General features: G+C 65.3%; 214 protein-coding genes and 1 tRNA gene (2 of these 215 running past the window's edge). 109 read left to right on the top strand and 106 right to left on the bottom strand.

The genetic code is table 11. The features are described 5' to 3' along the window. The 5 genes from D3877_RS18620 to D3877_RS18640 all read right to left on the bottom strand — a co-directional run. Positions 1-173 carry the start of a DoxX family protein gene (locus D3877_RS18620; protein WP_119832547.1) on the bottom strand. 256 nt of this gene lie to the left of the window's left edge, so only the first 173 of its 429 coding nucleotides appear in the window; the start codon lies at positions 171-173; the stop codon falls past the left edge of the window. A gap of 158 nt (positions 174-331) precedes the next feature. Next, positions 332-835, bottom strand: a complete 504-nt coding sequence (locus tag D3877_RS18625; protein ID WP_119832162.1) for an SRPBCC family protein — start codon at positions 833-835, stop codon at positions 332-334. Further along, a complete protein-coding gene (locus tag D3877_RS18630; protein ID WP_119832163.1) occupies positions 816-1,172 on the bottom strand; it encodes an ArsR/SmtB family transcription factor in 357 nt (118 codons plus the stop codon). Before D3877_RS18630 ends, D3877_RS18625 begins: the two co-directional genes overlap by 20 nt. 90 nt (positions 1,173-1,262) lie before the next feature. Continuing rightward, positions 1,263-2,774 carry a UbiD family decarboxylase gene (locus D3877_RS18635; RefSeq protein WP_119832164.1) on the bottom strand — a complete coding sequence of 504 codons (1,512 nt, stop codon included), beginning with the start codon at positions 2,772-2,774 and terminating at the stop codon, positions 1,263-1,265. A gap of 354 nt (positions 2,775-3,128) precedes the next feature. Then, positions 3,129-3,785: a class I SAM-dependent methyltransferase gene (locus D3877_RS18640; protein ID WP_119832165.1), complete on the bottom strand. Its 657-nt coding sequence runs from the start codon at positions 3,783-3,785 to the stop codon at positions 3,129-3,131. Between the two features lie 203 nt (positions 3,786-3,988). Between D3877_RS18640 and D3877_RS18645 the strand changes: the two genes are divergently transcribed. Further along, positions 3,989-4,798, top strand: coding sequence for a CHAP domain-containing protein (locus tag D3877_RS18645; RefSeq protein WP_238474957.1), 810 nt, complete (start codon positions 3,989-3,991; stop codon positions 4,796-4,798). A 76-nt stretch (positions 4,799-4,874) separates the two neighbouring features. Here the strand turns inward: D3877_RS18645 and ubiA are convergent, their stop codons facing one another. Beyond that, positions 4,875-5,798, bottom strand: coding sequence for a 4-hydroxybenzoate octaprenyltransferase (gene ubiA / locus D3877_RS18650; protein WP_119832167.1), 924 nt, complete (start codon positions 5,796-5,798; stop codon positions 4,875-4,877). A gap of 29 nt (positions 5,799-5,827) precedes the next feature. Here ubiA and D3877_RS18655 point away from each other — a divergent pair, with 29 nt between their 5' ends. Genes D3877_RS18655 through D3877_RS18665 form a run of 3 tightly spaced genes read left to right on the top strand, consistent with a single transcriptional unit; the run spans position 5,828 to position 8,613 of the window. Beyond that, positions 5,828-6,364, top strand: coding sequence for a response regulator (locus D3877_RS18655; protein WP_238474958.1), 537 nt, complete (start codon positions 5,828-5,830; stop codon positions 6,362-6,364). A 53-nt stretch (positions 6,365-6,417) separates the two neighbouring features. Continuing rightward, on the top strand, positions 6,418-7,218 hold the full coding sequence (locus D3877_RS18660) for a 16S rRNA (uracil(1498)-N(3))-methyltransferase (protein ID WP_119832169.1): 801 nt from the start codon (positions 6,418-6,420) through the stop codon (positions 7,216-7,218). A 30-nt stretch (positions 7,219-7,248) separates the two neighbouring features. Beyond that, on the top strand, positions 7,249-8,613 hold the full coding sequence (locus D3877_RS18665; RefSeq protein WP_119832170.1) for a glutamate--cysteine ligase: 1,365 nt from the start codon (positions 7,249-7,251) through the stop codon (positions 8,611-8,613). 84 nt (positions 8,614-8,697) lie between these two features. Here the strand turns inward: D3877_RS18665 and D3877_RS18670 are convergent, their stop codons facing one another. Then, entirely contained in the window at positions 8,698-9,261 is a 564-nt protein-coding gene (locus tag D3877_RS18670) for a DinB family protein (protein WP_119832171.1), read from the bottom strand. Between the two features lie 69 nt (positions 9,262-9,330). Continuing rightward, positions 9,331-10,176, bottom strand: coding sequence for a BglII/BstYI family type II restriction endonuclease (locus D3877_RS18675; RefSeq protein ID WP_119832172.1), 846 nt, complete (start codon positions 10,174-10,176; stop codon positions 9,331-9,333). A gap of 196 nt (positions 10,177-10,372) precedes the next feature. Between D3877_RS18675 and D3877_RS18680 the strand changes: the two genes are divergently transcribed. After that, positions 10,373-13,411: a hybrid sensor histidine kinase/response regulator gene (locus D3877_RS18680; protein WP_119832173.1), complete on the top strand. Its 3,039-nt coding sequence runs from the start codon at positions 10,373-10,375 to the stop codon at positions 13,409-13,411. Here the strand turns inward: D3877_RS18680 and D3877_RS18685 are convergent. Then, positions 13,374-15,086 (bottom strand): tetratricopeptide repeat protein, encoded by a 1,713-nt coding sequence (locus D3877_RS18685; protein WP_119832174.1) that lies wholly within the window; start codon positions 15,084-15,086, stop codon positions 13,374-13,376. The two genes, D3877_RS18680 and D3877_RS18685, sit on opposite strands and share 38 nt — an antisense overlap. Before the next feature lie 510 nt (positions 15,087-15,596). Between D3877_RS18685 and D3877_RS18690 the strand changes: the two genes are divergently transcribed. The 6 genes from D3877_RS18690 to D3877_RS18715 all read left to right on the top strand — a co-directional run bounded on the left by D3877_RS18690 (position 15,597) and on the right by D3877_RS18715 (position 20,312). After that, the gene (locus D3877_RS18690; protein WP_119832175.1) at positions 15,597-16,448 is read left to right on the top strand and encodes an electron transfer flavoprotein subunit beta/FixA family protein; all 852 of its coding nucleotides are present in this window, start codon (positions 15,597-15,599) and stop codon (positions 16,446-16,448) included. Positions 16,449-16,473: 25 nt separating this feature from the next. Continuing rightward, on the top strand, positions 16,474-17,553 hold the full coding sequence (locus D3877_RS18695; RefSeq protein WP_119832176.1) for an electron transfer flavoprotein subunit alpha/FixB family protein: 1,080 nt from the start codon (positions 16,474-16,476) through the stop codon (positions 17,551-17,553). A 28-nt stretch (positions 17,554-17,581) separates the two neighbouring features. Next, positions 17,582-18,883: an FAD-dependent monooxygenase gene (locus tag D3877_RS18700; RefSeq protein ID WP_119832177.1), complete on the top strand. Its 1,302-nt coding sequence runs from the start codon at positions 17,582-17,584 to the stop codon at positions 18,881-18,883. Continuing rightward, entirely contained in the window at positions 18,880-19,182 is a 303-nt protein-coding gene (locus tag D3877_RS18705) for a ferredoxin family protein (RefSeq protein ID WP_420796906.1), read from the top strand. The genes D3877_RS18700 and D3877_RS18705 overlap by 4 nt, the downstream gene beginning before the upstream one ends. Positions 19,183-19,366: 184 nt before the next feature. Next, positions 19,367-19,873: a DUF4405 domain-containing protein gene (locus tag D3877_RS18710; RefSeq protein WP_119832178.1), complete on the top strand. Its 507-nt coding sequence runs from the start codon at positions 19,367-19,369 to the stop codon at positions 19,871-19,873. Positions 19,874-20,012: 139 nt separating this feature from the next. Next, a complete protein-coding gene (locus D3877_RS18715) occupies positions 20,013-20,312 on the top strand; it encodes a hypothetical protein (RefSeq protein ID WP_119832179.1) in 300 nt (99 codons plus the stop codon). Between the two features lie 219 nt (positions 20,313-20,531). Here the strand turns inward: D3877_RS18715 and D3877_RS29510 are convergent, their stop codons facing one another. The 13 genes from D3877_RS29510 to D3877_RS18775 form a co-directional block, all read right to left on the bottom strand. Next, complete coding sequence (locus D3877_RS29510; protein WP_147395228.1) at positions 20,532-21,650, bottom strand: hypothetical protein; 1,119 nt, start codon at positions 21,648-21,650, stop codon at positions 20,532-20,534. Positions 21,651-22,011: 361 nt separating this feature from the next. Continuing rightward, the gene (gene rarD, locus D3877_RS18725; protein ID WP_119832181.1) at positions 22,012-22,929 is read right to left on the bottom strand and encodes an EamA family transporter RarD; all 918 of its coding nucleotides are present in this window, start codon (positions 22,927-22,929) and stop codon (positions 22,012-22,014) included. A gap of 154 nt (positions 22,930-23,083) precedes the next feature. Further along, the gene (grxD, locus tag D3877_RS18730) at positions 23,084-23,425 is read right to left on the bottom strand and encodes a Grx4 family monothiol glutaredoxin (protein ID WP_119832182.1); all 342 of its coding nucleotides are present in this window, start codon (positions 23,423-23,425) and stop codon (positions 23,084-23,086) included. 80 nt (positions 23,426-23,505) lie between these two features. Beyond that, on the bottom strand, positions 23,506-23,745 hold the full coding sequence (locus D3877_RS18735; protein WP_119832183.1) for a BolA family protein: 240 nt from the start codon (positions 23,743-23,745) through the stop codon (positions 23,506-23,508). 335 nt (positions 23,746-24,080) lie between these two features. After that, positions 24,081-24,755, bottom strand: a complete 675-nt coding sequence (locus tag D3877_RS29515) for a nucleoside/nucleotide kinase family protein (RefSeq protein WP_147395229.1) — start codon at positions 24,753-24,755, stop codon at positions 24,081-24,083. Positions 24,756-24,874: 119 nt separating this feature from the next. Next, entirely contained in the window at positions 24,875-27,100 is a 2,226-nt protein-coding gene (gene purL, locus D3877_RS18740) for a phosphoribosylformylglycinamidine synthase subunit PurL (RefSeq protein WP_119832184.1), read from the bottom strand. Then, positions 27,097-27,786 (bottom strand): phosphoribosylformylglycinamidine synthase subunit PurQ, encoded by a 690-nt coding sequence (gene purQ / locus D3877_RS18745; RefSeq protein WP_119832549.1) that lies wholly within the window; start codon positions 27,784-27,786, stop codon positions 27,097-27,099. The genes purL and purQ overlap by 4 nt, the downstream gene beginning before the upstream one ends. A gap of 103 nt (positions 27,787-27,889) precedes the next feature. Beyond that, a complete protein-coding gene (locus D3877_RS18750; protein ID WP_119832185.1) occupies positions 27,890-29,116 on the bottom strand; it encodes an ammonium transporter in 1,227 nt (408 codons plus the stop codon). A gap of 374 nt (positions 29,117-29,490) precedes the next feature. Beyond that, positions 29,491-30,180: an MOSC domain-containing protein gene (locus D3877_RS18755; protein ID WP_199720837.1), complete on the bottom strand. Its 690-nt coding sequence runs from the start codon at positions 30,178-30,180 to the stop codon at positions 29,491-29,493. Next, positions 30,177-30,788 (bottom strand): DNA-3-methyladenine glycosylase family protein, encoded by a 612-nt coding sequence (locus D3877_RS18760; RefSeq protein ID WP_119832186.1) that lies wholly within the window; start codon positions 30,786-30,788, stop codon positions 30,177-30,179. The genes D3877_RS18755 and D3877_RS18760 overlap by 4 nt, the downstream gene beginning before the upstream one ends. A gap of 39 nt (positions 30,789-30,827) precedes the next feature. Next, complete coding sequence (purS, locus tag D3877_RS18765; protein ID WP_119832187.1) at positions 30,828-31,070, bottom strand: phosphoribosylformylglycinamidine synthase subunit PurS; 243 nt, start codon at positions 31,068-31,070, stop codon at positions 30,828-30,830. 53 nt (positions 31,071-31,123) lie between these two features. After that, positions 31,124-31,888 carry a phosphoribosylaminoimidazolesuccinocarboxamide synthase gene (gene purC / locus D3877_RS18770; RefSeq protein WP_119832188.1) on the bottom strand — a complete coding sequence of 255 codons (765 nt, stop codon included), beginning with the start codon at positions 31,886-31,888 and terminating at the stop codon, positions 31,124-31,126. Positions 31,889-32,021: 133 nt separating this feature from the next. Next, a complete protein-coding gene (locus D3877_RS18775; protein ID WP_119832189.1) occupies positions 32,022-32,783 on the bottom strand; it encodes an NRDE family protein in 762 nt (253 codons plus the stop codon). 151 nt (positions 32,784-32,934) lie between these two features. Here D3877_RS18775 and D3877_RS18780 point away from each other — a divergent pair, with 151 nt between their 5' ends. After that, a complete protein-coding gene (locus D3877_RS18780; protein WP_119832190.1) occupies positions 32,935-33,255 on the top strand; it encodes a DUF1476 domain-containing protein in 321 nt (106 codons plus the stop codon). Positions 33,256-33,386: 131 nt separating this feature from the next. Here D3877_RS18780 and fdxB read toward each other — a convergent pair whose 3' ends face one another. The 8 genes from fdxB to hrpB all read right to left on the bottom strand — a co-directional run bounded on the left by fdxB (position 33,387) and on the right by hrpB (position 41,520). Further along, positions 33,387-33,680 (bottom strand): ferredoxin III, nif-specific, encoded by a 294-nt coding sequence (gene fdxB, locus D3877_RS18785; protein ID WP_119832191.1) that lies wholly within the window; start codon positions 33,678-33,680, stop codon positions 33,387-33,389. 196 nt (positions 33,681-33,876) lie between these two features. Beyond that, positions 33,877-34,077, bottom strand: coding sequence for a CCE_0567 family metalloprotein (locus tag D3877_RS18790; RefSeq protein WP_119832192.1), 201 nt, complete (start codon positions 34,075-34,077; stop codon positions 33,877-33,879). An 18-nt stretch (positions 34,078-34,095) separates the two neighbouring features. Continuing rightward, the gene (locus D3877_RS18795) at positions 34,096-34,572 is read right to left on the bottom strand and encodes a NifX-associated nitrogen fixation protein (protein WP_119832193.1); all 477 of its coding nucleotides are present in this window, start codon (positions 34,570-34,572) and stop codon (positions 34,096-34,098) included. A gap of 3 nt (positions 34,573-34,575) precedes the next feature. After that, entirely contained in the window at positions 34,576-34,977 is a 402-nt protein-coding gene (nifX, locus tag D3877_RS18800) for a nitrogen fixation protein NifX (protein WP_119832194.1), read from the bottom strand. Between the two features lie 38 nt (positions 34,978-35,015). Beyond that, positions 35,016-36,422: a nitrogenase iron-molybdenum cofactor biosynthesis protein NifN gene (nifN, locus tag D3877_RS18805; RefSeq protein ID WP_119832551.1), complete on the bottom strand. Its 1,407-nt coding sequence runs from the start codon at positions 36,420-36,422 to the stop codon at positions 35,016-35,018. Positions 36,423-36,427: 5 nt separating this feature from the next. Next, on the bottom strand, positions 36,428-37,834 hold the full coding sequence (gene nifE / locus D3877_RS18810; RefSeq protein ID WP_119832195.1) for a nitrogenase iron-molybdenum cofactor biosynthesis protein NifE: 1,407 nt from the start codon (positions 37,832-37,834) through the stop codon (positions 36,428-36,430). Between the two features lie 196 nt (positions 37,835-38,030). After that, positions 38,031-38,852 (bottom strand): hypothetical protein, encoded by an 822-nt coding sequence (locus D3877_RS18815; RefSeq protein ID WP_147395230.1) that lies wholly within the window; start codon positions 38,850-38,852, stop codon positions 38,031-38,033. A 97-nt stretch (positions 38,853-38,949) separates the two neighbouring features. After that, positions 38,950-41,520, bottom strand: a complete 2,571-nt coding sequence (gene hrpB / locus D3877_RS18820) for an ATP-dependent helicase HrpB (protein WP_119832197.1) — start codon at positions 41,518-41,520, stop codon at positions 38,950-38,952. 185 nt (positions 41,521-41,705) lie between these two features. Here hrpB and D3877_RS18825 point away from each other — a divergent pair, with 185 nt between their 5' ends. Then, entirely contained in the window at positions 41,706-42,176 is a 471-nt protein-coding gene (locus D3877_RS18825) for a ferritin-like domain-containing protein (protein ID WP_119832198.1), read from the top strand. Positions 42,177-42,292: 116 nt separating this feature from the next. Here the strand turns inward: D3877_RS18825 and D3877_RS18830 are convergent, their stop codons facing one another. From D3877_RS18830 to D3877_RS18840, 3 genes are all read right to left on the bottom strand, one after another. Then, positions 42,293-42,505, bottom strand: a complete 213-nt coding sequence (locus D3877_RS18830; RefSeq protein ID WP_119832199.1) for a hypothetical protein — start codon at positions 42,503-42,505, stop codon at positions 42,293-42,295. A gap of 97 nt (positions 42,506-42,602) precedes the next feature. After that, positions 42,603-43,814, bottom strand: coding sequence for a PP2C family protein-serine/threonine phosphatase (locus D3877_RS18835; RefSeq protein ID WP_119832200.1), 1,212 nt, complete (start codon positions 43,812-43,814; stop codon positions 42,603-42,605). A 30-nt stretch (positions 43,815-43,844) separates the two neighbouring features. Next, positions 43,845-44,150 carry an STAS domain-containing protein gene (locus tag D3877_RS18840; protein ID WP_119832201.1) on the bottom strand — a complete coding sequence of 102 codons (306 nt, stop codon included), beginning with the start codon at positions 44,148-44,150 and terminating at the stop codon, positions 43,845-43,847. 370 nt (positions 44,151-44,520) lie between these two features. Between D3877_RS18840 and D3877_RS18845 the strand changes: the two genes are divergently transcribed. From D3877_RS18845 to D3877_RS18855, 3 genes are all read left to right on the top strand, one after another. Continuing rightward, positions 44,521-44,937: an HRDC domain-containing protein gene (locus tag D3877_RS18845; protein ID WP_119832202.1), complete on the top strand. Its 417-nt coding sequence runs from the start codon at positions 44,521-44,523 to the stop codon at positions 44,935-44,937. Between the two features lie 616 nt (positions 44,938-45,553). Continuing rightward, entirely contained in the window at positions 45,554-49,297 is a 3,744-nt protein-coding gene (locus D3877_RS18850; protein ID WP_119832203.1) for a vitamin B12-dependent ribonucleotide reductase, read from the top strand. A 196-nt stretch (positions 49,298-49,493) separates the two neighbouring features. After that, the gene (locus tag D3877_RS18855; protein WP_119832204.1) at positions 49,494-51,770 is read left to right on the top strand and encodes a putative bifunctional diguanylate cyclase/phosphodiesterase; all 2,277 of its coding nucleotides are present in this window, start codon (positions 49,494-49,496) and stop codon (positions 51,768-51,770) included. A gap of 30 nt (positions 51,771-51,800) precedes the next feature. Here D3877_RS18855 and D3877_RS18860 read toward each other — a convergent pair whose 3' ends face one another. The 3 genes from D3877_RS18860 to D3877_RS18870 form a co-directional block, all read right to left on the bottom strand. Next, positions 51,801-51,980, bottom strand: coding sequence for a hypothetical protein (locus tag D3877_RS18860; RefSeq protein WP_119832205.1), 180 nt, complete (start codon positions 51,978-51,980; stop codon positions 51,801-51,803). Between the two features lie 12 nt (positions 51,981-51,992). Next, entirely contained in the window at positions 51,993-52,931 is a 939-nt protein-coding gene (locus tag D3877_RS18865) for a bifunctional riboflavin kinase/FAD synthetase (RefSeq protein WP_119832206.1), read from the bottom strand. Between the two features lie 216 nt (positions 52,932-53,147). After that, positions 53,148-53,597: a MaoC family dehydratase gene (locus D3877_RS18870; RefSeq protein WP_119832207.1), complete on the bottom strand. Its 450-nt coding sequence runs from the start codon at positions 53,595-53,597 to the stop codon at positions 53,148-53,150. Between the two features lie 638 nt (positions 53,598-54,235). Here D3877_RS18870 and D3877_RS18875 point away from each other — a divergent pair. Continuing rightward, positions 54,236-55,189 (top strand): alpha/beta fold hydrolase, encoded by a 954-nt coding sequence (locus tag D3877_RS18875; RefSeq protein ID WP_119832208.1) that lies wholly within the window; start codon positions 54,236-54,238, stop codon positions 55,187-55,189. Positions 55,190-55,232: 43 nt separating this feature from the next. Continuing rightward, entirely contained in the window at positions 55,233-56,246 is a 1,014-nt protein-coding gene (locus D3877_RS18880) for a DUF6352 family protein (RefSeq protein ID WP_119832209.1), read from the top strand. Between the two features lie 108 nt (positions 56,247-56,354). Here the strand turns inward: D3877_RS18880 and D3877_RS18885 are convergent, their stop codons facing one another. Next, positions 56,355-57,224, bottom strand: coding sequence for a class I SAM-dependent methyltransferase (locus tag D3877_RS18885; RefSeq protein ID WP_119832210.1), 870 nt, complete (start codon positions 57,222-57,224; stop codon positions 56,355-56,357). 538 nt (positions 57,225-57,762) lie between these two features. Between D3877_RS18885 and D3877_RS18890 the strand changes: the two genes are divergently transcribed. Further along, positions 57,763-58,266: a CreA family protein gene (locus D3877_RS18890; protein ID WP_119832211.1), complete on the top strand. Its 504-nt coding sequence runs from the start codon at positions 57,763-57,765 to the stop codon at positions 58,264-58,266. Positions 58,267-58,406: 140 nt separating this feature from the next. On the opposite strand, the gene D3877_RS18895 is transcribed toward D3877_RS18890, so the two are convergent. Beyond that, complete coding sequence (locus D3877_RS18895) at positions 58,407-59,360, bottom strand: M14 family metallopeptidase (RefSeq protein WP_238474959.1); 954 nt, start codon at positions 59,358-59,360, stop codon at positions 58,407-58,409. 236 nt (positions 59,361-59,596) lie between these two features. On the opposite strand from D3877_RS18895, the gene D3877_RS18900 reads away from it, so the two are divergent. Then, complete coding sequence (locus D3877_RS18900; RefSeq protein WP_119832213.1) at positions 59,597-60,472, top strand: N-formylglutamate amidohydrolase; 876 nt, start codon at positions 59,597-59,599, stop codon at positions 60,470-60,472. 15 nt (positions 60,473-60,487) lie between these two features. Here D3877_RS18900 and D3877_RS18905 read toward each other — a convergent pair whose 3' ends face one another. The 7 genes from D3877_RS18905 to phaR form a co-directional block, all read right to left on the bottom strand. Continuing rightward, the gene (locus D3877_RS18905) at positions 60,488-62,167 is read right to left on the bottom strand and encodes a methyl-accepting chemotaxis protein (protein WP_119832214.1); all 1,680 of its coding nucleotides are present in this window, start codon (positions 62,165-62,167) and stop codon (positions 60,488-60,490) included. Positions 62,168-62,351: 184 nt separating this feature from the next. Continuing rightward, positions 62,352-62,528 carry a hypothetical protein gene (locus D3877_RS29920; RefSeq protein ID WP_158599946.1) on the bottom strand — a complete coding sequence of 59 codons (177 nt, stop codon included), beginning with the start codon at positions 62,526-62,528 and terminating at the stop codon, positions 62,352-62,354. 73 nt (positions 62,529-62,601) lie between these two features. Continuing rightward, on the bottom strand, positions 62,602-63,426 hold the full coding sequence (locus D3877_RS18910) for an NAD kinase (protein ID WP_199720838.1): 825 nt from the start codon (positions 63,424-63,426) through the stop codon (positions 62,602-62,604). A 145-nt stretch (positions 63,427-63,571) separates the two neighbouring features. Next, positions 63,572-65,890, bottom strand: coding sequence for an ATP-dependent Clp protease ATP-binding subunit ClpA (gene clpA, locus D3877_RS18915; protein ID WP_119832216.1), 2,319 nt, complete (start codon positions 65,888-65,890; stop codon positions 63,572-63,574). Between the two features lie 8 nt (positions 65,891-65,898). Further along, positions 65,899-66,225 carry an ATP-dependent Clp protease adapter ClpS gene (clpS, locus tag D3877_RS18920; protein ID WP_119832217.1) on the bottom strand — a complete coding sequence of 109 codons (327 nt, stop codon included), beginning with the start codon at positions 66,223-66,225 and terminating at the stop codon, positions 65,899-65,901. Positions 66,226-66,525: 300 nt separating this feature from the next. Continuing rightward, entirely contained in the window at positions 66,526-66,738 is a 213-nt protein-coding gene (locus D3877_RS18925; protein ID WP_147395231.1) for a hypothetical protein, read from the bottom strand. A gap of 199 nt (positions 66,739-66,937) precedes the next feature. Next, positions 66,938-67,555 carry a polyhydroxyalkanoate synthesis repressor PhaR gene (gene phaR, locus D3877_RS18930; protein WP_119832219.1) on the bottom strand — a complete coding sequence of 206 codons (618 nt, stop codon included), beginning with the start codon at positions 67,553-67,555 and terminating at the stop codon, positions 66,938-66,940. A 539-nt stretch (positions 67,556-68,094) separates the two neighbouring features. Here phaR and D3877_RS18940 point away from each other — a divergent pair. From D3877_RS18940 to phbB, 3 genes are all read left to right on the top strand, one after another. Next, on the top strand, positions 68,095-69,339 hold the full coding sequence (locus D3877_RS18940) for an alpha/beta fold hydrolase (RefSeq protein ID WP_119832221.1): 1,245 nt from the start codon (positions 68,095-68,097) through the stop codon (positions 69,337-69,339). 112 nt (positions 69,340-69,451) lie between these two features. Then, positions 69,452-70,627: an acetyl-CoA C-acetyltransferase gene (locus tag D3877_RS18945; protein ID WP_119832222.1), complete on the top strand. Its 1,176-nt coding sequence runs from the start codon at positions 69,452-69,454 to the stop codon at positions 70,625-70,627. A 146-nt stretch (positions 70,628-70,773) separates the two neighbouring features. Continuing rightward, the gene (phbB, locus tag D3877_RS18950; RefSeq protein ID WP_119832223.1) at positions 70,774-71,496 is read left to right on the top strand and encodes an acetoacetyl-CoA reductase; all 723 of its coding nucleotides are present in this window, start codon (positions 70,774-70,776) and stop codon (positions 71,494-71,496) included. A 197-nt stretch (positions 71,497-71,693) separates the two neighbouring features. On the opposite strand, the gene D3877_RS29520 is transcribed toward phbB, so the two are convergent. Beyond that, positions 71,694-72,053, bottom strand: a complete 360-nt coding sequence (locus tag D3877_RS29520) for a hypothetical protein (RefSeq protein ID WP_147395232.1) — start codon at positions 72,051-72,053, stop codon at positions 71,694-71,696. 25 nt (positions 72,054-72,078) lie between these two features. Between D3877_RS29520 and D3877_RS18955 the strand changes: the two genes are divergently transcribed. Then, positions 72,079-73,036, top strand: a protein-coding gene (locus D3877_RS18955) for an IS630 family transposase (RefSeq protein ID WP_119832224.1) whose coding sequence is annotated in 2 segments (ribosomal slippage) — positions 72,079-72,420 and positions 72,422-73,036 — 957 coding nt in all. Because the reading frame shifts where the segments join, the coding sequence is not laid out codon by codon here. Here the strand turns inward: D3877_RS18955 and D3877_RS29525 are convergent. Next, positions 73,008-73,637, bottom strand: a complete 630-nt coding sequence (locus D3877_RS29525; RefSeq protein ID WP_147395233.1) for a DUF5677 domain-containing protein — start codon at positions 73,635-73,637, stop codon at positions 73,008-73,010. The two genes, D3877_RS18955 and D3877_RS29525, sit on opposite strands and share 29 nt — an antisense overlap. A 642-nt stretch (positions 73,638-74,279) precedes the next feature. Between D3877_RS29525 and D3877_RS18965 the strand changes: the two genes are divergently transcribed. After that, positions 74,280-75,416: a hypothetical protein gene (locus D3877_RS18965; RefSeq protein WP_119832226.1), complete on the top strand. Its 1,137-nt coding sequence runs from the start codon at positions 74,280-74,282 to the stop codon at positions 75,414-75,416. 21 nt (positions 75,417-75,437) lie between these two features. On the opposite strand, the gene D3877_RS18970 is transcribed toward D3877_RS18965, so the two are convergent. The 3 genes from D3877_RS18970 to D3877_RS18980 form a co-directional block, all read right to left on the bottom strand. Then, positions 75,438-75,845: a hypothetical protein gene (locus D3877_RS18970; RefSeq protein ID WP_119832227.1), complete on the bottom strand. Its 408-nt coding sequence runs from the start codon at positions 75,843-75,845 to the stop codon at positions 75,438-75,440. A 9-nt stretch (positions 75,846-75,854) separates the two neighbouring features. Then, the gene (locus tag D3877_RS18975; protein ID WP_119832228.1) at positions 75,855-77,111 is read right to left on the bottom strand and encodes an MFS transporter; all 1,257 of its coding nucleotides are present in this window, start codon (positions 77,109-77,111) and stop codon (positions 75,855-75,857) included. Between the two features lie 105 nt (positions 77,112-77,216). Further along, positions 77,217-78,164 carry a LysR family transcriptional regulator gene (locus D3877_RS18980; RefSeq protein WP_238474960.1) on the bottom strand — a complete coding sequence of 316 codons (948 nt, stop codon included), beginning with the start codon at positions 78,162-78,164 and terminating at the stop codon, positions 77,217-77,219. 173 nt (positions 78,165-78,337) lie between these two features. Between D3877_RS18980 and D3877_RS18985 the strand changes: the two genes are divergently transcribed. From D3877_RS18985 to ychF, 3 genes are all read left to right on the top strand, one after another. Continuing rightward, positions 78,338-78,934, top strand: a complete 597-nt coding sequence (locus tag D3877_RS18985; protein ID WP_119832229.1) for a 50S ribosomal protein L25/general stress protein Ctc — start codon at positions 78,338-78,340, stop codon at positions 78,932-78,934. 91 nt (positions 78,935-79,025) lie between these two features. Continuing rightward, positions 79,026-79,598 (top strand): aminoacyl-tRNA hydrolase, encoded by a 573-nt coding sequence (gene pth, locus D3877_RS18990; protein WP_119832230.1) that lies wholly within the window; start codon positions 79,026-79,028, stop codon positions 79,596-79,598. Positions 79,599-79,702: 104 nt separating this feature from the next. Next, positions 79,703-80,803 carry a redox-regulated ATPase YchF gene (gene ychF, locus D3877_RS18995; RefSeq protein WP_119832231.1) on the top strand — a complete coding sequence of 367 codons (1,101 nt, stop codon included), beginning with the start codon at positions 79,703-79,705 and terminating at the stop codon, positions 80,801-80,803. A 91-nt stretch (positions 80,804-80,894) separates the two neighbouring features. Here ychF and D3877_RS19000 read toward each other — a convergent pair whose 3' ends face one another. The 6 genes from D3877_RS19000 to D3877_RS19025 form a co-directional block, all read right to left on the bottom strand. Then, the gene (locus D3877_RS19000) at positions 80,895-81,347 is read right to left on the bottom strand and encodes an NUDIX hydrolase (RefSeq protein WP_119832232.1); all 453 of its coding nucleotides are present in this window, start codon (positions 81,345-81,347) and stop codon (positions 80,895-80,897) included. Between the two features lie 44 nt (positions 81,348-81,391). Then, complete coding sequence (locus D3877_RS19005) at positions 81,392-82,120, bottom strand: N-acetylmuramoyl-L-alanine amidase (protein ID WP_119832233.1); 729 nt, start codon at positions 82,118-82,120, stop codon at positions 81,392-81,394. Next, positions 82,117-82,995 carry a DMT family transporter gene (locus D3877_RS19010; RefSeq protein ID WP_119832234.1) on the bottom strand — a complete coding sequence of 293 codons (879 nt, stop codon included), beginning with the start codon at positions 82,993-82,995 and terminating at the stop codon, positions 82,117-82,119. Before D3877_RS19010 ends, D3877_RS19005 begins: the two co-directional genes overlap by 4 nt. After that, positions 82,992-84,818, bottom strand: a complete 1,827-nt coding sequence (locus tag D3877_RS19015; RefSeq protein WP_119832235.1) for an ATP-binding cassette domain-containing protein — start codon at positions 84,816-84,818, stop codon at positions 82,992-82,994. The genes D3877_RS19010 and D3877_RS19015 overlap by 4 nt, the downstream gene beginning before the upstream one ends. Positions 84,819-84,917: 99 nt before the next feature. After that, positions 84,918-85,757, bottom strand: a complete 840-nt coding sequence (locus tag D3877_RS19020; protein WP_119832236.1) for a hypothetical protein — start codon at positions 85,755-85,757, stop codon at positions 84,918-84,920. A 132-nt stretch (positions 85,758-85,889) separates the two neighbouring features. Further along, positions 85,890-86,660, bottom strand: coding sequence for a TerB family tellurite resistance protein (locus D3877_RS19025; RefSeq protein ID WP_119832553.1), 771 nt, complete (start codon positions 86,658-86,660; stop codon positions 85,890-85,892). 289 nt (positions 86,661-86,949) lie between these two features. Between D3877_RS19025 and D3877_RS19030 the strand changes: the two genes are divergently transcribed. The 4 genes from D3877_RS19030 (at position 86,950) to D3877_RS19045 (ending at position 93,303) form a co-directional block, all read left to right on the top strand. Then, positions 86,950-87,513 (top strand): GNAT family N-acetyltransferase, encoded by a 564-nt coding sequence (locus D3877_RS19030; RefSeq protein ID WP_119832237.1) that lies wholly within the window; start codon positions 86,950-86,952, stop codon positions 87,511-87,513. A 117-nt stretch (positions 87,514-87,630) separates the two neighbouring features. Beyond that, positions 87,631-91,299: a hydantoinase B/oxoprolinase family protein gene (locus tag D3877_RS19035; protein ID WP_119832238.1), complete on the top strand. Its 3,669-nt coding sequence runs from the start codon at positions 87,631-87,633 to the stop codon at positions 91,297-91,299. A 145-nt stretch (positions 91,300-91,444) separates the two neighbouring features. Beyond that, positions 91,445-92,848 (top strand): FAD-binding oxidoreductase, encoded by a 1,404-nt coding sequence (locus D3877_RS19040; protein ID WP_119832239.1) that lies wholly within the window; start codon positions 91,445-91,447, stop codon positions 92,846-92,848. 194 nt (positions 92,849-93,042) lie between these two features. Further along, a complete protein-coding gene (locus D3877_RS19045; RefSeq protein ID WP_119832240.1) occupies positions 93,043-93,303 on the top strand; it encodes a hypothetical protein in 261 nt (86 codons plus the stop codon). Positions 93,304-93,365: 62 nt separating this feature from the next. On the opposite strand, the gene D3877_RS19050 is transcribed toward D3877_RS19045, so the two are convergent. The 4 genes from D3877_RS19050 to D3877_RS19065 all read right to left on the bottom strand — a co-directional run bounded on the left by D3877_RS19050 (position 93,366) and on the right by D3877_RS19065 (position 96,468). Further along, positions 93,366-93,836, bottom strand: coding sequence for a DUF2269 family protein (locus D3877_RS19050; protein WP_119832241.1), 471 nt, complete (start codon positions 93,834-93,836; stop codon positions 93,366-93,368). After that, positions 93,815-95,131 (bottom strand): SDR family oxidoreductase, encoded by a 1,317-nt coding sequence (locus tag D3877_RS19055; RefSeq protein WP_119832242.1) that lies wholly within the window; start codon positions 95,129-95,131, stop codon positions 93,815-93,817. Before D3877_RS19055 ends, D3877_RS19050 begins: the two co-directional genes overlap by 22 nt. A gap of 239 nt (positions 95,132-95,370) precedes the next feature. Continuing rightward, positions 95,371-95,895, bottom strand: coding sequence for a GbsR/MarR family transcriptional regulator (locus D3877_RS19060; protein WP_119832243.1), 525 nt, complete (start codon positions 95,893-95,895; stop codon positions 95,371-95,373). Between the two features lie 105 nt (positions 95,896-96,000). After that, complete coding sequence (locus tag D3877_RS19065; RefSeq protein ID WP_119832244.1) at positions 96,001-96,468, bottom strand: YaiI/YqxD family protein; 468 nt, start codon at positions 96,466-96,468, stop codon at positions 96,001-96,003. Between the two features lie 138 nt (positions 96,469-96,606). On the opposite strand from D3877_RS19065, the gene ettA reads away from it, so the two are divergent. The 3 genes from ettA (at position 96,607) to D3877_RS19080 (ending at position 100,052) form a co-directional block, all read left to right on the top strand. Continuing rightward, entirely contained in the window at positions 96,607-98,283 is a 1,677-nt protein-coding gene (gene ettA / locus D3877_RS19070) for an energy-dependent translational throttle protein EttA (protein ID WP_119832245.1), read from the top strand. 81 nt (positions 98,284-98,364) lie between these two features. Continuing rightward, positions 98,365-99,195 carry an AraC family transcriptional regulator gene (locus tag D3877_RS19075; RefSeq protein WP_119832246.1) on the top strand — a complete coding sequence of 277 codons (831 nt, stop codon included), beginning with the start codon at positions 98,365-98,367 and terminating at the stop codon, positions 99,193-99,195. A 101-nt stretch (positions 99,196-99,296) separates the two neighbouring features. Then, positions 99,297-100,052, top strand: coding sequence for an SDR family NAD(P)-dependent oxidoreductase (locus D3877_RS19080; protein WP_119832247.1), 756 nt, complete (start codon positions 99,297-99,299; stop codon positions 100,050-100,052). Positions 100,053-100,058: 6 nt separating this feature from the next. On the opposite strand, the gene D3877_RS19085 is transcribed toward D3877_RS19080, so the two are convergent. The 3 genes from D3877_RS19085 to D3877_RS19095 form a co-directional block, all read right to left on the bottom strand. After that, positions 100,059-101,540, bottom strand: a complete 1,482-nt coding sequence (locus D3877_RS19085; RefSeq protein ID WP_119832248.1) for a pentapeptide repeat-containing protein — start codon at positions 101,538-101,540, stop codon at positions 100,059-100,061. A gap of 171 nt (positions 101,541-101,711) precedes the next feature. Next, the gene (locus D3877_RS19090; protein WP_238474961.1) at positions 101,712-102,221 is read right to left on the bottom strand and encodes an MlaC/ttg2D family ABC transporter substrate-binding protein; all 510 of its coding nucleotides are present in this window, start codon (positions 102,219-102,221) and stop codon (positions 101,712-101,714) included. A gap of 253 nt (positions 102,222-102,474) precedes the next feature. After that, the gene (locus D3877_RS19095) at positions 102,475-103,257 is read right to left on the bottom strand and encodes an MlaA family lipoprotein (protein WP_119832249.1); all 783 of its coding nucleotides are present in this window, start codon (positions 103,255-103,257) and stop codon (positions 102,475-102,477) included. Positions 103,258-103,626: 369 nt separating this feature from the next. On the opposite strand from D3877_RS19095, the gene D3877_RS19100 reads away from it, so the two are divergent. The 9 genes from D3877_RS19100 to D3877_RS19140 all read left to right on the top strand — a co-directional run bounded on the left by D3877_RS19100 (position 103,627) and on the right by D3877_RS19140 (position 112,509). Next, complete coding sequence (locus D3877_RS19100; protein WP_119832250.1) at positions 103,627-104,613, top strand: ArsR/SmtB family transcription factor; 987 nt, start codon at positions 103,627-103,629, stop codon at positions 104,611-104,613. Next, complete coding sequence (gene metF / locus D3877_RS19105) at positions 104,610-105,509, top strand: methylenetetrahydrofolate reductase [NAD(P)H] (protein WP_119832251.1); 900 nt, start codon at positions 104,610-104,612, stop codon at positions 105,507-105,509. Before D3877_RS19100 ends, metF begins: the two co-directional genes overlap by 4 nt. A 59-nt stretch (positions 105,510-105,568) precedes the next feature. Continuing rightward, positions 105,569-106,042, top strand: a complete 474-nt coding sequence (locus tag D3877_RS19110) for a DUF29 domain-containing protein (protein ID WP_119832252.1) — start codon at positions 105,569-105,571, stop codon at positions 106,040-106,042. A 38-nt stretch (positions 106,043-106,080) separates the two neighbouring features. Then, positions 106,081-109,572: a methionine synthase gene (metH, locus tag D3877_RS19115; RefSeq protein WP_119832253.1), complete on the top strand. Its 3,492-nt coding sequence runs from the start codon at positions 106,081-106,083 to the stop codon at positions 109,570-109,572. 74 nt (positions 109,573-109,646) lie between these two features. After that, the gene (locus D3877_RS19120) at positions 109,647-109,979 is read left to right on the top strand and encodes a nucleotidyltransferase domain-containing protein (protein ID WP_119832254.1); all 333 of its coding nucleotides are present in this window, start codon (positions 109,647-109,649) and stop codon (positions 109,977-109,979) included. Continuing rightward, on the top strand, positions 109,954-110,376 hold the full coding sequence (locus D3877_RS19125; protein ID WP_238474962.1) for a HEPN domain-containing protein: 423 nt from the start codon (positions 109,954-109,956) through the stop codon (positions 110,374-110,376). Before D3877_RS19120 ends, D3877_RS19125 begins: the two co-directional genes overlap by 26 nt. Beyond that, positions 110,373-110,873, top strand: a complete 501-nt coding sequence (locus D3877_RS19130) for a thioesterase family protein (protein ID WP_119832256.1) — start codon at positions 110,373-110,375, stop codon at positions 110,871-110,873. Before D3877_RS19125 ends, D3877_RS19130 begins: the two co-directional genes overlap by 4 nt. Before the next feature lie 6 nt (positions 110,874-110,879). After that, entirely contained in the window at positions 110,880-111,386 is a 507-nt protein-coding gene (locus D3877_RS19135) for a pentapeptide repeat-containing protein (RefSeq protein WP_119832257.1), read from the top strand. A gap of 97 nt (positions 111,387-111,483) precedes the next feature. After that, a complete protein-coding gene (locus D3877_RS19140) occupies positions 111,484-112,509 on the top strand; it encodes a GGDEF domain-containing protein (protein ID WP_119832258.1) in 1,026 nt (341 codons plus the stop codon). Between the two features lie 9 nt (positions 112,510-112,518). On the opposite strand, the gene D3877_RS19145 is transcribed toward D3877_RS19140, so the two are convergent. The 3 genes from D3877_RS19145 to D3877_RS30875 form a co-directional block, all read right to left on the bottom strand. Then, positions 112,519-113,619, bottom strand: coding sequence for an NAD(P)H-dependent flavin oxidoreductase (locus D3877_RS19145; RefSeq protein WP_119832259.1), 1,101 nt, complete (start codon positions 113,617-113,619; stop codon positions 112,519-112,521). 104 nt (positions 113,620-113,723) lie between these two features. Then, positions 113,724-115,775, bottom strand: coding sequence for a molybdopterin oxidoreductase family protein (locus D3877_RS19150; protein ID WP_119832260.1), 2,052 nt, complete (start codon positions 115,773-115,775; stop codon positions 113,724-113,726). Positions 115,776-115,841: 66 nt separating this feature from the next. Further along, positions 115,842-115,967, bottom strand: coding sequence for a hypothetical protein (locus D3877_RS30875; RefSeq protein WP_274379636.1), 126 nt, complete (start codon positions 115,965-115,967; stop codon positions 115,842-115,844). Positions 115,968-116,256: 289 nt separating this feature from the next. On the opposite strand from D3877_RS30875, the gene D3877_RS19155 reads away from it, so the two are divergent. From D3877_RS19155 to D3877_RS19165, 3 genes are read left to right on the top strand one after another with little or no spacing between them, the layout of a single operon-like run. Continuing rightward, the gene (locus D3877_RS19155) at positions 116,257-117,306 is read left to right on the top strand and encodes a hypothetical protein (RefSeq protein ID WP_147395234.1); all 1,050 of its coding nucleotides are present in this window, start codon (positions 116,257-116,259) and stop codon (positions 117,304-117,306) included. A gap of 40 nt (positions 117,307-117,346) precedes the next feature. Then, positions 117,347-117,754, top strand: coding sequence for a hypothetical protein (locus D3877_RS19160; protein WP_147395235.1), 408 nt, complete (start codon positions 117,347-117,349; stop codon positions 117,752-117,754). Next, positions 117,751-118,839 (top strand): hypothetical protein, encoded by a 1,089-nt coding sequence (locus tag D3877_RS19165; protein WP_147395236.1) that lies wholly within the window; start codon positions 117,751-117,753, stop codon positions 118,837-118,839. The genes D3877_RS19160 and D3877_RS19165 overlap by 4 nt, the downstream gene beginning before the upstream one ends. 54 nt (positions 118,840-118,893) lie before the next feature. Here D3877_RS19165 and D3877_RS19170 read toward each other — a convergent pair whose 3' ends face one another. The 3 genes from D3877_RS19170 to D3877_RS19180 all read right to left on the bottom strand — a co-directional run bounded on the left by D3877_RS19170 (position 118,894) and on the right by D3877_RS19180 (position 121,980). Further along, positions 118,894-120,192 carry a TRAP transporter large permease gene (locus tag D3877_RS19170; RefSeq protein WP_119832264.1) on the bottom strand — a complete coding sequence of 433 codons (1,299 nt, stop codon included), beginning with the start codon at positions 120,190-120,192 and terminating at the stop codon, positions 118,894-118,896. After that, positions 120,189-120,758, bottom strand: coding sequence for a TRAP transporter small permease (locus D3877_RS19175; RefSeq protein ID WP_119832265.1), 570 nt, complete (start codon positions 120,756-120,758; stop codon positions 120,189-120,191). Before D3877_RS19175 ends, D3877_RS19170 begins: the two co-directional genes overlap by 4 nt. Positions 120,759-120,969: 211 nt before the next feature. Then, positions 120,970-121,980, bottom strand: coding sequence for a TRAP transporter substrate-binding protein (locus D3877_RS19180; protein ID WP_119832266.1), 1,011 nt, complete (start codon positions 121,978-121,980; stop codon positions 120,970-120,972). 256 nt (positions 121,981-122,236) lie between these two features. On the opposite strand from D3877_RS19180, the gene D3877_RS19185 reads away from it, so the two are divergent. The 3 genes from D3877_RS19185 to D3877_RS19195 all read left to right on the top strand — a co-directional run bounded on the left by D3877_RS19185 (position 122,237) and on the right by D3877_RS19195 (position 126,583). After that, positions 122,237-124,222 (top strand): sensor histidine kinase, encoded by a 1,986-nt coding sequence (locus D3877_RS19185; protein WP_119832267.1) that lies wholly within the window; start codon positions 122,237-122,239, stop codon positions 124,220-124,222. Then, the gene (locus D3877_RS19190) at positions 124,222-124,818 is read left to right on the top strand and encodes a response regulator transcription factor (RefSeq protein ID WP_119832268.1); all 597 of its coding nucleotides are present in this window, start codon (positions 124,222-124,224) and stop codon (positions 124,816-124,818) included. Before D3877_RS19185 ends, D3877_RS19190 begins: the two co-directional genes overlap by 1 nt. A 70-nt stretch (positions 124,819-124,888) precedes the next feature. Then, entirely contained in the window at positions 124,889-126,583 is a 1,695-nt protein-coding gene (locus D3877_RS19195) for a sensor histidine kinase (protein ID WP_238474963.1), read from the top strand. A gap of 21 nt (positions 126,584-126,604) precedes the next feature. Here the strand turns inward: D3877_RS19195 and D3877_RS19200 are convergent, their stop codons facing one another. Beyond that, entirely contained in the window at positions 126,605-127,915 is a 1,311-nt protein-coding gene (locus D3877_RS19200; RefSeq protein WP_119832269.1) for a pentapeptide repeat-containing protein, read from the bottom strand. A gap of 454 nt (positions 127,916-128,369) precedes the next feature. Here D3877_RS19200 and mepK point away from each other — a divergent pair, with 454 nt between their 5' ends. From mepK to D3877_RS19220, 4 genes are all read left to right on the top strand, one after another. Then, positions 128,370-128,978, top strand: coding sequence for a peptidoglycan L,D-endopeptidase MepK (gene mepK / locus D3877_RS19205; protein ID WP_238474964.1), 609 nt, complete (start codon positions 128,370-128,372; stop codon positions 128,976-128,978). A 348-nt stretch (positions 128,979-129,326) separates the two neighbouring features. After that, positions 129,327-133,820 (top strand): LamG-like jellyroll fold domain-containing protein, encoded by a 4,494-nt coding sequence (locus tag D3877_RS19210; RefSeq protein WP_199720839.1) that lies wholly within the window; start codon positions 129,327-129,329, stop codon positions 133,818-133,820. A 342-nt stretch (positions 133,821-134,162) separates the two neighbouring features. Further along, a complete protein-coding gene (locus D3877_RS29530; protein WP_199720840.1) occupies positions 134,163-135,353 on the top strand; it encodes a collagen-like domain-containing protein in 1,191 nt (396 codons plus the stop codon). Then, complete coding sequence (locus D3877_RS19220) at positions 135,350-136,864, top strand: DUF7483 domain-containing protein (RefSeq protein ID WP_119832271.1); 1,515 nt, start codon at positions 135,350-135,352, stop codon at positions 136,862-136,864. Before D3877_RS29530 ends, D3877_RS19220 begins: the two co-directional genes overlap by 4 nt. Before the next feature lie 108 nt (positions 136,865-136,972). On the opposite strand, the gene D3877_RS19225 is transcribed toward D3877_RS19220, so the two are convergent. Continuing rightward, positions 136,973-137,431 carry a MaoC family dehydratase gene (locus tag D3877_RS19225; protein ID WP_119832272.1) on the bottom strand — a complete coding sequence of 153 codons (459 nt, stop codon included), beginning with the start codon at positions 137,429-137,431 and terminating at the stop codon, positions 136,973-136,975. A 128-nt stretch (positions 137,432-137,559) separates the two neighbouring features. Between D3877_RS19225 and D3877_RS19230 the strand changes: the two genes are divergently transcribed. Next, complete coding sequence (locus D3877_RS19230; protein WP_238474965.1) at positions 137,560-138,162, top strand: TetR/AcrR family transcriptional regulator; 603 nt, start codon at positions 137,560-137,562, stop codon at positions 138,160-138,162. A gap of 19 nt (positions 138,163-138,181) precedes the next feature. On the opposite strand, the gene D3877_RS19235 is transcribed toward D3877_RS19230, so the two are convergent. The 8 genes from D3877_RS19235 to D3877_RS19270 all read right to left on the bottom strand — a co-directional run bounded on the left by D3877_RS19235 (position 138,182) and on the right by D3877_RS19270 (position 147,345). Beyond that, a complete protein-coding gene (locus D3877_RS19235; RefSeq protein WP_476561133.1) occupies positions 138,182-138,394 on the bottom strand; it encodes a DUF1153 domain-containing protein in 213 nt (70 codons plus the stop codon). Positions 138,395-138,734: 340 nt separating this feature from the next. After that, positions 138,735-140,045 carry an ABC transporter ATP-binding protein gene (locus D3877_RS19240; protein ID WP_119832274.1) on the bottom strand — a complete coding sequence of 437 codons (1,311 nt, stop codon included), beginning with the start codon at positions 140,043-140,045 and terminating at the stop codon, positions 138,735-138,737. A 16-nt stretch (positions 140,046-140,061) separates the two neighbouring features. Then, positions 140,062-141,819, bottom strand: a complete 1,758-nt coding sequence (locus D3877_RS19245) for an ABC transporter permease (protein ID WP_119832557.1) — start codon at positions 141,817-141,819, stop codon at positions 140,062-140,064. Positions 141,820-142,408: 589 nt separating this feature from the next. After that, on the bottom strand, positions 142,409-143,140 hold the full coding sequence (locus tag D3877_RS19250) for a flagellar hook assembly protein FlgD (protein WP_119832275.1): 732 nt from the start codon (positions 143,138-143,140) through the stop codon (positions 142,409-142,411). Positions 143,141-143,203: 63 nt separating this feature from the next. Continuing rightward, positions 143,204-145,018 carry a flagellar hook-length control protein FliK gene (locus tag D3877_RS19255; protein ID WP_119832276.1) on the bottom strand — a complete coding sequence of 605 codons (1,815 nt, stop codon included), beginning with the start codon at positions 145,016-145,018 and terminating at the stop codon, positions 143,204-143,206. 302 nt (positions 145,019-145,320) lie between these two features. Then, positions 145,321-145,833 carry a flagellar basal-body protein gene (locus tag D3877_RS19260; RefSeq protein WP_119832277.1) on the bottom strand — a complete coding sequence of 171 codons (513 nt, stop codon included), beginning with the start codon at positions 145,831-145,833 and terminating at the stop codon, positions 145,321-145,323. Further along, positions 145,826-146,206 (bottom strand): rod-binding protein, encoded by a 381-nt coding sequence (locus D3877_RS19265; RefSeq protein ID WP_238474966.1) that lies wholly within the window; start codon positions 146,204-146,206, stop codon positions 145,826-145,828. The genes D3877_RS19260 and D3877_RS19265 overlap by 8 nt, the downstream gene beginning before the upstream one ends. After that, positions 146,203-147,345: a flagellar basal body P-ring protein FlgI gene (locus D3877_RS19270; protein ID WP_119832279.1), complete on the bottom strand. Its 1,143-nt coding sequence runs from the start codon at positions 147,343-147,345 to the stop codon at positions 146,203-146,205. Before D3877_RS19270 ends, D3877_RS19265 begins: the two co-directional genes overlap by 4 nt. 231 nt (positions 147,346-147,576) lie before the next feature. On the opposite strand from D3877_RS19270, the gene D3877_RS19275 reads away from it, so the two are divergent. Both D3877_RS19275 and dksA read left to right on the top strand, forming a co-directional pair. Next, positions 147,577-148,002: a flagellar assembly protein FliX gene (locus D3877_RS19275; protein WP_119832280.1), complete on the top strand. Its 426-nt coding sequence runs from the start codon at positions 147,577-147,579 to the stop codon at positions 148,000-148,002. A gap of 259 nt (positions 148,003-148,261) precedes the next feature. Beyond that, entirely contained in the window at positions 148,262-148,681 is a 420-nt protein-coding gene (gene dksA, locus D3877_RS19280; protein ID WP_119832281.1) for an RNA polymerase-binding protein DksA, read from the top strand. A gap of 88 nt (positions 148,682-148,769) precedes the next feature. On the opposite strand, the gene D3877_RS19285 is transcribed toward dksA, so the two are convergent. From D3877_RS19285 to flgF, 5 genes are all read right to left on the bottom strand, one after another. Further along, positions 148,770-149,567 carry a C1 family peptidase gene (locus tag D3877_RS19285; protein WP_119832282.1) on the bottom strand — a complete coding sequence of 266 codons (798 nt, stop codon included), beginning with the start codon at positions 149,565-149,567 and terminating at the stop codon, positions 148,770-148,772. Positions 149,568-149,824: 257 nt separating this feature from the next. Then, positions 149,825-150,598 carry a flagellar basal body L-ring protein FlgH gene (gene flgH / locus D3877_RS19290; RefSeq protein WP_119832283.1) on the bottom strand — a complete coding sequence of 258 codons (774 nt, stop codon included), beginning with the start codon at positions 150,596-150,598 and terminating at the stop codon, positions 149,825-149,827. A 13-nt stretch (positions 150,599-150,611) separates the two neighbouring features. Continuing rightward, positions 150,612-151,352, bottom strand: a complete 741-nt coding sequence (gene flgA, locus D3877_RS19295; RefSeq protein WP_119832284.1) for a flagellar basal body P-ring formation chaperone FlgA — start codon at positions 151,350-151,352, stop codon at positions 150,612-150,614. A 39-nt stretch (positions 151,353-151,391) separates the two neighbouring features. After that, entirely contained in the window at positions 151,392-152,177 is a 786-nt protein-coding gene (gene flgG / locus D3877_RS19300; RefSeq protein ID WP_119832285.1) for a flagellar basal-body rod protein FlgG, read from the bottom strand. Positions 152,178-152,207: 30 nt separating this feature from the next. Next, the gene (gene flgF / locus D3877_RS19305; protein ID WP_119832286.1) at positions 152,208-152,930 is read right to left on the bottom strand and encodes a flagellar basal-body rod protein FlgF; all 723 of its coding nucleotides are present in this window, start codon (positions 152,928-152,930) and stop codon (positions 152,208-152,210) included. 509 nt (positions 152,931-153,439) lie between these two features. Here flgF and D3877_RS19310 point away from each other — a divergent pair. Genes D3877_RS19310 through D3877_RS19325 form a run of 4 tightly spaced genes read left to right on the top strand, consistent with a single transcriptional unit; the run spans position 153,440 to position 156,780 of the window. Further along, positions 153,440-153,967, top strand: coding sequence for a flagellar basal body-associated FliL family protein (locus D3877_RS19310; protein ID WP_119832287.1), 528 nt, complete (start codon positions 153,440-153,442; stop codon positions 153,965-153,967). 31 nt (positions 153,968-153,998) lie between these two features. Beyond that, positions 153,999-155,075: a flagellar motor switch protein FliM gene (gene fliM / locus D3877_RS19315; RefSeq protein WP_119832288.1), complete on the top strand. Its 1,077-nt coding sequence runs from the start codon at positions 153,999-154,001 to the stop codon at positions 155,073-155,075. After that, entirely contained in the window at positions 155,072-155,692 is a 621-nt protein-coding gene (locus D3877_RS19320; protein ID WP_119832289.1) for a DUF6468 domain-containing protein, read from the top strand. The genes fliM and D3877_RS19320 overlap by 4 nt, the downstream gene beginning before the upstream one ends. Further along, a complete protein-coding gene (locus D3877_RS19325) occupies positions 155,689-156,780 on the top strand; it encodes a MotE family protein (protein ID WP_238474967.1) in 1,092 nt (363 codons plus the stop codon). The genes D3877_RS19320 and D3877_RS19325 overlap by 4 nt, the downstream gene beginning before the upstream one ends. Before the next feature lie 55 nt (positions 156,781-156,835). Here the strand turns inward: D3877_RS19325 and D3877_RS19330 are convergent, their stop codons facing one another. Beyond that, positions 156,836-157,141 carry a hypothetical protein gene (locus tag D3877_RS19330; RefSeq protein ID WP_119832290.1) on the bottom strand — a complete coding sequence of 102 codons (306 nt, stop codon included), beginning with the start codon at positions 157,139-157,141 and terminating at the stop codon, positions 156,836-156,838. Between the two features lie 459 nt (positions 157,142-157,600). After that, complete coding sequence (locus D3877_RS19335) at positions 157,601-157,834, bottom strand: (2Fe-2S)-binding protein (RefSeq protein ID WP_119832291.1); 234 nt, start codon at positions 157,832-157,834, stop codon at positions 157,601-157,603. A 218-nt stretch (positions 157,835-158,052) separates the two neighbouring features. On the opposite strand from D3877_RS19335, the gene D3877_RS19340 reads away from it, so the two are divergent. Beyond that, the gene (locus tag D3877_RS19340; protein ID WP_119832292.1) at positions 158,053-159,018 is read left to right on the top strand and encodes an SAM-dependent methyltransferase; all 966 of its coding nucleotides are present in this window, start codon (positions 158,053-158,055) and stop codon (positions 159,016-159,018) included. Positions 159,019-159,035: 17 nt separating this feature from the next. Here D3877_RS19340 and D3877_RS19345 read toward each other — a convergent pair whose 3' ends face one another. Next, positions 159,036-159,989: a patatin-like phospholipase family protein gene (locus tag D3877_RS19345; RefSeq protein WP_119832293.1), complete on the bottom strand. Its 954-nt coding sequence runs from the start codon at positions 159,987-159,989 to the stop codon at positions 159,036-159,038. A gap of 209 nt (positions 159,990-160,198) precedes the next feature. On the opposite strand from D3877_RS19345, the gene D3877_RS29925 reads away from it, so the two are divergent. The 6 genes from D3877_RS29925 (at position 160,199) to D3877_RS19365 (ending at position 166,225) form a co-directional block, all read left to right on the top strand. Continuing rightward, entirely contained in the window at positions 160,199-160,342 is a 144-nt protein-coding gene (locus D3877_RS29925) for a hypothetical protein (protein ID WP_158599947.1), read from the top strand. A gap of 78 nt (positions 160,343-160,420) precedes the next feature. Then, positions 160,421-160,552, top strand: coding sequence for a hypothetical protein (locus tag D3877_RS30880; protein ID WP_274379637.1), 132 nt, complete (start codon positions 160,421-160,423; stop codon positions 160,550-160,552). Continuing rightward, a complete protein-coding gene (locus tag D3877_RS19350) occupies positions 160,549-161,262 on the top strand; it encodes a protein phosphatase CheZ (protein WP_119832294.1) in 714 nt (237 codons plus the stop codon). Before D3877_RS30880 ends, D3877_RS19350 begins: the two co-directional genes overlap by 4 nt. Before the next feature lie 79 nt (positions 161,263-161,341). Further along, on the top strand, positions 161,342-162,001 hold the full coding sequence (locus D3877_RS19355; RefSeq protein ID WP_238474968.1) for a hypothetical protein: 660 nt from the start codon (positions 161,342-161,344) through the stop codon (positions 161,999-162,001). Next, positions 161,998-162,759, top strand: a complete 762-nt coding sequence (locus D3877_RS19360; RefSeq protein ID WP_119832296.1) for an OmpA/MotB family protein — start codon at positions 161,998-162,000, stop codon at positions 162,757-162,759. Before D3877_RS19355 ends, D3877_RS19360 begins: the two co-directional genes overlap by 4 nt. Before the next feature lies 1 nt (position 162,760). After that, on the top strand, positions 162,761-166,225 hold the full coding sequence (locus D3877_RS19365) for a tetratricopeptide repeat protein (RefSeq protein WP_238474969.1): 3,465 nt from the start codon (positions 162,761-162,763) through the stop codon (positions 166,223-166,225). Between the two features lie 69 nt (positions 166,226-166,294). Here the strand turns inward: D3877_RS19365 and D3877_RS19370 are convergent, their stop codons facing one another. The 5 genes from D3877_RS19370 to D3877_RS19390 form a co-directional block, all read right to left on the bottom strand. Further along, a complete protein-coding gene (locus D3877_RS19370) occupies positions 166,295-168,193 on the bottom strand; it encodes a potassium transporter Kup (RefSeq protein ID WP_119832297.1) in 1,899 nt (632 codons plus the stop codon). 185 nt (positions 168,194-168,378) lie between these two features. Further along, positions 168,379-169,170 carry a flagellar type III secretion system pore protein FliP gene (gene fliP, locus D3877_RS19375; RefSeq protein WP_119832298.1) on the bottom strand — a complete coding sequence of 264 codons (792 nt, stop codon included), beginning with the start codon at positions 169,168-169,170 and terminating at the stop codon, positions 168,379-168,381. Then, the gene (locus D3877_RS19380) at positions 169,167-169,577 is read right to left on the bottom strand and encodes a FliO/MopB family protein (RefSeq protein WP_119832299.1); all 411 of its coding nucleotides are present in this window, start codon (positions 169,575-169,577) and stop codon (positions 169,167-169,169) included. The genes fliP and D3877_RS19380 overlap by 4 nt, the downstream gene beginning before the upstream one ends. Before the next feature lie 3 nt (positions 169,578-169,580). Continuing rightward, complete coding sequence (locus tag D3877_RS19385) at positions 169,581-170,012, bottom strand: hypothetical protein (RefSeq protein ID WP_211100293.1); 432 nt, start codon at positions 170,010-170,012, stop codon at positions 169,581-169,583. Then, positions 170,012-170,407, bottom strand: coding sequence for an EscU/YscU/HrcU family type III secretion system export apparatus switch protein (locus tag D3877_RS19390; protein ID WP_338014623.1), 396 nt, complete (start codon positions 170,405-170,407; stop codon positions 170,012-170,014). The genes D3877_RS19385 and D3877_RS19390 overlap by 1 nt, the downstream gene beginning before the upstream one ends. A 272-nt stretch (positions 170,408-170,679) precedes the next feature. Here D3877_RS19390 and flgB point away from each other — a divergent pair, with 272 nt between their 5' ends. From flgB to recA, 8 genes are all read left to right on the top strand, one after another. Then, on the top strand, positions 170,680-171,084 hold the full coding sequence (gene flgB, locus D3877_RS19395) for a flagellar basal body rod protein FlgB (protein ID WP_119832302.1): 405 nt from the start codon (positions 170,680-170,682) through the stop codon (positions 171,082-171,084). Positions 171,085-171,134: 50 nt separating this feature from the next. After that, entirely contained in the window at positions 171,135-171,545 is a 411-nt protein-coding gene (gene flgC, locus D3877_RS19400) for a flagellar basal body rod protein FlgC (RefSeq protein ID WP_119832303.1), read from the top strand. 58 nt (positions 171,546-171,603) lie between these two features. Next, on the top strand, positions 171,604-171,903 hold the full coding sequence (fliE, locus tag D3877_RS19405) for a flagellar hook-basal body complex protein FliE (protein WP_119832304.1): 300 nt from the start codon (positions 171,604-171,606) through the stop codon (positions 171,901-171,903). 45 nt (positions 171,904-171,948) lie between these two features. Continuing rightward, a complete protein-coding gene (locus D3877_RS19410; RefSeq protein WP_119832305.1) occupies positions 171,949-172,296 on the top strand; it encodes a flagellar biosynthetic protein FliQ in 348 nt (115 codons plus the stop codon). Then, positions 172,293-173,063, top strand: coding sequence for a flagellar biosynthetic protein FliR (gene fliR, locus D3877_RS19415; RefSeq protein WP_119832306.1), 771 nt, complete (start codon positions 172,293-172,295; stop codon positions 173,061-173,063). Before D3877_RS19410 ends, fliR begins: the two co-directional genes overlap by 4 nt. A gap of 29 nt (positions 173,064-173,092) precedes the next feature. Then, positions 173,093-174,172: a flagellar biosynthesis protein FlhB gene (flhB, locus tag D3877_RS19420; RefSeq protein WP_119832307.1), complete on the top strand. Its 1,080-nt coding sequence runs from the start codon at positions 173,093-173,095 to the stop codon at positions 174,170-174,172. A gap of 27 nt (positions 174,173-174,199) precedes the next feature. Beyond that, positions 174,200-176,692 carry a hybrid sensor histidine kinase/response regulator gene (locus D3877_RS19425; RefSeq protein WP_338014624.1) on the top strand — a complete coding sequence of 831 codons (2,493 nt, stop codon included), beginning with the start codon at positions 174,200-174,202 and terminating at the stop codon, positions 176,690-176,692. Positions 176,693-176,832: 140 nt separating this feature from the next. Beyond that, positions 176,833-177,912, top strand: a complete 1,080-nt coding sequence (recA, locus tag D3877_RS19430; protein ID WP_119832309.1) for a recombinase RecA — start codon at positions 176,833-176,835, stop codon at positions 177,910-177,912. Positions 177,913-178,127: 215 nt separating this feature from the next. On the opposite strand, the gene rpmG is transcribed toward recA, so the two are convergent. From rpmG to dprA, 5 genes are all read right to left on the bottom strand, one after another. Continuing rightward, positions 178,128-178,295: a 50S ribosomal protein L33 gene (gene rpmG, locus D3877_RS19435; protein ID WP_085556071.1), complete on the bottom strand. Its 168-nt coding sequence runs from the start codon at positions 178,293-178,295 to the stop codon at positions 178,128-178,130. Positions 178,296-178,442: 147 nt separating this feature from the next. Then, positions 178,443-180,050, bottom strand: coding sequence for a S41 family peptidase (locus D3877_RS19440; RefSeq protein ID WP_119832310.1), 1,608 nt, complete (start codon positions 180,048-180,050; stop codon positions 178,443-178,445). A 238-nt stretch (positions 180,051-180,288) separates the two neighbouring features. Beyond that, positions 180,289-182,439 carry a ribonuclease R gene (gene rnr / locus D3877_RS19445; protein WP_119832311.1) on the bottom strand — a complete coding sequence of 717 codons (2,151 nt, stop codon included), beginning with the start codon at positions 182,437-182,439 and terminating at the stop codon, positions 180,289-180,291. A 156-nt stretch (positions 182,440-182,595) separates the two neighbouring features. Further along, positions 182,596-185,424, bottom strand: coding sequence for a type I DNA topoisomerase (gene topA, locus D3877_RS19450; protein ID WP_119832312.1), 2,829 nt, complete (start codon positions 185,422-185,424; stop codon positions 182,596-182,598). Positions 185,425-185,469: 45 nt separating this feature from the next. After that, positions 185,470-186,591, bottom strand: coding sequence for a DNA-processing protein DprA (dprA, locus tag D3877_RS19455; RefSeq protein WP_119832313.1), 1,122 nt, complete (start codon positions 186,589-186,591; stop codon positions 185,470-185,472). A gap of 158 nt (positions 186,592-186,749) precedes the next feature. Here dprA and D3877_RS19460 point away from each other — a divergent pair, with 158 nt between their 5' ends. Further along, positions 186,750-187,640, top strand: a complete 891-nt coding sequence (locus D3877_RS19460; protein ID WP_238474970.1) for a dienelactone hydrolase family protein — start codon at positions 186,750-186,752, stop codon at positions 187,638-187,640. 296 nt (positions 187,641-187,936) lie between these two features. Beyond that, the gene (locus tag D3877_RS19465; RefSeq protein WP_119832314.1) at positions 187,937-189,415 is read left to right on the top strand and encodes a methyl-accepting chemotaxis protein; all 1,479 of its coding nucleotides are present in this window, start codon (positions 187,937-187,939) and stop codon (positions 189,413-189,415) included. A gap of 78 nt (positions 189,416-189,493) precedes the next feature. Here the strand turns inward: D3877_RS19465 and D3877_RS19470 are convergent, their stop codons facing one another. Then, entirely contained in the window at positions 189,494-190,291 is a 798-nt protein-coding gene (locus D3877_RS19470) for an oxepin-CoA hydrolase, alternative type (protein ID WP_119832561.1), read from the bottom strand. A gap of 186 nt (positions 190,292-190,477) precedes the next feature. Between D3877_RS19470 and D3877_RS19475 the strand changes: the two genes are divergently transcribed. Beyond that, the gene (locus D3877_RS19475; protein ID WP_119832315.1) at positions 190,478-191,110 is read left to right on the top strand and encodes a rhomboid family intramembrane serine protease; all 633 of its coding nucleotides are present in this window, start codon (positions 190,478-190,480) and stop codon (positions 191,108-191,110) included. A gap of 68 nt (positions 191,111-191,178) precedes the next feature. Continuing rightward, complete coding sequence (locus D3877_RS19480; RefSeq protein ID WP_119832316.1) at positions 191,179-192,069, top strand: S-methyl-5'-thioadenosine phosphorylase; 891 nt, start codon at positions 191,179-191,181, stop codon at positions 192,067-192,069. 8 nt (positions 192,070-192,077) lie between these two features. On the opposite strand, the gene D3877_RS19485 is transcribed toward D3877_RS19480, so the two are convergent. Genes D3877_RS19485 through D3877_RS19495 form a run of 3 tightly spaced genes read right to left on the bottom strand, consistent with a single transcriptional unit; the run spans position 192,078 to position 193,419 of the window. Then, positions 192,078-192,542, bottom strand: a complete 465-nt coding sequence (locus tag D3877_RS19485; protein ID WP_238474971.1) for a GNAT family N-acetyltransferase — start codon at positions 192,540-192,542, stop codon at positions 192,078-192,080. Between the two features lie 18 nt (positions 192,543-192,560). Then, positions 192,561-192,971, bottom strand: coding sequence for a hypothetical protein (locus D3877_RS19490; RefSeq protein ID WP_119832317.1), 411 nt, complete (start codon positions 192,969-192,971; stop codon positions 192,561-192,563). A gap of 37 nt (positions 192,972-193,008) precedes the next feature. Next, positions 193,009-193,419 (bottom strand): hypothetical protein, encoded by a 411-nt coding sequence (locus tag D3877_RS19495; protein ID WP_119832318.1) that lies wholly within the window; start codon positions 193,417-193,419, stop codon positions 193,009-193,011. Positions 193,420-193,576: 157 nt separating this feature from the next. On the opposite strand from D3877_RS19495, the gene D3877_RS19500 reads away from it, so the two are divergent. Further along, a complete protein-coding gene (locus D3877_RS19500) occupies positions 193,577-193,780 on the top strand; it encodes a DUF6898 family protein (protein WP_238474972.1) in 204 nt (67 codons plus the stop codon). Between the two features lie 84 nt (positions 193,781-193,864). After that, positions 193,865-194,263 carry a hypothetical protein gene (locus tag D3877_RS19505; RefSeq protein ID WP_119832320.1) on the top strand — a complete coding sequence of 133 codons (399 nt, stop codon included), beginning with the start codon at positions 193,865-193,867 and terminating at the stop codon, positions 194,261-194,263. 122 nt (positions 194,264-194,385) lie between these two features. Here D3877_RS19505 and D3877_RS19510 read toward each other — a convergent pair whose 3' ends face one another. Beyond that, a complete protein-coding gene (locus D3877_RS19510; RefSeq protein ID WP_119832321.1) occupies positions 194,386-194,829 on the bottom strand; it encodes a Ros/MucR family transcriptional regulator in 444 nt (147 codons plus the stop codon). Positions 194,830-195,387: 558 nt separating this feature from the next. Between D3877_RS19510 and rpiB the strand changes: the two genes are divergently transcribed. The 11 genes from rpiB (at position 195,388) to D3877_RS19565 (ending at position 205,846) form a co-directional block, all read left to right on the top strand. Then, positions 195,388-195,825 (top strand): ribose 5-phosphate isomerase B, encoded by a 438-nt coding sequence (rpiB, locus tag D3877_RS19515; RefSeq protein WP_119832322.1) that lies wholly within the window; start codon positions 195,388-195,390, stop codon positions 195,823-195,825. 108 nt (positions 195,826-195,933) lie between these two features. Continuing rightward, complete coding sequence (gene glyA, locus D3877_RS19520; protein ID WP_119832323.1) at positions 195,934-197,235, top strand: serine hydroxymethyltransferase; 1,302 nt, start codon at positions 195,934-195,936, stop codon at positions 197,233-197,235. Positions 197,236-197,265: 30 nt separating this feature from the next. After that, positions 197,266-197,721 carry a transcriptional regulator NrdR gene (gene nrdR / locus D3877_RS19525; protein ID WP_119832324.1) on the top strand — a complete coding sequence of 152 codons (456 nt, stop codon included), beginning with the start codon at positions 197,266-197,268 and terminating at the stop codon, positions 197,719-197,721. 162 nt (positions 197,722-197,883) lie between these two features. Then, on the top strand, positions 197,884-198,993 hold the full coding sequence (gene ribD, locus D3877_RS19530) for a bifunctional diaminohydroxyphosphoribosylaminopyrimidine deaminase/5-amino-6-(5-phosphoribosylamino)uracil reductase RibD (protein ID WP_238474973.1): 1,110 nt from the start codon (positions 197,884-197,886) through the stop codon (positions 198,991-198,993). Between the two features lie 78 nt (positions 198,994-199,071). After that, positions 199,072-199,659, top strand: a complete 588-nt coding sequence (locus tag D3877_RS19535; RefSeq protein WP_119832325.1) for a riboflavin synthase — start codon at positions 199,072-199,074, stop codon at positions 199,657-199,659. After that, positions 199,656-200,795, top strand: a complete 1,140-nt coding sequence (ribB, locus tag D3877_RS19540; protein ID WP_119832326.1) for a 3,4-dihydroxy-2-butanone-4-phosphate synthase — start codon at positions 199,656-199,658, stop codon at positions 200,793-200,795. Before D3877_RS19535 ends, ribB begins: the two co-directional genes overlap by 4 nt. 36 nt (positions 200,796-200,831) lie before the next feature. Continuing rightward, on the top strand, positions 200,832-201,296 hold the full coding sequence (locus D3877_RS19545; protein ID WP_119832327.1) for a 6,7-dimethyl-8-ribityllumazine synthase: 465 nt from the start codon (positions 200,832-200,834) through the stop codon (positions 201,294-201,296). A gap of 29 nt (positions 201,297-201,325) precedes the next feature. Further along, positions 201,326-201,898 (top strand): transcription antitermination factor NusB, encoded by a 573-nt coding sequence (gene nusB, locus D3877_RS19550; RefSeq protein WP_119832328.1) that lies wholly within the window; start codon positions 201,326-201,328, stop codon positions 201,896-201,898. 55 nt (positions 201,899-201,953) lie between these two features. Next, entirely contained in the window at positions 201,954-202,952 is a 999-nt protein-coding gene (gene thiL / locus D3877_RS19555; RefSeq protein WP_119832329.1) for a thiamine-phosphate kinase, read from the top strand. Between the two features lie 124 nt (positions 202,953-203,076). Further along, complete coding sequence (locus D3877_RS19560; RefSeq protein WP_119832330.1) at positions 203,077-203,535, top strand: hypothetical protein; 459 nt, start codon at positions 203,077-203,079, stop codon at positions 203,533-203,535. 208 nt (positions 203,536-203,743) lie between these two features. Continuing rightward, a complete protein-coding gene (locus D3877_RS19565; protein ID WP_119832331.1) occupies positions 203,744-205,846 on the top strand; it encodes a sodium-translocating pyrophosphatase in 2,103 nt (700 codons plus the stop codon). An 82-nt stretch (positions 205,847-205,928) separates the two neighbouring features. Here the strand turns inward: D3877_RS19565 and D3877_RS19570 are convergent, their stop codons facing one another. Next, complete coding sequence (locus D3877_RS19570; protein WP_119832332.1) at positions 205,929-206,414, bottom strand: outer membrane protein assembly factor BamE; 486 nt, start codon at positions 206,412-206,414, stop codon at positions 205,929-205,931. 141 nt (positions 206,415-206,555) lie between these two features. Here D3877_RS19570 and D3877_RS19575 point away from each other — a divergent pair, with 141 nt between their 5' ends. The 10 genes from D3877_RS19575 (at position 206,556) to D3877_RS29535 (ending at position 215,809) form a co-directional block, all read left to right on the top strand. Further along, a complete protein-coding gene (locus tag D3877_RS19575; protein WP_238474974.1) occupies positions 206,556-207,125 on the top strand; it encodes a ubiquinol-cytochrome C chaperone family protein in 570 nt (189 codons plus the stop codon). A 332-nt stretch (positions 207,126-207,457) separates the two neighbouring features. Continuing rightward, on the top strand, positions 207,458-208,039 hold the full coding sequence (locus tag D3877_RS19580; RefSeq protein WP_119832333.1) for a YceD family protein: 582 nt from the start codon (positions 207,458-207,460) through the stop codon (positions 208,037-208,039). Between the two features lie 142 nt (positions 208,040-208,181). Next, entirely contained in the window at positions 208,182-208,370 is a 189-nt protein-coding gene (rpmF, locus tag D3877_RS19585; protein WP_119832334.1) for a 50S ribosomal protein L32, read from the top strand. Between the two features lie 70 nt (positions 208,371-208,440). After that, the gene (gene plsX / locus D3877_RS19590; protein ID WP_119832335.1) at positions 208,441-209,493 is read left to right on the top strand and encodes a phosphate acyltransferase PlsX; all 1,053 of its coding nucleotides are present in this window, start codon (positions 208,441-208,443) and stop codon (positions 209,491-209,493) included. 3 nt (positions 209,494-209,496) lie between these two features. Beyond that, positions 209,497-210,468, top strand: coding sequence for a beta-ketoacyl-ACP synthase III (locus D3877_RS19595; protein ID WP_119832336.1), 972 nt, complete (start codon positions 209,497-209,499; stop codon positions 210,466-210,468). A gap of 156 nt (positions 210,469-210,624) precedes the next feature. After that, positions 210,625-210,957, top strand: coding sequence for an integration host factor subunit alpha (locus tag D3877_RS19600; RefSeq protein WP_119832337.1), 333 nt, complete (start codon positions 210,625-210,627; stop codon positions 210,955-210,957). A 24-nt stretch (positions 210,958-210,981) separates the two neighbouring features. After that, the gene (locus tag D3877_RS19605; RefSeq protein ID WP_119832338.1) at positions 210,982-211,452 is read left to right on the top strand and encodes a MerR family transcriptional regulator; all 471 of its coding nucleotides are present in this window, start codon (positions 210,982-210,984) and stop codon (positions 211,450-211,452) included. A 93-nt stretch (positions 211,453-211,545) separates the two neighbouring features. Further along, a tRNA-Pro gene (locus tag D3877_RS19610) sits at positions 211,546-211,622 on the top strand. Between the two features lie 202 nt (positions 211,623-211,824). Further along, entirely contained in the window at positions 211,825-214,866 is a 3,042-nt protein-coding gene (locus D3877_RS19615) for a tetratricopeptide repeat protein (protein WP_119832339.1), read from the top strand. Positions 214,867-215,041: 175 nt separating this feature from the next. Beyond that, positions 215,042-215,809, top strand: coding sequence for a hypothetical protein (locus D3877_RS29535; RefSeq protein ID WP_147395239.1), 768 nt, complete (start codon positions 215,042-215,044; stop codon positions 215,807-215,809). Positions 215,810-215,911: 102 nt separating this feature from the next. Here the strand turns inward: D3877_RS29535 and D3877_RS29540 are convergent, their stop codons facing one another. The 3 genes from D3877_RS29540 to D3877_RS29930 all read right to left on the bottom strand — a co-directional run bounded on the left by D3877_RS29540 (position 215,912) and on the right by D3877_RS29930 (position 217,947). Continuing rightward, positions 215,912-216,097, bottom strand: coding sequence for a hypothetical protein (locus tag D3877_RS29540; protein WP_147395240.1), 186 nt, complete (start codon positions 216,095-216,097; stop codon positions 215,912-215,914). A gap of 264 nt (positions 216,098-216,361) precedes the next feature. Next, complete coding sequence (locus D3877_RS19625; protein ID WP_119832341.1) at positions 216,362-217,510, bottom strand: hypothetical protein; 1,149 nt, start codon at positions 217,508-217,510, stop codon at positions 216,362-216,364. Then, complete coding sequence (locus tag D3877_RS29930; RefSeq protein WP_158599948.1) at positions 217,507-217,947, bottom strand: ATP-binding protein; 441 nt, start codon at positions 217,945-217,947, stop codon at positions 217,507-217,509. The genes D3877_RS19625 and D3877_RS29930 overlap by 4 nt, the downstream gene beginning before the upstream one ends. Before the next feature lie 371 nt (positions 217,948-218,318). On the opposite strand from D3877_RS29930, the gene D3877_RS19635 reads away from it, so the two are divergent. The 6 genes from D3877_RS19635 to D3877_RS19660 all read left to right on the top strand — a co-directional run. Next, a complete protein-coding gene (locus tag D3877_RS19635; RefSeq protein ID WP_119832343.1) occupies positions 218,319-219,152 on the top strand; it encodes a tetratricopeptide repeat protein in 834 nt (277 codons plus the stop codon). 220 nt (positions 219,153-219,372) lie between these two features. Then, the gene (locus D3877_RS19640; RefSeq protein WP_119832344.1) at positions 219,373-220,122 is read left to right on the top strand and encodes a hypothetical protein; all 750 of its coding nucleotides are present in this window, start codon (positions 219,373-219,375) and stop codon (positions 220,120-220,122) included. After that, positions 220,119-222,311, top strand: a complete 2,193-nt coding sequence (locus D3877_RS19645) for an MFS transporter (protein ID WP_119832345.1) — start codon at positions 220,119-220,121, stop codon at positions 222,309-222,311. The genes D3877_RS19640 and D3877_RS19645 overlap by 4 nt, the downstream gene beginning before the upstream one ends. 3 nt (positions 222,312-222,314) lie before the next feature. Continuing rightward, positions 222,315-223,430 carry an ABC transporter substrate-binding protein gene (locus D3877_RS19650; RefSeq protein ID WP_238474975.1) on the top strand — a complete coding sequence of 372 codons (1,116 nt, stop codon included), beginning with the start codon at positions 222,315-222,317 and terminating at the stop codon, positions 223,428-223,430. Next, entirely contained in the window at positions 223,427-224,215 is a 789-nt protein-coding gene (locus tag D3877_RS19655) for a GNAT family N-acetyltransferase (protein ID WP_119832346.1), read from the top strand. Before D3877_RS19650 ends, D3877_RS19655 begins: the two co-directional genes overlap by 4 nt. Before the next feature lie 70 nt (positions 224,216-224,285). Next, positions 224,286-224,525: the beginning of a hypothetical protein gene (locus D3877_RS19660; RefSeq protein WP_119832347.1), read on the top strand. The gene runs 537 nt beyond the window's last position; 240 of the gene's 777 nt are visible here — the first part of the coding sequence; its start codon is at positions 224,286-224,288; its stop codon lies beyond the right edge, outside the window.

Raw genomic sequence — 224,525 nt, forward strand, 5'->3', positions numbered from 1 at the left:
AAAATGACCAGATAGGCGAAGAAACCGGGATAGCCGATGCTCTCGAAATAGCCGACGGTTCCGGTGACGCCGAAGGTCAGCACCTTCAGCAAAAAGCCGTGAGCCAGAAACAGCGCGCCAAGGGCGACGCGCAGAAGCAGGGCGGCGTAGGGGGCGGTGCGGGAGTCGATCATGATGGTCATCCTTTGGTCTGGGGCGCTCCGGTCAGGAGCGGTTTGTCTTGAAACAGACCATACAGGATGCTGGCGGCGCGATAATCACCGGATTTTGCGACGAGACGTTCTTGTGGAAGCAACAATACGCCGCCGCCGCTCAGCGGCGAATCGCGCTGCTATTCCGCCAGATGCGCCTTTGCGTAAGCGACAAGCTGGTCGAGCGCCGTTCCCCAACCGTCATGAAAGCCCATGTCGGCATGCTTGCGGGCGTCTGCTTCGTCGCCATGCAGGGCGCGGACGGTGTAGCGGCAGGAACCGCCATTCACCGCCTCAAAGGTGATGATCGCGGTGAACAGAAAGGGAAAGCCGGAGGAACCGTTGACGGGCCGGTATCCCGCCGTCAAGGCCGAGGTGAAGGACAGCCGCTCCTTGTCCACGACCTCCAGATAACAGCCCGGAATGTCCTCCATCACGTCGCCCTTGGGATCCAGGATCAGGCAGTGGAACGCCCCGCCAGGACGCACGTCCATTTCGACCACCCGCGCGCCATAGGGGCGGGGGCAGTACCATTGCTCCAGATGTTTCGGCACGGTCCAAGCGGTCCAGACCAAAGCGGGCGGCACATCGACGACGCGGGTCAGGATCAGGTCCGCCGCGTTGTTATGGTTGGTCGCGCTCATCAGGGTCTCCGTTCTGCAAGGTCAACAGATAGCCGTCCAACTGGTCGAGCCGCGTTTCCCACAGGCGGCGCTGTTCCGCCAGCCAATGTTCCGCCGCCCGGACGGGAGCAGGATCAAAGCGGCACAGGCGCACCCGGCCCCGCTTTTCCGAAACCATCAGCCCGCTGTCTTCCAACAGTTTCAGATGGGCCATGAAGGAGGGCAGGGCCATGCCGAACGGCTCCGCCAATTCCTTGACCGAGGCCGCGCCGCGCGCCAGCCGGGCGAGCACGGCGCGGCGCGTGGGGTCGGCCAGAGCGCGGAAGGTGCGGTCGATGTCGGGTTGATGGTGAGTCATTTTCCTAACTATAACGACGCCCAGCGCTTGGGGTCAACAAACGATTAGGAATTTTCCTAACTGTTCGCGGCGCTCAGGCCGGGCGGCGGCTCACTTCCAGATCGGCGCGCCGCTGCCGGGCAGGCCGTAGAGATCCCATTTGCGGCTGACTTGGTCGATGGTCTGTTGATCCATGCGGATCTTCTGGCCCCACTCGCGCTTGGTTTCGGGTGGCCATTTGTTGGTGGCGTCCAGCCCGACCTTGCCGCCCAGGCCCGATTCGGGGCTGGCGAAGTCGAGATAGTCGATGGGGGTTCCCTCGATCACCGTGATGTCGCGGGCCGGATCCATGCGGGTGGACATCGCCCACATCACGTCTTTCCAACTCCGCGCGTCGATGTCGTCGTCCACCACGATGACCCATTTGGTGTACATGAACTGACGCAGGAAGGACCAGACGCCCATCATCACCCGCTTGGCGTGGCCTGGATAAGCCTTCTTCATGCTGACCACGGCGATGCGGTAGGAGCAGCCTTCCGGCGGCAGCCAGAAATCGACGATTTCCGGGAATTGCTGGATCAGCAGCGGGATGAACACCTCGTTCAGCGCCTCCCCCAGGACGGAGGGTTCATCGGGCGGGCGGCCGGTGAAGGTCGAGAGATAGATCGGGTTGCGGCGCATCGTCATCGCGGTGACGGTGAAGACCGGGAAGGGTTCGACCGAGTTGTAATAGCCGGTGTGGTCGCCATACGGCCCCTCGTCGGCGTGCTCGTCCAGGCTGACATGACCCTCCAGCACGATTTCGGCCTGGGCGGGAACCTTCAGCGGGATGGTCTTGCAATCGACCAGCTCCACCTTTTTGCCGCGCAGCAGCCCGGCGAATTGGTATTCCGACAGGGTGTCGGGCACGGGGGTGACGGCGGCGAGGATGGTTCCCGGATCGGCCCCCAGCACGACGGCGCAGGGCAGGGGATCGCGCTTGCCGCTGGCTTGCCAGCGGTGGTGATGCTGGGCGCCGCCGCGATGCTTCAGCCAGCGCATGATCGTCTTGTTCTTCCCCAACACCTGCATGCGGTAGATGCCGAGGTTGAAGTCATCCTCGCGCTTGCCGGTCGGTCCCTTCGTCACCACCAGAGGCCAGGTGATGAGCGGGGCCGGTTCGCCCGGCCAGCAGCTTTGCACCGGCAGGCGGCCCAGATCGACCTGATCGCCGGTCAACACCACCTCTTGGCAGGGGGCGGAGCCGACGGTCTTCGGCTTCATCGACATCACGGTCTTGGCCAGCGGAATCAGCTCCAGCGCCTCGCGGAAGCCGCCGGGCGGTTCGGGCTGTTTCAGGAAGGCCAGAGTCTCGCCCACGGCGCGAAGCTGGTGCGGCTCCCGGTCCATGCCCCAGGCGACTCGCTCCACCGTGCCGAACAGATTGACCAGCACCGGCATTTCCGACCGCGTGCCATCGGCCTTGACGACATTCTCGAACAGCACCGCCGGGCCGCCTTCGGCCAGCAGGCGGGTTTGGATCTCGGTCATTTCCAGGACGGTGGACACCGGCTCTTTCACCACCACCAGCCGCCCGGCCTTTTCCAGCCGGTCGATGAAGTCGCGCAACGAGGTGTAGGGCATGGGATGGCTCTTCCGATGGTCTGGCGGTGGTCTTGCGGTGACGGTCGTAAGGTTCAGCGCGGGGGCGGGGTCGTCAAGAGGGGGATGGAGCGTTGAGGGGAGGGATTTTTTTGACACAAATGGACACAGATAAACACAGATGGACAATGATAGGTGGTTGGTGGATTTTCCCCGTTTTGTGCGTCCGTCAGTGTATTTTAATTTCACTCTTGATATGATTGCAGAATATATTTTGATTTTTTGATTCAGTAACAATCAAAAATCTCATGAACATCTAAATTAAATCTTATTTTATCTTCATCTGTGTTTATCGGTGTCCATCTGTGTCAAAAATCTCCCCCACGCAACCGCAGTTCACTCCGCCAACAACCGCCAAATCACCGTTTCACGGGTTTCGCGGTCTTCCAGTTCCAGGGAGGTCGGCACCGTGTAGGTGGCGACCTTTTCCAGCCCGCTGGTCGGGACATAGGCGCGGCCCGGATCGCCCAGCAGGACCAGGGTTCCGGTCGCGGCGATTCGGCGCAGCCACGCCGTCACCTTCTCGGCCATTGGTTTTTCGTAACAAACGTCGCCCGCCAGCACGATGTCGATGCCGGGCAGATCGCGCCCGATCAGATCGACGCTGACCGGCTTGACCTCCACCCCGTTGGCTTCGGCGTTCAGGCGGATGGCGGCCAGGGCGAATCGGTCGATCTCGCAGGCCTGGACCCGCGCGGCCCCCGCCTTCATCGCGGCGATGCCGACGATTCCGGTGCCTGCGGCGAAATCGAGCACCGATTTTCCCGCCACAAGATCGGGTCGGTCCAACAACAACCGGGCCACCGCCTGCCCCCCCGGCCAAGCGAAGGCCCAGTAAGGCGGCGGCAGGTTCTTTTCCGCCAAGGTCTCTTCGGTGGCCATCCACAGGGGAGTGACCTCGGTCGCAAGATGAAGCGTGATTTCCGGCAGCAACGGAGCGGTCGTCAGCGTCGTGTTGTCGCGGACGAAATCGGGCGGCGAGAGGTTGTTCATTCAAGGAGTCTCAATGGCTTCCGCTGGTGTCGGGAAAACCGCCGGTCATGCGCCGTCTATACAGCGGATCAAACGGTGTAGACAGGGCCGGGAACCCTGTGTTACCCGTTTGTAAGGGGAAAAACAAAGGGATTGGGGACGTCATGCGGCCGAGGGGAACTGCCATAAGCCTGTCGTTCGCGGCTTTGATCGCGCTCAGCCCTATGGCCGTGACGCCAGCCGCCGCGCAGGATTGCGTGCGCACCGTGCGCGCCATCTCCGACTTCACCATTCGCGGCGACGCCTGGACGTGGTGGAACCACGCCGCTGGCGTCTATGACCGCGAAAGCCATCCCGCCATCGGCTCCGTCCTGGTGTTCAAACGCACCGGCCACATGCGCCGGGGCCACGTCTCGCTGGTCAGCGCGGTGATCGACCGCCGCACCATCGAGGTGGATCACAGCTGGATCGGCGGCGACGGCCTGCGGCGCGGCATGCGCGTCGTCGACGTCTCCCGCAACAACGACTGGTCCGCCGTTCGCGTCTGGCACGAGCCGACCGAACAGATGGGCATGCGCGTTTACGCCTCCTACGGCTTCATCATGCCGGAAGGGGAGGAGGAACCCGCGAGGAACCGGACGCTCGACGCGGGCGACCGTGGCATGGACACCGATTTCTCCGTTTCGCCCTCGGGCCGCGCCAAGGCGCGTTCGTCGGGTCCCCGCATTGTCGAGGCCTCGCTCAAGGCTCCCAAGCAGGCTGGCCCGTCGCTGAAGGTCCGCACGGTGGTGGCCCATGTGGTGACGATGCCGGGCCGCAAGCCGCAGGCTCTGGTCGCCAGCGTGGCCGCTCCGGTCAAGCGCGAGCGTCTGGACGTCGCCACCGCCGTGACGCCCAACCGCAAGCCCACCCTGCCGAGCACCGTCAAGAACATGGTCGCCTCGGTGGACGGTCTGCGCACCCTGGTTCCCAACCGCAAGCCGGGTTCCACCACCAACGCGGTGGCCGAGTTGATGGACGACGATCAACACTGATCGCGAATAACGGCAGCGAAGAAACAAGCGGGGCTTTTGCCCCGCTTTTCTTTTGGCGAATCGCGGGTGGGCCGGTCTACAGCTTCCCAGCCAGAATGGCGGCCAGCACGATCCAGCCGAACCAGCGGTTTGATTTAAATGTGTCCAGACAGTCGTTTTGATCGTCGGGCCGCCACGTCGCCACCTGCCACGCCAGATGCAGGCCAGCCAGCGACAGCACCGGCAGATACAGCCCGCCCAGACCATCCAACATCCCGGCCAGCCCCAGCCCGGCGTAGGTCAGGCTGTAAAAGCCGTAAATCCAGATTTTGCTGTGGTCGCCCAACCGCAGGGCGGTGGATTTCACGCCGATGCGGGCGTCGTCCTCCTTGTCCTGGTGGGCGTAGATGGTGTCGTAGCCCAGGGTCCAGGCGACGCCGGTCACATACAGCACGATGGCGGGCCAGCCGAGATCGCCGCGCACGGCGGCCCAGCCCATCAGCGCCCCCCAATTGAAGGTCAGCCCCAGAAAGGCCTGCGGCCACCAGGTGATGCGTTTCATCAACGGGTAGGTGAAGACCAGCGCCAGCGACAGCACGCCCAAGCCGATGGCGGCGGGCTGGAATTGCAGCAGGATCGCCAAGCCGACCAGCAGTTGGGCGATGAGAAAGGCCAGGGCTTGGCGCACCGACACTTGGCCCGAGGGAATCGGGCGGGCGCGGGTGCGCTCCACCATTGCGTCGAACTTGCGGTCCAGGATGTCGTTGACCGTGCAGCCCGCCCCGCGCATGACGACGGCGCCGACCGCGAACAGCGCCATCATCCACAGATCGGGCCAGCGCGGCGCGGCCAGCGCCAGACTCCACCAGCAGGGGAACAGCAGCAGCCACGTTCCAATCGGGCGGTCAAGCCGGGCCAGCGTCGCGTAAGGCCGCCACGCGGCGGGCAGCCAGCGACCGATCCAGCCGTCCCGGCGAATGTCGGTGTAACCGGCGGAATCGGGCGAAGGGGCGCTGGTCATGGCGGCGGCACGGAGCAAGTTGGAAGCGGGTGGCCGCACCCTATCGGGCGTGCGCCGCCGCGTCCAGCCGGACGGAAAAGGGCGGGGGCCGCACGCAAGAAAGGCTTGCCAGCGGCGGCGTCGCCTGGATACTGACGACACCCGTTCCTGGCTTTGGGTTGCTCTTCGGCATGACCAACGACGCTTCACCTGACCGGCTTGCGGTCGTGATCGACGACGAGGCCATCATTCTCACCGGCATGGAAATCATGCTGGACAGTTGGGGCTACCGCGTCATCGCCGCCGAAACGGCGGAATCGGCGTTGGCCGCCTTGCGGGCGCAGTCCCCGATTCCGATTCCCAGCGTCATCATCTCCGACTACCGGCTGCACGGCGTGTCGGGGGTGGAGGCGGTGCGGGCGCTGCGGGCGCTGTGCGGCGCGCCGGTTCCCGCCATCATTCTGACCGGCGACACCGGGGCCGAACTGCTTGCCGCCGCCCAAGTCCATGGCTTGACCGTGGTGCACAAGCCGGTGGCCCCGGCGGAGTTGCGCGTCCACATCGACCGTCTGGCGGCGAAAGGCTGACGCATCCGCCTTCGGGCGGGTATAGTCGCCTCCGTTTCGCGGAGAGGGACGCCATGACCGACCAGCCCCAGGGCGCAGTGAAAACCCGTCTGTATGTTGAAAGCCCGTTGGCCGAGGGCCAATCGGTCGGACTGGACCATGAGCGCGCGCATTTTCTGCGCCATGTTCTGCGGCTGGACCGGGGCGACGCGGTGGCGGTGTTCAACGGGCGCGACGGCGAATGGCGCGCGGTGATCGACGGCTTTGGCAAGGGCTGGTGCTCGCTGACCGTCGCCCAGCAACGACGGGTCCAGAGCGCCGCGCCCGATCTGTGGCTGCTGTTCGCCCCCTTGAAAAAGGGCCGCATCGACTTTGTGGCGGAAAAGGCGACCGAGATGGGCGTCTCGCGTCTGTGGCCGGTTTTCACCCGCCGCACCGACCCCAACCGGGTCAACAGCGACCGTCTGCGCGCCAACGCCATCGAGGCCGCCGAACAATGCGAACGGCTGAGCGTGCCGGAACTGGTCGAGCCGTTGCCGCTGGCCCGCGCGCTGGCCGATTGGCCCGCCGACCGCCGCCTGTTCCTGTGCGCCGAGGCGGGAAACGCCCGGCCCATCGCCGAAGCCATGCGCGAAACGGGACCGTGCCCGGCGGCGCTGCTGATCGGGCCGGAAGGGGGGTTCGACCAGTCCGAACTTGACGAACTGGGGAAACTCCCCTTTGTTGTTCCGGTTGGTTTGGGGCCGCGCATCCTGCGGGCCGACACGGCGGTTGTGGCGGCGCTGGCCTGTTGGCAATCCCTGTCCGGGGATTGGACAGCCGACGGCGGCGACACGCGGCCGCCCTTCCGCTCGCCGACCGAACCGACGGTCTGACCTCACAGCCACTTATCTGCGGGAGCTTCCATGTCCGCACCCCCGACAACGCGCGGTGAACCGATCACCGACCGCCGCCAACTGGTCGCCTACCTGGAATCGGGCTGCAAGCCGGCCGAAGCGTGGCGCATCGGGACCGAGCACGAGAAATTCGCCTACCGCGTCGCAGACCGCCGCCCGCTGCCCTATGACGGGCCGGACGGCATTCGCGAATTGCTGACGCGGCTGACCCGCTTTGGCTGGCAGCCGGTGGAGGAAAAGGGCAACATCATCGCGCTCGTCGACGGCATGGCGAACATCACGCTGGAGCCGGGCGGGCAGGTCGAACTGTCGGGCGCGCCGCTGCTTGACCTGCATGAGAACGCCGCCGAACTGGCCCAGCATCTGGCCCAGGTTGGCGAGGTCGGGGCCGAGTTGGGCATCGCCATGATGGGGTTGGGCTTCCAGCCGAAATGGACGCGCGACGACATCCCCTGGATGCCGAAGGGCCGTTACAAGGTCATGCGGAACTACATGCCCAAGGTCGGCTCGCTCGGCCTCGACATGATGACGCGGACCTGCACGGTTCAGGTCAATCTGGACTTCGCGTCCGAAGCCGACATGGTGAAGAAGTTCCGCGTGTCGCTGGCGCTTCAGCCCATCGCCACCGCGCTGTTCGCCAACTCGCCCTTCACCGAAGGCCAGCCGAACGGTTTCCAGAGCTACCGCAGCCACATCTGGACCGACACCGACCCCGACCGCACCGGCGACATCCCCTTCGTTTTCGAGGATGGCTTCGGGTTCGAGCGTTACGTCGATTACCTGCTGAAGACGCCGATGTATTTCGTCTACCGCGACGGGACCTACATCGACGCGGCGGGCCAATCCTTCGTTGATTTCCTGGACGGCAAGCTGCCCGCCCTGCCGGGCGAAAGGCCGCTGCTGACCGATTGGGCCGACCACACGACCACGGCCTTCCCGGAAGTGCGGCTGAAGAAATATCTGGAAATGCGCGGGGCCGACGCCGGAAGCCTGCCCAACCTGTGCGCGCTGTCCGCCCTGTGGGTCGGGCTGCTGTACGACGATCAGGCGCTCGACGCGGCGTGGGATCTCGTGAAGGACTGGACGACGCCGGAACGCGCCGCCCTGCGCGCCGAGGTTCCACGCAGCGGTTTGCGCACCCCCTTCCGCGACCGCACGGTGCGCGAGGTGGCGCTGGCGACCTTGGCCATCGCCCGCGACGGTTTGGTCCGCCGCGCCCGCAACAACGACGCGGGCCAGGACGAAAGCCTCTATCTCGACACGCTGGACGCCATCGCCCAGAACAACCACAGCCCGGCGGACGAACTGCTCGCCCGCTTCAACAGCGCCTGGGGCGGCAGCGTCGATCCGGTGTTCAAAGACTGCGCCTATTGAGCGTGGCGGAGCGAGTGTCATGGATGAACAGAATCGCGCTCCTCTGTTCATCCATGACGAAGGGCATGACGCGCGGTTGTCGCGTCACCGATCTTTGCGGTAAACGTCCCGCAGGAAGACCGGCAGGTCGTTCGACGGCGGCATGACAGGAACTTGGTACATCATGTCGCCGACGAAGCCGCGATGATAGGTGGCGTGGTTGACGACGTGGAGGATGATTTCTTCGCGGGTCATGGCCCCGTCGCCGCCCCCGACAAAGGTGAAGCGGACCAAGCCCGTCACATCGGCGTCGGCCCAGGAATCAACAAGGTCGATGTACCAGCGGTCCATCGCCTGCACATCCCGCCACAGCGCCTCAAGGGGCGGGGTCTGATCGGTGTTGCGGGCGGTGTAGCCGTGCTTGCGCCCTTCGAGGTGGTGTTTGAAAATATCATCGACGACGTAAACATGGTTGAGCGTGTGAACCATGTTGCCGAAGCGGGTTGGGCGTTGGCGGAGAGCCTCGCCTTCGGGCAGCGCCATCACACTGGTGAAGGTCAAGTCGTTCGCCCATGCCTTGTAGCGCAGCATCATGCGGAGCGTTTCGCGGGCTGACGCTTGGGGCGGCGTTTGGGTGTTCGCCTCAAAATCGGCGTTGGTGGGACGCATGAGAGAGTCTTCCTCGCATTGTCATGTTCGACCGCGTTGTCTGGATGTCGCGGCTTGTTGGTTTGTTCGTCACCCCAGATCATCATCCTCGTCGCCATGGCCGTCCAGGTCCAGCGCGACGGCGTGGCGGATCACCGGGTGGCGGGCTTTCCAGTCGTCAAAATCGGAGACCAGGGCCGGGCGGATGCCCAGCGCCAGAATGGGGCAGCCGCCGCCGCGCCCAGCGTCCAGGCGGTAGAGCAGCTTTTTCATCCAGGTGGTGCTGGCGCCGTATTTGTTTTGGAAATTCTTCATCTCGACCCGCCGCGCCACCTCGGTGAACAGCGGGGCCAGTTCGGCGCTGCGGGTCAGCAGGACGCCCGCGCTGACGATGCCGCATTCGTAGAAGGTGCGCGCCGCGTAGAGGTCGCGGTCAAAGGTCTGGTCCTTGCTGTTCCATTCCAGATCGAAGGCGACGCGGCCCTTCACGAAGTCGATCTTATGGCCGTCGATGAAGCCCTTCACCTTGTAAATCTCGTCGTGCTGGCGCTGTTCCGTCACCGTCTGGCCCCGGTTCTTTCCGGCGATCCGACGCTTTTCCTCATGGGTGACGATCATCTTGGTGATGAAGAGATCGCCGCGAATCCGCGTTTCGTTCCAGCCCAGCGGGTTCAGCATCAGGTCCATGGATTTGGCGATCTGGGACTTGTTGCCGCCCGCCGCCACAATGTCCTCGGTGCGGATGCGGAACGCCATCAGTTGGGCGGTGATTTCCTGAAACTCCGCCGTGCAGGCGTGGGCGAGGATGCGCGCGGCGTTGCGGTAGCTGTGCACCTCGTACAGATCCAGGAAGCCGGGCGGAAACAGGTCGCCCAGGTCGGAATCCTTGGCCTCGATGATCGGGGCGGTGTCGTGGATGCAGCTCAGCAGATTCATGGCGGCGCGTCGGGTGGCGGGAGGAACGGGCGGGCGTCACCATGGCGGTTGCGGAACCGCAAATCCACCCTTTCCGTGGGTTGCCCGTCGCCGTGGCGAAGCGTGGCTGGGCGTGGGAACGACTGGCGGGGGCCGACTGGCACGGGGTTGTTTGCTTGTGCTATCGTCGCCGCGCGCGATGGTGGCGGGGGCATGGATGAGCGACGAATTTCTGTTCGCCGACGAGGAACCGGCGGTCGAGGCCGGAACCGCCGTTCTTGAGCCGCCCGAGCCGGTTGAGCCATGGGTCATCCTGATCGTCGATGACGATCCGGCGATCCACGCCACAACCAAGATGGTGCTGCGCGGCTTCACCTTTGAAGGGCGTCCGGCGCTGTTCCTGTCGGCGGGTACGGCGGGGGAGGCGCGCACCGTGCTGCGCGAGAATCCGGCCATCGCCGTGGTTCTGCTCGACGTCGTCATGGAATCCGACGACGCCGGTTTGCGGCTGGTCCGCTTCATCCGCAGCGAGATGAACAACCGCCGCGTCCGCATCATCCTGCGCACCGGCCAGCCGGGGCAAGCGCCCGAACGTGACGTCATCCTCAGCTACGACATCAACGACTACAAATCCAAGACGGAGTTGACGGCGCAAAAGCTGTTCACCTCCGTGGTCGCCGCCCTGCGCGGCTATCAGGACATCACCGCCATCGAGGACCACCGCGAGGGGCTGGAGCGGATTCTCGACGCCTCTTCCTCCCTGCTCGACAAGCGGACGATGGCGGCCTTCGTGGACGACGCGGTGGCGCAGATCGTCAGCGTCTGCCCACCCGGCGACGGGGTGGCGCTGGTCAGCCGTCTGACCGACGGGGAGGGCGGCGGCGAGCCGCTGTTGCTGGGCGGGGCCGGGCTGTACGCCGGGGCGGTGGGGCGGGTCTTGAGCGCCGGGCTGCCCGCCGACGCGGCGGCGCTGGTGGTCGAGGCTCTGGCCGACGGGCGCAATCGCTACGACCGCGCGCGCAGCGTGCTGGTCTTCCGTTCCGGTTCGCGCCGTCACGAGACGGCCTTTTACCTCAGCCATCGGCGGGCGATGTCGGCGGACGAGCGGCGCTTGTTGGAGGTCTTCTGCTCCAAGGTCGCCGTTGGCTTCGACAACGTCCATCTGTACGAGGAATTGACCGAGCTGAACCGCAGCCTAGAGCAGCAGGTGGACGACCGCACCCGCGCCCTGGTCGCGGCGACGCAGGCGGCGGAGACGGCGCGGGCGGAGGCTGAGGCGGCCAATCAGGCCAAATCCCTGTTCCTCGCCACGATGAGCCACGAGATCCGCACGCCGATGAACGGCGTCCAGGGCATGCTGGAGTTGCTGGAGCACACCAGCCTGACCACGGACCAGCGCGAGCTGGTGGACGTCGTGCGGGATTCGGCGGGCGCGTTGCTGACCATCATCAACGACATCCTGGATTTCTCCAAGATCGAGGCCGGGCGGCTGGATCTGGAACGGGTGCCGGTGTCGCTGGCGGCGGTGGTCGAGGGGGTGGCCGACACGCTGGCGCCGGGCGCGCGGGACAAGGGCCTGTCGCTGATGACCTTCGTCGATCCCGATCTGCCGCCGCTGGTGCTGGGCGATCCGGTGCGCATCCGGCAGGTGCTGTTCAACATCACCGGCAACGCGGTGAAATTCACCCACAGCGGTTCGGTCACGGTGAAGGCGGAACTGGCCCATTTCGACGGCGACCGCGTGACCATCCGGGTCGCCGTGACCGACACCGGCATCGGCATTTCCCCGGACAACCAAACCCGTCTGTTCCATCCCTTCGTCCAGGCGGAAGCGTCGATGACCCGGCGGTTCGGCGGCACCGGCCTTGGTCTGTCGATCTGTCGGCGGTTGGCCGAACTGATGGGCGGAGAAATCGGCGTCACCAGCGCGCCCAACGCCGGTTCGACCTTCTGGTTCACCTTTTCCGCCGATCTGCCGGTTGACGAGGCGTTGGCCGAACCTGTGGCCCCGTTGGTCGGCGTGACTGTGCTGCTGCTGGTTCCAAACGACGCGGAGCGCGGCTTCCTCGCCCGTTACCTGAACAGCGACGGGGCGCTGGTGGTGGACGCGCCCGACGCGGAGACCGCCTTGCGGATCCTGCTGCCGACCGCCGCCTGTGATGCGCTGGTGGTCGAGGCCGGGGTGGACACCCGCCCCTTGAACGACGATCCGCGCGGTCGGGTGCGCGGGCGGGTGACGCTGTGCGGGCCGGGGGATCTGGCGCCGTCGGGAAGCGCGCCGCTCAACCGCCCGGTGCGGCGGTCCCATCTGGTCCGCGCCGTGCTGGCGGCGGCGGGTCGCGCCGCGCCGGTGGAAACGCCGGCGTCTTCGACCGCGCCGACCGCCATCGCCGCCGTCCGCCCGCCGACCATCCAAGAGGCGCGGGCGCAAGGACGCCTGATTCTGGTGGCGGAGGATCACCCGACCAACCGCCGGGTCATCCAACGTCAATTGGCGCTGCTCGGCCACGCCATGGAGCTGGCGGAGGATGGGGCGCAGGCGTTGGCGATGTGGCGCGCCGGGCGTTACGGCCTGCTGCTGACCGATTGCCAAATGCCGGAGATGGACGGTTTCGAGCTGACCCGCGCCATCCGCGCCGAAGAGGCGGCGGCGGGGGATGGCCGCCGTCTGCCGATCGCCGCCGTCACCGCCAACGCGCTGGAAGACGAGGTGCAGAAATGCATGGCCGTCGGCATGGACGACAGCCTGTCGAAGCCGGTCGATCTCAACCAATTGCGCCGTGTGCTGAACCGCTTCCTGCCGCCCTTGCCGGAGACTGCGGCGGGCGGCGAGGACGCCGGGCGGGAGGAGGAGGCCGCGCCGCCGACTTCGGAGGACGCTCCGCTTGACGTTCCGCCGGACGTTCCTCCGTTGGACATCGACGCGCTCACCGTGATGTTCGACGGCGACCATGAGTTCGTCTTCCAACTGCTGGGCGAGTTCGTGGCGTCGAACGCGGCGTCGTATCTTTGGTTGCGGGAGTCGTTGGGGTCGCAGATTTGGGGCGACGTTCGGCAGGCGGCGCACAAGCTGGCCGGATCGTCGCGCACCGTCGGCGCGCGCGATCTCGCCAGCGTGGCCGACGCGGTGGAGATCGCGGCGCTGGAACTGCGGTTGGACGGCATCGACGCGATGGTGGAGCGCACGGGCCAAGAGCTTGATCGGGTGATCGCCTGGATCAAGGCGGCGGAGCCAGCCTCCGCGCCGCCGCCGTAACCGCGCGCAGCACCGGCGTCCAATCGCCCAGCGCCGGTTGGCGGAACAGCCGGGCGGTTGGATACCAAGGGCTGTCCTCCCGGTCGAGCAGCCAGCGCCAGCAGCCGTCGAAGCGCGACAGCACCCAAACCGGCACCCCCAGCGCGCCCGCAAGATGGGCGACCGCCGTGTCGACGCTGATGACCAGATCCAACCGCTGGACCAGCGCGGCGGTGTCGGCGAAATCACGGGCGGCGGCGATGTCGTCGGCCCAGACGCGCCCGGCGAAGGGCGCTTCGGCGGCCTGCGCGGCGGCGCCCCCCTTTTGCAGGCTGACCAGCCGCAGGGCCGGACAGTCCAGAAGCGGGGCGAATCCGGCGAGCGGAACGCTGCGGCGGGTGTCGGCGTGGCTCCATCGGGCGTCGCTGTTGTGCGGATCCCCGGCCCAAACCAGCCCGATGGTCAGGACGCTGCGGTCCTCGGGCAAGGCGGGTTGGCGGGCGTCGGCGGGAACCCGCAGATAGGGCGCGCGGTTCGGGCACTGGTCGGGCGTTGTCGCGAACAGGCCGGGCGCGTCCATCATCGGACACAGGACGTCGGCGGGCGGATCGTCGCCCAGCGGAACGGCGGCGGCGACGCCAGGGGCGTCGGCGAACAGACGGACCAGCCCCGGCAGGCATTCCACCACCACCCGGCCCCCGGCCTGGGCGATCAACGGGGCGTAGCGCATCATCTGGATGGCGTCGCCATGCCCTTGCTCCCCATAAAACAGCAGGGTCTTGCCGTTCAGCGGCTCGCCCCGCCAGCGCGGCAGTTGGCGCGTGGGCAGGGCGACGCCGCGCGCGAAGCGGACGGCGAAGGACTCCCAACCCGCCCGCCAATCCCCGGTGACAAGCTGGGCGTGGGCGAGGTTGTAGCGCGGATCGACCGCCGTCGGATCAAGCCGAACCGCCCGGCCATAGGGGGCGAGGCTGTCGGCGTGCCGCCCCTGGTCGCCCAAAACCACCCCCAGATGAAACCACGCCGTCGCCTGCGCCGGATCCAGCGTCAGGGCCGCGCGGTAGAGCGGGGCGGCCTCGGCGTAGCGTCCGGCGATCTTGGTGGCGTCGGCCAGCCCCCGCCTCAGGTCGGCGTCGGTCGGCGCGTCGGCGATGGCCCGGCGGATGGCGTCGGCGGCGGCGGGATGGCGGGCGTCGAGCAGGATGGCGGCGGCCAGCCGGGCGACGGCGGCGTCGGCGGGATCAAGCGCGGCGGCGCGGCGCGCTGGCTCGGCGGCGTCGGCCCGCGCGCCGCCGTTGCGGCAGGCCAGCGCCCGGTTGCCCCAGGCCAGCGGGTCGTCGGGCTGGATCATCGCGGCGGCGCGGTAGGCGCGGGCGGCGGGGGCCGGTTGTCCGTGATCGAACAGGGCGTCCCCGGCGTCGCGCAGCCCGGCGGCGGCGGCGGGCCAGTCGCCGCGCACCGCCTTGGTCAGGTTGCTGCGATAGCTGGGCGCGTCGGGGTTCAGGGCGGCGGCCTGCGCGATCAAGCCCACCGACTCCCGCACCGGGCCGCCCTGCTGCGCCTTCAAAATCCCCAGAAGATGCAACGCGTCGGCGTGCAGGGGCGCGTCGCGCAGGATCGCGGCGTAGAGGTCGGCGGCTTCGGCAAGCCGACCGCCCTGGTGCAGTTGGAGGGCGTCGAGAAGGGGATCGGTCATGGCGGGCGAAAGCTTACACGCCGCCCCGCCCAGCGACCAGCCTTCGGGGTGGGGATCCAGGGCAACGAAGTCAGGTTAACAATGATTAAGAAAACGAGATTTGACACGGATAAACACGGATGCCGACTGCGTCGGCCCACGGATGAACACGGATGAAGTGACATTTTTTATCCGTGTTCATCCGTGGATATCCGTGTTCATCCGTGTCTCAAATCCGTCTTCCAGGTTGGTGACGTCACGTTAACCTGACTTCGTTGCCCTGGGTGGCGATCACGCCGAACCGTTCGTCCGCCGACGGCTGTAACGAAGCCGACATCCCGGCGCTTTGTCGCGTTTGCGACAGGAACCCGACACAGCGTTTCTCGTGAAAAAACACAACGATATCAACACTAAATCCACAGATTTACCGCTGGCACGCCGCTTGCTTTCCATCCTGTCAACGCGGGGTTCCGCCGGTGTCGATCCGGGTCCCCGCCCGCGTCAAAGCCCAGCGGTTTTAAGGAGACCGGGATGCACATCGTCGTCTGTATCAAACAGGTGCCCGACAGCGCCCAGATCCGCATCCATCCCGTGACCAACACGATCATGCGGCAGGGCGTCCCCGCCATCATCAACCCGTTCGATCTGTTCTCGCTGGAAGAGGCGCTGCGGTTGAAGGACAAGGTGGGCGCCCGCGTCACCGTGTTGACCATGGGTCCGCCGATGGCCGAAGCCTCGCTGCGCAAGGCCCTGTCGCTGGGCGCCGACGACGCGGTTCTGCTGACCGACCGCAAATTCGCCGGGTCCGACACGCTGGCGACCAGCTACGCGCTGACCTCGGCGATTCAGAAGCTGGCCGAAGAGCAGCCGGTGGACATCGTGTTCTGCGGCAAGCAGACGGTGGACGGCGACACCGCCCAGGTCGGCCCCGGCATCGCCACCCGTCTGGGCTTCGAGCAACTTACCTACATCACCAAGATCGAGGATCTGAACCTCGCCTCGAAGGAGATCGTGGTGCAGCGCCGCTCCGAAGGCGGCGTTCAGGTGCTGAAAACCAAGCTGCCCTGCATGATCACCATGCTGGAAGGCACGAACACCATCCGCTTCGGCAAGATGGACGACATGTTCCGCGCCGCCCGCTACGAGCTGAAGACCTGGAGCCGCGACTTCACCGGCGCCGAAGAGGCGAAGGTCGGTTTGAAAGGCTCGCCGACCGTCGTGTCGAAGGTCTTCGTGCCCAAGCCGCGCGCGGAAAAGGCCGTGATGATCCAGGCCGACGGAACCAGCCCGGACGCGCTGGCCGCCGCCGCCCTCGACGCCATTTTTGCCGCCCAGCCCAAATTGGCTGACGATTTGCTCGCCCGCGCTGCGGCCGGGCTTTGACGATCCACGCGCCGGAGACCCGACGATGAGCGAACCGAGCAAGCCCCAAGGCCGCAAATTCCAACTGCCCGAGCATCTCAAGGTCTACCAGAATGTCTGGGTGATCGTGGAGCAGGAGCGGGGAATCGTCCATTCCGTGTCGCTGGAGCTGCTGGGCGAAGCCCGCAAGCTGGCCGACAAGCTGGGCGTGGAGGTCGGCGCCGTGGTGCTGGGGGCCGAAGGGCCGGACCTGAACCGCATCTGCGGCGACGCCATCAGCTATGGCGCCGACATTGTCTATAAGGTGACGGACCCGGTTCTGGCCGATTACCGCACCGATCCCTATTGCCGGGTGATGACCGACGTGGTCAACACCTTCAAGCCGGAAATCGTCCTGCTGGGCGCGACCACGCTGGGCCGCGATCTGGCCGGGGCCATCGCCACCACGCTGGTGACGGGGCTGACCGCCGATTGCACCGAACTCGACATCTATCTGGACAACCGCTCGCTGGCGGCGACGCGCCCGACCTTTGGCGGGACGCTGCTCTGCACCATCCAAACGCTGGCCTACCGCCCGCAGATGGCGACCGTCCGCCCCCGCGTGATGGCGATGCCGGAACGCGACGACAGCCGCACCGGGCGCGTTCAGGAGGTTTACCCGAACCTTCAGGAGGAGAGCGTCGTCACCAAGGTGCTGAACTTCATCGCCGACCGCGAACAGAACGAGGCGCAACTGGCCTTCGCCGACATCATCGTGTCGGGCGGCAAGGGGCTGGGCAAGGTCGAGAATCTGAAGCTGGTCTTCGATCTGGCCAAGGTTCTGGGCGGCGAGGTCGGCGTGACCCGTCCGCTGGTTCAGGCCGGATGGGCGGGCAACGACCGGCAGGTCGGGCAGACCGGCAAGACGGTGCGCCCGAAACTCTACATCGCCGCCGGAATCTCCGGGGCCATCCAGCATCGCGTCGGCATGGAAAAATCCGACCTGATCCTGGCGATCAACACCGATCCCAACGCGACGATCTTCGACTTCGCCCATCTGGGGCTGGTCGGCGACGCGCTGACGATCCTCCCGGCGCTGACCGACGCGTTCGGTCGCCGCCTGTCGGTCAACCGGATGGCCGGCTGACCCCCGGACGCGAAAGGAGCCTCAGGACATGGTCGAAAAGTTCGACGCCATCGTCATCGGAGCCGGTCCGTCCGGCAACGCCGCCACCTACACGCTGGCCAAGCAGGGCCTCAAGGTTCTTCAGCTTGAGCGCGGCGAGTATCCCGGCGCGAAGAACGTCCAGGGCGGCATCATGTACGCCCACGAGTTGGAAAAGATCATCCCGGATTTCCGCGACGATTGCCCAACCGAGCGCCACATCATCGAACAGCGCATCTGGCTGCTGGGCGACGACAATTACATCGGCACCAATTACCGCTCCGAGTCGTACAACAGCGACACGCCGAACCGCTACACCATCATCCGCGCCAACATCGACAAATGGTGGGGCGAGCGGATCCGCAAGGTCGGCGGCCTGCAAATCTGCGAAACCACGGTGACGGAGCTGATCCGCGACGCCTCGGGCAAGGTGATCGGCGTGCGCACCGACCGCGAGGGCGGGGAGATCCACGCCGACGTCGTCATCATGGCCGACGGCGTCAACGCCCTGCTGGCCAAGCGCAGCGGTTTCCAGGGCGAGGCCGCGCCGGAAAACGTCGCGCTGGCGGTCAAGGAAATCCTGTTCATCGACCCCGAACTGATCCAGCAGCGCTTCGGAATCAAAGAGGATGAAGGCGTCGTCATCGAGATCATGGGCAAGGTGACGAAGGGGATGGTCGGCACCGCCTTCCTCTACACCAACAAGGAATCGCTGACGATCGGCATCGGTTGCCTGATCTCCGACTTCAAGGAGGGCGATTGCACGCCCTACAAGATGCTGGAGGATCTGAAGAACCACCCCGTCATCAAGCCGCTGATCGAAGGGGCGGAGATGAAGGAATACGCCGCCCACATGATCCCGGAGGGCGGGTTCAAGGCGATCCCACAGCTTTACGGCGACGGCTGGATGGTGGTGGGCGACGCGGCGCATTTCAACAACGCGGCGCACCGCGAAGGCTCCAACCTCGCCATGGCCTCGGGCCGGATGGCGGCGGAAACGGTGATCGCGCTGAAAGAGGCGGGCAAGCCCTTCGTCGCCGGAAACCTCGCCGCCTACAAGAAGGCGCTGGATGACAGCTTCATCATCAAGGATCTGAAGAAGTACCGCGAGTTGCCCGGCATCATGCACGCCAACAAGCAGTTCTTCGGCGCCTACCCGGACGAAATCACCCAGGCGGCGCACAACTGGTTCACGGTGGACAGCGTCGACAAGCGCACGAAGGAGGTCAGCATCATGAAATCCTTCGTCAAGCGCCGTTCGGTGTTCGGTCTGGTCGGTGACGCAATCAAGCTGGTGAGGGCGATGCGATGAACATGATGGTCCCGATGGTGAAGGTCGAAGAGAAGCTTTACCAGAACCGCTACATCGTCGACGAAAGCCGACCTCACATCCAGATCAAGGACGCGGACGTCTGCAAGAGCTGCGAGAAGCAGGCCTGCACCTTCTGCTGCCCGGCGGCCTGCTACAGCAAGAACGAGCTTGGCTCGGTCACGCTGGCGACCGACGGTTGCCTGGAATGTGGCACCTGCCGGGTGGTCTGCCAGGACAAGGGCAACATCGCCTGGGATTACCCGCGCGGCGGCTACGGCATCAGCTACAAGTTCGGTTGAGGGTGGAAAAATCCGACGCGCGGCCCCCTCGCTTCGGCGCGGGGGCCGCGCGCGTTTGACAAATCGTTGGCCCATCAATCCGTTACACGCTGTTGCACAAGCGGGCGATGGTGGACATAACCCTGTTACAAACAGGGGCAATCCTGGGGGCGTCGCGTTTGATTCCCGTTCAGGACACACCATCATGGCCATCGCGCTGAAAACCATCACCCGCAACGTCGTGACCCCGGTCACGATCGTCACCTTCGTCGTCTCCACCGTCACCGGAATCATGCTGCTGGGGCATTGGAACGCCGGGCTGGTCCGCTTTTCCCACGAATGGCTCAGCGTCGTCTTTTCGGCGGTCGGTCTGTGGCATCTGGCGAAGAACTGGAACGCCTTTGTCGGCTATCTGAAGCGCAACGCCGCCATCGCCGCCTTCGCCGTCAGCCTGTTGGCGTCGCTGGTCGTCACCGGCATGACCGGCAGCACGAGTCCGGTCAACCCCGGCGCGGTGTTCGGCGCGCTGTCCCGCGCCAGTTTGGAGGCGGCGGCCCCCGCCTTCGGCCTGACCCCCGTTGAGGCGGTCGGCAGGCTGAACGCCGCCAACATCGACGCGGTCGGCGGCGAGACTCTGGCGGCCATCGGCGCGCGCTCCGGCGTCGGCGCGGCGGGCGTCGCGTCGATCCTCGCCACGCGCAAGACCCCGTAAGGCGCATGTCTTTGGTGACAGACGGCCCCCACCCCCCTTGTCGGGCGGGGGAGGGCCACACCATATCTCACAAGACACGCTGTGTGGACCAAGCGGGCGCGGCTTGGACGCGCCCCGGCCAACCAAGGGGAGACCGGCGATGGATCTGCGCGTTTGCTTTGAAAACATGGCCAACGTCAACGTCAACGACGCGGCGATGATGAAGCACTACACCCAAAGCTATCTGGCGGATTTCACCCCGGAATGGGGCGGCTTCATCATGCTGCCGCACGACGAGACCCGCCGGGCGACGATGGAACCGGCGTGGCAGGTGCTGATCCGCAACGCCTCGGCCAAGACCGAACAGGCGCTGCTCAGCTATCTGGACGACAACCCGATGGCCGCCTATCACGTCCACGTCTACCGCAACGACCACGGCGCGGCGCAGAAGATTCATTGAGGCGTGAGCGAACTGGGCGCTCACAGAGATCTCTAAGGCGCCCTTCTCACGCCTTGTCCGTTTGGCGATGCTCTTGGTCTTTGGCCTATCGAGAGGATTCACGCTTCAAATCGATTCCGATTTTGCGCGATCCACTCTGAGCCGGTTTCTCCAGATCGGGCCACACATGGCCCGGCCTGGAGAAACCGGCTTAGGCGTGAGAAGAGAGGCCGGGAAAATCTAACCGAAGAAGATGTCGCTGGCCGACAGGCTGCCGTCGTCGAAGACAGCCAGCAGATGGATGTTGGAGGCGGTGGGGATGCCGGTGAGTCCGGTGCCGTGAACCACGTACAGGCCGCTTTTTGATTCGTCCTGAGCAAGAAGGAGGGCGTCGCCTGTTCCTGAGACGCTGCCGATGGCTTGCTGGATTTTTTCCATGCTTTCGCTGATGAGGCCGTCGACGCGTCCGCTGAACACGATGAGTTCGTCGGTGCTGAGGTTTACGGTTCCGGTCGTGCGGGTAACGGACGAAAGTTGCGAGTCGTTGTTGTGATCCAGGGCGGTGCGCATTGAGCCGGTGAGAATGAGCCTGTCAATTCCGGTTTGGAAGTTTTTGATTTCGTCATACCCTGTCTTCGCGCCACCAGCCGCGCCGTCGTTGAGGCTGGAGTAAACGACTTGGTCGGCGTTTGCCCTCTCAACCAATTTGAGATTGTCTCCACCGCCTTTCCCTTCAAAGCGTGTGGCTGATGTTGCGACATAGCGGTCGGCCATGTCGGTTCCGGTCACGGACGCCAGCCCCCCGGTCGTCGTTCCAGTCGTTGTTATAGTGCTTGTTCCAGATGTCGAATCGGTTTCGTGCCTCTCTACACTTCTGTGCTCCAAATGCCCGTATTCAATATAGTGTTCCGTTGCTTTTTCGATGTCGTCACCGAAAGCTTCGAGCAAATCAGAGTTTGCTGATAGGTATTGTGAGGCGTCAAAACTCACTGTTCTCCCTTCTTTGTATCCATTTTCAATATAGTGTTCCGTTGCTTTCTCAGTGTCTTTGCCAAAGGCGACAATTAAGTCAGGGTTGCTGGCAATATATTTTTTTGGATCAAAATCACTGTGTCTCCCTTCCTTGTATCCATCCTCTATGTAGTGCTCTGTTGCTTTTTTCGTGTTGCTGCCAAATGCGGTCAGAAGATCTGGGTTGCTGGCTAAATATTTTGCGGAATCAAAAGCGGTTTGCCGACCTTCATATTGCCCAAGTGATTCATAGTGTTTTTTTGCGGCATCCACATTGAAGCCAAAATTATTGATAAGGTCAGGATTCGCCGCCAGATATTGCTCTGGATCGAAAGAATTGTTGGACATGCTTTCCTCCCAAGGCCGAAGTCGTCACTCAAACGCGGATGGTTGCGTTGACTTGGATTGTAAGGAGGGGAAGCTGAATGGTTCCTGAACAGAATGATGACTTTAGGGGGTTAGGCAGGTAGTGTTAAATCAGAATCGACTTTATCCGTAAATTTTATCGATAAATCAAAACTTGGAGCGCCGGGATGCTTCGTATTTTAGGCGTGGCGCTCTAAAATCGGAGATTTTTATAAAATTAAATCAAATTCTGATTTACCTCTGGCTTCCGAGTTTTTGGGCGGACATGAAAATAAGGAAATACCCTTTGCGCCGTGCAAGAGACAAGCATTGCGCAGGCTTTTCTTGCGGTGGAACCCGTCTCTCACTCCGCCGCCGCCCGCGCCGCGCGATGGGTGGTGAAGGCGTCGGCGGAAAACACCATCAGCGCCACCCAGATGCAGGCAAACGCGATGGCGTGCGCGCTGGTGAAGTCCTCGCCATAGACCAGCACGCCCAACAGCAATTGCCCGGTCGGGCCGACATATTGCAGCAGGCCGACGGTGGACAGCTTCAGCCGCGCCGCGCCGATCATGAACAGCACCAACGGCACGGCGGTCATCGGTCCGGCCATAAGCAGCAGCAGGCTTGTGCCGACCTCATGGCCAAAGGAACCGCTCCCCCCCATCCACAGCAGATACACCAGCGCGACCGGGGCCAGCAGCAGGGTTTCCACCAGCAGCCCGATCACCGGATCAATCGCCGCCTTCTTGCGGATCAGCGCGTAAAAGCCAAACGAGATCGCCAGCGACAGCGCCACCCATGGAACCACGCCATAGGACAAAACCAAGACGCCAACCCCCAACGTGGCGATGGCGACGGCGACGAGCTGGTTGCGGTTCAACCGCTCGCCCAGAAACAAGACGCCAAGCAGCACGTTGATGAGCGGGTTGATGTAATAGCCCAGACTCGATTGAACGAGTTGGTTGTGGCCAATCGCCCAGATGAAAACGGTCCAGTTGACCGTGACCAGCAAGGTGGTGACGACGAAAATTCCCAAGCGCCGCCAACTGCCGACGCCGCGCACCACCGCCATCGGTCCCCGGATCGCCAGCACGAACACGCCGACCAGCGCGACGGTCCACACCACGCGGTGCGCGACGATCTCCACCGGCCCGATGCCGCCCAGAAGTTTGAAATAGACCGGATTGACCAGTCCCCAAATCAGAAAGGATCCCAGAGCCGCCGCAAACGCCGTGGCCGTGGAGGTCTCGCCCGCCGGGGCGGAGGATGGATGCGCCATACGGTTTGTTTAGCACACAGTTTGGGCCGCCGAGCAGCGGGGCGGCGCACATGACGCGCCTGCGTCGCGGGCATGACGCGTGGAACGGAGAGGCGACCAGCAACAAAAAGCCCCGCCGAAGCGGGGCTTTTCAAAACGGATGTGGAACGACCAATCAGGCGTTGACGCCCGTGGCGACGCCCTTTTCCGTCAGCAGGCTCTGCAACTCGCCGCTTTCGTACATTTCGCGGACGATGTCGCAGCCGCCGACCAACTCGCCCTTCACATAGAGCTGGGGGAAGGTCGGCCAGTTGGAGAATTCCTTCAGACCCTGGCGCAGGCCCGGCTCTTCCAGGATGTTGACGCCCTTGAAGGGAACGCCCACATGGCTCAGCACCTGGACGACGGCGGCGGAGAAGCCGCATTGCGGGAACACCGGGGTGCCCTTCATGTAGAGAACCACGTCGCTGCTGCCGAGGTCCTGCTTGATGCGTTCGACGACGTTCTGATCGACCATGTCTGAAAACCCTTTCCCGATGATGCCCGGCCCCGGTCTTTGAGTGTGCCGAAGGCGCGGGCGTCTGTCTCGTGGTTGTTTTACGCGTTGTCCGGCACGGCGGTGGTCAGAGCCAGCGCGTGCAACTCGCCGCCCATCCGGCCTTGCAGCGCGGCGTAGACCATCTGGTGCTGCTGCACCCGGCTTTTGCCCTTGAAGGCCGCCGAGGTGACAAGGGCGGCATAATGGTCGCCATCGCCGCGCAGATCGGCGATTTCAACCGCCGCGTCGGGGATGCCGTCCTTGATGAGCTTTTCGATCGTGGCGGCTTCCATCGCCATGGGAAATCCTCGCTCTGTTCAGGGTTCGCCCCGCCCGGGCTTACGCATGGACAGTAATCTAGGGCGACGCAGGCGGTTTGTCATCGGTTACACGTTGCCTTAGCTCATTGCTGTCGTCCGAGTTACAAAATTGCCGGACTGTTGCGAGTTTGCCGTCTGATATTGGCGTACCGTTTGGTTTCTGATCTATAGGCTTTCCATCAGAAAGGCGGCAGCTATAAGCTGTTTTTTAAATTTATTACAATCTTGAGATGTTTTGAGAAACCATCAAGGTTTAGACTCAAGTCCTGAAGTCCCAGGGTTGCTTTGTAGTTTTCTTTCTGAGAGGTGAGTGTCTAGTTGAAAACTGTTGAATGAGTGTCGATGAACTCCATGCAGCGTTCAATGTTTTTTGCGTAACCATGGCTCGTTACGTCTTGGGTGTTATTTAGAATTATGGCGCGGCCATGCTGGCTGACGCGACCATAAAGTTCACGGCAGGCTCGCATGTGAGAATGAATGCGGTCGCATTCCTGATTGAATGTGCTCTTTGGATTGGCTTTGTCTATTTTATTGCGTGAAATCAACCGATTGATGATTTCATTTTCTGGTAAATCTAGGAAAATTGTAGGAATTTTAGGGTTTGTATCGAGCAATGCTCTTGCTGTCTCGTGCAGCCCGGTGATTGCAATATGTTTTATGTATTCATTTTCTCTGCTAAAGCTTTCTCCTGTCAGACCATATTTCACATTATCAACGTATCTTGTTATAAAAAATCTTCTAGAACTCTCAAAATCTTCGAATTCATTTTCTGTAACAGAGATAATCTCAGAGAGGTTATTTGAAGACCTTTGCGGTCTTGTCGTAATTTTTTGTGTTGGGAGTAAATTTCTATTTTTTCTTGATAGATGACTCACCAAAGTGCTCTTCCCTATCGCGCGCGGGCCAACGATGAGGAATATTTTACCTCGTTGAAGGGCGCTTGACAGCTTTTGAGGGTCAACTTGAGTCTCATTTAAATCACTAGACATGATCGCCTCCCAATTCAACCATGGCCGTGAGCAAAGCTCGTCCGATGGTATGCTGACAGAACTCCAACGCCAAGGCACCGGAGTTCTGCTCAAGCCTGTGAATTGGTTCCGCGTACTCTTTACAGTTCCGCCGACATGTAGGTCGGCAACCAGCCTTCGTTGACGTCCTTCAGGCGCTTGATCGTCACGATCTCGCCGCTGCCGGTGGACAGGGCCGCGCCGCGCGTCTCGCCCAGCACCGTGACCGGGACGCCCGCCGCCTTGGCCTTCTCCTGCACCGCCGCCACCGCGTCGGGGCGGACGGCCAGCACGTAGCGGGCTTGGTCCTCGCCGAACAGGGCGCGGGGGTGGGCGTTGTCCAGGGCGGGCAGATGGGCGCCGATGCCGCTCGCCAGCGCCATTTCGGCGATGGTGACGATCAGGCCGCCGTCGGCCACGTCGTGGCTCGACGCCACCAGACCGGCGTGGATCAGGCCGCGCACGAACTCACCGTTGCGACGCTCCACCGCCAGATCGACCGGCGGGGGCGGGCCTTCCTCGCGGCCCAGGATCTCGCGCAGGAACAGCGACTGGCCGATGTGGCTGCCGCTGTCGCCGATGGCGAGGATCACGTCGCCTTCCTGTTGGAAGGCGATGCCGACCGCGATCATGGCGTCGGGCAGGGTGCCGACGGCGCCGATGGCCGGAGTGGGCAGGATGGCTTCGCCGTTCGTCTCGTTGTAGAGCGAGACGTTGCCCGACACGACCGGGAAGTCCAGCGCGACGCAGGCCTGGGCGATGCCCTGAACCGCGCCGACGAACTGGCCCATGATGCGGGGCTTTTCGGGGTTGCCGAAATTCATGTTGTCGGTGATGGCGAGCGGCAAGGCGCCCACCGCCGACAGGTTGCGCCACGCCTCGGCCACCGCCTGCGCGCCGCCGCGCACCGGATCGGCGAGGCAATAGCGCGGGGTGCAGTCGGTGGTGATCGCCACCGCCTTGGTCTGGCCCGGTACGCGGACGACCGCCGCGTCGGCCTGACCCGACATGAAGCGGGTGTCGCCGCCGACGAGGCTGTCATACTGCTCCCAAATCCAGCGCTTTGAGGCCAGATCGGGGCAGGCGAACAGCTTTTCCAGGGCATCGCCGAGCGGCAGGCTGTAGCCGTCGAACACACTGTCCGGCACCTCATTCGCCACCGGGGTCGGTTCCCACGGGCGATCATACTCCGGCGCGGCGTTCGACACCGGGGCGATGGGCATGTCGCACCAGGTCTCGCCATACATCTTGATGACGAGGTTGCCGCTGTCGGTCAGCGTGCCGATGACGGCGAAATCCAGTTCCCACTTGTCGAAGATCGCGCGCGCCACCTCTTCCCGACCGGGCTTGAGGATGAACAGCATGCGCTCCTGGCTTTCGGAGAGCATGATTTCATAGGGCGTCATCGCCTCTTCGCGCATCGGCAGGGTGTCGAGCGTCAACTCGATCCCCAGACCGCCCTTGCCAGCCATCTCGACCGCCGAGGAGGTCAGACCGGCGGCGCCCATGTCCTGGATGGCGACGACCGCGTCGGTCGCCATCAGCTCCAGGCAGGCCTCGATCAGCAGCTTTTCGGTGAAGGGGTCGCCAACCTGCACGGTCGGGCGCTTCTCCTCCGAATCCTCGGTGAACTCGGCGGACGCCATGGTGGCGCCGTGGATCCCGTCGCGGCCCGTCTTGGAGCCGACATAGACCACCGAATTGCCGACGCCCGCCGCCGCCGAATAGAAAATCCGGTCGGCCTTGGCGACGCCCACGGTCATCGCGTTGACCAGGATGTTGCCGTTGTAGGCGGCGTGGAAATTGGTCTCGCCGCCCACGGTGGGGACGCCGACGCAATTGCCGTAACCGCCGATGCCCGACACCACGCCCGCCACCAGATGGCGGGTCTTGGGGTGATCGGGCGAGCCGAAGCGCAGCGCGTTCATGTTGGCGATGGGCCGGGCGCCCATGGTGAACACGTCGCGCAGAATGCCGCCGACGCCGGTCGCGGCGCCCTGGTACGGCTCGATGTAGGACGGGTGGTTGTGGCTTTCCATCTTGAAGATGACGGTGTCGCCATCGCCGATGTCCACGACGCCCGCGTTCTCGCCGGGGCCGCAGATGACCTGCGGGCCGGTGGTCGGCAGCGTCTTCAACCAACGCTTGGAGGATTTGTAGGAGCAATGCTCCGACCACATGACGGAGATGATGCCCATCTCGGTGAAGGTCGGGACGCGTCCCAGAATCTCCAGCGCGTTCTTGTATTCCGCCTCGGACAGGCCGAACTCGCGGGCCAGCTCCAGGGTGACGGGGCGCTCTTGCGCGCGGGTCGCTTCGGCGGTCACGACAGGGCCTCCACCAGACCATCAAACATCGGCTTGCCGTCGGTGTTGCCGTGCAGGCCCTCCACCGCGTCTTCGGGGTGCGGCATCAGGCCCAGCACGGTGCGCTTGGCGTTGAAGATGCCGGCGATGTCGGAGGCCGAGCCGTTCGGGTTGCCGCGCGGGTCGGCGCGGGTCTCGTCGGCGACATAGCGGAAGGCGACCTGCCCCTCGCCGTCCAGCCGCTTGACCGTTTCGGCGTCGGTCCAGTAATTGCCGTCGCCGTGGGCGACCGGGTAGCGCACGATCTGCCCCTTGGCGTATTTCGCCGTAAAGGGGCTGTCGGTGTTCTCCACCCGCAGATGCTGGACGCGGCAGACGAACTTCAAGGCGCCGTTGCGCATCAGCGCGCCGGGCAGCAGCCCGGCTTCGGTGATGATCTGGAAGCCGTTGCAGACGCCAAGCACCCGCACGCCTTGATCAGCCCGCGCCTTCACCTCGCGCATGATCGGCGAGTGCGCCGCCATGGCGCCGGAGCGCAGGTAATCGCCATAGGAAAAACCACCCGGCACGACGATCAAATCGACCTTGGGCAGTTCGGTGTCGCGGTGCCAGACCAGATACGGTTTGGTTCCGCTGGCGGCCTCCAGCGCGGCGACGGCGTCGCGTTCGCGGTTGGAGCCGGGGAAAACGACGATGGCGGCCTTCATGGGGCGGTCAAAATCCGGCGTCAAGGGGGGAGTTGTTCGGGCCGGACACTAAAGCCGCCGCCCCGCCAAAGCAAGGGCGGCGGTCCCCCGCCTTGCGCGATCCTCACATGCCGGGCGCGTCTTCCTCGGGGTAGGCGGTGATGTGGTGCAGCGACAGGTCGGCGCCCTTGTATTCCTGCTCCTGGTCCAGACGGATGCCGATGGTGGTTTTCAGCAGCCCATAGACGGCCAGCCCCGAGGCGAAGCCGAAGCCAGCCCCGCCCAGCGTTCCGACGATCTGCGCGGTCATCGACACGCCGCCCAGCCCGCCCAACGCCTCTTGCCCGAAGACGCCCGCCAGCAGGCCGCCGGTCAGGCCGCACAAGCCGTGCAGCGGCCAGACGCCCAGCACGTCGTCGATCTTCCAGTCGATCTGGCACTTGTTGAAGGCCCAGACGAACAGCAGCCCGGCGATTCCGCCGGTGACGAGCGCGCCCAGCGGGTGCATGACGTCCGACCCGGCGCAGACGGCGACCAGACCGGCCAGCGCGCCGTTGTGGACGAAACCCGGATCGGCGCGGCTGACGACCAGCGAGGTCAAAATGCCGCCAACCATCGCCATCAGCGAATTCAGCGCCACCAGCCCGGACACGCCGTCGAGCGTTTGCGCGCTCATCACGTTGAAGCCGAACCAGCCGACGCACAGCACCCAGGCGCCCAGCGCCAGGAACGGGATGTTGGACGGCGGAATGGCGATCAGCGAACCGTTGGCCCGGTAGCGCCCGCGCCGGTTGCCCAGATGCAGCACCGCGCCCAACGCCACCCAGCCGCCAAAGGCGTGGACCACCACCGACCCGGCGAAATCATGGAAGGGCTGGCCGAACGCCCCGGTCATCCAGGCTTGCAGACCGAAACGGGTTCCCCAGACGCTGCCCTCCAGCAGCGGATAGAACAGGCCGATCAACGCGGCGGTGGCGGCCATCTGCGGCCAGAATTTGGCGCGCTCGGCGACGCCGCCCGACACGATGGCGGGGACGGCGGCGGCGAAGGTCGCCAGGAAGAAGAATTTGACCAGATCATAGCCGTAGGCGGCGAAGCCGGGGCCGCCCTTGCCGACCAGCGTCTTGGCGTCCACCAGGAAATCGACGCCATAGGCCACGGTGTAGCCGATGACGAAATAGGCCAGGGTCGAGACGGCGAAGTCCGACAGAATTTTCACCAGCGCGTTGACCTGATTTTTGCGCCGGACGGTTCCGACCTCCAGCAGGGCGAAGCCGCAGTGCATCGCCAGCACCATGACCGCGCCCATCAGGACGAACAGAACGTCGCCACCCGTTTTTGCCGCATCCATGTGCACAAACCTTCAGCGTTATGCCTAAATAATAGGCAATCTGCTAACAGATCAGGCAATTCTGCGCAAGCGCGGAAGTGCTGCGGGCGTGGGCAATCATCACAAAAACAGCGCAAAAGGCGGGCGAACCCAGTGTGGGCTGCCCGTTCTATGCGCAAGAAGGATGCCAAGTGATGAGAATGTGGGCGGGGCGGCTTGGGTGGTGGCGTCCGTTGCCCCCTCCCTAACCCTCCCCCGCTTGCGCGGGAGAGGGAACTCCGCCGCGCGCCGACAAGGATCCGGCCCCCTCTCCCGCTGATAAGCGGGGGAGGGATGGGGAGGGGGCAACGGACGAGGGGGCAACGGACGAGGGGAAAAGAGGGGCGACGGGCCACTCACCCGCCGTGCAATCGTCCGGTCCAATCCTCGACCGCGCCGCGCGCCAACCGCCGTTCGGCCAGGGTTTTCCAGCTTTGCGCCAGCGCGGGCAGGGCGGCCATCTCGGCCAGCGCGGCGCGGTCGAGGGTGTCCACATACAGCACGCGCAGCAGCCGGGCGAGCGGCCAGCCGGGGCAGGGGCGGTCCAGCAGGGTCAGCCGGTCGTCGGGGCCGATCATCCCGCTTTCGACGACGCGATAATACCAGCCGGTGCGCGCGCTGCTCTGCACGCGCTTGGCCATGTCCGGCACGGCGAAACGGTGGTTCAGCTTCCAGCAGGGTTGCCGGGCTTGCGCCACCTCCAGAACCGTCGTGCCGACGCGGAAATGGTCGCCCAGACAGACGTCGGACTCGGTCACGCCCAGGGTGGATAGGTTTTCGCCAAAGGCGCCGGGCGTCCCCAGCCACGGCGCAGCCTCCCCCAACTCGGCCCGCCACGCGGCGTGGTGGTCGAGCGGGTAATGGTGGATCGCCTTGTCGGGACCGCCATGCACCCGGCGGTCGGCCTGCTCGTCGTCGAGAAAGCCCTCCGGCCCGACGGCGCGCGGGCCATCGACCGGAGTCTTGTGGATGGCGCTGCTTCGCCCTTCCGGGCCGAAGGGAGCGACCTTGCCGGTCAGAACGGCGAGCAGGGGCGTGTCGATCATCGGGCGCGCTTGGCCTGTTCCTGAAGGCTGACGTAATGGTGCCACACCAGCTTGGCGGCGAGGCTGCGGTGGGGGCGCCAGGGTTCGGCGACGGCCAGCAGTTGCGTCGGGGACGGCTTGTCCGCCCAGCCTTTCAGCCGCTGCACGCCCAATTGAATGGCGAGATCGCCGACGGGCCAGATGTCGGGCCGGTCCTGCGCCATCATCAGATAGACCTCGGCGCTCCAGCGCCCGATGCCCTTCAGGGTGACGAGCGCGGCGATGGCCTCCTCATCGGGCAGGGCGTGGATGGCGCCGAAATCCAGGCGGCCATCGACGACCGCTTCGGCCAAGCCACGGGCGTAGCCGACCTTCTGGCGGGAAAAACCGCAGGCGCGCAGGGTGTCGTCGTCGGAATTCAGAATCGTGGCGGGCGTGACGTCGCCCAGCCGGGTCAGCAGCTTGTCCCACAAGGCCAAGGCGACCTTGGTGGAGAGCTGCTGTTCCATCACCATGCGCAGCAGGCCGACAAAGCCGCTGGGGCGTGAAAAGTCGCGTTGCATGGGGCCGCCGACGCGGATGCATTCGGCGAAGATCGGGTCGAGGGCGGTGAGATGATCGATGCTCATGATCCGCCGCCCTCGCTCCGCAAATCGGTCAAACGACGATCAGGCCACCAGCTCGATGGCGTAATCCTCGATCACGGTGTTGGCGAGCAGCTTCGTGCACATCGCCTCAACCTCGGCGCGGGCGGCGGTCTCGTCGGCGCTGGTCAATTGCAGCTCGATCACCTTGCCGACGCGAATGTCTTCGACGCCCGCGAAGCCCAGCGTTTGCAGCGCGTGGGCGATGGCCTTGCCCTGGGGATCAAGAACGCCGCGCTTGAGGGTGACGTGAACCTTGGCCTTCATCGGATGTCGCTCGCTAAAGGAAGTAGGGGAAAGATGGGGTGAAACAGAGGGGGTCACTGAAGGGTTTTGGGGCCTTTGACGTCGCTGGGGCCGCCTTCGGGCAGGATGCCCAGACGGCGCGCGACCTCCTGATAGGCCTCTTCGACCTTGCCGAGATCCTGGCGGAAACGGTCCTTGTCCAACTTCTCGTTGGTCTTGACGTCCCACAGGCGGCAATTGTCGGGGCTGATTTCGTCGGCCAGCACGATCCGCATCTCGTCATTTTCCCACAGCCGACCGAATTCCAGCTTGAAATCGATCAGCTTCAGCCCGATGCCGAGGAACAGGCCCGACAGGTAATCATTCACCCGCAAGGACAGGGCCACCATGTCGTCGAGATCCGGCGGCGCCGCCCAGCCAAAGGCGGTGATGTGCTCTTCCGAGACCATCGGGTCGTTCAGCTCGTCCGACTTGAAGTAATATTCGATGATCGAGCGCGGCAGCGGCGTGCCTTCGGGAATGCCGAAACGCTTGGACAGCGACCCGGCGGCGACGTTGCGCACCACCAGCTCGATCGGAATGATCTCGACCTCGCGGACCAGCTGCTCGCGCATGTTCAGGCGGCGGACGAAATGGGTGGGAACGCCGATTTCCGACAGACGGCTCATCAGATACTCGGAGATGCGGTTGTTCAGCACCCCCTTGCCGGTGATGACGCCCTTCTTCTGGTTGTTGAAGGCGCTCGCGTCGTCCTTGAAGTACTGCACCAGAGTGCCGGGTTCCGGTCCTTCAAAAAGAACCTTCGCCTTGCCTTCATAGATGCGCCGGCGTCGTGTCATCGCGTGTTCGTCCAAATGCGTAAGGACCGGACAAGAGAGCTTGCCGGTCCAGGAAGGTGCGCTCAGTGATATAGCAAGCCGGGGGGGCGAACACAACGGCGGGGGTTCGGGCTGGGGTTCGAGGCTGGCCCGCTCACGTCAGCGCCACCGGGTCGAAGGGCGTCTCGAACGGGCGGCCAGGGGCGAAGCGCCAGACGGGTTTCAGGTCGGGGCGCTCGACGCTGGGCAGGGCGATGAGTGCGCTGGACATGGTGCCGAAGCCCATGGGCAGGCGGAAATCCATCGCCCCGCGCTCCCCCTTCTCCCCTTCCCAAATCCGGCTGCCCAGCAGTTCCGGCCAATTGCCCCACGCCGGTTCGTCGGAGTCGGGCGGCGCGCCATGGGCGAAGAGCGGTTGGTAGAGGGCGATTCGAGGATCGCGCGCGTCGTCCAAATCATGGGCGGTTATCATGTGGACGCCGGGGGGAATCGTCGTCACCTCTGGCCGGTGGCGCGGGTTGTCGCCGCGATGGCTGATGAGGTAGGCGTCGGCGTTGTCGGCGACCAGCAGGTTGAAGGGCCGGTAGGCCCGCGTGTCGAGAGCGGCCAGCGACCGCGCCGCCTCGCCCGCGTCGGCATGGTCGAGCGCGTCGAGCGCCAACTCCCCGCGCGACCGCTTGCCGGTTTCCGGCCCCAGCGTGCCTTCGCGGTTGAGGATGGCGGCGACCAGCCCCTCGTCGTTCAGGCCAAGCCAGGAGCCGCCCGCCAATTCATCCAGCCCGGCGACCACGTTGGGCCGGTCGGGCCAATGGCGGGCGGGCGGTTTCCAGGGACGCCCGGCCATCTCGTCGCGGTTGGCGGCGAGCAGCAAAGGCCACGTTGCGTCCGGTCGCCGCAGGAGGATCACGCTGCACATGGGGAACCTTGTTTTTTCCGTTTCGCAAAGCTATGTCGGGCCACGATGAAATCTCCGCAAGGGGGCTGCGGCTTCACCGTGACGGCGACCCCAATCCGGCTGTATAATCCAGCATCCGGGAGCGAAAACCAAATTCAAGGAGCCGGGGTCCATGACGACCTTCGATGACCGCGAAAAGGCCTTCGAGAACAAGTTCCAGCACGACGAAGACCTGCTGTTTCGCATCCGCACGCGGCGGGACACGCTGGCGGGCCTGTGGGCCGCTGGCCTGATGGGGTTGGACGCTGACGCCGCCAAGGCCTACGCCCGCCAGATCGTTGAGGTGGACATCGGCACGCCGGGTCCGCACGACATCCGCGACCGCATCGCCGCCGACCTGCACGCCAAGGGCGTGGACATTTCCGACCACCGCGTGGAAAAGGAAATGGCCCAACTCTTGGATCTGGCGCGCCAGCAAGTCACCACCGAATGAGCGCCACCGAGTGAACGCCGAGCGCGCGCTGTCGGCCTGTCCGATTCGCGCCGCTTCGGTCATCACGCCATGACAAAAGGCCCGGCGCAGCGCGTCGGGCCTTTTTGTGTGGGCGGCTTGCACGCTGAAAATCAGGCGGCGACCGCCGCGTGGGTGATGCAGCTTTTCGAGCAGACCTTGGCGCAGCTTTCGCAGCCGATGCAGTTGGCCGCTTCCTCGACCGTCATCACCTTCTTCTCGGCCTCGTCGTCGAAGGCGTCCACGATGTCGCCGTCTTCGGTGATGCCGATCATGTTCAGCACGCCGCGCCCGCACACCTTGAAGCAGCGGCCGCAGCCGATGCACTGCTTCTGGTCGATGGATTGGACGAATTTCGGCGTCCAGCTTTCGCCGCCACGGGTGGTGCCGGTGATGAAGTCAGCCATGGGATGCTCCTCTCGAATGGCGCGGGAAGGGGGGAGGGGCGCCTGTGGGGTGGTGGTTGGAGTGGGGTGTTTGCCCCCTCCCTAACCCTCCCCCGCGTTGCGGGAGAGGGGACGGATGCTGAACGCCGACAAAAATCCTCGCTCCCTCTCCCGCAAAGCGGGGGAGGGCTGGGGAGAGGGTACGGGAAACCTGCCGCTACGCGCTTTCCAACGCCTTCAACGCCGCGCGCTTTTCGGTCAGCGCGCGGTAGGCGTCGAAGGCGTCCTGGGCGACGGTCAGAATGTTTTGCCAGCCCTGCGGCAAGTCTTCCGACAGGTCGTGCAAATCCATCTTTTTTTGCGTCGCGCGGGCGTTCAGCTTTTTGATCTCGTCCTTCAGCGTGTCGATGTCGCTCATGCCGGGATCCTCAAGAGGTCAGAGATTGGCGACTTCGGGGTATTTTTTGATGAGGTCCACCGCGTCGGCGACCAGCTTGGCCCCGTCGGAGGCCAGCTTTTCGGCGGTCGGGAAGCCGAAGCGGTGGACGTCGCGCAGATTCTTGGAAATCACCACCAGACGCCCGGCGGTCAGGATCATCCGCCCGAAGCCTTCATGGCTGATCTTCATCATCGGCGAGGCCATCAGGCCGGTTTGCTTTTCGATGGTGATGCCGACCGCCTTGTAGAACAGCTCCAGCCGCCACAGCGTGTCGGGATCGGGATCGCCCATCATCGGGATGGCGGCGCGGGCCTCCTTGTCCAGAATGAAGGGGGCGAGCAGAACCTCGTCGGCCTTGCCCTCCCACGCGCCATAGCTGTCCTCGGCGCGGAACAGCAGGACCAGGGTCTTCAGAAACTGGTCGGCGACCTCGGCCTGGGAGGCCGCGCCTTCGGCGATTGCGGTGTCGGACATGGGTTATTCCTCGTCTTCGTCGTCGAAATTGAGTTCTTGGGTTTCGCCCAGCGCCTTGCGCAGCCAGGGCGGCGGATTGCCGTTCAGCGTTTCGACCAGCCGGTCGAGCAGGGCCGGGATGGCCTCGGTCGCTTCGACCTTCACCGGGTGGATCTTTTTGGCGACGACGCGGGCGGCGGCGGACGCGCCGATGGCCGACAGATAGACGATGGCGACGTCGGCCAGCGCGTCCAGCTTCGGCACCAGCTTGTCCTCGTTGCCGTCCTCGAACATCGAGCCGCCGAACTGGAAGGTCTCCAGAAAGGAATGACCGGCCTTGTCCACCTGATAGACGGCGATGTTCTTGGCCCAGCCGAAATGCGCGTCGACGTGCTGCATGTCCTGGGTGCAGAAAGCGACCTTCATGGAACCTCCTGTGCTGGGGCGAGCGGCGCTCACCACGCTCAACCGGCGCTGCATCCGCATGATCCGCCTCCGCAAGCGTGGCCTTCGGTCTTATGGCCGTCGGTTTTGTGGTCGCCGTGATGGGCCGCCGGGTGGTGGTCGTGGTCCATCTCGGCGGACAGGAACAGGTTGCCGACGGCGAACAGCAGGTTGCGGGTGCCGCGATAGCCGACATGGACCGTCAACCCGGCCCCCAGCCGGTCGAACATCGGCAGCCCCATGCGGTGCAGCGGCACGCCCAGCCGCGCCGCGCCCTGTCGCCCGTGCGAGTTGGAAATGATGAGGTCGGCGTCGCGCGCCAGCGTTTCCACGTCGGAATGGTCGCCGACCATCACGGTGGCCGCCTTCAGCTTTTCCAGGACCAGGGTCTGGGTCGGCGACACGGCGGCGACCACCTCGGCCCCCATGTCGGCCAGAAAGCTGGTGACGGCGTAGAGCAGGTCGGGTTCCAGGGCGACGGCGATCCGCTTGCGGCTGAAGAAGAAATGCCCGTCGAGCATGGCGTCCACCAGACTGTCGCGCTGGCGGCGGATCTTGGCCGGAACCGGCTGGCCCGACAGTTCGGCCAACAGGCGGATCAGCTTGTCCGACGCCTCCAGCCCGGTCAGGCGGCTGAAGAAATGGCCGGGAACGTCGGTTTTCAGCTCCAGCGCGTTGCCGGCGATCCGCATGTGCTCGCCGATCACCAGCGTGGCGACGGACGCGCCCATCGAGCGGATTTGATCGACCGTCACCCCGCCCAACGAGGTGGCGGTGAAGTCGCTGGGCTGGCGCCCGCACATCGACAATGACAGGTCGGGCAGGAAGATCGGCGACAGGCCGAAGGATTCGATCAGGTCGCGCAGCTCCTCGACGTCGCCGGGCGACAGATGGCAGCCCGCCAGAACGTTGATCTGCGTCTTGACCATCGTCGGCGACGGTTCGACCAGCCGGTCGACGATGGCGGTGACGGCGGCGCCGAAGCCATCCTCGAACCCGCCGGTGAAATCCGGGGTGTTGGCGAAGACCAGCGCGGTGTCGGCCATGTCGGGGTTGCGCTGGCGGAACAGGGTGAACTGCCCGCCCATATCCTCGCCCTTGGTTTCGGTGACGCCGGTGGTGGCGACGCCGATCATGGCCGGGCTGTTGCGCTCCACGATGGTGCGCAGCGCCTGTTCGAGATTCTCATAACCGCCGAGGATGGTGGAGACTTGATCCATCGCCGTGGTTTGCAGCGGAATCGCCTCGCGGAAATGGCGGACCAGCAGAACCAGCCCGAAGGCGGTGCAGCCCTGCGAGCCGTGAAACAGCGGCAGACAACGGTCAATGCCGAGATAGGCGAGCGCCGCGCCCAGCGGTTGGCTCATCTTCAGCGGGTTGGTCGAGGCGGCCTTGGCGGCGGAGGGGAAGCGTTGGATGTGCGACATGGCCATCACTCCGCAGCCAGAAGAGGCGCGGCGGCGGGAGTGTCCCACGGGGCGGGCAGGCGGACCTGACGCCAAATCGGGTTCGACAGGGTTTTGTCGATTTCCTCACACAGATTGACGATGCCGTCATAGCCCGCGTAGGCGTGGTGACGCTCCTGGTTGATGTCGAGCCAGGGAACCTTGGCCTTCAAGGAAATGAATTGCGACCGCCCGCCCGACATCATGATGTCGGCCTCCGACGTCGCCAGCATCTTGTAGATGTCGCGCGGCTTCAGATCGTCCCACTGGTGGAACTCGTCGCCCTTCATCTTCTTGATGCGCTCCTTGTCCTCCTTGGTCGATTTCTTGGTCGAGGTGCCGAGGATGGTCAGCCCGGCGCCTTCCAGCGCGCTGACCATCGACCAGCTCTTGACGCCGCCGGTGAAGAGCAGGACGCGCTTGCCGTCGAAGCGCGGCTTGTAGGGTTCCAGGCGGCGCCAGACGCGGCTTTCCTCACGCGCGATCACGCCCTCCGCCCGGTCGATCAGGCTTTTGTCGGCCCCGCGCTCCACCAGCATCCGGGTCATGGTGCGCAGCGTGTCCGACATGTCCGACACGCCGTAGAAGGAGCCTTCAAAATAGGGGATGCCGTAGCGCTCCTCCATCTTGCGGCCGACATTCACCAGCGCTTGGCTGCACACCATCATGGTGACGCGCGCCCGGTGGGCCTGGGCGACCTGGTTGTAACGACCGTCGCCGGAGATGCAGGACAACAGGCGGATGCCGATCTCGTCGAGCAGCGGCTTGACCAGCCACAATTCACCGGCAAGGTTGTATTCGCCGATGATGCAGACGTCGGTCGGGGTGGTGTATTCCGGTTCGACCGTGCCGATGACGTGGTCGAGCAGCGCCTCGCCCGCCAGCTTGTTGCCAAGATTCTTCGAGCCGACGAAGCCCGGCGCGTCCACCGGAATCACCGGCTTGCCGAGCTTTTGCGTGGCGAATTTGCAGACCGCCGCGATGTCGTCGCCGGTCATGGCGGGCACGCAGGTCTGATAGACGAAGACGGCGGGCGGGTCGTATTGCTGGATGATTTCCTTGATGGCGCGGAACAGCTTTTTCTCGCCGCCGTTGATGACGTCCAGCTCCGACAGGTCGGTGGTGAAGCCGGTGCGGTAGAGCTGCGAACCGGATGATTTGGTTCCCCGGTTGTCCCAGGCGTTGCCCAGGCAGGCGATCGGGCCATGGACCAGATGGGCGGCGTCGGCGATCGGTTGCAGCACGATCATCGCGCCGTCATAGGCGCAACCGCCAGCAGCGGCCCCCGGCTTCAGGGATTTGGTGCAGCCCTTCTTCTTGTCCTTGGCCGATTTGCTTTGGTTGGTCGCGCATCCCGGTTCGTTGAAGACGTCCTGGATCTTGTCCTGGAGCATGCCCGTTCTCCCGCCTTGGCGCCGAATGCGGCTGTCGGGATCGGGTAATGCAAGGCGTGCGCCATATGGTAAGCTGTTGAACGCGCTGGATTGTGCGTTTTTCGCGGGCTGTGCGATAGCTGACAATCGCCGGGGATTGTCGGGTCTTGGACAGAGGGGGGACCGGGAAGAAGGACAGCGGGCGCGTCGCCGTCCTTTACCGTTCTGGTTCCGGCTTGATGCCCGCGTCCTTCATGGCGTGCATCAACTCCAGGATCACCGTGCTGATGTCGGGGAAGGTCAAAGCCACCATGCGGCGGTCGGGATCCAGCCGCACGACATGGGCGATTTGCCGCCCGCCGATGCCCGGCAATTCGGCGCAGCGCAGTTCCAGCCGCAGCTTGCCGCCGATGGCGTGGTGGAACTCCTCCGGCGGCAGATCGACCAGCAGGCCGCGCGTGCTCCAATTCACCGTCGTGCAGCGCCGCCCTTCGGCTTCCACCGTCAGCACCGGATCCATATAGCGGATGGCGCGGCGGTGTTCGACGCCGTTGGGCGGCTTGGCCCCGACGTCGTGCTGGTCCAGCTTGCGCTTGGCGGCGTCCTTGGTGCGGTCGTCCACCCCGTCCTTGCTGGTCATCAAGGTGGCCTGGACCCGACGTTCGACTCCGTGGCGGAACTCGTCGTCGGCGCCAAAGCGCAGGGCCTTGGAAAAATGGTCCTTGGCGCTGGTCAGCAGGGCGTTGCGGCCCTTGTCGTCGCCGCGATGGCCGCAGCGTTCGGCCTGGATCAGCAGCGTGTCGACGCTGCGCTGGTAGGCCCCGCGCTGGATGATTTTGGTCATTTCGCGGAACTCGGCGGCGCGGACGCTGGGAAACTCCTTGGCCTTCAGCATCTCGGTCATCGCCGTGGCCAGAGCGTCGATCTGGTCGGGCGGGGCGGTTTCCGCCTCCCGCCGCATCCGGCGCGCCAGATCCTCGGCCTTGCGGATCAAGGCCTCCTCAATTTTCTGGCGCTGTCCGGCGTCGAGAACGGGCATGGCGAACATCCCCCGCGTGATGACGCGCAAAGGATACACCACGCCGATGATTTGCAACAGGGATGGTTCGCCGCAACCAAGGTTAACGCGCCCCTGTTCAACGCGCCCGGGGTTTTGCCCTTGCGGTCGGTTCCGCCTCCAGCGGGTTGTCGGGCCAGTAATGCTTGGGATACTGGCCCTTCAAGTCGGCCTTCACCGCCTTGTAGGCGTTGGCCCAAAAGCTGGCGAGGTCGCGCGTCACCTGCACCGGGCGGCGGGCGGGCGACAGAAGATGCAGCAGCAAGGGAACCCGCCCCCCGGCGATGCGCGGCGTTTCGGCCAGCCCGAACATCTCCTGCAAGCGCACCGCCAACACCGGCTCGTCGCCGTCATAGTCGATGGGGATGCGGGAGCCGCTGGGCACCTCGACATGGGTCGGCGCTTCGGCGTCCAGCCGCGTCTTCATCTCCCACGGCAACAGGTTGCGCAGGGCGCTGGACAGATCGACGCGGTCGAGATGGGCGCGGCGCGACACGCCGTCCAGGAACGGGGCCAACCAATCCTCCAGCGTGGCGAGCAGGGCCGAATCGGACAGGTCGGGCCACTCCACCCCCTCGCGCTGGCGCAGGAAGGCGACTCGGGTGCGCCACGCCCGCAATTCGTTGCTCCAGGGCAGACACTCCAACCCCATGGCGCGGACGCCCTCCAGCATCGCGGCGGTCATCGCCTCGGCGGGCGGGCTGGCCAGACGCTCGTCCTTCAGGATCAGGGCGAACAGCATCCGGCGGCGGCGGGCCAGCACCGTCTGTTCGCGGGCGTCCCAAGCGACGATGGTCTCGACGCGGATGTGGTCGGCGAAGGCGTCCTCCAGATCGGCCAGCGTGACCGGCGCGGCCAGGAAGATTCGGGATTCGCGAACCGCGCCGTCCAGATCGGCCACCGCCAGCCAGTCCTCCGCCGACAAGGGTTCGGCGTCCTGGAAATAGGCGCCGCGCCCGCCCGACAGCCGGAATTGCGCCGCGACTCCGCCCGGCCCGCCGCCGGGGCGGCGCTGGCCGATGCGGTCGGGGTAGGCCAGGGCGACCAACAGGCCGACGGCGTTGCTGTCGCCCTCATCCCCCTCCCGCACGCCCAAGTGCCGCCGCCAGCTTCGCGCCTGCTTCATCGCCTGTTGGGCGGCGCCGCGATCCACGCTCAAACCGCGCGCGGCGCCGCGCCCGCCCTGTTCCTGCCCGCGCAGCAGATCGACGCGCAAGCGCAGATCGGCGTCGCGGAAGCCGGGGGCGGCGCGGACGATGTCGCGCTCCCCCAACAGGGCGGCGACCAGACAGGCCAGCGCGCCATGCCCCAGGGCTTGCCCGGCGAGCATCATGTGGGCCAGCCGGGGGTGCACGCCAAAGCCCGCCATGCGGCGGCCATGCGGGGTGATCGCCCCGCCGTCGGTCAGCGCGCCCAAGCCGGACAGCAGGTCGCGCGCCTGCGCCAGCGCCGGGGCGGGCGGCGGGTTGAGCCAGGACAGGGCGGCGGGATCGCTCACCCCCCACATCGCCAATTCCAGGGCCAGTGGGGCGAGGTCGGCGTCGAGGATCTCCGGCGCGCTGAAGGGGGCCAGCGCCTTGTGCGTCGCCTCCGGCCACAGACGGAAACAGACGCCCGGCTCCAACCGTCCGGCGCGGCCCCGGCGCTGTTCGGCGGAGGCTTGGCTGACCTTGACCGTCACCAGGCGGGTCATGCCGCCGCGCGGGTCGAAACGCGGAACCCGCATCAGCCCGCTGTCGATGACGATGCGGATGCCTTCGATGGTCAGGCTGGTTTCGGCGATGGCGGTGGCCAGCACCACCTTGCGCACGCCGGGCGGCGATGGGGCGATGGCGCGGTCCTGCGCCTCGGTCGTCAGATCGCCGTAGAGCGGGGCGAGGATGACGTCTCCGCCCAAATCCGATTGCTCCAACTGGCTGAGAACCCGGCGGATTTCGCCCGCGCCGGGCAGGAAGACCAGGGCGTTGCCGCTCTCCTCCCGCAGGGCGCGGCGCACGGTGGCGGCCACCGCGTCCTCAATCCGGCTGCCCGGCGGCGGCGCGTCGAGATGGCGGGTTTCCACCGGAAAGGCGCGGCCCTCGCTCGTCACCATCGGGGCGTCGCCGGAAACGCCGTCGCCCAGCAGGGCGGCGACCGGCCCGCCGTCCAGCGTCGCCGACATCACCACCAGCCGCAGATCGTCGCGCAGCGCCCCGCGCGCCTCCTGCACCAGGGCGAGCGCCAGATCGCTGTCGATGCCGCGTTCGTGGAATTCGTCGAACAGGACGGCGCCGACGCTGGACAGCTCCGGGTCGTCCTGAAGCTGGCGCAGGAACAGGCCGTCCGTCACCACCTCGATCCGGGTGCGCGGGCCAACCTTGGTGTCCAGCCGCACCCGATAGCCGACGGTCTCGCCGACTGACTCGCCCAGCATCGCCGCCATCCGCCGGGCGGCGGCGCGGGCGGCCAATCGCCGGGGTTCCAACACCAGGATCTTGCGCCCGCGCAGCCAGGGTTGATCGAGCAGGGCCAGCGGCACGCGGGTGGTTTTGCCGGCGCCGGGCGGGGCTTGCAGCACGGCGGTTCCGCGCGTTTCAAGCGCCGCCAGCAGGGCGGGCAGAACCGGGTCGATGGGCAGGGGGGCGAAGGCGGGGCGGTTGGGCGTGGTCATGGCGACTCCGCTGCCGGAAAACCGCCGGAAAGGCAACCGCTTTCCAAGGCGGGCGGGGGAGGGCGATGGGCAGGGCAGGGACAAAAGGTCGCACCCAGCCGTCTCTGGGATCGGGCCGCGCGCCATGACCGTAAAAATGCTATGGTTTTACCGTCGTCGGGCCTTTCTTCTACACGCAGGGATTCATGACCAGCATCCACGACGCCGCCCTGTTCCTCGCCCACGCCTGCGCGCTGGAAGAGGACGCCGCCAACCGCTTCTCCGACCTGTCGGAGTCGATGAAAACCTATGGCAACACCGAGATTGCCGCCTTCTTCGGGCAAATGGCGACCTTCTCGCGCATGCATCTGGCCGAGGCGCGCAAGCGGTCCGGTTTCCGCGACATTCCCGATCTGGCCCCGGAAGACTTCCAGTGGCCCGATGACGAAAGCCCGGAAGCGGCCTCGATGGAAGGCTCGCATTATCTGATGACGGTGGAATACGCGCTGGAGCTGGCGTTGGACAGCGAGCGGCGGGGCCAAGCCTTTTACGCCGACGTGGCGCGCACCACCACCGATTCGGAAGTCCGCATGATGGCCGAAGAGTTCGCCGCCGAAGAGGCCGAACATGTCGCCCAGTTGGAAATCTGGACGAAGCGCTATCCCAAAGTGGCCTGAGCCGCAGCGGCCACCGTCACGGGGCGACTGTTGCCGCGACGCCGGGGCTGTCGCCCCCTCTCCCCGTCCAAGCGCGGGCTGGGGAGAGGGGCGCGGCGCCGGTCACGCCGACACGATCACGCCGACAGGGCCGACCAGTCGATTTCATAGACCGTGTCAGCGGGCTTGTAGCCCTTGAACGCCGCGATCACGGCGTCGACGCTGACCTCGCCCGGCACATTCTGGATCTCATAGACGACCGAGCTGCCGCTGGTCGGGCCGACGTCGGCGTTGCGATGGGCCTGCGAGATCAACCCCTCGCCCGCCTTCTTAATCATGATGGAAGCCATGCATCCGTCTCCTGTTGCGTAACGCCCGACCAGGAAACCATAAACAAAAAATGGTTAAATCGGAAGGCGTAAAGACGCGAGGATCAGGGCGCCACGATCAGGACGTCGCGTCGCGGGCGATCCACAGGGCGGTCAGATCGTCGTACAATCCGGCGCCGAATCGTTCGGCGAAGCGGGCCATCAGCCAGGGAAAAGGGTGTTCGGGCGCGGTCAGCACCGCCTGCTCGATCAAATCGGCCAAGCCCTCTTCCCCCAACATGGCGTCGTCGCGGTCGCGCGCCTCGGTCAGGCCGTCGGAATAGAGGAACAGCGTGTCGCCGGGGTGGAACGGGGTGCTGCGGTTTTCATACTCGGCGTCGGCGAAGGCCCCCAGCAGCATGCCCGACGCGTCCAGCACGCGGAAGCCGCCCCGGCTGCCCAACAGCGGGTTGGGGGCGCCGGCGGCGGCGTAGCGCAGGCTGTCGGTGTGGCGGTCGATCACCCCGTAAAAGGCGGTGGCGAACTGGCCGACGGTCAGGATGTCGGCCAGACGCTGATTCAATTGCGTCAACAAACGGGCCGGGTCGCGCAGATCGTCGGGCGGCGTGCGGGTCAGCAGCGTGTGCAGGCGAAAGGCGTTGATCGCCGAGGCGATGCCGTGCCCGGACAGATCGGCGACAAAAACCCCGACATGGCCGCCGTCGATCTCGAACGTTGTCCAAAAATCACCGCCAACCTCGTCAGAGGTTTGAAAGACCGGCTCGATCCGCAGCGCGTTGCGGCTGGCCATCGCCTCCAGCCATTCGGCGTCGGGGACCAGCGCCAATTGCATGCTGCGCGCTTGGCGCAGATCGCGCTCCACCCGTTCGCGGAAGGCGCGCAACTCCTGCACCATCGACCGGCGTTCCAGATGGTAGCGGACGCGGGCGACGCATTCGCCGGGGTTGATCGGCTTGGCCAACAGATCGGTGGCCCCGGCCTGGAAACACAGCGAACGGATTTGGTCGGTCTGCCGGGTGCTCTGCATCAGGATGGGCAGATCGCGCCAACGCGGGTTGCCGCGCAGAACCCGGCACAGCGCCATGCCGTCGATGGGCGGCAGATTGGCGTCGATCAACAGCAAGTCAGGGTCAAAGCTCTCGACCTGATCGAGCAGCTCCTGCCCATTGGTGGCGAAGGCGACCTGGACAATGCCGATCCACTGAAGAAAGCGGGCCAGCGTGCGGCGGTTGAACCGGCTGTCGTCGGCAATCAGAACCCGGCGGTCGCCAAGCGGGATCCCCAATTCCAGCCCATAGAGCGAGGCGGGGGTTTCGGTCGGAAACTCCATGGCGCCCCGCCCCCCGCGCGGGTGTGGGTCTCAGGCGTCGATGGTGAAGACTTTGTGCAGCTTGGCCAGCGTGATGAGGCGTTGCACCTCGTCGCGCGCGCCGCGCATGGCGAAGTCCAGTTTCTTCTTTTGCGCCGTGTCGCGGGCGATGATGAACATGCCCAGGCCCGAGGAATCGACGAAATCCAGGCCGGACAGGTCAAAGACCATCCGATGACCGGCGGGCCGCTCGAACGCGGCGATGACCGAGCGGAAGGTGTCGTGGTCGGAAAAGGTCATCCGGCCATGCAAACGGATTTCGGTGCTGTCGTGGGCATCGGTGACGGTGAAGTCCATGGAGGCGCTCCGTGGTTGTTCCCGAGTCCGGCGCGCGGCGGGACGCGAGTGGCCCGGTGAAGTCATCAGCATGTTGTGTCCGTTCATCTTACGCTGGAAAAGATTTCACTTTGATGACAGGGGGAGTTGTTCATGCCGTCACTTGCGGCTTATCCCACGCTGTTGGATGGGAATGCAAGTATCCTTCGCTGCGTCGCGATAATAGATAGCATTTTAAGAAATATTGGTGACGAACTCTGCCCATCTCTGGACATATGCGGCAAATTGGCGGTGATTGGCGCTCCAGACGCGCGTGGTCGCGGTTTGCCCGCCGCCCCGCTTGTCGTGTAGGCTGCGGCGCACTGGGGAATCCTCCACCAAAGGACGGGCGATGAGCACCGAAATCCGCACCTTTATCATTCCCGACGCCAACGCCGAGGAGGCGCAGGCGAATCTGTCCGATTTTCTGCGGACGATTGAAATCCAGCGCATCGACACCGCTTACGCCGTCGATGGCTGGCGCGTGCTGGTGTTGTATGGCGATCTGAAGCGCAAGGAAGAATCCCAACAGATCGAGGCGGCCATCGCCGCCGCGCTGAACGGGTGGCGCGACCGGGTGGCGGCGCAGGAAGGCGTGGCGCGCGACATCATCCTGCCCGACGATCTGGTGCAGGAAATCGCCCGCTTCGCCCCGACGACCGAGCATGAATTGACGATCATCGTCGGCGGGCGCGATCTGCCGGTGCCGTTGCAGGGTGGGGAGATCGTGCAGGTGGTGCGCTCCACCCTGGATGTCCTGATCGACTGAGATTTTGTGAAGACGCCGCGTCGCGGTTGGCGCGACGCGGCGGTGTTGCGCGTTTGGCGTGCTGGGCGATGGCTCCGGTTGGGGTTTTGCCGCTTGCCCATCTATATGTTGTGGGGCGCGCGGCGGCTCCATCGGCTCGTTGCTGGGTCGGATTGTCGGCCCGACGGTTGGGTTTTGGGCGACCGACCGAGCGTCTCGATTCGCTGGCGCTTGGCTGATGGGTCGACTCGCGCTGACGCTCTCGAGTCGCTCAAGCGGGGTTCGCTGGCGGCGCGTTGTGGAAAAGCCCACAAAATCTTGGGTTCCCAACCCTTGCCGCTGTTGAAAAGGGGGTGGATAAAAACCCCGAAAATATCCATTGAACAATCATGGTTTTAACAAAAATCCAGTCATGGAGCGGGCGTGCCGCTGGAAATGGCGGAATTGCTGGGCTGCTGGATTTTGTGCGCAGTTTTGCGTGTCAACCACAATATGTGGTGTCTTGAGGCGCTCAGCCTCTTGCCTGCCGGGGCGGCGATGTCTAGGATGAGATCAACTTACAGCAACCGATGACCAGCGCAAGCGTGCGCCGCGCCATCGCTTTGCCATTCAAGATTCATCAGGGGACATTGGCATCATGCGGATCGAGCGTCGTTTCACGGGTGAAGGTCAGGATGCTTACGCCAGCCTCGGCTTCCGCCGCGCCACCAGCGAGATCCGCAACCCCGACGGTTCGATCGTCTTCCAGCAGACTGACATCGAGGTGCCGGAGAGCTTCAGCCAAGTCGCCAGCGACATTCTGGCCCAGAAATATTTCCGCAAGGCGGGCGTTCCCGCCGCGCTGAAGGCCGTTGAAGAGAACACGGTCCCGTCCTGGCTGTGGCGGAAAGAGGCGGATTCGGAAAAGCTGGCCGCGCTGCCCAAGGAAAAGCGTTTCGTCGGCGAAAGCTCCGCCCGTCAGGTCTTCGACCGTCTGGCCGGCACCTGGACCTATTGGGGTTGGAAGGGCGGCTATTTCGATCAAGAGGCCGACGCGCGCGCCTTCTACGACGAAATGCGCTTCATGCTGGCCGCCCAGATGGCGGCGCCCAACAGCCCGCAATGGTTCAACACCGGCCTGCATTGGGCCTATGGCATCGACGGCCCCAGCCAGGGCCATTTCTACGTCGATTTCAAGACTGGCCTGCTGACCTCCTCGGCCTCGGCCTATGAGCACCCGCAGCCCCACGCCTGCTTCATCCAGTCGGTCGCCGACGACCTCGTGAACGAGGGCGGCATCATGGATCTGTGGGTGCGCGAGGCGCGCCTGTTCAAATACGGCTCGGGCACCGGCTCGAACTTCTCCAAGCTGCGCGGCGAGGGCGAGAAGCTGGCGGGCGGCGGCAAGTCGTCGGGCCTGATGAGCTTCCTGAAGATCGGCGACCGCGCGGCGGGCGCCATCAAGTCGGGCGGCACCACCCGGCGGGCGGCCAAGATGGTCTCGGTGGACATGGACCACCCGGACATCGAGGGCTACATCGACTGGAAGGTGAACGAGGAGCAGAAGGTCGCCGCCCTCGTCACCGGCTCCAAGATTTGCCAGAAGCATCTGGCGGTGGTGATGGCCGCCGCGCAGAACGGCCTGGATCCCAAGGAAAACAAAGAGCTTAAGAAGGCCATCCTCGCCGCCCGCAAGGATCAGGTGTCGGAAAACTACATCCAGCGCGTGATCCAGTTCGCCGGTCAGGGCTTCAAGACCATCGAGTTCAAGACCTACAACACCGATTGGGATTCGGAAGCCTATCTGACGGTGGCGGGCCAGAACTCCAACAACTCGGTGCGCATCTCCAACGAGTTCGTCCAGGCGGTTCTGGATGACGGCGATTGGAACCTGATTGGCCGCACCAACGGCAAGGTCATGAAGACGCTGCGCGCCCGTGATCTGTGGGACAAGGTCGGCTACGCCGCCTGGGCCTGCGCCGATCCCGGCGTGCAGTTCGACAGCACCATCAACGAATGGCACACCTGCCCGGCCTCGGGGCGCATCAACGCCTCGAACCCCTGCTCGGAATACATGTTCCTCGACGACACCGCCTGCAATCTGGCGTCGTTGAACCTGATGACCTTCCGGTTGAAGGACGGCTCCTTCGACACCGAAGCCTTCGAGCACGCCTGCCGTCTGTGGACCATCGTGCTGGAAATTTCGGTGCTGATGGCGCAGTTCCCCTCCAAGGAAATCGCCCAGCTCTCCTACGAGTTCCGCACGCTGGGTCTGGGCTTCGCCAACCTCGGCGGCCTGCTGATGGCGTCCGGCCTGTCCTACGACTCGGACGAGGGCCGCGCTTATTGCGCCGGCATCTCCGCCGTGATGACCGGCGTCGCCTACGCCACCTCGGCGGAAATGGCGCAGGAACTGGGGGCTTTCCCCGGTTATGAGGCCAACCGCGACCACATGCTGCGGGTCATCCGCAACCACCGCCGCGCCGCGAATGGCGCGATGAATGGCTATGAAGGGCTGGCGGTCGCGCCGGTTCCCTTCGTCGCCGACCTCTGCCCGGATCAAGAGCTGGCCGCCGCCGCCTTGCGGGTGTGGGACGAGGCGCTGGAACTGGGCGAGGCCCATGGCTTCCGCAACGCGCAATCCACCGTGGTCGCCCCGACTGGCACCATCGGTCTGGTGATGGATTGCGACACCACCGGCATCGAACCCGACTTCGCGCTCGTGAAGTTCAAGAAGCTGGCGGGCGGCGGCTACTTCAAGATCGTCAACCGTCTGGTGCCGGAAGCCTTGAAGACGCTGGGCTACTCGCCCGAGCAGATCGGCGAGATGGAGCGTTACGCCGTCGGCCACGGCACGCTGAAGACCGCGCCCGGCATCGACCACGCCGCGTTGAAGGCCAAGGGCTTCACCGACGCGATGCTGGAGAAGCTGGAAGGCAACCTCGGCACCGCCTTCGACATCAAGTTCGTGTTCAACCGCTGGACCATCGGCGCCGAGTTCTGCGTCGAGACTCTGGGCGTGCCGTTCGAGGTTCTGGACGCGCAAGGCTTTGACCTGCTGACCCATCTGGGCTTCAGCAAGACCGAGATCGAGACGGCCAACACCTATTGCTGCGGCGCCATGACCCTGGAAGGCGCGCCCTTCCTGAAGGACGAGCATCTGTCGGTGTTCGATTGCGCCAACCCGTGTGGCCGCATCGGCAAGCGTTTCCTGGGCTGGCAGTCGCACATCACGATGATGGCGGCCTCGCAGCCCTTCATCTCCGGCGCCATCTCCAAGACCATCAACATGCCGAACGCGGCGACGGTGGAGGAGTGCAAGGACGCCTATCTGCTGTCCTGGCGTCTGGGTCTGAAGGCCAACGCGCTGTACCGCGACGGCTCCAAGCTGAGCCAGCCGCTCCAGGCCGCCGTGCTGGACGACGAGGAGGATGGCGAGACCGTCGACGCGGTGGTGGAGGGCGCCAACGCCACCCGCACCCAGATCGTCTCCGAACGCATCGTCGAAAAGGTGATCGAGAAGATCGTCGAGCGGAAAATCTCCGCCCGCGAACGCCTGCCGCACCGCCGCAAGGGCTACACCCAGAAGGCCAACGTCGGCGGCCACAAGATCTATCTGCGCACCGGCGAGTATGAAGACGGTCGCATCGGCGAGATCTTCATCGACATGCACAAGGAGGGCGCCGCCTTCCGCTCCTTGATGAACAATTTCGCCATCGCGATCTCGATCGGCCTGCAATATGGCGTGCCGCTTGAGGAGTTCGTCGAGGCCTTCACCTTCACCCGCTTCGAGCCGTCGGGCATGGTGACGGGCAACGACACCATCAAGATGGCGACCTCCGTCATCGACTACATCTTCCGCGAGGTGGCGATTTCCTATCTCGGCCGCACCGATCTGGCCCACGCCACGCCGGAAGATTTGCTGCCCTTCACCGTCGGCAGCGGCGACAAGCAGGGCGACCTGCCGGAAAACCCGCAGCCGTCGGACTTTGTCCGCCGCGTCGCTTCGACCGGCTATGTCCGCAACAACCTGCGCGTTTTGCATGGCGGGCAGGGCGCCGGGCAGGGCGCTGGTCAAGCCCAGCGGACCAGCGCGGCGGCGGCCCTGGCGGCGGCGGGCGTGGACACCGTGCAGGCGACCGCCGCAGCGGCGCAAAGCGCGGTGGCGGGCAGCCCGGCGGTTGGTTCGGTGGTGGCGGCGCAAGGTCATGTGGCGGCTGGCACGGCGACGGGAACCTCCTATGGCGGCAGCGTCAGCGAGCAGCGTTTCGACCGCATCCGCGAGGCGCGCGCCCGTGGCTATGAGGGCGATCCCTGCGGCGAATGCGGCAACATGACCTTGGTCCGCAACGGCACCTGCTTGAAATGCGACAGCTGTGGTTCGACGACGGGTTGCAGCTGAACCTCAGAGTTTTTGCAACACAGCATAAGTAAGACGAAACAAAAGGGGGGAGCGGGCAACCGCTCTCCCCTTTCCATGTGTCTGGAGATCGCTTTTCCACAGTCTCCGTGGGGCTTGACCAGCCCGCCTATATCCATGGTAGCATTTTCGTTAAGAGTGAGGCCGGGCCACGCAGGCATCCTGGGAGAGGCGCGCCATGGAGTTAGCCGACGGAACGCTCGACGCCGCCGTGATGTCCGATCCACTGATCCGGGCGACTGTCGAGCAGTGCGGCACGGGGCTGGTGTGGGTTGGGGCGGATGGCGTGATCGTCAGCGCCAACCCGTGCTTTGTCCGCTGGGCCGGTCGTCCGGCGCGCGGGTCGGCGGGGCATGGGATCGGCCCTGGAACCGGGCTGGTCGGTCGTCCGCTGCTGTCGGTGTTGGATTTGGGCGGTTGGGAATGGCCGTCGGTGTGGGCCAGCCTGTATGATGAGGGCGCTTTGCCCGGCGCCGGAACCATCCGCGCGCCGCGCGCCGAGCCGGTGCCGGTGGATCTGCACTGGCAGTTGCTGACCGGATTTTCCGAACCCATCGCCTTTTGCCAAATGCAGGGGTTTGAAGAGCGTGAGCGGGCGAACGCCATCGCCCGGCTGCAACAGGATGTGCTGGAACTGGTCGCCGCTGGGCGGTCGTTGAAGCTGGTGCTGGATTTCCTGTGCCGTCAGGTGGAGACCTGCGCGCCGGAGGTGACTTGTTCCGTTCTGCTGCTGGAAAACGGTCGCAGCCTGCGCCACGCGGCGGCGCCTTCCCTGCCAACCGCTTACAGCGCGGCCATCGATGGGACGCAGATCGGCCCGTCGGTCGGCTCTTGCGGAACGGCGGCGTGGCGCGGCGCGCCGGTTGAGGTGTCGGACATCGCCACCGACCCGCTCTGGGCCAATTATCGCGATCTGGCGCTGTCCCACGGGCTGGCCGCTTGCTGGTCCCACCCGATCAAGGGGCGCGACGCCCGCGTTCTGGGCACCTTCGCGCTCTATTACCGGGAATCGCACGGCGCGACGGCCTTCCACCGGCGGATGCTGGAGGCTTGCGTGCATCTCTGCGCGCTGGCCATTGAGCATGATCGGGCGCGGGCGGAGATCAACCGGCTGGCCTTCTATGACACGCTGACCGGCCTGCCGAACCGCCAGTTGCTGAAGGACCGCGCCACCGCCGCGCTGGCGCTGGCCGGGCGGACCCGGCAGCCGGTGACGTTGATGTTCCTGGATCTCGACCGCTTCAAGATCATCAATGATTCCCTCGGCCATGCGGCGGGCGACCGGCTGCTGGTGGAGGTGGCGACGCGGTTGACCCGCCTGTTCCCCGACGGCGACACGTTGGCGCGGCTGGGGGGGGACGAGTTTGTCGCCCTGCTTCCCGGCTGCGACGCCGCGCACGCCTCGCTGGTGGCCGAGCGGATTTTGGCGGCCCTGTCGCAGCCGATCACCATCGCCGATCTCACCTTGACCCCGACCGCCAGCGTTGGCATCGCCGTGCATCCCGATGACGGTCATGATTTCGACACGCTGTTGCGCCAAGCCGACGCGGCGATGTACCGGGCCAAGCAGGCCGGGCGCAACCGCTGCCATTTCTACCGCCGCGACATGAACGAGCAGGCGGTGCGGCGGCTGGAGATGGAAGCGGCCCTGCGCGAGGCGCTGGATCGTGGCGAGTTCACCTTGAATTTCCAACCGCAAATCCGTCTGGAATCGCGGCGGCTGTACCGGGTGGAGGCGTTGATTCGCTGGACCCACCCGCGTTGGGGCGCGGTGTCGCCGGTGGAGTTCATTCCGTTGGCCGAGGAATGCGGGTTGATCGACCGCATCGACAGTTGGGTTTTGGAAAGCAGCGTCGCGCAACTGGCGCGTTGGCGGGCCGCCGGGGTGACGGTTCCGGGCATGGCCGTCAACATGTCGCCGGTCCGTTTCGCCCATGGCGATCTGGTCGAGCAGGTGCGTCAGGTTCTGGCGGCGGCGCAGGTGCCGCCCGGCGATCTGACGTTGGAAATCACCGAACGGTTGATGATGACCGAAGAGGTCGGCGTCCACGACGCGCTCGACGCGCTGAACGATCTGGGCGTGATGCTGTCCATCGATGATTTCGGCACCGGCTATTCCAGTCTGAGCTACCTCAAGCGTTTTCCGGTTGGCGAGTTGAAGATCGACCGCAGTTTCGTCAAGGAGTTGGACATCGACGCGGCCAACCGCCCGCTGGTGCGGGCGATGATCCAGATCGGCCAAAGCCTGGGCCTGACCGTGGTGGCCGAGGGGGTGGAGCGTGAAACGCAGAGCCGGATGCTCAAGGCCGACGGCTGCTGCATGGGGCAGGGCTATCACTACGCCCGCCCGATGGACGCGGACGCCTTCGTGGACTGGCTGCGCGCCTGGGACGCGCAGGTGGCGGAGCAGGACAAGCAGAATTGCGCCTTGCCGGATTGCGGCTTCGGCCTCTGAACCGCTGGCCTCCGATCCGCCGGGCGCCGCTTACTTGGTGGGCGGCAGGGTCATCCGCACGCAGCGGGACAGCACGGTGTTGCCGGTCATCTCACGGTAATGCTGGATGATGATCGGTTCGGCGGCCTTGCATTGCTCCATCGTCGCAAAATCCAGGGTCGTCGGGCCGCCCTGGTTGAGCATGAACAGCAGCATCAGCACACGTTCCATAAAGGGTGCTCCTCAATCGGCCAGCGCGGCGCGGGCGGCGGCGGCGTCGCGCAGGATTTGCTCCTTCAGCGCGTCGAAGCTGGCGAATTTCTGCTCCGGACGCAGGAACTCGATCAACTGCACCCGCAGATGCTGGCCGTAAAGATCGGCGTTCATGTCGAACAGATGGGCTTCCAGCCGTTCGACCGTGCCGCCGACGGTTGGGCGGGCGCCCAGATTGGCCACGCCCTTGTGCCACACCGTGTTCAGGCCGTGATCGACGCCCGCGCGGATGGCGTAGACGCCGAAGGCCGGGCGCAGATACTCGTCCAGTTCAATGTTGGCGGTGGGAAAGCCGATGGTTCGGCCCCGTTTGTCGCCGTGGGCCACCCGTCCCTCAATCTCCCACGGGCTGCCCAGCACATGGGCGGCCTCTTGCGGGCGACCGGCGATCAGCGCGTCGCGCACGCGGGTGGAGGAATAGACGCCGCCCTCGGGATCGGCGACCGGGCCGATCTCGGTCACGCCAAAGCCATGGGCCTGTCCGGCCCGTTGCAGAAAGGCCGGATCGCCGCCCCGCTTGTGGCCGAACAGAAAATCATAGCCGCACACGACGTGCCGCACGCCAAGATCGCCAATCAGAATGTCGTCAACGAAGGCTTGGGCGGTTTTGGTCAACAGACGCTCGTCGAAATGGCCGACGATCAGTTGATCGACGCCCAACGCTTCGATGTGGCGGGATTTGACGCGGAAGGGTGTCAGGCGAAAGGGGGGATCGTCCGGGCGGAAGACCGAGCGCGGGTGCGGCTCGAAGGTCAGAACGGCGGACGGCGCGTCAAGCTCGCGGGCCAGCCGCTGAGCGGTTCCGATCACGGTCTGGTGGCCGTGATGCACGCCGTCGAAATTGCCAAGCGCCACCACGGCGCCGCGTTCCCTGGCGGGCAGGTCGGCGGTGTGTCTGTACAGTCGCATGCGCGCCCCGATCTGGAGAAACCTGCTAAGCAGGTTTTCCAAACTCCGCCCACATAGGAGCGGGCTTGGAAAACCTGCAAAACATAGAGTCCGCCGGTTTTTCCAGGCCGGGCCATGTGTGGCCCGATCTGGAAAAACCTGCTAGGGCGTCTGTATAGAACGCCGTCGGCGCGCGGTAAACGCGCCGACGGCGGGAAGCAGATCCTTTTGCGGCGATCAGCCGCGCGAGGGGACCATCAGCATCGCCTCGCCTTCGACCACCACCGTCTCGCCGACGGTGCAGACGGTGCGCATGACGACGCGGCGCTTTTCCGGGATCATCTCGGTCACGGTGGCGCGGGCGGTGACGGTGTCGCCGGCGCGGACCGGGGCCTTGAACTTCAGGTTCTGCGACATGTAGATCGCCCCCGGGCCGGGCAGCTTGGTGCCCAGAACGGCGGAGATGAAGCCGACGGTCAGCATGCCATGGGCGATGCGGCCCTGGAACATGGTGCCAGCGGCGTATTCCTGGTTCAGGTGGACGGGGTTGGTGTCACCCGAAATGCCGGCAAACAGGACGATGTCCGCTTCCGTCACGGTCTTGGCGAATGACGCCGTCATGCCGACGGCGAGGTCTTCAATGCAGTAGCCCTCGATGTCCTTACGGACCTGACGCACATCGTCCATCACGCACTTCCCTTTTTTCGGCGCCGTCTTCCGGCGCGATGCACACTATATCGCAACGCATCATGTGCAGTGCAATGACGCGAATGGCATCATGTGTCCGGCAAAAAAGCAAAAAAATCTCTAACGGTTTTACCAAGGTTCCACCCGATTGACGGCCTCTGCGTCTCCGCCGCCACAAAGTTATGGGGGCAACGAAAACGTCATCGCGGCGACGTGATTACTTCATAAGGCCGAGGCGGTCATAGAACATCATATTGTCCAATCACTTAGCGTGAAACGTCGTGGCTGTGCCGTCAGGCGCGCCGCGCAAGGGGCGGATGGTCCGTTTTACGCAACATCCTGTCCACCAATGACCGCGCTGTTGCAACAAAAAGGCTGATTCGGGACTGTTTGTTCGTTGGTGCAACAAAATATGCATTGCGCTGCCGCAAAGTCGCGCGACTCGGACGATGACCTTTGTCGGAGCCGACCGTTACTTGAAAAGGCGCGTCGCTGCGACACCATGCCGCTGCCGGGACTTGGCGGCACGCGGGAAACAGCGGCGCCGTTTGGCGGTGGACGGACGGGCGGCGGGCTGTTTCAATCCCGCTCCGCAGCGACCGCGCCAGCGTGGCGGGTCCGGGCATGGGGGATTGAGGATGGGGGCGCCGGTCTTTGACGCGCTGCGGCTGCGCGACGGAACGCGGCTGCGCTGGGCGCGCTGGCGGACGGCGGACGCGCCGCGCGCCACCATTCTGGTGCTGACCGGGCGGGCCGAGTTCATCGAGAAATACGCGGAAACCGCCGAGGGGCTGGTGGCGCGCGGCTTTCAGGTCGTCACCTTCGATTGGCGCAACCAGGGCCTATCGGATCGTCCGCTGGCCAACCGGCAAATCCACCATCTGACCGACTTCGCCCGTCTGGTCGATGATCTGGACGAGATGGTGGAGCGGGTGGCGCGCCTCTGCGCCGGGGACGGGCCGCTGCTGCTGCTGGCCCATTCGATGGGCGGGCTGGTCGCCACGTTGGCGTTGGCTCGGCACGCCGAGGACGCGGAGGCCTATTGCGCCGCCGCCATTCTGTCGGCCCCGATGCACGCCATTCATTTCGGCCCGTTGCCGCGCGTTCTGGCGGGTTGGCTGGCGGCGTTGGGCGTCGCCTGCGGTTGGGGCGAGCGCTATGCCCTGGGTCAGCGGGATTACCACCCGGCGGATGGCCGGTTCCGGCCCGACAATTCGATCACCTCCGATCCCCGGCGCTACGCCGCCTTTCACGGCCCCTTTGCCGCCCAGCCCGCCTTGCGGGTTGGCGGCGTCAGCTATGGTTGGATCGCGGCGGCCTTGGCGGCGGAAGACGAGGTGAAAACGACTCTGCCGTTGGAGCGGGTGCGCGTTCCGGTGCTGCTGCTGAGCGCCCTTCAGGATCGCGTGGTGCGCGCCGACGCCCATCGGTTGGTCGCCGCCCGGCTCGCCAACGCCACGCGGATCGACTATGCCGACGCCAAGCATGAATTGCTGATGGAGCGCGACGCGATCCGGGATCGGGTGTGGGCCGACATCGACGCCTTTCTCGACAAGACGCTTGCGTCCGCCGCCGCTCCTGTCGTCCGATAGCGCCGGATCGGGCGGCGAACGCGCGTGGGCGAGGGTGGGACGGATGAGCGATTTCTGGAAAGCGTCGGGCCATCATTTGCTGCGCCGCGACGCGGCGGGGCATTGGGCGGTGACGCCGGATTTCCTGCGCGCCTATCTGCTGCGGCCCGAAATGCGCCCGCCCGAGGACGCCTGCGACGCCGAACACACGCTGCACGCCGGGTTGCTCGACGACCCGGCGCGCCCGGTCCCAGCCCCTTTGCTCGACGCGCTGGCGGATGACGACGCGCGCGACAATTGGCGGGTCTGGCTGGGTTTCCGCGACCGGCTGCTGGCGGCGGGAACGCTGGAGGGCTGTTACCTCGGCCTGTTCCGCGAGGGCGCGCGCGGCGTGCCGGGGCTGTTCATCGACCAACTCGTTCACGCCATCCTGCGCGGGGCGCTCGACGAGACCAGCTCCGGCCTGCGGGCGCGGGCGGGGGAGCTGTTTTTTCGGGAGCAAACTGTGTCGGTCGCCGATGGCCGGGTCCGTCTGGCCGACGCCGAAACGGTGGAAAGCCTGTCGGCCTCCGGCGGCTTCGGCAGTCTGGGGCGGCTGGCGGTGGAGGCGGGGACCGCCCTGCGTTCGGTCGATCTCGACATTCTCGATGAAACCAACCATTCCGCCTATTGGGGCCGTGACGAGCGGCACGACACGGTGATCGACGTCACCTTCGCGGCGGCGGGGCTGGACGCGCTGGCCCGTGTGCTGGAAATTTGGGTCGCGCGTTTCCTGGGCGTGACGGTGTCGGTGCAGCCGGTGCAATCCATCCAGGATGACCGCTGGGTCTGGCATGTCGGCCTGGACGGCGCGGCGACGGGGATTCTGAACGATCTCTACAACGGCGTTCCGGTGGCGCAGGATCGGCTCGCCCGCATCCTGGCCCTGTTCCGTTTGGAGTTCGCCGATCCGGCGGCGATGCGGCCCGATCTGGCCGGGCGCCCGGTCTATCTCGGCATGGCGATGAACGAACAGAACCGCCTGCGCCTGAAGCCGCAAAATCTGCTGGTCAATCTGCCGCTGGCGGTGGCGGGGTAAGCGTGGAGCGCTTTGATGAGGGCTGATCTCGCCCCCATCCTTCACGTCATCGAGCTGTGTCCTGGACAAGCAGGAAATGTTGGGCGAGGTCCCAAGCCGAAAACAGAGTCAGCGAATTTTGTTCAGCGCGCGATCCAGAAAGCTGGGGCTTTTAACCCACCGATACGGCACAAAGAAGCGCTTTCTGCTGTCTGCGAAGATATTAAAAGCCATCGTAATTTTTGACGCGAGATTGTTTTCAGGTCTTGCTGTTGTATGCTCAATCAGTGTTTTGTCAATCGGCATTTCCATCATGTATTTGTTGTCTCCGGGGTTGTTCCCTTTTTCAATAAAAGAGATAAATCGATAAAAAGAAATGCCTGTCACGCATTTCATGATTTCTGGATATTCTGGCGGAAGTGATTTAAAGTTGTGCCAATGACCTGTGCTGACGGTCGGCGGCAGCACATTTATGGCGTCGACAAGCTCTTTGAAGGCATTGGTGGCAAGGTATCGATGGGGACCATCTCCAGATATCATGTCTTCAACGACATAGAGGCCGCCATTCTTTAGGAGTGGGAAGAAGTTCAGGAATGTGTTGATCTGATCCTTGTACCAGTGGCTCCCATCATCAATGATAAGATCAAAATCTCCGCCATGTTGTTCTACGAATCGGCGTGCGGCGCTCGGGTCTGCGGAGTTGAAAATCTCGACAACCACCCGTTCACTCATCAAGTCCAGGCAATCAGGATTGATATCACAGCCATAAATGGTTGCGTTCGGGAAATAATCGCGCCACATGTGAATTGATGCGCCAGTCTTTTCTTGATGAGGAGCGCGTAGGCCAATTTCAAGAACTCTTTGGATAGAGTTGCGCTTGCTTCCTAAGTGCGCTTCATAACGGCGAAGATAATCATGAGAGGATTTTGACGCCTTGTGTTTATTTGCTAATTTTTCAAGGGAGTTTAAGGTTCTATCGGTTTGATCAATTTTCTGCATATTATAATACTCCTCGTATCTATGATGGTTTCATTGCCAGAAAAACAATATCTCTCATTTGGAGCATTTTTTATTATTTTGCAACGGAAAAAATTGAGTGTGAGTTTCCCTCATTGGGATCAAAAGATCCAGCTATATGGGCTTCGGGGAAGCTATGGCTGATGTTCAGCGTCGGCCACAGATCCGTTGGGTGAGGTGATCGGGGGACAAGAAATCTTTATCGGTCAGGCAACTTGGGCGTCGCTGCCGGGGACGAGGAGCGCCCTTGTCATTTTGGGTGTGCGGTGAAACGATTCGGCCCAGAGCCATCTTTCTAGTGTGATCAGCGACGCAGGCTGAGGCGCAGGCGCACTCTGTATTCTTCATGCGCCAACTGTTGATGTGTGACGTTGAGAGGTTTGTTGGCTGGAGTTTTTTGCGATTCCTCAGGTCACTTGCCTGTTCATCATGTGCAGCGTATCGTCCCAATTCGTATAACGATTGAGCCTAAGAGGCGACACCAGCGCTTTTCCTGGAGTCGCAGGGAGTTTTCCCCGTCATGCGCAGCCTGTCGTCCTTTGCCTTGCTGGCCGCGCTGGCGGTGGCGAGCCTCGCCCGTCCCGCCGCCGCCGATTCCGTGGTCGGGCGCTTTTCCAACGACTGGACCGGCAACGGGTTGGAAATCCAGGCCGTCGAGGATCCGAAGGTGAAGGGCGTCACCTGCCATCTGGTCGATTTCGACCGCAGCCTGATCGACCGGCTGTCCAAGGGCAATTGGTTCGAGGATCCGTCCAACGCCTCCATCGCTTGCCGCCAGACCGGGGCGGTGACGGTCGGCGACATCGAATTGTCGCCCAAGGGCGAAGAGGTGTTTTCCGAACGCAAAAGCCTGATCTTCAAATCGGTGGCGATCCGGCGCATCTATGACCGCGTCAACGACACGCTGGTTTACGTCGTTTACAGCCGTCAGGTGACGAACGCCTCGGCCAAAATGTCGATCTCCACCGTGCCGTTGTTCAGCGCCAACGCCCAATGGACCAAGGGAAAACCGGCGGCGAAGTGAACGGCGCCCCCCTCAGCGTTTCGCCCCCTCCCTAACCCTCCTCCGCTGCGCGGGAGAGGGAACTCCGCCGCTGCTCGACAAGGCTCAAGCCTCCCTCTCCCGCAACGCGGGGGAGGGCCGGGGAGGGGGCTTGCGGATTTTCAGAGCGTCACGATTCGCCCCAGCCGCACGGCGGTCTGTCCGGCCTTGACCCGGCGCGCGGGCATGATGAGGACGCAATCGTCGTAGGGGGTGCGGATCGCCCGGTCGCCGTCCCAGCCGATGGTGGTTCCGGCCCGTCCGATCACTTCCAACCCGGCGAAGGGGGCGGTGAAGCGGAACAGGTCGCTGTCCGCCGTGATGACGTCGGTGATGTCGACCAGCCGTTGCGGATCGGCGCGCGGCAGCAAGCGCGGCCCCACCGACTCGTCGATCATCTCCAACCCGCGCAGCAGGCGCAGGCAGCTTTCCAGCGCGACGACGGCGGTGTCGGCCCGCCAATGCTGGCCGCATTCCACCAGGATCGCCGTGCGCGCGCCCTCTGGTTCGGCGAAGGCGCCGAAATCGATCAACCGCCGCCCCCCGGCGTGGCCGTCGTCGGCGACCACCCAGGCCGGATGAGCCAACCCCAACGCCAGATCGCGCCCGCGCGTGGTCCGTCCGCACAGGGTCAGCGGCGCGGTGTCGGCGGTCATCGAATGCAGGTCGAGCAGCAGGTCGGCGGATTGATAGACCGGGCGCAATTGCCGGGCGCGGCGCAGTTCGGCGCTGTCGCGCCGCCCGTCGAGATGCTCGGGCGACCAGATCCGGTTGAAATCCTCGTCGATGAAGCGCGAGGCGTAGGGGTTTTGCCGGTCGAACAACCGATAGGCATCGGTGTTGGCGAACACGAAGGTCAGCCGCCCGCGCCGGGGTTTCAGCCGCAGGCGCAACAGGGAATCGAGCGCGATGGCCCCGGAAATCTCGTTGCCATGCACCAGCGCGTTGAGCACGACATGCGGCCCCGGCTCCTCCGAGGTCAGGCTGGTGACGTGCTCGATCCCCGTGTTGCCGCGCCGGTGGGGCGCGATGTCGGGCGGCGTCAGCTCGATGGGGGCGAACAGAGGGTCGGTCACGAGGTCGGCTCGGCATGGTTGCCTGGAGTCGCCAGTATGGCGAAGCGAACGCCGCCGCGCCAGTGGGGCGAGCCGGGCCGTCTTGGCTCCGCGATGGTTTCGACTCTGTTGCGGTTTGGCGGCGTCCGTGTGACGATTTCGCATCGACGACGGGTTGACGCTTGGGTTATAGGGGCGGTCGACGTGTTGCGGCGCAGCGTCGCGGGTCGGTCGGGAATGCGGACGGGAAGGCTGGCATGAGTTTGGTGATCGAGGACGTTCTGGTCCGCAACGATCCGCCGGGGCGGCGTTTGCCCATCCTGTTCGATTCGCCGCACAGCGGACGGGTTTACCCGCCCGACATCCGTTTCGCCTGTCCGCTGGGGTTGCTGCGCCACGCCGAGGACAGCCATGTCGAGGAGCTGTTCGCCAGCGCCCCCGATCATGGCGCGACGCTGCTGTGCGCGCTGTTTCCCCGTGTGTGCATCGACGTCAACCGCGCGGTGGACGACATCGACCCGGCGTTGCTCGACGAGGCTTGGCCCGCTCCGCTGAATCCGACCGGGCGCAGCGCGGTCGGGGCCGGGCTGATTCGCAGCCTGCTGCGACCCGGCTTGCCGCTGTATGACGGCAAGCTGTCGGTCGCCGATGTGGAGGAGCGGATCGGGCGCTATTACCGGCCCTACCACAGCCAGATGAGCCAGATTCTCGACGGGCTGGCCGGACGCTTTGGCGCGGTCTGGCACGTCAACTGCCACTCCATGCCGTCTGTTCTGGGGCTGTCCGGCTCAAGCGCCGCCGAGCCGGTGCTGGCCGACTTCGTCATCGGCGACCGCGACGGCGCGACCAGCGAGGCGGGCTTCGTCCAACTGGTGGCGGACACGCTGCGCGGCTATGGCTATCGGGTGGCGCTGAACAACCCTTACAAGGGGGTGGAACTGGTGGCGCGCTACGGTGATCCGGCGCGGGGCCGTCATTCGATCCAGTTGGAGATCAACCGCCGCCTCTACATGAACGAAGAGACGCTGGAGCGGCACGAGGGTTTCGCCGCGCTCAAGGCGGCGATCGACGGCCTGATCGGGCGCATCGCCGTCTACGCCGCCGACCGATTGCTGAGTCAGGCGGCGGAGTAGGGCGGGCGCGTCGGGTCAGCCTTGGCGGACGGTGGCGAGGAAGCGGGCGACCTCCTCGTGCAGATATTCGGCCTGCTTGGACAGGTCAGACGACGAGCCGCTGATCTGGGTGGCGGCGGCGCCGGTGTCGCGGGCGGCGTGTTCGACGGCGGCGATGTTCGCCGACACGTCGTTGGTGCCGACGGCGGCCTGTTCGACGTTGCGGGCGATTTCCGCCGTGGCGCTCATCTGCTGCTGCACCGCGCCCGCGACCGACGCGCTGATGTCGCCCATCTCGCCGATCACCTTGCTGATGCTGTCGATGGCGTGAACCGCGTGGTTGGTGCCGTCCTGCACGGCGGAAATCTGGCTGCTGATTTCCTCCGTCGCCTTGGCGGTCTGGCTGGCCAACCCCTTGACCTCGCTCGCCACGACGGCGAAGCCCTTGCCAGCCTCTCCAGCGCGGGCGGCTTCGATGGTGGCGTTCAGCGCCAACAGGTTGGTTTGGCTGGCGATGGCGTTGATGAGGTTGACGATCTCACCGATCTTGCTGACGTTGTCGGACAAAGCGCGGATGTGGCGGGTCGTCGATGCCGCCTCGTCGCGGGCGCGGGTGGCGACGCTTTGCGAGCGTTGGACCTGCCCGGTGATCTCGCTGATCGAGGCCGACAGCTCTTCGGTGGCCGACGCCACCGTCTGCACGTTGCTCGACGCCTCTTGCGCGGACGCGGCGACGATGGTGGCCTGATGGCTGGTGTGGTCGGCGGTCGAGGCCATCTGGCTGGCGGCGGCTTGAAGCTCGGTGGAGGCGGAGGTGACGGTCTGCACCACCTTGCCGACGCTGCTTTCAAAACTGTCGGCCAGTTGGCGCATGGAGGCCAGATGGTCGGCGCGGGCCTGGCGCTGGCGTTCCTCCTGTTCGGCTTCCAGCGTGTGGACGCGGATCAACTGGTCTTTGAAATGGGCGACCGACTTCGCCATCAGCCCGACCTCGTCGCCCCGCTCGGCGTAGGGGATGGCGACAGTCAACTCGTTGCGGCTCAACGCGCCCATCACGCCGGTCATGGCGTTGACCGGGTGGGAGATGCTCCGCGTGATGACGACGGCGATGGCGGCGCTGAGCAGTACCAGAGCGAACAGCGAGCCGTAGATGGTCGCCTCCACCTGATCGCTGACCGCCTGGGCGTTCTGCATGAAGGACGTCGCCTTGTTGTGCGAGAAGTCGCTCAGCTTTTGCAGGCGGCTGTCGGCTTCGGCCACTTGGCGCGCGCCCTTGTCCTTGGTGATCGCGGCGGCCTCGTCCGGCTTTCCAGCGCTCATCAGGCGAATCACCTCGTCGCGGATCGGCTTCCAGTCGGCGAAGGCTTTCCGCGCCGCCTCGACGTCGGATTTGTCGCCGAGGAAGCGTTCGCTTACCATGTCGAAATGCTGGTAAGCGGCCTTTTCCCGCGCGTTCACGTCGGCGGCGGCCTTGTCGATGTCGGCCTGCGACTTGGCCAGCGCGACGTCCTTCATCGAGCGGTGCATCGCGATGATTTCGGTCTTGGCGTTGGCCAAAGCGTTGGTGACGGCGAAGGGGTGCCGGTACAGCTTGGCCGTGAGGTCGCTCAACCGCTCCGCGCTGGTTTCCGCCACCAGCCCAAGCGCGATGGCCAGAGCGACGATCAACCCGAAGCCAATCGCCAGACGCGCGCCGATGCGGAGGTTTGAGAACATTGTTTCCTCACTGTTTTCGTAATATTATCAAACTATGCCGGGTTCTCCCAGCATAAGAAGTATGCATATCATTTCTTCATCAAAAATGAAAATCTGGGGATCAACCGGATCGACTGTTGTTGGGGCGACAAATTGGCGCGTTTTGATTGACGACATGGAGTTCTGTTTTGAACAGTGATGGGGCCTATTTTGCCCAATAAAGAATGTGATCGAGTCCAAGAACGCTCAGCGAAAAGGCGCCAAACAAGAAATGGGCCAGGGCGACGCCGCTGACGCTGCGGTGACGGCGGTGCAGCAGGCCGAAAATCACCCCTTGGGCGAAGGCCGCCAGACCGATCAAGGCCGACAAATGGACATGCACCGTCGCAATGATTGAGACGCCCTCGGCGGCGCGGGCCAGGGTGTTCAGAACGGATTGGGTGGCCGCCGCTCCATCAGGGGGCGAACTGTTCCTTGAGGATGCGTTCCTCGAAATTCAGCTCCTGGTCGAACAGCAGGGTCAGGGCGACGTCGCGGCATTCCTGCACCTCGACCCGCAGAACCTCGCGCACCTCGGTGAAGTCGGCCACCGCGCTGACCGGGCGTTTGCCCTCGTCCAGAATGTCGAAAATGATCTTGGCGGTGTGGGGCAACAGGGCGCCGCGCCAGCGCCGGGGGCGGAAGGCGCTGATCGGCGTCAGGGCGAGAACCCCGGCGCCCAGCGGCACGATGGGGCCGTGGGCCGACAAATTGTAGGCGGTGCTGCCAGCGGGGGTGGCGACCAGGGCGCCGTCGCAGATCAACTCCGGCAACCGCACCACCTTGTCCACGGTGATGCGCAGCTTGGCGGCCTGCCGGGTTTCGCGCAGCAACGACACCTCGTTGATGCCCAGCGCCTCGACCCGCTCGCCATTCACCCGCGTGGCGACCATCCGCAGCGGGTTGAGCTGGACATGCTGGGAGGCGGAAACCCGTTCGGCGATCTCATCCTCGCGGTAGGCGTTCAGCAGGAAGCCGACCGAACCGCGATTCATGCCATAGACCGGCAAGGGCCGTTCCCGGTTCAGCCCCAGCGCCCGGTGCAGGGTTTCCAGCAAAAAGCCGTCGCCGCCCAGCGCGATGATGACGTCGGCGTCGGTCAGCGGCGCGTTGCCATAGCGGTGGACCAGCCGCGTCCGCGCCGCGCGCGCCTCTTCGGTGTCCGCGCAGACGAAGGCCATGCGCAGCGCGTCGGGAGCGGGCAGGGCGGGAAAGGCGATGTGCGGGACGGGTTCGATCATGGCCCCGACCATAGCGCAGGTGGCAAGGGCGGGGAAACGCCGCTCATCGGGTGTGCGCCGCAAAAGACGCGCTAAAACGCCGCCGGACAATAAAAAAGGGGGCCGCAAGGCCCCCTTTCGTCGTATCGGCGCGATGGTTGTCCGATCACTCGGCCATTTCGCTGACCAGGCCCTCTTCATCATCGTCGCTGGAACTGCGCTTGGCGCGGTTGCCCTCGGCGTATTCAAAGAAGGGTTTGCCGTCCTTCACCGTGACCTTGACCAACCCGCCCTTGGTCAGCTTGCCGAACAGAAGCTCTTCGGCCAGCGGCTTCTTGATGTATTCCTGAATCACCCGGCCCAGCGGACGGGCGCCATACAGCGGGTCGTAGCCCTTCTTGCCCAACCAGTCGCGGGCTTCGTCGTTCAACTCGATGGACACGCCCCGGTCTTCCAACTGGGCTTCCATCTGCATGATGAACTTGTCCACCACGCGGCTGATGACCTCCTGGCTCAGCGGAGCGAAGGGGATGATCGAGTCCAGCCGGTTGCGGAATTCCGGCGTGAACAGCTTCTCCACCGCTTCCATGTCCTCGCCGACCCGACGATCCCGCTCGAAGCCGATCACCGGCTTGGCCATGTCGGCGGCCCCGGCGTTCGACGTCATGACGAGGATGACGTTGCGGAAATCGACGATCTTGCCGTTGTGGTCGGTCAGCTTGCCGTGATCCATGATCTGCAACAGGATGTTGAACAGATCCGGGTGGGCCTTCTCGATCTCGTCGAGCAGCAGGACGCAATGCGGGTGCTGGTCGATGGCGTCGGTCAGCATGCCGCCCTGGTCGAAGCCGACATAACCCGGCGGGGCGCCGATCAGGCGCGACACGGTGTGTCGCTCCATATATTCGGACATGTCGAAGCGGGTCAGCTCGATGCCCAAGGTCAGGGCGAGTTGGCGCGCCACCTCGGTCTTGCCGACGCCGGTCGGACCGATGAACAGGTAATTGCCGATGGGCTTTTCCGGTTCGCGCAAACCGGCCCGCGCCAGCTTGATCGCCGACACCAGGGCGTCGATGGCCTTGGTCTGGCCGAACACCATGGTTTTCAGGTCGCGTTCCAGATTGAGGAGCGTTTCCTTGTCGTCGCGGCTGACCGATTTCGGCGGGATGCGGGCGATCTTGGCGACCACCGCCTCCACGTCCTTCACGCCGATCTTCTTCTTGCGCTTGTTCTCAGGCAGCAGCATCTGCGCCGCCCCGACCTCGTCGATGATGTCGATGGCTTTGTCGGGCAGCTTGCGGTCGCCGATGTATTTCGCCGACAGCTCCACGGCGGAGCGGATGGCGTCGGCGGTGTAGCTGACCTTGTGATGCTTCTCGTAATAGGGCTTCAGGCCCTGGAGAATCTTGATCGCGTCCTCGATCGATGGCTCGTTGACGTCGATCTTCTGGAAGCGGCGGACCAGCGCCCGGTCCTTCTCAAAATAGGTGCGGTATTCCTTGTAGGTGGTCGAGCCGATGCAGCGCAGCGCGCCCGACGCCAAGGCCGGTTTCAGCAGATTCGAGGCGTCCATCGCCCCGCCGGAGGTCGCCCCGGCGCCGATCACCGTGTGGATCTCGTCGATGAACAGAACCGCGCCTTCGGTCGCCTCCAACTCCGAGACGACGGCCTTCAGCCGCTCCTCGAAATCGCCGCGATAGCGCGTGCCGGCCAGCAGCGCGCCCATGTCGAGCGCGAAGATGGTGGCGTTGCGCAGAACCTCCGGCACCTCGTTCTGGACGATGCGGCGGGCCAGCCCCTCGGCGATGGCGGTCTTGCCGACGCCAGGATCGCCGACATAGAGCGGGTTGTTTTTCGAGCGCCGACACAGGATCTGGATGGTCCGTTCGACCTCCTGCTCCCGTCCGATCAGCGGGTCGATCTTCCCACCGGCGGCCTTCTTGTTCAGATTGACGCAATACGCGTCGAGCGCTTCGCTGCCTTTTTTCACGACCTTCTCCGCCGCCGCCTCGTCGTCGGCGCCCGAGACCCGCTTGGTTTCCGTGCGGCCTGGAGCCTTCGCGATTCCGTGAGAGATATAGTTCACCGCGTCGAACCGGGTCATTTCCTGCTCTTGCAGGAAGTAAACCGCGTGGCTCTCGCGTTCCGAGAACAGGGCGACGAGCACGTTGGCGCCCGTCACCTCCTCACGCCCCGAAGACTGGACGTGGATGGCCGCACGTTGCAGCACCCGCTGGAAGCCAGCCGTCGGCTTGGCGTCGTCGGGCCTGCTCGTGATAAGGTTCGCAAGCTCGTTGTCGATGTATTCGGTCAGTTCGGCGCGCAGGCGGTCCAAATCGATTCCGCAAGCGCGCAAGACGGCGGTGGCATCGGAGTCTTCTGTCAACGCGAGAAGCAGATGTTCGAGCGTCGCGTATTCGTGCCTGCGCTCGTTCGCGTGGGCCAGTGCCCGATGCAGCGTCTGTTCCAGGTTACGCGACAGCATGGATGGGTCTAGTCCTTCTCTAACGTGCATTGCAGCGGATGCTGGTTCTGGCGCGCAAAGTCCATCACCTGCGTGACTTTCGTCTCCGCCACCTCATAGGTGAACACGCCGCACAACCCCACGCCTCGACGGTGCACATGCAGCATGATCCGTGTCGCTTCCTCGCGAGACTTCGCGAAGAAACGTTCGAGAACGAGAACGACGAACTCCATCGGAGTGTAATCGTCGTTCAGCATCAACACCTTGTACATCGACGGCTTTTTCGTTTTCGGCTTGGTCTTGATGACCACGCCGCTGTTGGGGCCGTCGTTGTCGTGCTTGTCCGAATCGCCCATGGTCTCAATCAAATGTCGTCTCGGCGCAGCCTGATAAATCTCTGCGCTCTCATATAGGGATGATATGGGCAATCCGGGCGCTGAGGGAAGGGGCCGCGTGGCGGAAGAGGAGATTTGCCTGTTCTCTTTGGTCGATCCCCCCGATCTGCGTTCCGTCAAGACACAGGAGGCGCCGATTTCCAACTCCGCACAATTGATGGAATCCCTGTGCGGAGTTCCCCTGATTGAGCGGATCGTCAGCGGAGTATTCTCGACCGCGCCCCCTTCACACGCGACCGGATCGTCCCTGACGGCTTTGGGTCACGGGGCGAAGGGGTTGCACAGCCCGGTGCTGAGCGTGGTCTTTTGCGACGGGCGCCAGGCATGGTCGTCCGGAAGGCCCGGTTCGCCCAGCGTCATCCGGGTTACGGTCGGCTGGCGCAGCAACCAATCCCGAAGCGTCGCCTCGAACTGGGCGACGTCGGCGTGATCGCTGGCGTTGAGCGTGATGGTGACGGTCAGTTCGGTGGTCATCGTCGATTCCTTCATGGTCGGCGCCGCTCCGGCGCTGTGGAAGAAAACGCTGCCCCTCAATGTCCCTTGGTCCCCCGGAACGGTGCGCTTGCCCGGTCAGGCGCGCAACAAAAAAGGGCGGGGTGCTTGGCCCCGCCCTTGTTCCTGCTCTTGCGCGCGTCTGGACCGTTCCGCCGTCCGCCGCCGTCGCTTGCCGCCGTCACTTGCTCTCGGGCTTGCCCGGAATGGCGATGCTGGCGATCTGCTTTTGCAAGGCGTCGATCTGCTTCTGCAACTCGTCGAAGGTCGGTCCCGGCTGCGTCGGCCCGGCGGGGCGGGCGTTGGGGGCCGGAGGCTCCTCGCCCGCGCCGGTCGGTCCGAAGGGCGTGAACATGCGCATGGCGCGCTCGAACATCGCCAAATTCTGCTTGCTCACCTCGTCCAGGCGACCGAAGGGGAAGATGCCGCCGATGGTGTTCTGGAAATAATCGCGCACCTGATCCTGATTGCGCGAGAAGGACTGCATCGAATATTCCAGATAGCGCGGCACCACCCACTGCATGTTGTCGCCGTAGAAGCCGATCAACTGGCGCAGGAAGCTGATGGGCAGCAAATTCTGCCCCTTGCTTTCCTCTTCCACGATGATCTGCGTCAGGACGGAACGGGTGATGTCCTCGCCGGTCTTGGCGTCATAGACCACGAAATCCAACCCGTCCTTAACCATCTGACAGAGGTGATCGAGCGTCACATAGCTGCTGGTGGCCGTGTTGTAGAGCCGCCGGTTGGCGTACTTCTTGATCGTGATCGGAGCGGACTTCTGGTCTTCCTTGTCGGCCATCGCGTAATCTTTCAAGAAGGGACGTGCGGCGGAAATCGATCCGTCCCTAGGACTACTCGAAGGGATAGCAATTTGTCCAGCGTTGCGCCGCGTCATGCGGTCGCGGGGGCGGGCTGGACGTCGGCGCGCGGCGGCGTTTCGCCCTTTGCGTGTTGATGACGTTTTCAGGACCGCAGCATCCGGCGCTGGTCAAGCGGTCGCCGGATTGCCTATAGTGCGGGTCATGGCCGACCCGTCCGACTCCGACATTCCGTCTTTGGAAACGCTGGCGCGCCGCTATCTGGACCTGTGGCAGGATCAATGGGCGGCGACCGCCGCCGATCCTGAAGCGGCCGATATGATGGCCCGGCTTTTCCAGATGATGGGGCAGGGAGCGGCGGCGATGGCGCCCTTCGCCTTCGGACCGGCGGGTTTCGCTTTTTCCGGGTCGCCCGGAACCGGCTGGGATCCGCGCCCGCCCGTCACCCCGCAGCCCATGAACCCGGCGCCCTATTCCGCATGGCCGCAGCCCGCCCCCCGCTCCGCAAGGGAGTCCACCGATGACGGCGCGCCGGGCGGATGGCGCGCCGCTGCGCCGGGGGCCGCGCCCGCTCAGCCTGCATCTGAACACGGTGCTGGCGATGTTGCTCAGCTCCTCGGGCGGATTGCCGCTCTTGAAGAGCGGCTTGCTGCCATGGAAGCCGCCGCTGCGCCAGCGGGCGGAGGAGCTGCGCCAACAGTTCGCCCACGCCGAAAGCCAGCCCCAGGGCGCTGAGGATCTGCGCCACGCGGTGGACCGCGAGATGCGGCGGCGGATCGATTCGGTGCTGACCGGGATCGAGCGTTACCGCCAACATCCCTACCACCGCGATTTGCCCGACCCGCCGGTGGTTTGGCGCGAAGGGGCGACGCGCCTGCTGGATTACGGCCCGCCGGGCGGGCGCCCGGCCTTGTTCGTGCCGTCGCTGGTCAACCGTCATTACATCTTGGATCTGTCGCCGGGCAAAAGCCTGATGCGCTGGCTGGCCGGGCATGGCGTCCGTCCGCTGCTGATTGATTGGGGAACGCCGGGGCCGCTGGAGCGCCGCTTCACCCTGACCGACTACATCGCCGGGCGTCTGGAGCGCGCGCTCGACGCCATCGTCGAGGAGACCGGGCGCCCGGTTCCCATCGTCGGCTATTGCATGGGCGGGTTGTTGACCACGGCGCTGGCGTTGCGCCGTCCAAAGGCGGTGGCGGGGTTGGGCCTGCTGGCGACGCCCTGGGATTTCCACGCGGAGGACGCGACCACGGCCAAGCGCGCCGCCGCCCTGTTCCAACCCTTCGGCCCGGCGCTGGACCATTGGGGGGAGTTGCCGACCGACGCCCTTCAGGCGCTGTTCACCCAATTGGATCCGATGCTGGCGCTGAAGAAGTTCGGCCAGTTCGCGCGCATGGATCCGGCCAGCCGCGCCGCCGTCGCCTTCGTCGCGTTGGAGGATTGGTTGAACGACGGCGTGCCGTTGGTCGCGGCGGTGGCGCGCGACGCGCTGGCCGGTTGGTATGGGCGCAACGACACGGTCACGGGCAACTGGCTGGTCGGCGGCCTGCCGGTCGATCCGTCGCGCATCCGCGTGCCGACGCTGGCCCTAATCCCCGAGCGTGACCGCATCGTGCCGCCCGCCTCGGCGATGGCTCTGCCAAAAGTGATACCCGGCGCCGAAATGATCGTGCCGCCATTGGGTCATATTGGCATGGTGGTGAGCGCCGGAGCGGAGACCGGGGTGTGGCGGCCATTGGCCGATTGGCTCGCTGCGACAGGATAGCCGGGGTCGTTGTGACATCTTGCATTGGGCCGCTTTCACACTTTAAGGTGTCTTCACTGCAAGCGTTCCACCAGCGCCATAATAAAACCGTCCCATATCGAGGAGCGTTACCATGACCGTGGTTGTCATCGCCGGTGCCGCGCGCACGCCCATCGGCAGCTTCAACGGCGCCCTCAGCGCCGTTCCCGCCCATGTTCTGGGCGAGACCGCGATCCGTGAGGCGCTGGCCCGCGCCAAAACCGACGCGGCGGAAGTCAACGAGGTCATTTTGGGTCAGATTCTGACCGCCGGTCAGGGGCAGAACCCGGCCCGTCAGGCCGCTGTGAATTCGGGCATTCCGGTCGAAGCGACCGCGTTCGGCATCAACCAGCTCTGCGGTTCGGGCCTGCGCGCCGTCGCGCTCGGCTTCCAGGCGATCAAGAACGGCGACGCCGACATCATCGTCGCCGGTGGCCAGGAGAGCATGAGCCAGGCGCAGCACACGATGCACATGCGCAACGGCACCAAGATGGGCACGGCGTCGCTGGTCGACACCATGCTGGTCGATGGCCTGACCGACGCCTTCAAGGGCTACCACATGGGCACCACGGCGGAAAACATCGCCACCCAGTGGCAGTTGACCCGTGAGGAGCAGGACGCCTTCTCCGCCGCCTCGCAGCAGAAGGCTGAAGCCGCCCAGAAGGCCGGTCGTTTCAAGGACGAAATCGTTCCGGTGACGATCAAGGGCCGCAAGGGCGACGTCGTCGTGTCGGACGATGAGTATCCCAAGCATGGCACCACGGCGGAATCGCTGGCCAAGCTGCGCCCGGCCTTCTCCAAGGACGGCACCGTCACCGCTGGCAACGCCTCGGGCATCAACGACGGCGCCGCCGCCCTGGTGCTGATGAGCGCCGAGAACGCCGCCAAGCGCGGCGTCACCCCGCTGGCCCGCATCGTGTCGTGGGCGACCGCTGGCGTCGATCCGTCGGTCATGGGCACGGGTCCGATCCCGGCGTCGCGTCTGGCGCTGAAGAAGGCCGGTTGGACCGTGGACGACCTCGACCTGATCGAAGCGAACGAGGCGTTCGCCGCTCAGGCGCTGTCGGTCAACAAGGACCTGGGCTGGGACCTCAGCAAGGTCAACGTCAACGGCGGCGCCATCGCGCTCGGCCACCCGGTCGGCGCCTCGGGCGCGCGCGTTCTGACGACGCTGCTGTTCGAAATGCAGAAGCGCGACGCCAAGAAGGGCCTCGCCACGCTGTGCATCGGCGGCGGCATGGGCATCGCGCTCTGCGTTGAGCGCGACTAAGCAAGACACCGGGCCGTCGCCTCAATCGGGGCGACGGTTCGACCCGCATCCGTCTCGCGCGTGGTTCTGACGACGCTGGGTGTGGGGGTTCCAAGAACAAAAACAAGCCAACCAAACAAACCAAACAGAAACTGGGGAGAAATACCATGGCTCGTGTTGCAGTCGTTACGGGTGGCACTCGCGGCATTGGCGAGGCGGTCGCCGTCGGCCTGAAAGACGCCGGTTACAGCGTCGCCGCCACCTACGCCGGAAACGACGAAGCGGCGAAGGAATTCACCGCCCGCACCGGCATCCCGGCCTACAAGTTCGACGTGTCGAGCTTTGAGGCCTGCAAGGACGGCCTCGCCAAGATCGTGGCCGATCTCGGCCCGGTCGACGTCCTCGTCAACAACGCGGGCATCACCCGCGACGGCGTCATGCACCGCATGACCTATGAGCAGTGGGAAGCGGTGATCCACACCAACCTGTCCTCCTGCTTCAACATGTGCCGCAACGTCATCGACGGCATGCGCGAGCGGAATTTTGGCCGCATCGTCAACATCGGCTCGGTGAACGGTCAGGCCGGTCAGTACGGTCAGGTCAACTACGCCGCCGCCAAGTCGGGCATCCATGGCTTCACCAAGGCCCTGGCGCAGGAAAGCGCCGCCAAGGGCATCACCGTGAACGCCATCGCGCCGGGCTACATCGACACCGACATGGTGCGCGCGGTCCCCGCCAACGTGCTGGAAAAGATCGTCGCCCGCATCCCGGTCGGCCGTCTGGGCCGCGCGTCGGAAATCGCCAAGGCGGTGCTGTATCTCGTCGCCGACGACAACGGTTTCATGACCGGCTCGACCCTGTCGGTCAACGGCGGCCAGCACATGTATTGATCGCGGTCGGCTTTTTGGCCGATTGGGATTGAGAAAAGCGAATCCCCTTCCCCGTGGTCACGCGGGGGAGGGGTTTTGTTTTTTGACACCGATGAACACAGATAGACACAGATGGATGGGGATGGGTGTTGGCGGTTTGGGTTGGTGAAGGTCTGCTTTGCGCAAAGAGCGGACATTGGCTGTGCGCCAAATGAAATCTATTTAATAGGGTGTTGTTTTGCATTGTCTTGACGAGAAGCGTAGAAATCTCGTTGATTTTCAGAAAAATTCGTGTGGAACGGTTCACTTAGCTGCGAAAATTTTTTGAATGCTTCGCGCATCTTGATGCTATCTGAAAAATCTCCTCGAAAATGTTGGCGAAGTGCATCGGCACAAAACCATGCAATACTAACTTGATCGCTCATAATCCGGGCAACGTGAGCAGCTTCAAGAATTTTCCGTTCGCCCAGATCTCGGGTTGCTCGATCATGCATCAAATCCATTGCAGCCTGATCGGCATGAATTAGAGTATCGCGCGTGAAATCTGAATCGAAGGCTTGCGTTTGTTTTTTCGCCATGATTCACGGTAGTTGGAGGTGAAACATGGGTCAGAGCTATTCGTCGGATCTTCGTGTTCGGATTTACGGTGAGATCGAGCAAGGCGGGTCACGCCGGGCAGCGGCGCGTCGGTTTGACGTGAGCGCCAGCATGAGCATCCGCCTTGCCCAGCGGATGGCGACGACGGGATCGCTGGAACCAGCGCGGCAAGGACGTCCGCCGGGAGGCGGCAAACTGGCTCCCCACGCCGCGCTTCTGATCGGTTGGGTGGAGGCGCAGGGCGACATCACCATGCCGGAACTGGCGGCCAAGCTGAAAGCCGAGCGCGGGGTCACGGCTCACCCCGCCTCGCTGTCGCGCTTCCTGATCGCCAGCGGCTTCACCGTCAAAAAAAACAGTGCTGGCGACCGAAGCCGGTCGCGCTGATGTCGCTGATGACCGTCGGACGTGGCGAAACCACCGCCAGCCCCGGATGCGCGAGGAACCGGATCGGTTGGTGTTCCTCGACGAAACCGCCACCACCACCAAGATGACCCGGCTGCGCGGGCGAGCCAAGCGCGGCCAGCGGTTCAAGGCAAAAGCGCCATTCGGCCATTGGGGAACCCAGACTTTCATCGCCGCCTTGCGTTGCGATGGCCTTACCGCCCCCTGGATCATCAAGGGCGCGATGAACAAGGTTCTCTTCGAAACCTATGTCGAGACTCAGCTTGCCCCCACCCTGCGACCGGGCGACGTCGTCATCCTCGACAACCTGTCCAGCCACAAAAGCGAAAAGGCCAAAGCCATCCTCAAAGAAAAAGGAGCCTGGTTCCTTTTTCTGCCCCCCTACAGCCCCGACCTCAACCCCATCGAGATGGCCTTCGCCAAGCTCAAGGCCCATCTCCGACGCATCGGCGCACGCACCATTGAGGAACTCTGGAATGCCGTCGGCTCCATCTGTGACCTCTATACGCATGAGGAATGCTGGAACTACCTCAAGCACGCTGGATATGCGCCAGATTAAGCGCTCGATGCTCTAAATGGCTAGCCACTCCATATATGTGAAGCAACGACTTGATTCCTTTTAATGGTTTCCCATTAATATTTTGTCGATCCAATTGCTCAATAATTTCTGAAAATGACCATTTTTGTTCGAGCCGCTTCCGTTGTAGCTTTGATCCATCGGCTTGTAAATTGAAAGTACCATCGTCCTGCAGCGCAGAGAATATTGAAGCAGACATGCTGTCTGTCTCGAAAATTTGCTCAGCATAAGCAGCTTTACGCGCCCTCTTCCGGTCGTTTATTGAACCCAAACCGTTCCAAAACTCGTTGATAAGTATGTCTTTGTCATCATCCTCCGCAAAGCAAATTAGCAATATCTTTGCGGCTGTCTCATAAAATGATCTAAGTATAATTTCAGCATCCCATGAATATCCGTGGCTTATGAGAAATGAAACAGCTTGATTTCTTGACGAAAGATATGAGAAAAGATTCTTTAGTGTCTCGGTTGATTCCAGCGAATCAGAGCCGTATCGAGAAAAAAGGCTTTTAATCTCATCGCGTATCTGGGTGAGGCTTTGCAGATTAGCTTCCTGCAGAACGCGGATCGGTGAGTCATTGGTCATTGATGAACTGTATTCGATACGGTGCTCTAAATCCAGAGCCATAAATGTTAGATAAGGTCAGGCATAGAGCCTCTGACCCAATCGCATTTGTCCAAAGACATCAGACCATTCGACTCTAGGGAAAAGATTAAGTTGTTAACGACCGCATTGGGTCAGAACCTGCTCCGACAATCGACAAAGCAGCGCTCTCACCCACCCTAACCGCAGCCATCTCCCCCCTGCATCCCCCAAAATCTGTGTCTATCTGTGTTCATCTGTGTCCCAAAAATCTTCCCCTCACTGCAACTTCGTCGCCCCGATTTTCGCCACATCCACCGGCATCGCGGCGCAGCCGCCCAGGGTCGGGCCGACCGGGAGTTTGCCGAAGGCGGCGAGCGCGCCTTGGGCCTTCAGCCGCCCGACGAAGCCCGGTTCGCCGGATCGGTTGGAAGATCGATCTGGGCGTTTCTGAAACCATACAGTTAAAATTATGGTTCTGAAAGGACGCAAGGGGGCAACAAAAACAGCGCTGAACACTTCGGATTGTAAGGGATTTTCTATGACAAAATGGGTAATTGCCTTCCTTAACCCCTGGTCCTAACGATAAATCCACGGTTGTGCGCGCTTGTGCGTTCCAACCCATGGATTTCGGGAGGGGCTGCAATGAACGTTTCGGTGTTCGGCGTTGGCAAGACAACGTCGGTCGGTGGGTCTTGGAAGCCGGTTGCGGTCCCGTCCCACGGTGATTCGTCTGAGGTGGTCCGGGCCAAGGCGGCGGGCGGGGACAGCGTGTCCGTCAGTCCGTTGGGGCAATCGCTGAAGGGCGTGGCAGCCGACATGTTTTCCCTTTTGGACCAAAAGGGAAAGGGAATGCTGGAAAAGCTGGTGTCCAGCGGCAGCATGAGCGCGGAGGAGGTTGCGCTTGGCCTGCGCGCCGCCGCGACCGACGGCGCCTTTGGCCGATACGCCGAAACCCGGCCAAGGGATGTGGAAGACCAAGCCATTCTGGCCACCTACACCAAGGCCGAAACGGCGATGCGGGATCACTCGCAAAAGCTGGGCGCGGCGCGGGCGGATTTCAACACGAGCCTGACCGCCGCGATGTCGGCTATTGGCCGGAACGAGGTCGACACGGCTGGCTTTCAGGCCATGATGGCGGAACCGCAGGCGGGCTTCGACGTGGCCCTCAAACAGGCGAATGACGGTGCGGCGGGCGCTCCGCTCATGCAGGATGCGTTGGCGGCGGGCTGGAAAAAGGCCGTCGAGGGTTTCAACACAGCTCTGAAGGACCAGATCGGCGGTGACGGGATGTTGGAGTTCGCCAGCGACGTCAGCGCGGGCAAGGGGGCCGACGCCAAAAACAAGCTGATCGAAGCCTTCAAGGCCATGGAAGGGGGCGGCAACGGTCAGGAGACGGCCTTGGGCAAGGCGATTCAACGCTTTGCCGCGTCGGTGGACATTCCCGGCGTTGGCCGCGCCGGGCCAAGCCTTGCCGCGTTGACGGCGGAGGCTGGCGCGCCTTCCGCCGAACCGGCGAACGCTCCGGTGGCGACGGCTGCGGTGGCGACAGCCACGCCGCCAGCCATCGCGGCGAAGCCCTCGGTCACGACGACGGCGGCTGACCGAAGCAAATCCGCCTTGTCCATGCTGCAAACGGCGCTGGACGCCAACACCAAGGCGCGCGCGTCCGTTGCTTCCGCCACGACGGCGGACAAGGCCGAGGCCGACCTGTCATCCCTGATGGACGCCTTGAAATCCGGGACCGCCGCGTCCTCGCCCAACGTCAAGATCGACACCTGACCCGGCGTCAGGCGCTTTTCCTCACTGCAACTTCGTCGCCGCGATTTTCGCCACATCCACCGGCATCGCGGCGCAGCCGCCCAGCGTCGGGCCGACCGGGAGTTCGCCGAAGGCGGCGAGCGCGCCTTGGGCCTTCAACCGTCCGACGAAGCCCGGTTCGCGCCCGCGCGCCACATAGGCGAAGCCGAGCCAGGTGGAGCGCACCGGCTCGCCGCCCGCCGCGACCATGGCGCGGAAGGCGTCGTCTTCGCTGGCGCCGGGGTGGAAGACCGCCAGCATCAGGCCGTCGGTGTCGTCCGGCAGGGCGGCTTGCCGCAGCGACGCGGCCATCACCGCCGCCCACACCGCCAGCACGACGGCAAAAAAGGCGATGGCGAGGCCATGGCCGGAGCCGAGCGAGGATGGGGCGTCGTGGGCGGGGTGGGTCATCGTGACAACTTACGCCTTCGCTTCCGACGCCGCCAGCGACGGGGCGGGGCGTTCGACGATGGGCAGGTTGATGAGGGTGGCGAACATCGCCAGCGCCACGCTCAGCCACCAGACGATGTCATAGGATCCCGTCCGCTCATACAGCACGCCGCCCAGCCAGACGCCGAGGAAGCCGCCGACCTGATGGCTGAAAAAGGCGAAGCCGTAGAGCGTCCCCATATAGCGGGTGCCGAACATCACGGCGACCAGACCGGAGGTCGGCGGCACGGTGGACAGCCACAACAGCCCCATTACGGCGGAATAGGCGATGACCGTCACCGGCGAAATCGGCAGCAGCACGAAGGCCGCCGTCGCCACGCCGCGCGAACAATAATTGGCGCACAGCAGATAACGCTTGCTGACCTTGCCCGCCAAAACGCCGGAGCTGTAGGAGCCGATGACGTTGAACAACCCGATCAGGGCCAGCGCCCAGGCGGCCAGCGACGGGCTGATTCCGGCGGCGGTCAGATAGGGCGGCAGATGGGTGGTGATGAAGGCCAACTGAAAACCGCAGACGAAGAACCCGGCGACCAGCAGCACATAGCTGCGGTGCTGGAAGGCTTGGCGCACCGCCGCGACATAGCCGATGTTGGCCCCGGTGACGGCGGGCGCCCCGGACGAGGCCATGCCGCGCGGGCCGGGAAACACCCCGGCCAACAGCGGCACCAACAGCATGGAGCCAGCCAGCAGCAACAGCGCCGTCTGCCAGCCGAACCCGGCGATGAAGGCTTGCCCCATCGGCGCGAACAGGAATTGCCCCATCGACCCGGCGGCGGTGGCGATGCCAATCGACCAGGTGCGCTTTTCAGCGGGCAACAGCCGGGTGAATCCGGCGATGACGATGCCGAAGGACGCGCCCGACAGGCCCAGCCCGATCAACACCCCGGCGGTCAGATACAATTCCGTGCTGGTCTGCGCGTAGGGCATCAGCGCCAACCCGGCGGCGTACAGCAAACCGCCGCCCGCCAGCACCGGGGCCGGGCCGTAACGGTCGGTCAAGGCGCCCGCGAAGGGGCCGCCGACTCCCCACAGAATGTTTTGAAAGGCCATGGCCAGCGCGAAGACGTCGCGGCCCCAGCCATGGGCCTCCGACACCGGGCCGATGAACAGCCCCATGCTCGACCGTGGGCCAAAGGCCAGCATCGAAATCAAACAGCCGCAAACGACGACAAGGGCGGGCGTCCGCCAGGACGGCGCCGGTTCCCGCGCGGGGGTGGTGGTGGTCAACGGGGTCTCTCCCTTGGGCGCGGGCGCGTCAGGACGCCGCGTTTGGTGATGGGCTGACGATAGGCCCGCCCCGCAATTCCGACAAATTCATAATGGGTGGGTGAATCATTCCGCTGCGGAATAGAGCGCGGCGTCCAGGGGCGGGGCGTCTTGCGTCAATTGCCGATTCAGGCTGTCCTCCAGCCGGTCGAACACCGCGCCCAGCCGCCCGATCACCCGCGACTTGACCAGCCAGACGGTGACGGTCGGCCTCAGGTCCGGCGCCTCCACCGGGCGCACGCGGTCGGCGACGCTGTTGGAACCCAGCAGGCGCAGGGGGGCCAGCCCGAACCCGACTCCGCGCGCCACCAGCGACAGCAGCAGCGATTGGTCGAACGCCTCCACCGTCACGTTGGGCCGCTGCCCCAGCGGGGCCAAGGCCACGCCCAGCGCGTTTCGGTAGCGGCAGCCGTCCGGTTGCAGCACCCAGCCCACCCGGTTCATCGCGTCGAGGCTCCAGGGACCGGCGGCGGCGCGCTCGACCGAGGCGATGACGCTGACCGGCTCGCGGCCCAGACGCAGACAGGGTAAATCCTCCGGCGGGGACTGCCCCTCGCACAGCAGAACCACCGCGCCGTCCAGCGCGCCGCTGCGCACCTGCTCCATCAACGGGTTGCTCCAATCGGAATGCAGGCGGACGGTCAGGCCGGGGAACCCGGCGCGCAGCTCGTCCAACGGCGGCCCGGCGGCCAGCGAGGCCAACACATGGGCCACCCCCAGCCGCAACAACCCCTTCGGCTCGACCGATCCGGCGAAGGCGTCGGAAAAATCGGTGGCGGCGTTCAGGATGCGGCGGGCGTGCGACAAAGCGACCTCGCCGTCGCGGGTCAGGGACAGCGGTTTGGTCTGGCGGTCGAACAGGGTGACGCCCAATTCCGCCTCCAACCGCTGAATCAGCCGCGACACCGCCGATTGGGTCAACCCCAGCCGCCGCCCAGCGTCCTGCACCGATTGCGCCTCCGCCACCACGACAAAGGTGTGGATCTCGTTGAGCTTCATCGCCGACCGTTGCATGGGGGGAGCCTCGCCGTTGGTCCGTGTATGGTGAACCGCTGACGGGACGGGTCAAGAGGGTTGGGGCGCGGATCAGACGCCCTCTTGACGGTGGGGCCGCGATGGCTTAAGCACCGCGCCCATGCGTCGGCACCCCTGGAGGCCGGCGCCATTTTCGTTTTTGGAGCATCGTCATGACCAAGATCATTCCGCTCGGCGCCGAAGGGCGCGAACGGGCCGGCAAGGGGACCGCCCGCCAAACCCGTCGTGATGGCCGCATTCCGGCCGTCATCTACGGTGGCAAGCAGGCTCCCGTCACCATCTCGCTCGAGAAGTTCGAGTTCACCCGCGTGCTGCATCAGCCGGGCTTCTTCACGCACCTGTTCGACGTCACCGTTGACGGCGTCGCGCACCGCGTGCTGCCGCGCGACGTGCAGTTCCACCCGGTGACGGATTTCCCGCTGCATGTGGATTTCCTGCGCGTCACCAGCGACACCCGCATCGTCGTGCATGTCCCGGTTGAGTTCGTCAACCAGGACAAGTCGCCCGGCCTGAAGCGCGGCGCGGTGCTGAACGTCGTTCACCATTCGCTCGACCTGGAATGCCCGGCGGACAACATCCCCGAGCACATCACGGTCTCGTGCGAGGGCTTCGATGTCGGCGCGTCGATCCACATCTCGTCGATCACGCTGCCGGAAGGCATCGTTTCGGTCTCGCACGAGCAGGATCTGACCATCGCGACGATCATCGCCCCGTCGGGCCTGAAGTCGGACGGTGGCGACGCCGCCTGATTGGCGACGCGTCCGCAGTGATGACAAGGTGGGGGGCTTCGGCCCCCGCTTTTGTTTCTGGGCTGGTTTTCCTCAAGGGACGGCAAGGGCCATGCTTCTACTGGTCGGATTGGGCAACCCCGGCGGGGAATACGCGCGCAACCGCCACAACATCGGCTATATGGCCGCCGAAACCATCGCCCGGCGCTACCATTTCGGCCCGTGGAAGAAGCGCTTCCAGGGCGTGACCGCCGAGGGCAATGTCGGCGGCGACAAGGTGCTGGCGCTGGAGCCGGGGACCTACATGAATCTGTCCGGCCAATCGGTGGTCGCGGCGCTGCAATTCTTCAAGCTGAAGCCGGAAAACGTCGTGGTGATCCATGACGAGCTTGATTTGCCCCCCGGCAAGATCCGGGTGAAGAAGGGCGGCGGCCATGGCGGCCACAACGGCTTGCGCTCCATCGACAGCCACATCGGCAAGGAGTATTGGCGCGTCCGGCTGGGCATCGGCCATCCCGGCGACAAGGATCTGGTCAGCGGCTATGTCCTGCACGATTTCGCCAAGGCCGATCAAAGCTGGATCGACCCGCTGCTCGACGCGGTGGCCGACGCCCTGCCGCTGATGGTCGAGGGCCAGCCCGAAAATTTCATGAACAAGGTGACGCTGGCCACGGCGGGGCGCTGACCGCTCCCCGCATGACCTTTTCCCACTTGGGGTTTGCGCTTTCCCCCCCAAAGTAGGATAAAGCCCGTCAATCCACGAGATTTTTGACGGCGAGCACCTCCCCCATGGGCTTCAATTGCGGCATCGTCGGCCTGCCCAACGTTGGCAAGTCGACTCTGTTCAACGCGCTGACCGCCACCCAGGCGGCCGAAGCGGCGAATTTTCCCTTCTGCACCAAGGAACCGAACGTCGGGCGCGTCAGCGTTCCCGATCCCCGGCTGGACAAGCTGGTGGTGATCGCCAAGTCGCAGAAGACCGTGCCCACCCAGTTGGAGTTTGTGGACATCGCCGGTTTGATCCGGGGCGCGTCGAAGGGCGAAGGGCTGGGCAACCAGTTCCTGGCCAACATCCGCGAGGTGGACGCCATCGTCCATGTGCTGCGCTGCTTCATCGACGACGACATCACCCATGTCGAGGGCGGCGTTGACCCGCTGCGCGACGCCGAGGTGGTCGAGACCGAGCTGATGCTGGCCGACATGGAAAGCCTGGAACGCCAGATCAACAACCTTCAAAAGAAGGCCAAGGGCGGCGACAAGGACAGCAAGGTCAAGGCCGACCTGATGGAGCGCGCGCTCAAGGTGCTGCAAGAGGGCAAGCCCGCCCGCGTCGTCGAACTGGACGCCGACGAAAAGCCGGTGTTCCGGCAATTCATGCTGCTGACCGACAAGCCGGTCCTGTATGTCTGCAACGTCGAGGAAGCGGCGGCCGCCACCGGCAACGACTTCACCGCCAAGGTGGCAGAGAAGGCCAAGGCCGAGGGCGCCGAGATGGTGGTGATCTCCGCCGCCATCGAATCCGAGGTGGCGCAGCTCACCGATTTGGCGGAAAAGGCCGAGTTCCTGGAATCGATGGGGCTGGAGGAAACCGGCCTGAACAAGCTGATCCGCGCCGGGTTCAAGCTGCTCGACCTCATCACCTTCTTCACCGTCGGCCCGAAGGAGGCGCGCGCCTGGACCGTGCGCCGCCACGCCAAGGCCCCGGAAGCCGCTGGCGTCATCCACACCGATTTTGAACGCGGCTTCATCCGCGCCGAAACGATTGATTACGACAGCTTCACCACGCTGGGCGGCGAGCAGGGCGCGAAGGACGCGGGCAAGATGCGTCAGGAAGGCAAAGAATACGTCGTCCAAGACGGCGACATCTTCCACTTCCGCTTCAACGTCTGACCTTTCTCCTCCTCCTCCCCTGCGTCAGCGGGGGAGGGCCGGGGTGGGGGCCAGTCGGCCCCGCGTCATACTCCCGGCGAAAAGCGCCCGCTCAGCCTTGTTCCCGTTGCGCCGCCGACAGGGCGATCACCCGGCGGGTTTCGTCCCACGGGACCAGACGTCCGGCCTCCTCGACGTCCACCCAGCGGGCTTCCAGCGCGTCGTCGGCGCAAACCGGATCGCCGTCCGGGCATTCGGCGGACACCTCGACCAGCGTGTAGTGATAGTGAACGCGCCCGGCCTCGTCGGGGGTGATGGCGTCCACCACGGTGATGATTCCGGTTGGCGTCACCGTCAGGCCGGTTTCCTCCCGCATCTCCCGCACCGCCGTTTCAAAAACGGTTTCCCCGACCGATTGCGCGCCGCCGGGCAGGCTCCATTGGCCAAGCCGGGGGGCCTTGCCGCGTCGGATCAACAGCAGTTGATCGCCGCGCCACGTCACGACGCCAACGCCGACCCATGGGCGGTCGGGGTATTCACGGCTGGAGCGGTCAACGTTGGTCATGGCGGCGCCTGTGCGGGAGGGTGGGCGTGTTAGCGGTTGGTTTGTCAGCGTCCGGTCTGCCGCAGCAGGGCGCGCAGGCGGCGGATGGTTTCGGCGTCCGGTCGTCCGGTTCCCGCGTGGTCGATCAGGGCGGCGGGATGGAAATGGCGCTGGAAACTCAACAGCGCCCGTGGTTCCGCCGCGTTGTAGCCATAGCGGGCGAGCAGCGTGGCGAGGGCGTCGGTCGATAGGGCGTCGTCGCCGGGTTGGACGTCGGCGTCGCTCGGCTCCGGCCACAGGCCGATCCCTTGGGCGGCGAGGCCGGGCCAGTCGAACAGTTCGCCCGGATCCTCCTTGCGCGCCGGGGCGACGTCGCTGTGGCCCAGCACGTCGTCGGCGGCGATGGCGTGGCGGTCGATGATCTCCCGGCACAGCGCCGCCACCGCCGCCATCTGCGGGGCGGGAAAGGGGCGATAGCCGAACTCGTGGCCGGGGTTGACGATCTCGACGCCGATGGAGCGGCTGTTGACGTCGCCCAGGCCCCGCCAGTGCGACAGACCGGCGTGCCAAGCCCGGCGGTCTTCCGGGACATGGGCGTAGACCGTTCCATCCTCGTCCACCGTGTAATGGGCGCTGACCTGCGCCGCCGGGTCGCACAGGCGGTCCAGCGCGTGCGCGGCGGTCGGCATGCCGGTGTAATGCAGGATCAACAACTCAGGCAGCGCGCCCGGCGCCCGTGGGCCGTGGTTGGGGGAGGGGCGCGCGATCCGCGCGTTGATCCGCGCGCCGGTCATGTCGGGTTCGTCACCGTTTCGCTGACCGTGCGGGGGCGGCGTTTGACGATCACGGCGACGCCGCCGATGGTCAGCAAACCGCCGACGGCGAGGTTGATCGTCACCGGATCGCCCATCAACAGCACCCCCGCCGCCACGCCGAACACCGGCACGGTCAGCAGATAGGGCATGGTCTGGTTGACGTCGTAGCGGGCCAGCAGCGGATACCACAAGCCATAGGCGACGATGGTGACGGCCACCGCCATGTAAAGCAGCGAGGCCCAGCCGATCCAACTGGCGTTCATCACCGCGTCGATCTGGTTGTTCTCGAACAGCAGCGATAGGATCAAGAGCTGAGGCATCGCCATCAGCGCCATCCAGCCATTGACGGCAAAGCCATTGACCGCGCCGATCAGCTTCATCTGGATGTTGGCGACGGCGAAAGCGAGGCTGGCTCCAAGCAGCATGGCCAGCGAGGGCAGGGCGTTGCCCAAACGCGGCTCGCCGGCGATCACCAGCACCCCGGCGAAGGCGGCCATCATGCCGACGCCGCGCCGCCAACCCAACGTGTCCTTGAAGATCAAGGCGGCCAACAGCGAGGAAAAAGGCACTTGCGCTTGCACTGCGAGAGAGGCCGTGGCGGCGTCGATGCCATTCAACCCGGTGAACATCAGCGGAAAATGGATGCCGCCGAGAGTCACCGACAGAGCTGCGACTTTGAGCAGCTTGCCGCGCGGGATGCGGAAGAACGGGACGATCAACGCGGCGACCAGGGCGAAGCGCAGAAACATCACGAACAGCGGCGGAAATTCGTGCAGCGCCCATTTGGACACGACGAAGTTCAACCCCCACAAGGCCATGACCAGCAGCGCTTGCAGGGCGTGGATGAGGGTCATGACTTGCCGCCCTCCAACTCCTCGCGCAGCGCCTCCAACTCCAGCCAGCGCTCTTCGGCGGCGACCAGATCGGATTGCTTGGCGTGGAGCTGCTCGCTGGTCTTCTGGAATTTGGCCGGGTTGCGGGTGAACAGGTCGGGGTCGGCCAACGCGCTTTCCAGCTTGGCGATCTCGGCGGACAGCGCGTCCATACGGGTCGGCAGCTCGTCCAGCTCGCGCTGGTCCTTGTAGCTCAGCTTGCCGCGCGGCTTGGCCGGGGCGGCGCTGGGCGTGGCGGCCTTCGGCTTGGCGGCGGGGGCGGTCGGGGTTTTGGCCGGGCGTTGGTTCAGATAGTCGGAATAGCCGCCCGCATATTCGGTGGCGGTGCCGTCGCCCTCCAGCGCGATGGTGCTCGTCACCAGCCGGTCGAGGAAATCACGGTCGTGGCTGACCAGCAAAAGCGTGCCCTGGTAGTCGCCCAGCACGTCTTCCAGCAGGTCGAGCGTGTCCATGTCGAGGTCGTTGGTCGGCTCGTCGAGGATCATCATGTTGCTGGGCTTGGCGAACAGCCGGGCCAGCAGCAGCCGGTTGCGCTCCCCGCCCGACAGTGACTTGACCGGGCTGTCCAACTGGCGGGTGTCGAACAGGAAATCCTTGATGTAGCCGACGACGTGGCGCGACTGGCCGTTGACCATCACCGCGTCGCCGCCGAAGGGGCAGAGCACCTTGCGGATGGTGTCCTCGGGATCAAGCCCTTCGCGCCGCTGGTCGAAATAGGCGGTGTCCAGGTTGGTGCCCAGCTTGATGACGCCCTCGTCCGGCTCCAACTGGCCGGTCAGCATCTTCAGCAGGGTGGATTTCCCCGCCCCGTTCGGCCCAATCAGGCCAAGCCGGTCGCCGCGCAGGATGCGGGTGGAAAAGCCCTGGACGATGGTCTTCGGCCCGGTGTCGGACTGGAAGCTCTTGGAGATGTTGGTCGCTTCGATGACCAGCCGACCGCCGCGTTCGGCCTCGGCCACCGCCAGCTTGGCCTGTTGGCCGCCCCGGATGCGGTCGGCCCGGTCGCCGCGCAGGGCTTGCAGGTTGCGGACGCGGCCCATGTTGCGGGTGCGCCGGGCGGAAATGCCCTCGCGCATCCATTTGGTTTCGGCTTCGATCTTGCGGTCGAGCTTGTGGGCGGCGGCTTCTTCGGACTCGAAGATCTCCGCCTGCCACGTCTCGAATTCAGAAAAGCCGCGTTCGGTCGCCCGCACCGTGCCGCGATCCAGCCACAGCGTGCGCTTGGCCAGCCGGTTGAGGAAGCTGCGATCGTGCGAAATCAGCAGCAGGCCGCCGCGATAGGTCAGCAACTCCTCTTCCAACCATTCGATGGTCGGCAAATCCAGATGGTTGGTCGGCTCGTCCAGCAGCATGACGTCGGGGTTGCCGACCAGGGTGCGGGCCAGCGCGGTGCGCCGCGATTCGCCGCCCGACAGCGTGCGCGGGTCGCGGTCGCCCGCCACCTGCAAACGGTCGAGCACGGCGTCCACCCGGTGCGCCTCGTCCTGCTCGTCGGCGGGCAGGCCCTGCACGACGTAATCCTGGACGGTGGCGCAGCCGGTGAAGTCGGGTTCCTGCGGCAGATAGGCGACGCGCGCGCCGGGCTGCACGAACAGGGCGCCGGCGTCGGGCAGGATCTGTCCGGCCAACACCTTCAGCAGCGTCGATTTGCCCGAGCCGTTGCGCCCGACCAGACAGACGCGGTCGCCGCGCCCGATGGACACGTCGATGCTCTCGAACAGCGGACGACCGCCAAAGGTGACGGAAACGCCCTGAAGGGCCGTGATGGGAGCGGGAGGAGCCATGGACCGTTCGTGCGCCGGACTGCGGAAGGGAAGACCGGGGTTATAGCGCGGTCTTCCCCAATCCGGCGACGGTCAATTGCGCCGGGGCCGGGTTGCGCGTCAGGTCGCGGCGGGGGTGGTCGGGTTGGTGGCGGGATCGGCGGCGGGCGTCACCTGCTTTTCCTGCATCTTGAAACCGAAATAGGTGCCGTTGCTGATGCCGGTCAGGGCCAGCAGGTTGGTGGACAGCTCCGGCATCGCGTGATCGTGGACGACCTCGTACAGGAAGGACACGCCCAGCACGAGGGTCCACATCAGCAACTGGAAACGGGCGATGTTGTAACCATGAACGTCGGTCAGCAGATCGTGCAGCACGCCCTTCGAGGTCGGGTAAAGCTCGGCGAGGCTGAGCGCCATCGCCGCCGTGTCGGGCGGCGTCGCGGCGGCGGCGGCCAGATAATTGGCGCGGTGCTTGTCCCGGTCGGCGGCGTCGTCCTTCGGCCCAGTGCTTGGGCGGTTGTCCTGGGTGGCCGACAGGACCGAGGTGCCGCCGACGATCCCCATCAGGGCCATCGCCCCGGTCGAGATGGTGTCCATCGAGCCGGTAATCGGCAGCAGCCATGTGTAAGAGGCGGTGACGACCCCGCTCCACCACAAAAGCTGAAAGCGCGACAGGCTGTAGGGGGCGACGTACCCCTTGGGCTGCGGCACGTCGGGATAGACCGTCACCGAATCGCGCCCGAAACGCCGGAAAAACGCCAGAATGAACAGCCCGCCGACCAGCGCGGCCAGGATGACCGGCAGCTTGAGGTCGGCGTTCACAACCGCTGTGACGGCCGAGGGCGCCGTGACGGTCGAGGATGGCGCGGCGGCGGCGCCCTGCGCCCACGCCCCGGACGGACGTCCAACCAGCAGCCCCAGCAGCAGGGCAAGCCCAACATCGGCAACGCGGCGCGCCATCCCGTTCTCTCCCATAAAGGCGGCGGGCGCGACGGGCGGCCCGCTGGTTGGGGGAATCCTACGTCAGATAACGGGAAGCTCGGCAATGAGAATCAAAAAAGGGACGGCGCCCACTCATTGATGCGCGCGGTGTTAAGCCAGGGTGGGCGCGTTTTCCCGCAGCTTCTTCACACGGTCATAGGCGGCGTTGATGATGGCGAGCTTGTGGGTGGCCTGATCGACGAACTCCTGCGGCATGCCCTGGGCCACCAGAAGATCGGGGTGATGCTCGCGCACCAGCCGACGATGCGCCGCCTTGATCGCCGCGTCGTCGGCGTCGCGGGCGACGCCCAGAACTTGATAGGGGTCGGGGTCGGCGGGTTGGCCCGCCCGGTGATGACCGGCGACGATCCGCTCAAAATCACGGTCGGAAAAGCCGAAGATCCCGGCGACGCGGTAAAGATAGGCGACCTCCGTCTCGTGCAACTCGTCATCGGCCTCGGCGATCATCAGCAGGCTGTCGAGCAGCTCTTCCAGCACCGCGTGGCGGTCCTCGAACAGGACGGCGATTTGCTGGGCGTACTCTTCAAAGCCGTGGGTGTCGCGGCGGGCGAGATCGAAGATGCGCCCGACATTCTCCAACTCCTCCGGCGGCACCCGGAAGAGCCGCTTGAAGGTGTCGATCTCCACCCGCTTCACCACCCCGTCGGCCCGCGCCATTTTGGCCGACAGGGCGATGACGCCGATGGTGAAGGCGATGGATTGGGTGGGGGCCGTCCCGTCGTCAGCGGGCGCTGGCGCGTCGCCGCCGCCGTCGTTGAGCCGGTCCACCGCGTGACCGGCCAGCGTGCCGAGCAGCGCGCCCAGCGGCCCGCCGATGGCGAAGCCCGCCGCCCCGCCCAGAATTTTGCCCCAGATGCTCATCGCCATGGTCCGCGCCGTGAAGGTGGCGACCATCATAAAGGCTTGACGACGCTGGGCCAACTGTGGCGAGGCCGCAACAGCGCGCCGATGTTCGCTTTGGAATTCTCTAATGAACGCTTGCGAAATTCCAGGAAATCGCCATGTTGCAGTGCACAAGAGCGGCGCGCGATCAATGCGCCGCCATCGGTTCCCGCATCAGGCCAAAACACAATGGCTGTGGAACCAACGATCCAGGGACGAACGTTCTGCGCAATGCGTTTTCGTAATTCGAGAACCGTGAGCGAGAGCCATGCCTGTCATCCGCAAGATCCTGCCGACCGAACTGCCCCTCTACCGGGCGCATCTTCTTCGCCTTGATCGCGCCGACCGCTACGCCCGCTTCACCGGAACGGTGTCGGACGAGTCGCTGACGCGGCATTGCGCGGGCATCGACTGGAGCCGCACGATCCTGATCGGCGCCTTCCTGAACGGTGAGCTGCGCGCCGCGATCGAGCTGTGCAGCGACCGCATCCTGTGGCCGAACGAGGCTGAATTCGGCGTCAGCGTCGAAAAAGATCTGCAAGGGCGCGGCGTCGGCAGCACCCTGATCCGCCGCGCTTTGACGGTGGCGCGCAACCGTTCCGTCGGGCGGGTCCACATCCAGTGTCTGGCCGAGAATGTGCGGATGCGGGCGCTGGCCCGCCGATTCGGCGGTCGGTCCAGCATCGAGTGCGGCGAAATCGCCGCCAGCTTCGAATTGCCGCCGCCCAACCAGTTCTCCTTCGCCCTGGAAGCGCTGGAAGATGGGGCCGGAGCCTTCAACTCCATGCTCGCCAGCTTCGCCAGCGGGCCGCAACAGCGCGCGGCGGCCTGATTGCTCTGGAAAATCCACCGCTCCGCCGCATCAAGCCGTTGACGTTGGCCGCCGGATGGCGAAACTCCGGCGGCGAGCGTGGCGCGTCTGCCGCGCGGCGACAGCGTGGGTGCGAGCATGAGCGGGATCAAGCGTGACGGTGTGGAACAGAACGGCGCTGGCCCGACCGGAAAGCCGCGCTGGCAATTCTGGATCGACCGTGGCGGCACCTTCACCGACATCGTCGCCCGCCGTCCCGATGGAACGGTGGTCACGCACAAGCTGCTGTCGGACAACCCCGAACGCTACGCCGACGCCGCCGTCCAGGGCGTGCGCGACCTGCTGGGGCTGAAGCCCGGCGATCCGCTGCCGGTCGAGGCGGTGGCCGCCGTCAAGATGGGAACCACCGTCGCCACCAACGCCCTGTTGGAGCGCAAGGGCGAGCCGACGGTCCTGGTCATCACCGAAGGATTCGGCGACCAGCTCCGCATCGGTCATCAGGCCCGGCCCAAGATTTTCGCCCGCCGCATCCAACTGCCCGAACAGCTTTACGCCCGCGTGGTCGAGGCGCCGGAACGGGTGATGGCCGATGGCCGGGTGTTGAAGCCCATCGATCTGCACACCGTCCGCCGGGGGCTGGAGGAGGCGTTCCGCGCGGGCTACCGCGCCGCCGCCGTCGTGCTGATGCACGGCTACCGCTACCCCGAGCATGAACGTCAGGTCGCCTCGCTGGCGCGCGCCGTCGGCTTCACCCAGGTGTCGGTGAGCCATCTGGTCAGCCCGCTGATGAAGCTGGTCGGGCGTGGCGACACCACGGTGGCCGACGCCTATCTGTCGCCCATCCTGCGCCGCTACGTGGACCGGCTGGCCGGGGATCTCAGCGGCGAGGCGGGGACCATCCCCCTGATGTTCATGCAGTCGAACGGCGGCCTGACCGACGCCAACCGTTTCCAGGGCAAGGACGCCATCCTGTCCGGCCCGGCGGGCGGCGTCGTCGGCGCGGTGCGTACGGCGCGGATGGCCGGATTCGACAAGGTCATCGGCTTCGACATGGGCGGCACCTCGACCGACGTGTCGCATTACGCCGGGGAGTATGAGCGCGCCTTCGACACCATCGTCGCCGGGGTGCGGGTGCGCGCGCCGATGATGAACATCCACACGGTGGCGGCGGGCGGCGGTTCGCTCTGCGTCTTCGACGGCACGCGCTTCCGCGTCGGGCCGGACAGCGCCGGGGCCAACCCCGGCCCGGCCTGCTACCGGCGCGGCGGCCCGCTGACCGTCACCGACTGCAACGTGATGGTCGGCAAGCTGCAACCGCGCTTCTTCCCCCAGGTCTTCGGCCCGACCGGCGGCCAGCCGCTCGACGCCGAGGTGGTGAAGGCGCGCTTCACCGAATTGGCCGAAACGGTCAACGCCAAGCTGGGCACGGCGATGACGCCCAAGCAGGTCGCCGAAGGCTTCCTGCGCGTGGCGGTGGACAACATGGCCAACGCCATCAAGAAAATCTCGGTGGAGCGCGGCCACGACGTCACCGGCTACACGCTGAACGGTTTCGGCGGGGCGGCGGGGCAGCATGTCTGCGCCGTGGCCGATTCGCTGGGCATGACGCGCGTCTTCCTGCACCCGCAGGCGGGCGTGTTGTCGGCCTACGGCATCGGGCTGGCCGACATCGTCGCCATCCGCGAGCGCGCCGTCGAAGGGCCGCTGAGCGACGCCGTGGTGGACCGGCTGACCCTGCTCTTCACCGATCTGGAAAGCGAGGGGCGGGCGGAGCTGACCCGCCAGGGCGTCGCGCCGGAGCGGCAGGTCGTCCATCGCCGCGTTCATGTCAAGGCGGCGGGATCGGACACCGCGCTGGCGGTTCCCTTCGGCTCCCGCGTCATCATGGCGGCGGCGTTCGAGACGGCGCACCGGCAGCGCTACGGCTTCCTCACCCCCGGCTCGGCGCTGGAGGTCGAATCGGTGACGCTGGAGGCCATCGGCCTGACCGACGCCCCCGACGATCCCGACGTGACCGGCTCGACCGGCGCCTTGCCGCGCCGACTGGCCACGGTGACTCTGCACACCGGCGGCAAGGACCGCGAGGCGCCGCTGTACGACCGCGCCCAGTTGCAGCCCGGCAACCGCATCGTCGGCCCGGCGGTGCTGGCCGAGGCGGTCGCCACCACGGTGATCGAACCGGGCTGGATCGCCGAGGTGACGCGCAAGAATCATCTGGTGCTGACCCGTCTGGAGCCGGTCAACCAGCGGCTGGCCGCTGGAACCAAGGTCGATCCGGTGACGCTGGAGGTCTTCAACAACCTGTTCATGTCCATCGCCGAGCGCATGGGCGTGACGCTGGAAAAGACCGCCCGTTCGGTGAACATCAAGGAGCGGCTGGATTTCTCCTGCGCCCTGTTCGACCGCGACGGCGGCTTGATCGCCAACGCCCCGCACATGCCGGTGCATCTGGGATCCATGGGCGAAAGCGTGCGCGCGGTGAAGGAGCGGCGCGAGGGCGTCTTCGCCCCCGGCGAGGTCTTCGCGCTGAACGACCCGTACCATGGCGGGACCCATCTGCCCGACATCACCGTCGTCTCGCCGGTGTTCGACGAGGCCGGGCGCGAGCTGCTGTTCTTCGTCGCCTCGCGCGGGCATCACGCCGACGTCGGCGGCGTCACCCCCGGCTCGATGCCGCCCGACAGCCTGACCATCGCCGACGAAGGCGTGCTGTTGGATTGCGTGCCGCTGGTCGAAAACGGCCAGTTCCGCGAAGAGGCCCTGTTGGCGCTGCTGGGATCCGGCCCCTATCCGGCGCGCAACCCGGCGCAGAACATCGGCGACCTGAAGGCGCAGATCGCGGCGAACGAGCAGGGCGCGCGCGACCTGCACCGCATCGTCCGCCTGCACGGCTTGCCGACGGTCAACGCCTATATGGGCCATGTCCAGGACAACGCCGAGGAGCAGGTGCGCCGCGCCATCGGCGTGCTGCGCGACGGGGCGTTCTCGCTGTCGCTCGACAATGGCGCCACGATCAAGCTGACCGTCTCCATCGACCGGACCAAGCGGTCGGCCAAGGTCGATTTCACCGGCACCAGCGCCCAACTGCCCAACAATTTCAACGCGCCGTCGTCGGTCTGCCGGGCGGCGGTGCTTTACGTCTTCCGCACGTTGGTGGACGACGACATCCCGATGAACGAGGGCTGTTTGCGCCCCATCGAGATCGTCATCCCCGAAGGCTCGATGCTGGCCCCCAAATTCCCCGCCGCCGTGGTGGCGGGCAACGTCGAAACCAGCCAATGCATCGTGGACGCCCTGTTCGGCGCGCTGCGGGTGATGGCCTCGGCGCAGGGGACGATGAACAATCTGACCTTCGGCAACCAGTGGCACCAATATTACGAAACGATTTGCGGCGGGTCGGGGGCTGGCAACGGCTTTGACGGCACCGACGCGGTGCAGACCCACATGACCAACTCCCGCCTGACCGACCCGGAGGTGTTGGAATGGCGTTTCCCGGTGTTGGTCGAAAGCTTCCGCATTCGGCGCGGGTCGGGCGGGGGCGGGCGCTGGCGCGGCGGCGACGGCGTGTCGCGCCGCCTGCGCTTTCTGGAGCCGATGACCGCCGCCATCCTGGCCAACCGCCGCCGGGTCGCGCCCTTTGGCTTGAGCGGCGGCATGGACGGCGCGGTGGGGCGGACCTGGCTGCTGCGGGTGGACGGCACGGTGCAGGAGCTGGCCCCGCAGGACCGGGTCGCCGTCATTCCCGGCGACGCCCTGGTGGTGGAAACGCCGGGCGGCGGCGGCTATGGCGATGTGATGGCGTCCTGACGGATCTGACGGGCGAGGGTGGGGGAGGGCGCGTCCCTCCTCCGCATTCCACCCCTGCGCTTTGCCCGTCTTGCCAGGGGCTTGCCCGCCGTCTTAGCCTCCCTTGGTCATACCAACGAACCCAGGACCGGGGAGGACACCGCCCATGACCGCCATCGCCACCACCCAGCCGCGCGCGGCGCTGACCGAAGAGGCGCGGGCCGAGTTGACGGCGCTGCTGGGCGAGCGGTTCAGCACCTCCGGCCCGGTGCGCGAGCATCACGGCAAGGATGAATCCTACCACACGCCCTTTCCGCCCGACGGGGTGGCCTTCGCGCTCTCGACCGAAGAGGTCAGCGCGATCGTCAAGATTTGCGCCAAGCACAAGCTGCCGATCATCCCGTTTGGCACGGGGACGTCGCTGGAGGGCGGGATCGCGGCGTTGCGCGGCGGCGTGACCATCGACGTTTCGGGCATGAACAGCATCCTGCGCGTCAGCCCGGACGATCTGGACGTCACCGTCCAGGCGGGCGTGACCCGCAAGCGCCTGAATGAGCATCTGCGCGACACCGGCCTGTTTTTCCCCATCGACCCCGGCGCCGACGCCTCGCTGGGCGGCATGGCGGCGACGCGGGCCAGCGGCACCAACGCCGTGCGGTACGGCACCATGCGCGAAAACGTGCTGGGCCTGACGGTGGTTCTGGCCGATGGCCGCATCATCAAGACCGGCGGACGGGCGCGCAAATCGGCGGCGGGCTATGACCTGACCCGACTGTTCGTCGGCTCCGAAGGGACGCTGGGAATCATCACCGAAGTGACGCTGAAGCTCTACGGCATCCCCGAGGCGATTTCCTCGGCGGTCTGCGCCTTTTCGGACATTCGCGGCGCGGTCAACACGGTGATCCAGACCATCCAGGTCGGCATCCCGGTCGCCCGCATCGAGCTGTTGGACGAGGTCCAGATGGACGCCGTCAACAAATACTCCAAGCTGACTTACGCCGTCGCCCCGACCCTGTTCTTTGAATTCCACGGCACCGAGGCCGGGGTGAAGGAACAGGCGGAAATGGCCGCCGCCATCGCGCAGGAGCATGGCGGGATGGAGTTCACCTGGGCGACCCGCCCGGAGGACCGCTCCCGCCTGTGGCAGGCGCGGCACGATGGCTATTACGCGGCGCTGGCGCTGCGTCCGGGGTCGAAGGGTTGGCCGACCGACGTCTGCGTGCCGATTTCGCGGCTGGCCGACTGCATCCTGGAAACCAAGAAGGATTTGGCCGAATCCAACATGCTGGCCCCGATGGTCGGCCATGTCGGTGACGGCAATTTCCATCTGGTCTACGTCATCGACCCCGACAAGCCGGAGGAAATGGCCGAGGCCCAGCGCCTGAACGACCGCATGGTGACGCGGGCGCTGGCGATGGGCGGCACCTGCACCGGCGAGCACGGAATCGGCTATGGCAAGATGGCGTTTCTGGAGCAGGAGGCCGGTGAGGCCTACGCCGTCATGGGCGAGCTGAAACGGTCGCTGGACCCGCACAACCTGATGAATCCGGGCAAGATCGTGCGGGTGTGATCGGATGTGACCGGCTGGGGCGGCGGTTGACGTCGCCCCACCTTTGTCACGTGTGCGAAACAATCATACGAAAAGTGATGATCTAAAGACATTAAGCGATTGAAAAGGCCGAATTGCCAAGGCACCGTGATCGGGCCGCTCATCGGCGCGGTCAGCCATCCCGGCGCGCCGCAGACATTCAGGGGAGACCCACCATGAAGTTTGTCGCCATGGCTTTTCTGTCTCTTGGTGTGTTGTGCGCGGGCGGACTCGCCCAGGCGGACGACAACGCCAAATGGGTCGCCCAGTGCCAGAAGGACAATTCCGACGCCAAGGTGTCGCCGGACGTCGTCACCAAATACTGCACCTGCATGAACAACAAGATGAGCGACAGCGAAACCCGCACCATCACCGAATGGGAAAAGGCCAACCCTCAGAGCCGCAAGGCTTGCGAAAAGGAAGCGGGTTGGATGTGATGTGAGGGTGAAGCAAGAGAAAAAGGCCCGGTGATCGCTCCGGGCCTTTTTGTTTCTGAGAATCACAAGATGGGGCGTTGAATCATCAGGTGAATGATGACCAAAACAGCGCCAAAAGCGGGCCAGCCTAGAACAAACCACCACCTTGCGCATCGCTGGTAGGTTGGGGGAAGGGGATGACGGCTGAGAGCGGCTTCGGTCGCCAGATCACGCATGCGAATCTGGAGCCAAACGACGGGAAGCCAACAGACGCCAGCCAGCACGTACAACGCGACGGAGGCCGTCAACCAGCGGTCACTCCAGCCATAGCCGACCATCCAGGCCAGGATCACGCCGCTGATCGGCTGGACGATCACCGCCGGGGTGGTGAACAGCCAATCCGCCCAGACCACATTGTGGGCAACCGCCGAGATCACGGCGGCGTTTTGGCTGCGATGGGCCATCCACATTTGGAACGCGGTGCCAAGGCCAGTGCCAAAAATCACCATGGCGCTGACAATGTGCAGATATTTTAGCCAGAGATAGCTGTCCATGGCGCTCTCCATCGCGACAGGGCGGCCACGACCAACGTGGCGGCGATCAGGGGAATGTTTTTCAGCAAGGGACCAAAGGGGTGCAGCCAAGCGTCGGGAGTCAGCAGGCTGGCAAGTCCGGTGTAGAGAAGGATCGTCAGCGCTTGCAGGATCGTCGCGCCGGTTCGCCATCGGCGGGGGATCATGGCAACGCCCAGCAGCATGTCCCAAACAGCGCCGCCAATCAGAAGCGTTTGGGCGGCTGTGCCGGTGAGGTTGTTTGCCGCCAGAAGATCCATTCCAATTCGATAGGACCACAGCGACGTCAATCCGGTGCCGATCCACAGGATGGACAGGGTCGAGGACAGCAGCGGCAGCAACCAGAACATTGAGGCGGCGGTGCGATCAGCGATGCTGGCTGTGTTTCGGGCCAACCCTTCCGAAAGGCTGCGCGGTGATCCGCCTGTCGTGTTGCGCAGGAGCGTGGGATCCGCGTCGGCTCCCTGCCGCATCATGGCGAGGCTGTCGGGGTTGATGAAAGGCGAACCGCATTTGCCCCCGATGGCCGCCAGACCGCCAAGGATCCATCGGGGGCATGGCGCAGAGGCAAGCGGGCGTTGACCCAACCAGTTTCCCAGCGCGTCGATGTACCCGTCCAGGCTTACGCAGTCAGGACCCACCAGGGGGATGATGGGCGGCAGGGGATGAGGCCGCTCCAAGCAGGTGAGCACAGCGTTGGCGACGTCATCGACATGGATCGGACGCACAAACCCGCCGCCAACGCGTGGTCGCACCGGAAGGCTGGCGAGCGCGGAAAAGAATGCGGCGCTGGCCCCGTTTGGACCATAAACCAGCGAGGGACGCAGGACAGTCCATCCGTCCAAACGATCATCCAAGAGGGCCGCGTCGCCCAGCGCCTTGCTGCGCAAAAACGCGGTCGGCGCCGTTTCCTCCGCGCCAAGGGCGGATATGTGGATCAGGCGCCGCACGCCAACCGCCTTGGCTTGCGCGGCCAGGGTTCTCGGCAAATGATGATGCGCCTGTTCAAGCTCTGGGCCGCACAGCACGCCTGCGGCGCACACAACGCCATCAAGGTCGTCCAGAAGATCCCGCCAATCGTTGGAAGGGATCGGCGCGGCGTTTTGATCGCGTGGCGGGGACATGGGCGGCAGGCGGCGGATGTCCCGCCCTGGAAAGCGGTCATGGAGCGGCTGTGTGTGACGCCCAATCAGACGGACGTCATGGCCATGACGTTCCAGGTCGTCGACAACGGCGGAGCCGATGAAGCCGGATGCGCCAATGACACCGATGCGCATTGAGGTCACTCCTGTGCGATGTGAACGGTCGTTTGAGCGCACGCCACGCGAAGCGGCGACAGACCCCAACCGAAGAAAATCAGGGCGGCGGTCAACGCCAGGCAGGACACCCAAATCAACGAGAGTGTTCACGATGCAGGTGTGCCGGAGTTTCCGTTACGTCGGTTGTTTCTGTAAGGAAAGAAATTTAAAAGCGCGCTCAATGTTCCAAGCATGGCGCAACCCTGGTCTCGCGACGGTCAGCGCTTGAGGAAACCGGCGATTTTGGCCCCGACATGAACGATGTTTTGCAACGTCGAGCGCGGCAACCGCTTCATCTGATCGTACCAACTGGTCAGATCCTCAATGAACACCAGCATCTCGCTCAACCGCGCCTTGACCTCCGGGTCGGTGGCGCTGTCGCCCTCCGATTCCAACACGCAGGCGCGCAACATGGTCAACGCTGGGTCAATCTCGCGCTTTTTCCGCTCTTCGGCGATCAGCAGAAGGATGCTCCATGGGTCGGTTTCGGCCCGAAAATGGTCGCGCCGATCACCCATGACATGGCTGACTGTGACCAAGCCATAGCTTTGCAGCTCACGGATGCTTGTGCTGACGTTGGACCGGGCAATTGACAAGACATCCACGATTTCGTCCGCAGGAAGCGGGCGGGGGGAGAGGTAGAGCAAAGCGTGGATCTGTGCGACGGACCGATTGACGCCCCAGCGCGTTCCCATTTCTCCCCAATGAAGGATGAAGCGTTCCATGGTGGGGGTGAGAAGCATGATATTCTCTAATTTCTGTCTAGACAGAAATTAGAGAATATCGCCGTCGCCGTCAAGCGGGATGTTCGCGTGGTTCGGTCGCGTCCAGCCTGCGCGCCGCTGGGATCAGCGAAATTTCGGACGCCGCCCGGCCTTCAGCGCCTGGACCGCTTGATCCAGCGTTTGCAGGAATTTGGATTTGTCCTGTTGGCTCATCGGGGCGTTGCCGCCGCTGACCACGCCCATGTCGCGCAAATCCTGCATCAGGGCGCGGGTGGCGAGCGCCGAGCCGATGCTGTCCGGGGTGAAGGGTCGCCCGGTCGGGCCGATCACCACGGCGTCGCGCTTGACGCAGCGGTCGGCCAGTTGGATGTCGGCGGTGACGACGATGTCGGTGGCCCCGGCGTGTTCGGCGATCCAATTGTCGGCGGCGTCGAACCCGTCGCTGACCACGACCAGTTCGGACAGGCATTCCGTCGGCAGCCGCAGCGGGCTGTTGGCGACGATCCACACCTTGCAGCCGGTGCGCCCGGCCACCTTGTAGATTTCCGCCTTCACCGGGCAGGCGTCGGCGTCCACATAAATCTCGACCAACGGTGCTCCCCTTGGGTCTGGTTGGGTTTCAACATGGTTCCGTCAAGCGCCCTTATGCGCTAAAACCGGAGCCTAGCGAAGCGGCGCCGCGTGGCGACGCTTTTTTCTCTTCCCCGGTGCACAAGGTCGGAGTGGCGCATGGCGTCCTATCAGTATGTTTACGTCATGAAAGACCTGACCAAGGTCTATCCAGGCGGCAAGAAGACCCTCGATGGCGTGTGGCTCTCGTTCCTGCCGGGTGTGAAGATCGGCGTGCTGGGCGTCAACGGCGCTGGTAAATCGACCCTGCTGAAGATCATGGCGGGTCTGGACAAGGATTATTCGGGCGAGGCCTGGGCCGCCGAAGGCGCCAAGGTCGGCTATCTGGCGCAGGAACCGCAGCTCGACCCGACCAAGACCGTTCAGGAAAACGTGCTTGAGGCGCTGGCCGAGACCAAGGCGCTGCTCGACCGCTTCAATGTCGTGTCGGAAATGATGGCGGATCCCGACGCCGATTTCGACGCGCTGCTGACCGAACAGGCCGAGTTGCAGGAAAAAATCGACCACGCCGACGCCTGGGATCTCGACCGCACGGTGGAAATCGCCATGGACGCGCTGCGCTGCCCGCCCGGCGATTCCAGCGTCGACAAGCTGTCGGGCGGTGAAAAGCGCCGCGTCGCGCTGTGCCGCCTGCTGCTGGAAAAGCCCGACCTGCTGCTGCTCGACGAACCGACCAACCATCTCGACGCCGAATCGGTGGCGTGGCTGCAAAAGCATCTTGAGGATTACAAGGGCACCGTCGTCCTCGTCACCCACGACCGCTATTTCCTCGACAATGTGACCGGCTGGATTCTGGAGCTGGATCGCGGCGCCGGCATCCCCTATGAGGGCAATTACTCCTCCTGGCTGGAGCAGAAGCAAAAGCGTCTGGAGCAGGAAGGCCGTCAGGAAGAATCGCGCCAGAAGCAGTTGGCCAGCGAACTGGAATGGATTCGCCAGTCGCCGCGCGCCCGTCAGGCCAAGAGCAAGGCCCGCATTTCGGCCTACGAGACCTTGTTGGCGGACAGCGCCAAGGAGACCGGCGGCGAGACCAAGATCGTCATCCCGACCCCGCCGCGCCTGGGCAATCTGGTCATCGAGGCGGAGAGCATCGGCAAGGGCTTCGGCGACCGTCTGCTGATCGACGGCCTGTCCTTCCGCCTGCCGCCCGGCGGCATCGTCGGCGTCATCGGCCCGAACGGCGCCGGCAAGACCACGCTGTTCCGCATGATTACGGGAACGGAGGGGCCGGACAGCGGCAACTTCCGCGTCGGCGACACGGTGAAGCTTGGCTATGTCGATCAAAGCCGCGACTCGCTGAACCCGAAAAAGACGGTGTGGGAGGAAATTTCCGACGGTCTCGACATGGTCGAGTTGGGCAAGAAGACCATGCCCAGCCGCGCCTATGTCTCCAGCTTCAACTTCCGGGGGCCGGACCAGCAGAAGAAGGTCGGGCAACTGTCGGGCGGTGAGCGCAACCGCGTTCATCTGGCCAAGATGCTGAAGTCCGGCGCGAACGTCCTGCTGCTCGACGAACCGACCAACGATCTGGACGTCGACACGCTGCGCGCCCTGGAAGACGCGTTGGAAGGCTTCGCGGGCTGCGCCGTGGTCATCAGCCACGATCGCTGGTTCCTCGACCGCATCGCCACCCACATCCTGGCCTTCGAGGGCGACAGCCACGTCGAATGGTTCGAAGGCAACTTCCAGGATTACGAAGCCGACAAGCGGCGCCGCCTGGGCGCCGACGCCGACCAGCCCCACCGCATCAAGTACAAGCCGCTGGTTCGCGGCTGAGTGTGGTGACAGTCTGACCGACCGCGCCCCTTCCTCTGACCGCAGGGGAAGGGGCGTTTTCGTTTTTCAGCGGGGGCGCGGATGGCGCGGAGCGATGAGCGGAACCGGGTGCGCTACTGGCAAGATCGCCGGGTTCCCGGCCTGCGGCTGCTCCACGCGGATTTCAAACGCCACGACTACACCCCGCATTTTCACGAGGCGCTGGTCGTCGCCGTCACCGAAATCGGCGGCGCGGAGTTTCACAGCCGGGGCGTGACGGGGGAGGCGAAGAATCAGGCGTTGCTGGTCTTCAACCCCGTCGAACCGCATTCCGGCCGCATGGGGCGCAGCGAGCGTTGGCGCTACCGCTCCTTTTACCTGCGGCAACCGGCCATCGACGCGGTGACGGCGCTGGTTGGCGGGCCGGGAACGCCCTATTTCACCAACAATCTGGTGCCGGACGCCGATCTGGTCGCGTCATTCCTGCGCCTGCACCGGGCGCTTGAGACGGACGGCGATCCGCTGCTGGCGCAAGAGCTTCTGACCATCAGTTTCGGCGGGTTGATCGCCCGGCATGGCGGCAACCGCCCCCGCCTGTCCGTCGTTGGTCGGGACCGGGCGGCCATCGCCCAGGCCGTGGCCTTGATCCATGATGAGCACGCCAACCGCCTGACCCTGGAGGATTTGGGGCGGGCGTCGGGCTTGACCGCCTTTCAGATGATCCGGCTGTTCAAGCGGGCCACCGGGCTGACGCCGCACGGCTACCTCACGCAAACCCGGCTGGTCGCGGCGGCCTTGCGGTTGGAGCAGGGAACGTCGTTGGCCGACGCCGCGCTGGCGGTTGGTTTTTACGACCAGAGCGCCTTCACCCGGCATTTCAAGCGGGCCTATGGCATCACCCCGCTGTGTTACGCCCGCGCCATGCGGGGGTGACGGGCGGCCTCCAACTTCCCCGGTCAATTTTCGCCAATACCCGCCCCGCCGGGCGGCGTCATTCTTTGCCGATCACAGACTGTTCGGGAAGGAACGGACCCATGGCGGGCTTCACGGGAAAGATCGTGCTGGTGACGGGCGCGACCTCCGGCATTGGCGAGGCGACGGCGCGGGCCTTCGCCCGGTCGGGGGCGACGGTGGTCGCGGTCGGGCGCAACCAGGACAAAGGCGCGGCGGTGGCGGCGGAGTGCGCGGCGGTGGGCGGCGTCGGATCGCTGTTCCTCGCCGCCGACGTCACCGAGCCGGAGGCGATGAGCGGCGTTGTCGGGCAGGTGATGGAGCGCTTTGGGCGGCTGGACGTCGCCTTCAACAACGCGGGCTGGCAGGAGCCGCGCGCGCCGCTGGACGAGCAGCCGGACGCGGTGTTCGATCAGGTGTTCGACACCAACGTCCGGGCCTTGTTTCTGGCGATGAAGGCGGAGATCGCCGTCATGCGCGGGCAGGGCGGCGGGGTCGTCATCAACAACGCGTCGGTCAGCGGGGTGCGGAATCCCAATCCCGGCTTGTCCCTCTACGCGGCGTCCAAGGCGGCGGCGTTGGCCCTGACCCGGTCGGCGGCGATGGAGTGCGCGCCGCAGGGGATTCGCATCAACGCGGTGTCGCCGGGGCGCATTGTGACGCCGATGATGCTGGGATCAAAGATCGCCGACATGAGCGTGGTCGCCGCCGGACTGCCCGCCCGTCGCCTTGGTCAGCCGGAGGAGGTGGCCGAGGCCGTGTTGTGGCTGGCGTCGGACGCGGCGTCCTTCGTGATCGGCCATAATTTTTGCGTGGATGGCGGGTTTCTGGCGGCTTGAACGGTTTCAGCCCGCCAGCTTTTGGTGCTCCAGAAAAGCCGTCTTCAACAGGGCTTTCAGATCGTCGCCATATTGGTGGAAGCGCACCGACAATTGGCCGCGTTCGTCGTCGCGGTGCAAAACCACCAGATTGGCGACCGCCGCCACGTCTTGCCGGTCGGTCATCACCACGCGGGCCTGGAAGGTTTGACCCCGGCGGTAGGGCTGGTTGACCGCCAGCAGGCACAGGCCGCCGACCGACCAGTTGCGGGCGGGGAAGACGCCATGTTCGGTGTGGACCACCAGACCGGGGCGGACGAAGCGCTTTTGCCGACGGCGTTCTTCGGGCGGCGGCGGCGCGATGGCGCCAGAGTTGGCGACGTCGATGCCGCTGCCTTCGGTCAGTGTGTTGGTGAAGACGCTGCCGCGCACGATGGCGTCGCCCATGCGGGCGGCGCGCAGATCGGCGTCGGAGAAATCGGCCCCGTCGAAATTGGCGGGCCAGGACCGGCCACCGGCCAGTTGCGTCGGGCTGGCGTCGGCCCGGTTGAACAGGGTGTGGGCCAGATAGGCGCGGCGCAGCGTGACCCCGCGCAGGCTGGCGTCGCTGAGATCGGATTCGTCGAGGTCGATGTAGGACAATTCGGCCATGTCCAGGCTGGCCTTGGTCAACCGCGTGCCCGGCAGGCGGCAGCGGCGCAGCCGCGCGGCGGCCAGCGTGCGCCCGCTCAGATCGGCCCCGGCCACCGACACCAAATCCAGATCCAGCCGCGCCCCCTCGCCCCCGCCGCTGTCCACCCACCGCTCGTGGCTGGCGACCAGTTCCAGGAAGTCGGCCACCGGCATGGCGGTGTAATTGGGCTGGACGATGGCGTCGGGCGGCAGGGTGAAGGGGATGAAGGTGCGCGTCAGCGTCGCCTGATCCATCACCGTGTTGCCGAACACCGCGCCGTCCAGCGTCGCCCCGCAAAAATCGGCGCCCATCAGCACAGCCGAGGTCAATTCCGCCCCGGTCAAGTCGGCGTCGTTCAGATCGGCGCCGGTCAGGTCACAGCCGGAAAAATTGGCCCCGGCCAGGATCGACCGCTCCATCTTCGCTTCGGTCAGGCGGGTCACGCCACCGGCGCGCGTCGTCTTCTGGGTGTCGTCCAGCAACTCCCCGGCGCGGAAATCGGCGCCGCGCAGATTGGCGTCGGTCAGTTGCGCCCGGTGCAGGTTGGCCCCGCGCAGATCGGCCCCGGTCAGCGTGGCGCCGGACAGGTTGATGGCCTCCATGTCGGCGCCGAACAGGTCGGCCTGGGTCAGATCGGCCCGGACCATCCGCGTGTTGGTCAGATTGCACCCGGCCAGCTTGGCCCCCGCCAGCGCCACCCGTTCCAGATTGAGCCGCGACAGATCGCGAAAGCTGAGGTCGGCGCGCTTGCCGCTGCTGGGTCGTTTCAGCCACGCCTGATGGGACAGGATGATCTTGCGGATCTCCTCGACCTCGGTCGGATCACGGTCTGCCATGGCGCTGCGAGTCCCGGTTGTGCCTGTGGGGAGCAAGGCAAGTCATTGATGCAAGATAGCCGTTTCGCGCCGCCGCGTCACGGATTCCGCGCGCCAACGCAAACGGGGCCGCCCCTGAGTGGAAGACGGCCCCGCGCTCTCGCAGACGATCCTAGTGAAAGGCGAAGGGCGTCAACCGGCCTTGCCGACCTTCTGGCGCAGGGCCTGAATCAACCCATCGACCTTGCCGCCATTCTGCTGCACAACCGACGAGAATTCCTGCCGTTGGGTCACGCCCATGCTGACATTCTCGACCACGACGTCGATGATCTTGTAATCGGCGTCCTTCTTGCGGATGCGCCAATTGACGTTCACCGGCGGGCCGCTGGGGCGGATGATCTGGGTCGTGACCATGGTGTCGGTCTCGCCCTCGGGCAGCGCGCCGACGATTTTGAAGGTCTCGCCCGAATATTCGATGAAACGTTCGGCGTAGGTGCCGACGATCAACTGCTCGAACAGCTTCTGATACTCGGCCTGCTGCGCCTCGCTCGCCTGATTCCAGTAGCGGCCCAGCACCCAACGCCCGATGTAAGGGACGTCGAAGCCCTTGTGCAGCAGCGCGCGGAAATGCTGCAACGCCTGCTCTTTGGGCGTGCTTTTGTTGGAGAATGTGCCAATGGCGTCATTCCCCAGCTTCTGCATGAAAACGCTTGCGCCCGGATCCGCGCTCTGCGCGAAAGCCGAGGAAACGAGAGGGTGGCCGACCCCGCTGCTCACCGCGAGCAGGGCCGCGCACGCGACAAACAGGCGACGTGTCAGCATCATGGGTCCAGAAATGGCGGCTTGGCTGTCGTTGTCAACGGTCATGTGACCCATGGGGCTAAGAAACATCGAAAGCGAAGCATTGCCCGGTTGCAGCGTCCCTGCGAGGGGGCCGCCGCAACCGAAAAACACCTTATTGCTTCGGCGCGGAGGCGAAGTCCGGGAAATCCGGGCCGCTGACCGGCTTGTTGGCAATCTCCGCCTGGCGCTGCTGCTGGCGCAGGCTGCGCACGGTGGCGTAGAAATCCAACGAGTTGCGGCGCAGATCGTCCACTTCCTTCAGAACATGCGACCGGCGGTCGATGGCGTTGGCCCCGGCGCGGGCGTACAACGCGCCCTTATGGTCGGCGGCGTAGCCCCAGACGCGCACCGGATCGGCGACGGTGTCCACGCCATAGCCGACGGTGTCGCGCAGGTTCGACGGACCCAGCAGCGGCAGCACCAGATACGGCCCGTCGCCGACGCCCCACACCGCCAGCGTCTGGCCGAAATCTTCCGGACGGTTGGGAATGCCCGCCTGAGTCGCGACGTCGGCGATGCCGCCGGCGCCCAAAATGGTGTTGGTCAGGAAGCGCCCGGTGGCGAATTGCGCGCCCTCGAAATTGCCCTGCAACAGGTTGTTGGCGATGTAGAGCGGCGACATCAGATTGTCGATGAAGTTGTGGATGGCGTCCCGGATCGGGTTCGGCACGGCGGCCACATAGACCTCGGCGGCGGGGCGCAGAACCAGCACGTCGGCGGCCTCGTTGGCGGCGAAGACGAAGCGGTTCGGCACTTCCAACGGGTCGTTGACCTCGGTGGCGGCCTCCTTGGAGCCTGGATCGAGCGGCTTGTTGGCGCAGGCCGTCGCGGTCAGGGCAAGGGCGGCGACGAGAGCCGAGCGGAGGGTGGAGCGTGTGAGACTGGCCAGCTTCATGGTGCGACGGCTCTTTTCTGGAGGCTCAACTCGGGTCGGATCGCCGGTCTTCCCCATCCGCCCCAAAGACTCCTGCGGTGGGAGCGTGGGGACCGACAGAGGCGGCGGCGCGTTCATGAGGAAGATTGTGCGAGAAATCGTCCAATTTCCACCTTTTCGTCGAGTAACACAGGAACGGCTGTTTGACCAGTCTCGTGGCGGCTGCGCCACAGCCCTTGCGGCGCCTGTGGCGTTCTTGCCGCAGGCCGGACTTCGGGCGGAGCGCGCGGTGCGACGAATTCGGTTTACGACGCATAAAGATATCTTTATATCTGTATTCAGAGTGACGGGGCGCGACGCCCCGCGCGGCGATGTTGGGTGTGTGGGGCGATGGACGATCTGCTTGCGACCCTGAAAGCGGCGGCGGAAACCACGCGGCTTCGGCTGCTGGCGCTGTGCGCCCATGGCGAGCTGACGGTGACGGAGCTGACCCAGATCCTGGGCCAGAGCCAGCCGCGCGTCTCGCGTCACCTGAAGCTGCTGTGCGACGCCGGGCTGCTCGACCGTTTCCGCGAGGGCACCTTCGCCTTTTACCGTCTGGCTGAGAAAGGCTCGTCGGCGGAGTTGGCGCGGGTGCTGGTGGACGCTATCCCCGATTCCGATCCGACCCTGACCCTGGATCTGGAGCGGCTGGAGGCGACCAAGCGGGGCCGTTCGGAAACCGCCGCCGCCTATTTCCGCGAAAACGCCGCGCGCTGGCACGAAATCCGCTCCCTGCACGTCGCCGAGGGCGAGGTGGAGGCGGCGTTGCTGCGGCTGTTCCCGGCGGCGGGCGTCGAGGAGCTGCTGGACATCGGCACCGGCACCGGGCGGATGCTGGAGGTGCTGGGGCCGCGCGTGCAGCGCGCCGTCGGCGTCGACCAGTCGCGCGAGATGCTGGCCGTCGCCCGCACCAAGCTGGAGGAGGCGGGCCTGCGCCATTGCCATGTCCGGCAGGCCGACATGTACCAACTGCCCTTTCCCAGCGGATCCTTCGACGCCGCCATCATCCATCAGGTGCTGCACTTCACCGAGTCGCCGGCCGAGGTGGTGGCGGAGGCCGCCCGCGTGCTGCGGCCCGGCGCGCCGCTGCTGATCGTCGATTTCGCCCCCCACACGCTGGAGGCGCTGCGCGAAGAACACGCGCACCGCCGACTCGGCTTTTCCGATCAGGAGGTCGCGGGCTGGTGCCGCCAATCCGGGCTGTCCTGCGGCCCGGCGGCGCATCTGCCGGGCGACCCGCTCACCGTGTCCATTTGGCCCGCCACCCGCCTTGCGGCGGCTGCGGCGGTTCCCTCGTCCTCTCCCGCCCTTACGCTCAGCGGAGTTTCGTCATGACCGCGCCCCTGTCTCCGCTGCCGTCCGTCAGCTTTGAGTTCTTCCCGCCGAAGACCGAGAAGATGGAGCAAAGCCTGTGGCAGGCCATCCATCGGCTGGCCCCGCTGGCGCCGAGCTTCGTGTCCGTCACCTACGGGGCGGGCGGCTCGACCCGCGAACGCACCCACGCCACGGTTTGCCGCATCCAAGCGGAAACCGGCATTCCGGCGGCGGCGCATTTTACTTGTGTCGGCGCGACTCGCGAGGAAATCGACGCCATCGCGCGGACCTATTGGGACGCGGGGATCCGCCATCTGGTGGCGCTGCGCGGCGATCCGCCCGACGCCGCCGGCGGGGTGGGCGGCGCCTATGAGCCGTTCCCCGGCGGCTACGCCTACGCCGCCGATCTGGTGGCGGGGATGAAGCGCATCGCCGATTTCGAGATCTCCGTCGCCGCCTACCCGGAAAGCCACCCGGACGCGCCCAGCGCCCAATTCGACCTGGACAATCTGAAGCGCAAGGTGGATGCCGGGGCGACCCGCGCCATCACCCAGTTCTTCTTCGACAACGACGCCTATTACCGCTTCCTCGACCGCTGCGCGGCGGCGGGCATCCATGTGCCCATCGTGCCGGGCATCCTGCCGATCACCAACTTCGCCCGCGCGGTGGAGTTCGCCGGAAAATGCGGCGCGTCAATGCCCGCCGCCCTGTCCGACACCTTCGAGGGGTTGGACGCCGACCCGGAAACCCGCCAACTGGTCGCCGCGACGGTCGCGGCGGAGCAGTGCCAAGCCTTGCAGGCCCAGGGCGTGACGGATTTCCACTTCTACACCCTGAACCGCGCCGACCTGACCATGGCGATCTGCCGGATGCTGGGCGTGAAGGCGCACAGCCCCGCCGCCCCGGTGGCGGGCTGAGGTAAGACGGGGGCGGGGGGCTTGTGCTAAGCTGCAACCGACGCTGCGGAGGGTGAGCCATGGACAGCCGGATCGGGTATGACACGGATTTCCTCGCCTGGACGCAAGAACAGGCCCGCCTGCTGCGCGACGCCGCGCAGGATCGCCCGAACACGCCCATCGACTGGGAGAACGTCGCCGAGGAGATCGAAAGCATGGGCCGATCCGAAGCCAACGCGTTGGCAAGCGCGCTGACCCGTGTGATCGAACATCTGCTGAAGCTGGAATTCTCCCCGGTCGCCGAACCGCGCGGCGGCTGGCGGCGCTCCGTTCGCGAACACCGGAACCAAGCCAACGACGCGCTGGACGCCAGCCCGAGCCTGCGTGGCAAGCTCGACCTTGAGAAGAGCTATCGACGGGGCCGGATTTACGCGGTGGAAGGCTTGGAACAGGATCGCGTCGCCGCCGCCGATCTGCCCGCCGAATGCCCCTATGCGCTGGAACACATTCTTGACGACGAGTGGTGGCCCGCCAACCGTCATGATCTCGCCTGATCCCCGAACACGCCCAAGCCACGGATAAGAACTCTCCCATGCCCCACATCCTCGACACCCTGCGTGACCGCGTTTTGCTTTGCGACGGCGGGTTTGGCAGCCGCATTCAGGCGCTCGACCTTGACGTGGAGACGGATTATTGGGGGCACGAGAACTGCACCGACATCCTGCCGCTGTCGCGCCCCGACATCGTCCGCGAGATCCATCGCGGTTATTTCGAGGCCGGGGCCGACATGGTCGAAACCGACACCTTCGGCGCCTCGCCGGTGACGTTGGGCGAGTTCGGCATCGGCGACAAAGCCTTTGAGATCAACCAGCGCGCCGTCGAGCTGGCGCGCGAGGCGGCGGCGACCTTCACCGACGGGCAGCCGCGCTTCGTCATCGGCTCCATCGGGCCGGGGACCAAGCTGCCCAGCCTGGGCCACATCGCCTATCAGGCCGCCGAGGACAGCTTTTACGTCCAGGCCGCCGGGCTGATCGCGGGCGGGGCCGACGCCATTCTGGTGGAAACCTGCCAGGATCCCTTGCAGATCAAGGCGGCGGTCAACGGGATCAAGCGCGCGCGGCTGGAGGCCAAATCCGACACGCCGGTCTTCGTTCAGGTGACGGTGGAGACCACCGGCACGCTGCTGGTCGGCACGGACATCGCGGCGGCGGCCACCATCATCCAGGCGCTCGACGTGCCGTTGATGGGGCTGAACTGCGCCACCGGCCCGCTGGAGATGAGCGAGCATGTCCGTTGGCTGGCGCAGAACTGGCCGGGGATGATCTCGGTCCAGCCCAACGCCGGGCTGCCCGAATTGGTGGACGGCAAGACCCATTACCCGCTGCGCGCCGATGATTTCGCCCATTGGCTGGAGCGTTTCGTCGTTGAGGATGGGGTTAATCTGGTCGGCGGCTGCTGCGGCACCAACGTGCCGCACATCGGCGCGGCCAACGCCATGCTGCGCAAGCTGGCCCCCGCCGGGTCGCACCGGCCCAACCCGAAGGGCCGCACGGTCCATTGGGTTCCGGCGGTCGCCTCGCTCTATTCCCAAGTCACGCTGCGCCAGGAAAACGCTTTCTTCGCCATCGGCGAACGCTGCAACGCCAACGGCTCCAAGAAGTGGCGCGAGTTGCAGGAAAAGCACGACTGGGACGGCTGCGTCGAGATGGCGCGCGAGCAGGTCAAGGAAGGCTCGCACGCGCTGGACGTCTGCACCGCCTTCGTCGGGCGCGACGAGGTGGCGGAGATGAACGCGGTCATGGAGCGTTTCGTCGGCTCCGTCACCGCGCCGCTGGTCATCGATTCCACCGAATACGGCGTTCTGGAACAGGCGTTGGCGCTCTATGGTGGCAAGGCGATCCTGAACTCGATCAATTTCGAGGATGGCGAGGAACCGGCGCGCCAGCGGCTGGCGCTGGCCAAGAAGTTCGGCGCGGCGGTCATCGCGCTGACCATCGACGAAGAGGGCATGGCCAAAACCCCCGACCGCAAGCTGTCCATCGCCAAGCGGCTCTATGATCTGGCGGTCAACGAATACGGCCTCTCCCCCGCCGATCTGCTGTTCGACCCGCTGACCTTCACCATCGCCACGGGCAACGAGGACGACCGCAAGCTCGCCATCTGGACGCTGGAAGGCATTGAGGCCATCGCCCGCGAGATGCCCGGTTGCCAGATCATCCTCGGGCTGTCGAACGTCTCCTTTGGTCTGAACGCGGCGGCGCGCCATGTGCTGAACTCGGTCTTCCTCGACCACGCGGTCAAGAAGGGGATGACCGGGGCCATCGTCCATGTCTCCAAGATCCTGCCGCTGCACCAGATCCCGGACATCGAGGTCAAGACCGCCGAAGATTTGATCTTCGACCGCCGCGCGGACGGTTACGACCCGCTGCACGCCTTCATCGCGCTGTTCGAGGGCCGCAAGGCGGCGGACGCCAAGAAGAAGGCGCGGGCCGAAACGGTCGAGGAGCGGTTGAAGGAGCGCATCGTTGACGGCGATCGCACCGGGTTGGACGAGGATCTGGCGGCGGCGATGAAGACGCACCCGCCGTTGGAGATCATCAACACCTATCTGCTCGACGGCATGAAGGTGGTGGGCGAACTGTTCGGCGCGGGCAAGATGCAGTTGCCCTTCGTCCTGCAATCGGCGGAAACCATGAAGGCCGCCGTCGCCTATCTTGAACCCCACATGGAAAAGGCGGACGGCCAGCAAAAGGGCACCATGGTGCTGGCGACGGTGAAGGGCGACGTCCACGACATCGGCAAGAATCTGGTGGACATCATCCTGACCAACAACGGCTACAAGGTGGTCAATCTCGGCATCAAACAGCCGGTGTCGGCGATCATCCAGGCGGCGAAGGAGCACAAGGCCGACGCCGTCGGCATGTCCGGCCTGCTGGTGAAATCCACCGTGGTGATGCGCGAAAATCTGGCCGAAATGACCCGCGAGGGGTTGGACGTGCCGGTGCTGCTGGGCGGCGCCGCCCTGACTCGCGCCTATGTCGAGGGCGATTGCGTCGCCTCCTACGGCTCGGGCCGGGTGGCCTATGCGGGCGACGCCTTTGATGGGCTGACCCTGATGGACGAGGTGGTGACGGGCAGCTTCGACCAGAAGCTGTCCATCATCCAGGCCAAGCGGGCGGGCAAGGCGGTCAACCGCCGCCGCGTGCTGGGGCAGGCGACCAGCGCGGCGACCGGGCCGGTGGACAAGGACGCCGTGCGCGCCCGCCGCCACCGCTTGGCCGAGGGCGTGCCGGTGCCGACTCCGCCCTTCTGGGGGCCGAAGCTGATCGACCATGTGCCGTTGAAGACGCTGGTCACGTATCTGAACGAGCGGATGCTCTACCAACTGCAATGGGGCTACCGGAAGGACGGCAAGTCGTTCGAGGAGTTCAAGGAGTGGGCGAAGAAGGAGCTTCGCCCGGTGCTCGACCGCATCCTGAAGATCGCCCACAGCGAAAACATCCTGCGCCCGACCGCCGTTTACGGCTATTGGAAGGCGGCGGCGGACGGCAACGACGTGATCCTGTTCGAGGAGGATGGGACGACGGAGGCCGCGCGCTTCAGCCTGCCGCGCCAGGGCAAGGAGGATGGCGAGTGCATCGCCGACTTCCTGCGCGACGTGACCGACCCGGAGCGCGACGTGCTTGGCCTTCAGGTCGTCACCATGGGCCAGCATTGCGCCGAGGTGGCGCGGGAATGGTTCGCCGAAAACCGCTATCAGGATTACCTCTACCTGCACGGCCTGTCGGTGGAGATGACCGAGGCGATGGCGGAGTATGTCCACGCCCGCATCCGCTCGGAGTTGGGCTATGGCGCGGAGGACAACCGCGACAAGGAGAAGCTGTTGCAGCAATCCTATCGCGGCAGCCGCTACAGCTTCGGCTACCCGGCCTGCCCGAATCTGAAGGACCAGGAGCAGTTGTTGAAGCTTCTGGGGGCCGAGCGGATCGGCATTGAAATGTCGGACGAGGACCAGTTGCACCCCGAACAGAGCACCTCGGCCATCGTCCTGCACCACCCGCGCGCCAAATATTTCTCGGTGTAAGGGCAGCCGCCGCCGCCCGTCCGTCCGTCCTGTGTTAGGATGGGCAGGCGGCGGCGACCCGGATGGCGGCGGATATGGCGGCAATAGCGGCGGTTGAGGATGAAAAGTTGCGGGTCCTGCTGGACCGGATCATTCCGGCCCTGAAGCCGGAAGCCGTCTATCTGTTCGGCAGCCGGGCGCGCGGCAATTTCCACGAGGACAGCGATTACGATCTGCTGGTGATCGTCCCCGACGACACGCCCAAGGAACGGCGGACTCCGCGCTACGCCTACGCCTCCAAGATTGGCACTGGCATTCCGGCGGACATCATCCCCTGCACCCGGATGAATTACGAAGCGTCGAAGGATGTCGTCGGCACGCTCAGCTATGAAGTGAAGCGCCATGGGCAGCGGGTCTATGGACGATAAGGCGCTTCAGGCGTGGCTTGCGGTGGTCGAGCGCGACATGAAGGCCATTCGGAACAACCTGTATGGGCCGGAGCCGGAACCGTCGATGGCGGCCTACCATTGCCAACAGGCGGTTGAGAAGCTGTTGAAGACGGTCCTGGTCGCAACGGGCGTGATGCCGCCGAAGAGTCATGATCTTGATCTGTTGATCGCCCGGCTGCCCACTGAGCATCCCATCGCACCACGCGCACGCGCTCTCAGCCATCTGGTCGTCTTTCTCAGCGGCCCCCGTTATCCGGGGCCGGGAATTTTCAACGATCCGCCCGACGACCCCTCGGTCGAGGAGGTGGTCGGCTGGCTGGGCGAGATCGAGTCCTTGCGCGCCGACATCCTCCGTTTTCTGGGATTGCCCTCATGACCAACCCTGCGCCGCTCGCCCTGCACGCCGCCGCCGTGCTGCCGGAATGGATCGACTACAACGGGCACATGAACGTGGCCTATTATCTGCTGGCCTTCGATCAGGCGACCGACGCGGTGCTCGACCATTTCGGGGTGGGCAAGGCCTATGTCGCGGCGGAACAGCGGTCGCTTTTCGTGGTGGACGCCCATCTGACCTACGCGCGGGAGGTGGTGGAGGGCGATCCGCTGCGTTTCGCCTCGCGCCTGCTGGGGGCGGACGGCAAGCGGCTGCATCTGTTCCATGAGATGTTTCACGCGACCGATGGGACGCTGGCTGCGACGGCGGAGTTCATGCTGCTGCACGTCGATCTGACGCAGCGCCGCGCCAGTCCGTTCGGCGAGGCTGTCGCCGCCGCGCTGGCGGCGCAGGCCGCCGCCCACGCCACTTTGCCGCGCCCGCCGCAGGCGGGGCGGTCGGTGGGCGGTCTTGCGCCGCGCCCCGCGCTCCCCATCTAAAGCCGGATGATGCTGAAATCCGCCGCTCGCCGCGTCGCCGTCGCGTTGTTTCTCGCGCCGCTGTCCTTTCCGGTTTGGGCCGCGTGCAACGATCTGGCCCAGGCCAAAGTTGTCTGGCGGCGCTGTTCCTTCGAGGGGCAGGCGTTGCCGGGGGCGCAACTGGCGGGAGCCATTCTGCGCGACACGACATTTCAGCGCGCCGACCTGCGCGGGGCCGATTTGAGCGACGCCGACGGCTACCGCGCCAAATTCATCAGCGCCCTGGTGATGGGCGCGCGCTTTGATCGGGCGCGCTTGATCGAGGTCGATTTCACCCGCGCCGATCTGACCGACGCGTCGTTCCGCGCCGCCGATCTGCGCAACGCCAAGCTGGTGGGGGCCTCGCTGGTCAACGCCGATTTCACCGGGGCCAAACTGAGCGGCGCCGACCTGAGCAACGCCAATTTGGCGGGCGCGCGCTGGGTTGACGGCGCGCGGGTGTGTGGCGCGCATTCGGTGGGCGAGTGCAACTGAGCGACAGATTTCGACAATAAGCGACGAAAAGACTCGCTTGCCGACATCGTCAACCCCGCGTACCGTTCGAAATCGAACGAATCAAAGGGTAGAGATTGTGGCCAGCGCGGACGAATTTGACAAGGTCAGCGCCTTGGCGGCCAAGGCGATGGACCGTATGTTGTCGGATCGCCTGCTGGCAAACCCTGAAAATTTCACGTTGTGGTTCGTTTATTTCAGTGGGCAGCATCCCGATCTGACTCGCGCGGTGGACATCGCCAGCCGGGACGGAATCGCCCTGTCGCAATCGCTCTGCGACGAGTTGTTCAAGCGCTTTTTCTCGTTGGACGCCGAAGTGCAGGCGATTCGCGAAACCTCCGACAAGGCCCGATTCGCCTTGGGCCGGGTGCTGGAGCAGTTGGGCAATGTCGGGTCGGAGACGGAGCGCTACGGCAGCGCGCTGTCGGGATTCAGCGAAGAGCTGTCGCAACCGCTCGGTCTGACCGATCTGCGCGCCATGGTCGCGGCCATCGCCGCCGAGACGGCGGGCATCGTTGAACGCCAAACGGCGTTGCAACTGCAACTCCAGGAATCGAGTCTCCAACTGGCTGAAATGCGGGTCAGCCTGGACAGCGCCCGGCGCGAGGCGATGACCGATGGCCTGACCGGCATCGCCAACCGCAAGGCCTTTGATCTGATGCTGTTGGAGGCGATGGACGAGACCGCGCGCGATGGGCAACCGCTGTCGCTGCTGATGGTGGACATCGACCATTTTAAGAGCTTCAACGACACCCACGGCCATCTGGTCGGCGATCATGTGCTGAAGCTGGTGGCCCGGATGCTGACCGAATGCATCAAGGGCCGAGACACCGCCGCCCGCTATGGCGGGGAGGAGTTCGCGATCATCCTGCCGCGCACCAGCCTGGACAACGCGGTCAAGCTGGCCGAGCAGGTCCGCGCCTTCGTCGGCGGGCGGCAGATCGTCAACAAGGCGCGCAACGCCAATTACGGCACGGTCGCCCTGTCGATTGGCGTCGCCCAATTCCGTCCGGGCGAGAATTCCCAATCCCTGGTCCGCCGCGCCGACCAAGCGCTGTACAGCGCCAAGCGCGGCGGGCGCAACCGGGTTGGGGTGGAGGGGTAGGGCGAACGCCTACACCCCAGCCAATTTTTCAACCGTCGCCGCGCAACCGCTCAACAGCGCGGCCACCACCTCGCCCGCCGGGCGGCGGCGGGCCATTGGCGCGCCTTGTCCGGCCCACAGCGACAGGAATTCGGCGCGGCCCTGCTGCCCGGCGGCGGCGCGCAGGGGACGGGTCAGGGCGTTTTGCAGGGGGAAGGGCAGGACGGCGTCGGGTCGCTCCCGATCCTCGACCGTTTCCATGAATCGGTTGACGAGGCCGCGCGCCGGGCGGCCGGAGAACGCGCGGGTCAGGCGGGTTTGGTCCTCGGCGGCGTCGAGAATGGCGGCGTCGAGAATCGCCTGTTTGTGAACCTCGGGGATACCCGCCTCGTCGCAGGTCAGGAAGACGGTGCCGAGTTGCACGGCGGTCGCGCCCAGCGCCAGCGCGGCGGCGATTCCGCGCCCGTCCATGATGCCGCCCGACGCGATCACCGGCACGCCGACGGCGTCGACGATCTGCGGAACCAGCGCCATCGCGCCAATCAGGTTGGCGGCGGGATCGCCGATGAAGCCGCCGCGATGGCCGCCCGCTTCGGCGCCCTGCGCGATCACCGCGTCAACCCCGGCCTGCTCCAGCGCCAGCGCCTCGGCCACCGTGGTCGCGGTGCCCATCACCCGCATGCCGCGCGTCTTGGCGGCGCTGACGACATCCGCCGGGGGCAGGCCGAAGGTGACGCTGAAGATGGCCGCGCCGCTGTCGAGCATGGCGGGAACCAGCGTGGCGAAGCTGTCGCCGGGATAGGCCGGGGCGCTGGGGGCGGGCAGGCCGAGTTCGGCGTAAAAGCCAGCGACCCGCGCCACCGCCGCTTCGGTCAGGGCCGCCGAGGCCGTCGGTTCGGGCTGCGGCGCGAACAGATTGACGCCGAAGGGCAGGGCGGTGCGGGACCGGATGTCGCGGGCGCGCTCGGTCAATTGCGCCGGGGTGAGGTACGCCGCGCCGACGAAGCCGAAGCCCCCCGCCTCGTTCACCGCCGCGACCAGCGCGGCGCTGTCGCCGCCGCCCGCCATCGGCGCCTGAATGATGGGGGAACGCAGCCCCAGCCGGGCCAAGAGTTCGCCGCGCGCGGGCATCGCCGCCTCCGTCGCTGTCGTGATTGGGTGGGGCGATGCTACGCCCCGGCGACCATCACGACCAACGACTTGTTCAGAAGGCGGCGTTCACTTTCGGTGAAGGGTCACGCCGCCCGCAGCCAGACGGCGGTGTCGTGGAAGGCGGCCCCGCCAGCGGGCGGGATCGGCTCCGGCGAGGTCAGGCTGTTGATGCCCATGCCCTCGACAAAGGCGGTGTTGGGCCAAATCCCTTCGACGATCACCACGCCGCGCGGCACCCCGGCGAAGGGCTTGGCGTGGACGACGACGCTGCCTTGATCGTTGCCCAACCGGACCGGCGCGCCGTCGGTCAGCGCCAGGGCGGTCAGATCGTCGGGGTGGATCAAGGCGGTCGGGCGGCCCTCCTTGCGCTGCGAAGTGACGGTTTCGCCGAAGGAGGTGTTGAGGAATTGGCGCGCCGGGGCCGTCACCAGCCGGAACGGGTGCTCGGCGTTGGCGTCGCGGGCGGGCGGCATGTGGTCGGGCAATTCCGGCATCCCGCCATAGGGGCCGAGCGCCGCCCAATCCGGGGCGAAGCGGAATTTCCCATCGGGCCAGGCGAAGCCGTTGAGGAAATGCGAGGTTTCAAAATCCGGCTGGGCGTCGATCCAACGCTCTTCGGTCAGCGTCGCCGCGTCGCCCAGATCGGACGTCTTCAGCATGGCGTCGATGATTTCCAGCGCGGTCATGCCGAAGCCGGGATGCTCGGCCCCGACGCGCCGGGCGATTTCGGAAATCACCCAATGATTTTCGCGCGCCTCAAACTGCGGCTCGATCACCTTGCGGCCGATCAGGATGTGCATCTGGCCGCCGCCGCGATAGAGGTCGTCATGCTCCAGAAAAGTGGTCGCCGGAATCACCAGATCGGCCAGTTGCGCGGTGTCGGTCATGAACTGCTCATGCACCGCGACGAACAGATCGTCCCGCAGGAAGCCTTGGCGGACGCGGTTGGAATCCGGGCAGATCGCCGCCGGGTTGGTGTTCTGAATCAGCATCGCCTTGACCGGCGGGCCGCTGGTCAGGTCGCGCGGGTCGCCGGTCAGCACCGCGCCGATGCGCGACTGGTCAAAGCTGCGGACGCTTTTGTCCAGCCGGTCCAGCCCCTCTGACAGGGTGCGGTCGATGTGGTAGATGCCCGACGAGCAATAAAGCCCGCCGCCGCCCTTGTGCCGCCAGGATCCGGTGACGATGGGCAGGCAGGAGACGGCGTGCATCTGCGCCGCGCCGTTGTGGCTGCGGCTGACGCCGTAGCCGACGCGCAGATAGCTGCGCGGGGTCGAGCCGTAGAGCCGGGCGAAATCCTCGATCTCCGCGACGGTCAGGCCGGTGATGGCGGCGGCCCACTCCGGCGTGCGGCTGGCGAGGTGGGCCTCGAACCGTTCCGGGTCAGCGGTCAGGCGGGTGAGGTAATCGCGGTCGGCGAATCCGTCACGGAACAGCACATGCATCACCGCGCAGGCCAGCGCCCCATCGGTGCCGGGCCGCAGCATCAGATGCAAATCGGACACTTCGGCGGTGCCGGTGCGGTAGGGGTCGATGGTGACGAGCTTGGCCCCCCGGCCCTTGCGGGCGCGGCTGATGTGGGTCATCACGTTGACCTGGGTGGCGACCGGGTTGCCGCCCCAATTGACGATCAGGTCGCTGTCGGCCATCTCGCGCGGGTCGGCGCCCCGGATGTCGCCGTAGCCAGCCAACCAACCCATGTTGGCGGGCGTGTCGCAGACGGTGCTGGTCTGGCGGGAATAGCCCTTGGCGTGGCGCAGCCGCTGGATGCCGCCGCGCTGCACCAACCCCATGGTTCCAGCGTAATAGAGCGGCCAGACCGCTTCGGCGCCGAAGGTCTTTTCGGCGCTCAGGAACTCGTCGGCGATGCGGTCGAGCGCCTCGTCCCAGCCGATTTCCTTCCATTGTCCCGAACCCTTGGGGCCGACGCGCAGCAGCGGGGTTTTCAGCCGGTCGGGGGAATGAACCCGTTCGGCGTAGCGGCTGACCTTGGCGCAGATGACGCCCGCCGTGTAGCTGTTCGCCGCCGCGCCGCGCACCTTGCCGATGCGGTCGGGGGCGAGCCGTTCCACCTCCAGGGCGCAGGTGCTCGGGCAATCATGCGGGCAGGCGGTGGGGAGGAACGGGGACGTCACGGCGGGAACCTCGGGGTTCGTGCACAAAGAAGCGGCGTGGAGTGTAAGACGGTCCAGCGCGCGGCTTCAACCCGCGTCGGACGCATGGCGGGGCAGGCCGCGCCGCGCGTAGATCTCGTCCCCGCCGAAGAAGCGGCACAGGCGGTCATAGCCGCGCTCGGCCATCAGGGGGCCGGGCCGCCGTCGGATCATGCGTTCGGAGGAAACGCCATGTCGGAGACGCCCCGGATGTTTCGGAAAATGAACAGAACAATCTCAAAACGTTACGATTTTAAAATCTCAACCAATTGTGATGACCCCTTGCGTTGAGTGTGATTGCTGATAGAGATTTAAACTTATTGCGATCAATGATGTAGTAATTTTCTCGCGTGAAAAATTAGTGCCTCTTTTTGAACAATTTTCTACGGGTGATTTTTCACACTTTTGTCTTCTTTAGGTTTTTCTGTTCCGTCGTCAACCGCAAGCGATCAAGGAGATCCGCATGGGCGCCGCTACGCAGGCTGGGGTGGACAACAGTGAGTCGTTCCTGAAGTCAGTCAATGACATGGGCGACCAATCAGACGTCGACACAGTCACGGGCCTGTTGAAAGCCAACAACTGGCAAGGGGTTGTCGATTACGCCAAGACCTTCCAATATTACAACTACTCCAAAAAGCCATTCACGTCGGATGACGTCAATGCGGGCTTGAATCCGTGGATGTTCATCGCGATCCCGGATGACTACGATGACGCCAACATCAAAGGGTCGATGGTGGCCATCCGGCCTTACAGCGGCGTCGGCTTTGGCGTCTTGGCGAAGGGCGGCATCGCCGTCATCCCCTCGGGCGACGTGCTGGAGACGAACAAGGCCTCCGCCAACGCGGGCACGGCGGTTGGCAGCCCCTACACGGTTCCGTCCATGGATGGGACAAAATCAAGCTGGACTCTGTCGGAGACCAGCACCGGAAAGCTGGGTTTCTTCAAGGCGACGACCTGCTATTGCGTTCTCGATGGCGGTGGGACCGTTTGGACCAAGCAGTACGCCGACATGAAGGATCCGCCCATGGAGCGTTCCGACGGCAATCTGGTTCCCGGCGGAACCAGCAATCTTGCGGTCGGAAACGACATCGTGACGACCTTCGCCAACTACGCCGCGCAAAGCTGGTCGGTTGCTGAAACCGATTTGTGCAATCTCGCCTTTCGCGCGCAATCCAGCGGCGGTGGGACGGTCATCATGGTCGCCGACGGCGCGACCGGGGCGCTTTACAATGGAACGGGGGCGATTTTCAAGGCGGATGATTTTAAGATCTCTTGGCAGGGCTACATCGATTATTTCTGGATGGAGTTCACCAACTACACGACCGAAGGGTTTGAGTGGGTCTCGGACTTGGCCACGACATCAAGCTCCTGGATGGAGAACGCGGCGATGGACAGTTGGGATTGGATCAGCGACACCAGTTCCGACGCGTGGAACGACATCAACGACGCGTGGAAGGACGTCCAGAGTGGCCTTGACGACGTTGGAGACGCGCTGAACCCGACGAAGTGGTGATTCCCCCTCTCCCGTGACCAGACATCAGGAGACGCGCCGCGTGACGACGCCCGGACATGACAACGCGAAGCGGTTTCTTGGCGTGGTCCTGAAAAGAGGGGACAAGCGGATGCTGCGCCAGATTGTTCATCTGGTCAGCCAGGGCCGGTGGGACGCTATTTTGGATTTGGCGCGGCGTCTCAAATTTCCAGCCCCGCTTGCCCTTGACGACCTGAAGGCCGTCATCGATCCGCACAACAAGGTTACGGACGCCGTGGTTTTCGCCAACCGACTTGCCGCCAACGAGACGCTTCGCCGCCGTTTGGCGACTCTTGCGGTGAATGATTGGCCCGGCGTCCGCGATCTTGCCAGAGCGGAGGGGCTTGAGGTCGCGGACGATGATTTGAAGACGCTGATTCCCGAATCCTGGTTTCGCGATCCGGGGGCGTTTTCGGAGGAGACTTGTTGAGGCGAGCGCGGGGCGGGGATGAATGCTCCGCCGGGTCGGTGTGGCGGTTGGCCGCCCCGGCGGTCCCGGATGCGTTGGCGTCGGTGGAGGATCGGCGGGCCATCTCGCGCGCCGCCGATCCGCTTCCCGCCGGTTCCGCGATGATTTTGGAGCGCCCTCTTGGTGGAGGAGCGCCGCGTGTTGACTTTTCCTTGTGCCTGACGCGCGGGGACGGCGGCGGCGAGATTCTGGCGGGTCGTCATCCCACACGGGATGTGCCGCCCGCCTGGTTGGAACAGCCGGAATGGCGGAGCGTGCGCGCGCATTGCCGCGATTGGACCGAACCCGGCTCCCTTCTGAGCGAGCGGTCGCGAAGCGCGTGGCTTGAGTTTGACGGCGATCAAATGGCGCGCCGCCGCGTCCTTCCCAGCTTGTTTGTCGATTTCCGCGATGTTTCCCCGACGGATCGGCGACCGCTCCGCGCGTTGACCGTCGCGACCTTGATCGCGCCCGACGCGCGGGCGGGGGTGGAGAGCACGCTGGAACGGGTGGCGGCGGCGTTGCCCGCGCACGCGGCGTGGCAGTTTTTGGGCGTGATGCTGCCCAGGGACCGGACGCAGGCGCGGTTGTGCGTCGCCTTGCCGGTGGGGGAGGTGAAGGCGTTCGTTGCAGGCGTCGGCCTGTCAATCGACGATCAAACGACGCGCCTGATCGCGGTTTCGGCCCGACATGCGGCGTCGGTGGTGTTGCATCTTGACGTGGGCGAGCGGCTCGGCGCGACGCTGGGGGCTGAACTCAAACCCGCAGGGGAGGACGGCTGGGCGGCGCTGCTGACCGACCTGGAGCGCGAGGGTCTGTGCGTCGCGGCGGAGCGCGAGGCCTTGCTCGCTTTCCCAGGGCAATCCGGGATGGTCCGGGACGGGGGCGGGGCCGATGGTTTCGCAGACGCCGTCATCGGCGCCCCGGACATGTGGCGGCAGGTTGCGGGCTGCCTTGTCGTCCGCAGTCTCAATCACGTCAAGCTGGTCAGTCGTCCAGGGCAGGCGCTTGCGGCGAAAGCCTATCTGCATCTGGGTTGTTTGTGGCGGTGGCGGGGGGACGGATAAGGCGGCGGCGCGTTGAACGCGCGCCGCCGCCTCTCAATCCACGCGCGGGAAACGTTACATAAAGCCCAACAAACGCGGGAACCACAGGGTGATCGCCGGGATGTAGGTGACGGCGCCCAGGAAGAGCAGCATGGTCAGCAGCCACGGCCAGACGGCCACGGTCAACTCGGTGATGCCCATCTTGGTGATGCCGCTGGCGACGTAAAGATTGAGGCCGACCGGGGGGTGGCACATGCCAACCTCCATGTTGACCACCATGATGATGCCGAAATGCACCGGATCAATGCCCAGCTTCATGGCGACTGGGAACAGGATCGGCGCCAGGATCAGGACGATGGACGACGGCTCCATGAAATTGCCAGCCGCCAACAGCAGGATGTTCACCACCAGCAGGAACACCCAGACGCCCATGTTCTGGTCCATGATCCAGGCGGCCATCGCCTGCGGAATCTGTTCCGACGTCATCAGGAACGAGAACAGCACGGCGTTGGTGATGATGTAGAGCAGCATCGCCGACATGCTGGCGCTGTCCAGCAGCACCTTCGGCACGCGGCTGAGCGGCATGTCCTTGTAGACGAAGACCGCCACGATGAAGGCGTAAACCGCCGCCATCGCCGCCGCTTCGGTCGGGGTGAAGATACCGCTGTAGATGCCGCCCATCACCACGACGATCAGCAGCAGGCCCCAGAAGCTTTCACGCAGCGCGCTGATGCGTTGGGCCGCGCTGGCCTTGGGCAGACGCGGGAAGCCGAATTTGCGGGCGCGGTACCAGGTGGTCAGGCCCAGAAGGAAGGCCAGCATCAGGCCGGGCACCACGCCTGCGATGAACATCTGGCCGATGGACGCGGCTTGCGGGTGGCCGGTGGTGGCGACGCAATACATCACCATGACGATGGACGGCGGGATCAAGATGCCCAGCGCGCCCGACGTGGTGACGATGCCCGCGCCAAATTGTTTGGGGAAGCCCTGCGCCACCATGGCGGGCAGGATGATCGAGCCGATGGCGACCACGGTGGCCGGGCTGGACCCCGACACCGCCGCGAACAGCGCGCAGGCCATGACGCCCGCCAACCCCAACCCGCCGTGCCAATGGCCGACCATCGAGGTGGCGAAATTGATCATGCGCCGGGCGACGCCGCCATGGGTCAGGAAGTTGCCCGCCAGGATGAAGAACGGGATCGCCATGATCTCGAACTTCTCGATGCCGGTGAACAGCTTCAGCGCGACGGCGTTGATCGGCACGTCGGTCATGGTGAAGAGGAAGGTCAGAACGGTCAGGCCGAGCGAAATCGAAATCGGCATGCCGGTCAGCATCAGGACCAGCAGCAGCCCGAAGATGATGGCGGCGCTCATGCTGGGCCTCCTTCCTTGGCGGCTTCGACCGGGTCGATGCCGTCGACATGGGCGTGATCGTGGTGGGGCAATTCACCCGTGCGCAGGAAGCCTGCGGCGACCTGAAGGAAACGGAAGCACATCAGGTAGGATCCCAGTGGAACTGCCAGATAGACGATCCACATCGGCATTTCCAAATCCGCCGACACCTGTTCGGTCTGCGCGATGTGGTAGACGAAGCTGGCGCCCAGCGAGCCGACGGTGCCGGTGAACAGCGCCCCCGCCCCAAGCCCGATCAAGACGAATTTCCAGTGCAGCGCGGGCGGCATCCGGTTGATGACGACGTCGACGCCGACATGGATGCCGGTGCGCACGCCATACGCGGCGCCGAATTTGGCCATCCAGACGAACATGTAGATGCAGAGTTCCTGCGCCCAGGAGAAATCCCAGCTCAGGACAAAATCCTGAATGACCGGGATGCCGGAGATGTAACGGTGAACAACGGCGACAAAGATGACGAGCGTCGCCGCCGCCATGAGGGAGGCGATCAACGTCTCCTCCAGGCGGTCGAGCAAGCGGAGGATCATGGCGGGAAACTCCCGGATGTGCGGAGGGCCAAGCGTGTGCGGAGGCGTTCAGGCCCTCTCCCGTCTCGGGAGAGGGAGGGGCCACACGCGTGAGCGTGGGGAGGGTGAGGGGGTTGCAAGGATGGGAGCGCGGCTCCCAGAAAGCCCCTCACCCGGCCCTGTCGGGCCACCCTCTCCCGGAACGGGAGAGGGGAAAGACGGGCGGCGTCCCTTACATCTTCACGCCGGCGGCGGCGGCTTCCTTGTAGATCGACTCGATCAGATCCTTGCCGACGCGGGATTCCACGTCCTTGTGGACCTGAAGCAGCGCCTTCATCCAGGCCGCCCGCTCGTCCGGGGTCTGGGTGTGGAACTGGGTCTTGCCCGACGCCTTCATTTGCGCCATCGCCACGTCGTTTTCGTTCTGGGCGATGTCGTTGGCGTAGGCCGTCGCCTCCTTCATCGCGCCGTCCAGCGCGGTGCGGATGTCGGTGGGCAGCCCGTCCCAGAACTTCTTGTTCACGATGACCGCATAGCCAAGATAGCCATGTTCGGTGATCGTGGCGTGCTTTTGCACTTCGTGCATTTTCTGGGTGTACATGTTGGACGGCGGGTTTTCCGTGCCGTCAACGACGCCGGTCTGAAGCGCCTGATAGACCTCCGAGAAGGCCATGACCTGCGGCAAGGCGCCCAAGGAACGCATCTGGGCGTCCAGCACCTTGGACGATTGGATGCGCATCTTCTGGCCCTTCATGTCCTCCGGCTTGATGAGCGGCTTGTTGGCGCTCATGATTTTGAAGCCGTTGTCCCAATAGGCCAGACCGACGATGCCCTTCGATTCCAGCTTCTGGAACAGTTGCTTGCCGATCGGCCCCTCGGTGATGCGGCGCAGAACGGTCTTGTTCGGGAAAATATAGGGAAGGTCGAAGACCTCGAATTCCTTGGCGCCCAGCGGGCCGAACTTGGCGAGCGAGGGGGCCAGCATCTGGACCGCGCCCAACTGCAACGCCTCAAGCTCTTCCTTGTCCTTGTAGAGCTGGCTGTTGGGATAGACCTCGATCTTCACCTTGCCAGCGGTGGCCTTTTCAGCCAGCTCCTTGAATTTCTCGGCACCCTTGCCCTTGGGCGTGTCCGGGGCGACGACGTGGCTGAACTTGATGAGGATCTGATCCTGGGCCAGAGCCACAGGGGCCGACATCAGGCAGCCGACCGCAGCGGCGCACAGGAGAGTCACGAGCTTCATGGGTGCGTCCCTTCTCTGAAATTGTCCGTATAGCCGAATATCCGGCTTCGGACTTATGGTGCATTCTTCAACATGAACGCGTTCGAGGCTATTGTGGAAATCCGCAGAACCTGCCCGCCACCTTCGGTTTCTTGACGACGTGTCCGATCCGCTTCCTTATCCCCCTCATCCGATTGAGCCTTTTCCTGCATCCGGGTCGCTCGCGACCGATGGGCGGGGCGCCGCTCCGCGCCCGTTGCGCGCAATTCGTCACGCCATGCCCATCGTCGCCATGGTGCTGGTCGTCGTGCTGCTGGGGGCCTTTTTGTGGCTGCTTCAGCGAAACGAGCGAGACGAGCAAGCGCTGGAACTCATCAAGGACGCGCTGTGGATCGAGCAGAACATGCGCTTTCAACTGACCTCCGACGAGGACAAGCTGGAGCGTCTGGCCGAGGGGCTGGGGCGTGAAACGGCGGATGTGCGGCAGGTCGCCGACATGGCCCATCTGATCGTCAACACGAATCCGGCCATCGAACGGGTGTTGTGGCTCGACGCCCAAGGGGGCGCCCGTCTGGTTGAACCACCCGCCGAAGCGACGCCGGAAAGCGGGCCGGAACCGGATGAGGCCCCGTCCGCCCGCGCCGACGCCTTTCGCATCGCTCGTTCGTCTGGTTTGCGGGCCTATGGAACGCCCTACCGGATCGACGCCACCGACGTTGGCTTTGACGTGGTGTTCCCGCTCTACCGCAACGGAAGCTTTGCCGGGGCGCTGGTCGGGGTGTTCTCGTTCGAGGCGATGCTGACTCACCATGTGCCCTGGTGGTTCGCCCAACGCTACCAGTTGGAAATCACCGATGTGCGCGGGTCGGTGTTGGGGGCCAAGTCGCGGCTGTCGGTGATCGGCTCGACGGGATTGGACAGCGCCCCCGATCCGGCGCGCAGCCACGTCATCCCCTTCGACCCTCCAGGCCATGGCGTGTCGTTGGTCGTCACCGCCTATCCCAGCGACAGCAACGCCACCCGGACCATTCTGGTGGTGGCGATCTTCGGGTTGACCGGGTCGGCGCTGTGGAGCCTGTGGTCGCTGCGCCGACACATCGCCGGGCGGTTGCGCGCGGAAGAGGCGCTGCGGGCCGAACACGCCTTCCGCAAGGCGATGGAAGACAGCCTGACGGTGGGGATGCGCGCCCGCGATCTCGACGGGCGCATCACCTATGTGAATCCGGCCTTCTGCCGCATGGTCGGTTGGCCCGCCGACGCGATGGTCGGGCGCGGTCCGCCGATGCCTTATTGGTTGCCCGAGGATCTTGACCGGGCCGAGGCGGCGTTCCGCGAGGTTCTGGCGGGCCGCGCGCCGGAAAGCGGCTTGGAAATGCGCTTCCGCCGGGCCAATGGCGAGCGGTTCGACGCGCTGATCTACGAAGCGCCGCTGATCGACGCCAACGGGCGGCACACCGGCTGGATGGGGTCGGTGCTGGACATCACCGAACGCAAGAAGGCCGAGGATCTGGCGCGCCAGCAGCAGGAACGGCTGCAACAGACCTCCCGCCTCATCACCATGGGCGAAATGGCCTCCACTCTGGCGCATGAGTTGAATCAGCCGCTGTCGGCCATCGCCAGCTACTGCACCGGCTGTTTGAACCGTTTGCGCTCCGACCGTTTCGACACGCAGGAGGTCGCCGCCGCGCTCGACAAGCTGGCGGCCCAAGCCCGCCGGGCCGGGTTGATCGTCCGCCGGGTCCATGACTTCGTGCGCAAGAGCGAACCGAACGTCGCCCCCTGCTCGCTGGCCGAGGTGCTGGAGGATTGCGTCGGGCTGATGGGCGCCGACGCCGTCCGGCTGGGGGTGCGGGTGGAGCTGTCGGCGTCGGCGGATTTGCCGCTGGTGGCGGGCGACCGCATCCTGTTGCAGCAGGTGGTGCTGAACCTGATGCGCAACGGCATCGAGGCGATGGCCAAGACGCCACGCGCCGAACGCCGCCTGTCTGTCACCGTGACCACCACCGAGGATGGCGCGCTGTTGACCGACATCCGTGATCGAGGGTGCGGCATCGCGCCGGAGATCGCCGACGGGCTGTTTTCGCCCTTTTTCACGACGAAAAGCGAAGGTATGGGAATGGGCCTGAACATCTGCCGGTCCATCGTCGAGCACCATCATGGGCGCCTGTGGTTCGAGGCGGCGCCCGGCGGTGGTTCGCGCTTCCTGTTCACCCTGCCTGTCCTGCCCAATTCCATGCCGATTCCGCCTGTGGAGACCGTCTGATGACCACCCTGCACATCGTCGATGATGACGAGGCGATCCGCGACGCGCTCGGCTGGCTGTTCCAGTCGCGCAACGTCCCGGTGATCGGGTGGGAATCGGCGCAAGCCTTTCTCGACGCCTGGACGCCGGAGACGACGGGCTGTCTGCTGCTCGACATCCGCATGGACGGGATGAGCGGGTTGGAGCTGTTCGACCGTCTGCTGGCCCAGGGCAGCCGGATGCCGGTGATCTTTCTGACCGGCCATGGCGATGTCCCCATCGCCGTTGGCGCGTTGAAGAAGGGCGCTCGCGATTTCGTCGAGAAGCCGTTCAACGACAACGAGCTGGTGGATCGGGTGATCGGCGCCCTGGCCTTCGACCATGACCAACGGGTGCGCGAGGCCGGGCAGGCGGGGTTGGCGGCGCGGATCGCCAGCCTGACCCAGCGGGAGCGTCAGGTGATGGAGTTGGTCGTCGCCGGTCGCCTGAACAAGGTGATCGCCGAAGAGCTGGGCATCAGCATGCGAACGGTTGAGGTGCATCGCTCCCACGTCTTTGAAAAGATGCGGGTCAAGACGGCGGTGGAGCTGACGCGCTTGTTGACGGGGGCGGGTTGAGCAATAGTTTAATAAAATTGCCGTGGCGCCGCATGACGCGCGCCGGACCATGACCCCAGGAGCATCAGGCTTGCGTCTGCCCACCTCATTCATGGCGCTGGGGCTGGCGGTCATCGCGCCGTTGCTGCTGTTCGCGGCGGTGATGGTCTGGCTTTTGGACAACCGTCAGCAGGCGGAGCTTGAGGCGGATTTGCGGTCGATGGCGCAATCGCTGTCGGCCAGCGTGGACCGGGAGTTGGCCAGCCAGATCCGTCCGCTGGAGCTGCTCACCGCGCTGTCTAAAACGGAGGTCGACAATCTGCCCGCCCTCTACGCCCAGACCACCGCCGCCGCGCACAGCCAGAATGGCTGGCTGGCCATGGGGCTGATCGGGGCGGAGAGCAACCGCTTTGTCTTTCACACCCATTACCCGTTGGGGGTGCAGCCCCTGCCGCCGCCCCGTCTGGACCATGTCACCCGCAAGGCGGTGATGACCGGGCGGTCGGTGGTCGGCGGCGTTTTGCCGCCGGGCGGGCCGCCGGGGCGGTCGTCGTTGGTCCTGCGCAGCCCGATCTTCGCTGACGATCAGGTCCGTTATGTGATGTCGTTGGCGGTCGGGCTGGAAGGGCTGGCGGATGTGTTGAAAACGCGCAGCATCCCGTCGAACTGGACCGTTGCCATCATTGATCCGGCCATGCTGATCGCCGCTAGGTCGCACGCCGCCGCCGCCTATCTCGGTCAGCGGATCACGCCGTCTCTGGAAGGTTATCTGGCGTCGGGCGCCAAAGGGCTGTTTCTGTCCAAAACCAAGGATGGCGGCGACGTTTACACGGTGGTTCACCGTTCTGCCGACACGCAATGGTCGGTGGCGCTGGGGGTGCCGGTCGATATGGTGACGCAGCGATTGGCCGTCACCCGCATCGCCGTGGTTGGTGGCGGGCTGGTCGCCTGTCTGGCGACGTTGGCGCTGGCCTTGCTGGTCTCGCGCTCCCTCCGGCGCCGCCGCAAGGCTGAGCAGGAAATGCGCCGCGCCCGCGACGCCTTGCTGATGGAGCAGCGGCGGCGCTTGGTGGCCGAAAAGGAGCATGCCGAAGCGTCCAGCCGGGCGAAAAGCGAGTTTCTGGCCAACATGAGCCATGAGCTGCGCACGCCGCTGAACGCCATTCTTGGTTTTACCGAGGCGATTCTGTCCGGCATTTTTGGCGCGCCGTCGGCCAAGCATGGCGAATACATCCAAGCGATCCATCAATCCGGCCGCCATCTGCTCGACCTCGTGAACGAACTGCTGGACATGGCGAAGATCGAGGCCGGGCAGTTGGAGCTGTTCCGGTCCCGCGTTGTCCTGGGCGAGGTGCTGGCCGATTGCCTGGGGCTGGTGGAAGCGCTGGCGGCGCGCAAAGGGGTGACGGTGTCGGCGGGGGATTTCGACCCTGCCTTGCAGGTGCTGGTCGATGGGGTGCGGTTGCGTCAGGCGGTGTTGAACATCTTGTCCAACGCGATCAAATTCACCCCTCCCGGCGGCTCGGTGCGGATCGAAGCGGCGGCGGGCGCGGGGGGGAGCGGCGCGGTCATCACCATCGCCGACACGGGCATCGGCATGTCCGAGGATGAGGTTCAGATCGCCATGGAACCGTTTCGGCAGATCACCAATTACCTGACGAAATCAGAATCGGGAACTGGGCTTGGCCTGCCATTGGCTCGCCGTTTCATTGAGGCGCATGGCGGGACGTTGACGGTGGACAGCGCGCCCGGCGTCGGCACAACGGTGACGATCACCCTGCCGTAAGATCGCGGCCGACGGGAGGCGTCATCGCCGCCGGGGTGGGGCGCCGGGCAGGGTGGCGCGTTGCAGCTTGGCCCCGTCCAGATCGGCGCCGTCCATCTCGGCGCTTTCCAGATTGGCTTCGGACAGATTGGCCTGGACCAGACAGGAGTTGACCAGCAGGGCGCGGCGCAGGTCGGCGCCCATCAAATTGGCCGCCCAAGATCGCCCGGTCGGGCGGCCCGACGGATCCTTGATCGCCGCCGGTCCCAGCCGGACTCGGGTCAGATCGGCGCCGGTCAGGATGGCGTAGCTGAGGTTGGCGCCGGACAAATCGGCGCCCATCAGATTGGCCCCTTCCAGATTGGCGCCGGACAGGTCCGCCATCATCAGGCGGGCGCCGGTCAGGGCCGCCGCTGACAAATTCGCCCCGCGCATCGACGCGGCGCTGAGATTGACGTCGCGCAGATCGGCGCGGCAGAGGTCGGCCCCATCAAGGTCGGCGCGCTCGCCGCGTTGGCCGAAGCTGTCGATCCAACGTTCATGATCGAAGATGACGCGCTGGATCTCCGACCGCATGCTGTCCATGGGGCGGGTCGTCTGGGCCGCGCTCATGCGGGCCTGCGACAGATCGCAGTCGGCCATCCGGGTGCCGACCAGATCGGCGTTGTCGAAGCGGGCGCCGTCCAGCGACGCCCCCGACAAATTGGCCCCGTTCAACCGCGCTCCGGTCAGGTTGGCGCGAGTCAGGTTGGCGCCGCTCAGGTCGGCGTTTTGCAACAGCGACCCGGCCAAATCAGCTTCGGTCAGGTTGGCGCCGCACAGGACGGCCCCGGTGAGATCGGTGGGAACGCCCTGGTTGGGGATCACCGCCTCGCCATGGATGTGGGCGAGCGCCACCTTGTGCACCAGACGGGCGGCCTCGGCGTCCTGTTCGTCGGGAGTGGAGCCGCGTCGGGCGGCGCCGCCCGGCTCCAGCGTGCCGGACCGCAGGTCGGCGCCCTTCAAATTGGCGTTGGAGAAGTCCGCAGCCCGCAGCCGCGCGCCGCGCAGATCCGTCTGCATCAGGTTGGCGCGGCTGATGTCGGCGTCGCGCAAATCGACCCCGAACAGATCGGCCCCAGCCAGATTGGCCCCGTTCAGCCGCCCGCGCGCCAATTTGGCCCCGACCAGCCGGGCGCCGCGCAGATCGCGCTGCGACAGGTCCACCCCTTCCAGGTCGGCCATGGCGAGGTTGGCGCGCGCGCCGCCCGGCTGGCCTTTGACCCAGCGGGCATGGCGGTCCAACACCTCGGCCAACTGATCGAGCCGAAAGAAAGACGCAGAGGAAGGGGGTGTGGTGATGGCCGTGGGCACGGGACGATGACGCCACGTAAGAGTTTCGATGCTGCGATCATGCGGTCCAATTCCTTACCGAAGGCTGAAGGCATGAGGAAACGGACCTTATCTTTTCGTTGAGGCCGTTTGGATGAAACGTCTATGGCCTTCGGCAGGGTTTTACGGTCCGTTCCTTGTCTCTTGCGTTTGGCCGATCGGGAGCCGGGCGCGACTCGACGGCGCGGCTCTGTGGCGATGCGGCGCGAGCGTGGTCCTGTGTTTCAAGTTTGTGATGATTGCGGATGGTGGGAATGACGGGTGGATGTTTGGGAAACCGCCAATCCGGCCTTTTCTTTCCATCGGCCCTTCATTGCTGTCTTGACATCTGGGGCGGGGATCCCCGTAAAAGAGCTTTGCCCGGTGGGGCCGTATTGCGATGGCGCGATTCCTGGTGTGGGCTGGGGGTTGGCTGAATCAGGGGATACGAGACAGCATGACGACCAACATGGACGCCCCGTCGATGACGGTGGCCGGCTCCGATGATTGTGCGGCGCGCCCGCTGGACCGCCGTCATCTCTTGCGGGCGGCCTTGGGCCTGACCGCCGCCGCCGCCACGATGATGGCGCCGGAGGAATCCGAAGCCGCCATGCGGGCGCCGCCTCGCCAATTGTCTCTGGTCAATCTGCACACGGGCGAGCGCATCAGCGCTGAATATTGGTCGAAGGGCCGTTATCAACGCGACGGGATGCGCGAGATCAACCGGGTTCTGCGCGACCATCGCACCGGCGCGGTTCACGCCATCGACCCCAAGCTGTTGGATCTGGTCCACGCGCTGGGCCGCAAGCTGGGCAGCCGTGGCCCGATCCAGATCGTGTCGGCCTACCGTTCGCCGGAAAGCAACGCCCTGCTGCGCGAGGCCGACGGCTCCGGCGTGGCGCAGAACAGCTATCACATGCAGGGCAAGGCCATTGACCTGCGGGTGCCGGGTCTGGCGATCCGCCACCTTCACCGCGCGGCCCTGAGCCTGCGCGGCGGCGGGGTCGGTTACTACCCGGAGAGCAATTTCGTCCATGTCGACGTCGGGCCGCTGCGCCACTGGTGAGGCGACGCGGCGCGATCCAGCGCTTTTGAGAACACAGAGTGTCGGGCGGCGAATCCATAACGGATTCGCCGCCTTTTTCATGCCCGCGCGGTGGGGACGGATCGGCTCTCCGTCGGCGGCGCGCATTTTCAAAAACATGTTGCCTGCGGGATGGATACCGCCATAAATTCCTAAAAAGGCGATGGTCGAAGGACCAAATGCCGATCAAGATCCCGCGACCGACCGGCCCAACCGGATAACCAGCCCGGCGCGCGGCGTCTCACGCCCCCTTTCCCAATGGAACGCCCACCCGAGTCGGCGCCGCTGTCGCGCGCCGTCGCAGGCTTCCCATGTCCCAAGGAGATTTCTGTGAGCAACAACGGCATTACTTTGGTTGGCCTGCCTGTGGCGGCCAACGGCCTGCTCAGCGCCCGGTCCTCGGTCAGCACCGTCGCCATTGGCGCGGGCGTCAAGCTGCTGATGGTCGACACCGGCAAGGGCTTTGAACCCTCCATGTGGGTGGTCGCCAGCGACGCCGCCAACCCGGCCAACTCCATGGCCGGTTCGGTGGTCGATTACAACCCGTCGAGCGGCGCTCTGACCATCCAGGTGGTCGATGCGCGCGGCGGCGGCACGCCCGCGTCCTGGATGATCGCCGTCAGCGGCCAGACCGGCCTGACCGGCCCGCAGGGAATCCAGGGCGAGGTTGGTCCGCAAGGCCCGCAAGGCGTCATCGGCCCGGTTGGTCCGCAGGGCGACAAGGGCGACACAGGGGTGCAGGGTCCGGTTGGCCTGACGGGTCCGCAAGGTCCGCAGGGCGTCCAGGGTCCTCAGGGTGACAAGGGCGACACCGGGGCGCAGGGTCCGGTTGGCGCGACGGGTGCGGAAGGTCCGCAGGGCGTCCAGGGTCCGCAGGGCGACAAGGGCGACACTGGGGCGCAGGGTCCGATTGGCGCGACGGGTCCGCAAGGCCCGCAGGGCGTCCAGGGTCCGCCGGGCGACCAGGGCGACACCGGGGCGCAGGGTCCGATTGGTCTGACGGGTCCGCAAGGTCCGCAGGGCGTCCAGGGTCCGCAGGGCGACAAGGGCGACACTGGGGCGCAGGGTCCGGTTGGTCTGACGGGCGCGGAAGGTCCACAGGGTGTCCAGGGTCCGGTCGGCGCCACGGGTCCGCAGGGGCCGGGGGTGGTCTGGGCCGGGAATTCCGGCGGCGTCGCCAACGCGCCGACTCTGACGCCGACCCCGGCCTTGAGCGGCCTGACCGGCAACCCTTCCTATGAGTTCATCGCCACGGTCAGCAACAGCGGCCCCGTCACCCTGAACGTGTCGGGGACCGGCGCGGTCGCTCTGCGCAAGGCGAACGGCGCGGTGCTGAGCGGCGGCGAACTCCAGGCCGGGACGAAATACGCCGTCACCTATGACGGCGCCGTCTGGCGGCTGGCCGGTGGCGACGCGTCGGTTCTGCAAACCGCGCCGACCTATGCGGCGTCGGGCGCGACCACCACGGTGACGGGCGAATTGGTGCTGGCGGCCTACGAACAGATCGCCGGTCAGACCTTCAACCTCAATTACAACACGCGCGCCAATTACGCCGAGCAGGACGCCGCGAACGGCACCGACGCGACCGGCGGCGCCTTTGCCCTGCACAACGTCGCGGGCGGGACGGTTGACGCCAACACCAAGCTGCTGATCCACGCCGACAGCCCGAACGGCTCGACCGAGATCATCGACGAACGCGGCATCACCCCATTCGGGACGCACTGCGCCTATTTCGATGGGACGGCGTATTTCAAGGTTCCGTCCAGCAACAAGGTGGCGTTTGGGGCGACCCAGAATTTCACGGTTGAACTCTGGATGAACACGCCGACGCTTGCCGACGCCATTCCTTTCGATGCAAGAAACTCTGGTTCCGAGGTGGGGCCGGCTATTACGATCACCGCCAACGGAGCGATCTCTTTCCGCTTCGCTTCGGCGCCCGCCGTTTTTTCGGCTGCTGGGGTGATCGTCGCCGGAGCGTGGCATCATATGGCTCTGGTCCGCAATGGAACGCTCATCAGCCTCTATGTGAATGGCGTGTCGGTCGCCTCAACGACGACCGCCTACACGGTGGCGAATGGTCCGATGTTGATCGGTGCGGCGTGGGACCTGACGAACAAATTCACGGGTTGGATCGACCAACTTCGCGTGTCCAACACCGCGCGTTACACGGCGGGTTTCATGGTTCCGACCGCTGAGTTCGTGACGGACGCCAACACGGTCCATCTGTTCCAGTTCAACGACGGCCACGGCAGTCAGTTCATCCGTGACAGCAGCAAGTCTGGACATGAAATGGCCGTTTCTGGCGCGTCGTCTCTGACAAATGCGCGGGCCAAATTTGGAGCCACATCGCTCAATTGCACGGGCGGCGGCGCTCCCGGTGGCGGCGTCATTGTCGCGAACTCAAAATCCCACGCGGATTTCAATATGGGGAGTGATGATTTCTCCGTAGATTTGTGGTTTTACGCCACGAATTTTGCCAATGCCGCATTGTTTTCGTACGGAAACACGGCGGTAAATTATTACCTTGGCGTTGAGATCACCAGTGGCGGCGGCGTTACGGTTGCCGCCTCGACGAACAACACGTCATGGAATGTCTCGGATCCAAGTGTCTCGCGGGCGACCTACGCGCTGAACACATGGACGCACATCGCGATGACTCGCAGTGGTTCCAATCTGCATCTGTTCGTCAACGGGGTTCTTGCCGTCACGTTCTCGGGTGTGACGGGAAGCCTGTTCAACGGGACCACGGCATGCTTCAATATTGCCCGCTATTCTGGTTCAAGCACCTTCGTCGGTCAAATGGACGAATTCCGCATCAAGCGCGGCCAAGCGGCCTGGATCTCCAACTTCACTCCGTCGGCCAGCCCTTACGAGACCGACGACGCGACCATCCTGCTGTGCCATTTCGACGGCGCCGACGGCGACGTGGTGACGTTGGACAGCAGCGAGAGCAGCTATGGGACCAACGCCTTTGGCGATACGACGAACCCGGCGCTGACCTTTGCCGGATCGGCGGCGCTGGACACGACCTACACCCGTGGCGGCAACAGCACGTCCTTGAAGCTGAACGGTTCGAGCCAATACGCCAGCGTTTCGTTCGCCACGCCAAGCGCCGGACACCCGATTTATTTCGGGATTGGGGAACAATACTGCATCGAAGCATGGGTGTATGTCTCTTCGTTCACCGGAATCCCTGTTGTGTTTAACATTGTTGGTGCGAGCAATGGGACCGAGGGAAACCCACATCTTTGGTACGATACAATCAGAAGTTCTTGGATTTATGCCGTCAACACGTCGGCAACCACTGTCGCGCAGTCTGCCACCACTACTGCTACCGGCTGGGTTCATCTCGCTGTTGTTCGTGATGGGCGCGGATATGTGGTTTACGTCAATGGTGTTGGTTCTGCTCCAGCCAATCCTACAACCAACATCTCGTATACAAGCGAATCCTACAATCTCTTCATCGGTGCCTATCACGGGTCTTTAAATTACCTCAACGGCGCCATCGACTCTTTCCGCATCACCCACGGCAAGCCTCGCTACACCGCCAATTTCACGCCCGGCAATTTGACGCAGGATGACGACACGGCGCTGTTGTGGGTGTTCAACGGCGCGCCGGGGCAGAAATGGGTGAAGGAACTCAGCAAGAACACGGCGTTGATCCAGAGCGTGAACGCGCGCACGGTGAAGGATGGCGTTTACATTCCGGCGCCGGGCAACGGTCTTTCCATATCAACGGCGCAATTCGCTTTTGGTTCTGGATCGCTGGCGGCCAACGGATCGGCCCAGTATCTGGACATTCCGTCCGCGACCGTCGCCTCGGCGTTCACCGGGAACTTCACCGTTGACTTCAAGGTCCGCTTCGCCTCGCTGGGGGGAGGCAATCACGTCAGCATGGTGACGAAAGGCTCAACGAGCCTGGCAAACATGACCATCCAGATCCAGACGATTCCAACAAGCAACGCGTTCCGCTTCACCCTTTACAACACGTCGGGGACCCCTGTTTCCGCTGTGAGCGCCACCACAGCGGTGGTCAACACATGGTATCATGTCGCCGCTGTTTTGAACGGCGGCGCCATGCTTCTGTTCATCAACGGGGTCTTGGAAGGGACGACGCCCATGAGCGGCGTTGTGGGCGCAAACGCCAATCCATTGACCGTCGGAAGTTTTTGGAACGGGTCTGAGCGTTCTGAGTTCTTCAACGGCTACATCGACGAACTGCGCGTCTCCAACACCGCCCGCTGGACCGCCAATTTCACGCCGTCGACTGGTCCCTATTCCAGTGAGCAAAATTACGTCACCGGCCCCTATTGGGTCGCGACCAAGCCGGGGGCTTCGGCGCTGGATCTGTCGGCCTTCTCCAGCATTGACGGCGCGGCCTTCTCCGGCGCGACGCCGCCGGGCACCACGCTGAGGTTCCTGGCCTCGTTCGACGGTTACGCCTCGCCCTTGGCGCGGTGGAACGGTTCGGCCTGGGTGTCGTCGGGCTACGCCATGACCTGGGACGGCTCGACCTTGACCACCACCGCCACGGCGGCGCAGTTGAACGGGGTGGGCAACAGTTGGGCGGAGCTTCAGGCCGGTCTGCTGGCGTGGAGCGACGTGATGGGCGGCACGGTGAACATCGTCGCGGTGCTGAGCACGTCGAATCCGTCCTTCACCCCGTCGCTCGACAACATCGCGGTGACGATGGACGAGTATGTGATGATGACGCCCGGCGTCGATTACAGCGTCCGCCGCAAAAAGTCGGCTGGCGCGCAGACCCTGACCCTGACGCGGGTCAAGAGCGGCGGCGCCAACCAGGTGGTGGCCTACATCCCCTAACCCTGGCTGAACCCTTCGCGGATTGAAAACAAGGCCGGTGGGCGCGCGACGCGTCCATCGGCCTTTGTTCTGTTCCGCAAAAGGGGCAGACGAAACCTGCGTGTCCAGGTTGGCGCGGGTTTTTTCAAAAACCCCGTGCCGCCGCCGCAAATAAAGAATATAATCCCATTATTGCGAGTGTCGAAGGCTCCAAAACCTTCGGCACTTGCAACGAAGCGGCTGAATCGGGCGACGGAACCGATCTGTGGCCCGCCACATCCCCCCATTTTTTCGATGAAACGGCCTTCCAGTCGGCGCCTTCGCGCGCCGCCGCAGAGGGGCCATGTTCAAAAGGAGAGAACAGTGAGCAAGAACGCAATTACGCTGCTTGGTCTGCCGGTGAAGGTCAATGGCCTGCTCAGCTCCGAGTCCGCGACCCATACGGTGGCGATCGGCGTCGGCACCAAGGCTCTGGTGATCGACACGGAAATGGGCTTTGAGCCGTCGATGTGGGTGCTTGCCACCGACGCGGCCAACCCGGCCAACGCGATGGCGGGCATCGTGGTCGATTACAACCCCTTGAGCGGCGCCCTGACCTTCGACGTGATGGAGACCTATGGCGGCGGAACCCCGTCCGCGTGGCATGTCGTCCTCAGCGGCCCAACCGGCATCACCGGCCAGCAGGGCGTGAAGGGCGACACCGGCGCGCAGGGGCCGATTGGTCCGACGGGCGCTCAGGGTCCTCAGGGCTTGCAGGGCGACACTGGCGCGCAGGGGCCGATTGGTCTGACGGGCGTTCAGGGTCCTCAGGGCGTTCAGGGTGACAAGGGCGACACCGGCGCGCAGGGGCCGATTGGTCTGACGGGCGCTCAAGGTCCTCAGGGTGTTCAGGGCGACAAGGGCGACACCGGCGCGCAGGGGCCGATTGGTCTGACGGGCGCTCAGGGTCCTCAGGGCGTTCAGGGCGACACCGGCGCGCAGGGTTCGATTGGTCTGACGGGCGCCGAAGGCCCACAGGGCGTTCAGGGGCCGACGGGACTGCAAGGGCCGGTTGGGCCGAGTGGGACGACCGATTGGGCGGGCATCACCAACAAGCCCACGACCTTCACCCCATCGGTCCACACCCACACGGTGTCGGACACGACCGGCCTGCAAGAGGCTCTGGACGGCAAAGCGTCGCTGGCGGGCAACCAGTTCACCGGCGATCAGAATCTGGGCGGCAACGCGGCCTACAACGGCGCGTTGAAGGCGGTGACGCCGTCCTTGAACACCAGCCTCACCCCCAACGAACTGACGGTGGATTTCCGCACCGGCCATCAGGCGACCCACAGCGTCACCGGCGACCGCAAGATCATTCCGGTTTTCCCGGCCAATGGCGGCGTCGGCATCCTCGACCTGACCAACGCGGGCGGCTACGCCATCACGTTTTCGGCGGGCAAGAAAACGGCGGGCGGCGCGGCGCTGTCCCTCACCACGTCGGGTCTTGATCGGTTGATCTTCATCGGCACGGACGCGAACTATGAAGTCATCCTGCGCAAGGACATCAAGGCATGATGCAGATTGACATGATCCTTTCGCAGGTGACGGGGTCCGATGCGCGGGGCCTTGTCATCCCGACGGCGTGGAATCCCTTGGACAAGGGATCCGATGTCACGCTGTCGAATGCGAATTTAACGGTCAACACGACCAATGGCCCGTATGACGCGAGTTGCTACGTCAGATCCGTCGCTTCGGTTTCTGCCAGCACGGCTACAGGGTATTACTGGGAAGTGCGTTGCAATGACGCCACAAACAGTGAAACCTTCGGCGTCGCCACGTCGGCTTGGGCTGGCGCTCACAGCGGAAGCGGATTCTGGGGCGCTCGCCGCACCATCGGTTCCGAGATCTACCGATGTGGCAGCGGGATCAGCATCGACAATGTGGCGTCGGCGGTCAAGCAAGTCGGTGATGTCTATCAGTTCGCCTTGAAGAACGGTTGTCTTCATGTCGGGTTGAACGGGGTCTGGATTGGCGCAAGCGATCCAGTGGCAAACACGGCTCCTCTCTGGTCTGGGATCACAGGCAGCGTGTATGCGGCGGTCACGGACCATGACAACTCGAGCAGCACGAATGTGACGGCCAACTTCGGCGCTTCGGCGTTCGTTTACCCGATTCCGACGGGATACACCGCAGGCTTTGGCGTCTTGCAGGGGGTTTTCGCGACGACCCTCTACACCGGCAACGGCAGCGCGCAGAATATCCTGAACGGTGTGGATTTGCTGGGAAGCGGTGGCCTTGTCGTGACCAAGGCCCGCAGCAACGCGGCCAACGCGTCTGTGTGGATCGACACGGCGCGCGGTGGATCAAGCACCCTGTTCAGCAATTCGCAGAGTGCGGCCGCGACTGACGGCGCAGCCATCACTGGGTTCACGGGTGATGGGTACAGCGTCGGCGGCGCGTCGAGCCTCAACGCGGCGAGCGACAGCTTGGTGAGTTGGGCGTTCCGTCAGTCGCCGCGCTTCTTCAAGCCGGTGGTGGTGAACCACACGAACGGCACGGCGTCTGTGGTTGATTTGTCGTCCCTTGGCACGGTCGGCATGACGATCACAAAAACAACGACCAAGACAAACCACTGGTGGGTCAATCATCGGAGTTTCCCGGCGACGGGTTTTGCGAGCTTGGACACCAGCGGCGGGGTTCAGGCCGGCGACACCTGGACTTTGGGGGCCAACTCCCTCACCATCTCGGCGGACTCGGAGACCCAAACCTACATCGTCTACGCCTTCGGGCATGACGTTGCGGAGGATGGTCAAATCCAATGTGGCGTCTACACCGAAGGCTCGTCGGATGTGAATGTCGCGCTTGGGTGGCCGGCTCAGTTCGTGTTGACAAAGCCGAAAGACGCTTCCGGAAATTGGTGGGTTGTGGACACCGCGCGTGGCTTTGACAAAGGCTTGCGGCTGAACACGACGGATGCTGATGTGTCAGCGGCCTACTACGCTCAGCACAGCAATGGCTTTACGGCCAAGGCTGGGAATTTCGGCGCCAACACGCAGATTGTCTATATGGCGATCCGCGCTTCGTGATGACTGTCTCTTGTGAAGCCTCAGGGCATCACAAGGACGGAAGAAAGGCCGATGGGCGCGCGACGCGTCCATCGGCTTTTTTCGTGATTGATGGTCAGAACGCAGGGGTCAAACCCGCACTGCCAGACTGGCGCGGGTCGGCGCCAGCAGGTTGGCGACCAGGGTTTGCACCACCTCGTCTTTTTGATTCAGCGTGACGATCCGCACGCGGGCCACGCCGTTTTCGGGGCGTTTGGCCGACAACCGGGTCTCCAGAATCTCGCCCTCGATCCGCAACTGGTCGCCGGGGCGGGTTGGTTTTGGCCAGGTGACGGTGTCCACCCCCATGCCGATGTAGCCGCCGGCCAGCTTGGCGTCGCTGGTGACGATCATCCGCATCGTCAGGCTGGCGGTGTGCCAGCCGCTGGCCGCCAAGCCGCCGAACAGGGTGGCTTTCGCCGCCGCCGGGTCCAGATGGAAGGGCTGGGGATCGAACTGACCGGCGAAGCCGATGATCTCCTCCTCGCTGACGGTCAGCGGTCCGCCGGTGAAGCGGTCCCCCACGCTCAGATCGTCGAAATAGCGCATCCCCCTGGTTCCTTTCGGCGCGGTTGGCGGTTATGGTGGAGACCGTTCTGTCTCATAAGCGCAGGATAGAGACAGGTCTGTATCATTGTCAATCCACCGATTCCGGGGGATGGTCAAACGGGTGGGGCATGGACGAGAAGACGCCGAGGATGGCGGAACCGCGCAAATCAGCGCGCGAGCGCATTTTGGACGCGGCGGCGGAGCTGTTTTACCGCGAGGGCATCCGCGCGGTCGGCATCGACACCGTCATCGCCCAATCCGGCGTCGCCAAGATGAGCCTCTACCGCAATTTCGCGTCCAAGGATGATCTGGTCTGCGCCTATCTGGAACGCAGCGCGCAGGCGCACGCCCGTTGGTGGGACCGGATGGCGGCGCGCCATCCCGACGATCCGAAAGGGCTGTTGAAGGGGCTGTTCGTCGCGCTCAGCCATTGGATCGCCCACCCGGAGTTTCAGGGCTGCCCCTTCACCAACGCGGCGGCGGAATTGCGCGACCCGGCCAACCCGGCGCGCGCGCTGGCTCTGGCGCAAAAGCGGGCGGTGCGCGAACGGTTGCGCGCGCTGGCGGCGGCGGCGGGGGCGGCGGACCCCGACCGTCTGGCCGCGCATCTTCAGGTGTTGATGGAGGGGGCCTATTCGGCGGGGCAAACGCTGGGCGTCGATGGCGACGTCGGCGCGGTGGCGTCGGCGGCGGCGGCGCTGATTGACGCGGCCTGCGGCGAGAGCGCCTGACCCGTCGGGATGGCGCTGTTTACTCGGCGGCGTCGATGCGCGAGCGATCCGGCAACGGACCGTCACGGTAATCTTGCAGCCGAGTCGCGCGCAGGCCGCGCATGCCGTGGCTGTCGATCAGACGCTGCCAGGACAGAAACTCTTCCACCGACAGGGTGTAGCGGCGGCAGGCTTCTTCCAGACTGATAAGACCGGATCGCACCCCGGTGACGACCTCCGCCTTGCGGCGCATCACCCAACGCTTGGTGTTGGGGGGGGAAGATCATTTTCCGTCATGGGGTGCCCCTCTGGACCAACAACCGTCGACCCGACGGTCGCATCCTGGCCAATTTCGAGGCCGCGATCACCGGAGGCGTGTTCGATGAGTGTCATGCGCGGACGCTCCAACCCAAACTGTGCGTTCCACAATTTCGAACCGTCACTTTAGGGGTAGGCGCTTAACAAATGCCTAAACGATACGGTTAACGAATTGCTGCGCGAAACAGGCTTGCGCGACCTCGGCAAGGAACATGCGTACGAACGAAATCGGAAGGCGCACGGGTCGCGCGCCCTCCAACCCGTGGCTTTCTGGTCTATTCGGCGTCCTCGAAGCCGAAGCTTTCGCTTTCGTCGTCGTAGGTGAACAGCTCGGCGTAGCGCGCCCAACTGGTCACGGCCCGCAGGGTTTCTTCGGCGTAGCCGTCGCTCATGTGGGCGGTCAGTTCCTCAAGGACATGGTCGGCGGGCAGCCGGTGGTTGGGGGCCTGTTTGAGGGCGGCGTGAATGTGCGCGGCCAGCGGCACGCGCAGGACCAGATGTTCGGCGAACAGGCGTTTGCGCTCCTCCACCCCGGATTCGGCGAACAGGCGGCCCGGTTCGGTCAGGTGGATGTCGCCCTCCGCCACCTCGGCGAAACCCAGCGTTTGCAGGGCCTCGGCGATCGGGAACAGATCGTCGATTTCGTGCTGGAAGGCCGAGGCGAGGTGCGGCAGGTCGGCCTTGCCGTGATAGGCCGGGGAGGCCAGAGTTTCCAGCAACCCGGCCAGCAGGTTGGTGGACACCTGCACCATTGGTTCGGCGTGCGCCGGAGGCCGCTTGGCGGTGGGGGACGCCAGCGGCGGCAGCGGCTTGCGCGCGGTCATCAGGCCATAGATGTCATCGACCAGCGCGCGGAAATCCGGTTCCAGCCGGTTGCGCGGGTGGGGCAGCTCGACCCGGATTTCCGCCGCTACCCGCCCGGGGTTGGAGGAGAAAACCAGGATGCGGTCGCACATCAGCACCGCCTCTTCGATGTTGTGCGTCACCATCAGGATCGACTTGATCGGCAAGCGCCGCTCCATCCACAGATCGAGCAGGTCGGTGCGCAGCGTTTCCGCCGTCAGCACGTCCAGCGCGGAAAATGGTTCGTCCATCAGCAGGATTTCCGGGTGGACGACCAGCGCGCGGGCGAAGCCGACGCGCTGGCGCATGCCGCCGGACAGCTCTTTTGGGTAAGCCGATTCAAAGCCGGACAGGCCGATCAAATCGATGGCCTCCTCGGCCCGCGCCTCGGCCTCTTTGGTCGGAACGCCCTTGGCCTTCAGCCCGGCCATGACATTTTCCCAGACGGTCAGCCAGGGAAACAGGGCGAAGGTCTGGAAGACCATCGCCACCCCGTCGGTCGGGCCGCTGACCGGCTCGCCATGGTGGCGGACATCGCCGGAGGTCGGGCGAACCAGCCCGGCGACGATGCGCAGCAGAGTGGATTTGCCCGAGCCGGAGCGCCCGAGCAGCCCGACGATCTCGCCGTCCTTCAGGGTCAGATTGACGTCGTCGAGGACCACGTAATCCTGCCCCGACGGTTTCGGGTAGGCCTGACGGACGCCGTTCAGCTCGAAAATGGTGGTGTTGACGGTGTTCAGCATGACGATGTCCCTCTTCTCAGGCGAGGCGCAGGCGGCGTTCGGCGAAGGCGTACAGCGGACGCCACAGCAGACGGTTGAACAGGGTGACAAGCAGCGCCATCACGGCGATGCCCAGCACGATGCGGGGGTAATCGCCCTCGGCGGTGGCTTGCGCGATGTAGCTGCCCAGCCCATGGGCGGTGAGCGTGGTGTCGCCCCAGCGGACGGCCTCGGCGACGATGCTGGCGTTCCACGACCCGCCTGACGCGGTGACGGCGCCGGTGACGTAATAGGGGAACACGCCGGGCAGCATCACGTCGCGCCACCATTGCCAACCCCGGATGCGGAAATTGGCGACGGCCTCCTTCAGATCGCTGGGGAAGGCGGCGGCTCCGGCGATGACGTTGAACAGGATGTACCATTGGGTGCCCAGGATCATCAGCGGGCTGAGCCAGACGTCCGGGTTCAGGTCGAAACGGACGATCAGCACGACGGCGACCGGAAACAGCAGATTGGCCGGAAAGGCGGCGAGGAACTGGGCGGCGGGCTGCACCGCTTCGGCCAGCCGGGGCCGCAGCCCGATCAGGATGCCCAGCGGCACCCAGATCAGCGACGCCACCGCGATCAAAACCATCACCCGCAGCAGCGTCGCCCCGCCCAGCAGGAACGCGAGGCCGACGTCGCTCCAATCCGCGCCGGAGGCGATGAAGGACACCATCGACCAGCCACAATACAGGCCGACGACCGCCAGCGCGGCGTACCAGGCGCCATCCACCCACCGCGCCGGAACGCGGTCCAACCAGCGGGTCAACGGGCGGGCGGCCGTCCCGACCTTCAAAGCGCGGGGAAGGGTCAACCGCCACCAGATCGCCCGTCCGATCAGCGCGTCGAGCGGGGCGAAGAGGGCGCGGAAGAAACGGGTGCGCTGGTACAGGTCGAGCAGCCAGGATTCGGGCGACTCCTGCGACCCGGTCAACTCGACGCGGAACTTGGCGGCCCAGGCGACCAAGGGGCGGAACAGCAGTTGGTCATAGGCCAGAATGACCAGCAGCATCGCCAGCACCGCCCAGCCGACGGCGTCCAACCGCTGTTGGGCGATGGCCTCGGCCAGATAGGAACCGACGCCGGGCAGGGTGATGGTCTGGTCGCCCACGGTGATCGCTTCGGACGCGACGACGAAGAACCAGCCGCCGGACATCGACATCATCATGTTCCACACCAGACCGGGCGCGGCGTAGGGGGCTTCCAGCGCCCAGAAACGTTGCCAGCCGGAAAAGCCGAAACCGTCCGCCACCTCGTCCAGATCGCGCGGCACGGTGCGCAGCGACTGGTAAAAGCTGAAGGCCATGTTCCAGGCTTGGCTGGTGAAGATGGCGAAGATGGCGGCGCATTCCGCGCCCATCACGCTGCCGGGAAACAGCGCCAGAAAGAAGACGACGGTGAAGGAGATGTAGCCCAGCACCGGCACCGATTGGAGCACGTCCAGCACCGGAATCAGCAGCATCCCCGCCCGGCGGCTTTTCGCCGCCAGCGTGGCGTAGGTGAAGGTGAAGACCAGCGACGCCGCCATCGCCGCCAGCATCCGCAAGGTCGAACGCAGGGCGTAATCCGGCAGCATCCAGGGATCGAGAACCACCGGCGCGGTGGCGATGCTGTCCAGCGGGGCCGCCATCTGGCGCCCGCCGATGGCGATCAGCGCCAGCAGGCCGATGACCAGCGGCAAAGCCAGAACGTCCCAACGGTTGGGGGTGGCGTCGGCGGCCTTGACCGAGACGCTTGTGTGTATCCAAACCATGACAAATCCATCCCGCGACTCCCCCATCCGGGGATTCGCTTGGCAAAGCGCGGCGAAGGCGGTCCCCGCGTGGGAACCGCTTTACGGAATGTGAGGATGAATCAGCGACTTCGCGGAGTCGGTTCGCGCGACGCGCCGCGCAGCCCGGTGCGGAAACGCAGCGGGCGCACGGGGAATCGGATGGTGAGTAAAAGAGTCACCAAGGTCCACCTGCGTTCGGTTCGGCGACAACGCCAACCGGGGTGGACCTGTCGGCAGGTCAGCCCAGAATCAGCGCCGTCGAAATGTTGGGTCGAGGTCGACTACTGGGGCTGTCCATCTCTTGCCTTTTCGGGTGGGGCGTGGCCGCGCTCATCGCGAACACACGCGCGCCAACCGACGATGCGGTGACGTTGGTTTCCGTCTACTCCCGAGCCATGGCCCGGTCAAGGCGCGCGTGCGGGGTTTGCGGAAGGTGAAACAGATTTCACGAAGACTGGCGCGGCGCGGGCGCGACGGCCCGTTTTCGGTCCCGAAAACGACGATGGCGGCGCCCGGACCGTGGTTGCGGGAGCCGCCATCGCAGGGTGGGAATGGAAGGGCTGAAGGCTCAATACACCGTGGTGATGCTGGACAGCGGCACTTCGGCGCTGTTGATGCTCAGCACGGTTTCGCCATTCTTGTCGTTGCCGATGCCCGACACCACGCCGAAGGTGTAGGTGGTGGCCTTGATCGTCGCGTCTTTTTGCGCGCTGGTCGGGGCGACGTTGATCTTGTAGACGCCAGGCTGCACCGCGTTGCCGCTGTCGTCCTTGAAGTCCCAATTCACGAGATGCTTGGTTCCCGCCGCCGTCTCGCCGACCATCGAGCGGACGGTGCGGCCCTGCGCATCCTGGATGTCGACGCGCACCGACTTGGCGGCGGTCTCCAACTCATAGGCCAGCGGCGCCTGGGTCATGCCCTGGGTGTATTGGAAGGCCTCGCCCTTGAAGGCCACCGTGCGGTTGAGATAGGCGAGGTTGGTCGAGGCGGTGCTCGACCCTTGCAGCTTCAGCAATTTGTCCAGGCGGCTGTTGGTGCCGATGTTCTGCTCGACGTTGGCGAACTCGACCAACTGCTTGGTCATGTCGTTCGTGTCCATCGGCTTCAACGGATCCTGGTTTTTCATCTGCGTGGTCAGCATGGTCAGAAAGGTCTGGAAATTGTCGCCCAAACCCTTGGTGGCGCTGGCCGTCTTCGCCTCATCGGTGGTGGGGGTGTTGCTGGTGACGGTCTTCGAGCCGGTGGACTTGGTGCCCGACGCGGTGCCGAACTGGTTGATGGTCAGGTCGCTGGTGGCCATGGCGGATGTCCTTGCAGGCTCGAAAGGCCGGTTGAGGCCGAATGGGGAAGAGAAGGCGCTGGCTTAGGCCCGAATGTCCAGTCGGCCATCGCCGACCGTCACGGTGTAGGCGGCGGATTGGCCGGGATCGGCCTCGTCACCCGCTCCGCCCCGCAGGCCGCGCCCGCGTTTTCCCGATCCATTGCCGTTGCCGTCCCCCTGGGATTGGTTGCCGTCCCCCCGCAGGCTGAAATTCAGGCTGTTGGAGTCGGTTTGCAGACCAGCGTCTTGCAAGGCGCGTTCCAAACCACGGCTGTCGCGTTGCAACAGCTCCAGGGTCTGAGCCTTTTCCACCGCGACCATCGCGCTGACCCGGCCATCGGCGCCGATGTCCAGCTTGATGTCGATGCGGCCCAATTCGGCGGGGTGCAGGTTGATGGTGAATTGATCGACGTCGGCGGCGACGTTTTTCTTGATGTGAACGGCGACCTGATCGGGAACGCCCAGCGGCGTTCCGGCTGTGCCGCGCGAGGGGCGCAGATTGGCCGTCGCTTGAGTCATGTCGATCTGGGCGGCGGCGCGCGGCGCTTCCATGGCGGCCAAAGCGGCGTGCGTATGGGCGGCGGTTCCCGTGTGGGCGCTGGCCGTCTCGGTCATCGCGGCGGCGGCGGTCGCGCTGGTCAGCGCGCCGACGGCCTGGCTGTCCGCCGTGCTTTTCAAGGCCTCCAGGCCGGGTGGCGGCGGCGGCGCCTTGAGCATGGCGGTTTGCGGTTGGCCATCGTTCTTGCCGGTTCCGGCGTCGCCGCCCGTTGCCTTGCCGTCCGCCTTGTCGCCCATCTTTGCCTTGGCGGAGGCGATCAGGTCGGCAAAGCTGGTCGGGATGGCGCTGCCGTCATCGCTGGGCAACGCCTGGGTGGCGGCGTCGCCATCCGACGCCGCGCCATCGGCCAAGAGTTTGGCCGGGTCGAGCGGAGTCTCGCCCGCGCTGGCCGTCGCGTCCTTGCCTTGCCCGTTCGGGTCGGTCCCGGCGCTGGGAGCGGCGGCGGTTTGACCGGCGGTCGCCGCCGCTTGCTGCGCCTGGGCCAGACGGGCGGCCAATTGCGCCGCCGGGTCGGTTCCCGCCGCGTTCGCCGCGCCGCCTTGCGCGGCGGCGCCGGTGGCCGTGGCCGTGGCCGTGGCGTCCGCGTCGGTCTTCGGGGCGGTTTGCTGGGTGGCGAGGCCGCTCAGTTGCAAGCTGGCCAGCAGGGTGTCGCTGGTCGGGGTGACGATTTCAACGACGGTTTCGGTGATGGTCAGCGTCGCGTCGATCACCGTGGTCGTGTCGGACGGGGCCGCGTCGGCGGCCTGACCATTGGACGCGGGGTCGCCATCGGCCCCGCCGGTCGTGTCCTCCTCGGTCGCGGCGACGGTCGCGCCCTTCTCAGTGGCGACGTCATCGGCGTTGACGGCGTCCGCCGTGGTCTTGTCGGCGCTGGGCGCGGCGGCGCCGTCCTTGGCGGCGGGTTTGTCGGTCTTTGCGGCGGCGGCTTTGCGCGGCGGCGCGTCGTCCTTGGCGCGCACCTTGTCCTTGGCGTCGTCGCGCGGGGCGGGCTTCGCCTCGGCGGTCTCGCTGCGGGCGGGAGGCGGCTCGGGCTTCTCGGTCTGGCGTGGCGGCGGCGTGGAGTCAAGGCGCGGGCGCTCGGCGCGCACCGGCGCCGATTGCCGCTTGGCCTCGGCCCGGGCGTCCTGCGCCTCTTTGGCGTCGTCCTTGGCCTGGGCGCGCTTGCGGTCGATGGAGTCGCTTGTCATGCGGTCCATCATCTTGGAAAAGGCGTCGTCCTTGGTCCCGGTCCCTTGCGTTTGGGACTGTGACAGCCCCTCGAACAGGGAGGCGGCGGAGATGTTGGATTGGATTTCCATGGGACGATCCCTCAAGACGGCTGGACGCATTGGATCAATGCAACAGGCGGGCCAACAGAAAGACGGGCGGGCGGCGCGGAAAACAGACGGGTTGGGTCGGTGGGCCGGACGGTGGTGGTGGGCAGGTCGGCAGTTCCGGCCTGACGATCGGCAAAATTCGCCGGGTGGCGGCGCCTCTTGCCGCCAGCCGCCAGCGCGGCCCAACGGCGATCCTCAAGGAAAAAAGGGCCGCCCGTTGCGGAGCGGCCCCCGAAAGCGTTCGGGAAGTTCAGATGGAGGACGTCACGACGCGCGGGCGCGCGTCAAAGCCGGGTGTTGAGAGTCGCCGAAGCGCGCGAGCCGCTGGGCGGCGGGGTGTAGCCGCGCCCGCCGCCCATATGCGCGGCGTAGGCGGTGGTCGGGGCCTTTTGCGCCTTGGTGACGGCGCCGACCACGGTGTCGACGATGATCTTTTGCGCGATGCCCCCCAGACGCAGCGCTTCGGCGTTTTCCGCCGAGGCGGCGTACAGCGCGGTCGCGGCCTCTTTCAGCGAGGCCTTCAACTCGTCGGGCAAGTTGCGCATGCCCTCACGGTCAACCCGCAGGGTGCGGGAGATGTCTTCATAAACCAGCGACATCGGCTGTTTGTCCTTGGCGAACTGCGCCAATTCGCTGGTCGGGCGCCGCGCCTGGACGGCGGCGGTTTCCTGTTGCAGCAGGCTGGTCATGCGGGCCATCAGCGTGACCAGCACGGTCGCGCGTTCCAGCGCGTTCTTCGGCAGGTTGGACGGCGGGGCCTTGGCGGGCTGGGGGAAACGGACGTCGACCTTATCCATGGCTGGCCTCCTGGGCGCGAAGAAGCTCGTGGTAAACTTGGTTGGCGATGCCGAAACCGCCGCGCTGGGTCATCTGTTTGCCGAACTGCTCGATCAGCATCGGTTTGAACATTTCCTCGCCGCGTCCGCCGCCGAAGGTCTCGTCGGTGCCGATGCCGTCGAACATGTGGCCGAGCATCTGGGAGACGAACACGTTCTCGAACTCGTTGGCGGATTTGCGGATCTGGGCAAGCTTTGCCGGGGCGATTTTGGCCTCCAGATCGGAAACCTTGGCCTCGGTGCGGACGCCGAACCCCTCGGCCTTGGCCCGTTCGATCAGCGTCGGCAGGCGCGGCGCGGCGGCGGTCGGAAGGGCGGGGGTCAGGTCCATCATATCACCTCGATCTCGGCTTGCAGGGCGCCGGCGGCCTTGATCGACTGAAGAATGGCGATCATGTCCCGTGGTCCCACACCCAGAGCATTCAAGGATTGTACCAACTCCTGCAACGTCACCCCGGAATTCATCACGGCGAGGCGATTGTTGGATTGTTCATCCACCTGGATATCGGTGCGCGGCACCACGGCGGTCTGTCCCTGGCTGAAGGGGCCGGGCTGGCTGACCTGCGGAGTCTCGGTGATGCGGATGGTCAGGTTGCCCTGGGCGATGGCGACGGTGGAGATGCGGACATTCTCGCCCATGACGATGACGCCGGATTTCTCATCGACGACGACGCGGGCGACTTGATCGGGGGTGACGCGGAGTTGCTCGATCTCGGTGATGAGGCCGACGACGTCGCCGCGCCGGGCTTCGGGCACCGTCAGCAGCACCGACGACGGGTCGGTCGCCTGGGCGCGGTTGCCGCGAAGCTGGATGTTGATGGCGGTGGCGACCCGCTGGGCCGTGGTGAAGTCCGGGTTGCGCAGCGACAGGCGCAGAACCGGCAGTTCGGCCAGCGAAAATTGGATCTCGCGCTCGACGATGGCGCCGGAGGAGATGCGCCCGGCGGTCGGCACGCCGCGCGTCACGCTGGCCCCCTGGCCCTGGGCCGAGAAGCCGGAGACGGCGATGGGGCCTTGCGCCACGGCGTAGACCTCGCCGTCGGCGCCCATCAACGGGGTGACGAGCAGGGTGCCGCCCAGCAGGCTTTTGCTGTCGCCCATCGCCGAGACGGTGACGTCGATCCGCGTGCCCTGCGCGGCGTAAGCCTGAAGCGTGCCCGTCACCATCACCGCCGCCACGTTCTTGGTGCGCATGTTGGTGCCGCGCGTGTTCACGCCCATCCGTTCCAGCATGCCGGTCAGGCTCTGTTCGGTGAAGGGCGAGTTGTTCAGGCTGTCGCCGGTGCCGTTCAGGCCGACGACCAGGCCGTAACCGATCAGCATGTTGTCACGAACGCCCTCGATATCGACGACATCCTTGATACGGGCCGAGGCGGCCTCCACCGGCGCGGCGGGCAGCGTCACCGCCAGCAGCAGGGCGACGGCGACAAGCGCGGCGGCGCGGCGGAGAAAGGCGAGGGGGGCGGATGTCATGACGCGGGCACTCCTGAACGGGCATGCTCACCTATGCAAGCCTAGTGCCAATGGGGCCGTTTCCGGGCTTTGTTCCAAGGGGGGCCGAAAAGGCGAGCGTTGGGGCGTTTTTGTCACGTTCAGGCGGCAATTTTTGCCCGATTGCGGCAAGGCTTGACCGGGTGTTAAGGTTGCCCCATCTAAGGTACGCGCGTTGGCCGCGTCCCCTTCTTGCAAACGGTCGCACGGATCATGAAAGTCGAAGGCACCGGCAAAACACGCGGCAGCGGTACGGTTCGCCGAACCGGCAAGGCTGACAGCACGTCCGGCGCCGCGTTCTCCAAGCAATTGGTCAGCGAGACCAACACCGCCCATGGCGTGTCCGCCACCGCGTCGATGAGCGGGGTCAGCGGCGTGCTGGCGTTGCAAGAGGTGGACGCCACCGACGACGCGACCGCGCGGGCCTCGCGCGGCAAGATGCGCGCGGAAGAGATGTTGGACAAGCTGGAGGAAATCCAGCACGGCCTTTTGTCCGGCACCCTGTCCAGCCAGAGGCTGGTGGAGTTGGCCAAGGTGGTGCAGTCCCGCCGCGCTCAGGTCGATGATCCTGACCTTGCCGAAATCCTCGACGAAATCGACCTCCGCGCTCAGGTCGAACTGGCCAAGCTGACCTCCTGATCCATATTTGTGGCATGTTGGCGGTTCGGGGTTTCCTGGAAGGCTCCGTCAGCGTCTCCGCGCCGTCCATTGGCGGGCCATTTGGCCCCACCAGCGGTGGGGAGGTTGGCGGGGTTGCCTGGAAAATGGTCACAATTCTTTTTTATTCCAAGGGCTTGTTTGGCTGTTGTCGGGGCCAACCATAGGGTTGCGGTCCCGGCCTCGCCTGCCTATACTCCGCGCCGCCCGGATCACCCCTTTTTGCGCTGGATGCTTTCGGATGACGTCGTCGCCGCTGCCTCAGAACTACTCCCCGTCGGAAGACGAGGAGTTCATGAACCCGACCATGGTGGAGTATTTCCGCCAGAAGCTGGTGCGTTGGCGCGCCGAGCTGCTGGCCGAATCCACCGAGACGTTGAACAGCCTCCAGGAAGGCGGGATCCAGGAACCGGACATCGCCGACCGCGCGTCGGCGGAAACCGACCGCGCCCTGGAACTGCGCACCCGCGACCGCGAACGCAAGTTGATCTCCAAGATCGACTCCGCGTTGGGCCGGATCGCCGATGGCAGCTTTGGCTATTGCGAGGAGACGGGGGACCCGATTTCGGTCCGCCGCCTCGACGCCCGCCCGATCGCGACGCTGAGCCTTGAGGCGCAGGAACGTCACGAACGGATGGAACGCACGCAGCGCGACGACTGACCGTCGTTCCGCGCGTCGGGTCAGAAGTCAGGAACACAGCGCGCGGGGGCGTCCTCCGCGCGCTGTTCCGCGTTTGGGACCATCCTGTTCAGACGATGATCCCGTAGCCTTCGCTGAAGCCCGCCTTGATGTAGTCGGCGCTGGCGTAGGCGAAGCCCTTGTCGCCCCACTTTTCGCTCCAACTGTTGCGGATGATGAAGGTGCCGTCGCGGCGATAGCCGACGACGCAGACCGCGTGTCCGCCGCCCGCCGTTTCGCGGCGGTAGCGTTCCAGTTCGCCGTCCGGCCCCGCGTTCATCCAGGCCGAATCGGTGGTCAAGCGGGTGATGATCGGCCCGTTGGTCGCCAGCCATTTGCGCCAGACCGTCAGATTGACGCCGAGATTGTGGTAGCTGCGAATCTTGAAGCGAGCCGCCTTGGCGTAGAAATCCTGCGCCGTCCCCTGCCACAGCGACCCGTGCAGCGGCAAATCGGCTTCCAGCGCGCAGCCATACTGCCGGGCGATGTCGAGCGCCCGCTTCACCTCGGTCCCTTCCTGTTCGATGAAGGTGGTGGGGTAGCTGGTCAGCGTGTCGGTTTCCTTGTCGGCCATCCAGATGAAGCGCGGCGACAGGTGGGTGTCGAAGCCGATGCCGCCCTTTTTGGTGAAGTGATAGCGCAGCAGCCCGTCCGCCGTGGCGAATCCAACGCAGGCGCCGGTCTGCCCCTGGTTGCTGATCGTCCAGGCGGGCGTGCGCAGATCGACCGAGTCCGGCAGCGCGCTGGAAGACAGCGCCTGCACCGTCCCAGCGTCCAGCGCCGCTTGCCAGGACCAGTCGCGCTGAGGATCGCGGGAGGGGATGCAGTTCAAAACATAGAAAGCGGATGGCTGTTGATCGATCATCATGTGCGTCCGTTGCGGTGGCGTGCCGTTATCAGGATTTTTTCCGAAAAAACTCCCTTGATGGTTGATTCGATTCGTCCGGCTGTAAAGGGGCTGTGGGGCGGCGGGGGGCAAGAAGAGGGAGGCACGCCTTTGGCGTCGGCAGGAACCGCCCCGGCAGAAGCCGCCGCCCGGCAAGATTGACCGGGCGCGAGCGGAACGACGAACAGGGGGCTGTTTCCAGCCCCCTTGCCCGTGACGGCGATCCGGGTGGTTCCCGATCAGAACGGCATGATGATGTCGTAGAGCTGCTGGCCGTAGCGCGGCTGCTGGACGTCGGTGATCTGGCCGCGCCCGCCGTAGGAGATGCGCGCCTCGGCGATCTTCTCGTAGCTGAGCGTGTTCTGGGCGGTGATGTCCTCGGGCCGGATCACGCCGGTGATTTGCAGGTCGCGCAGCTCGTAGTTCACGCGGACTTCCTGATGGCCCTGGATGACCAGATTGCCGTTCGGCAGGGTCTGCGTGACCAGCGCGGCGACCTTCAGCACGATCTTTTCGTTGCGGTCCACCGAGCCTTTGCCGTCGTTCGTGGTGTCGCTCGACAGATCGACCAGGCTGGAGGCCGAGGCGCCGGTCGGCAAAACCCGGTTCAGGGTGTCGGCTTGCAGGCCGAACAGGTTGGGCATGCCCGCCTTTTCGGTGTTGGCGCGCGACCGCTTGCTCTCGTTCGCCAGCTTGGCTTGATCGTCGATGGCGATGTTGATGGTCAGGATGTCGCCGACCTTGTTGGCGCGCTGGTCCTTGAAGAATGCCTTGGCCCCGGTCCGCCACAGCGAATTCGGGTTGCGCTCAGTCGGCAGCGGCGTCGGCATCGGCAGGCTGACCGGCTGATAGCCGACCTTGGCCTGGGGATCCTGGATTTGGCTCATTTCCGGGGCCTTGCCGATGTCGCCGATGCGCGAGGCGGCGTTGCAGGCGGTCAGCGACGCGGCGGCGGCGGCGATCAGAACCAGACGCAGGGCGGTCTTGGCGGCGGCGGTCTTGGTGGTCGTCATGGGAGATTTCTCCTTAGTTCGAGGCGATGCCGGGCTTTGCCACGGCGACCATGTTGGGGCCCGCCACCGTCGCTTCGACGATGCGGTTGGATTGGGTGTTCACGACGCGGATCACGTCGCCGCGACCACCGTCTTGCAGGGCCTTGCCCTGGGTGGTCAGCGACAGGGTGGCGGTCGACAGGGTGATGAGAACGATGGCGCCCTTGTCCACCATGCGCGGCGATTGCAAATCGCGCAGCCGGACGGGCTGGTTGGTGGACACGCCGCGCTTGGGCGTCATGCCGATGAGTTGGGCGTCGGTGGCGGCGGTGTCGCTGCTGGTCTGATCCGCGCGGATATCCTGCCAGTCGATGTCGCCGGGGCCGATCATGTCGCCGGGAACGACGCGGCGGACCAGCACCGGCACTTGGACCACGCCGAAGGCGCGGCCGGCGATGGGCAGGCGCACCACTGGGCGGGTGTTGGTCACGACGATTTCGGCGGCGAAACGACCCTGAACCGCGTTGTAGTAGAGGTTTTCCACCGCCAGGCTGCCGGCGCCCTGCGGGGCGCGCAGCTCGACGGCGCGGGCGTCCAACTCCAGTTGCAGGCGGCCCACCGTGATGACGCGGGACAGCGCGTCGGACAACGCCGCTTCCACATGCGGGACGCCGTAAACCACCGCAGGCGGCTCCAGCGCGACGGCGGTCGAGACGACGCCGGGGGCGGTCAGCAGAGCGGCGCCGAGGAGGAGGATCGACAGGCTGCGGGTCATGGCGGCGGTTCCTGGTGTCAGAGCGTTGGGGCGGCGGCGTTACTTCATCTGACCGGCTTGCTGCATCATCTCGTCCGTCGTCTTGATGATCTTGGAGTTCATCTCATACGCGCGCTGGGCGGTGATGAGGGTGGTGATCTCCTGCACCACATTGACGTTCGAGGTCTCCAGCGCGCCCTGGGTGACGCGGCCAAAGCCGGGGGCGCCGGGGTTGCCGGTCACGGACTGGCCCGAAGCGCCGGTTTCCAGGAACAGATTGTCGCCGATGGCTTCCAGACCGGCGGCGTTGGCGAAGGTGGCGAGCTGGAGCTGGCCGACATTCTGCGTGGCGGTCTGGCCGTCCAGCTTCACCAGAACCTCGCCCGACGGGTTGATCGCCACGTCGACGGCGTTGCTCGGGATGGTGATGTTGGGCTGCACCGGATAGCCGTCGGCGGTGACGATGACGCCCTCGGGCGACAGCTTGAAGTTGCCGGCGCGGGTGTAAGAGGTGTCGCCGCTGGGCATGGTGATCTGGAAATAGCCCGATCCGTTGATGGCGACGTCCAGCTTGTTGTCGGTGATGTTCAGGTTGCCCTGTTCCAGCACGCGAGCCACGGCGGCGACCCGGACGCCGGCGCCGATCTGCACGCCGGTCGGCACCACGGTGCCCGCATCCGACGAGGTGGAGCCGATGCGGCGGAAGTTTTGGTAGAGCAGATCCTGGAATTCGGCGCGCTGCTTCTTGAAGCCGGTCGTCGTCGAGTTGGCGATGTTGTTGGAGATGGTTTCGACGTTGAGCTGCTGGGCGATCATGCCGGTGGCGCCGATGGCGAGGCTGCGCATGGTGGTGTTCCTCTTCTTTGCTGGCGGCGTTTAGGCGGTGCGGCCCAGTTTGGTGATCATGTTGCGGATGCGATCACTCTCGTTCTCGATCATCTTCTGCGCCGACATGTAGCTGCGCTGGATCTCGATCATCTGGGTCATCTCCACAACAGGCTTCACGTTAGAACCTTCTAGCAATCCCTGTGCCACTTTCGTGTCGGCGGGGGCGGGCTGCGGCTCTTCATCGGTGACGTACAGACCAGAACCGACTTCGGTCATCAGCTGCTCGTTCTTGAAGGTGACGATGTTCAGCTTGCCCACCGGACCAAGCTCGGTGGAGACGGTGCCGTCGCCGCTGACCTTCACGTCGGACGTGCCAGCGGGCAGGGTGATCGGCTGGCCGTTGTCGGCGAGAACCGGCAACCCGCCGCCATCCACCATCTGGCGCTGATCGTTCATCTTGAAATTCCCGGACCGGGTGTATCGGGGGCCGCTGGCGGTGTCGACCGTGAAGTAACCATGGCCGGTCAGCGCCAAATCCATCGGATTGCCCGTCTGGGTCATGCCGCCAACCGACAAATCACGCACCACGGCGCGGTCCTGAACAAAGCTGACCTTCTCGTGCATGGCCGGCTTTTCCATGAACTCGGTGAACAGCATGCGCTGGTTTTTGTAGCCGGTCGTGTTCATGTTCGCGATGTTGTTCGACGTTACTTCAAGCTGCCGTTGCAGAGCCATTTGGCGCGACAGAGCGACGTAGATCGAATTTTCCATCTTGCGGCCTCATTCTTCACACGGGGTCAGGCGGAACCGTCCGACCGGCGAAAAGGGTATTGCAGGAGGCGTGCCAGTTTCCCCGACGCCCGGCGTTCCCTGGATTTTGGGCAAGGGGAGGGCGTTCCGGCCCGATGGGGCAAGGGGCGCCGGGCAGAATCTGCCGGGATGTGGCGAGTCTTGCCGGGTTGCGCCGGGCAAGATCATCCCGTTCCCGCTGAACGCCAAACGGCGTGCGGGTGGGGTGGCGGAGTCCGGGCGCGCCGAACCCAAGGCGTTGCGCCAGACCGAGCGTCGCGGGCGACGGATGGCGTGGCGGACCTGGAATCCGGGCGGCGCGGAGGTCCGGGCTGTCCCACTCAAAAATCATGCCGACTCGGGCGGCGGGCTGTGGAATCAGCGCTCTCGCCCCGCCGCGTCGGGCCGTTGAAAGGAGTTGTTAACTATCCCAACGCTACGTTCAGGGGGATTGCGGGACCGCCCCCGCGCGCGAACACGCTCAGGATTCCATGGCCGAACATGATGCCGGCGAGAGCGCGGCCGATGGCATGCCGCGCAAGAAATTCAGCGGCAAGAAATTGGTCCTCTTCGTCATTCTCCCGCTCGTGCTGCTGATCGGCGCCGGGGCGGGCGTCTTTTTCTCCGGCATGCTCGACAGCCTGCTTGGCAAGACGGAGGAGCACGCGGAGGAGGCGCACCCGGCGGAACCCGCCGCGCCCGACCCGCACGCCGCTCCGGTCTTCTACGACCTGCCGGACATGCTGGTGAATTTGAACAGCGCCGGGAAGCGTCCGGCCTTTTTGAAGATCAAGATTTCGATCCAGGTGTCAAAGCCGGAGGATGTTCCGGCGATCGAGCATGTGTTGCCGCGCATCATCGACAATTTTCAGGTTTACCTGCGCGAGCTTCGGTTGGAAGATCTGCGGGGGTCGGCGGGCATGTACCGCCTGCGTCAGGAACTGCTGTTGCGCATCACCGCCGCCGCGCATCCGGTGAAGGTGAAGGACGTGCTGTTCAAAGAGATGCTGGTCCAGTAGGGACCGTGGGGTTGGTGCAACGGGGCGCGGCATGAGCGACACCGAAGAACTGAGCGAGGAAGAACGCCTCGCCGCCGAATGGGCGGCGTTGGCGGAGGACAGCGGCGACGTCGGCGACATGGGCGGCGGCGGCGGATCGACGCGCGTCCTCAACCAGGATGAAATCGACAGCCTTCTGGGGTTCGACCAGGGCGGCGCCGGTGACGGCGAAAATTCCGGCATCATGGCGCTGGTCAATTCGGCGCTGGTCAATTACGAACGCCTGCCCATGCTGGAGGTGGTCTTCGACCGCCTCGTCCGCATGATGTCCACCTCGCTGCGCAACTTCACCTCCGACAACGTCGAAGTCAGCCTGGATCAGATTTCCTCGGTGCGTTTCGGCGATTATTTGAACTCGATTCCGCTGCCCGCCATGCTGTCGGTTTTCAAGGCGGAGGAGTGGGACAATTACGGCCTGATGGTCGTCGATTCCGCGCTGATCTATTCCATCGTCGACGTGTTGCTGGGCGGTCGTCGCGGCACGGCGGCGATGCGCATCGAAGGCCGTCCCTACACCACCATCGAACGCAACCTCGTGGAACGCATGGTCCATGTGGTGCTGTCCGATCTGTCCGCCGCCTTTGATCCGCTGTCGCCCGTGACCTTCCGGTTTGACCGGCTGGAAACAAACCCGCGCTTCGCCACCATCGCGCGCCCGGCCAACGCGGCGGTGCTGGTCAAGCTGCGCATCGACATGGAGGATCGCGGCGGACGTCTGGAATTGATGATCCCCTACGCGACGTTGGAGCCGGTTCGCGAACTGCTGCTCCAAATGTTCATGGGTGAAAAGTTCGGTCGCGACTCGATTTGGGAAACTCACTTGGCGTCTGAACTGATGGTGACGGACGTCGATCTGTCGGCGGTGCTCGACGAAGTGACGATGACGTTGCACGATGTGTTGAATTGGCGCGTCGGCACCCGCATCTTGTTGAACGCGACTCCCGATGGGGCCATTGAGCTGCGCTGCGGCGACGTTTCGATGTTCCAGGGCCGCATGGGCCGCAAGGGCGGGCACATCGCCGTGCGGCTGGAAAAAGAACTTCCCAAGCAGGAGGTCATGCGGCTGTGAGTCCACTGATCTCTTTGATCATCGATTTGATTCTGGTCGGCCTGCTGGCGGCGACCATCGCTTACGCCATCATCCTGAACAAGCAGATCATCAAGCTGCGCGAAAGCCGTGGCGAGATGGCCGAGCTGATCCAGGGTCTGAACGACGCCATGAACAAGGCGGAAGGCGGCGTGCGCAACCTGAAGAAAACCGCGTCCGACACCGGCGAGGATCTTCAGCGCACCGTGAACAAGGCGCAGACCCTGCGCGACGAGCTGGAATTCATGATCGAGGCGGCGGACGCCATGGCCACCCGGTTGGGCACGGCGGGCGACCGCGACAATGGGCGCGGATCCGCCGCCCGCACGCCGATCAAGCCGCCTTTGGCCTCTCGTCCGCTGTCCCGTCCGTTGCCGGTCGAGACGCAGGATGATGACGATCATGACGAGCCGCCGCCGCCCGCCCGGTTGGAAGCGCCCCGGCGGATGGCGCCGCCGCCGCTGCAAGTTGAGACGCGTGACAACGGGTCTCGTGATTCGGCGCCGCGTGAGTCGCTGGCCCGCGAGGGGGAAAGCCTGTCCCGTGCCGAACGCGAACTGCTCCAGGCGATTGAAAACGCCGGGAAGGGGATGGGATGAGCGGGGATGGAATGACCGACGCGCAAAAGACCATCGCGGAGTTCGCCGCGCGTCTGGCCGCGAAGGGCGCCGCGCAGGACGCCGCCGCGCAAAAGGCCGCTGCCCAGAAGGGGGGCGCGCAAAAGGCTGGCGTCCAGAAGGGCGGCGAGGAGAAAATCGTCATCCGGCCCGCTGGCGCCGCCCCGACCGGCGTCCGGGTGTCCGCGTCCTCCCAGACGCCCGCCGCCGCGTCGCAGGCGGTTGCGCGGTCCGGCGCTCCCAGCAGCGCGCCCGCGACCCGCAACGCTGTCCGCCCGTCGGGCAAGGGCAAGGCCAAGGGCGGCAAGCCGCGCAAGGCGGCGTCGCCGCCGCGCCGCCCGATGATGGAGGTCCTGCGCGGCTGGACCCAGGATTTCCGGTTTCGCCTGCTGCCGGTGACGATCTTCGTGGCCGTGCTCATGCTGGGCGTGCGGGTCGGCGACATGTGGCGCATCGCCACGCGCGACGCCAAATTGCCCGATTTCCCGGTGACGATGGCGCAAGGGCCGCAAACCCCGCCCCCGGCCAACGGGGCCAAGCCGCCCGCCGACAAAGCGCCGCCGCCCAAGGCGACGACGGCCCCCAACCCGGCGAAGGATGGCCCGCCGCCCATGGCCAACGGCGCGGCCTCGACGCCTGCCGCCAACGCTCCGCTTGGTCCGATCAGCGACCAGGAACTCCTCCAGCATTTTGCCGAACGCCGGGCCGAGATCGAGAAGCGCACCAAAGAGATTGAACAGCGCGAAGCCCTGCTGACCGCCGCCGAAAAGCGGATCGACCAGAAGGTTTCGGAGATGGAGAAGGTTCGCTCCGACATTCAGAAGCTGATGAGCCAGGGCGACGAGAAGCAATCGGCCCAGTTGGAAAGCCTCGTGAAGATTTACGAGACGATGAAACCCAAGGAAGCGGCCCGCATCTTTGAAGAGTTGGAGATGCCGGTTCTTCTGGGGGTCATCCAAAAGATGAAAGAAAACAAATCGGCGCCGATTTTGGCCTCAATGGATCCGGTGAAGGCCAAGGAAGTGACGTCGGCCCTGATCGAGCGTCGCGTCCCAATGATTGCCAAGTAAAGCAAATTGGGCGGGAGCGTGATGGCTTCCGCCTCGTTCGCGCGTCGCGGTTGGTTCAGGCGGCCAGTCGTTGCAGACGATGGTCGATCTCGTCCAGCGCGTCGATCAATTCGCCCAGCGCCTGATCGGCGCGGCCACGCGAGGACGGCCAAGCGTCGTCATCGGCCAAATGCGCCGCCTCAATGCGGGCGGTGGCGCGGTTTTGCAGGCCGCGCAGGCCGTCCAGCGTGCGTTCCCACGCCTCCCGGCCCTTTGGATCCGAACGTTCGACGGCCGAACGCAATTGATTCATGCGCTCTGTGGCTTGCGCCACCCGGTCACGGGCCTGGGTGTCGAAGCTTTGTCGTTCCTGGTCGCTCATCACGTTTCATCCTCCTGTCGCCCCCCGTTGGAACGCCCGCAAGGGCGCGCTTGGCGCAACAGAACCATGCGCGGCGAGCCGGTGGCTGCGCCGTCCGATGGTCCACCCGTCAATTGTTGGGGACGTTGCCCCGATTGAGAAGGCCCCGATTGAAAGGGTCCGTGCGCCCAAAAAACAGACCGGGCCGCCTGGATCCAATTCAGGAAATCCTGAACAAGACTGGCGTGACCCGGTTCCGCAAAGGGGGTTTTCTTGGTTTGAGTGCGTTTCCTCTTTGGCCGGTTTTTCCGGCTCGCCGCTTGGATACGCCGTTATGATTGCACGGCTGTTATTGTTCGTTGAAGCTTTTGTGCACGAACGCGCGGATTTGGTCAATCCAACCAAACTTCATAGAGACCGGCTCTTTTTGACGCAGCCGAACGTCGTGCAAAGGACCAAAGTCTTTCAACCCCTCGCGGGTCACTCCGCCGCGACGCCATAGGCTGGAACATGGTCCTGGCTGGCCGCCTGCGCGCGGTTCTGGGCGCATGTGGCGCGATGGTCGGCGGCCATGGCGCGGACCGTCGGCACGCATTTGCCGCACTGAACCTGACAGCCGTGATGGCGGAACACAGCGGCGGGGGTCGTCGCGCCGTCGTTTAGGGCGGCCTTGACCTTCTTCTCGTTCAGCGCGTGGCAGATGCAAACGTACATAGGCCCTCAGCGTCGGTCGGTGTCGATGGCGCGTGTCTTGGGTTGAGATTTACTGAGAGTGCGAATCGTTGTCAATCACTCAAATGAGAATGGCTCGCACAGAAGGCCGCGCGCGGCGCTTCGTCGCAGCGGGGGTGAGAGGGGCCTTCTTGCGCGGATCATCCTCTTTCCCCGTTCCGGCGCTTGCATTCGCCGTCGGTCGGCGGTAGCCCGTGGGCATGGATGATTTCGCCGACAGCCCCGCCGCCGCTCCCGCGCCTTCCGCGACCCCCGTCGTCACGCCGCTGGGCCAGACCATCTATCTGGCGCCCGATGGTTTCGTCGATGATCTGGTCGCCGAACTGGGCGACGTGGCCACCGTCGATGGCCGTCTGGTCTTCGCCGACGGTCCGGCGCGGCCCGCCGCTTGGGCGCAAAACATTTGGTTTGACCCGGTGCGAATCGAGATCAACTCGATCAAGGGCGGGGCCAAGGCCCTGCGTGGCATCCAGCGCAATTGGGCGCTGTGGTCGCAGCGCCACCACCGCCGCGCCGCGTTGATCCAAGACAATTTGCCGCACGTCTCGGCCAAGCCGGTGACGTTTCCGTCGCCCTTGCCGACGGCGCCGCTGGGGTCCTGGACCTTGCTGGACGAATCCACCATCGTCGCGGCGGCGCGCTGCTCCAGCCCGTTCCGCCATGGCGAGGTTCCGTTCATCGAGAACCGCACCGCGCCGCCCAACCGGGCCTATCTCAAGCTGTGGGAGGCCTTGACCCTGTTCGGCGAGCAGCCGGGGCCGGGCGACCGCTGCCTGGATCTGGGAGCCTGTCCAGGCGGCTGGACCTGGGTGCTGCACGAGCTGGGCGCGTCGGTGGTCAGCGTGGACAAGGCGCCGCTCGATCCGGCCATCGCCCGGCTGCCGCGCGTTGAAATCCGTCAGGAAAGCGCCTTTGGCCTGAAGCCGCAGGACATCGGGCCGGTGGATTGGCTGTGCTGCGACGTCATTTGCTACCCGACGCGGCTGTTGCGGCTGGTGCGCGACTGGATGGACAGCGGTCTGGCCAAGCGCTTCATCTGTACCCTGAAATTCCAGGCCGACACCGACCATGAGACCGCCCGCGCCTTCGCCGCCATCCCCGGCGGGCGGGTGCTGCACCTCGACCACAACAAGCACGAACTCACCTGGATGTGGCCCGCCCAGTAAGGGCGAACCCGTTGCGGTCAGGCGCGGGACAGCGCCAGTTCGATCAGCGGGCGTTGCAGCAGGGTGGCGGCGTGGCCGATCGCCACCGCTTCGGCGGCGCGGTCGAACTCCATGATGCCGACATGGCCCAGACGCGGGGCGATCAGCACATCCGGCGGTTCCCCGGCCAGACGGGAACGGGTGATGCGGTCCTGCATGATGTCGATGGATCCGGCCATCACCTCCAGCGCGTTCGGCGTTTGGCGGTGGGAGTGGTCGAGCTGTTCGGCGAGGAAGCGGGTCCGCCGGTTTGGCTTGCGTCCCAGCCATCCGGCGATTTGCCCGGTCAATTGTGAAAAGGCCGGGGGCAGGGCGTCGGTGACGGTGGAACTGGGGGGCGGGGGGGCTTTCGCCTCCGGGCGGCGGCTCAGCATGGTGCGCTCGCTGTTCAGGTTGACGGCGATCACCACATCGGCGCCCAGCGCCCGGCACAGCGACACCGGCACCGGGTTGACCAGCGCGCCATCGACCAGCCATCGCCCGTCCAGCGGCACGGCGGGAAACAGGCCGGGCATGGCGGCGGAGGCGAGAACGGCGGGCAAAAGCGGGCCGTCGCGCAACCAGACCTCTTGCCCGGTGGACAGGTCGGTGGCGACGGCGGCGAAGGGGCGCGGCAGCTCTTCGATCCGCACGTCGGTGCGCTCGTTCAAAAAGCGTTCGACCGCCTTCTCCGCCGTGACCAGACCGCCGCGCCGAAAGGTCAGGTCGATGATCCCCAGCATGCCGAGCCAGCCCATGCTTTGCGCCCAGTCTTGCAGAGCGTCCAACTGGTCGGTCAGATAGGCGGCGCCGACCGCCGCCCCGATGGAGGTGCCGCACAGGATGTCTGGGCGGACGCCGATCTCGTCCAGGGCGCGCAGGACGCCGATGTGCGCCCAGCCGCGCGCCGCGCCGCTGCCCAGCGCCAGACCGATCTTGATGCCGTCGCCCATTCAGTCGCGTCTCCTTGGTTCTGGCCGCGCCCGTCTATTTGGTGGCGATGGCTGGGGGATGGAAGAGGATGCCGGATGAGAGAGTGATGCGTTTTTGCATCATGTTGCGGAAAGGATGCGGCGTGCGCGCTGGGAGCCGATTCAACAGACAGGCGGCGTGCATTTTTGCCGTAGGATATCCCCCGTAAACGCGCTGCCGGAGGGGTGCGATGACCGCCCAACTGAACACCGAATTGAAGAGTTTCCGCAAGGATTGGAACCGCTGGTCGGTGGCGGAAAAACTGTGCGCGGTCACGTTGCTGGTCCTTGCTGCGGCGCTGATCGGCGCGCCCGTTACGGTTGCCCTGCTCTGATCGGTTGGCTGCCCGCGCATTTCTTTACTGGCTCTTAACCCTCGCAAACTAGGTTAAGAGAGCTTGAACGGATCCTTGATGCCAGTGAGCGCCGCGCTGCGGCTGGAACGCGGATGGTTCCGGTCGCCGGGGGGCCAAGGGGCGGGCGGGGGTCCGGCCAACGACACGGTGATCGCCGCCGCCACGCCCTCTCGCCGGACACGCCAATGACCTTTTCCGCCCAGTCTTCCGTGACGGAGCAGAAGCTCCTGAGACAGCGCCTTGACGTCGCCTTCGCCGAAGCCGCGCAACCCTTGTCGCGCGACGAGGTGACGGAGATCGTCCGGTCGATCCTGGGCAGCATGGACGGCGACATTTCCGCCACCGACCTGCGGCTTTACAAAGAGGTCGTCGACCTCGCCAAATACATTGAGAACGCCAAGCAGGAGCTGGCCTCGCTCCAGCCCGAGGAAATTCGCGACGAGCACATCCGCAGCGCCACCGACGAGTTGGACGCGGTGGTCGGCGCAACGGAAAAGGCGACCTTCGCCATTTTCGATTCGTGCGACGCCATCAGCGCCTTGGCTGGTCAGACCGATCCCGCCGTCAGCGCCAAGCTGAACGATGAGATCACCAAGATTTTCGAGGCCTGCAACTTCCAGGACATCACCGGGCAGCGCATCACCAAGGTGGTGCGGACGCTCAAGCACATCGAATCCAAGGTCGACATGATCGTCGCCGCCTTTGGCAGCGAGGTCCGCAAGAATTACGCCCCGCGTTTGGCCAAGCTGGCGGCGGAAGACGCGGCGGTTCCGGTGGAAGCGGCGGCGACGCCCGCCGACGCGGCGGCGGCCGACCAAAAGCTGCTGCACGGCCCGCAACTGCCGGGCAACGCCATGGACCAGGACGAGATCGACCGCCTGCTGGCCAGTTTCGATTGACGCCATGCTGGCCGGCAAACCCAGCCCAGGCGCTTCCGGCCCCTCCGCTTCGCGCCCTTTTCGGGCGGTTGTCCCGCATGTGAATCCGAACAACGGCAGCATCGTTCTGTTGCTGTCGTTGTTCCTGCTGCTGCTGGTGTTTTTCATTGTTCTGAACGCTCAATCGGTTCAGACGGTGCAAAGGGTCAAGGCGGTGGCCGCGTCTCTGGAAAAGAAATTCCCCAACTTCGTCATTGATCCCCGCCTGCGGGATGGCGGCGACGCGGTGGCCTCGCGCGCCGGAACGGTGTTCGCCGTGCAGCGGCTGGACAGCGTTGGCACGTTGTTCGCCACCGCCATCGCCGTCGCCAAGGTGGACGTCGTGTCGCCGGGCCGTCTGCTGGAGGTGCGGTTGCCCGCCGATGACCTGTTCCTTCCGGATTCCGTGGCGCTGCGCCCGGACCGCCAGGGGTTGTTGGACCGGGTGGTGGACGCGTTGCGCGAATCGCGGCAGGGCGAGCGGATGGAGTTGGACGCGCTGCTTGGCATTGGGCCGACAGGAACGCCGAGCCAGCCGCCGGGGCCTGTCGCCCGCGCCGGGGCTTTGGCGCGCGCGCTGATCGGCGACGGCGCGCCTGCGCGCGGCGTGACGGTTGGCATCGAGCGCGGGGATCCGGGCGGCTTGCGGCTGCTGTTCAGCCTGCGTTTGGCCGATGATCCGCCGACGCGGAAGGGTGGCGCGCGGGGGGATCGGCGATGATCCAGGTTCCCAAGATTGGCGGCGGGTCCGGGAAGGGCGGCGATCCGGGCGGGCATCGCAAAACGATGTGGCTCATCAGTTTCACCGATCTGATTTCCTTGATGTTGGCCTTCTTCGTTCTGATGTACTCAATGAGCGAACCGGAGTCGCAGCGCTGGACCCGGTTGGCCAAAGGGCTGGCGGACACGATTCCCGCCGCCCGGTCAACCGCGACGTCGCCGTCGGACCGGCCCGCCGACCCGCGCGCGGCCTTCAACGCTCAGGCGGTGGAGTTGCGGGCGGCGGTCGATGTGAATTATCTGGGGGCGCTGCTGCGCAGTCAAACCACAGCCAACGCCGAGTTGGCGGCGGTGGAGGTGCGGCGGGAGGATGACCGTGTGGTGATCGGCCTGCCGGGGGAACGGATGTTCGACGCCAGCGGCGCGGTCTTCACCGACGAGGGGCGGCGCATCGTCTTCCTGTTGGGGGCGGTGGTCGGTCGCATCGGCAACCGGATCGAGGTGGTCGGCCACGCCGAGCGCGAGGATCAGACCGGCGGCGCGGCCTGGGAACGGGCGCTGACCCGCGCGGTGGCGGTGTCCGCCGCGCTGCGGGAAACCGGCTACCGCCGCGATCTGGTGGCCCGCGCGGTGATGGCGGCGGACGAGCCGGTCCCGGTGGGAGCCGTGGCGGGCGTTGGCGCGGGCGTGACCGTGCCGATCAACGCCACGGGGCGGGTGCGGGTGGACATTGTGGTGCGCGAGGAAGGGGCGGATTGAGGTGACAGGGCGGTCAGGAACGGGGCATCGGCGGTGGCTCTGCGGCTTTGTGGCGGCGGTGGCGCTGTTGGCTGTTCCAATGGCGCCCGCCCGCGCCGCCACGGTGCCGATCCGCGCCTCGGCCCACCCGGATTTTGGCCGGATGGTCTTTGATTGGCCGTCTTCGGTGGAGTTCACCGCGCGGATCGACGGCAACCGTCTGGTCATCGCCTTCACCCAACCCATCGACGCGCCGCTGGACCGCGCGGTGGCGGCCTTGCCCGATTATCTGTCGGCGGGGCGGGTGGAGAGCGACGGCAAGACCGTCTCCTTTGACCTGAAACGCCCGGTCACGCTGAAAAGCTTCCGCAGCGGCAAATCCTCCGTCGCCATTGACCTGACACCGGCCAGCGCCCAGGCGGCGGCGCAAGCGGCGGCCCAGCCGCCAACCCCGGCGACGCCCGCCGTTCCGGCTGCGACGCCACCCGCGCCCGCCGCCGCTGACAAGCCGGTGGCGTCGGCGGGCAAGGTGGCGGTTCGGGTGGCCGATTACCCCGACTCCAGCCGCGTCGTTTTTGAGTGGCCGGGGCCGGTTGATTACACGATGACGCGCGACGGCGCGGCGGTGACGGTGACGTTCGACAAGGGCGGCGCGCCGGACCTCGCCCAGGCGGTCAAAACGGCGCTGCGCAACGTCCGCAACATCGAGTCCTTCCGTCAGCCCAACGGCGCGCTGGCCGTGACCTTCGTCGCGCCGCAGGATTCCGAAATCAAGGAGTCGAAGAACGGCAAGACGGTCGTCTTCGACGTGATGAACGCGGGGACGCGCAAGGGGCTTGAGGCCGCGCCCGCCGCTGGGAAACCGCCTGCCGCCAACCCGCCCGCCGCCAACCCGACCTCGCCGACGCCGCCCGGCGCGACTCCCCCCGCGACGCCCGCCGTTCAACCGCCCGCGACTCCGGCCCCCGCGAACCCAGCGACGGCGACCGCCGAGGCGAAGCCCGCCCCCGGCGCGACGCCGACCGAGGCCAAACCGCAGCCCCCGGTCGGGCCGAAAGGGCCGGTGCTGACCTTTGAGACGGGCGGTCCATCCTCCATCGCCGTCTACCCGCGCGCGGGGCAGCTTTACATCGTGTTTGATCGGCCAATGCCCATCGGCGCCGGCAAGATCACCGGCCCAGGCGCGGAGTTGATGGGCGGGGTGGAGCCGGTTCCGGCCACCGGCGGCAGCGCTTTCCGCACCAAGATCGGGCCGATGGTCTGGCCGACGGTGGAACGCCAGGGAACGACCTGGAAGATCTCCTCCTCCGCCCGTCCGGCCAACATGTCCGGCGCCAACGATCTGCGAATCGACGCGGAGCCGGACTTCCTGTTGGGCGCGCGGCTGCTGGTGCGGGCGCCCGACGCGGCGGCGATTGTGCAGATTTCCGATCCCGACGTCGGCGACCGGGTGCAGGTGGCGCCGCTGCCCGGCCCCGGTCTGGGCGTCGCCGAATCGCACCGTTACCCCGATTTGGAGGTGATGCCGTCCTATCAGGGCGTGGTCATCCGCCCGATCTCCGACAACGTCACCGTTCGGACGGTGAAGGAGGGGGTCGAGTTGACCTCCGCCGGTGGGCTGCACATGTCGCCCGCCGCCGACGCGGGCAATCCGGCGATCGCCCAAGCCGCCGCGCCGTCCGGGGCGCCGCCGCAGCCGGTTCCCGCTCAATTGGGCGCCGCGCCCGGTCCCCCGGCGGGGTTGGCGATGGACGGGCCGAAGACCGCGCCGCTTCAGGGCCGCCGCCTGTTCAATCTGCCCGCCTGGAAGCACGGCGATCTCGATCATTTCACCGAGGCCCGGCAGGATCTTCAGTTGGCCGTGGTCAACGCCCCGGAGTCCGAACGGGCCAAGGCGCAGTTGGATTTGGCGCGCTTTTACTTCGCCAACGCTTTTGGCCAGGAAACCTTGGGGATGCTCGACGTTCTCCAGCAGAACCAACCCGATCTGGAAGGCTGGCCGGAGTTTCGCGCCCTGCGCGGCGCGGCGCGGGTCTTGACCGGCGATCTGCCCGGGGCGGAAGCCGACCTGACGGCGCCCAGCCTGACCACCAACCCAGAGGCCGCGCTGTGGCGCGCCGCCATCGCGGCGGACAAGCGCGATTGGCCAGCGGCGATGAGCGGTTTCAAGGCCGGGTCGGCGATCCTCAACTCCTACCCCGATCCGATGATCGGCAAGCTTGGTCTGCGCGCGGCGGAAGCGGCGCTGGAAACCGGCGACACGGCCAGCGCCAAGCGTCTGCTCGACCGGGTGCTGGAGCGCAGCGGACCGGAGTCGGAGGAGCGGCCCGACGTGCAGTATCTGCGCGGTCTCTATTACGCGCGCACCGGCGACACCGACCGCGCCCGTGAACAGCTCAAGCTGTCCTATGAGAGCCTGGATCGGCTTTACCGCGCCAAGGCCGGGTTGGCTTTGACCAATCTGGATTTGGCCGAGGGCAAAATGTCGCCGACGGCGGCGGCGGAACAGTTGGCCGGTCTGACCTTCACTTGGCGCGGCGACGATCTGGAAATGCAAATCCGCTCGCGCATGGGCGAGGTGTTGATCGCCGGAGGAAAATACCCCGAGGGCTTCAACACGATGAAGGAAACGGCGGCCCTGGTCGCCGACACCCCGCGCGCCGAGGCGATCACCAAGGACATGTCGCGCATCTTCGCCGATCTTTACAAGGATGGCGCCGCGCGCCTGCCGACGCTGGAAGCGTTGAAGCTCTACGACCAGTTCCGCGAACTGACGCCGGTGGGGGAGGCGGGCGACGAGATCATCCGCCAACTGGCCGAGCGGTTGATCTCCATCGATCTGCTGAACCGCGCCGCCGATCTGTTGCAGCATCAGGTCGAATTCCGCCTGTCCGGCATGGACAAGGCGCGCATGGGCACGCGGTTGGCGTCGGTCCGTTTGCTGGACAGCAAGCCCGAACAGGCGCTTCAAGCTCTGGAACTGTCGAATGTTCCCGGCATCCCCGCCGATCTGATGGCCGAACGCCGTTTGATGCAGGCCAAGGCGCTGGCCGAACTCAATCGCGGCGATGACGCCCTGCTGCTGTTGGCCGACGACGACAGCGCCAACGCCAATCTGCTGCGGGTGGACATCGCTTGGCGTGGCCAGAAATGGGAGGCGGCGGCGCTGGCGCTCAGCAAGACCATCGGCCCGCCGCCGTTGCCGGGGCAGGTGTTGGAGCCGACCACCTCGCAACTGGTCTTGAATCGGGCGGTGGCGCTGGCGCTGGCGGGGGACGGCACCGGCCTCAATCTGCTGCGCAAGGATTTTGAGGCCGCGATGAAGGGCGGCCCGAACGAGGACGCTTTCCGTGTGATGACCCGACCAGAACAGGCGCTGGGGTTGATCGACGTCAGCACCATCCGCTCCCGCGTGGCGGAGGTCGACATGTTCCAGAAATTTCTGAAGAACTACCGGGGCAAGACGGCGGCCAAGCCAACCAGTTGAAAGGCCAACCCGTTGATGGCGGGCGCTCCCTTGCCCGCGCGAGCGGGGGCAAGGGAGCCTGCGCTTCCGTTACAACTGAACCTGTGTTCCCAGTTCCACCACCCGGTTCGGCGGCAGCTTGAAGAAGTCGGTGGCGCTGACCGAGGTGCGGGCCATGACGACGAACAGCTTCTCGCGCCACAGCGCCATCTGCGAATTCATCTGCGGAATCAGCGTCTCACGGCCCAAGAAGAAGGAGGTCGCCATCACGTCGAACTCCAGCCCGAACGCCTTGCACAGCCGCAGCGCCTTGGGAATGTTCGGTTCCTGTGAGAAGCCGTAACGCACGGTGATGCGGTAGAAGCCCTCCGCCAAGCCTTCCACCAGCACGCGGTCCTTGGCGGGCACGCGCGGCACGTCGTCAACCAGCACGGTGACGAAGACCACCCGCTCGTGCAGCACCTGATTGTGCTTCAGATTGTGCAACAGAGCGATTGGCACCGTGTTGGAACTGGACGTCATGAAGACCGCCGTTCCCTTGACCCGGTGGATGTCGGCGGATTTGGCCTGACGCCGAATGAAGGCGTCGAGCGGCAAGGATTCCTCAGCCAGACGGATGCTCAGCACGGCGCGACCGCGCCGCCACGTCGCCATCAAGCCCACCGTGATGGCGGCGATGACCAGCGGCACCCAACCGCCATGGGGGATCTTGACCGCGTTGGCGGCGAAGAAGGACAGATCCACCGCCAGGAAACCGGCCCCCAAAGTGAGGCAAAGCGGAACGCTCCAGTTCCAGCGACGGTGCGCCACGACCAGCGCCAATATGGTGGTGATAATCATGTCGCCGGTCACGGCGATGCCGTATGCCGCCGCCAGACGGCTCGACGACTGGAAGATCACGACCAGACCGATGATGGCGATCAGCAGCCCCCAATTGGCGCGGGGGATGTAGATCTGCCCTTCTTCCTCGTTGGAGGTGTGGCGGATGTGCAAGCGCGGGCACAGGCCAAGCTGCACTGCCTGCCGGGTTAGCGAAAAGACGCCCGAAATCACGGCTTGGCTGGCGATCACCGTGGCCATGGTGGACAGGGCGATCAGCGGGTACAGACCCCAGTCGGGGGCCAGCAGATAGAAGGGGCTGCGCACGGCGGACGGATCGCTCAGCAACAGCGCGCATTGCCCCAGATAATTCAGCAGCAGGGCAGGCAACACCACGCCCAGCCACGCCAATTGGATGGGGAAACGTCCGAAATGCCCCATGTCGGCGTACAGCGCCTCGCCGCCGGTCACAGCCAGCACGACCGCGCCCAGCACCAGAAAGCCGACCCAGCCGTTGGCGTGAAAGAACGCATAGGCGTAGCGGGGATCGAATGCGGCCAGCACGCTGGGTTGCTGAACCACCTGAATCAGACCCAGCCCGCCAATGGTCAGAAACCAGGCGATCATGATCGGGCCGAACAGGGCGCCGACGCGCGAGGTGCCATGGCTCTGGATGCCGAACAGCGCGATCAGGATCGCCACCGTCACCGGCACGACCACGGATTCCAGCGCCGGTTCAGCAACCTCCAACCCTTCCACCGCCGACAGCACGGACATGGCCGGGGTAATCATGCCGTCGCCGTAGAACAGCGCCGCCCCGCACAGGCCAAGCGCGGTCAGCAGCGTCAGCTTTCCCGAGGAGGTTGGTCGGGTGTGGGTGGCCAGGGCCAGAAGGGACAGGATGCCGCCCTCGCCCTTGTTGTCCGCCCGCATCACGAACAGCACGTATTTGACCGTGACGACAATGACCAGCGCCCAGAACACCAGGGACATGATGCCCATGATGTTGGCCGGGTTCAGCTCCAGCCCATGCTCGCCGCCAAAGCATTCGCGCAGGGTGTAGAGCGGGCTGGTGCCGATGTCGCCATACACGACGCCGAGCGCGCCGAGCGTAAGCCCCGCAAGCTTGCCCGTGTCGGGCTGCGCGGTTTTCAAAATTGTGTCTGACATGCGTGGAATGTGGTCCGTGAGTGGGACGACGAAGCCTCAACCAAGGGAGCGGCGCCACGGATTTTTCCGGGCGTTTCAGCGACCATGCCACCCGTCATACGCGTTTCCGCAGCGCGACGCCAGCGCCGCCTTGGGCGACGGCGGGGCGGCGGCGGGCGCTGCGACGAAGTGCGCAAGGGAACCGTCTACAAGGTGCCGAAACTGCGGGCCAGCGACCCGGCGATCAGATACCAGCCGTCAACCAGCACGAAGAAGATGATCTTGAACGGAATCGCTACCATGGTTGGCGGCAGCATCATCATGCCCATCGACATCAAAATGGACGACACCACCATGTCGATGATGAGAAAGGGCAGGAACAGCAGAAAGCCAATCTCGAAGCCGCGCTTGATCTCGGAAATCATGAAGGCGGGAACCAGAACATGCAGCGGTGTGTCCGATGCCTGTTCGACGTTCTGAAGGCGGGCCATGTCCAGGAACAGCCGCAAATCCTTTTCGCCAGTGTGGTGCAGCATGAAATCGCGCAAGGGCGCGGCGGTGCGCTTGAACGCCTCGACCTCGTCGATTTCTTGATTCATCAAGGGCTGGATGCCCTGGGTGTAGCAACGCTCGAACACCGGGGCCATGACGAAGAAGGTCAGGAACATCGCCAACGACATCATCACCGTGGTCGGCGGCACCTGCTGCACGCCCAAAGCCGAGCGCAGGAAGGACAGCACGATGACGATGCGGGTGAAGGCGGTCATCATGATGAGGATCGAGGGGGCCAGCGACAGGACCGTCACCAGCGCGATCATCTGAACGATGCGGCCCGTCGCGGTGCCGCCCGCGTCGCCCAGATCAAAGGTCATGCTCTGCGCCAGCGTCGGCCCGGCGAACAGGGCGACGGCGACGCCAACGCACAAGGCCAAAGCCAGCGCGCCGGACAGACGCCAAGCCGAGAGGGAGGGGGCTGAGAGGGGGCGGCCCGGGATCATGGCGCTGAGGTTCCCTTATGGTCGTCCTTGTGGTCGCCATCCGGGCGCGTCGTCGCGCCATGCTCTCCGGCGCCATGGTCTCCGGCCCCATGCTCCCCAGCGGGGTGGTCGGCGCCGTGGTGGGCGTGCAGGGCGGCGTGGAAATCCTGGGCCGGGGTGCTTTCGACCACCTGATCCCCGGCGTTGCTCAACAGGATCAAATGCTCACGGTCATCCTTGCGGACCAGAACCAGGCGCCGCTTGGCGTCCAGGGCCATGACCTCGACCACGCTGAGGCGCCGGTGGCGCACGGCGCCGGTGGCCACGCCGCCCAGCCCGATTCGACGCATCAGCCACGCCACCGCGACGATCAGCGCGATGACGAACAGAAGGGCCATGACGAAGCGGATGTATTGATCGAGATCCATGGGTCAGGTCGGCTCGTCGGGCGTGGGTGGGTGGGCGGACGGAACGGAGGGTTCGGGCGGTTGGGGCGTCGGTCCCCGGCCATAGGCGGCGGCGGCGCGATGACGGGCGCTGTGCGGGTCGCCGCGCCCGTCCAGCGCGTCGGCGATCATGTCCCGGCGTAGGATGTGCTGCGCCGTCAGCGTCGCGGCCAGCGGATCGAGCGCGGCGACCAGATCGCCCAGCCGGCCGAGATGGGGCCGGATCTCCGCCATTGGCCGGGACATGGCGGCGGCGCAGAGCGCGGACACCCGCTCTTCCAGGCCGGACAGATCAATGGGCACGCCGGTTTCGGCCTGCCGCTGCGCCTCGGCGACGGCGCTGGTCACGCGGGCGATGTCCTGAGCGATGCCCTGGTGAGGGCCGCTGTCGTCGGCGGGGGGCGGGGCGCCGGTCATCACCATGGGCCGTTGCTGTTGATGGAAGGGGCGTCGTCCGGTCCTGCGTCCAATCCGGCGTTGGCGTCAGAGCTTGGATCCGCCGGAATGGTGCCGTTGGCACGGTAAACATATGCAAGGATTTCCGCCACCGCCGCGATGGCCTCGACCGGAATGTCGCTGTCCACCTCGATGGCCGAGAGGATTTCGACAAGGTCGGCGTCCTCGCGCACCTTCACGCCGTTGGCGAAGGCCAGCTCCAGAATCTGTTCGGCCACCGTTCCTTTGCCCGTGGCGACGATGCGGGGCAACGACTGGGCGCCAAACTCGTACTTCAACGCCACGGCCACCGGGCGGCGCGCGGCGGGCCGGGGGGCGGAGCGAGTCGGGTTCTGATGGCGAGGGGGCGTGGACAAGCGTTTTCCTGCCGGATCGGGTGGCCTGGGGCGATGGCTTGCTGGTCGGCATCCTGGACCGGCAGGCTTAACGAAGTGTAAAGCTTGTTCCAAGGGCGTTCGGGGGAGAGCCGTCGCGGCCCCCGGCGAAACTCTGGTTTGGGCGGCTCGTCCGGGGGATCGGTCGGGCCTGATTCATCTTTCATTAACGCAAAAGGACGACCATCATCCTTGTCGCCCAACATCCGTCCACAGCGGTTCGGATCGGGCGCGCAGCAAGCGGAACGCGGGCCATGGATCTGGGAAATATCGGCCTTTTCAAGCTGATGTCGCGCAAGATGGACTGGCTGACCCAGCGTCAGGAAGTCATCTCGCAGAACATCGCCAACGCCGATTCGCCTGAATACAAAGGCAAGGATCTGAAACCTTTCACCTTTCGCGACGCGTTGAGCGACAATCGACGGCTGGGGCCGACCGCGACGAACGCCTCGCATCTGTCGGGAACCGTCGGGTCGGGCGGCACGGCGAAAGAGCAGCGGATTCGCGATCCCTACGAAACGGCGCCCAACGGCAACAATGTGGTCCTGGAAGACCAGATGATGCGGATGAGCGAAAACTCGATGGATTACCAGACGATCACCAACCTGTATAAAAAGCAGGTGACGATGATAAAGTCGGCGATCCGTTCCGGCGGCTGATGGATTTTTGTTGCGGTGGTTGGCGCGGCATAGGGTAGGGAGGCGGCATTATGGATCTCTACAAGTCGATGGCGGTCTCCGCGTCGGGCATGAAGGCGCAAGGCACGCGCCTGAAAGTTATTTCTGAAAATCTGGCCAACGCCAACACCACGGCGGAAACGCCGGGCGATTTGCCGTACCGGCGCAAGGTCGTGACCTTCCAGAATGTGCTGGACCGTCAGATGGACGTGGACAAGGTCAAGGTCGGCAAGATCGACGTGGACAAGGGCAACTTTCAACGCCGCTACGACCCCTCGCACCCGTCGGCGGACGCCGATGGCTATGTTCTGCTGCCCAACGTCAATTCAATGATCGAGGCGATGGACATGCGGGAGGCCCAACGCAGCTACGAAGCGAATCTGTCGGCCATCGACACCGCGCGCCAGATGCTGACCCGGACCATCGACATTCTGCGTGGTTGAGCGCGGTCGCGCCGCGCTCGCCGCCTCTTGAAACATCTGGAACCACGGAAGCTTCGCCATGATCAACCCCATCAACGCCGCTGCGGCCTACGCCAACACCGCCGCCCGCGCGGTCAGCCCTGGCGTTGGGGCGGCGGAAGGGCCTTCCTTTGGCGACGCGCTGGAGGAGGCGGCCAAGCAGACCATCGGCACCATGCGCAAAAGCGAAAACATGTCGGCGATGGCGGCCGTCGGGAAAGCCGATTTGAACGACGTCGTGCAGGCCGTGACCAACGCCGAAGTCACCTTGCAAACCGTCACGGCGGTGCGCGACAAGGTGTTGAGCGCGTATCAGGAAATTCTGCGCATGCCGATGTGAGGGCGGCGCCATCGCAACCTCAGCCCGCGCCTATTCCGTGTCGCCATGAACGAAACCGAAGTCATTGAGATCTGTCGCACCTCGATCATCACTCTGGTGATCCTGTGCGCGCCGATTCTCATCGTCATGATGGTGGTCGGCACGGTGATTTCGGTGTTCCAGGCCGTCACCCAGATCAGCGAGCAGACCCTGGCCATGGTGCCCAAGGTGATGATCGTCTTCGGCCTGTCGATCCTGCTGATGCCTTTCATGCTGGGTGAATTGACCGAATTCTTCCAGCGTGAGGTCGCCGACCGCATCGTCGCCATCGGCGTGGGGGCGTCGCAGAATGGCGGCGCGCCCTTCACGCCCGGCACCGGCGTGACCCCCAGCCCGGCGCCGTCCGGCGGATGAATGTTCTGCAAACCCTGCTCAGCGAGCAGATCTTTGTTTGGATGATCGTGTTCGTCCGCGTCGGCGCCGCGTTCAGCGTGATGCCGACGGTCGGCGACGCCTTTGTTTCGGCGCGCACCCGCCTGCTGCTGGCGCTGGCGGTCAGCGTGGTGGTCGCGCCGGTTCTGCGCCCGCAACTGCCGCCGATTCCCGGCAACCCTTTCCAACTGACGGTTCTGATCGTCGGAGAAATGGCGGTGGGGATCTTCCTTGGGTCGGTCGGGCGGCTGCTGATGGGAACGTTGGAGGTGGCGGGAACCATCATCGCCTTGGAAACCGGCCTGTCCAACGCCCAAATCTTCAATCCGGCGATGGCGACCTCCGGATCACTGCCCGGCGCGCTGCTGGGTTGGCTGGGGCTGCTGCTGCTGTTCATCACCGACATGCATCATCTGTTGATTATGGCGGTGGTGGACAGCTACGCGACCTTTGTGCCGGGAGCGCCGATTCCCATCGACGACATGGCGAATGTGATCGGGCAACTGGTCTCCAAAACCTTTCTGCTGGGCGTGCAGATGGCCGCGCCCTTTCTCATCACCGGGCTGCTGTTCGCCTTGGCGCTCGGCCTGCTGAACAAGCTGGCGCCGCAGGTCCAGGTGTTTCAGCTTTTCACCTCGATCCAGGTGCTGTTGGGTCTGTTTATGTTTGCGTTGACGCTGGCGGCGATGATGATGTTCTGGCTCAGCCGTTTTGAGGCGACCTTCGTTGATTTCCTGAAGCCGTTCTGATCGTCCCTTCACAACCATAGGAGAATCCTGTGTCGGAAGACGCGGACGAGTCCTCCAAAACAGAAGATCCTACGCAAAAAAAGCTCGACGAAGCCCACAAGCAGGGCAATTACGCGATGACGAAGGAGGTCGCGAATTGGTTGATGGTCGCGGCCATGCTGATTGTTCTGACGTCCGTCCTGCCAGGAACGGCGAAGGGCATGATCCTGCGGCTGAATTATTATTTTGAGAATTTGGACCAGTTCACCATGGACCGGGCGGGCGCCGGGGCGCTGCTGTTCCGGGTGATGATGGATTCGATCTGGGCCTTGTGGCTGCCGATTCTGCTGTTCGTCATCGCGGGCGTCATGTCCACCATCGGACAAACCGGCTTTCACGTCTCGTGGGAGCTGATTTCGCCGAAATTCGAGAAACTCAATCCGATCACCGGCTTGATGAACATGTTCAAGCTGGGGAACCAGGGCGTTGAGTTGTTGAAGAGCATCGCAAAACTGGCGGTGGTCGGTGGTGTCGCCTACATGGCCTTGCAACCGATGTTCAAGGGCATTGAAAATTACATCGGCATCGACATCGCCGCGCTTATCAATCACATCGACGCTTTGGCCTATCGGCTTTTGGTTGGGGTTCTTGTGGTCCTGACGCTGCTCGCCGCCGGAGATTTCTTTTGGCAGAAGATGCAGTTCGACAAGAACATGAAAATGACCAAACAAGAGGTGAAGGACGAGCACAAGCAGCAGGAAGGCGATCCCCACGTCAAGGGCCGCATCCGGCAGATTCGCTTCGAGCGCGCGCGCAAGCGCATGATGGCGGCGGTGCCCAGCGCCGACGTGGTGGTGACGAACCCGACCCACTTCGCCGTCGCCTTGAAATACGACCCCAATCAGATGGGCGCGCCGCTGGTTCTGGCGAAGGGCGTCGATCAGGTCGCCTTCAAGATCCGCGAGGTCGCCGAAGCCAACAAGGTGCCGGTGATCGAAAATCCGCCGCTCGCCCGCGCGCTCTACGCCGCGTGCGACGTCGATGAGGAGGTGCCGTCGGAGCATTACCGCGCGGTGGCCGAAGTCATCACCTATGTGTTTAAACTCAAAGGTCGGTCGATGAGGGGCTGATGTGTGAGCGTTTCGGGGTGCATGGTGGTGGATAAGGCAACCTTCGGTCAGGCGACGCCGTTGGGCGCATGGCAAGCCATCCGGCCGTTGGGCGCGTTGGCGACCGCCATTTTGTATTTTGGTCTGGCTCCGGCGGGGCTGGTCGCCTTGGTTGCTGGGATGGCGCTGGACCTTTCGAGCGTCGAATGGGCAGGCGCGGCGGCGGCGGCGGCGGGTGTCGCGCTGCTGATTGGGCGCGCGGCCATCGTCGCCAGACGCTCCACGCGGTTGGGAGTGCTGCTGGGCGGCGCGCTGGAAGGGCTGCCGGCGGGGCAGCTTTTGTGCGACGGCGCCGACGGGGTGGTGTTTGCCAACAGCGCCTTTGCGTCGCTGTCCGGCTGGCGGGGAGAAGAGCCGCCGTTCGACGCGTTGGAGCGCCAATTCGCCCGCAACCCTGAAAGCGCCATGGAGTTCCGCCGTTTGACCGAGCGCGTGCGCGCCGGGTTGACCGCCGCCGTCGAACTGCCGGTTCCGGGCGAGGATGGCCGCCCGCCGGAATGGCGGCGGATTCAAGGCCAGCCGGTGAACGGCTTCCCCGGCGCCATCCATTGGCGGGTCGAGGACATCACCGCCCGGCGCGAGTTGGAACAGGTCATGCGGCGCGAGCAGGCGAAGCTGGTCGATTTCATGGAACACGCGCCCATCGGCTTTTTCTCGGTCGATCAAGACGGCCAATTTCTCTTCGTCAACAGCACTTTGGCGGATTGGTTGGGCTGCGCCCCCGGCGATCTGACCGATGGAGCCAAGCGGCTGCGCGACATTCTGGCGACTCCGCCAAGCGACGCCGCGCCCTACGACCTGTTCGAGTATGGCGGAGCTGAGCAACGCGGCGAGTTGCGGATGGTTGGGTTGCAGGGCCGTTCGTTTCAGGCGTCGGTGGCCCACAGCGTTGTGGTGGCGGAGGATGGCCACGCGGTTCACACCCGGTCGGTGGTGCGCGATCTGACCCCCGAGCATGAATGGCAAGCGGCGCTGCACCGTTCCGAGCAACGGTTCCAGCGCTTTTTTGAAGACGCGCCGATTGGCATCGCTCTGTTGGACGATGACGGGCGCTTGTCGGAATGCAACCGCGCCTTTTTGGCGCTGATCGGCAGCGAGTCGGGTTCGGTGATCGGCCGCCCGATGGCCGATATGATCGCCCCGACGGAGCGGGAGCGGGCGACCGCCCGCCTGCGTGCGGTGCTGGGAGGCGAGGATCCGGCGGCTCCGCTGGAGGTCCGGCTGCTTGGCGGGCGGGAGTTGACGGCGCAGCTCTACGCCCGGCGGCTTGGTGGGGCGGGGTTGATCCTGCACTTCATCGACATGACCGAGCGCAAGAGCCTGGAGGCGCAGTTCGCCCAGTCGCAGAAAATGCAGGCGATCGGCCAGTTGGCGGGCGGCGTCGCCCATGATTTCAACAATTTGCTGACGGCGATGATCGGCTTTTGCGATCTGCTGCTGCTGCGTCACAAGCCGGGCGATCAGTCCTTCAGCGACATCATGCAGATCAAGCAGAACGCCAACCGCGCCGCCAATCTGGTGCGGCAGCTTCTGGCCTTCTCGCGTCAGCAAACCTTGCAACCGCGCGTCATCGCCGTCACCGACGTGCTGGCCGAACTGGCCAATCTGCTGCGCCGCCTGATTGGCGAGACCATCGAGCTAAAGATGATTCATGGCCGCGACCTCGGGCTGGTCAAGGTCGATCAAAACCAGTTGGAGCAGGTCATCATCAATCTGGTGGTCAACGCCCGCGACGCCATGGCCGGGGGCGGGCGGTTGACCGTGGTCACGTCCAATTACGCCGTCGCCCAGCCCGAACGGCGCGAGCATGAGACGATCCCGGCGGGCGACTATGTCTGTCTGGAGGTGATCGACACCGGCTGTGGCATCGCCCGTGAAAATCTCCAACGCATTTTCGAGCCGTTCTACACGACCAAAGAGGTCGGATCGGGAACCGGCCTGGGCCTGTCCACCGTGTATGGCATCGTCCGGCAAACCGGCGGCTTTGTCTTCGTCGATTCGGCGTTGGGGGAGGGGACGACCTTCACCATTCTGCTGCCCCGTCATAGGGGAGAGGCGCGGTCCGTTGAGGTGGTGGAGCCGCGCGAACGGCGGGGGTACGACCTGACCGGCACCGGCACCATCCTGTTGGTGGAGGATGAGGACGCCGTGCGGGTTTTCTCCGCCCGCGCCTTGCGCAACAAGGGCTATCAGGTGTTGGAGGCCAAGAACGGCGAGGCGGCGTTGCAGCAGATCGAAAGCGACGGCGCCAGCATCGACCTGCTCATCACCGACGTGGTGATGCCGCAGATGGATGGTCCGACCCTGGCCCGCCATGTTCGTGACCTGCGCCCGGACATGCGGGTGATCTTCATTTCTGGTTACGCCGAAGATCGGCTGGGCGAGATCGACGGGGTGAAGATCGCCCATTTTCTGCCCAAGCCCTTCTCGCTGAAGCAACTCGCCGCCAAGGTCAAAGACGTGATCCGCGAGGGGCGGTGAGTGGCTGGAATCGGGAATCCTGGCCAAAGGTCAGATGAGAACATCAAGGCAACATGCGGCCTTGCAAACAGGAACAAAAAGCGTACACTCTCCCTCGTTGCAAGAGCACGGACCGTATGGTCTAAGAGGGGGGATCGGGCATGTCGTCCGCACAGCTTCGTTTGGTCGAGAAGGACTCCATGGACAAGCAAAAGGCGCTTGATGCCGCTCTGAGCCAGATTGAACGCGCCTTCGGCAAAGGCTCGATCATGAAACTCGGCGCCCGTGAGCATCTGGTCGAGGCGGAGGTGGTGTCCACCGGCTCGCTTGGCCTCGACATCGCGCTGGGCATCGGCGGTTTGCCGCGTGGCCGCGTCGTCGAGATTTACGGGCCGGAAAGCTCCGGCAAAACGACGTTGGCGCTGCACGCCATCGCCCAGGCCCAAAAGGTCGGGGGAACCTGCGCCTTCATTGACGCCGAACACGCGTTGGACCCGTCTTACGCCCGCAAGCTGGGCGTGAACATCGACGAGTTGCTGATCTCGCAGCCCGACGCGGGCGAGCAGGCGCTGGAAATCGCCGACACGCTGGTGCGCTCCGGCGCCATCGACGTGCTGGTGGTCGACTCGGTGGCCGCCCTGGTGCCGCGCGCCGAACTGGAAGGCGAGATGGGCGACAGCCATGTCGGCCTGCACGCCCGCCTGATGAGCCAGGCGCTGCGCAAGCTGACCGGCTCGATCTCCAAGTCGAACTGTCTGGTCATCTTCATCAACCAGATCCGGTTGAAGATCGGCGTGATGTTCGGGAACCCGGAAACCACGACCGGCGGCAACGCGCTGAAATTCTACGCGTCGGTTCGTCTCGACATCCGCCGCATCGGCGCGATCAAGGATCGCGAGACGGTGGTGGGCAACCAGACCCGCGTGAAGGTGGTGAAGAACAAGATGGCCCCGCCCTTCCGCGTGGTCGAGTTCGACATCATGTATGGCGAAGGCGTGTCCAAGGTTGGCGAATTGCTGGATCTTGGCATCCAGGCCAGCGTCGTCGACAAGGCGGGCGCATGGTTCAGCTACGAAGGCACCCGGATCGGGCAGGGGCGTGAGAACGCCAAGAACTTCCTGCGCAACAACCCGGAGATGGCCGACGCCATCGAGGCCAAGATTCGCGGCAACGCCGGTCTGGTCGCCGACGCGATGATGGGCACCCCGGAAGCCGACGCCGAGGCCGCCACGCCGGAGTGACCGGCGGCGCGATCCTGCGCTTGCAACGATGCCCGCGCCTGCAACGATGATTAAAAACCCCGCCGTCTTGTGACGGTGGGGTTTTTCCTTTTGGGTCGAGGCGTGTGGCCATCGAACCCGACGCGCATCAAACAGGCCAGTCTCGCAAGCCAACCTCACAAACGAAAAGGCCGCCCAAAGGGCGGCCTTTCGTGTACCCGAATTGCGGGAAAGCCTTACTTGATCTTGGCTTCCTTGAACTCGACGTGCTTGCGCGCCACCGGGTCGTACTTGCGGAACGACAGCTTTTCGGTGGTCTTCTTGGGGTTCTTCTTCTTCACGTAGAAAAACCCGGTGTCAGCCGTGCTCAGCAACTTGATGAGGACGGTGTTCTGCTTGGCCATGATCTCGATCCCGACAAAAAATCCGTGCCCGCCGGCCCGGCGGGGGCGGCGTCGTAGCGGCGGAAGATACCGTGTGACGCCGTGAAGTCAAGAGCTAAGGGAAGCGCCATTCAAGAGGAATCGCAACCGCCGCACAAGTCCCGGACTCTAACGCTCCGCCACGGTGTTGACGACGGCAAGAGCCGCCGCGCGCTGGTACAAAGCCGATTCGCCCAGCAGCCGCTTGGCGACTTTCAGGTCCAAATCCGGTTCGTGCTCCTTCCAGGGGCAGGACTCGCGCAGCCGGGTCAGCGCCTGCTCGTCGTCCACCGCCTTGATTCGCCAGTTGGCGATCTGGGACGGGCGGTTGCGCCCATCGCGCAATTCGGTCAGCAGCGCCGCCGAGTCGTTCTGGCCGGGGCGGCTGGTGCAAACGGTCGGCTGGACGCCCTGGCGGTGCAGCGTGTAACCGGCGGGGGTGTGGATGCGGCTCCAGGTCAGGAACAGTTCACCGTCGTTGGGCAGGCGGGTGACGGTCTGGACGCTGCCCTTGCCGTAGGACGACGCGCCGACCACCACCGCCCGTCCGGTGTCCTGCAATGCCGCCGCCACCACTTCGGCGGAGGAAGCGGAACGGCCATCGACCAGCACCACCATCGGCAGGCCGTCGGCGATGTCGTCGGGGGAGGCGTCGAAGCGCTGACGGCTGTCGGGGTGGCGGCCCTCGGTGGAAATAATGCGGCCACGCCGGATGAACAGATCGGCCACGGCGACGGCCTGATCGAGCAACCCGCCGGGGTTGCCGCGCAAGTCGAGGATCAAACCGCGCAAAGCCCGACCGCCGGGGCCTTGGCGCATCGCCGCCACGCTGTCGCGCAGGTTGGACGCGGTGGTGGCGTTGAAACGCTCCAGCTTCAGCAGGCCAATGTGGTCGGCGACGGAGACGCTGACGGTGTTGGGGACGACGCGCTCGCGGCGGATCGGCAGGCGGCGCGGCGTGCCGCCGTCGCGCGCCACCGTCACCGTCACCTGCGTGCCGGTCGGGCCGCGCAGCCGGTCGCGCATGTCGGATTCGCTCATCCGCGCGGTCAATGCATTGTCGATGGCGAAAAGCTGGTCGCCGTCGCGCAGGCCCGCGCGGTCGGCGGGGCTGCGCGGAACGATGTCGCGCACCGTCACCCGACCGCTGTAGATGTCCAGCGACACGCCGATACCGCCATAACCTTCGCGCTGCGCCCGTTCGCTGGTCGCGCGCTGGACGCCAGTGTAGCGCGAATAACCGTCAAGATCGGCGGTCACGCCGTCGAACACGACCTGATAAACCCGCTCCGGCGTCGCTTGGGCGAGGGTGGGGGAGTAAAGCCGGGCGCGGTCGATGATCCGGGTGGTCAGGATGGCCCAGCCCGCCGAATCGCCTGCGCTCGGCGCGCCGTATTCGGCAGCCAGCGCGCCCGACACGTACAGGCGTACGGTGGTGTTCGCCCGCTCGATCTTCACCGCCGGATCAATGGCGGTCAGCCCCTTCAACCCATCGACGCCCAGCCGGTCGAAACTGACCGCTTCCAGGTAGACATCGGCGATCTTGTTGAAACCAACGGCGAAAACCTGCTCGCTGACCGTCGCCCCTTGATTGGGCGCGGCGGCGAGTGGGTGCGCGGTGAGCGCGAGACCGGCGAGGCTGGCGGAAATGGCGAGACGGGCAGACCGGCGCAGGGCGCGCGTCAGGGTCTGAAACGGCGAAACGCGAGACGGAACCGTGCGATCGCTCTTGGCCATGGGGGAAACCCAAGCCTCCCTTCCCACAAAACCGGATCGGATGGGGCGGTTCCCGATCCCGGACGCGCAACATTTAGCATCCCGATTGTGGCGTGGGCGGGACAAATTTGGGGGTGTCCCACGAATGTTACGAATTGCCAACCGCTGTTGCGCGGAAAACACGATCCGGCGCCGCGCCCCCTGAAACGCAACGGTCTTTGGCCGTCGGTCGACCGTTGCGCCGATGCCACGCCTAGCGTCAGGCCGATGAGTCGGCCAGCCGGAACAGCGTGCTGCCGGTCAGCGGATCGGCCTCCACCAGGATGACCATCACCGGGGCGCTCAGGCGGTAGCGCGTCCCCGTTCGCTGGCCGACCAACGCGTGCGCCGCTTCGTCATGCTCGTAACGGTCGTCGGGCAGGGCGCTGATGGGGACAAGGCCGTCGGCGCCGCTGTCGTTCAGGCGGATGAACAGGCCAAAGCGCGTCACGCCGGACACCCGCCCGGCAAAGCGCGCGCCGACGCGGTCGGCCAGATGGGCGGCGGTGAAGCGGTCCACGGCGTCGCGCTCGGCGGTCGCCGCCCGCCGCTCGGTGGCGGACAGATGGTCGCCAATTTCGGTCAAGCGCTCCATCGCCGCGTCGTCCAACCCGCCGACGCCAAGATTGAGCGCGCGGATCAACGCCCTATGGACGATCAGATCGGCGTAGCGGCGGATCGGCGAGGTGAAATGGGCGTAGCGGGGCAGGGCCAAGCCAAAATGGCCAATGTTGTCCGGGCTGTAGGCTGCCTGGGCTTGGGCGCGCAGGATGACTTCGCTGACCAGTTGGGAGTCCGGCGTCCCCTCCACCCGGCGCAAAATCCGGGTGAAATGCTCCGGCTTCAACGCCTCGCCCTTGGGGAGCGTCAGGCCGATGCCGGTCAGGAAGGCGCGCAGCGTCTCCATCTTGTCCATCGACGGCCGGTCGTGGACGCGGAACAGGCCGGGCATGCTGCGGGCTTCCAAAACCTCCGCCGCCGCGACGTTGGCGGCGATCATGAACTCTTCGATCAGCCGGTGGCTGTCCAGCCGCACCCGCGTGGCGATGTCGCCGACCCGCCCGCGCTCGTCCACCACGACGCGGCGTTCGGGCAAATCAAGGTCGAGCGTGCGGCGGCGTACGCGCGCCTCCCACAGCCGGGCGTACGCGCCGTAGAGCGGGGCGATGACCGTGTCGGCCAGCGGGCCGGTCGCGTCGTCGGCGCGGCCCTCGTGGCAATTTTGCACCTGTTCATAGGTCAACCGGGCGGCGGACCGCATGAGTCCGCGCGTCAACCGATGCCGAATCAGCGCGCCGTTGCGGTCAATCCACAGTTGGAAGGCCAGACAGGCGCGGTCCTCGTTCGGGCGCAGGGAGCACAGCCCGTTCGACAAGGCTTCCGGCAGCATCGGCACGACGCGGTCGGGGAAATAGACCGAGTTGCCGCGCTCATAGGCGGCGCGGTCCAGGGATGAACCGGGGCGCACATAGTAAGAGACGTCGGCGATGGCGACGATCAAGCGCCAGCCGTCGGGGTTGGCCGGGTCGCTGTCCGCCTCCGCCCACACCGCGTCGTCGAAATCGCGAGCGTCGGCCCCGTCGATGGTGACGAAGGGGATGGCGCGCAGATCCTCGCGACCCACCAGCGACGGGACCGAGGCCAATTCGGCCTCGCGCAAGGCGCCATGGGGAAAGACGGTCGGCAGGCCGTGGGTGTGGATGGCGATCAGGCTGATGGCGCGCGGTTCGGCGGTGGAGCCGAAACGGTCGACGACGCGGGCTTGCGGCAGACCAAGCCGCCCGGCGGGCAGGATGTCCGCCAACACCAGATCGTCGGCCTCGGCGTCGCCCCGGTTGGACGGCAGCACGAAAAATTCGGTCCGGTTGCGGCGGTCGGTCGGCGTGATCCGCCCGCCATCCGCCGCCGGGCGGTAGACGCCCAGCACACGGGATTCGCTGGCCCCTTCGATCCGCCGGATGATTCGGGCCTCGTAAAGCCGGTCGTTGATCCGTGCCAGCTTGGCCAACAGGCGGTCGCCCACGGACAGCGGCGGCGCGCCCTTGCGTTCGGGGAGCAGGAAAATGCGCGGCGGGGCGTCCTCGCCGGTCCAGGTCAGCGGGCGGGCCTGCGCCTCGCCATCGGAATCGACGCCGGAAATTTCCAGAACGGCGACCTCCGGCAGCGATTGCGGCGGGGCGACGCGCTTGTTGCGGCCCCGCTCAACGGCGCCGTCGGCCTCCAATTCGCGCAGCAGGTCTTTCAACTGTTCCCGGTGGTCGGAGCCGGACAGTTTGAAGGCGCGGGCGATCTCACGCTTGCCGACCGGCGTCGCGCTGGACCGGATGAGGGCAAGGACGGCGTCCTTGGTCGGAAAGCGGGAATCGGTCACGGGGGGGCCGGTGTGGGGAGTGGTTGCATCTTGGATGCCCCCTCCCCAGCCCTCCCCCGCGTTGCGGGAGAGGGGGCCTTATGGAGAAGCGGCGTTTGTTCCCTCTCCCGCGTCAAGCGGGGGAGGGTTAGGGAGGGGGCTTGAGAGCCGACGCCCTTACGACGCCTTCTTGCGCGCCGCCGGAGCTTTTTCCGGTTTGGCTTCAGCGGGAGCGTCCGCCGGAGCCTTGGCCTTGGTCGTCTTCGTCGCCGTCTTCGTCGCAGCTTTGGCCGGAGCCTTCTTCGCAGCGGCCTTCTTGGCCGGGGCCTTCTTCGCCGCCGTCTCGTCCGCGCCCGCGTCCGTCGTCGCCGGTTCGGCCTCCTTCGGGGCCTTGCCCTTCTTGGCGGCATCCTTAGCGACCTTGGCCTCGATCAGCTCCAACGCCTGTTCCAGCGTCACGCTGTCCGGCTCGGTCGCCTTGGGGATGGAGGCGTAGACGCTGCCATGCTTCACATAGGGGCCGAAGCGGCCCGACCCCATGGTGATCGGCTTGCCGGTCTTGGGGTGGTCGCCGAGAGTCTTCGCCGGGGCCGAGGCCTTTTTCGCCGCGCCCGCCAGCAGATCAACCGCGCGATTGATGCCGATCATCAACACGTCGTCGTCGGGCGTCAGCGACTTGTAAACGCTGCCATGCTTCAAATAGGGGCCGAAACGCCCGATGCCGGCGCTGATTTCTTCGTTGGTTTCCGGGTGGGGGCCGATGACGCGCGGCAACGCCAGCAGGCGCAGCGCGGTGTCGAGATCGACGTCGCCCGCCGCCATACCTTTGGGCAGCGACACCCGCTTGGGCTTCGGCGCCTCGTCCTTGACCTTTTTCTTGGCCTTGGGCTTTTTGCCGTCGGCGGGCTTCTCCTCAACCGCGACCGGCGCGGGCGCGGCGTCCGCCGGGGCGGGGGCCGGGCCGAGCTGGATGTAGGCGCCGAACGGGCCGCGCCGCACGGTGACGGGCAGGCCGCTGTCGGGATCCGGCCCCAACTCGCGCGGGCCTTCCGGCAACGCGCCGCTCTCGTCGTTGGCGATGGCCAGCGGGCGGGTGTAGCGGCATTCGGGGTAGCGGGCGCAGCCGATGAAGGCTCCCATCTTGCCCAGCTTCAACCCCAGACGGCCTTCGTGGCAGACCGGGCAGACGCGCGGGTCGTGACCGCCCTCGGTCGGGGCGGGGAAGAAATGGGATCCCAGCTCCTCGTCCAGCGTGGTCAGCACCTGGGTGATGGTCAGATCCTTGGTGCCGTTGACGGCGACGTCGAACGGCGTCCAGAACTCCCGCAGCACGGTCTTCCAGTTGATCTTGCCGTCGGAAATCTCGTCGAGCTGGTTTTCCAGATTGGCGGTGAAGTTGTATTCGACGTAGCGGTGGAAGAAATTCTCCAGGAAGGCCGTGACCAGCCGACCCCGGTCTTCCGGGAAGAAGCGCCGCTTGTCGATCCGCACATACTCGCGGTCCTGCAACACCTGAAGGATCGAGGCGTAGGTGGAGGGGCGGCCGATGCCGAGTTCTTCCAGCTTCTTGACGAGGCTGGCTTCGGAATAGCGCGGCGGCGGTTGGGTGAAATGCTGTTCGGGGGCGATGTCGCCACGGGCCAGCGCGTCGTTCTGCTCCATGGCGGGCAGGCGGCGTTCCTGCTGGTCATCCTCGGCGCTGTCGTCGCGGTCTTCCTGATAGACCTTCAGGAAGCCGTCGAAGACGACGACGGAGCCGGTGGCGCGCAGCACGACGTCTTTCGACGGGCTGGCGATGTCCACGGCGACCTGATCCAGCACGGCGCTTTCCATCTGGCTGGCCAGCGTGCGCTTCCAGACCAGCTCGTACAGCCGCAGCTCGTCCGATTCCAGCGCGCCGGTCAGGCTGTCCGGGCGGCGGTTGAGGTCGGTCGGGCGAATCGCCTCGTGCGCCTCTTGCGCGTTTTTGGCCGTGGTCTTGTAGACGCGCGGCTGGCCGGGGACGTAGCGCTCGCCAAACTGCTCGCCGATCACGCTGCGGGCCGACTCGATGGCCTCCTGCGACAGGCTGACGCCGTCGGTTCGCATGTAGGTGATGAGGCCGACGGTTTCCCCGCCGATGTCGATGCCCTCATACAGCTTTTGCGCGGTGCGCATGGTGCGGGTGGCGCCGAAGCCCAGCTTGCGCGAGGCCTCTTGCTGCAAGGTCGAGGTGGTGAAGGGCGGCGACGGGTTGCGGCGGCTCTGCTTGCGCTCCACCGCCGACACGGCGAAGAGCTGCGGCTGGATGCGGGCCACGGCGGCCTCGGCGGCGGCGCGGGTCGGCAGGCCGAACTTGTCGAGCTTCTTCCCGTCCAACTGGGTCAACGAGGCGGAAAAGGCCACGCCGCCCGGCGTGGTGAAGCCGACGGCGATCGACCAATATTCTTGCGGCTTGAAGATCTCGATTTCGGATTCGCGCTCGCACACCAACCGCAGGGCGACCGACTGCACGCGGCCAGCCGACCGCGAGCCGGGCAGCTTGCGCCACAGCACCGGCGACAGGGTGAAGCCGACCAGATAATCCAGCGCCCGCCGGGCGAGATAGGCGTCCACCAACTCCTGCGACACGGCGCGCGGGTTGGCCATCGCGGTCTGCACGGCGGATTTGGTGATCTCGTTGAAGGTGACGCGCTGGACCTCGCGGTCGTCGGACAGATGCTTTTCGCGCAGGAGTTCGGACAGATGCCAGGCGATGGCCTCCCCCTCGCGATCCGGATCGGTTGCCAGATAGATGCGGGTGGCCGATTTCACCGCCTTGGCGATTTCGTCGATGTGGCGCTTGGAGCGGTCGCCCAACTCCCAATCCATGGCGAAGTCATCATCCGGGCGCACCGAGCCGTCGCGCGCCGGAAGGTCGCGGACATGGCCGAAGCTGGCGATGACGGTGTAATCGTCGCCCAGATATTTGTTGATGGTCTTCGCCTTGGCCGGCGATTCGACGATGACGACGTTGCTGCCCGGCAAGAGACCTGCCCTTTGCGTGTGCCTACCCAAAATCGACGGCGCCGATCAGATGAGAGACACCTGATGACCGGGTTGCCGCAGGACTCGGCCGGCAAGCTCAAGTTCCAGAACCACGGTCAGCACCACCGGAGCGGACAATTGGCACCCGCGAACGAGTTCGTCAATGGTGACGGGCGTCGGGCTGAGGTTTTCCAGAACAAGGGCGCGGGCGCGAACCAACTCGGACTCGTCGGATTCGCGCGGGATGGCGGCGGCGAACAGGTCGCGTTGCCGTTCGCCCAAGCTGGGCGGCCGCAGGCTTTCCAGCGCGCGCAGCACGTCGTCGGCGCTTTCCACCAGCGCGGCCCCTTGGCGGATCAGGTTGTTGGTTCCCTGGCAACGCGGGTCGAGCGGCGATCCGGGGACGGCCATCACCTCGCGCCCCTGCTCCAGCGCCATGCGGGCGGTGATGAGCGAACCGGACTTCATCGCCGCCTCGATCACCACGATCCCCAGCGACAGGCCGGAAATCAGCCGGTTGCGGCGGGGAAAATGGCGGGCCTGCGGCTGGGTGCCGATGGGGCTTTCGGCGATCACCACGCCCTGCGCCACGATGTCGCGGTAGAGCTTTTCATTCTCCGGCGGGTAGACGACGTCAATTCCTCCGGCGACCACGGCGGCGGTGCCGGTCGCCAGCGCGCCGACATGGGCCGCCGTGTCGATGCCGCGCGCCAGCCCGGACGCGACCAGCAGCCCGGCGGCGCCCAGATCGCGGGCCAGCGTTTCGGCGAATTTCTTGCCGTTCAGCGAGGCGTTGCGCGCGCCAACCATGGCGACGGCGCGACGGCTCAACAGGTGAGGATGACCGATGACGGAGATGATCGGCGGCGCGTCGTCCACCGCCGCCAGCGCTTCGGGGTAATCGGGTTCGCAGGACGCGATCAACCGCGCGCCGAATCGCCGGTTGGCGATGATCTCCCGCTCAACGTCGGCCTTGCTGGCGACGCGCAGCGGTTTGACCCGCCCGCCGCGTTTGGCCAACTCCGGCAACGCCTCAAGCGCCGCGCGGGCGCTGCCGAACTGGTCGAGCAGACGGTGAAAGGTGATCGGCCCGACATTCTCGGTGCGGATCAGGCGGAGCCAGTCGAGCCGTTCGGCGTCGGAGAGGGGATGGCGCGGTTGTGTCATGCGCAATGGTTTTACAACCGAATTTGCGCCCGCTCAACACGCAATCGTATGATGAGTTGAGCGACGTCGCCGCATTCCGGGGGCTTGCCGCTTCCATAGTCGCGCACAATGTCACACCATCGGTGCAACCAACCAAAATCTGGGACAGGAGCCGTCTTATGGACCGTATCGAATTCGACACGCGCCCGGCGATGATCGCCGACGACAGCGCGGCGGGGCTGCCCGACCTGAATCGCCGTCATTTCCTGGTCACGAGTCTGGCCGCCGGTTTCGCGGTCGCCGCCGTCACCCCGGCGCTGGCCCAGGCCATCCACACCAGCGACGAAGGGCTGGTGGCGGGCGAGGTGAAAATCCCGGTGGCCGACGGCGCCATCCCTGCCTATCGCGCCCATCCGGCGACGGGCGGGCCGTTTCCGACGGTGCTGGTCATCCAAGAGATCTTCGGCGTCCACGAACACATCAAGGATGTCTGTCGCCGTCTGGCCAAGCTTGGCTATTACGCCATCGCGCCGGAGATGTACGCCCGCCAGGGCGACGTCTCCAAGCTGGAGAGCATCAAGGACATCATGACTCAGGTGGTGTCGAAGGTGCCGGACGCGCAGGTCAACGGCGATCTCGACGCCGCCGTCGCCTTCGCCCGCGCCTCGGGCAAGGCCGACGTCGCGCGCTTGGGCGTCACCGGCTTTTGCTGGGGCGGTCGGGCGGTCTGGCTCTACGCCGCGCATAACCCGGCGGTCAAGGCGGGGGTGTCGTGGTACGGCCTGCTCGGCGCGCCGCCCTGGAACCCGAAGGGCACCTCGGCCATTTCGGTCGGCAAAACGGTCAAGGTTCCGGTTCTCGGCCTCTACGCCTCCAAGGACGGCTTCATTCCCAACGCCGACGTGGACGCGATGAAGGCGCAGATTCGGCGGAGCAAATCGCAGATCGTCGTCTATCAGGACGTCGATCACGGATTCAACGCCGACTACCGCCCGACCTACAACGCGTCCGCCGCCTATGACGGCTGGCGGCGCATGCAGGAGTGGTTCAAGAGCAACGGGGTGGTCTGAGCGACGGGGATTCCCCCCTACATTATCTCTGGGGGGAATTCTTCCGAATTGGGAGGGGAACGTCTTTGGCGATAGAGAGCGTTGATTTCGTTGTGCCTTAATGCAAACGAACCAAAGGTGAGATATAAAATTATACTTAAGGAGATCGAAAAAATCGAGACGATCAATGTTTAAGATCTTCGGGTGAACCCTAATGCGGCATTTTAAATTAACTTTAGGATTGAGGTAGATTATCTACGTATGTATTGTTGGTCAACGATTGTTGGCGGTGTGAGCGATCTGAGGAGGGGGCTGTTATGTTTGGATTTTTGAAGGGAACCGACACCGATTCACGCAAGACGGTGGCCCTCCACGCCATGCGAACCAATGTGATGATCGCCGACAAGGATTTGACGATCACCTACGTCAATCCGTCTGTTTCAGCTTTGTTGAAAGAGGCGGAGGATGACATTCGCAAGGAGTTGCCCCGTTTCAGCGTGGCGACCCTTGTCGGCAGCAACATCGACGTGTTCCATAAGAATCCCAGCCATCAGCGCGGGATGTTGGCCGCGCTGAAAACCCAGCATGTGGCGTCGATTCAGGTCGGCAGTCATCGGTTTGACCTGATCGTGACCCCCTTGATTGAGAACGGGCAGCGGCTGGGCTATGTGGTCGAATGGACCAACGCCAAGGATCGGTTGCAGAATCTCGACTATGTCGCGCAAATCGCCGCCATCAGCCGGTCTCAGGCGATGATCGAGTTCACCACCGACGGCTTGATCGTCAGCGCCAACGACAATTTCCTGAAGGCGATGGGCTATCGTCTGGAGGAGGTGCGGGGCAAGCATCACAGCATCTTCGTCGAATCGGCCTACCAAAACAGCCGTGATTATGCGGCCTTCTGGGACAATCTGAAGCGGGGCGAGTTTCAGGCCGGTCAGTACAAGCGCATCGGCAAGGGCGGCAAGACCGTGTGGATCGAGGGCGCCTACAACCCGATCTTCGACGAAAAGGGCAAGGTTTCCAAGGTCGTCAAATTCGCGACCGATATTTCCGCCCAGATGGAGTTGCTCGCCAATCTGAAGGTGCTGATCGATAAGAATTTCGGCGAAATCGACGACGCCATCGCCCGGACCTCTGAGGAAGCGGTCTCGGCATCCAAGGCGGCGGAAGAGACCTCGCAGAATGTGCAGACGGTCGCGGCCAGCGCGGAAGAGTTGGCGGCGTCGGTTGGCGAGATCTCGCAAAGCATGAGCAAGGCGCGGTCGGCGACGGAAAACGCCTTTGACCGCACGGTGGCGGTCGGGACCAGCACGGAAAAGCTGACCAGCGCCGCCCAGGCGATGAACGGCATCGTCGGGCTGATCCAGAACATCGCCGGACAGATCAATTTGCTGGCGCTGAACGCCACCATCGAAGCGGCGCGCGCGGGCGAGGCGGGCAAGGGTTTTGCCGTCGTGGCGTCGGAGGTGAAGAATCTGGCCAATCAGGCGGCGCGGGCGACCGAACAGATCTCCAACGAAATCGGCGGCATTCAGGCGACCTCGGCGGAGGTGGCGGGCGCCTTGGCGGCGATCCGCGACGCGGTCAACACGGTGCGCGAACACGTCACGGTGACGGCCTCGGCGGTGGAGGAGCAAAGCGCGGTCACGCAAAGCATGTCCGCCAACATGCAAAGCGCGTCGATGGCGGTGTCCTCAGTCTCGGCCAGCATCACTGAGATTTCGACGGCGATCCATCAGGCGGCGGACGCCGTCGTCACCACCAAGGAAGCGGCCAAGGTTCTGGTCCGATAACCGCCTCTCCCCAAGCCCGCGCGTCGGCCCAAGGATGGGCGCGACGCGCGGGCGGGATGGCCTTTTCCCCTTTGCGGTTTACCCTTTGTGGAAGACCGGCGGGCGTTTTTCAAAGAAGGCGGTGATGCCCTCCTTGGCTTCGCCATGGTGCAGCGCCTCGACGAACAGGTCGCTTTCGCGGGCGAGTTGGGTGGCGAAGCTGCCATAGGCCAGCTCCATCAGCTTTTTCGCCCGGCCCATCGCGCCGCTCGGGCCTTCGGCGATGGTTTGCGCCCAACCCACGGCCTCGTCCAGCGCGCCGCCGGGGGCGGTGACGCGGTTGACGACTCCGGCGCTGTGCAGGCGCGGGGCGGACACCGGCCCGCCGGTCAGCATCAATTCGGCGTACAATTGCGGCGGCAAGGCGCGGGCCAGAGAGGCCGAGGCGCCGCCGTCCGCCGTCAACCCCACCTTCATGTAGGCGGTCAGGAAACGCGAATCCTCCGCCGCGACGATCAGGTCGCAGGCCAGCGCCAGCGAGAAGCCGGCCCCCGCCGCCGGGCCTTCGACCGCCGCGATGATCGGCTTGGGGCATTCGCGCATGGCGCGGACCCAGCCGTGGAAGCGTTCAATGCCGTCGCGGTTTTCCGAGCGCGAGCGGTTGCCGTGATGATACAGGTTGCTCAAATGCCCGCCGGAGCTGAAGGCGCCGTTCGCGCCGGTCAGCACGACGACGCCGATTCCGTCGTCGTGCGCCGCCTCGTCCAGCGCGTCGCGCCCGGCCGCCATCATTTTCAGACCCAGCGCGTTGCGGTTGTCCGGGTCGGTCATGGTCAGCACCATCACCCGGCCTTGCCGCTCCACCTGCATGCGGCCGGTGTCGACTCGTCCATTCATGCGCGTCACTCCCAAAAAGATCATGATCGCGGTGTATTGAATCACCGCTTGGATCGACACTGTGCCAGTGGTTGGGGTCCGCTCCAATCGTCCGAGGGGCATAGGGACGGGCGTGCGCGTGGATTTTCCGCGCATCGCCACGTTCCACGGGCTGAGGCGGATCGACGCGGGCAGGGGAGGGGCGCGATGGCGGTGGAGACCAGGGCGGCGCGGGCGGCGGTTCCGGCCTACGCCAACCGCGTGATGATTCTGACCTGCGTCGCCGCCTTCGTTTTGAATCTGCCGCCGGAGCGCTTCGCCTTTGTCCCCGCTTATTTCTTCGGAACGGTCGATCTGGCCGGACCGCTGCCGACGCTGGCGCTGTGGCGCGGGCTGTTCGGCCATCCGCTGATCCACGCCGACCCGGCGCATCTGGTCAGCAACATGCTGGCGCTGTGGCTGTTGGGCGACGCGGTGGAAAACGCGCTGGGGCATGGGCGCTATCTGGCGCTGTTCTTGGCCGGAACCGTCGCGGGGGCCTTGAGCGAAGGTTGGTTGGCGGTGGACCGCATGGCGCCCTTGATCGGGGCCAGCGGAGCGATCTGCGCGCTGATGGGGGCGTTCTTGTGGGTGCGCCCGCGCGCGCGGATGTGGGCCTTGCCCTTCCTGCGCCTTCCGGTCCTTTGGATGGTCGGGGTCTTCGCCGCGCTGAACGTCGCCATGGTCCTGTTTCCGCCGCCCGCCGATTCACCCCTGGCCGAAGTGGGGTGGGGCGCGCACGCCGGGGGGATTCTCGCCGGTCTGCTGCTGACGCCGCTGTTGGCGCGGATCGGGCGTTGACGGGCATTGCCTTTGCCGCGCCCCGCCGGAATACTGCCGCCCTCGCGAACGCAAGGGGATGGGCGATCATGGCGGACGACAAAGCGGCGGTTCTGGGTGTGATCGGCGGCAGCGGGGTCTATGACATCGACGGGCTGGAAAACACCCGTTGGGTCAAGGTCGAAACGCCCTTCGGCGACCCGTCCGACGAGCTGCTGACCGGGGAATTGCACGGACAAAAGCTGGTCTTTCTGCCACGCCATGGCCGGGGCCACCGGATTCCGCCGTCGGAGCTGAATTTCCGCGCCAACATCCACGCGCTGAAGCAACTGGGCGTCACGGAAATCCTGTCGGTGTCGGCGGTTGGCTCGCTGAAGGAGCATCTGCCGCCCGGAACCTTCGTGGTGATCGACCAGTTCATCGACCGCACCTTTGCCCGCGACAAGAGCTTTTTCGGGACGGGGCTGGTGGCCCATGTCGGGTTGGGCCATCCGGTGTGCAACCGGCTGGGCGACCTGATTGAAGAGGCGTTGCAGGAGCTGCGCGTCCCGCACCAGCGGCGCGGAACCTACATGGTGATGGAAGGCCCGCAATTCTCGACCATCGCCGAGTCCGAGCTGTACCGCAGTTGGGGCTGCGACGTCATCGGCATGACCAACATGCCGGAAGCCAAACTGGCCCGCGAGGCGGAGATTTGTTACGCCACCGTCGCCATGGTGACGGATTTCGATTGCTGGCACACCGAGCACGCCCATGTCAGCGTGGACGCGGTCATCAAGGTGGTGGTCGCCAACGCCGACACGGCGCGGTCGCTGGTCGCCACGCTCGCCCCCAAGATCGCCGTGCGGGACGGGGCCTGCGCGCAGGGCTGCCACACCGCGCTCGACAACGCGATCATGACCGCGCCCAGCCACCGCGATCCGGCGATGCTCGCCAAGCTGGACGTCATCGTCAAACGGACGCTGGGGGCGTCCGCCTGAGCGGTCGCTTAACGGCGCAGGCGCATGTCGATGTGGGGGATGCCGACGTCGTCATAGACGTCGCTGTCCCGGACAAAACCGAAGCCGCCGTAAAAGCGCTCCAGATACAGTTGCGCGCCGATGACCACGTCGTGATCGGGCCAGCGCTCGGCCAGACAGGCCAGGGAATCGGCGACAAGCGCCCGGCCCAGCCCGGTCTTGCGCTCCGACGGCAGAACGGCCAGCCGTCCGAAGGCGGTGGTTCCGCTTTTGGCGGGATCGGGGCCGAAGACGCGGGCGCAGCCCAACGGCGCGTCGCCGCCGGGGCGGTTGGCGATCAGGTGCAGCGCCTCCGGGTCGCGTCCATCCAGGTCGGGGTAGGGCGAGGCTTGCTCGACGATCAGCACGCGCTGGCGCATCCACAGCAGGGCGTGCAGCTCGCGGGTGGACAGATCGTCGAAGCGGACGCGGCGGATGAGGGCGGGAGCGGTCACGGCGGCGGGAACCCCAGGTCAGGCCAACGCGTTGCGAATCAGGTAGTCGGCGATGTCCTTGGGCTTGACCTTGACGTCGGTCAGCGGTTGGTCCGGGTCCATCGCCTGGGCGACCAGCAGGCTGTTCTGCACGTTGGTCAGCGACACGCGGAAGACTCCGGCGGCCCCCTTCAGCCGGGGGTAATAGGCCGGGTCGATGGTCTTTTCCCGCCGGGCCAGCCGGGCGAAGGCCTCGTCCTCCGTCACGCCGTCCACCTCTTGGGAATGAATCAACTTCCAGTCGGTCTCGCCGCCCCAACCGGCGGCGATGGCGGCCTTCATCGCGGCCTCGTCGTCGGCGATCGCCAGCTTGTAGCTGTGTTTGCCCTGTCCGACGTCGGACGCCCATTTTGTCAGGGCGGCGCTGCGCGCCACAAAAACAATGGCCATGGCGGAGGTTCCCCTTCTTTGCGCGGTGGTCGGGATTTTACTGGAAAGAGGATTGGCGGGAAATCGGCGCGATGAGGATGCGGGTGACGACGTTCTTTCCGAACATCGCGATGGCGGCCTCGTCGATCTTGCGGCGCAGGGCCGGGATGTTGGCGATGTTGCCGCGCACCACCCAACCTTCGTCGATGCCCTTGTAAATGGCGGTCAGGATCGCGTCGTGCAGGCGGGGGATGCTGACCTGGACGTCCCCCAGCCTCAGGGCGTCGCCGATTTCCAGATTGACTTCGATTTGCGTGTATTTTTCGATCCGGCCTTGCGCGTTGACGACCGGAACCATCAGCGGCTTGATGCGGACCGACGGCGGCAGATTGCCCGCCGCCCCCTCCGACGCGACGGCGGGCGTCGCAAAGCCCAGGACAACACACAAAGCCAGCAGAAGGCCGCGCATCAAAGACACCGAAAAAGGGGAAGGATCTTCAAGGTAGCGGTCCGGATGCCGCGATTCAACAACCGTGCCGCCCTTGGGGTGATGGCGGTTGGCGGAATGAGGGGTTTCGAGTCACACTGTCGCCGCAATTGTTTGGCTGATGGTTGGGGGATGGGGCATGACGGGCGCGGGTGGTGAGGTTCTGTTCGAGTTTCATCGGGTGGGAACCTATTTGAAGGTCGTCGCCATCGACGGCAAGACCGGGGTCGAGGTGTCGGTGGTTGGTCCGGCCAGCGGCAGTCTGGAGTTGCTGAAGCGGACGGCGATCAACAAGCTGCGCTATGTGCAGACCCGTGACGCCAACAAAGCCCCGTCGCGGTAGACGGTTCCCGTTTCGGCGCTGACGCCGGACGGGGGCCGCTTGGTAAGACAACGGGCGGCGAATTCGCCCAAGAGGAAGCACATCATGTTGTTTCGTTCGGCCTTCAGCCCACGGCCCGCCTTGATCGCAGCGTTCCTGTGCGCGACGGCCCTTCTGGGGCCGATGAACCCGGCGGTGGCCGCAAAGGCGACGACGGGGAACGCGGCGGCCCCGACCGCCCAGCAGCATCCGGCGGCGGCGCCGGTTCCGCCGCCTGTGTCAACCTGCGCCAAGCCGACCGCGCCGCAATGCATGGACGATGGCGTGACCTTCGCCGCGCCGGACAAGATGACAGGCTGCCAGTCGGAGGTGAAAGACTATGTCGACCGGACGATGTCCTATCTGAAATGCCTGAACGACGAGAACATCGCCGCCGGGCGTGACCTGACCCGCAACGTCGAGCGTTTCAATTGCCGCCTGTCGGGGCGCAAGGGCTGCCCCTGATCCTGGTGTGGACGGGCGTCCGAAGGACGCGGGAGTGGATTGACGTCTGTAGTAAGGACGCGGACAAGAAAAAGGCCGGTCTCCCCAGGGGAAACCGGCCCACCTTATACGGACAACGCGTCTCAGCCGATTTTGCGGCGGGTCTGACGGCCAGAGCTGCGGCCCAAACCAATGCGCTTGGCGAATTCCGACCGCTGGGCGGCGTAGTTCGGCGCCACCATCGGGTAATCAGCGGGCAACCCCCACCGCACACGGTATTCATCCGGCGACATGTTGTAGGTTGAACGAAGATGCCGCTTGAGCATCTTCAACTTCTTCCCGTCTTCCAGGCAAATGATGTATTCGGGCGTCACTGACTTGCGGATCGGAACGGAAGGCTTCAGCGGCTCCGCCGGCACTTCACGCGGCTGCCCATTCAGCCCGGTCAGCGACGAATAGACCGTATTGATGATGTCGGGGATTTGTTGAGCGGGCAAAACATTCTTGCTGACATACGCCGATACGATGTCGGCCGTCATCTGCAGCAGCGCATTGTCGGGTACATCGGCGCGAAGCTGGTCGCTCATTGCTCAGTGTCCTGATTTTTCATTTGTCCGTAGCAATCAAGTTGCATACCGTGATTTGGGTGTCAATATAATTTCGGCAAGACGCAAATTAGTTGCTTTTGGCGGTCAGAACTGGTGAAGCCCACGCAAATCAGCCAAGGCTGAAAAGGACGCTCGCGTCGCCGTCGTGACGGCGCTTTAAGGATCGTCTAGTAAGGTCCAGCTTTAAAAGAGCGGGTGATTTGGATGCAGCAATTGGGCGTGGCGCTCCGCCTATAACGAATCGGCTATCTGCCTTGCTTGCGAAACGGAACAACGAAGAGGCGAGGTTTGATCGCCAATTTTCACGCTTGGGGTGATGGGGGCGCCTTGCGGCTCGACGTAGAGCTGCGGCTTTCTGGCGAGGGGTGGCATCGCCGCAGGGCAAGACCGTCGCGGTCCTGCGTCGCGTGGCGCGTCGATCCGCCGAACCGGGCTTGCGGATGAGGCTTGCGTCCCTGTCATGGTGTGGTGGTGGCGGTTCGCGTCGATATCTGGTAGCGTGCCGACGCTTTTCGCCGCCTCTGGAGTTTTTTCCGCATGACCGCCCGCACCGTCGCGCTCGCCTCCGATCACGCTGGTTACGAGCTGAAGGCTCACATCGCCGCGTCGCTGACGAGCGCTGGTTATTCCGTTCTCGATTTCGGCACGAACGGTCCGGAATCGGTGGATTACCCGGATTACGCCGCCGCCGTCGCCGCCGCCGTCACCGATGGCCGGGCGGAGCGCGGCGTGCTGGTGTGCGGCAGCGGCATCGGCATCAGCATCGCCGCCAACCGCCATCCCGGCGTCCGCGCCGCGCTGGTCCACGACGTGACCACCGCGCGCCTGAGCCGCCTGCACAACGACGCCAACGTGATCGCGCTCGGCGCGCGGGTGATCGGCCCGGAAGTCGCGAAAGATTGCGTGGACGCCTTCCTGAACACCGGGTTTGAGGGCGGGGAGCGGCACAGCCGCCGCATCGCCAAGATGGGCTGACGCCCGCGCTCTGACTGGATTTGGCCCATCGGCCTCTTGCCCGGGGGCGCTTCGGCGCCGTCGGCGACACCGCAGCACACTCCGCTTTGAGATAAGGAACCGCCCGCCATGACGACCACCAACGCCGCCGAGATCGGCCGTTTCTTCGCCGCGTCGCTCGCCGAGACCGATCCTGAATTGGCCCGCGCGGTGCGCGACGAGCTGGTGCGCCAGCAGGACCAGATCGAGCTGATCGCGTCCGAAAACATCGTGTCCCAGGCGGTGCTGGAGGCGCAGGGTTCCGTTCTCACCAACAAATACGCCGAGGGTTATCCCGGCAAGCGCTATTACGGCGGCTGCGAGTTCGTGGACATTGCGGAAAACCTCGCCATCGAACGCGCCTGCAAGCTGTTCGGCTGTGAGTTCGCCAACGTCCAGCCGAACTCCGGCAGCCAGGCCAACCAGGCGGTTCTGCTGGCGCTGTTGCAGCCGGGCGATTGCGTGCTGGGCATGTCGCTGGCCGCTGGCGGCCACCTGACCCACGGCGCCGCCCCCAACATGTCGGGCAAATGGTTCAAGGCCGTGCAGTATGGCGTGCGCAAGGACGATCACCTGATCGACTTTGAGCAGGTCGAGGCGCTGGCGCGCGAGCACAAGCCCAAGCTCATCATCGCTGGCGGGTCGGCTTACCCGCGCGTGCTCGATTATGAGCGTTTCCGCGCCATCGCCGACGAGGTCGGGGCCTATCTGATGGTGGACATCGCCCATTACGCCGGTCTGATCGCTGGCGGCGTCTACCCCAACCCGTTCCCTTACGCCGACATCGCCACCACCACCACCCACAAGACCCTGCGCGGTCCGCGCGGCGGCATGGTGCTGACCAACCGCGAGGACATCGCCAAGAAGATCAATTCGGCGGTGTTCCCCGGCCTTCAGGGCGGCCCGCTGATGCACGTCATCGCCGCCAAGGCGGTGGCCTTCGCCGAGGCGCTGCGCCCTGAGTTCAAGACCTACGCCCAGGCCGTGCTGGACAACGCCCGCGTTCTGTCCTCGACCCTGATCGCCGGTGGGCTGGACATCGTGTCCGGCGGCACCGACAGCCACATCGTGCTGGTCGATCTGCGTCCAAAGAACCTGACCGGCAAGGCGGCGGAAGCCAGCCTGGAACATGCCAGCATGACCTGCAACAAGAACGGCGTGCCGTTCGACCCGCAGAAGCCGATGATCACCTCGGGCGTCCGTCTGGGCAGCCCGGCGGCGACGACGCGCGGTTTCGGCGTCGCCGAGTTCAAACAGGTCGGCGAGATGATCGTCGAGACGCTGGACGGTCTGGCCGCCAGCAACTCCGGCGACAATGCGGCGGTTGAGGCGGCGATGCGCGAACGGGTGCGCGGCCTGTGCCGTCAGTTCCCGATCTACCCGACGCTGTAACGCGTCACGGATCGGAAAAGGGACACCGACATGCGCTGCCCGTTCTGTGGAAACGAGGACACCCAGGTCAAGGATTCGCGACCGACGGAGGACAACTCGGCCATCCGGCGGCGGCGCTTCTGTCCCAGTTGCAGCGCGCGTTTCACCACTTTCGAGCGCGTGCAGTTGCGCGAGCTGACGGTGGTGAAGAGCGCGGGCCAGCGCGAACCCTTCGACCGTGACAAGCTGTTGCGGTCGATGCGGATCGCGCTGCGCAAGCGGCCCATCGACGCCGACCGCATCGACCGGGTGGTGAACAGCCTTGTTCGCCAGCTCGAATCGTCGGGCGAGAGCGAGATCCCGTCCAAGCAGATTGGCGAGATGATTATGGTCGCGCTGCAAACGCTCGATCAGGTCGCCTACATCCGTTACGCCTCGGTCTACAAAGACTTCCGCGAGGCGTCGGACTTCAACGAGTTCGTCGAGCAGTTGGTCCCGGACGCGTGAGGGGAGCGGGTTTTCCCCCTCCCTAACCCTCCCCCGCTGGTCGCGGGAGAGGGAACTCCGATGGAACCCCGGCAAGGCTCCTGTCTCCCTCTCCCGCTGACAAGCGGGGGAGGGCTGGGGAGGGGGCAAGCCGCCTGAATAAGCGGAAGAACGGCCCAACACATGACCACCCCCACCGACCTCCACCACATGCGCGCCGCCTTGGCGTTGGCCGCGCGCGGGCTGGGGCGGACATGGCCGAACCCGGCGGTTGGCTGCGTGCTGGTCCGCGACGGCGTGGTGGTGGGGCGTGGCTGGACCCAGCCGGGCGGACGGCCTCACGCGGAGACGGAGGCGCTGGCCCGCGCCGGAGTCTTGGCCGAAGGCGCCACCGCTTACGTCACGCTGGAGCCTTGCAATCATTACGGCAAGACGCCGCCCTGCGCGCTCGCCTTGATTGAGGCTAAAGTCGCCCGTGTTGTCGTCGCCTGCCAGGATCCTGACCCGCGCGTGGCGGGCGGCGGCTTGGCCCGGCTGCGCGACGCTGGAATCACGGTCGCCACCGGACTGTGCGAGGCGGAAGCGCTGGCGCTGAACGAGGGTTTTTTCAACCGCATTCAACACGCCCGCCCACTCTTCACCCTGAAGCTGGCGACGACGTTGGATGGCCGCATCGCGACGCGAACCGGAGCCTCGCAATGGATCACCGGCCCGGCGGCGCGGGCGGTCGGCCATCGCTTGCGCGCCACCCACGACGCCATTCTGGTCGGCATCGGCACCGCGTTGGCCGACGATCCCGAACTGACCTGCCGTTTGCCGGGGCTGTCGGACCGCAGTCCGGTGCGGGTGGTGGTGGACAGCCGTTTGCGTCTGCCGCCAACCTCGAAGCTCGCGACCACGGCAAGGGCTGTGCCGACCTGGGTCGTCACCGGCGCGGATCCCGATCCGGTCAAGGCCGCCGCGCTGACCGAGCATGGCGTGGAAATTCTGCCGGTCGCCACGGACTCCGCCGACCGTCCCGACCCGCTGGCGCTGGCCGCCGCGCTGTCCGAACGCGGATTGACCCGCGTGCTGGTCGAAGGCGGGGCGACGCTGGCCGCATCGTTGTTGGGGGCCGGGCTGATCGACCGGCTGGAGTGGTTCCGCGCGGCGGCGCTGATTGGCGGCGACGGTCTGGCGGGAGTCGCGGGCTTCGGAGTCGCCACGCTCGACCAGATGGCGCGCTTTGAGCGGACGGAGCTGCGGGCGGCGGGGGCTGATCTGGTGGAAAGCTACCGTCGGCGTCTGGTTTGATCGGCGCAACAGTCCGTTGCGCGCGGCGCGCCGTCGTCCCCGCTTCCCCTTCGCGTGAAACCTGCTAAATTCCCCAGCATGTTCACTGGAATCATCACCGACATCGGGCGCGTGCGGGCCGTGGAACGGCAGGGCGACACCCGCTTCACCATCGAGACCGGCTTCGACACGGAGACGATCGCGATCGGGGCGTCCATCGCCCACAACGGCGTTTGCCTGACGGTCATCGAAAAGGGACCGGGCTGGTACGTCATCCAGGCGTCGGGGGAAACCCTGTCGAAGACCACGTTGGGCGGCTGGGACGCCGGAACGCGGATCAATCTGGAACGCGCGCTGAAGGTCGGCGACGAGCTGGGCGGGCACATCGTGTCGGGCCATGTCGATGGCGTCGGCGTGTTGGCGGCGACCAAGCCGGAGGGCGAGTCCCTGCGCCTGACCTTCGAGGCGCCGGAGTCGCTGGCCAAATACATCGCCTCCAAGGGGTCGGTCGCCATCGACGGCGTGTCGCTGACCGTCAACGAGGTGGCGGGCAATCGCTTTGGCGTCAACATCATCCCCCACACCCAGACGGCCACGACCTTTGGCGGCTTGCGGGTTGGGGATTCGGTGAATCTGGAAATTGATATGCTCGCGCGCTACGTCGCGCGGCTTGCGGGGCAGGAATGACGTCCGAGTTTCACAGCTACCTGTCGTCCGCCGAGGAAATCCTCGAAGAGGCGCGCCAGGGCAAGATGTTCATCCTGGTCGATGACGAAGACCGCGAGAACGAAGGCGATCTGGTCATCCCGGCGAATTGCGCCACCCCGGAAGCGGTCAATTTCATGGCCAAGCATGGCCGTGGCCTGATCTGCCTGACGATGGACCAGGCCAACATCGAACGGCTGCGCCTGCCGCTGATGGCCCAACAGAACGCCTCGCGCCACCAAACGGCTTTCACCGTCTCGATCGAGGCGCGCGAAGGGGTGACGACCGGCATTTCCGCCGCCGACCGCGCCCGCACCATCCAGGTCGCCATCGATCCGAAATCCGGCCCGCATGACATCGCCACGCCCGGCCACATCTTCCCGCTGCTGGCGCGCGAAGGCGGGGTTCTGGTCCGCGCCGGCCACACCGAGGCGTCGGTCGACATCTCGCGCCTGTCCGGTCATCCGCCCTCGGCGGTGATCTGCGAGATCATGAACGACGACGGCACGATGGCGCGTCTGCCCGATCTGGTGCAGTTCGCCCAACTTCATGGGCTGAAGGTCGGCACCATCGCCGATCTGATCGCCTACCGCCGCCGCACCGAAACCATCGTCGAACAGCGTCTGGCCGGGTCGCTGGACAGCCGGTTCGGCGGGCGCTTCCAGACCTACATCTACACCAACAAGATCCATTACGCCGAACACATCGCGCTGGTGCGCGGCGACATATCCGGCGACGAGCCGGTGCTGGTCCGCATGCACGCGCTGTCGGTGCTCGACGACGTGCTGGGCGACCGCAATTCCGGCCGGGCCGACGAGTTGCAGGCGTCGATGGAGCTGATCGCCAAGGAAGGGCGCGGCGTCATCGTTCTGCTGCGCGAACCGCAGCCGAACGGCCTGTCGTCGGTGCTGAAGGCGCGGCTGGAAGGGCAGGTTGGCAGCGCCCCCACCCTGCGTGATTACGGCGTCGGCGCGCAGATCCTGTTGGATCTCGGCGTCCGCTCGATGATTTTGCTGTCGAACCGGCAAAAATCGATCATCGGGTTGGAAGGCTACGGTCTGACCGTGGTCGGCCATCGACCGATCACCGCAGCCGTGACCGATGGCGGAACGGATTGAGGGTGAGGACCCGCTGATGGATTGGCGCCGCGCCGGATGACCGACACCCCCCACATCATGGTTGTGGACGCCCGCAGCCACGAGGACATCGCCGAGGAATTGGCGCGTGGCGCCATCGGGGAGCTGACCCGCGCGGGGGCCACCCACATTCGCTATGGCGTGCCGGGGTGTCTGGAAATTCCGGCGGCGGTGCTCTACGCCATCCGGTCCATGGATTTTTTCACGGCACGCAAGCGGTTCGACGGCTATGTCGCGCTCGGCTGCGTGATCCGGGGCGAGACGACGCGGTACGACACAATCTGCGCCGAAAGCGCGCGTGGGCTTCAGGATCTGGCGTTGCGTTACACCCTGGCGGTCGGCAACGGCATCCTGACGGTGGAAAATCGCGAACAGGCTTGGGTGCGCGCCAACGTCGGATCCAAAAATATGGGCGGGGCCGCCGCGCGGGCCTGCCTTGACATGATTGACCTGAAGCGCAAATTCCGCCTCTATCCGCGTTGATCCCTTTTTCAGTGACTGCAAAGACCATCATGAGCAACGACGACGCGGCCAGCCGCGCGACACCCAAGCGCACATCCGGCAAATCCGGTGGCCGCAACCGGACCGGCGGCGGTTCCGCCAAGGCCCGCCGCAAGGCCGCCCGCCTGGGCGCGGTGCAGGCGCTGTACCAGATCGACCTGACCGGCGCGGCGGTGGAAACCGTGGTGGCTGAGTTTGTGACCCATCGCTTGGGCGAGGAAATCGACGGAACCAAATTCGTCGCCGGGGATCCGCAACTGTTTTCTGACATCGTGCGCGGGGCGATGCACCGCAAGGCCGAGGTGGACAGCGTGTTGACGGCGGCGCTTGACCCGCGCTTTCCCATCGACCGGCTGGAGTTGCTGCTCCGCGCCATCCTGCGCGCCGGGGCTTATGAGATCGCCGTCCATCTCGACACCCACCCGCGCATCCTCATCAGCGAGTATGTGGACGTCGGCCACGCCTTCTTCGCCGGGCGCGAACCGGCGATGGTGAACGGCGTGCTCGACCATGTCGCCCGCGCCCTGCGCGCCGACGATCTGGCCAAGCCGGATCCGTCGCGCGGCGGCCCGTCGGCGGAGTGAACGTCTCCCCCCTCTTCCGTTCGCGGGGGAGGGGATTGACTGGTTTGGCGGTTCCATGACCAACGCATCGGCCCCGCTTGGGGAATTTGACCGCATCACCCGCTATTTCAAACCGTTGGCCGCCGGGTTCCCCGGCGCGCGCGGTTTGCGGGACGACGCCGCCGTGTTTGGCGTGCCGCCGGGATTCGAGCTGGTCGTCACCGCCGACGCCATGGTGGCGGGCGTGCATTTTTTCCCCGACGATTCGCCGGGTGACATCGCCGCGAAACTGCTCCGCACCAACCTCTCCGATCTCACCGCCATGGGGGCGGAACCGCTGGCCTACACCCTGACCACGGCTCTGCCGCGCGACGTGGGCGAGGCGTGGCTTTCCGCCTTCGCCGCCGGTTTGGGGGAGGACCAAGCGCGTTTCAACATTGGTTTGGCCGGGGGCGATTCGGTGTCCACCCGTGGGCCGATCACCCTGTCGGTCACGGCCTTCGGTCTGGTTCCGGCGGGCCGCGCCTTGCCGCGCTGGGGCGGCGTGGTCGGCGACCGGCTGTTTGTCTCCGGCTGTATCGGCGACGCGGCGTTGGGGCTGGAGATCGCCTACGACCGCTTGACGTTGGACGACGCGGCGGCGCGTGAGCATCTGTTGCGCCGGTTGCGCCGCCCCGATCCTCGCACGACTCTCGGCCCGCGCCTGATCGGTCTGGCCAGCGGCGCGTTGGACGTGTCGGACGGTCTGGTGGCCGATCTTGGACATCTCTGCGAGGAATCCGGCTGCGCGGCCCGGTTGGACGCGGCGTCCGTGCCGTTGTCCGACGCGGCGCGCGGGGTGATCGGCGACGACCCGACGCGGTTGGCGCTGGCGCTGACCGGCGGCGATGATTATGAATTGTTGTTCTCCGCCCCGGACAGGGCGACGCCCGCCCTGATGGCGCTGGCGGAGAGCCTCGGCGTGCCAATCACGGCGGTTGGTTGGCTCGAAGCCGGAGTTCCCGGAACCGTCCGCGCGCTTGACCAACGGGGGGCGCCGCTGGCTTTGCTTCGGCGTGGTTGGGATCATTTTTGACCACTTCGGCGTTTGATGGGCGCTCGTTTGCCCGCATGGTCAATTTAAGACAATCGAAAGCAGGGGCGGGGCAGGCTGCGCCGCGCCTGAGGGCCGTGTTTCCTCCTTTCATTGGGTGTTCTCTGTGGTCAAGTCGCTGATTGTTCTGGTGCTGGGCATCCTGTTGCTGGGCGGCGCCGGATTCGGCGGCTGGTACATCTATTCCAATTATCTGGTTCCCCAGGAAGGCGCGGAGCCGAAAAAAGTCGAACCGCCGCCCAAGCCGCCCACCGCCTTTGTCCGCCTGCCGCCGTTGGTCGTGCCGGTGATCGGCGCGACCCGAGTCGAGCAATTCGTCACCGTTGTGGTGACGATGGAGGTGGTTTTGGAGAAGCAGCCGATGGTTCAGGCCAACCAGGCCCGGATGAGCGACGGTTTTCTCACCGCGCTCTATGGCGCGGTCGCCGACAAGTCGGTTCTGAATGGACCATTGGTCAATATCCCTGCCGTAAAAGCAAAACTGCTTGAAGCCGCCAATAAGGTGATGGGGCCGGGGGTGGTTCTGGATGTTCTGGTTCAGGCGGTGACTCAGCGCAATCTTTAGCGCTGTTGTGCGCTGCGGTTGTCGGGGCCTCTGACGAAGGTCAGATATGACCCTGGCCAATTCGCCGCGCCATCAAGGACATGGCGGTGGTTGCAAAGATGGGCGCCCTTCGGCATCCTTTTCCCTGAGAACACTTGCGCCCGACTTCTCCCGTTCTTTTCCGGGAGTCGGCTTTCGCGGGCGGACCTTTCAAAAATCGGGGGATGCGATGGCTTTAGCGTTCATCGTCATCATTGCCAGCGGTCTGCTTGCGCTGGCCTACGGCTATCGTGCCGGAAAAGAGGTCATGGCCGCGTCGCCGGGAACCGAGCGGATGCAGGCCATCGCCGCAGCGGTGCAGGAGGGCGCGCGCGCCTATCTGAACCGGCAATACACCACCATCGCCGTGGCGGGCGTCGTTCTGCTGTTGATCCTGGGTGCGACCTTGGGATTGCCGGTCGCCATCGGCTTTCTGATCGGGGCGATCCTGTCCGGTCTGGCGGGCTACATCGGCATGAACGTGTCGGTGCGCGCCAACGTCCGCACCGCGCAGGCGGCGACCAACGGGCTGGCCCCAGCGCTCGACATCGCGTTCAAGTCCGGGGCGATCACCGGCATGCTTGTGGTCGGGCTGGGGCTGTTGGGCGTCGGCGGTTATTACGGCGTGTTGATGACGATCTACCGCGTCACCGACCCCGAGCAGGTCCGCACGGTGCTGGAAGCGCTGCTGGCGCTCAGCTTCGGCGCGTCGTTGATTTCCATCTTCGCCCGGCTGGGCGGCGGCATCTTCACCAAGGGGGCCGACGTCGGCGCCGATCTGGTCGGCAAGGTCGAGGCGGGCATCCCCGAGGACGACCCGCGCAACCCGGCGGTCATCGCCGACAATGTCGGCGACAATGTCGGCGATTGCGCCGGCATGGCCGCTGACCTGTTCGAGACCTACGCCGTGACCATCGTCGCCACCATGCTGTTGGCGGCGATCTTCTTTTCCGGCGACGTCGTCCGCTCGATGCTGGTCTATCCCTTGGTGATCGGCGCGGTCTGCATCGTCGCCTCGGTCGCCGGGACCTTCGCGGTCAAACTTGGCGCTGACAACAACATCATGAACGCGCTCTACAAGGGGTTGGCGGCGACGGCGGGCATCTCGCTGGTGTTGATCCTGCTCGTCACCGCCGTGATGTTCGGCTTCACCCGCCCGCTGGCGATGAGCAACGGGTTGACCATCACCGGCATGAATCTGTTCGTGTCGTCCCTGGTAGGGTTGGGCGTCACCGGCCTGCTGGTATGGATCACCGAATTCTACACCTCCACCGCGTTTCGCCCGGTGCGCAGCATCGCCAAGGCGTCGGAAACCGGCCATGGCACCAATGTGATCCAAGGTTTGGCGGTGTCGATGGAATCCACCGCGCTGCCGGTTCTGGTGATTTGCGCGGGCATCCTGATCGCCCATGGTCAGGCGGGGATTTTCGGCATCGGCATCGCCGCGACGACCATGCTGGCGCTGGCGGGGATGGTGGTGGCGCTCGACGCTTACGGCCCGGTGACGGACAACGCGGGCGGCATCGCCGAAATGGCCGACATGCCCAAAGAGGTCCGCGTCACCACCGACGCGCTGGACGCGGTGGGCAACACCACCAAAGCGGTGACGAAGGGCTACGCCATCGGCTCCGCCGGTCTGGCGGCGCTGGTGCTGTTCGCCGCCTATGTCCAGGATCTCGGCCATTATTTTCCCAAGGTGAAGGTCGAGTTTAAGCTGGACGATCCCTATGTCGTCGTCGGGCTGTTGATCGGCGGCTTGCTGCCCTATCTGTTCGGATCCATGGGGATGACGGCGGTCGGGCGCGCCGCCGGGTCGGTGGTGGTCGAGGTGCGCCGCCAGTTCCGCGAGATCCCCGGCATCATGGAAGGCACGGCCAAGCCCGATTACGGTCGGGCGGTGGACATGCTGACCAAGGCGGCGATTCGCGAGATGGTGATTCCCTCGCTGCTGCCGGTGCTGGCCCCGGTGGTCCTCTATTTCGTCATCGCCGCGATTGGCGGTCAGGCGGCGGCCTTCGCCGCGCTGGGGGCCATGCTGCTGGGCACCATCGTCACCGGCATCTTCGTCGCCATCTCGATGACGTCGGGCGGCGGGGCGTGGGACAACGCCAAGAAATACATTGAAGAGGGCAACCATGGCGGCAAGGGATCCGACGCGCACAAGGCGGCGGTGACGGGCGACACGGTCGGCGATCCGTACAAGGACACGGCTGGCCCGGCGGTCAATCCGATGATTAAGATCACCAACATCGTGGCGATCCTGCTGCTGGCGATTTTGGCCCAATTCGCCTGAGTTCAGGCGACGCTGAAACGGAAAAGGGCGGGAACCCGTGGAGGTTCCCGCCCTTTTGGCGTTGGTCGGAAGCGTCAGGCGATCAGTGGCCCGGACCCTTGCTCTTGGTGTCCTTGGCGGAGAAACGCCCGACATTGCCGAGCATCTGTTCCAGGAAGGTCATTTCGCGTCCGGCGGTCGGGGTGGACCGATCCACCATCTCGACATCCTGGCCGTTGGTCTCGTCGAGCTTCTTGATCTCGCGCACCACGCCCGCCTGGTCGAAGCGGACGATCAGCACGCGGCGCTCGACCACTTCCGGCTGGAAGAAGGCGGTCTTTTCGGTCTTCTGCCCGATGTAGTACCAGACGTTCGGATCGAAGGTTCCGACCGAGGTCGGCGTGCCAAGCACGGCGGCGACGTCGTCGCGGCGGCTCTGGCCCGGCTGAAGCTCGGCCACGCGTTCGGGATCGGTCAAATTGCCGCGCTGGGCGGTGATCGGCGTGCAGCCGGACGCCGCCAGACCGGGGAGGATGACGGCGCCCAGCAGGGCGACGGCGCGAAACGCGGAAGGAATCGATATCGTCATGGTGCTCAGGCTATGATGGGCCAGCGGATGGGAACGGCAAGGCCGCGCAAGGCGCGTTCGCCGGTTCCACGCTGCGGGGACCATCGCACCCGGCCCTCCGTTCTGTCAACGAAACTCCGAGTCTTCAAGAAAGCGCCAACCGTGTCAGACAGTCTTTTCGGGCGCCTGTTCGGGCGGTTTTCCGCCGCCGCCGCCGCCCGTCCGGTGGATGGCCTGTTCGCCGCCATCGTCGCTCAGGCGCGCCAGCCGGATTTCTACCGTGACCTTGGCGTGCCGGACACGCTGGACGGTCGATTCGATCTGGTGGCCCTGCATTGCTTTTTGACCATGCGCCGGTTGAAGGGGCAGGGGCGCGCCGCCGCCGCCCTGTCGCGGCGCCTTTATGAACGGATGATTGATGATTTCGAGAAGTCCCTGATGGAGATGGGCGTCGGCGACACCGGCATTGGGCGGCGGGTCAAAACGATGGCGCGCGGCATGGCCGGGCGGATCAAGGCCTATGACGAGGCGCTGGCCGACTCCGGCGATCACCGGCTGGAGGTGGCCTTGGACAACAACGTGTATGGCACGCTGGAGGAAACCGACCCGGCCCATCTCGCCGCCCTGACCGCCTATGTCCGGGCCGCCGCCGCGCATCTGGAAGCGCAGGCGTTGGAGTCGCTGCTGGCGGGGCGGGCGTCGTTCCCGGCGGCGGTTCAAGGGGCGGGTTAGGATTTTTGTCCACAGATGAACGCAGATAAACACCGATGACGCTTCGATTCTGGCGGCGCTGCGGGCTGCCGGTGACAAAGCAAGATTTTTGATGATCGCGGCGACGCCCTGCCTGCCGAGTGACGCTCACATCTCAAAAAATCTGTGTTTATCTGTGTTCATCTGTGGACAAAAAAATCTTTCCGTCCTCCCCGCCGACCCACGGCGAAAGTCCCGGTTCCCTCAACGTCCCTCTTGCCTTTCGGCCCGTCCGGTTGCATGTGACTTCCTGCGCCGGAGTCGAGTCGCCCCTTGGGCGCGGCTCCGGCTTGTTTTCCAAGGACGACTCCGCCATGACCGACCCCAGCGCCCTCATCCCCGCGCCGGAATTCTCGCGCAAAATCAGCGCCGACTCCGTGCGCCGCGCCCCGCTGACCGAAACCATCGAGGCCAACGAGCAGGAGCGCAAGGCGCTGGCCGAACGGTTCGAGCTGGAGTCGATCGGCCGCCTCACCGCCACCATCCGCCTGCGCGCCACGCGCGGCGGCTCAATGATCCGTGTGTCGGGGCGGTTGGAGGCCGAGGTGGTGCAGACCTGCATCATCACGCTGGACCCCGTCCCCGCCCATGTCGAGGATGAGTTCGAGGCGCTGTTCGCCCCGGAATCGCTGATCGAGGAGCCGGGCGAAGAGATTGATTTCGACCCGACCCTGTCCGACGCGGAGATTCCCGAGCCGATGCAGAACAACCGCATCGACATTGGTGAATTGACGGCGCAGCATCTGTCTTTGGCGCTCAACCCCTATCCGCAGGTGGATGGCGCGGTGTTTGAAGGATTCGACGACGGCCCGCTCGACGAGGAGGAGGCCGTCCCGGAAGAACCGGAGAAACCCAACCCGTTCGCGGCCTTGCAACGCCTGAAGCCGCGCGACTGATCCCTGTTTGGCGGAAGGCTGCCGATCATGGGTTTCCGGGTTGTTCGCGCTTGCCCTGCGGGGACATTTGCCTTATTGAATGCCGCTCGCGTTGGGCGGCCCCTGTTCGGGCCGCCTTTTACCATCAAGAGAGTTTACGGTCATGGCTGTTCCGAAGAAGAAGACCTCCAAGTCGCGTCGCAACATGCGTCGTTCGCACCACGCGCTGCCGACCTCGTCCTACGCCGAGTGCACGAACTGCGGCGAGCTGAAGCGTCCGCACCATGTCTGCGGGTCTTGCGGCCATTACGACCAGCGCGAAGTGGTTCAGAGCGGCGCTGCCGCCGCTTGATCCCCGTCGCGTTGTTGCGGGTCATGATGTTCCAGGGCGTGCGCCGTCCTAGCCGGGGAGTCTGTTCGCGGTGAGTCAGCGCCTGACCATTGCCCTGGACGCCATGGGTGGGGATCTCGGTCCCGACATGGTGATCGCCGGGGCGGACATCGCGCGGGAACGTCATCCCGACGTGACTTTCCTGTTGTTCGGCGATTCCCAGCGAATCGAGCCGCTGTTGAATCAGCGGCCCGCGCTGAAGGCTGTTGCGGAGATCCGCCACACGCCCGACGCGGTGGCTGGGGACGCCAAGCCTGCGGTCGCTTTGCGCGCAGGGCGCCAGTCCAGCATGCGGCTCGCCATCGACGCGGTGGCGAACGGGCAGGCGGCGTGCGTCGTGTCGGCGGGAAACACCGGCGCCTTGATGGCGATGGCGAAGTTCGTGCTGAAGACGCTGCCCGGTATTGACCGGCCGGCGATCGCGTCGTTCTTCCCGACCCAACGGGGCGAGAGCATCATGCTGGATCTCGGCGCCAACGCCGAATGCCAGCCGGAGAATCTCGTCCAGTTCGCGGTGATGGGGGCGGTTTTCGCCCGCGCCGTGCTGGGGCTGCCGGAACCGACCATCGGCGTTCTGAACATCGGTTCGGAAGACATGAAGGGCAACGAGGTGGTGCGCGCGGCGGCGGCGACGCTGCGCGAGATGCCGTTGCCCGGCCGTTTCCACGGCTTTGTCGAGGGCAACGACATTGGTTTGGGCACGGTGGACGTGGTCGTGACCGACGGCTTCACCGGCAACGTCGCCCTGAAAACCGCCGAGGGCACGGCCAAGCTGTTTGCCGAGTTTCTGCGGCGGACGTTCGAGTCGTCGCTGTTGGCGCGCATCGGCTATCTGTTGGCGCGCGGGGCGTTCAAACGCTTCAAGCAGCGCATCGACCCGCGCCGCTACAACGGCGCCATGTTTTTGGGATTGCGCGGCGTCTGCGTGAAGAGCCATGGCGGCACCGACGCCATCGGCTTCGCCAACGCGGTGGCCGTGGCGATCAATCTGGCGGCGCACGGTTTCAACGAGCGCATCAAGGAAGAGATGAGCCGCGTCGCCGACGCGCACCCTCTTCCCGACACGAAGGCGGCGGCGGGCTGAATCATGGTCAAGCGTTCCCGAGTTCTGGGCTGTGGCACGTATTTGCCGGCCAACGTCGTCACCAACCGTGACCTGGAACAGCGGGTGGACACCACCGACGAGTGGATTGTCCAACGCACCGGGATCCAGTCGCGCCACCTCGCCGCTGACGGCGAGATGACGTCCGATCTGGCCATCGGCGCCGCGACTCGCGCGCTGGAGCATGCCGGGGTTCCGGCCAGCAGCATCGACTGCATCATTCTGGCGACCACCACCCCCGACAACACCTTCCCGGCGACGGCGACCAAGGTGCAGGCGGCGCTTGGCACGGTTGGCTTCGCCATGGACATCCAGGCGGTGTGCGCCGGATTCGTCTACGCTTTGTCGGTGGCCGACAATTTCATCCGGGGCGGGCAGGCCCGCCGGGCGCTGGTGATCGGCGCCGAAACCTTCTCGCGCATTCTCGACTGGAACGACCGCACCACCTGCGTGCTGTTCGGCGACGGCGCGGGCGCGGTGGTGCTGGAAGGCTACGACGCCAAGGGCGATACGAGCGACCGGGGCGTGCTGTCCACCCATCTGCATTCCGACGGTCGGCAGTATGACCTGCTTTACGTCGATGGCGGCCCGTCCTCCACCCAGACCGTCGGCCATGTCCGCATGCACGGACAGGAGATTTTCCGCCACGCCGTCAGCAAGCTGTCGGGCGTGGTGGAGGAGGCGCTGGTCGCCAACGGGCTGGAAGTCTCGGACATTGATTGGATGGTTCCCCATCAGGCGAACCGCCGCATCATCGACGGGCTGGCCCGCAAGATGAAGCTGGCCCCGGAGAAGGTGGTGCTGACCGTCGATCACCACGGCAACACCTCGGCGGCGTCGATTCCGCTGGCCTTGGGCGAGGCGGTGGCCGATGGGCGGATCAAGCGCGGCGATCTGGTGCTGATGGAAGCCATCGGCGGCGGCCTGACCTGGGGGTCGGCGCTGGTCCGTTGGTAAGGGTCCGCTGGTAAGTCTGTTCAGCCCTTTTGCATACGCCTGCGGATTGTTGCAACGCGAGAGCGTTGACGGCTAAGCCCTTGCCAAGCTTTTGAATTGACGGACCTTCTTCGGTCGGATTACCGTCTTCCCACTGGTTGCGGGGGGAGACGATCCATGACCCAGAACACCGTCACGCGCGCCCAACTCAGCGAAGCCGTCTATCAAGAAGTCGGTTTGTCGCGCAACGAATCCGCCGATCTGGTGGAAACCATTCTCGATGAAATTTCCGACGCGCTGGCGCGCGGCGAAATGGTGAAGATCTCATCCTTCGGCAGCTTCCAGGTCCGCCAGAAGGGTGAGCGCATTGGCCGCAACCCCAAGACCGGGGAAGAGGTGCCGATCCTGCCGCGCCGTGTTCTGGTGTTCCGCGCCAGCCATGTGCTGAAAAACCGCATCAACGAGCTTCAGGACGCGGTGGACGCGGCCAACGCGCGGGCGGCCTCCTGATGAGGCCAGCGCGGCGTTGACGCCATGAAGTCGGCGACGGCCTTCCGCACCATCAGCGAGGTCGCGACCGACCTGAGGGTGCCGCAGCATGTCCTGCGTTTTTGGGAAACCAAATTCCCGCAGATCCGCCCGCTGAAGCGCGGCGGCGGGCGACGCTATTACCGGCCCGAGGATGTGGAGCTGCTGCGGCGAATCCAGGCGCTGCTGTATGAGGAACGCTACACCATCAAGGGCGTCCAGCGGCTGTTGAAGGAAGGCCGCACGGCGAATCCAACCCCGCCGCTTCCCGAAGATTCCGAAGACGAGACCGGGCCGGACGGGGCGGGGGAGGGCGTTCCCGCACCCGAACCGATGGACCCGAACGACGCGCCGGAGGATGAGCCGCCGGGGCTGCCCAGCGATCTGCGCCATGATCTGCTGATGGTTTTGGACGAGTTGAAGGCGCTGCGCGGGGTGTTGGCGCGGCTGTCGGGGCGGGATGAAAAAAACATCTAAAATCGTTACGGGAATGGTTGCATCGCCAAAAGGCCGCCGCTATAGTCCCGTTCCCGTTCGGAACCAAGCCGCAGCTTGCTGCGGCGTGAGTAACGGAGCGTAGCGCAGCCTGGTAGCGCATCAGACTGGGGGTCTGAGGGTCGCAGGTTCGAATCCTGTCGCTCCGACCAGTTCCGAACGGAAAAAGCCCTGAAGCCTTTGGCTTCGGGGCTTTTTGCTGCGCGCGAGCGGCGCGGCGCGGGTTGATTTCCGCTGTCACGTTCAACCACAATGGCGCGTTCCTGATCGTCCTTGCGCGCGGCGCGCAGCCCGGCGGTTGGTGTTCGGGCGCTCCGGTCCAGGGGCCGGGGTGGTTGCACGCGAAGGGCGGTCATGAAGGCGCGTTGGCTTCACATTTCGGATTTCCATTTCGCGGGCGGGGATCCCTATGACCGGAACGTCGTGCTGAACGCGCTGGTCGCGTCCCTACGGCGTTTCCAGGACCAGAGGCATGGGGCCGATCTGGTGTTCGCCACCGGCGACATCGCACAAAAGGGGCAGGCCAGCGAATACGCCGCCGCGACCGGATTTTTCGACGCGGTGCTGAAAGAGCTTGGGTTGGGGCGGGAGCGGCTGTTCGTCGTTCCCGGCAATCACGATGTGGATCGACGGCAAGGCAGCCGCCTTTTGCGAACGCTGGCGACGCGGGAGGATGCGGACGAGCATTTCGCCCCGGACATCGGAAACCCGCACATCACCTTGAAACAAAATGCGTTTCTGACGTGGTACAACCAGTATTTCAACGGAATTCGGGTCTTTCCCGAACGCACCACCTGCGGGCCGGTGGAGGCGGTGGATTTGCCGGGCGGTCGCGTCGGCGTGTTGCCGATCAACAGCGCCCTGTTTTGTCAGGATGAGAAGGATCACGCCAAGCTGTGGGTTGGCCGCCGTTGCCTGGACGACGGGATTCGGGCGCTGGCGGGCTTGACCCCCAAACCGGCGCTGACGGTGGCCTTGCTGCATCACCCGCTGACTTGGCTGCACCCGGTGGAGCAGAGCAACATCAAGGCGATCTTGCAGCGCGACGTTGACGTTGTCTTGCGCGGACACATGCATGAAAGCGATGTGGACGACGTCGCCGGAGTGGCCGGGCGGGCGTTGCACATCGCGGCGGGAGCGACCTTTCAAAGTCGGCGTTGGCCGAACCGGGCCTTTTTCGCCAGCCTGGAGAATGGGCAGGTCGAGCTGTTTCCGATTCGCTACGAGGATAGCCCGCAAGAGGCGTGGACGCTCGACACCAGCCTGTTTCCTGGCCCTGGCTATCGCCGAGGCTTTCCCATTCCAAGCTTGTCCACGCCGACCTCCCCGCCGCCGCTTCCACCACCTCCGCCGCCGCCGTCCTTGGCGGCGCCGCGCACCAACATTCCGGCGTTGCGGAAGCTGACGCTGGTTGGGCGGGATGGGCTGTTGGCGCAGGTCAGCGCGGCGTTGGGCGCGCCGGAGCGGGATTCGGTGTTGGTGCTGCGCGGGGCGCCGGGGGTGGGGAAAAGCGAGTTGGCCCGCGAATACGCGCGGCGCAACGCCCACCGCTACCCCGGCGGCGCGTTCGTGATCGAGGCGGGCGGGCGGGCCATCGCGGTTGGCTTGGCCGAAATCGGGCGGGCGCATCTGGACATGAGCTTTCCGCCCGATCTGCCGCTGGACGACCAGGGCGTGCGGGTGGCCCGCGCGTTGCGCGCGGCGCCCTGTCTGCTGATTTTTGACAATGTCGTGGCGGTGGACGATATCCTCCCCTGGCTGCCGCCCGCCGGAACGCCCGGCCACACGCTGTTGACCTCGCTGCTGGATTCCTGGGGCGCGGTCGCCCCCGATCTGGCCGTTCAACCGCTGTCGGACGCCGACGCGCTGACATTGGTCGAACAGCTCGCCGGGGCGGAGATCGCCCGCAGCCATGGGGCGGCGCTGCTGCGGCAGGCTGGGGGGCTGCCGGTGCAACTGGTCCCGGCCTCCGCCACGCTGAAGAAGGAGGCGGAGCGTGGGCGGTTGGACGTCGTCGGCCTGTCGCTGGAGCCGTCAACGGAGCGGAGCTTCAGCGGGGTGTATCGGTTGCTGGAGCCGTCGGCGCAACTGCTGCTGCACGCGGCGGCCCGTTTGGAGTCGCAGGCCATCGCCAGCGATGCGCTGGCCGAGCATCTGACCACCGGGGCGGGCTGGACCGAGGCGATGTTCCGCCGACACCTCACCGCCTGTCTGGATCTGCATCTGCTGGACGGCGCGGCGACGCTGCGGATGCACCAACTCTTCGCCGCCTTCCTCAACGCGCAACCCGTGGCCCCAGCCCTGGCCGATTCGTTCCAGCGCGTCGTCGCGGCCCAGGCCCGCGCGTTGGTCGCGGTGGCGGATGAGGTGACGGACCAGCCGAACCGGGCGGATTTGGCGGCGCGCCTGTTCCTGTTCCAGCCGGACGCCGCGCGCTGGACCGTTTCGGGGGCGGTGCTGACGGCGGATGACGCCTTTGCGGTTGGCCGGGCGCTCTACGAGATTGGCCGGTTTGAGGAGGCTTTGGCGTGGGAGATGTGGGCGGTCGAGAACGCCGACCAGGAGGCTTCGGACGATCCGGTGGATCATGAGAGGAAGGGGGAGGGGTTCCACAATGTCGGCGGTTCCCTGTCCCGTCTTGGGCGGTACGCCGCCGCGCAGAACTGGTTTGAGCGGGCGGTTGCGGAGAAGGAGCAAGGCGACGCCCATGGCCGCGTCGATCATAAGAGCCTTGGCAGCAGCCTGCACGAAGTGGGCATTTGCCTGTCCCGTCTTGGTCGCTATGCCGCCGCGCAAGAGTGGTTTGAGCGGGCGGTTGCGGAGGCGGAGCAAGGCGACGTCCATGGCCGCGTCGATCATGCGTACCTTGGCCGTAGCCTGCACCAAGTGGGCATGTGCCTGTTGGGTCTTGGTCAGCCCGCCGCCGCGCAAGAGTGGTTTGAGCGGGCGGTTGCGGAGACGGAGCAAGGCGACGTCCATGGTCGCGTCGATCATGCGAGCCTTGGCCGTAGCCAGCAACAAGTGGGCAAGTGTCTGTCGCATCTTGGTCAGCCCGCCGCCGCGCAAGAGTGGTTTGAGCGGGCGGTTGCGGAGAAGGAGCAAGGCGACGTTCATGGCCGCATCGATCATGAGAGCCTTGGCAAGAGCTTGCATGAAGTGGGCAACTGTCTGTTTCGTCTTGGTCAGCCCGCCGCCGCGCAAGAGTGGTTTGAGCGTGCGGTTGCGGAGACGGAGCAAGGCGACGTCCATGGCCGCGTCGATCACCAAAGCCTCGCCATCAGCCTGGAGTCGGTCGGCGTCTGCCTGTCGGAGCTTGATCGACCCGACGAGGCGCAAGTCTGGTTCGCGCGGGCGGAGGCGGAGAATGCTATTCCCAACGAACCCGGCGTTCGGTGAGACGCGCGCGGGCGGGCGCTTGACGGGGTGGGGGTGTTTTCAGCCGGGGAAGGGGTGTTTCCGCGACGGCGGGTCCGTTGGGGCGGGTTGGTTTGGCGGCGTCTTGTTCCCCGTGCGGGGGGCAGGTTCGGATGGGCGCGCGGCCCTGAGAGCTGTTGGGTCGGTTTTGACAGACGTGAATTTCAAGCGCATGACTCAGTTTGCAGGTGCAGTGATCCGTTGGAGCATCGAGATGAGCAAACATCGACCGCCGCCGATTTCTTGGCCCAGCAACAGCCCTGGCAAGGCGTCCGCCGTGCAGGAAAAAGGACCGGGTGGTCAGGCGCCGGTCTCGCCGCCAAGACATTCACCCCATGGCGGACCGGCCCAGGTGATACAGCGCTTTTTCAATGACCCGGCAATGGACGTCGAAATGGAGGATTCTGGGGTCATCGCCCAGCGACTGGCTCAGGAACCACGCCACACGGTGCATGGGGGCGGTCTGCGATTTCGCTACGCCCACACAGGCACTTTTTCAAAATCAAAATACATTATTTTGGCTCCAAGCAAATCAATTGTCACAAACGGCCATGGGGAGTGTCGAAAGCACCGCGTCAATGTGTTTATGAACGATGTTTACACCAAAATGTACATCACGTACGAAATACAATATTATAAGGACCCCAACAAATTCCCGGTCGTGTTTCTTATGCACATTGAAACCAAGGGGCACGGATACGATGATTTGAAGGGGGTGGGGGCGTTGCTGGTTTTCGCGATGTGCAAGGACATTGTGGATCGCCATCTCTCCGACATCGAAGTTGCGTTGCCCGCCGCCGATCAACGCGGTTTTTACGCCCATATGGGATTCGACACGTCGGTGATGGGACAGGCGCCCGGCAAGGCGATGACGGTCTTTCAGAAATCCCGAACCTCCGCGATCAGCCATTGGCTTCCGGCGTAAATCCGTCGTCGGCTTCGCCACCTGGCGTTTGACGCAGACGCCTCAAGACTCGCGATGACGGGGGATGCCGTTCGACAGCGGGCTGACCTGCTCAACCACGTTTCAGCGCAGGTCGATGCCCGCTTGGCGCAGGGTGCGGGTGAGGGCGGCGACGATGTCGGGGTCAACCTCGCCCGTTCCGTAATCAAAGTTGATTACGGCGTACCACGGAACCCCGGCTTTGCTCGCCAGCATCCGTGTCGACCAGCCAAGGCGCAAGCGTGCCGCTTGGCACTGCGTCCCGGTCATGTTCGTCGACTCCACACGTAGCGTTGCCTGATGGCGGGCGGGGTTGGGTTGACCCAGGGGATGGCGAATCACGTCTGGCTCAATTCAAAACCGAACGCCGGTCAGCTTGAAGAATGCAGAAATCAGCCTTGCTTGTCATGTATCGGATTGTTGCAACTTTGCGCGGCCTGCCCTGAACAGATGTCATAGTACGACAAATCATTAAAATTAAATTGAAAATCGAAACATGGGGGCCGGAGAAAGGGGCCGAGGATTGCCGCCTTGTCATGTGTTTTTCTGGGCCGCGCCCACGCAGGCCAAGAGGTTGGCCAACGCCCGCGCCTGAACGGCCAGAGGTTGTTGATCGCCGTCATTGGGCGGGCTGGGGGCCGGGCCGGGGGGCGGCGGGGCTGGGTTTTCCGCCAGCACGCTGTGAAAACGGGCGGCGATGGCGTGGGCGTGGTGGCGCAACACCTGTTCCAGCATGGCGAATTCCGGCGGTTTGGACGATCCCAAGCGGGCGCAGAACTGATGCAGAAGAGTCAACTGTTCCAGGGCCGACACCGCCAGACTGGGCGTCACGTCGGTCCGTCCGGCGGCCTTGCCAGCGATGCGGGCCAGCAGGTTGGCCAAGGCGTTCAGGGTCTTGCCGAAGGCCCGCAGGGCGGCTTCGTCCTCGGCGATGACGAAGGCGGTGCGCTCCTCCTCCCCATCGCGCAGGGCGTCGAGCAGGCGCAGGGCGACGGTCAGCAGATGATCGGTCTGCGACACCACGGCGACGTTGTCGTACAGGGTCAGCAGATCGGGCTTGCTGATGAAGGCGCGGATGGTCTCGGCGGAGCGCATCAGCGTCAAACGGCTGAGACGGCGGGCGTGCTCCGACAGGCTCGCCAACCCGGATTGGTGGCCGAGGATCTCCAGAACCCAGCGCACCGCCTCGATCCGCAGCAGGTCAAAGGCGATGCTGCGCAGGTCGGGGCCGTCGGGCGTGTCGAGCAGGACGCGCAGATGGTCGGTCGATTGCCGGGCGCTGTCGACCAGCGCGGACACGACCTCGTCCACCCGCGCGCGCAGCGGCGTGCGGGCGTCGCCGTGCCGAGCGAGCAGGGCGGCCAGCGCCTCGGCGGTCGTCACCGCGTCGGGCGCTCCGACGGCGGGATCGGCGATCACCGCGCGCAGATGGCGGCAGAGCGCGGCGGCGGCGAGCGCTTCCAGCGCCGGGCCATATTGGGCCAGCAGATGGGCGCGGCGGTCGGCGGGGCTGTAGGCGGCCAGAACGTCCAGCGGCAGTTCATGGCCCTTCGGGTTGGGCGGCAGGGGCAGGGCGACGGCCTGCGCGCGGATGGCGGCGGCGTCCGCCACGGTGGCGGCGCGACCGAGAGCGCCAGCCAGCGCCGCCCAGGCGGCGAGCGGCGGCGCGCGTTCGTCGGTCATGCGGGGCGCCCGGCCAGAAATTTGGTCAGCCGCACCAGATTGCGGCCAGCGTCGCGCCGGTAGTCGGCACGGTCCATCGTCTGCTTGACCAGAAACACGCCCAGCCCGCCGATGGGCCGGTCCTCGACGTCGCTGGTCAGATCGGGGGCGGCGACCTCGGTGAAGGGATCGAAGGGGGCGGCTTTATCCTCGATCTCCACCTGAAGGGTCGCGTCGTCGCAGCCAAGCCGCACGGTGATCGCGCGCGCAGGCGCGCTGGTCGCGTCGGCGTAGCCGTAGGTCACGATGTTGGTGATGAGTTCATCCAGGCAGAGATTGAGCTTGAACGCGATGTCGGGCGGCAGCCCGTTGCGGTCGGCGAAGTCATCCACCGTTTCGGCCAACCGCGCCAACTCGCTGAGGTCGGCGCGCAGATCCAGTTCGAGCTGGTCGCTCATGCGGTGTTGTCTCCGGCGCCTTGGCGTGATGGCGCGCTCTGCGTTGAGCCGGGGGGTGGTTTGTATGTGATGATCGGCGGGTTTCCGAACAAGCTCAATTCCTTTTGTCGCTTCGCGGCTTCCGGGGCGGGGCGGTTGGCCGGGAAAGATGGTCATCGGGGCGGGAAGGGCGCACAGTGACAAAACCGCGACCGGCCCGACCCAGAGGTTGAAGGGGCGGCGAGGCCCGCCCAGATTCCCGATGGCGGTCCTGATGGCGCGGGCGACGCGCGTGGAGCGCGTCGCGGCCATGGAATGAAGCGCCGATGGCGGGTGTTTGCGGGTGTGGCCGCCCTGTGGCGGGGCGCCGGGAAACGGGGAGTGTTGACGCCATGCCGACGATCTGGACGGAAGCGATCTTGACTCAAGCGAGTTGGACCCAGGCGATCTGGACGCGGATGAAGGCCAGGATGGGGGACGCCGCCGCGCAGCACGCGGTCGCCGAAGCCCTGCGCGTGGTCGATGTCGCGGCGGCGGTTCCCTGGTATCGCCAAGCCGCGCGCGGCGGGCATGTCGGCGCGCAGACGATGCTGGCCTTTCTGCTGGCGAACGGCATCGGGGCGCGGGCGAACCCGCGCGCCGCCGTCGCCTGGTATCGCCGGGCGGCGCTGATGGGCGATGTCGGCGCGCAAAACAATTTGGGCTACATGCTGGAACAGGGGGCCGGGGCGCCGCGCGACGCCGCGCGGGCGGCGGGTTGGTATCGGCTGGCCGCGCTTCAGCGCTCGGCGACGGCTCAGGTGAATTTGGCCCTGCTGCTGCTGGACGGGCGCGGCGTGGAACGGGACGAGGCGCAGGCGGTTGCATGGCTGCGTCTGGCGGCGGCGCAGGGGCATCCGGCGGGGCAGGTCCGGCTTGGCCTGTGCCTGCGCGAAGGGGTGGGGGTCGAGCGTGACCCAGTGGAGGCCGCGCGCTGGCTGCGCGCCGCCGCCGAGCAGGGCGATCAGGAGGCGCTGGCCGCGCTGGCGGGTTTGACGGCCGAGGAGGCCAATCACGCGCCGACGGCCGATCAACCGGCGCTGGCTCAACCGGCGCTGGCGGATTGCTCGGGCGATGAGGACGCGGAGAGGGGGCAACCCTCGGCGGATTGGCCGAGCGCCGATTGGCCACCCGCCTGGACAAAAGGCGAGGCTGTGGGTGGGCGGGCCTGGGTGGAGACGGTGTAACCCGGCCCGGTGGTTTCTTTGGTTTTTCTTTCAATTCAGAGATGTTTTGTCCAAATCGCCAAAGATTTAAACAAAATTTGTCAGCGGTTGGGGCGCGCCACCATCTTGTTTTACCGCTGCAAACCCCCGATCATGGTCCTATGACCGCTGGATCGGGCGGATGGCAAAGGGGTGGTGGAACCGTGGCTTTTGCGATGGGAACGTGTCCGGGAGCCGCCGCATGATCGTGGGCGGTGGTTTGGCGTTGCGCACCGGGGCCGTGATCGCGGCGACGGTGGCGCTGGCGGTTTTGCTGTCGGTCATTCTGGCCGGGCTGAAATTTGAACAAAAGCTCCGCGACATCACCAGTTCACGCCTGTGGGTGGTCGCCGACGAGATGCGGCGGCGGGTTGAGTATGGGCTGACGCTGGGGCTGGATCTGTCGGAACTGGTCGATGTCCAGTCGCAGGTCGAACGGGCGGCGTCGGGCGCGGAAATTCTGGGCGTCGAGGTGGTGGACGACTCGCGGCGCGTGCTGTTCGCCGCCGACCGCGCCGCCATCGGCCAGCCCACCCCGATTCATTGGGGGCTGGAAAGCGGGCTGGTTGGCGACGGCGTTCATCAGCAGATCGTCGGCGACGCGCTGATACTGGGCGCGCCCGTCCACAACAGCTTCGGCCAAGCGGTCGGCGAAGTGATCCTGCGCTCCTCTCTGGGCGGGTTGCGCGGGCGGATCGCCAAGGTCGAGGCGGAGTTGGCGAACGGAACCTTCATTCTGGACGCCGTGACCGGCCTGGTTACGCTGATCGCCGCGTTCCTGACGGTGCGCTATGGCGCGGTCCAGTTCCGGCGGGGAACCGCCCCGTCGGTGATCGCCCCCCACAGCGCGGTGCGCCAGCGGTTGGGCCATGGCGTCGCCGTGGCCGATCAAGCGATGGCGGAGCTGGAGCGCGACCTTGATTCATTGACCCTGCGGGAGGCCAAGTCATGACGACGCCCGGCAAGCCCGCCCCCAAGCCCGCCCCCAAGCCCGCCCCCAAGCCTGCCCCCAAACCCGCCCATGACCCCATCGGCGCGCTGATTCTGCGCCTGACCATCGTCACCGTCGGGGTGTTGCTGATCGCGGCTGGAACCGCGTCCTGGCTGTCGCTGCGCAGCTTCGACCCGCTGTTTCAGCCCGAATTGGCGCGCAAGGCTCAGACGGTTGGCGAGTTGCTGACCACCCAGGTCAATCGCGGTTTGGCGGTTCAGATTCCGTTGAACCGCATGCCCGGCCTTGGCCCCCTGGTGGAGGAGGAGGAGGAGCGGCACGCCGACATCGCTTATGTCGCCATCACCGATCCGTCGGGCCAGATCGTCGCGGCGGCTGGCGCGCCGCTGGTTGGGCTGAAGGCGATGGCGCCGGGCCGGGTGAGCGGTTCCGACGATGGCCGTCTGGTGGATGGATTCATCGACGTCATCCACCCGTTGGGCGACGCGCTCAGCCCGTCGGGCTGGCTGCATGTCGGGGTGGACAGCGCTTATCTGGCCAAGGCGTCGACCAATCTGATGCTGGACGTGCTGTCCGTCGTCATCGTCGCCGTCCTGTTGATTTTTGAGATTTTGCAACTGGTGGTGAATCTGGCGATGCGGCGGGCGCTGGCCCTGCGTCTGCTCGCCGACCGGGCGGAGGATGGCGATTTCCGCGCCGATCTGCCGCCCAACACCGCCCGCGCGGGCGGCGAGCCGGACGGTTCGGCGGCGGAAAACGCCGACGTTCGCGGTTTGCTCGACGGGGTGAACGCGCGTTACGCGGCGTTGAGCGCGCGGGTCGCCGACGCCGTGCGCCGGTTCGGTCCCGACGACGCCCGCGTCAAGCGGGCGCAAGACGGGCTGGCGGCGCTGTCCGCCCGCTTCCGCTTCCGCGATCCGGAACGCCAAGCCTCCGGCGCGCCCGAACCGGCGCCGCTCAATCTGGTGTTCCTGCGGTTGCCGGTCTTCCTGTTCTGCTTGTCGGAAGAATTGTCGCGCCCGTTCCTGCCCGCCTACGCCGCGTCTTTCGCCAGCGAATTGCCGTGGCTGACGCCCGATGTGGTGGTCAGCCTGCCGATCACCCTGTTCATGCTGATGTGGGCGGTGTCGCAGCCCAGCGGCGCCCGTTTTTCCGAACGGGTGGGGCGGTCGCGCTCCTTCCTGGTCGGGGCGCTGCTCGGCTCGCTTGGCCTTGCCATGACGGCCTTCGCCTCGTCGTTGCTGGCCCTGATCGTTTGGCGTTGCGTGACGGCGCTGGGCTATGGGCTGGTGCTCATCACCGCGCAAGGCATCGTCATCGACCACACCACCGCGCGCAACCGGGCGGGCGGCATGGCGATGTTCATCGGCGCCCTGCTGGCGGCGGGCGTGTGCGGGCCGGTCAGCGGCGGGATGATCGCCGATCTGGCGGGCTTCCGCGCCACCTTCCTGCTGGGGGCCGGGTTGGCGTTGTCGTCCGGGCTGGCGGTGTGCGTCCTGTTGCTGCGTGGCCGGTCCAGCCCGGCGCGGACGGCGGCGACGGCGACGGCGACGGCGGCGGCGGCGCGTCCGGCGATGGGCAGCGCCCTGCCGCTGTGCCGGGATCTGCGCTTTCCGGTGCTGATGCTGCTCAGCGCCATTCCCACGAAGATCGCTTCCACCGCTTTTCTGTTCTGTCTGGTGCCGCTGCTGCTGACCGCCGACGGCGCGACGAAGGCGGAAATCGGGCGGGTGCAGATGATGTATTTCGTCGCCTGCATCGTGGTGTCGCCGCTGGCCGCCACCCTGTCGGATCGCTGGCAGATGCGGCGCGGTTTCATCGCCCTGGGCGGATTGGGCACTTTGCTCAGTTGCGTGCCGATTGTGGCGACCCACGCCCTGTGGGGGCCGCCGCTGGCCATCGCGTTCTTCGGTCTGTCCCAGGCGCTGATCGCCGCGCCGCAATTCACCCTGGTGTCGCAGATCGCGCGGGAAGGCGGTTTGCCGGAAACGGCGGCCATCGGCTGGTATCGCCTGATCGAGCGGTTGGGCGGCGCGATTGGTCCGGTGGCGGCGATGACCATCGCCGTCCTCACCTCCTACCGCGAGGCGATGCTGGGCATTGGTTTGCTGTGCGGGGGAAGCGCCCTGCTTTTCTGGATGTTGTTCACCGTGCGCAAGACGCCGGTCGCCCGCCCGCAGGAGGCCTGAGCCATGACCCGTGACGCCATCCCCGGTGACGCCATCCCTGGTGATGCCATGACCACCGACCTTACGGCTCTGTCCAACGCGTTGCAGGATCGTCCAAGCCGCCGCCGCTTTCTCAGCATGGCCGGGGCGGGCGGTTTGGCCTTGTCCGGGGTCGTTCCGGGGGCGGCGCTGGCCGCCGCCGCTCCAGACAAGATCTTTCGCATCACCATGGTTCTTGGCCGGGGTGAAAGCGACAACGAGTTTGGCTTTAAGGATTATCTGGCCCGTCGGGGACTGAAGGTCGAATACAGCGTCCGCAACACCGGCGGCGACACGTCCTTGATGCCGTCGATCATCGAGGAGATCAAGGACACCCGCCCGGACCTGATTTACAGTTGGGGGACGCCGCAGACCCGCGCGCTGGTCGGCCCCTACGACGCCACCGATCTTACGCCCTATGTGACGGACATCCCGGTGGTCTTCACCTTCGTCGCCGCGCCGATCGACGCCAAGATCGTCGCCAATCTGGAGCGATCCAACCGCAACGTGACGGGAACCGTTCACATCGCGCCGATTCCGGTTCAGGTGAACACCATCCTGGCCTACCGCCCGATCAAGCGGCTGGGCGTGCTCTACAACCCGCAGGAACGCAACTCCATCCTGACCCTGGAAGGGCTGCGGGTGGAAACGGCGCAGCGCGGGCTGGAGCTGTTGGAGGAACCCGTGCCGCTCGACGCGCAGGGCGAACCGATGCCCAGCGCCCTGCCGCTTCTGATGAACCGTTTGGTCCAACGCGGGGCGGAAATGCTCTACATCGGCCCTGACACCTTCATCGCCTTTCGCAACCGGAAATTTGTGGCGGAGGAGGCGTTGCGCCTGCATCTGCCGACCTTCTCGGCCACCGAATTGATCGTGCGCACGGACAAGGCGATGCTGGCGCTGGCCAGCAGCGCGTATGGCATTGGCCGTTTCACCGCCTTCAAGGCGGCGCAAATCCTGATGGACGGGGTCAAGCCCGGCGACATTCCGGTCGAAACTCTGAAACGCTTTTCGGTTATCATCAACATGCCGACGGTGCGGGCGCTGGAATATTACCCGCCCATCGGTCTTCTGAATTTTGCGGAGATCGTCGAGGCATGACCCGCAAGACATCGGCGTTTGCGCCCGTGGGCGCCTTTCCGTTGCACGGGGAGGCGGCGCGGGCCGCCGCAGGGGCGCGGCTGGCGGTGCTGTCCGCCGATCTGCCGACGGATTTGACGGCGCGGGTGCTGGATGGCGACGACGCCGAACAGCTCCACGCCTTCCGTCTGAGCATCGTCGCGCGGCTGGACGACCCCGACCATTACCGGATGGCGGGCGAGGTTGGAAATTTCGTCGCCGACCATCTGGGCGACAAAGGCTTGACCGCTGGAATTTTCCGCAAGGACCGGATGATCGCCTATGGCGCGCTTGGCCTGCCGGGGCCGGACGATCCCAACCGGGGCCGCGATCTTGGCCTGCCGGAGGGCGAGTTGCCGCTGGTCGCGCACATGTCGTCGGCCATGGTCGAATCGGCGGAGCGTGGGCGTGGTCTGCACCATCGGTTGATCGGCTGGCGGCTGGAGGTCGCGCACACTCTGGGCCGTCCGCATCTGTTGACCACGGTCAGCCCGCGCAACCACCGCAGTTGGGGGCATCTGGCCAATCATGGCCTGCACCCCCGCCGTTTGCTCCAGGTTGGCGGGGATCTGGTGCGTTTGTTGGTCCACCGTGACGCGCGGGTGGATCCGGCGCTTGACACAACCACCGCCGCGCTGGTTCCAGTGGAGACGCTGGCGTCCCGTTGGGACGTGTTCGACCGGGGCGGGCGGGTGTGGGCGCGTCTGTCCGCTGGGGGCGAGGGGCCTGACCAACGTTGGTTTGCCTTGTGTGGCCGGGAACGGTGATGGAGTGTGGTCCGCTTGCGGATCGCAACCGGCCTTGGGGGCATGGGCGCGCGGATAAGGACGGCTGACGATGGGAACGGGAAGCATTGCGGCGCGTTTGGCGACCTTCATCGTCGTGGCGACCTTTTTTGCCGCGCTGGCGGCCGTCACCTTGTGGACGCGCGAGCAATCCCGGCGTCTGGACGACGCCGTCACCTCTCAAGCCAACTTTGTGTTGAGCGAAGCCAAGGCGGCGCTTGAGGCGCAGCTCAATCTTGGTTTGGCGCTGGCCGATCTGCCTCAGGTCGATGGGCTGCTCAACCGCGCCCGC

The organism is Azospirillum cavernae (assembly GCF_003590795.1).
In the GTDB taxonomy this organism is placed as follows: domain Bacteria; phylum Pseudomonadota; class Alphaproteobacteria; order Azospirillales; family Azospirillaceae; genus Azospirillum; species Azospirillum cavernae.

Bases quoted from the DNA above. Each gene is read 5' to 3' on its own strand.
- D3877_RS19095 (WP_119832249.1), bottom strand. From the start codon at position 103,257: ATGAAGCTGGCCAGTCTCACACGCTCCACCCTCCGCTCGGCTCTCGTC.
- D3877_RS19055 (WP_119832242.1), bottom strand. From the start codon at position 95,131: ATGCGCATCGGTGTCATTGGCGCATCCGGCTTCATCGGCTCCGCCGTT.
- D3877_RS18630 (WP_119832163.1), bottom strand. From the start codon at position 1,172: ATGACTCACCATCAACCCGACATCGACCGCACCTTCCGCGCTCTGGCC.
- ribB (WP_119832326.1), top strand. From the start codon at position 199,656: ATGACGTCCGAGTTTCACAGCTACCTGTCGTCCGCCGAGGAAATCCTC.
- D3877_RS19370 (WP_119832297.1), bottom strand. From the start codon at position 168,193: ATGTCAGACACAATTTTGAAAACCGCGCAGCCCGACACGGGCAAGCTT.
- D3877_RS19600 (WP_119832337.1), top strand. From the start codon at position 210,625: ATGACCCAGAACACCGTCACGCGCGCCCAACTCAGCGAAGCCGTCTAT.
- D3877_RS19020 (WP_119832236.1), bottom strand. From the start codon at position 85,757: ATGGCGCGCCGCGTTGCCGATGTTGGGCTTGCCCTGCTGCTGGGGCTG.
- D3877_RS19170 (WP_119832264.1), bottom strand. From the start codon at position 120,192: ATGAGCGCCGCCATCATCTTCGGGCTGCTGCTGGTCCTGATGCTGACC.
- D3877_RS19245 (WP_119832557.1), bottom strand. From the start codon at position 141,819: ATGGTTTGGATACACACAAGCGTCTCGGTCAAGGCCGCCGACGCCACC.
- D3877_RS19265 (WP_238474966.1), bottom strand. From the start codon at position 146,206: ATGATGGACCTGACCCCCGCCCTTCCGACCGCCGCCGCGCCGCGCCTG.
- D3877_RS18870 (WP_119832207.1), bottom strand. From the start codon at position 53,597: ATGGACGATGTGCGTCAGGTCCGTAAGGACATCGAGGGCTACTGCATT.
- D3877_RS18900 (WP_119832213.1), top strand. From the start codon at position 59,597: ATGAGTTTGGTGATCGAGGACGTTCTGGTCCGCAACGATCCGCCGGGG.
- D3877_RS18645 (WP_238474957.1), top strand. From the start codon at position 3,989: ATGGCCGTGACGCCAGCCGCCGCGCAGGATTGCGTGCGCACCGTGCGC.
- D3877_RS18855 (WP_119832204.1), top strand. From the start codon at position 49,494: ATGGAGTTAGCCGACGGAACGCTCGACGCCGCCGTGATGTCCGATCCA.
- D3877_RS30875 (WP_274379636.1), bottom strand. From the start codon at position 115,967: ATGATCCGACGGCGGCCCGGCCCCCTGATGGCCGAGCGCGGCTATGAC.
- D3877_RS18690 (WP_119832175.1), top strand. From the start codon at position 15,597: ATGCACATCGTCGTCTGTATCAAACAGGTGCCCGACAGCGCCCAGATC.
- D3877_RS19230 (WP_238474965.1), top strand. From the start codon at position 137,560: ATGGACGAGAAGACGCCGAGGATGGCGGAACCGCGCAAATCAGCGCGC.
- D3877_RS18680 (WP_119832173.1), top strand. From the start codon at position 10,373: ATGAGCGACGAATTTCTGTTCGCCGACGAGGAACCGGCGGTCGAGGCC.
- D3877_RS18885 (WP_119832210.1), bottom strand. From the start codon at position 57,224: ATGCAGAAAATTGATCAAACCGATAGAACCTTAAACTCCCTTGAAAAA.
- D3877_RS19025 (WP_119832553.1), bottom strand. From the start codon at position 86,660: ATGAGCATCTGGGGCAAAATTCTGGGCGGGGCGGCGGGCTTCGCCATC.
- nifN (WP_119832551.1), bottom strand. From the start codon at position 36,422: ATGTCGCACATCCAACGCTTCCCCTCCGCCGCCAAGGCCGCCTCGACC.
- D3877_RS19335 (WP_119832291.1), bottom strand. From the start codon at position 157,834: ATGTACGTTTGCATCTGCCACGCGCTGAACGAGAAGAAGGTCAAGGCC.
- D3877_RS19310 (WP_119832287.1), top strand. From the start codon at position 153,440: ATGGCCGAACATGATGCCGGCGAGAGCGCGGCCGATGGCATGCCGCGC.
- D3877_RS18980 (WP_238474960.1), bottom strand. From the start codon at position 78,164: ATGCAACGGTCGGCGATGAAGCTCAACGAGATCCACACCTTTGTCGTG.
- D3877_RS19465 (WP_119832314.1), top strand. From the start codon at position 187,937: ATGTTTGGATTTTTGAAGGGAACCGACACCGATTCACGCAAGACGGTG.
- D3877_RS19090 (WP_238474961.1), bottom strand. From the start codon at position 102,221: ATGCAGAAGCTGGGGAATGACGCCATTGGCACATTCTCCAACAAAAGC.
- D3877_RS18945 (WP_119832222.1), top strand. From the start codon at position 69,452: ATGACCGTGGTTGTCATCGCCGGTGCCGCGCGCACGCCCATCGGCAGC.
- D3877_RS19325 (WP_238474967.1), top strand. From the start codon at position 155,689: ATGAGCGGGGATGGAATGACCGACGCGCAAAAGACCATCGCGGAGTTC.
- D3877_RS18830 (WP_119832199.1), bottom strand. From the start codon at position 42,505: ATGGCTTCCATCATGATTAAGAAGGCGGGCGAGGGGTTGATCTCGCAG.
- ychF (WP_119832231.1), top strand. From the start codon at position 79,703: ATGGGCTTCAATTGCGGCATCGTCGGCCTGCCCAACGTTGGCAAGTCG.
- D3877_RS19360 (WP_119832296.1), top strand. From the start codon at position 161,998: ATGATCCAGGTTCCCAAGATTGGCGGCGGGTCCGGGAAGGGCGGCGAT.
- D3877_RS19190 (WP_119832268.1), top strand. From the start codon at position 124,222: ATGACCACCCTGCACATCGTCGATGATGACGAGGCGATCCGCGACGCG.
- D3877_RS19135 (WP_119832257.1), top strand. From the start codon at position 110,880: ATGATGCTGAAATCCGCCGCTCGCCGCGTCGCCGTCGCGTTGTTTCTC.
- D3877_RS18795 (WP_119832193.1), bottom strand. From the start codon at position 34,572: ATGTCCGACACCGCAATCGCCGAAGGCGCGGCCTCCCAGGCCGAGGTC.
- D3877_RS19120 (WP_119832254.1), top strand. From the start codon at position 109,647: ATGGCGGCAATAGCGGCGGTTGAGGATGAAAAGTTGCGGGTCCTGCTG.
- D3877_RS18910 (WP_199720838.1), bottom strand. From the start codon at position 63,426: ATGATCGAACCCGTCCCGCACATCGCCTTTCCCGCCCTGCCCGCTCCC.
- D3877_RS19330 (WP_119832290.1), bottom strand. From the start codon at position 157,141: ATGAGCGACCAGGAACGACAAAGCTTCGACACCCAGGCCCGTGACCGG.
- purC (WP_119832188.1), bottom strand. From the start codon at position 31,888: ATGACACGACGCCGGCGCATCTATGAAGGCAAGGCGAAGGTTCTTTTT.
- D3877_RS18705 (WP_420796906.1), top strand. From the start codon at position 18,880: ATGAACATGATGGTCCCGATGGTGAAGGTCGAAGAGAAGCTTTACCAG.
- D3877_RS18670 (WP_119832171.1), bottom strand. From the start codon at position 9,261: ATGCGTCCCACCAACGCCGATTTTGAGGCGAACACCCAAACGCCGCCC.
- D3877_RS29520 (WP_147395232.1), bottom strand. From the start codon at position 72,053: ATGGCGAAAAAACAAACGCAAGCCTTCGATTCAGATTTCACGCGCGAT.
- D3877_RS19340 (WP_119832292.1), top strand. From the start codon at position 158,053: ATGGATGATTTCGCCGACAGCCCCGCCGCCGCTCCCGCGCCTTCCGCG.
- purS (WP_119832187.1), bottom strand. From the start codon at position 31,070: ATGAAGGCCAAGGTTCACGTCACCCTCAAGCGCGGCGTTCTTGATCCC.
- D3877_RS19075 (WP_119832246.1), top strand. From the start codon at position 98,365: ATGGCGCGGAGCGATGAGCGGAACCGGGTGCGCTACTGGCAAGATCGC.
- D3877_RS19595 (WP_119832336.1), top strand. From the start codon at position 209,497: ATGGTCAAGCGTTCCCGAGTTCTGGGCTGTGGCACGTATTTGCCGGCC.
- grxD (WP_119832182.1), bottom strand. From the start codon at position 23,425: ATGGTCGATCAGAACGTCGTCGAACGCATCAAGCAGGACCTCGGCAGC.
- D3877_RS19255 (WP_119832276.1), bottom strand. From the start codon at position 145,018: ATGGAAATCCAATCCAACATCTCCGCCGCCTCCCTGTTCGAGGGGCTG.
- D3877_RS18715 (WP_119832179.1), top strand. From the start codon at position 20,013: ATGGATCTGCGCGTTTGCTTTGAAAACATGGCCAACGTCAACGTCAAC.
- rpmF (WP_119832334.1), top strand. From the start codon at position 208,182: ATGGCTGTTCCGAAGAAGAAGACCTCCAAGTCGCGTCGCAACATGCGT.
- D3877_RS19240 (WP_119832274.1), bottom strand. From the start codon at position 140,045: ATGCTGAACACCGTCAACACCACCATTTTCGAGCTGAACGGCGTCCGT.
- nrdR (WP_119832324.1), top strand. From the start codon at position 197,266: ATGCGCTGCCCGTTCTGTGGAAACGAGGACACCCAGGTCAAGGATTCG.
- fliP (WP_119832298.1), bottom strand. From the start codon at position 169,170: ATGATCCCGGGCCGCCCCCTCTCAGCCCCCTCCCTCTCGGCTTGGCGT.
- recA (WP_119832309.1), top strand. From the start codon at position 176,833: ATGTCGTCCGCACAGCTTCGTTTGGTCGAGAAGGACTCCATGGACAAG.
- D3877_RS18755 (WP_199720837.1), bottom strand. From the start codon at position 30,180: ATGATCGACACGCCCCTGCTCGCCGTTCTGACCGGCAAGGTCGCTCCC.
- fliM (WP_119832288.1), top strand. From the start codon at position 153,999: ATGAGCGACACCGAAGAACTGAGCGAGGAAGAACGCCTCGCCGCCGAA.
- ribD (WP_238474973.1), top strand. From the start codon at position 197,884: ATGACCACCCCCACCGACCTCCACCACATGCGCGCCGCCTTGGCGTTG.
- thiL (WP_119832329.1), top strand. From the start codon at position 201,954: ATGACCAACGCATCGGCCCCGCTTGGGGAATTTGACCGCATCACCCGC.
- D3877_RS19235 (WP_476561133.1), bottom strand. From the start codon at position 138,394: ATGCGCCGCAAGGCGGAGGTCGTCACCGGGGTGCGATCCGGTCTTATC.
- D3877_RS18815 (WP_147395230.1), bottom strand. From the start codon at position 38,852: ATGCCCGTTCTCGACGCCGGACAGCGCCAGAAAATTGAGGAGGCCTTG.
- D3877_RS19275 (WP_119832280.1), top strand. From the start codon at position 147,577: ATGAAAGTCGAAGGCACCGGCAAAACACGCGGCAGCGGTACGGTTCGC.
- D3877_RS18625 (WP_119832162.1), bottom strand. From the start codon at position 835: ATGAGCGCGACCAACCATAACAACGCGGCGGACCTGATCCTGACCCGC.
- D3877_RS19175 (WP_119832265.1), bottom strand. From the start codon at position 120,758: ATGATCCTCCGCTTGCTCGACCGCCTGGAGGAGACGTTGATCGCCTCC.
- fliE (WP_119832304.1), top strand. From the start codon at position 171,604: ATGATCAACCCCATCAACGCCGCTGCGGCCTACGCCAACACCGCCGCC.
- D3877_RS18965 (WP_119832226.1), top strand. From the start codon at position 74,280: ATGAACGTTTCGGTGTTCGGCGTTGGCAAGACAACGTCGGTCGGTGGG.
- D3877_RS19155 (WP_147395234.1), top strand. From the start codon at position 116,257: ATGGGCGCCGCTACGCAGGCTGGGGTGGACAACAGTGAGTCGTTCCTG.
- clpA (WP_119832216.1), bottom strand. From the start codon at position 65,890: ATGCTGTCGCGTAACCTGGAACAGACGCTGCATCGGGCACTGGCCCAC.
- D3877_RS18685 (WP_119832174.1), bottom strand. From the start codon at position 15,086: ATGACCGATCCCCTTCTCGACGCCCTCCAACTGCACCAGGGCGGTCGG.
- D3877_RS19220 (WP_119832271.1), top strand. From the start codon at position 135,350: ATGATGCAGATTGACATGATCCTTTCGCAGGTGACGGGGTCCGATGCG.
- D3877_RS19005 (WP_119832233.1), bottom strand. From the start codon at position 82,120: ATGACCGGCGCGCGGATCAACGCGCGGATCGCGCGCCCCTCCCCCAAC.
- D3877_RS18790 (WP_119832192.1), bottom strand. From the start codon at position 34,077: ATGAGCGACATCGACACGCTGAAGGACGAGATCAAAAAGCTGAACGCC.
- D3877_RS19510 (WP_119832321.1), bottom strand. From the start codon at position 194,829: ATGAGCGACCAGCTTCGCGCCGATGTACCCGACAATGCGCTGCTGCAG.
- rpmG (WP_085556071.1), bottom strand. From the start codon at position 178,295: ATGGCCAAGCAGAACACCGTCCTCATCAAGTTGCTGAGCACGGCTGAC.
- D3877_RS19500 (WP_238474972.1), top strand. From the start codon at position 193,577: ATGACGGGCGCGGGTGGTGAGGTTCTGTTCGAGTTTCATCGGGTGGGA.
- metH (WP_119832253.1), top strand. From the start codon at position 106,081: ATGCCCCACATCCTCGACACCCTGCGTGACCGCGTTTTGCTTTGCGAC.
- D3877_RS19495 (WP_119832318.1), bottom strand. From the start codon at position 193,419: ATGCGCGGCCTTCTGCTGGCTTTGTGTGTTGTCCTGGGCTTTGCGACG.
- D3877_RS19615 (WP_119832339.1), top strand. From the start codon at position 211,825: ATGAAGGCGCGTTGGCTTCACATTTCGGATTTCCATTTCGCGGGCGGG.
- D3877_RS19145 (WP_119832259.1), bottom strand. From the start codon at position 113,619: ATGCCCGCGCGCGGCGAACTCTTGGCCCGGCTGGGGCTGCGTTCCCCC.
- D3877_RS19440 (WP_119832310.1), bottom strand. From the start codon at position 180,050: ATGGCCAAGAGCGATCGCACGGTTCCGTCTCGCGTTTCGCCGTTTCAG.
- D3877_RS19130 (WP_119832256.1), top strand. From the start codon at position 110,373: ATGACCAACCCTGCGCCGCTCGCCCTGCACGCCGCCGCCGTGCTGCCG.
- D3877_RS18970 (WP_119832227.1), bottom strand. From the start codon at position 75,845: ATGACCCACCCCGCCCACGACGCCCCATCCTCGCTCGGCTCCGGCCAT.
- D3877_RS19655 (WP_119832346.1), top strand. From the start codon at position 223,427: ATGACCCGCAAGACATCGGCGTTTGCGCCCGTGGGCGCCTTTCCGTTG.
- D3877_RS19015 (WP_119832235.1), bottom strand. From the start codon at position 84,818: ATGGCTCCTCCCGCTCCCATCACGGCCCTTCAGGGCGTTTCCGTCACC.
- D3877_RS19040 (WP_119832239.1), top strand. From the start codon at position 91,445: ATGACCGCCATCGCCACCACCCAGCCGCGCGCGGCGCTGACCGAAGAG.
- phaR (WP_119832219.1), bottom strand. From the start codon at position 67,555: ATGGCCGACAAGGAAGACCAGAAGTCCGCTCCGATCACGATCAAGAAG.
- D3877_RS18940 (WP_119832221.1), top strand. From the start codon at position 68,095: ATGACGGCGCGCCGGGCGGATGGCGCGCCGCTGCGCCGGGGGCCGCGC.
- D3877_RS18890 (WP_119832211.1), top strand. From the start codon at position 57,763: ATGCGCAGCCTGTCGTCCTTTGCCTTGCTGGCCGCGCTGGCGGTGGCG.
- D3877_RS19470 (WP_119832561.1), bottom strand. From the start codon at position 190,291: ATGAATGGACGAGTCGACACCGGCCGCATGCAGGTGGAGCGGCAAGGC.
- flgH (WP_119832283.1), bottom strand. From the start codon at position 150,598: ATGACGACCACCAAGACCGCCGCCGCCAAGACCGCCCTGCGTCTGGTT.
- D3877_RS19480 (WP_119832316.1), top strand. From the start codon at position 191,179: ATGGCGGACGACAAAGCGGCGGTTCTGGGTGTGATCGGCGGCAGCGGG.
- fliR (WP_119832306.1), top strand. From the start codon at position 172,293: ATGAATGTTCTGCAAACCCTGCTCAGCGAGCAGATCTTTGTTTGGATG.
- D3877_RS18675 (WP_119832172.1), bottom strand. From the start codon at position 10,176: ATGAATCTGCTGAGCTGCATCCACGACACCGCCCCGATCATCGAGGCC.
- metF (WP_119832251.1), top strand. From the start codon at position 104,610: ATGACCGCGCCCCTGTCTCCGCTGCCGTCCGTCAGCTTTGAGTTCTTC.
- D3877_RS19030 (WP_119832237.1), top strand. From the start codon at position 86,950: ATGCCTGTCATCCGCAAGATCCTGCCGACCGAACTGCCCCTCTACCGG.
- D3877_RS29525 (WP_147395233.1), bottom strand. From the start codon at position 73,637: ATGACCAATGACTCACCGATCCGCGTTCTGCAGGAAGCTAATCTGCAA.
- D3877_RS18635 (WP_119832164.1), bottom strand. From the start codon at position 2,774: ATGCCCTACACCTCGTTGCGCGACTTCATCGACCGGCTGGAAAAGGCC.
- D3877_RS18700 (WP_119832177.1), top strand. From the start codon at position 17,582: ATGGTCGAAAAGTTCGACGCCATCGTCATCGGAGCCGGTCCGTCCGGC.
- D3877_RS19110 (WP_119832252.1), top strand. From the start codon at position 105,569: ATGGACAGCCGGATCGGGTATGACACGGATTTCCTCGCCTGGACGCAA.
- D3877_RS19460 (WP_238474970.1), top strand. From the start codon at position 186,750: ATGGACCGTATCGAATTCGACACGCGCCCGGCGATGATCGCCGACGAC.
- flgB (WP_119832302.1), top strand. From the start codon at position 170,680: ATGGATCTGGGAAATATCGGCCTTTTCAAGCTGATGTCGCGCAAGATG.
- D3877_RS18875 (WP_119832208.1), top strand. From the start codon at position 54,236: ATGGGGGCGCCGGTCTTTGACGCGCTGCGGCTGCGCGACGGAACGCGG.
- D3877_RS19345 (WP_119832293.1), bottom strand. From the start codon at position 159,989: ATGGGCGACGGCATCAAGATCGGTCTGGCGCTGGGCAGCGGCGCGGCG.
- D3877_RS18880 (WP_119832209.1), top strand. From the start codon at position 55,233: ATGAGCGATTTCTGGAAAGCGTCGGGCCATCATTTGCTGCGCCGCGAC.
- D3877_RS19385 (WP_211100293.1), bottom strand. From the start codon at position 170,012: ATGACCGGCGCCCCGCCCCCCGCCGACGACAGCGGCCCTCACCAGGGC.
- pth (WP_119832230.1), top strand. From the start codon at position 79,026: ATGCTTCTACTGGTCGGATTGGGCAACCCCGGCGGGGAATACGCGCGC.
- D3877_RS19250 (WP_119832275.1), bottom strand. From the start codon at position 143,140: ATGGCCACCAGCGACCTGACCATCAACCAGTTCGGCACCGCGTCGGGC.
- D3877_RS19545 (WP_119832327.1), top strand. From the start codon at position 200,832: ATGACCGACACCCCCCACATCATGGTTGTGGACGCCCGCAGCCACGAG.
- D3877_RS18985 (WP_119832229.1), top strand. From the start codon at position 78,338: ATGACCAAGATCATTCCGCTCGGCGCCGAAGGGCGCGAACGGGCCGGC.
- D3877_RS18665 (WP_119832170.1), top strand. From the start codon at position 7,249: ATGTCCGCACCCCCGACAACGCGCGGTGAACCGATCACCGACCGCCGC.
- flgG (WP_119832285.1), bottom strand. From the start codon at position 152,177: ATGCGCAGCCTCGCCATCGGCGCCACCGGCATGATCGCCCAGCAGCTC.
- D3877_RS19635 (WP_119832343.1), top strand. From the start codon at position 218,319: ATGCCGACGATCTGGACGGAAGCGATCTTGACTCAAGCGAGTTGGACC.
- D3877_RS19475 (WP_119832315.1), top strand. From the start codon at position 190,478: ATGGCGGTGGAGACCAGGGCGGCGCGGGCGGCGGTTCCGGCCTACGCC.
- D3877_RS19225 (WP_119832272.1), bottom strand. From the start codon at position 137,431: ATGCGCTATTTCGACGATCTGAGCGTGGGGGACCGCTTCACCGGCGGA.
- phbB (WP_119832223.1), top strand. From the start codon at position 70,774: ATGGCTCGTGTTGCAGTCGTTACGGGTGGCACTCGCGGCATTGGCGAG.
- D3877_RS18735 (WP_119832183.1), bottom strand. From the start codon at position 23,745: ATGGCGATGGAAGCCGCCACGATCGAAAAGCTCATCAAGGACGGCATC.
- D3877_RS19580 (WP_119832333.1), top strand. From the start codon at position 207,458: ATGACCGACCCCAGCGCCCTCATCCCCGCGCCGGAATTCTCGCGCAAA.
- D3877_RS19100 (WP_119832250.1), top strand. From the start codon at position 103,627: ATGGACGATCTGCTTGCGACCCTGAAAGCGGCGGCGGAAACCACGCGG.
- D3877_RS19125 (WP_238474962.1), top strand. From the start codon at position 109,954: ATGGGCAGCGGGTCTATGGACGATAAGGCGCTTCAGGCGTGGCTTGCG.
- D3877_RS19490 (WP_119832317.1), bottom strand. From the start codon at position 192,971: ATGGCCATTGTTTTTGTGGCGCGCAGCGCCGCCCTGACAAAATGGGCG.
- ettA (WP_119832245.1), top strand. From the start codon at position 96,607: ATGGCGTCCTATCAGTATGTTTACGTCATGAAAGACCTGACCAAGGTC.
- D3877_RS19625 (WP_119832341.1), bottom strand. From the start codon at position 217,510: ATGACCGACGAACGCGCGCCGCCGCTCGCCGCCTGGGCGGCGCTGGCT.
- rarD (WP_119832181.1), bottom strand. From the start codon at position 22,929: ATGGCGCATCCATCCTCCGCCCCGGCGGGCGAGACCTCCACGGCCACG.
- D3877_RS19285 (WP_119832282.1), bottom strand. From the start codon at position 149,567: ATGATGATCGATCAACAGCCATCCGCTTTCTATGTTTTGAACTGCATC.
- D3877_RS19605 (WP_119832338.1), top strand. From the start codon at position 210,982: ATGAAGTCGGCGACGGCCTTCCGCACCATCAGCGAGGTCGCGACCGAC.
- D3877_RS19535 (WP_119832325.1), top strand. From the start codon at position 199,072: ATGTTCACTGGAATCATCACCGACATCGGGCGCGTGCGGGCCGTGGAA.
- D3877_RS18780 (WP_119832190.1), top strand. From the start codon at position 32,935: ATGACGACCTTCGATGACCGCGAAAAGGCCTTCGAGAACAAGTTCCAG.
- D3877_RS19650 (WP_238474975.1), top strand. From the start codon at position 222,315: ATGACCCGTGACGCCATCCCCGGTGACGCCATCCCTGGTGATGCCATG.
- D3877_RS19565 (WP_119832331.1), top strand. From the start codon at position 203,744: ATGGCTTTAGCGTTCATCGTCATCATTGCCAGCGGTCTGCTTGCGCTG.
- nusB (WP_119832328.1), top strand. From the start codon at position 201,326: ATGAGCAACGACGACGCGGCCAGCCGCGCGACACCCAAGCGCACATCC.
- flgA (WP_119832284.1), bottom strand. From the start codon at position 151,352: ATGACCCGCAGCCTGTCGATCCTCCTCCTCGGCGCCGCTCTGCTGACC.
- D3877_RS29930 (WP_158599948.1), bottom strand. From the start codon at position 217,947: ATGAGCGACCAGCTCGAACTGGATCTGCGCGCCGACCTCAGCGAGTTG.
- D3877_RS18850 (WP_119832203.1), top strand. From the start codon at position 45,554: ATGCGGATCGAGCGTCGTTTCACGGGTGAAGGTCAGGATGCTTACGCC.
- D3877_RS19380 (WP_119832299.1), bottom strand. From the start codon at position 169,577: ATGGATCTCGATCAATACATCCGCTTCGTCATGGCCCTTCTGTTCGTC.
- D3877_RS18905 (WP_119832214.1), bottom strand. From the start codon at position 62,167: ATGTTCTCAAACCTCCGCATCGGCGCGCGTCTGGCGATTGGCTTCGGG.
- rpiB (WP_119832322.1), top strand. From the start codon at position 195,388: ATGACCGCCCGCACCGTCGCGCTCGCCTCCGATCACGCTGGTTACGAG.
- D3877_RS29540 (WP_147395240.1), bottom strand. From the start codon at position 216,097: ATGACCGGGACGCAGTGCCAAGCGGCACGCTTGCGCCTTGGCTGGTCG.
- D3877_RS19035 (WP_119832238.1), top strand. From the start codon at position 87,631: ATGAGCGGGATCAAGCGTGACGGTGTGGAACAGAACGGCGCTGGCCCG.
- D3877_RS19000 (WP_119832232.1), bottom strand. From the start codon at position 81,347: ATGACCAACGTTGACCGCTCCAGCCGTGAATACCCCGACCGCCCATGG.
- dprA (WP_119832313.1), bottom strand. From the start codon at position 186,591: ATGACACAACCGCGCCATCCCCTCTCCGACGCCGAACGGCTCGACTGG.
- D3877_RS18835 (WP_119832200.1), bottom strand. From the start codon at position 43,814: ATGGAGTTTCCGACCGAAACCCCCGCCTCGCTCTATGGGCTGGAATTG.
- ubiA (WP_119832167.1), bottom strand. From the start codon at position 5,798: ATGACCAGCGCCCCTTCGCCCGATTCCGCCGGTTACACCGACATTCGC.
- D3877_RS19570 (WP_119832332.1), bottom strand. From the start codon at position 206,414: ATGACGATATCGATTCCTTCCGCGTTTCGCGCCGTCGCCCTGCTGGGC.
- D3877_RS19270 (WP_119832279.1), bottom strand. From the start codon at position 147,345: ATGACATCCGCCCCCCTCGCCTTTCTCCGCCGCGCCGCCGCGCTTGTC.
- D3877_RS18640 (WP_119832165.1), bottom strand. From the start codon at position 3,785: ATGAACAACCTCTCGCCGCCCGATTTCGTCCGCGACAACACGACGCTG.
- D3877_RS18845 (WP_119832202.1), top strand. From the start codon at position 44,521: ATGAGCACCGAAATCCGCACCTTTATCATTCCCGACGCCAACGCCGAG.
- D3877_RS19050 (WP_119832241.1), bottom strand. From the start codon at position 93,836: ATGGACAGCTATCTCTGGCTAAAATATCTGCACATTGTCAGCGCCATG.
- D3877_RS19185 (WP_119832267.1), top strand. From the start codon at position 122,237: ATGCCCATCGTCGCCATGGTGCTGGTCGTCGTGCTGCTGGGGGCCTTT.
- dksA (WP_119832281.1), top strand. From the start codon at position 148,262: ATGACGTCGTCGCCGCTGCCTCAGAACTACTCCCCGTCGGAAGACGAG.
- D3877_RS19645 (WP_119832345.1), top strand. From the start codon at position 220,119: ATGACGACGCCCGGCAAGCCCGCCCCCAAGCCCGCCCCCAAGCCCGCC.
- D3877_RS19085 (WP_119832248.1), bottom strand. From the start codon at position 101,540: ATGGCAGACCGTGATCCGACCGAGGTCGAGGAGATCCGCAAGATCATC.
- D3877_RS19080 (WP_119832247.1), top strand. From the start codon at position 99,297: ATGGCGGGCTTCACGGGAAAGATCGTGCTGGTGACGGGCGCGACCTCC.
- nifE (WP_119832195.1), bottom strand. From the start codon at position 37,834: ATGCTCCAGGACAAGATCCAGGACGTCTTCAACGAACCGGGATGCGCG.
- glyA (WP_119832323.1), top strand. From the start codon at position 195,934: ATGACGACCACCAACGCCGCCGAGATCGGCCGTTTCTTCGCCGCGTCG.
- flgF (WP_119832286.1), bottom strand. From the start codon at position 152,930: ATGGAAAATTCGATCTACGTCGCTCTGTCGCGCCAAATGGCTCTGCAA.
- D3877_RS19640 (WP_119832344.1), top strand. From the start codon at position 219,373: ATGATCGTGGGCGGTGGTTTGGCGTTGCGCACCGGGGCCGTGATCGCG.
- purQ (WP_119832549.1), bottom strand. From the start codon at position 27,786: ATGAAGGCCGCCATCGTCGTTTTCCCCGGCTCCAACCGCGAACGCGAC.
- D3877_RS18660 (WP_119832169.1), top strand. From the start codon at position 6,418: ATGACCGACCAGCCCCAGGGCGCAGTGAAAACCCGTCTGTATGTTGAA.
- D3877_RS18865 (WP_119832206.1), bottom strand. From the start codon at position 52,931: ATGCGACTGTACAGACACACCGCCGACCTGCCCGCCAGGGAACGCGGC.
- flgC (WP_119832303.1), top strand. From the start codon at position 171,135: ATGGATCTCTACAAGTCGATGGCGGTCTCCGCGTCGGGCATGAAGGCG.
- nifX (WP_119832194.1), bottom strand. From the start codon at position 34,977: ATGAAGGTCGCTTTCTGCACCCAGGACATGCAGCACGTCGACGCGCAT.
- D3877_RS19060 (WP_119832243.1), bottom strand. From the start codon at position 95,895: ATGCTTCTCACCCCCACCATGGAACGCTTCATCCTTCATTGGGGAGAA.
- D3877_RS19350 (WP_119832294.1), top strand. From the start codon at position 160,549: ATGACCTTTTCCGCCCAGTCTTCCGTGACGGAGCAGAAGCTCCTGAGA.
- D3877_RS18710 (WP_119832178.1), top strand. From the start codon at position 19,367: ATGGCCATCGCGCTGAAAACCATCACCCGCAACGTCGTGACCCCGGTC.
- D3877_RS30880 (WP_274379637.1), top strand. From the start codon at position 160,421: ATGCCAGTGAGCGCCGCGCTGCGGCTGGAACGCGGATGGTTCCGGTCG.
- fdxB (WP_119832191.1), bottom strand. From the start codon at position 33,680: ATGGCTGACTTCATCACCGGCACCACCCGTGGCGGCGAAAGCTGGACG.
- D3877_RS29515 (WP_147395229.1), bottom strand. From the start codon at position 24,755: ATGTCTAGTGATTTAAATGAGACTCAAGTTGACCCTCAAAAGCTGTCA.
- D3877_RS18695 (WP_119832176.1), top strand. From the start codon at position 16,474: ATGAGCGAACCGAGCAAGCCCCAAGGCCGCAAATTCCAACTGCCCGAG.
- D3877_RS19260 (WP_119832277.1), bottom strand. From the start codon at position 145,833: ATGGATAAGGTCGACGTCCGTTTCCCCCAGCCCGCCAAGGCCCCGCCG.
- clpS (WP_119832217.1), bottom strand. From the start codon at position 66,225: ATGGGCGATTCGGACAAGCACGACAACGACGGCCCCAACAGCGGCGTG.
- D3877_RS19180 (WP_119832266.1), bottom strand. From the start codon at position 121,980: ATGAAGCTCGTGACTCTCCTGTGCGCCGCTGCGGTCGGCTGCCTGATG.
- D3877_RS18925 (WP_147395231.1), bottom strand. From the start codon at position 66,738: ATGACCACCGAACTGACCGTCACCATCACGCTCAACGCCAGCGATCAC.
- D3877_RS18840 (WP_119832201.1), bottom strand. From the start codon at position 44,150: ATGGACTTCACCGTCACCGATGCCCACGACAGCACCGAAATCCGTTTG.
- D3877_RS29510 (WP_147395228.1), bottom strand. From the start codon at position 21,650: ATGTCCAACAATTCTTTCGATCCAGAGCAATATCTGGCGGCGAATCCT.
- D3877_RS19410 (WP_119832305.1), top strand. From the start codon at position 171,949: ATGAACGAAACCGAAGTCATTGAGATCTGTCGCACCTCGATCATCACT.
- D3877_RS18860 (WP_119832205.1), bottom strand. From the start codon at position 51,980: ATGGAACGTGTGCTGATGCTGCTGTTCATGCTCAACCAGGGCGGCCCG.
- D3877_RS19010 (WP_119832234.1), bottom strand. From the start codon at position 82,995: ATGACCCTCATCCACGCCCTGCAAGCGCTGCTGGTCATGGCCTTGTGG.
- hrpB (WP_119832197.1), bottom strand. From the start codon at position 41,520: ATGACCACGCCCAACCGCCCCGCCTTCGCCCCCCTGCCCATCGACCCG.
- D3877_RS29925 (WP_158599947.1), top strand. From the start codon at position 160,199: ATGACCGCCCAACTGAACACCGAATTGAAGAGTTTCCGCAAGGATTGG.
- D3877_RS19045 (WP_119832240.1), top strand. From the start codon at position 93,043: ATGAAGTTTGTCGCCATGGCTTTTCTGTCTCTTGGTGTGTTGTGCGCG.
- D3877_RS18760 (WP_119832186.1), bottom strand. From the start codon at position 30,788: ATGAGCATCGATCATCTCACCGCCCTCGACCCGATCTTCGCCGAATGC.
- mepK (WP_238474964.1), top strand. From the start codon at position 128,370: ATGACGACCAACATGGACGCCCCGTCGATGACGGTGGCCGGCTCCGAT.
- D3877_RS18825 (WP_119832198.1), top strand. From the start codon at position 41,706: ATGACCAGCATCCACGACGCCGCCCTGTTCCTCGCCCACGCCTGCGCG.
- D3877_RS19505 (WP_119832320.1), top strand. From the start codon at position 193,865: ATGTTGTTTCGTTCGGCCTTCAGCCCACGGCCCGCCTTGATCGCAGCG.
- D3877_RS18750 (WP_119832185.1), bottom strand. From the start codon at position 29,116: ATGGATGCGGCAAAAACGGGTGGCGACGTTCTGTTCGTCCTGATGGGC.
- D3877_RS18775 (WP_119832189.1), bottom strand. From the start codon at position 32,783: ATGTGCAGCGTGATCCTCCTGCGGCGACCGGACGCAACGTGGCCTTTG.